Source organism: Sphingomonas gei, from assembly GCF_004792685.1.
GTDB lineage: Bacteria > Pseudomonadota > Alphaproteobacteria > Sphingomonadales > Sphingomonadaceae > Sphingomonas > Sphingomonas gei.
In genome coordinates, this window is record NZ_SRXT01000001.1 from 623,766 (window position 1) to 852,008 (window position 228,243).

The window sequence follows — 228,243 nt, forward strand, 5'->3', positions numbered from 1 at the left end:
GCCGTGCCGTCCTCCGCGGCGCTGGCTTATGTGATGCCCGAAAACGGGCCGCTACAGCGCACCAAGCTCACCCAGGATGTCGCCAGCGTCAATTTCTCGGGCAATCTGTTCGACCTGTGGGCCGGCCCGCTGTCGCTGGCGTTCGGCGGCGAATATCGCCACGAATTCTACAGCGTGCACGGCGATCCCTATGGCGCGGGCGTCACTCCGCTGAGTCCGAACAGCGATGCCTATCCGGCGGATCCGCTGCTCAACGCACCGTTGGGCAGCAACTGGGCGGCGGGCAATTACAAGAACGGCAGCGGCGCCTATGACGTCTATGAAGGCTCGGCCGAATTCAACCTGCCGCTGTTCAACGGCGGCGGGGCGGGGAAGGCCAACCTCAACGGCGCCGCGCGCATGACGCATTACAGCACGTCGGGCACCGTCTGGGCGTGGAAGATCGGCGGGACCTGGGAAACCCCGCTCGACGGCTTCCGGCTGCGCGCAGTGACCTCGCGCGACGTGCGTGCGCCCAATCTGTCGGAGCTGTTCGCCGCGCCGACGGTGACCACGCTGCCGAACTTCGCCAACCCGTTCCCGCCCGCCGGCGCGGTGCAGGCGTTCCAGAACACGGTCGGCAACCCGAACCTCAAGCCCGAGATCGCGCGCAACACCGAAGTCGGCGTCGCGCTCGCCAATCCGTCCTGGCTGCCCGGGCTCAGCCTGTCGTTCGACTATTACGTCATCAAGCTCGACAGCGTGGTCTCGACGCTGTCTGCCGACCAGATCGTGCGGTTCTGCTTCGAAGGCAATCAGGCGTTCTGCGGCGGCTTCGTGCTCAACAGCCCGGTCCAGGGCGGCAATTTCATCAACGTCCAGCCGTTCAACCTCGCTTCGTGGAAGACCAGCGGGTTCGACATCGAGGCGAGCTATCGCTGGACCCAGCCGCTGGGGCTGCCGGGTAGCTTTACGCTGCGCGCGCTGGGCACCAACATCCGCGAGTTCATCGTCAAGGCGGGCATCGCCGGAGTCGACCCGGTCGACCAGGCCGGCGCCAATACCGGCAACACTCCCGACTGGAAGTGGCTGGCGATCCAGAGCTACGAGAACGAGCATTTCGGGCTGGTCGTTCAAGAGCGCTGGTTCTCCGACGGCGTGTACGGCAACCAATATGTCGTGTGCAGCTCGGGCTGCCCGGCATCGACCGGCAACCATCCGACGATCGACCGCAACAAGATGGAAGGCGCCTTCTATGTCGACGTCGGCGGCTCGTACAATCTGAGCTCGGCGATCAAGGCCTATTTCAAGGTCGACAATCTGTTCGACCATGATCCGGCGCCGTCGCCGCAGACCAATACCGGTCTCGACGTCAATCCGGCGCTCTACGACACGCTCGGACGCACCTATCGTGTCGGCGTCCGTTTCAACTTCTGACCGAAACCCACCTCCCGTGGGAACTCGTCCCGGCCTAACGGCCGGGACCCTTTTTTATAGGGCGCGCGCATCATGCACCAGCGACTGATCGGGATCTGCGCGGCCTTGCTGGCGCTGTTCGGCACGGTCGAGGCCGCCGCCTCCCAATCGGTCTATACCAGTGCCCCCGACGAGCCCGGCGCGGTGACCGTCGCGGGAGCAGGCGATGGCCGGGCCGACGACAGCGCGGCGATCCAGCGCGCGATCGACAAGGCGGCGGGGAAGGGCGGCGGGATCGTGTTCCTGCCCGAGGGCACATACCGGATCAGCCGGACGATCTATCTATGGCCGGCGGTGCGCATCTTCGGGATCGGCGCCAAGCGCCCGGTGATCGTGCTCGGCGCGAACACGCCCGGCTTTCAGCGCGGCGTCGCGCATATGCTGGTCTTCGCCGGGGCGCGGCCGGGAGCGGATTCGGGGCAGCGCGGCCCCGTCGCCTTTCCGCCGCCCGGCGTGCCGCTCAACAAGGATGTGCCCGACGCCAATTCGGGGACCTTCTATACCGCGCTGGGCAATGTGGACTTCCGCATCCTCGACGGCAATCCCGCGGCGACCGCGATCCGCTTCCATGCCGCGCAGCACAGCTTCGTCAGCCATGTGGATTTCGACATCGGATCGGGGCTGGCGGGGCTCTATCATGTCGCCAACCAGGCCGAGGATCTGCATTTCCGCGGCGGGCGCTATGGCATCCTCGCCGAGAAGACGTCGCCCGCCTGGCCCTTCGCCTTGGTCGACTCGACCTTCGAGGGCCAGCGCGACGCGGCCATCCGCGAGCATGAGGCCGGGCTGACGCTGATCAACGTCGCCTTCCGCAACGTGCCGGTGGGGATCGAGATCGACCGTGGCTATGGCGACTGGCTGTGGGGACAGGACGTGCGCTTCGAGAATGTCTCGAAGGCCGGCGTGATCATCTCGAACGAGAACAACGTCTACACCCAGATCGGCTTCCAGAATGTGGTCGCCGCCAACACCCCGGTGTTCGCCCGCTTCCGCGACAGCGGGAAGACGGTGGCGCGGGCGGGGCACGCCTATCAGGTCGCGAGCTTTACCTACGGGCTGACCTTGCCCGGGCTCGGCCGGATGGGCGAATTCAAGACCGACATGCAGGCAAGCCGGATCGCGGCGCTGCCGCCAGTTCCGGCGCCCGTCATCCGCGCGCTGCCGGCGGTTTCCGAATGGGTCAGCGTGCGCGCCGCGGGCGCAAAGGGCGACGACAAGACCGACGATACCGCCGCGCTGCAGAAGGCAATCGACACGCACCGCGTGGTCTATCTGCCCACCGGCTTCTACCGGGTCAGCGACACGCTGCGGCTGCGCCCCGACACGGTGCTGCTCGGACTGCACCCGAGCCTTACCCAGATCGTGCTGCCCGACGGGACGCCCGGCTATCAGGGGATCGGCACCCCCAAGGCGCTGATCGAAAGCGCGCGCGGGGGCGACGCGATCGTCGCCGGGCTCGGGCTCGATACGCAGGGCGCCAATCCGCGCGCAACGGCGTTGCTGTGGATGGCGGGCGCCGCTTCGCTGGTGAACGACGTCAAGTTTCAGGGCGGCCACGGCACCAATCGCTTCGACGGCAGCCGCGTCACTCCGTACAACAACAACGCCACCGCCGATCCAGAGGCGGCGCGGCGGTGGGACGGGCAATATGCCAGCCTGTGGGTAACCGCGGGCGGCGGCGGCACCTTCGCCAATATCTGGAGCCCCAGCACCTTCGCCCACCCGGGCATCCTGATCTCCGATACCGAGACGCCGGGGCGGATCATCCAGGCCTCGGTCGAGCATCATGTCCGCAGCGAGATCGCGCTCAACCGCGTCGCCAATTGGGAATTGCTGGCGCCGCAGACCGAGGAGGAAGCCGGGGAGGGGCTCGACACCGTCGCGCTCGAGATCCGCGATTCGCGCAACATCCTGGTCGCCAATTTCCACGGCTACCGGGTCACCCGGACGCGCAAGGCAGCGCCCGCGGCGGTCGCCCTGTACAATTCGCACGATATCCGCTTCCGCAACGTGCATGTGAACGGCGAGAGCGGAATCGGTACGTGCGACGAGAATGGCTGCGCGACGTTCCTGCGGCTGACGAAGTTCCCGTATGAGAACGCCATTCGCGACGTCACCCACGCGATCGACGTGCGCGAGCGCGAATTCGCTGTGCTCGATGTTCCGGCCAAGCCCAGTCCAGTGGAGGCGGCCAGCTTCCGGGGCGCCACTGTCGAGAAGCTCGCTGACGGGTTCCACTCGATCGGCGGCGGGGCAGTGGACGCGGGCGGCAAGCTCTATTTCATCGATCGCTTCTTCCGGCGGATCTGGCGCTGGTCGGACGGCGGCAAGCTGGAGCTGGTCCGCGATGCACCGTTGGATCCGGTCAATCTGACCGTCGACCGGTCGGGCAATCTGCTGGTGCTGTCGTCCTATGGCCGCAACGGCACGGTCTACAGTTTCGCGCCCAACGCGCCCGATCAGGAATTCACGGTGATCCCGGCGACGCCGGCGAGTGCGCGACCTGGTGCCGCGCTGGTGCTGCCGGTCAATTGGTGGGTCAATGGCGAGTTTCGCGATCAGATCGATCCCGAGACCTATCAGTTCAGGACGCTCGCCGAGATGTTCGCGAGCGACCTGGCGGCGCCCAAGGCCCAGCAATATGTGTCGCCCGACGGCAGCGTGGTACTGCCGGCGTTCCGCGTGTTTCAGCAGGGCCCGCCCGATCATCGCGGGCTGCGCTTCTCGCACACGCTCGACAGCTATGGCCTGATCCAGGGCAAGCCGGGCACGCGGGTGTTCCTGACCAACGGCTCGGAGAACCGGACCTATAGCGGGCTGGTCGGCGCGAATGGTGCGATCACCGACTTGGTGCCGTTTGCCGAGCGTGGCGGCGAAGGCGTCGTCGCGGACGCGCAAGGCCGCGTCTACGTCGCGAACGGGCAGATCTTCGTCTATTCGCCCGAGGGCAAGCAGATCGGCCGGATCGACATGCCCGAGCGGCCGCTGCAGCTCGTCCTGGGCGGCGGCGATCGCCGGACCTTGTTCGTGCTGACGCACCACGCGCTGTATGGGGTACGCTTGAAATAGTGCGGTTCGCGAAGAAGGACCGCGAGAGGGGCAGCGGTCCTCAGCCCGACGGTCGGGCTTTATATCAGAACGATAATATACATTATGTTAAATTGAGAGCGGGATTATCTCAGCTTTCGCGCTCCCCGCGCGGACGGCGGCGCTCCGCGGGTTTCGCCGGTTCGGTGACGTCGCTGCCCTGGCTGCCGGCGTCGGCCCTGGGCTGAAGCACCAGCACGTTGTTCTCGACGCGCCAGCTGTGCAGCCGCGACAGGAAGTTCATGCCGAGCACGTCGAGGTCGCCGAAGCTCTCCGATACCACTACGCCGAGATCCTCGGTCTCGAGCGGCCCGATCGCGAGTTTGTCGATCCGGCCGCGGCGTGCCGCTACGGTGCCGTTGGCGGTTTCGATCATCACCGGCAGCCCGCTGCCGGGTTTGACGTCCGACTCGGCGGCGGTGCGGTCCGAGATCGCGGTGATCGTCGCGCCGCTATCGACCAGCATCCGCCGCGCGACGCCGTTGATCGTGACCCGCGCCCAGAAATGGCCGTCGGGCGCCATGCGGATGCGCACCGTCCCGCCGTCGACCTGCTGGTCGTCGATGCCCAGCTTGGCCGACGCCGCCGCGAACACCGCACCGATCTCGTGGCGGTGCGCGACCGCGAGCACAGTCAGCACGATGATCAGCGCCCAGCTGATCAGCGAGCGCAGCACGAAGCCGATCGACAATTTGCGGATCGAAAGCGCGCTGAGAACGAGCACCAGCACGCCCACCAGATAGATCAGGTCCATGCTGTCCCACTCGCTCACGCCGGCATCTCCAGGCCGTCAAAGCCCGGTTCGACCCCAGAGGGCAGCTCGGCGGCGAGACTCATATAATCCATCGACTGGTCCATATGAACCAGCGCGGCGCGGCGCGGCTGCAACTCCCCTACCCAGCCCAGTACTTGCGCCAGGGTAGGATGCGTCGGGTGCGGGGCACGGCGCAAGGCGTCGACCACCCAAATGTCGAGACCCGTATACAGCATGCGCATGGCGCTCGTCATATCATGGAAGTCTGTAGCATAACCTATTGATTTATCGTTACTATCAAAGCGAATCCCGGCGGAGGTTATCCCGCCGTGCGGCTGATCGGCGACGGTGATGCGGATGTCGCCGATGGTCAGGCTGTCGGGCAGGGTTTCCAGCGCGACGGTGGGCCGATAGCCCGCGCGACCGAAAAGGGCGTAGGCGAACTTCGCCTCGAGCTGCGCGCGCGTGAACGGCCGTGCATAGCCGCGCACGGGTTCGCCCCGAAGGTGCATCAGCTGGCGGAGATCGTCGATGCCGTGCGTGTGATCGGCATGATCGTGGGTCCAGATCACGGCGTCGACATCGGCGACATTCGCGGCGAGGAGCTGCGCGCGCATGTCGGGGCTGGTGTCGACGAGGATGCTGGTGGTGTCGGTGGTCACGAGGACCGAGGCACGGGTGCGGCGGTTGCGGGGTTCTTCAGGGTCGCAGGCGCCCCAGTCGTTGCCGATGCGCGGGACGCCCGAGGACGTGCCCGAGCCGAGGATGCGGATTTTCAGCATGGCACAGCGCCCGTCACCGTCACCCCGGCGAAAGCCGGGGCCCAGAGCCCAGAACCGTACAGCTTGTGACTCTGGGCCCCGGCTTTCGCCGGGGTGACGGCTGGGGTAAAAGCAGGATCGTGGAAAAAATCCCGGTGGTCTACATTATGGCAAGCGGTCGTAACGGGACGCTCTACACTGGAGTGACCTCGCAGCTGCTCGGGCGGATCCACCAGCACCGCAACAAGACCTTTGATGGCTTCACGGCCAAATATGACGTCAACCGACTGGTCTGGTTCGAGGTTCATGCCGAGATGGAGCCGGCGATCGTTCGCGAGAAGCGGATCAAGGAGTGGCGGCGCGAGTGGAAGCTGGAACTGATCGAGAAGAAGAATCCGACCTGGCGCGATCTGGCGGAGGATTTCGGGTTCGATCCGCTGCAGGACGATGATCCATAATCTTCGTCATCCCGGCGAACGCCGGGATCCAGAACCGCACGCAATGTCCTTTGTGACTCTGGGCCCCGGCGTTCGCCGGGGTGACGGTAAGGGGTTGAGCTCACGCCAGGGTCTTGGCGAAGAGCTTGTGGAAATTTTGGCGGGTGGCTTCGGCCAATTGCTCGGGGTCTTCGCCGCGGAGTTGGGCGAGGAAGCGGCACGTATCCGCGACGAACGCCGGCTCGCCGGTCCTGCCGCGATGCGGCACCGGGGCGAGGAAGGGGGCGTCGGTCTCGATCAGCAGGCGATCGAGCGGCAGGCGCGCGGCGGTCTCCTGGAGATCGCGGGCGTTCTTGAACGTGACGATGCCCGAGATCGAAATGTAGAAGCCGAGCTCGAGCGCAGTGTCGGCAAAGGCGCTGCTCGCGGTGAAGCAGTGGATCACGCCCGGAAAGGCGCCCCTCCCCATCTCGTCTCGGAGGATTTGCGCGGTGTCGTCCTCGGCGTCGCGGGTGTGGACGATGATCGGCAGGCCGGTCTCGCGCGAGGCGGCGAGATGCGCGCGGAAGCTGGCGCGCTGGCGGTCGCGGTCCGAATGGTCGTAATAATAATCGAGTCCGCTCTCGCCGATGCCGACGACGCGGGGGTGCTGCGCGCGCTCGACGAGCCTGGCCGTGCCGATGTCGGGATGCTGGTCGGCTTCGTGCGGGTGGATGCCGACGCTGGCCCAGACGTCGGGCTCGCGCTCGGCGACGGCGATGACGTCATCCCATTCGTTCTCGCGGGTCGAGATGTTGAGCATCGCCACCACGCCGGCTTCGCGCGCCCGGGCAAGCACTTCGGGCTGCTGCTCGCCGAGGCCCTTGTAGATCAGGTGGCAATGGCTGTCGGCCAGTCTCACGCGTCGGTCGCCTGCAATTCCAGTCGCGGGAAGATGGGGCTTGGCGCGGCGATGCGGAAGGCCTCGTCGTCTTCGGACGGAAGCTGGAGCAGGAGCTTGCCTGCCGAGGTCGGGATCACCGGCAGGATCGTTGTGGCGAGCCGGCGGATCGCGCGGATCAGCGTCCGCAGCACCGCGCGCATCCGCTCGGCATCGGTCTTGCGGAGCGCCCAGGGGGCCTGCGCGTCGATATATTGGTTGCAGGCGAACACGCCGGTCATCCACGCCTCGATACCCTGGCTGAGCGCGAGATCGTCGAACGCCGTGCGGAATGCGGCGCAGGCGACGTCGACTTCGGCGAGCAGCGCCGCATCGGCTTCCTCGGCCCGGCCCTCCGGCACATGGCCCTCGCAATTCTTGGCGATGAAGGCGAGCACGCGCTGGGCGAGATTGCCGAAGCTGTTCGACAGGTCGGCGTTGGCGCGAGTGACGATCGCTTCGTCGCTGAACGTGCCGTCGCTGCCGAAGCTGATGTCGCGCAGCAGGAAATAGCGCAGCGCATCCTTGCCGTAGAGCTCGGCCAGTTCCATCGGATCGACGACGTTGCCGACCGACTTCGACATTTTCTCGCCCCGGTTGAGCAGGAAGCCGTGGCCGAACACCTGTTTCGGCAGCGGGAGCTTGGCGGACATCAGGAAGGCGGGCCAATAGACCGCGTGGAAGCGGACGATGTCCTTGCCGATCAAGTGGATGTCGGCGGGCCAATAGGTCGCGAACCGCTCGGCATCGTCGGGATAGCCCGCGCCGGTGATGTAATTGGTCAGCGCATCGACCCAGACATACATCACGTGATCGGGCGAGCCGGGAACGGGCACGCCCCAATCGAAACTGGTGCGGCTCACCGACAAGTCGATCAGCCCGCCCTCGACGAAGCGCAGGATCTCGTTGCGGCGCGATTCGGGGCGGATGAAATCGGGGTTGGCGGCGTAGAAGTCGAGCAAGGGCTGCTGGTATTTGGCGAGCTTGAAGAACCAGGTCTCCTCGGCGGTCCATTCGACCGGCGTGCCCTGCGGCGAGAGCTTGACGCCCCCTTCCCCCTCGGTCAGTTCCTTCTCTTCGTAGAACGCCTCGTCGCGGACCGAGTACCAGCCCTCGTAGCGATCGAGATACAAGTCGCCGGCATCCGCCATCGCCTGCCAGATCGCCTGGCTGGCGGCATAATGCCCGGTCTCGGAGGTGCGGATGAAGCGATCGTACGAGATATCGAGGACGTCGGCCATCTCACGGAAATAACCCGACATTTCATCGGCCAGCTGGCGCGGCTCGATGCCGCGGTCGCGCGCGGTCTGGACCATCTTGAGGCCGTGCTCGTCGGTGCCGGTCTGGAAGAAGACGTCGCGGCCGTGCTGGCGCTGGAAGCGCGCGATCGCGTCGGCGGCGATCATCTCATAGGCATGGCCGATATGCGGACGGCCATTGGGATAGTGGATTGCAGTGCTGATGTAGAACGGATTGGCCATGCCGCGGCTTTAGGAGCGGGGCGCGATGGGGGCAACTGCTGGAGCGGTTGGACCCCAACTCCGTCACCCCCGCGAAAGCGAGGGCCCATCTCCCAGACGGGCCGCTGGCAACACCTGTCGATTCCGGGGATCGTGCAGGAGATGGGCCCCGTCTTCGCCGGGGTGACGAGATAAGCCTGGGGCCGGTCGAAGGCTTGGCGTCAGTCCCCGCACAGTCGCCGTCCGCTTGCGTCGCGCATCGCCGCGGCTTCGGCGGACGATTCGCTCAGCCGAGTCACTTCGAGCCCGGTGAACGAGGCGCGGCGGGCGCAGAGTTGCTTGCAGGCATCGGGAAGCGTGCCGGGGAATTTGATCCGGTCGCCGTCATAGCGCGCCTCGAAGCTGCAGCCCTGCTTGCCGAGGGTGATCCGCAGCGTGGCGCCGCTGCGCTCGACGCTTCCCGAGCCGCTGCAGGTGATGCGGTCGCCATAATCGACATAGGCGCCGATCCGGAACGCCGAACCCGCACGGACGACGCAGACCCGGTCGGTGTCGCGGGCATAGAGGCCGGTGAGGTCGCTGTCGTCCGGGTCGCGGACGAGGCCGCGCTCGATCGCGGCGGTCTCGAGGTCCTGCGGCGCCTGGGCGTTGCCATTACCCTGCCCGCTCGAGCAGGCGGCGAGCGACAGCGCCAGCGCGAGCGCCCTCATGCGTCGCGGACCAGCCCGCCGCCTTCGATGCGGCGGAAGAAGCAGCTGCGCGCGCCGGTATGGCAGGCGGGGCCGGCGGGCTCGACCTTGAGCCACAGCGCGTCCTGATCGCAGTCGATCCGTGCCTCGATCACGCGCAGGATATGGCCGGAGGTCTCGCCTTTCTTCCACAGCCGGCCGCGGCTGCGCGACCAGAAATGCGCTTCGCCGGTGGCGAGCGTCGCTTCGAGCGCTTCGGCGTTCATATGCGCGAGCATGAGAAGTTCGCCGGTGGACGCGTCGGTAGCGACCGCGGTGATCAGCCCGGCGGAATCGTATTTGGGGTTCAGGGTGAGGCTGGTGTCGCGGTTGTCGGTCACTCGGGAGGGCTTAGCGTGCCCCGCCCTCCTCGTCACCCCGGCGAAAGCCGGGGTGACGATGTGAGAAATTAATGCTCCCGAATCGCTTCGATCAGTTCGTCCTTGTCCAGCTTCGAGCGGCCTTCGATGCCGATCTCCTTCGCCTCGTCGTAAAGGTCTTCCTTCGAGCGATCCTCGAGCCGGGTGCTTTCGTGGTCGAGCGTCCCCGCCGCCTTGGCATTGGCGATTCGCGCGGCCTTTTCCTTCGACGCGCCATCGGCGCGGAGGTCCTCGTAAAGCTTGTCGTTCTTGATCTGGGGTCCGTGATCCTTGGCCATTGCGAGGCTCCTTTCGCCTTGAAAAACCAACGAATCCGCCTTCGGGTTCATTTCGCTGTGACAAACCGGCGACAAACCCAACCGGACTGCCTATATGGCCCTCGAGAGTTCCCAACCCCTCGAGGGCTGATGCTTACCACGCACCCGTTTGATGACGACAAGCTGCACGAAGAGTGCGGCATCTTCGGCGTTTCCAATTCCGAAGGCGCCGCGGCGCTGGTGGCGTTGGGACTCCATGCGCTCCAGCACCGCGGGCAGGAGGCCGCCGGCATCACCAGCTGGGACGGTCACCAGTTCCACACCCACCGCGCGATGGGCCATGTCGCCGGCAATTTCGACCGCGACGACATCATCCGCAGCCTGTCGGGCACCACCGCTGCGGGGCATGTCCGCTATGCCACCACCGGCGACACCGCGATCCGCAACGTCCAGCCGCTTTATGCCGAGCTGGCGAGCGGCGGCTTCGCGGTGGCGCATAACGGCAACATCTCGAACGCGATGCGGTTGCGGCGCGATCTCGTCCGGCGCGGCGCGATCTTCCAGTCGACGAGCGACACCGAAGTGATCATCCACCTGGTCGCGACGTCGCAATATCGCACGCTGATCGATCGCTTCATCGACGCGCTCAAGCGTGTCGAGGGCGCCTATTCGCTGATCGTGATGACTCCCGAGGGGATGATCGCCTGCCGCGATCCGCTGGGCATCCGCCCGCTGGTGATGGGCAAGCTCGACGATTCGATCATCTTCGCCTCCGAGACCGTGGCGCTCGACGTGGTCGGCGCCGAATATGTCCGCGATGTCGAAGCGGGCGAGCTGGTGATCGTCCAGGGCAACGAGATCGTGTCGCACAAGCCCTTCCCGCCGATGTCGCCGCGGCCGTGCATCTTTGAGTATGTCTATTTCTCGCGCCCCGATTCGATCGCCGAGGACCGCAGCGTCTATTCGGTGCGAAAGGCGATCGGCGCGCAGCTGGCGATCGAATCGCCGGTCGATGCCGATCTGATCGTGCCGGTGCCCGATTCGGGCGTGCCGGCGGCGATCGGCTATGCCCAGCAGAGCGGCATCCCGTTCGAACTGGGGATCATCCGCTCGCATTATGTCGGGCGGACCTTCATCCAGCCCGGCGACAAGGTGCGACACCTTGGCGTCAAACTGAAGCACAACGCCAATCGCGAGCTGATCAAGGGCAAGCGCGTGGTGCTGGTCGACGATTCGATCGTGCGCGGGACTACCAGCCTCAAGATCGTCGAGATGATGCACGAGGCAGGCGCTGCCGAAGTGCATATGCGGATCGCCAGCCCGCCGACGCGGCACAGCTGCTTCTACGGCGTCGACACCCCCGAGCGCGCCAAATTGCTCGCCGCCCAGCTCGATGTCGGCGGGATGACCGACTTCATCCATGCCGACAGCCTGGCGTTCGTCAGCATCGACGGGCTGTACAAGGCGCTGGGCGAAGCCCGCCGCGCCGATATCCACCCCAAATATTGCGACGCCTGCTTCACCGGCGAATATCCGACGACGCTCACCGACCAGGACGAGCTTGCGCCGGTTGACCAGTTCGCGCTTCTGGAGGAACGGGTCGGCTGAGCTGATTCTTCCGGAGTTCGAATGACCGACAAGCCCCTCGCCGACCGTATCGCGCTCGTCACCGGCGCCAGCCGCGGGATTGGCGCCGCCACTGCCCGCGCGCTCGGTGCCGCCGGCGCGCATGTCGTGCTCACCGCGCGCACCGCCGGCGGGCTCGAGGAAGTCGAGGAGGCGATCTACGCCTCGGGCGGCTCGGCGACGATCGCGCCGATGGACCTGACCGAGAATGAAAGCGTGTCGCGGCTCGCCGCCGCGGTCTCCGAGCGCTGGCAGGCACTGGACATTATGGTGCTCAACGCGGCCTCGCTGGGAACGCTGAGCGCGGTGCCGGCGACCGACTTCAAGGAATTCGCGAAGCTGCTGACGCTGAACGTCACCGCCCAGGCGGCGATGCTGGCGGCATTCGATCCCCTGCTCAAGGCGGCGAAGCAGGCGCGGGTGATCGGGCTGACGTCGAGCGTTGGGCGGACACCGCGCGCTTATTGGGGCACCTATGGCGCTTCGAAGGCAGCGTTCGAGAATTTGCTGCTCAGCTATGGCGAGGAGGTTCGCCATATCAGCGGCGTGCGCGTGGGCGTAGTCGATCCCGGCGCGACGCGGACCAAGATGCGGGCGCGGGCGTTCCCCGGGGAGAATGCCGAGACGGTCAAGGCGCCCGAAGTGGTGGCCGAGCGGATCCTGGCGCTGGCGGTCGACGGGTTCGAGACCGGGCATTTCGAGCGCGTCGACTAAACCACGCCCGCCCGTCACCCCGGCGAAGGCCGGGGCCCAGAGCCAGACAGGACGGCCCTTGTGACCCTGGGCCCCGGCTTTCGCCGGGGTGACGATAAAGAGGCTCGGGCGGCTATCAGCGCGCCGCCGCGAACAATTTGTCGAGGAACGCCGTGCGCGCGGCGCCATAAGCCGGGTCGCTCGCCTTATCGGCCGCCGCGGACACCGCGATCACCGTGCGCGTCTTCGGATCCACCCGGATCGTCTGGCCGAAAATGCCCTGCGCACCATAGCGGCCCTGCGGATAGGTCCACCATTGATAGCCATAGCCGCGGCCGGGAACGCCGATATCGGCATGCGCGCGAGTCGCTTCGGCGAACCAGTTGGCCGGGACCACGCCCTTGCCGCCTTCGAGCGCGAGCTGCCCCAGCCGGGCATAGTCGCGCAGGCTCACCGACAGGCAGCAGCCGCTGACTTCGTGCCCCGAGGGGTCGATCATCCAGAAGGCATCCTGCTCCATGCCCGCCGGCCGCCAGACCTTCTCGCTGAGATAGTCGGCGAGCGGCTTCCTGGTCGCGCGCATCACCAGCACGCCGATCAGGTTGGTCTCGCCGGTCTTGTAGACCCATTTGCTCCCCGGCGCGGTCTCGCGGGGGAGCTTCTTCATGTAATGGACCGTCGGGTCCTCGCCGGCGGGCACGGGTTCGAGGAACATCCGGGCGACGTCGGACTTGGCGTCGGTATAATCCTCGTTCCACTTCACGCCCGACGTCATGGTGAGCAATTGCGCGATCGTGACGCCATCATAGCCGCTGCCGGCCAGCTCCGGGATGTACTTGGTCACCGGCTCGTCGAGCGACTTGATATAGCCGTCCCGGATCGCCGCGCCGACCAGAGTCGAAGTGAACGACTTGGCGACCGAGAAACTGGTCCAGCGCCCGTCCCGGCCATAGCCGCGGGCATAACGTTCGAGCCGGATCTTGCCGTTCTGGACGACGATGAGCCCGGAGATGTGCTGGCTGGCGATGAAGGCATCCAGCTCGGCGTCGGAAAAAGGCAACGGCTTGCCCGCGGGCAACGCGCGGACCTTTCCGCCGGCCTTGACGACGTGGCCAGGAAATATCTTCTCCATGTGGGGAAAATTGGCGTCGCGCTTTTCCTGACTCCAGAACAGCACCTCGGCGCCGACTTTCCGGAGCCCGCTGGTGTCCTGCGCCGCGGCCGGCGCGCCGGTGATCGTCGCGAGCGCGAGCGCGCCCGCCAGCATCCAGGTCTTCATCGCCCCTCCTTGACCAGCGTGACCTGCACGACGTCGATACCGCCGCCGCGAAACCCGCCCTCGCAATATTTCAGATAATAGCGCCACTGACCCACGAAGCGCGCGTCGAACTGCGCGGGCAACCGCCCGGCCGCCGCCGCGGCGTCGAAATTCTCGCGCCAGCGCTTGAGCGTCTCGGCATAATCGAGCCCGAACGCAGTCCGGTCGCGCCAGTCGAGCCCGTTGCTGGCGGCAAGACGCCGGAATTCGCTTTCGCGGATCAGCAGGCCGCCGGGGAAGATGTAGCGCTGGATGAAGTCGACATTGTTGGCATAGCCTTCGAACAGCGCGTCGTCGAAGGTGATCAACTGCAGCGCCGCGCGCCCCCCGGGCCTGAGCACGCGCCGGATCGCCGCCAGATATGCAGGCCAATATTGCCGCCCCACCGCCTCGGCCATCTCGATGCTCACCACGGCGTCGTAACGGCCGCTGACGTCGCGATAATCGGTGAGCGCGAAGCTGGCGTCGTCGAGCCCGGCGGTACGCGCTTCGGCCCAGGCCTTTTGCTCGGTCGAGAGGGTGATGCCGTGGACCCGGCGCCCGGCGCGCGCGGCAAGCTCGGCGAACGAACCCCAGCCGCAACCGATTTCGAGGATCGTCTCGCCAGGCACCGTCGCGGTGCGCTCGAGCATCGCCGACAATTTGGCCTGCTGCGCCGCTTCGAGCGACTGGCCGGGAACGTCGAACCGCGCGCTCGAATAGGTCATGCCCTTGTCGAGCCAGTGGCGGTAGAAATCGTTGCCGAGATCGTAGTGGAACTCGATGTTGCGCCGCGAGCCGCCGCGATGGTTGCGACGCGCCCAGTGCCAGACGCGCTTGGCAAGCCGCCACGGGCCGGTCGCCCGCGCCGGCCGCGCCAGCCCGGCGCGGTTGCGGCTGAACAAGGCGAAGAGCTGGACCGGATCGGGGCTCGCCCATTCGCCTGCCGCCCAGGCTTCGTACCATCCGCTCGATCCTTCGAGCGCGAGCCGGAGCAACGCGCGCCAGCTGCGCAGATCCACCACTGCCGCGGGGCCGTCCGCCCGCCCGCCGAGCAGCCGCGCGCGCCCGTTCGGCAGCAGCAGCTCCAGACTGCCCTCGGTGATGCCGCGGTCGAGGCGGTCGAGCTGGCGATGAAAAGCCGGCGCGAACAACGCCAGCGGGCCGCCACTGCGTCCCCTGTCCTTGCTGCGACCCTGTTCCCGCGTCGGCGCGTTCATCGGCCCCTACATGCACGCGGCGCGCGCACGAGCAAGCGTCTTCTCAGAGGCTGTGCGGCTGCTTGTCGACCATCCAGGTCTGGCCCTTGGCGACGAGCTTCTGCAGGTCGGGGACCTTGCCCTCGGCGGCCGCCCTGTTCTGGGCGACCACGGCGCTCTCGAACGTCGGCGCGGGGTCGTCGTAGAGCACGCCCAGCGCCATCGGGAACGGCCCGAATGGCATCTCGACCAGCATATGCGCGATCGCACGATTGGTGACGTTGTGGACGATCACGCCGGCGGCTTGCCAGTCGCCGTCGATCACGTCGACGACCTTGACCGTCAGCGCCTCGCGATCGAGGCTGATGCCCTGGGTGCCGCCGGCGAACAGCATCGGCTTGCCGTGCTCGACCCAGAGCTGGTTGCGCGCCGCGTTGGGTTTGGCCACGAACGGCTCGAACACGTCGTCATTATAGACGATGCAGTTCTGGAATATCTCGACGAACGCAGCGCCCTGATGCGCGTGCGCGGCCTTGAGAACCGATGGCAGGTTCTTGTTGACGTCGATCCCCCGCGCGACGAAGCGCCCGCCGCTGCCCAGCGCGAACGCGCAGGGCTTGGCCGGGTGATCGACCGAGCCGAACGGAGTCGACGGGCTGCGGGTGCCTTCGCGCGAAGTCGGCGAATATTGGCCCTTGGTGAGGCCGTAAATCTCGTTGTTGAACAGCAGCACCTGGCAGTTCAGATTCCGTCTGAGCAGATGCATCGTGTGATTGCCGCCGATCGACAATGCGTCGCCGTCGCCGGTGATGATCCACACGTCGAGATCGGGGTTGGCGAGCTTGACTCCCGTCGCCACCGCCGGCGCGCGGCCGTGGATGGTGTGAAAGCCATAGGTCTCCATATAATAGGGAAAGCGCGACGAGCAGCCGATGCCGCTGACGAACACGGTGTTCTCGGGGGTGCCGCCGATCTCTGGCATCGTGCGCTGGACGGCCTTGAGGATCGCATAATCGCCGCAGCCCGGGCACCAGCGGACCTCCTGGTCGGTTTCCCAGTCCTTGGGGGTGCTGGGCTTGATCGTGGTCAGTTCGTTCATGGGTTCACAGCCTCCGGGCTGGGCAGCTGGCTATTGTCCGGGCCCAACTCCTCGGCGCGATCGCTGGACAGGTGGCGATCAATCGCGCCTTCGATCTCGGCGATGGTGAAGGGCTGGCCCGACACCTTGTTGAGCGGAACCGCGTTGACGAGATACTGGTCGCGCAGCACCGTCTTGAGCTGGCCGGTGTTCATTTCCGGTACGAGGATATGCTCATAACTCTCTAGCAGACCTCCAAGATTTTTCGGCAACGGCCAGATGTGGCGGATATGGACATGGCTGACGTCCTGCCCCTTGGCCCGCGCGCGGCGGACCGCGGAGGCGATCGGGCCATAGGTCGACCCCCAACCGACCACGACGAGCTTGCCGCCCGCCTGCCCCTGCTCGATCGACTGGTCGGGGATGTCGATGCCGAGCACCTTGTCGCGGCGGATGTCGGTCATCGCCTGGTGGGTGCCCGGCGAATAATCGATATTGCCGGTGCCGAGCGCCTTCTCGATCCCGCCGATGCGGTGGAGCAGACCGGGCGTGCCGGGCTTGACCCAAGGGCGCTTGAGCTTCTCGTCGCGCGCATAGGGCAGGAACTTCTCGCCCTCGGGCGGCAGCTCAGTATGAAACGTCACCGGGAACGGCGCATAGGTGCTCATATCGGGCACCTTCCACGGCTCGGCGGCATTGGCGATATAGCCGTCGGTGAGGATCATCACCGGGGTCATATATTGCGTGGCGATCCGCACCGCCTCGATCGCGACGTCGAAGCAATCGGCGGCGGAGCGCGCGGCGAGCACCGGCATCGGCGCGTCGCCATTGCGGCCATAGACCGCCTGATAGAGATCCGATTGCTCGGTCTTGGTCGGCAGCCCGGTCGAGGGACCGCCGCGCTGCGAATTGACGATCACCAAGGGCAGCTCGGTCATGATCGCGAGGCCCATCGCCTCGCCCTTGAGCGCGATGCCCGGGCCCGAGGACGACGTCACGCCCAGCGAGCCGGCATAAGACGCGCCCAATGCGGAGGCGATCGCGGCGATCTCGTCCTCGGCCTGGAAAGTGGTGACGCCATATTCCTTGTAGCGCGCGAGGCTGTGCAGGATCGCCGATGCCGGAGTGATCGGATAGCCGCCGAAGAACATCGGCAGTCCGGCGAGCTGCGCGCCGACGACGAGCCCCATCGAGATCGAATCGGCGCCGGTGACGGTGCGGTACAGCCCGGGCTCGGCGGGCGCCGCCGAGACCTGGCGCTGGGCGATTCCCATCGCGCCGAGTTCGGCGGTCTCGCCATAAGCGTGGCCGGCGTTCAATGCGGCGATGTTGGCCTCGGCGAGGTTGGGCGCCTTGGCGAATTTTGTGCGCAGCCATTCGATCAGCGGCGCGCGGTCGCGGTCGAACATCCAGAGCGCCAGCCCCAGGGTCCACATGTTCTTGCAGCGCAAGGCTTCCTTGTTGCCGAGCCCGAACGGCTTGACCGCCTCGACGGTCAGCGCCGAAATGTCGAGCTTGAGCAGCTGCCACTTGTCGAGCGACCCGTCTTCGAGCGGATTGGCGGCGTATTTGGCCTTGTCGAGGTTGCGCTGGCCGAATTCGCCGGCATCCGCGATGATCAGCCCGCCGGGTTTCAACGCTTCGACATTGGTCTTGAGCGCCGCCGGGTTCATCGCGACGAGCACGTCGGGCTGGTCGCCCGCAGTATCGATCTGCGTCGAGCCGAAATTGATCTGGAAGGCCGACACGCCGAACAACGTCCCCTGCGGCGCACGGATTTCCGCGGGAAAATCGGGGAAGGTGGCGAGATCGTTGCCGGCCAGCGCAGTCGAAAGCGTGAACTGGCCGCCGGTCAGCTGCATGCCATCCCCCGAGTCGCCGGCGAAGCGGACGACGATCGCTTCGGGTGCGGGATGGGCCGACGCTTCCTCGGGCGTCAGCTGATGCGCGGCGGTTGCCATGGCCGGATTGGTTCCTGCGGTTTGTCTATCCTTGCGAGGGGTCTACGCCCGACAGGCGCCACTCCCAAAGTATAAAATGCGGTCAGGTCTGCAACGCCTGCTTGGCCGTCTCGGATCCCAGCGCGAGGATCGAGGCGACATGGCGTCGCGAGACCTCGAGCGCATCGAGCCCGTAGCCCCCGCCCAGCGCGCTGGCGAAGGGGATTTGGCGGCCGGCGAAGGTGCGGGCGATCCAGTGGTCGCGGTCGATCAGCCCCTGGTAGCTCAGCCCCAGCCGACCGAGCCGGTCGCCCGCGAGCGGATCGACGCCGGCCTGGTAGAGGATCAGGTCGGGCGCGAAATCGTCGAGTAGCGGCACCAACGTGGCCGCGAGGGTATCGAGATATTCCGCATCCCCCGTGCCGTCGGCGAGCGCCACGTCGAGCGTCGAGCGCGCTTTCCGAACCGGGAAATTCTTTTCGGCATGGATCGAATAGGTCGCGATATCGGGGCGACCGGCGGTGAGCGCGGCGGTGCCGTCGCCTTGATGGACGTCGCAATCGACAATCAGCACGCGCCGCCCCTCTTCGACCAGCCGCACCGCGGCGAGCGCCAGATCGTTGAATACGCAGAACCCCGCGCCGGTGTCGGCCAGCGCGTGGTGACTTCCGCCCGCGGTGTTCGCGGCGTAGCCGTGGGTCAGCGCCAGCCGGGCGGCGAGATAGGTCCCGCCCGGCACCATCTGTGCCCGGAGCGCGACCTGGGGAGTGACCGGAAAGCCGATGCGGCGCTCCTTGTGCGGCGGCACCCGCGCTTCGATCACTTCGGCGATATAGTCTGGATCGTGCACTGCCTCGAGCCAGTCGCGCGGCATCGCTTCGGGCTGGTGCCAGGTGAAGACATCTCCCTCGGCGCGCAGCAGATCGCGGACGAGGCCGTTCTTGTTCCATTGGTACTGGCTCCGCGCCGGCGCGGGCGCGACATAGGCGGGGTGGTGGACGAGGTGGATCATCGTCGCCCTCCTAACCCACACCGTCATCCCGGCGAAGGCCGGGACCTCATGCGGGTTGGCCCAATGGAACAAATGCGGCACGATCTCTGCCTGAGCGCCCCGGTTTTTGCCGGGATGACGGAGGGCGTGATGGGTGGCTGGACCTATATCATGACGAACAAGCCTCGGGGCGTGCTGTACACCGGAGTTTGCGCGAAGCTGGGTCAACGAGTGCAGCAGCATCGAGAGGGCAAAGGCTCGCGCTTCTGCGCAAAGTATAATTGCACGTTGTTGGTGCTGGCCGAGCGCCACGGCTGTATCGAAATGCGATCGTGCGCGAGAAGCGGCTCAAGCAATGGCGGCGTGATTGGAAGATCGCCCTGATCGAGGCGTCCAATCCCGAGTGGCATGATCTGTACGATCTGATCGCCGAGTGACTTTCAATATGCCCAACATCGTCATCCCGGCGTACGCCGGGATCTCAGGTGGGGCACGCGTCGGCACGAGATCCCGGCATGCGCCGGGATGACGGAGATTTGCGCACCCCCTCCCCCGCAGGGAGTGATATGTGTATTCGACCCGTATGACTCATTCCACCCTCCCCTATCGACCCTGCGCCGGCGTGATGCTCGTCAACCGCGACGGCCGCGTGTTCGTCGGGCAGCGGCTCGATTCGACTCTCGAAGCCTGGCAGATGCCGCAAGGGGGAATCGATCCCGGCGAGGACCCGCTGGAGGCGGCGTGGCGCGAATTGTGGGAGGAGACCGGCGTCGAGCGGCTGCATGCCGAGCTTGCCGCCACCGCCCCCGACGAACTGACCTATGACTTGCCCGAGGATCTGATCGGCAAGGTGTGGAAGGGCAAATGGCGCGGGCAGCGGCAGCGCTGGTTCCTGTTCCGCTTCCTCGGCGACGATAGTGACGTCAACATCGCCACCGCAGAGCCCGAGTTTCGCGCCTGGCGCTGGGCCGAGCCGGCCGACCTTCCCGACATCATCGTGCCGTTCAAGCGCGACCTCTATGCGCAGCTCCTCGAGATTTTCGCCGAGCCGCTCGACTCGCTTCGTCGGGCATAAGGATCGGCCGGTCGCGCACGGCCCTTTTGATGCCCTATTAATATGACTAGAGAGCGGGCCATGCGTGCCCTGTTCCTTGCCCTGCCGCTGCTGTTGGCCAACACCACAGCCGACGATCCCGTCATCCCCCCCACGATCAAGTCGATGCTCGACTCCGCGATTGCCTCGGGCAGCGAGGGCGATGTCGCGGTGATCGTCAAATATGCGCGGACCGCGGACCCGGCGAGCGCCGACCTCGTCGTCAAGATCGCCAGCGACTGGCGCAACGATCGGCTCGCCAGGGCCAATCAGCGGATTCGCGACGCCGACTTCTTCGATCTCGTAAAGGGCCATGCCGAGCTGGGCGGCTATGTCAGCACGGGCAATACCGACAATATCGGGATCACCGCGGCGATCGAAGTTAAGCGCGAGGCGCTCGAATGGCGGCACAAATTGCGGCTTCAGGCCGATTATCAGGAAAGCCTGAACGTCGTCAGCCGCGAACGCTATCTCGCCGCCTACGAGCCCAATTGGAAGTTCGACGACCGCGCCTACCTGTACGGCGCCGCGCAATATGAGAGCGACCGCTTCTCGGGCTTTTACGACCGCCTCTCGCTGTCGAGCGGCGCGGGCTACAGCGCGATCAAGTCGCCCAAGGTCAAGCTCGATCTCGAACTCGGGCCGGCATATCGTCTTACGCGCTTCATCGACGAGACCAAGGAGAGCAACCTTGCCGCGCGCGGCAGCGTGGATTTCGGGTTGAAGCTGTCGCCGGCGATCTCGGTGTCGCAGAATGCCTCGGCCTATCTGCAGGACGCCAACAGCACGGTTTCCAGTCGCTCGGCGCTGCTCGCCAAGCTGTTCGGGCCGTTCTCGGCGCAATTCTCGTACACGATGCAATATGAAAGCACCCCGCCGGTCGGCCGCCAGACCACCGACACCACCAGTCGGGCAGCCTTGGTGGTCGATTTCTAACTGACGTCATTCCGGCGGAAGCCATGCCCTCGGTGCATGCAGCCACAGCACGCGCCGGGATGACGGCAATATTATTTCGCGCTACCAGCCGTTCATGAGCGGGCTTTCCAGCATCGAACAGGCGGCAGTCGAGCACGTCGCGCAAGCGCCGATGCTGGCGCGGACCGAGGCATGGACCGCAATCAACAGCGGCACGCGCAACCTGGCCGGGCTGGCAACGATGGCCGATCTGCTCGCCAAGGCATTCTCGATACTCCCCGGGCATCTTGCATTGGTCGACCCCGCACCGGCGGAGAGCGTCACTGCCGACGGGCGAGTCGAGGCGATCAGGCACGGCCGCCATCTCCACCTCGCGGTGCGGCCCGAGGCGCCGGTGCAGATGCTGTTCACCGGCCATATGGACACCGTGTTCGGTGTGGATCACGCATTCCAGACCGGGCGCTGGCTCGACGACGGCCGCTTCAACGCCCCCGGTGCCGCGGACATGAAGGGCGGGCTGGCGCTGATGCTCGCTGCGCTCGAAGCAGTCGAAGCGAGCCCGCTGGCCGGGCGGCTCGGTTACGAAGTGGTGATCAATTCGGACGAGGAGACGGGCTCCTTCGGTTCGCGCGGACTGATCGAAGGCGCGGCGCGCGGCAAGGTCGCGGCGCTGACCTACGAGCCCGCCCTCCCCGACGGTACGCTGGCCGGCGCGCGCGGCGGCACCGGCAATTTCTCGCTCGTCGTTCATGGCCGCAGCGCGCATGCCGGTCGCAATCCCGAAGAGGGGCGCAACGCTTTGGTCGCCGCGGCTGCGCTGGCGGTGAGGCTGTCCGAGGCCAAGGCGCCGGGCCTGGCCGTCAATCCGGCGCGGATCGATGGGGGCGGGCCCAACAATGTCGTCCCCGATCTTGCCATCCTGCGAGTCAATTTCCGGCCGCGCGACGAGTGGAGCATCTCGCTGGCAAGGGCGGCGATCGAGCGGGCAGCGAGTGACGTCATGGCGTCGCACGACGTCCACGTCGACGTGCATGGCAGCTTCAATCGTCCGCCCAAGCCGCTCGATCCCGGCGCCGAGCGGCTGCTCGAGCTGGTCCGAGAGGCCGGCGGCGATCTCGGCATCCCCGTCGCGTGGAAGGCCACCGGCGGAGTGTGCGACGGCAACAACATCGCCGCCTGCGGCGTCCCCGTGGTCGACACGATGGGCGCGCGCGGCGGCGCGATTCACTCAGCGGAGGAATTTCTGATCCCCGAAAGCCTGCCCGAACGCGCTGCATTGTCCGCGCTGACCATCCTGCGCATCGCCGAACGAGGTCAAATATGAGCTTCCGCATCCGCGCCGCGCGCGACGAGGATCTCCAGCCGCTCTACGAGATGGCCAAGCTCACCGGCGGCGGCTTCACCAATTTGCCTCCCGAGCGCGACGCGCTGCGCGCCAAGCTGGCACGCAGCCACGCCGCCTTCGCCCGCGTCGAGGACGGACTGTTCGACGATCTGTTCGTCCTGGTCCTCGAAAATGTCGAAACCGGCGAGGTGCGCGGCACCTGCCAGATCTTCACCCATGTCGGCCAGCATTGGCCCTTCTACAGCTATCGCATGGGCACGGTGACCAAGCACAGCCAGGAGCTCAATCGCACTTTTCGCGCTGAAATCCTGAGCTTGGTCAATGATCTTGAGGGTTCGAGCGAAGTCGGTGGGCTGTTCCTACATCCCGGAGAGCGCGCGGGCGGGCTCGGCATGCTGCTCGCGCGCAGCCGCTATCTGTTCATTGCGCGCCACCGCGCACGCTTCGCCGAGCGCATCCTCGCCGAGCTGCGGGGGGTGATCGACGAAGCGGGTGGATCGCCCTTCTGGGACGGCGTCGCCGGACGCTTCTTCGGAATGAGCTTCCAGCAGGCCGACGAATTCAATGCCAGCCATGGCAACCAGTTCATCGCCGATCTGATGCCCAAGCACCCGATCTACACTGCGATGCTCCAGGAGAGCGCGCGCTCGGTGATCGGCCTGCCCCACCCCTCGGGCCGCGCGGCGATGCGGATGCTCGAGAGCGAGGGGTTCGCGTTCGAGAATTACGTCGACATCTTCGATGGCGGCCCGACGATGACGGCGCGGACCGACAATGTCCGCACGATCCGCGAGGCGAAAGCCGCGACGGTGACCGAGATTGCCGATGTCGGGGCCCAGGCGATGCTTGCCGCGGGACGGCTGGCCGATTTCCGGGTGGCTTATGGCCGAGTCGAAGCGCATGGCGACGGTCTGGCGATCGATGCCGCGTGCGCTAAGGCGCTCGGCATCGCCGCCGGCGACGAGGTGCTGCATGTCGCGCGCTGAGCAGCGGCTGACCGAGATCAATTTCGACGGCATCGTCGGCCCGAGCCACAATTATGCCGGGCTGAGCCCCGGCAACCTCGCCGCGACGCGCAATTGCGGGCGCACTGCGAACCCGCGCGCCGCCGCGCTTCAGGGCGTCGACAAGATGCGCGCCAATCTGCGGCTGGGCCTGACACAGGGTATCCTCCTGCCCCATGCCCGGCCCGACCATCGCTGGCTCGCCAACCTTGCCACCGATTACGCCGAGGCCTCGCGCCACCTGCAGGCGCAGGCGCTGTCGGCCTCGGCGATGTGGGCCGCCAATGCCGCGACCGTGTCGCCGGCGCCCGATACCGCCGACGGACGCTGTCACCTTAGCGTCGCCAACCTCGCCACGCTCGCACATCGCAGCCACGAATGGCCCGGGACCCTCGCGCAGCTCCGCCTCGCTTTCGCCCACCCGGCGTTCGCGGTCCATGAACCCGTCCCCCCGCCCTTCGGCGACGAAGGCGCGGCCAATCACATGCGGCTGGCGGTGGCGCACGACGCGCCGGGTGTCGAGATCTTCGTCTACGGCACGCCCGGCGGGCCCTTCCCCGCCCGCCAGCACCCCGAGGCCAGCGCCGCGATCGCGCGACGCCATGGCCTCGATCCGGCGCGCACCCTGTTCGTCCGCCAGTCCGACGAAGCGATCGCCGCGGGCGCCTTCCACAACGACGTCGTCGCGGTCGCCAACGGCCGGGTGCTGTTCGCGCACGAACATGCCTTTGCCGACAAGGAACGCTTCTACGACAACCTTCGCGCCGCTTTCCCCGAGGTCGAGATCGTCGAAGTGCCCGCCGCCCAGGTGAGCCTAGAAGACGCCATCGCCTCGTATCTGTTCAACGCCCAGCTGGTGAGCTTGCCCACCGGCGAGACCGCATTGATCGTGCCCGAAGAGGCGCGCGAGACGCCGAGCGTATGGCAATGGCTCGACGCGCATGTCGCCGGCAACGGGCCGATCCGCCGTGTCGAAACCGTAGATGTACGCCAATCGATGGCGAATGGTGGCGGACCGGCCTGCCTGCGGCTGCGGGTGGTGGCCGATCCGGCGACGGTGGATCCACGCTTCCTCGTCGACGATGTCCGCCTTGACGTCATCGCACAGGTAATCGAGGCGCATTGGCCCAAGGCGATCGTCGCGGAACGGATCGGCGATCCTGCACTGGTCGCGCAGATCGCAGCGGCGCACCGCGCGCTGCTGGAGGCGCTCGGAACTGTCGAATTAATTGACAGGTAACCATCTTCGCCGATGCGAGAATGGCGGATTTCCGGGCTTGGCCCGACGTTTGCTTTATTCTCGGCATGTTCAGCCGAGCCCGTCGCCTCTTCACGATCAAGACCAAATTCGAAGCCTATCTGGTCATTTACGGCCTGGGCACCGGGGCCGTGGAGCGCGGGATGCACTATCTCGACCGCTATCCCGGCCTGGGAGGCAAGATGCTGTTCCTGCTGTGCCCGATCGCAGTGTTCATGGCGGGCGCCAAGATCCTCGACACGTTCGACGTTCCGCAATGAGACGCATGCCGCCGCAGCGATAATGCTACCGGTGTCATGTCGGTTTTGCTACATTCCGTCCAACGACAGAAAATCGAGGAGTCGGATGGATGCGGTCTTTGCTGTCGAAAGCCTGGGCCTGGGCGTGTGCAGGGATTGCCGCAGCCAGCCTGACCGTTCCTGCGGCGGCCGCGCCGGACAAGGCCCGGGTCGAGGCAGTGATGAAGCGCGCCACGCGCTTCATGGTCGAGAAGGTCTCCACCAATGGCGGCTATGTCTGGTCGTACCTACCCGATCTGTCGCGCCGCTGGGGCGAGATGGAGGCGTTCCCGACGATGATCTGGGTCCAGCCCCCCGGCACCGCGACGATGGGGCATCTCTATCTCGACGCGTATCACGCCAGCGGGGATGCCTATTATTACGAGGCGGCGGCAAAGGCGGCCGACGCGCTGATCGCGATCCAGCAGGACAATGGCGGCTGGCATTATTTCGGTGATTTCGGCGGCGAGGCCTCAAAGAAGCGCTGGTACGACACGATCGGCAAGAATGCGTGGCGACTGGAGGAATTCCAGCATGATTGGGGCAACGCCACCTTCGACGACGCCGGCACCTCGGAATCGATGCAGTTCCTGCTACGGCTCTATGTCGAGAAGCACGATCCGAAATATCTGCCGGCGCTCCAGAAGGCGCTCAACTTCGTGCTGGACAGCCAATATCCGATCGGCGGCTGGCCGCAGCGCTTCCCGCTCAAGAGCGACTTCAGCCATCACGGCAAGCCCGATTACACCAGCTTCATAACCTTCAACGACGACGTTGCGGGCGAGAATATCCAGTTCCTGCTCTACGCCTATCAGTCGCTGGGCGGCGATGCGCGGGTGTATGACGCGATCGTCCGGGCGATGAACGTCTATCTGGTCACCCAGCAGGCGAAGCCGCAGGCCGGCTGGGGGCTGCAATATACGCTCGACCTCAAGCCCGTCGGCGCGCGCACTTACGAGCCTGACGCGCTGGTCACCCACACCACCGCTGCCAATGTCCGCCAGCTGTTCCGCTTCTACCGGCTGACCGGCGACAAGAAGTTCCTCGCGCGCGTGCCCGAGGCGCTCGACTGGCTCGAATCGGTCAAGCTCCCGGCGGACCAGGTGAAGGGCGGCCGCGCCTACCCCACCTTCATCGAGATCGGCACCAATCGGCCACTCTACGTCCACCGCCGCGGCTCGAACGTGGTCAACGGCGAATATTATGCCCATCATGATCCCGCCAACACGATCACCCATTACAGTTCGACGCGTGCGGTCGACATGACGGGACTGCGGCGCGAATATGCCGAGCTGAACGCCTCGGACCCGGCGGCTGTGGCGAAAGATTCGCCCCTGCGCACGCCGCAGCCGCTGCCGCGCTATTTCCTCGTCGAGGAGACCGCGACGTCGGATCTCAACACCGCCGGGGGCAAGCGTTCGCCCGATGCGCTGGTCAAGTCGCTCAACGCGGCGGGCTGGTGGCCGACCGAGCTCAAGGCGACGAGCAACCCCTATGCGGGGGACGGCGCAGCGGCACCGGTGCCGGGCGACTACAGCCGCACCAAGGTTGGCGACGCGACTGACACCTCGCCCTACGAGACCGACCATCCGGTGGTGGGTATCTCGACCGGCACCTATATCGAGAACATGAAGGTGCTGATCGCCGCGCTACGCCGATAGACGCTCGTCGAGATCCAGCGCGTTGCCGAGCGCGGCGCCCGAGGCGGTGTTGTCGAAGATCATCCAGACATCGCCTTCGCTCGCCGCAATGCGCGTGGCAATAGCGGCAAGCTGGGCATCCGCATAACTCGACCAATAGACCCGCGGCGCGCCGTGGAGCCGGATATAGGTCAGGCCGAGCCAGCCGCCCGGCGCGCTCGCGGCTTCGGGAACCGGCGGGTCGGCCAGGACTCGCGCGATCCGCCGCGCCGCGAGCAGCGCATCCACCTCGGGGGTAAACCAGCTGGCGTTGCGCGGCTCGATCACGACTTGACCGCCGAGCAGCCGGTCGAGCGAATCGAAGAAGCGTTCGGCCACCTCGCCCGGAAAGACGAAGCTCGGCGGGAGCTGGACGAGCAGCGGTCCACGCTTGTCGCCCAGCCCTGTCACTTCGCTCGCAAACGCCACGAGCAGGTGGTCGCAATCGACCAGCCTTGCCTTGTGGGTGATCGTCTTGGGGAGCTTGACGGCGAAGCGGAAATCGTCGGGCACCGCCGCTGCCCAGCGCGCGTAGAGCGAGGTCCGGTGCGGATGATGGAAGCTGCTGTTGATTTCGGCGAGGTTCAGCCGCTGCGCATAGCGTTGGAGGTGGGTCCCCTCGCCCGGCACGCGATCGGCGACTGCGCGCGGGATCGACCAACCGGCGGTGCCGATCCTCACTGCCATTGCCGCATTCCACCGATGGGGAAATTGGCGCGCCCGGAACGATTCGAACGTCCGACCCTCAGATTCGTAGTCTGATGCTCTATCCAGCTGAGCTACGGGCGCGCATTGGAGGTCGGCTGATAGAAGGCACTTTCCCGGAACGCAACCCCGTTGCGCGAGGTTTTCCACAAGCTTAAGCAGCCGGGCATGCGCAGCCCCCTCCTCGCCGCCCTTCCCGCCCTCGCCTTCGGGCTCGCCGGCTGCACCCCGAGCCCCGACGGCTATCCGTCGCTGCTGCCGCGGCCGATCGAGAAGACCAGCCTCGCCGAGCCCGAACGGCCGACTCCCGTCGCCGCGCCCGACGCCGCGCTCGATGCGCGGATCGCCGTGCTCACTGCGACGCTCCAATCGGGCAACCAGCGCTTCGCCAAAGCGGCGCAGGAGGCCGAGGCCAAGGTCGCCGTCGCGCGCGGCGTGCCCGAGGGTTCGGATGCCTGGCTGAACGCGCAGACCGCGCTGAGCACGCTCGAATCGCTGCGCACGCCCACTCTGGCTGCGCTCAACGAACTCGAAGGCATTGCTGGCGAACGCGGCCAGGCAGGCAAGCCGGCATATCCGGCGCTCGACTCCGCCGTCGCCGCCGCCGACGCGATGGCGACGGCGCAGGGCGATCGGATCGGCGCGCTCGAGGCGGCACTCGCCGGCGCCTAATCGTCCGCCAGCGACGGATTGAGCGCGCGCATAACCGGCACGACCGAGGCATAGTCGTCGGTCCACGGCGTGAAACTGCGCTGGGGCGTCAGCGGTTGCCACTGCCCGCCGGTCAGACGGGCGAGCGTCGCCGGATCGCGCGACAGGGCGATCCAGTCCGAAATCGCGGCTTCGTCGCGCTTCTCGGGCGCGCTCGGCGTATAGACCAGGCGCGCGGCGTGCCAGCCTCCTCGTGCCGCCGCCGCCGCGACGACCGGGGACAGCGCCAGGAAGCGGTTCGAGATGTGCACGAGCAGCAGCCCGTCGGGGGCGAGCACCCGCGCATAGGTGGTGAATGCCTCGGTGGTCATCAGATGCATCGGCACCGCGTCCGACGAAAACGCATCGAGCGCGAGCAGGTCGAGGCTCGCCGGCAGGGTCTGGGCGAGCCGCAGCCGCGCATCGCCGACGATAATCTCCGCCTGCGGCGCGCATTGCCGCAGGAAGCTGAACTTGCCCGAATCGCGTGACAAGTCGACCATCGCCGGATCGATCTCGTAGAAACGCCAATGCTGCCCCGGCCGGGCATAGCAAGCGAGCGTTCCCGTTCCCAGCCCCACCACGCCGATCCGCGCGGCAGGGCCGTAGAGCTGCGGCGCGGCCAGCATCGCCTGGCCGACGCCCGACCCTGGGACGTAATAGGTCGTCGGCAGCCGCGAGCGTGCGCCCTTGAGCTGGATGCCGTGCAGCGTGGTGCCGTGCGCGAGCCGGCGCTCGCGGGGCATGTCCGTCACGGTGTACACCCCGAAATAGCTGCGCGTGCGGTCGCCGCTCAGCGACGTCTCGATCGCGCGATAGCCGCCGAACAGGAACAGCCCGCCGGCCAGCGCGACCAGATAGGGGATTCGCCTTCCCACCGAGAACAGGCCGATGGCCGCGATCCCGACGAATGCGACCTGCTCGTGCATCGGCCCCAACAGCCCGCCAGGATTGAACAGCCCGAGATATAGCGGGACGGCGATGGCCAGCGTCGCCGCGAGCGTCTTGATCCGCAGCAGCTGCGCGCTCCCGCGCCACAGCCGCGCGATCGGATCGAACAGGAACGCCTGCGGCATCAGCATACCGGCCGCGAGGATCAGCAGCGGATATTCGTAGGTCCAGTCGAACACGATCGGCGCGATCAGCCCCGAAAACACGCCGCCCAGCGCACCCCCTACCGACATGGCGAGATAGAATCCGGTGAGACGATCGGGCGCCGGACGCAGCCGATACATGCACGAATGCAGTGCCACGGCGACGAGAAAGAGCAGCAGCAAGCCGATCAGCGCATTCACATAAGCGAGCTGCTGATCCCCCGCGATCAGCACCGAGCCGAACATCAGCAGCAGCACCGGCGCGATCCGCGTCAGTGCCGCCGGCAGCGCCTCGCCTTCGCGGAAGGCGAAGGAGAAACTCAGCAGATAGAGACCGAGCGGCAGCACCCACAGCATCGGCATCGCGACGATGTCGGTGGTGAGGAACGTGGTGGTCGCGAGCATCAGTCCCGAGGGCACGAAGGCGAGCAATACCCAGTGCAGCACCCGGCCGGCGCCGGGCGCCGGGCTGTGGTGCGCGACGTGCGGCTCGCCGCCGACCCGGCGCGGGAGCAGGGTGGCGCAGCCGGCGACGAGCAGGAAGACCAGCGCATAGCCGATCGTCCACAACAAGCTCTGACCCCTCAGCGCGAGGCCGGGCTCGACCAGCAAGGGATAAGCGATCAGCCCGCCGAAGCTGCCCACGTTCGATGCGGCGTAGAGCGCATAGGGATCGCGCCCGCCGCTCGCGACGCTGTACCAGCGCTGGAGCAACGGCGCCTGCGCCGAAATCGCAAAGAACAGGGGGCCGATCGAGGCACCGAACAGCCAGGGCACCCAGAATGCGGGCTCGGCATCGGCGGGCAATTCCATGGCAGTGAGCCCGATCGGCAGCCACATGGCGGCCACCGCGAGCACCGCGAGATGGATCCCGGCTTGCATCCGGACGGGCACGCGCCCGAGCCAATGCGCATAGGCATAGCCGCCGAGCAGCAGCGCCTGATAGACCAGCATCGCGCTGTTCCACACCGCCGGCGCGCCGCCGAGCCGCGGCAAGGCCATCCGCGCGACCATCGGCTGGACGAGGAAGAGCAGAAACGATCCGGTGAGGATCGCGACGACGAACAGCGCGTGGTACCGCGTTCGCGGCACGACCTGCTGCGCAACTTCGTCGTTCATGCAAAGCTTCTCCCAAGGGCGGCTTGGCCCTTGCCCGGTTTAGGCAGGCTTAACCACCGGGCGTGCGATGCGATAGGTCACATGCGGCCGCAGCCGCTCGACTGCCCTGGGATGATCGAAATCGTCCTCGGGTGCGCGCACCATGCCGAGCCGTTCCATCAGGCCCGAGCTGCGGACATTGTCGACGCTGGTGATCGCGGCGATCCCCGCGACGTCGAGATTGGCCCAGCCCCAGTCTAGGCTCGCCTGCGCCGCCTCGCGGGCATAGCCCTGCCCCCAATATTCGTGCGCAAGCCGCCAGCCGATCTCGATCTCGCCCTCGATCGGCGTATCCTCGGCGCCCGGCTTGAGCCCGCAAAAGCCGAGAAACGCGCCGTCGGCGCGCCGCTCGATCGCCCAGAAGGTGTATCCGTTGGCGTCGAGCAGCCGCTGGACGCGGTCGATCAGCGCGTCGGTCTCGTCGCGCCACAGCAGGGGCCCGAGCGTCGCCATCACGCGCTCGTCCTGCCCCATCGCGTGGAACGGCGTACGGTCGGAGTCGCGCCAGCCGCGCAGGATCAGGCGTTCGGTCTCGATCATGCCGGGCGGTCGATCGCGAAGGTGACGGTGGGGCGGAGTTCGTGGCCTTCGGGGAAGGTCGCGCTCAGATAGTCGCCATCTACCAGCCGCGCCATGCCGAGCCGTGCCATGAGTGCCTGGCTCTTCAGATTTACTGCCGATGTGATCGCATAGATCCGATCCTCGGCGATCTGCCCCCAAGCCTGCGCGAACACCGCTTCCATCGCCTCGCGGGCATAGCCGTGCCGCCACCAGGGCAAGTCGATGATCCAACCCGCCTCGATCTTGCCGTCGATCGGGGCGTGCGGCTCACCCCGCTTGAGCCCGCAAAAACCGACAACGGTGCCGTCGTCGCGCCGCTCCGCCACGAGGAACCCGAGCCGTTCGTGGCGCATCCGATCGTGCTTTGCGATTACGGCGTCGGCCGCCGTTTCGTCCATGCCGGGAAAGAGCTGCGCCATCACCTCCTGGTTGGTGAGCATGGCAACGAGCGCGTCGCGGTCGCCCGTCACGGGCTCCCTCAGGACCAGCCTCTCGGTCTCGATCACGCGCCCAGCAACCGCGCGGCGAGCGGCGCGTGATAGGTCAGCACGCCCGAGCAGCCGGCGCGCTTGAACGCCATCAGCGTCTCCATCACCAGCGCCTCGCGCTCTCCTGCCCCCGCCGCGGCGGCGGCTTCGATCATCGCGTATTCACCGGAGACCTGATAGGCGAATACCGGCACTTCGAAGGCATTCTTCACACGCACTATGATGTCGAGATAGGGCAGGCCGGGCTTGACCATCACGCTGTCGGCACCCTCGGCGATGTCGAGCGCGACTTCGCGCAGCGCCTCCTCGGAATTGGCCGGGTCCATCTGATAGGTCTTCTTGTCGCCCTTGAGCAGACCGCGGCTGCCGACGGCATCGCGGAACGGGCCGTAAAAGGCGCTCGCATATTTGGCGGCATAAGCCATGATCTGGACATTGGTGTGCCCACCCGCCTCGAGCGCGGTACGCATCAGCCCCACCCGCCCGTCCATCATGTCCGAAGGCGCGACGATGTCGGCGCCTGCCTCGGCCTGGACCAGCGCCTGCTCGGTGAGAATGGCCGCGGTCTCGTCGTTGAGGACATAGCCGGCGGCGTCGACCAGGCCGTCATGGCCGTGGCTGGTATAGGGATCGAGCGCGACATCGGTGAGCACGCCGATCCCGGGCACCGCATCCTTGATCGAGCGGATCGCGCGGCACATCAGATTGTCGGGGTTGAGCGCTTCGCGGCCGTCGTCGCTGCGCAGCCCCGCCGGCGTGTTGGGGAACAGCGCCAGGCACGGGATGCCCAGCGCCGCCGCTTCCCTGGCGCGCTCGGCGATTGCCTTGACCGACCAGCGCGACACGCCCGGCAGCGACGCGATCGGCTCTTCCGCATCGCCTTCGGTGACGAACAAGGGCCAGATCAGGTCGGCGGGGGTGAGAACGGTTTCGGCATGCATCCGCCGGCTCCACGCGGCGGCACGGGTGCGGCGAAGGCGAAGCGCGGGATAGTGACTCATGGCGACCGTTTGGGGGATCGTGGACGCGGGTGCAAGCGTTGCGCCTCTGAAACGTCGAGGAGTGACGATGCCCGAATTCCATTCTGCGACGATGATCGTCAACGCGCATTCGCGGCGCGGGCGCGAACTATACGAAAAGGCGTGCAAGCGGCTGGCCGGCCTTCCCTTTCCCGTCGACGCCCATGCTGTCGAGGATCCCAAGCAGCTCGAGCCGACGCTCAAGCGCGCGCTGGCGGCGAAACCCGACCTCGTCATCCTAGGAGGCGGCGACGGGACGGTCAGCGGGCTGGTCGATTTCGTCAAGGGCACCGGCGCGGCGCTGGCGGTGCTGCCGCTCGGCACCGCCAACAGCTTCGCGCGCTCGCTCGGCATCCCGCTCGACATCGACGGCGCGATCGACGTGATCGCCAATGGCGCGCTGCGCCGGATCGATCTGGGCATGATCGACGGCGATTATTTCGCCAATTGCGCGGCGCTGGGGCTGTCGCCGCAGATCGCCGAGAATGTGCCGCCGCAGCTCAAGCGCTGGTTCGGCCGCGCCGGCTATCTGAGCTGGGCGGCGTTCGAGTTCACGCGGTTCCAGCCGTTCACCCTGATCGTCGGCGAAGGCGCCGAGGCAAAAAGGCTGCGCGTCGTCGAGGTGCGCATCGCCAATGGCCGCTTTCATGGCGGCACCGAGTTGATCGACGAGGCAAGCGTCGACAGCGGCGAGATCGTCGTCCAGGCGGTGCGCGGCCATGCCCGGCGCCGGCTGCTGCGCAACTGGGTCAACGGCGTGTTCCGGCGCGAGGCGCGGCACGAGGATACGGTGAGCTTCTCGGGCAAATCGCTGCGCATCGCGACCGAGCCGCCGCTGCCGGTGTCGATCGACGGCGAAGTGCTCGCGCATACGCCGATCACCGCGCGCATCGCGCCGGCGGTGATCGACGTCATGGTGCCAAGGAGCTGACTGTCATATCGGCGAACTTCCACAAATCGTCACCCCGGCGAAGGCCGGGGCCCAGAGCCAAAAGCGACGTCGCCCGTGATCCTGGGCCCCGGCCTTCGCCGGGGTGACGAAATCAGGTTGGCGGCCTGCGCTTACCCCAGCCGCGCCAGCGCCGCCGTGAGCCGCTCGGCCTCGGCGGCCTTCTCGGCATGGTCCGCCCGCGCCTTCTCGACTGCCTCGGGCTTGGCGCGCTCGACGAAGCTCGGGTTGCCCAGCCGGCCGGCGAGCCCGTCGCGCTCCTTCTCCGCCGCGGCGATCGCCTTGGTCAGGCGGGTACGTTCGGCTTCGAGATCGACCACGCCGGCGATCGGCAGCACGAAGGTCGCTTCGTCCGCGACGATTTGCAGCGAGCCTCCCTCCGGGGCCTCGCCGTCCGCCTGATCGACGCGCGCGAGCCGCGCCAGAGCCGCCGACTGACGTTCGAGGCGCTGAGCAGTCTCGCTCGACGCATCACGCACATGCAATGGCAAGCGGGCGCCCGGCGGCACGTTGAGCTCGGTCCGCGCCGCGCGGATCTCGCTCACCAGCCGGATCAGCCAGTCGATCTCCTGCGCCGCTTCGGGATCGAGCGCGCGTGCGTCCGCCATCGGCCATTTGGCGACGATCAGTTCGTGCTCGCGCGCGCCCATCTTCGACCATAATTCTTCCGTGATGAACGGCATGAACGGGTGGAGCATGACGAGAATCTGATCGAGCACCCAGCCGGCCACCGCTCGGGTTTCGATAGCCGCGTCATCTTCAACCCGTTCGCCCTGAGCTCGTCGAAGGGCAGTTCTTTCTTCGGCCGCGTTGTCCGAAGAGGAGGACGGCGCTTCGACAGGCTCAGCGCGAACGGGGGAAGCACCCTGGATCACCGGCTTGATCAGCTCGAGATACCAGTCGCAGAAGCGGCTCCAGGTGAATTGGTAGATCGTATTCGCCGCCTCGTCGAAGCGCAGATCGGCGAGCGCAAGGTCGAGCGCCTGCACGCATCCCACCGTCTCGGCGATGATCCAGCGATTGACCGCAAGGCTCGCGACCGGCGGCTCGAGTGTCGCGGACGCGCCGATCCCGTTCGACTGGCAGAAGCGCGCGGCGTTCCACAGCTTGGTCGCGAAGTTGCGATAGCCCTCGACTCGCTTCTCATCCATCTTGATGTCGCGGCCCTGGCTCTCCATCGCCGCCATGAAGAAGCGCAGGGCATCGGCGCCGTATTTGTCGATCAGCCCGAGCGGATTGACGACATTGCCCTTGGACTTGGACATCTTCTGTCCGTCCGCGGCGCGCACCAGACCATGAAGATACAGGGTCTTGAAGGGCACTTGTTTCATGAAATGCAAACCCTGCATCATCATCCGCGCATTCCAGAAGAACAGGATGTCGAAGCCCGAGATGAGGACGTCATTGGGATAGCGGCCCAGCGCCTTCACGTCCGCATCGGGCCAACCCATCGTCGCGAACGGCCAGAGCGCCGACGAGAACCAGGTGTCGAGCACGTCGCTATCCTGGGTGAGCGTCACGCCCTCCCCGGCCTGCGCCCGGGCTTCGGCTTCGCTTTCGGCGACGTAGATGCTGCCGTCCTCGGCGAACCACGCCGGGATCCGGTGTCCCCACCAAAGCTGTCGCGAGACGCACCAAGGCTGGATGTTCTCCATCCAGTTGAAATAGGTCTTCTCCCAGCTCTTCGGGACAATCCTGGTCGCGCCCGAGCGCACTGCCTCGATCGCCGGCTTGGCGAGCGTCGCCGCGTCGACATACCATTGGTCGGTCAACCACGGCTCGATCACTACCCCCGAGCGGTCGCCATAGGGTGTCTGGATCGTGCGCGGCTCAGAATCGTGCTCCTCGCCGTCCTTGTCGACATGCAGTACAAGGAAGCCCTCTGCCTTGAGCCGCTCGACCACTGCCTCGCGCGCCTCGAACCGGTCGAGCCCGAGCAGCTCCACCGGGATCAACCCATCGCTGGTCTGGGTGATCTGCGCTTTCGCGTCGAGCATGTTGAGCATGTCGCGCGCCTCGATTCCCGCGCGGCGGCCGACTTCGAAATCGTTGAAGTCGTGCCCCGGGGTGATCTTGACTGCGCCCGAGCCGAGCTCGGGATCGGCATGGTCGTCGGTGATGATCGGGATCAGCCGCCCGGTGATCGGCAGCCGCACCTTCTTGCCGACCAAAGCCGCATAGCGCGTGTCGCTGGCGTTCACCGCCACTGCCATGTCGGCGAGCATCGTCTCGGGCCGCGTGGTCGCGACCTGGATGAACCCGCTGCCGTCCTCGAGCGGGTAGCGCAGATTCCAGAAGCTGCCCTTGATCTCGCGGGTCTCGACCTCGAGGTCGGAAATCGCGGTGCCGAGGCCCGGATCCCAATTGACCAGTCTTTTGTCGCGATAGAGCAGCCCCTGCCTGTGCAACTCGACGAACACTTTCAGGACGGCTTTCGAGAAACCCTCGTCCATCGTGAAGCGCTCGTTCGCCCAGTCCATCGAGCAGCCGAGCCGGCGGAGCTGCTGGGTGATCTCGCCGCCGCTCTCTTCCTTCCATTCCCACACCTTCGCGACGAATTCCTCGCGCGTGAAATCGGTGCGCTTCTGTTGCTTCGCGTTGAGCTGGCGCTCGACGACCATCTGTGTCGCGATGCCGGCATGATCGGTGCCGACCACCCAGCGGGCATCCTTGCCCTTCAGCCGCGCATGGCGGACGAGCACGTCCTGCAGCGTATTGTCGAGCGCGTGGCCGATATGGAGGCTGCCGGTGACGTTTGGCGGCGGATTGACCAGGGTCCACGGATCGGCACCGGGGCGCTCGGGCGCGAACAGGCCTTTGGTTTCCCAATGCGCGTACCAGCGGGATTCGAGTCCGGCGGGGTCGAAGGTCTTGGGGAGCTCGGTCATGGGGAGCTCTTAGCGATGTGTGGGCGACACACACAACCCACCGTCGTCCCGGCGAAGGCCGGGATCCAGAGTCGCTAGCGACGCAGCTTTTGGCTCTGGGCCCCGGCTTTCGCCGGGGTGACGATCACTTGGTATATTGTCCCAGCCACCCCAGCACTTCGCCATACCATTGCAGCGAGTTCTTCGGCTTGAGCACCCAATGGTTCTCGTCGGGGAAGACCAGCAGCTTCGACGAGATCTCGCGCCGCTGAAGCGCCGTGAACGCCGCCAGCCCCTGGGTATAGGGGATGCGGAAGTCCTTCTCGGAGGTGATCACCAGCTGCGGGGTCTTCCACGCAGTGACGTGGTTGACCGGGTTCCATTTCTCGAACGCGGCGGGGTCCTCATAATAGGTCTTGCCGCCATGTTCCCATTCGTCGAACCAGAGTTCCTCGGTCTCGTATGCCATCGCGCGCGCGTCGAACACGCCGTCATGCTGGACGATGCACTTGAACCGGTCGGGCCACTGGCCCTCGATCCAGTTCATCATATAGCCGCCGTACGAAGCACCGAGCGCGCAGGCATTGTCGCCGTCGAGATACGCAAATTTGGCAGTCGCCGCGGCAAGACCCTTTTGCAGGTCCTCGAGCGGCCAGCCGCCCCAATTGTTGCGGATCGCGTCGGTGAAGGCCTGGCCGTAGCCGGTGCTGCCGTGGAAATCGACCGACACCACTGCGTAACCGGCGCCGGCGAACACCGCGGGGTTCCAGCGATACGACCAGCTGTTGTTGCTCGATCCCTGCGGCCCGCCATGGACGATGAACGCCACCGGCGCCTTCGCTCCCTCGGCAAGGCGCGCCGGGCGGACGGCATAACCCCACACCTTGTCGTTGTTCGCCCCGGCGAAGCTGAACCGCTCGACCTTGGGCAGGTCGATCCCGACGAGCTTCGCCGCGTTGACCGACGTCAGCCGGCTCACCTTCTTGCCGGACAGGCGATAGAAATCGTCCGGCGCGGTCAGGCTGTTCATGCTGAACACCACGCCGTTCGCAGTCGGCAGCACTGCGGAAACGACGCCTTCCTGCGTGAGCCGCGTGACCTTGCCGCTCTTCGCATCGACGCGGAAGATCGGCTCTTCCTGGGTGTCCTGCGCCGTGACGTAGAGCGTCTTGCCGTCGGGCGCCCAGGCGATCGATGCCACCGAGCGATCCCAAGCTTCGGTCAGCGCGCGGACCTGCCCGCTGGCGAGATCGCGCAGCATCAGCACCTGGCGATCGGCTTCGTAGGTCGGGCGCGCCATCGCGAAATAAGCGAGCCATTTGCCGTCGGGCGACACGGTCGGCAGATTGTCCGTCCCGTCATTGTCATCGGTGAGGTTGACCGGCGCGGCGGAGCCGTCGGCAGGCGCCGCGAAGATGTCGAGATTGGTCGAGTTGGGCTCGGTCCGCCCTGCCTCGCGCAGTGCGAAATAGACCGTTTTGCCGTCGGCCGACCAGCTCAGCTCCTCGCCCCCGCCGAACGGCTTTGAGGGCGTATCGCCGAGGAGTTCGCCGCCGATCGCAACGCCGTTTCCGTTGGCGCCGCTCGGCCCGAACGGCAGCACGAACAGCTGCGAGCGGTCGCCGGTCGACCAGCTGTCCCAATGGCGCACGAACATCTGGTCATAGACCCGGCCCGAACCGGCGTTCGGATCCTTCTTGACCTGCGGCAACTCGAGGCTCGGCGCGCCGGGCTTGCGATCGGCCCAGACGAGCAATTTGTCGCCGGTCGGCGCGACCTTGAAGCCACTGAACCCGCCGGGGATGTGCGTCAGCTGGGTCGGTGTACCGCCGGCCACGGGCACGCCCCACACCGCGTCTTCGCCGCCCTTGTCGGACTGGAAATACACTGTCGCACCGTCGGCCGAGAATTGTGGCGCGGTCTCGTTGATTTCGGCTTCGCCGGCCAGTTTGTCGGGCGCGGCGCCTTTCCTGCGAAGGTCGAGCCGCCACAGATCGTAGCGGCCGCGATTGGCGGCGAGATCGGTCTCGCGCTGCTGCCACACGAGCCATTTGCCGTCGGGCGACACCGCGGGCGCGCCGACGCGCGCAAGCGTCGCGACGTCCTGGATGGTGAGATCCCGCGCCAGGGCGGGCGCGGCGGCGAAAGCGAGCGTGACACCCGCGAGCAGGAGATGCTTCATGGAGTGGAGATAAGCAGATGGTTTCGAGCGATACAATCCTCCCTCGCGCAGCGGGGAGGATGAGAAAATCAGTTTCGCCCGGTGATCCGTGTGATCTCGCGCGCGACCATCGCCTCAACGACCTGTGGCAGGTTCGCGTCGAGCCAGTCGCGCAGCATCGGCTTGAGCAATTCGCGCACCAGCCCTTCGAGCGTGTCCGACCCAGCGACGTCGGGCTTCACGACGATCCGCGACAGCGCCTCGAGCGGCCCGCGCGTCGCCTCGACCGCGCGTTCGGAGAGGATCGGCTCGGCACGCGGTGCCTGCACCGGGGCAGCAACGGGCTTCTCGACCGGAGCTCGCTCGACCGGCTCGCGCAGCTCGAGCACGGCCTCATCCTCGGGATCCTCGTCCTCGACGCTCGGGGCGCGGGCAGCGGGCGTCGTCGCCGAACCGGGACGGGCGCGGCGGGTGCGCGACGCCACCGCCGCATCGCCTTCTTCGGCGATGATGCGTTTGATCGAGGATAGGATCTCCTCCATCGACGGCTCGGTACTGATATCCCCCATGGCCGCCACGTCTCCTGTCGCTGAACGTGGTTAAATCAGGGATTTCGAGGGCTTGTGTCAACCGATCGCTGCAACAGGGGATCGAGCTGGCCCGGCGGGACGATCGCGCCCTGTGCGGGCGTGCCCGTGGTGGGGGTGCTGGTGCCGGTAGGAGTCGGGTCGTCGCCCCAGTCGCCGATGCGATTGCGGACGCGCTTGTAATTGGCGGCCGGATCGTAGAGCGGCCCGCCGTCGAGCCCGAGATCCTTGGCCTCGGCGCGCCCCATCGCCGCGAGCAAGGTGAAGCCGGCGACATAGGCATCGCGCTCGGCAGTGACGTAATTGACCTGCGAGTTGAGCAATTCCTGCTCGGCGTTGAGGATGTCGAGGATCGTGCGGGTGCCGACGCTGTTCTCGGCGCGGACGCCCTCGAGGCTCAGCCGGTTGGCCTCGACCGCGACGCGAGTCGATTCGATCACGCGGAGCGCGCCCTGGTACGATGCATAGCTCGACCGCGCCTGCGCGATCACGCCGCGTTCGGTGAGGGTGACCTGCTCGATCGCCGCGCCCTGCCGCGCCTGCGCCTGGCGAACCTCCGCCGCCGGCCGTCCGCCCTGGAAGATCGGCAGGGTCACCTGCGCGCCGAGCGTGGTGGCGAAACCGTTGCTGTTCACGCCCTGTGCGCGCGCCTGCGAACCGACCGAGCCGAGATAATTGTAATAATCCCCGCCGACGCCGAGGCTCACTTGCGGCAGTCGCCCGGCGCGCGCGACATTGACGTCGTAACGCGAAGCGTCGCGCGCGAGCTGCGCGGCTTCGAGGAACGGGTTGTTGGCGAGCGCGGTCTGCTCGGCAACCTGCACGTCGTCGGGCAGATTGGGCAGCGGCGGCGGCGCGGCGAGCACCCCCGGCGGGGTGCCGATCACGCGGATATAATTTTCGCGGCTGCCGATCAGCCGCGCCTCGGCGGTGCGCAACTGGCTCTGCGCCAGCGCGAGCCGCGCTTCGGACTGGGCGACGTCGGTGCGCGTGAGATCGCCGACTTCGAAACGGTCGCGCGTCGCCTGGAGGTTGACCTCGAGGACATGGACGTTCTGCTGGTTGAGCCGGACGATCGCCTCGTCGCGCAGCACGTCGACATAGGTCGTCACGGTCTGGGTGAAGATGTCCGACTCGGCGCCGCGCAGATTGGCCTGCCCCGCATCGACGCGGGTTTCGGCCGCGCGGACCGAATTGCGCACCGCGCCGCCGCTGAATACCGGCACCGAGAGATCGAGCCCCAGCGAACCGCGCCGGCTTGGTCCGACATTCGCATCGGTATCGTACAGGCTGTTGCTGAGCGCGCCGGTGGAATTCACGCCCGGGAGCCCACGCGACCGTGCGATCGGCACGTTCTCGTCATTGGCGCGCTGATTGGCGCGTTCGCCGGCCAGGTCCGGATTGGTGTTGTATGCCTGGACCAGCGCATCGCGCAGCGTCGTCGTCGGCTGCGCCGCGGGCGCAAGTGCAGGCGTCGCAGTGGGCGGCGCGGTCTGCACCCGCACCGGAACAGTCGTGCCGGTGCGCGTCGTCGTGGTCTGCGCGGCGGCAGGCACGGCGAGCGCAGTCAGGCTCACGCCCAGCAGCAGGTTGGTCAGTCGCATTCAGTCTCTTCTTTTTTCAGAAAGTGAAGGTCCGTAGGCGTCGGAAACCAGGCAATTCGGCACATTCGATGTCCATGAAGTCGACGAGACCGAAGCCCCCCTCGCTGCGCGTACCGGCGGCGAGCCGGGTCACGCCGCGATCGACCAATCCGGTGAGCACGCGCCCGCCGGGCTTGAGTTGCGCGACCAGTGCGTCGGGGAGCTGCTCGACCGCGCCGTCGACCAGGATCAGATCATAAGGCGCCCCCGTGGCCCAGCCGGCATCGAGCGGCCCCTGCACGACCTCTACCGTCGCCTCGGCAGCGAGCGCAGCACGCGCGAGGGCGACCAGCGCATCTTGCTCGAGCGCAACCACCGATCTGGCGAGCAGCGCGAGCAACGCCGCGGCATAGCCCCCGGCGGCGCCGACGAGCAGCACGTGATCCCCGGGCTGGACATGCGCTTCGGTGAGCAGCCGCCCGATCACCAGCGGCGAATTGTGGCGGCGGCCGCCGACGAGCGGCAGAAGGCCGTCCCGATAGGCGAGCGCACGATGCTCGGCGGGCAGATAGTCTTCGCGCGGCACGCGTGCCATCGCCTCGACCACGCGCGCGTCGTTGACCGCGTTGGTCCGCAGCTGACTCGCGACCATCGCGTGGCGCATCACTTCGAAGCGAGTCGCTTCGACGGGCGCAGGATCGACCGATAGGGTCATCATCACTCCGGCTTTCTCGCACAGCCGTGTTAGCTGCGCAATACACTTGTTGAACGTTGCCGTGCTTCTATCGCGCTGCAGCGTCGCCGCCAAGCGAGGCTGCGATCATTTTGAAACTATGTTGACAGCGCCACCCCCCTCGCGCATCTCGCGCCCTCGCTTCGAGGCCCGATGGCGGAGTGGTGACGTAGAGGACTGCAAATCCTCGCACCCGGGTTCGATTCCCGGTCGGGCCTCCAGCATTTTCCGATAAATACGAAAAAGGCGCCCGCTTCGCAGCGGACGCCCTTCGAACTGGTTGGTGCGCCGGTTAGCGGCGACGGCCGCGGCAATCGCCGCCATCGACTTCGCGGCCGAGCAGGGCGCCGGCACCCGCGCCGATGATCGTCCCGGTGGTGCTGCGGCCCCGATAGGAATTGCCGCGACCGATCTCGCCGCCGAGCAGGCCACCGGCGACTGCGCCGAGGAGCGTACCGGTGGTGCCGCTGCTGCAGCGACGATAATTGTCGCGATAACGGTTGCCGCGATACCCGCGGCGATAGTCGCGCCGGTCCTCGCGATAGCCGCGATCCTCGCGATAACCACGATCGCCACGATAACCGCCGTCGCGATAATCGCGCTCATAATAGCCGCGGCCGTAATCCTGCGCGGCGGCGGGAGTGGCGGCCAGGCCGCCGAGAGCGACGGTGGCGGCAAGCGCTGCATTGAACAGGGACTTGATCATTTCATCCTCCTTCGGGGGCGACTCGTTGCCTCCACATGCCGAGTCTTTTGCCATTCCCAACGTGGAACGAGCCTGAACGCTTCCGTTAGGCGCCGTTCATCCGCACCCTGATCGATACTGTGGCATTTTCGCATCTCACCGGCGGAAAGGAACGTCTCGTCGACAATATTTGGCCGGGCGCCTGGAACAAGTCCGGAATCTCGCCGGTTTGGACCTGCGAATACGGGGAACCCAGCATGTACGATTTCGGCGTCCGTCAGGCGCTTTCGGGCCATCGCGGCGCCTATCATCCACAGCAAGCGAATCAGTGCCCCGGCTGCGGCAAGTCGCACTGGATGATCGGTCGCGTCACCGCCGAATGCGCTTTCTGCGGCACTGCGTTGCCGCTGATGGGGGGATTCAGTTCCGGCAATGGTATGATGCGCCCACGGACGATTCCCGCGCTCGCTCCGCTGGCGGCATAGCGTTCCGTCTCGGAACGCCGCCCCCGCCGCGGACGTTGCACGTCGCGAAACCCGCGACAGGAGCAGCCCCAATGACCGACATTTCAGTCACTTCGCCCATCGAGCGAATCGCTCGCGTGATCGCGGCGGAGACGCTCAGCATCAACGGCGAAGGCCTGGAAGAGAGCGCCGGCGGCACGGTAGATGCGGTTTGGCAGCAGGAGCGCGGACGCGCGATGTCCGTACTGCGCACCCTGCGCGAGCCGACCCCCGAAATGGTCGAGGCCGGCCGCGCCGCGGGCAGCGATCCCGCGGAGATCTGGAACGCCATGGTGCGCGCAGCGATCGGCCAGGAGGAGACGATCTGATCTCTGCTGCGTCACCCCGGCGCAGGCCGGGGTCTCAGGCCTTTCGCTTGCCCACGAGATCCCGGCTTTCGCCGGGATGACGCTCAGAGTCCGCCGCGGCTTTCGCCCTCGTCATTGGGCTTGGCCATCGCGGTGTGCAGCTTGGCATTGATCGTATCCGGCGTGATGTGGCTCAGCGCCGCCTGAAGCTTGTTGATGAAGCCCGACACGATGTGCGGCTTGCGCCCGGTCATCGCGTCCCAGCCGTCCTGCGCCACCTTGGCCGCATCGGCCTTGTCACCCTCGCCAACCGGCGTGTCGAGCATGCCGGCGCGGCGGAAGAACTCGGTCTCGGTCGGCCCCGGCATCAGCACGGTGACGTTGACCTTGGTGTCCTTGACCTCTTCGCGGAGCGCATAGGAGATGCTGTCGAGATAGGCCTTGGTGCCGTTATACACGGCTTGCCACGCGCCGGGGATCACCCCGGCGATCGATCCGGTGATCAGCACATTGCCTTCGTCGCGCGCGACCATCTGCTGGAGCACTTTCTGAAGCAGATAGGTGGTGCCGGTGACATTGGTGTCGATCACTTTGCGCCATTCGCTGACGTCCTGCGCCAGGAAGCCCTGCCCCAGCCCGCGCCCGGCATTCGCCACGAGCACGTCGATCGGCCGCCCGGCGGTGGCCGCGAGCAAGCGGTCATTGCCTTCGAAGGTCGACAGATCGGCTTCGACTGCCTCGACGGCAACGCCATAGCCATCGAGTTCGCCCGCCGCGGCGTCGATCTGGGGCTCGTCGGCGACGAGGACCAGGTCATAGCCTTCGCGCGCGGCGATCTTCGCGAGTTCCTTGCCGATGCCCGTCGAGGCACCGGTGATCACTGCCAGTTTGTTCGCCATTTTGCTTTCTCCGATGAATCGTCACCCCGGCAAAGGCCGGGGCCCAAAGTCACGAGCGATACGGTCGATGGCTCTGGATCCCGGCCTTCGCCGGGATGACGAATGAGGTTCAGGCCAGCTCGAGGCCCGGCTTGAGCACCACCTTGGTGCAGGTGTCCTGCTCGTTCTTGAACATCCGATACCCTTCCGCCGCCTGTTCGAGCGGCAGCCGGTGGGAGATCAGGAAGGTCGTATCGAGCTCCTTGTTGCCGATCATCTCGAGCAATTGCGGCAGGTATTTCTGGACGTGGGTCTGGCCGGTTTTCACCGTAAGCCCCTTCTCCATCAGCGCACCGAACGGGAATTTGTCGATGAACCCGCCATAGACGCCGGGTACCGACACGCGCCCGCCCTTGCGGCACGCGACGATCGCCTGGCGCAGCGCGTGCGGGCGATCGGTGCCGAGGAAGGTCGACGCCTTGATCTGGTCGACGACATTGTCCGCGAAAAAGCCGTGCGCTTCGAGCCCGACGGCGTCGATCACTGCGTCGGGGCCGATCCCGCCGGTGAATTCCATCAGCGCCTCATAGGTGTCGGTCTGCTCGAAGTTGATCGTCAGCGCGCCGAACCCGGCCGCCAGCTCGAGCCGGTGCGGGAAATGGTCGATCGCGATGACGCGGTGCGCCCCCATCTTGAATGCCGCCTGCACCGCGAACAGCCCGACCGGGCCGCAGCCCCATACGGCCACCGTGTCGCCGGGCTCGATCATCGCATTCTCCGCCGCCATCCAGCCGGTCGGCAGGATGTCCGAGAGGAACAGCACGTCGTCGTCGGGCATCCCGTCGGGGATCACGATCGGGCCGACGTCGCTGAACGGTACGCGGACATATTCGGCCTGGCCGCCGGGATAGCCGCCGGTCAGATGGGTATAGCCGAACAGGCCGCTCATCGGCTCGCCGTACAGCTCCTGTCCGAGATCCTGGTTTTCGGCCGGATTGCCATTGTCGCAGGCCGAATATTGCTGCTTCGAGCAATGGAAGCAGCTTCCGCACGAAATGGTGAAGGGCACGACGACGCGCTGTCCCTTCTTGAGCGTCGACTTGGGGCCCACATCCATGACTTCGCCCATGAATTCATGGCCGAGGATGTCGCCCTTCTGCAGCGTCGGGATATAGGCGTCGTAGAGATGCAGGTCCGATCCGCAGATTGCGGTCGAAGTGATCTTGATGATGGCGTCGCGCGGATTGAGGATCTCGGGGTCCGGGACCGTCTCCATCCGCACGTCGTGCTTTCCGTGCCAGGTGAGTGCGCGCATGTTCTTCTCCGCTTACGGAATTTGGGGCTCAGCTGTGGGGTTCGCGATTGGGCGGCGTGGTCGTCGCGATCTCGCCGGTTTCCATCAGCTGCTTGAAACGCCGGAGGTCGCGTCGCGACGAGGTCTGCGGCTCCTTCTGGGTCAGCGTGGCGATCGCCTTGCCGATCAAGCCGCCCGGCGGATCATAGGCCAGCACCGCACGGACATGAGTGCCGTGTCCGGGCGGGCCGTCGCGGAATTCGACGCGGCCGCTGTTCTTGATGTCTCCCTGAGCTTCCCAGGCGATCAGCTCGCCCGGCCGCTCTTCGGTGACCACCGAATCCCATTCGTAATTGCCGTTGGGACCCTTCACCGTCCAGTGCGAGCGGGTCGCATCGGCCACGTCAACCGAGACGATATTCTCCATGAAGGTCGCGAGATTGGCGAAGTCCCGCCAATAGGCATAAAGCTCTTCGCGCGGGCGCATGATGGCGACCGTATGGCCCCACACCGTGCCTTCGCCGCCCTGGGCCTCGCTGGTCTGCACGTCGCTGTCTTTCGAGACATAAGACGGCGCGTCGTCGCGTACATCGCTCATGCTTGGCTCCTCAACCTTGTTCGTGGCCGCCGGGATAATCCTCCAGCTTGGCCTTGCCCTGATTCTTGACTGCCTGGCGCCCCTCGCCCTGCAACGCGGGATCGGAGCCTGGCTCGACCTCCGAGCCTTCGTCCTTGGCACCGCCTTCGGCCAGATCCTTGCTGGACATAGATCCTCCTCTCCGGAAGCAGATATTCCGCTATCCGTTTGACTTGAATAAGCTTTTGCAGGCTTCCGTTCGCTACGGATGCTGGGAAGGTTAACCCCCGGCAGTCAATGGCGTTCCCTCAAAATCCACTCCCTTGCGGGCCGGGGTGCAGGTGGTATTGCGAGGCGATGTCCGCCGCCCTCACCCTTTACAATTCGCTCACCCGCACTCTCGAGCCGTTCGCGCCGCTCGACCCTGCCAAGGGCGTGCGCGTCTATTCGTGCGGCCCGACGGTCTATAATTACGCCCATCTCGGCAATCTGCGCGCCTATGTCTTCACCGACACGCTGAGCCGCGTGCTCAGCTGGAAGGGCCATGCGCTCACCCATGTGATCAACATCACCGATGTCGGCCATCTGACCAGCGACGCCGATGCCGGCGACGACAAGATGGAAGCCGCCGCGCGCGCCCAGGCCAAGAGCATCTGGGACGTCGCGGCGCATTATACCGCGGCGTTCAAGCAGAACATCGCCGACCTCAACATCCGCCAACCTTCGCGATGGTCGGTCGCGACCGATCACATCGCCGAGATGATCGACTTCGCGACGAAGATCGCGCCCGCGCATTGCTACGAACTCGATAGCGGCCTCTATTTCGACACCAGCACCGTCGCCGATTACGGCCACCTCGCCGGTTCGCAGGACGATACCCGCGAAGGCCGCATCGAGGCAGTCGAAGGCAAGCGCCATCCGCAGGACTTCGCGATCTGGCGCAAATCGCCCCCCGGCGAGCAGCGTCAGATGGAATGGGATTCGCCCTGGGGCAACGGCGCCCCGGGCTGGCACCTCGAATGCTCGGTGATGAGCCTGAAATATCTCGGCGCGCCGTTCGACATCCACACCGGCGGGATCGACCATCGCGAGATCCACCATCCCAACGAGATCGCGCAGAATCAGGCGTTCTGCGGATGCGACGATACCGGCGCGCATTTCTGGATGCACAACAACTTCCTCGTCGACCGCGGCGCCAAGATGTCCAAGTCGAAGGGTGGCTTCACCACGCTGCAGTCGCTGATCGATGCGGGGGTCCACCCGCTCGCGTACCGGTTGCTGTGCCTGCAGGCGCATTATCGTAAGGAACTGGAGTTCTCTTCGGAGAACATTGCGGCAGCGCTAACTCGATTGAAGCGGCTGGTCATTGCCGCCAACTTCTTCCTCGCTCGCAATGGCGCCCACGGAAGCCTCGATAATAGCGAAACTGCACCCGGAGCTCAGTACTTTCTTGACCGACTCGATCAAGCGATTTCCGACGATCTCAACACTCCGATAGCACTCACCGTTCTTGACGAAATGCTGAGTAGCAGCGGCATTTCACCATACGAACGCGACGGCGTGCTTCATAAGTTTGACGCCCTATTTGGACTACGCCTTTCCGAACTTACGCGAGAAGAACTGCGAGTTAGGCCCGCAGGCGCGAGCTTTACCGCCGAAGAAGTCGAATTGCGTCTCGCCGAGCGGAAGAAAGCGCGAGCCGCCAGGGACTTTGCTCGCTCCGATGCAATCCGCACCGAACTCACCGCGGCCGGTGTCGAGGTTATGGACGGCGATCCGCTAGGCTGGGATTGGAAGCCGGCGCTGTAAAGCATGCGCGGCTTCCACATATAATAGTCACCCCGGCCTTGTGCAGGGGTCCACTGTGCAACAATCGAAAAACCCTGACCCTCCAGCCCTTCCGCCGCCTCGCGGTGGACCCGGCACAAGGCCGGGGTGACGATGAAATTAAGCGGATCAAGCGCCCGACCCCTTGCGCCCCCACCCCCGCTTCCGCCAAAACGCGCGCAACACGGGAGGCAGCAATGCGGGGACAGGTATTGGGCGTCGATCGCACCAGCGGCGACGGGCAGATTTCGGGCGAGGATGGGCATCGCTACAGCTTTCGGCCCGGCGACTGGAGCGGCGACAAGGGTCCGGCGGTGGGCGCGCGCGTCGATTTCGCGATCGAGGGCACGCGCGCATTGCGCATCTTTCGCCTGCCCGAGTCGGACACCGCGGCGGTGGCCCATCGCCAGCCGCCGGCGAATGATCGCAACAAATATGTCGCGGCATTGCTCGCTTTCTTCCTCGGCACGCTCGGCATCCATCGCTTCTATCTCGGCCGCAACGGCACCGGCGTGCTGATGATCGTGATTTCGATCACCGTGGTCGGGCTGATCGTCACCGGGCTTTGGGCTTTTATCGACACAATCCGCTATCTGATCATGTCCGACGCCGAGTTCGAGCACCGCTACGCCTGATGAAGCTCGTCCTCCCCGCGCTTGCCCGGCCATTGGTCGAGGCGCAGCTCCCGGCGGGGCTGGACATCCACTGGTTCGCCAATCTCGACGAAGCGATCGACATGGTCGCCGATGCCGATATCGGCTGGGTCGACAATAACGGCCCCGCCAATTGGGCCCGGGCCGTCGCCGCGGGGCGCAGGCTCCAATGGCTGTCGACGATCTATGCCGGGCTCGATCCGCTCGACAAGGACCAGCTTCGCGCGCAGGGCACCCGAGTCACCAACGGCAGCGGCGTCAACGCCCACACCGTCGCCGAATATGCCGTGCTGGGCGCGCTCGTCGCCGCCAAGCGCTTCGACCAGGTCGTCCGCATCGCCGACACCCATGTCTGGCCGTTCGATGCGCCGGGCAAGCTCGAGCTGTTCGAGACCAATGCGCTGGTGATCGGCTATGGCACGATCGGCAGGCTGATCGGCGAGAGGCTCGCCGCGTTCGGCGTCACTGTCACCGGCGTCACGCGCACCGGAGCAGCTGGCACCATCGGCCCCGATGCGTGGCGCGAGCGCCTGGCAGAATTCGACTGGGTGTTTCTGGCAGCCCCGGCCACCGACCAGAGCCGCGCGATGATCGGCGAGGCCGAGCTCAAGGCAATGAAGCCCTCGGCGTGGGTCATCAATGTCGGCCGCGGCGAGCTGATCGATCAGGACGCGCTGATCGACGCGGTGACCAAGCGCCGCATCGCCGGCGCCTTCCTCGATACCGTCACCCCGGAGCCGCTGCCGCCCGAGCATCCCTTGTGGACCGCTCCGAACATCATCCTGTCGATGCATTTGTCGGGTCGCAGCCAGACCCGCATGTTCGTCCGCGCCGCGGCGTTGTTCGTGAAGAATATCCACGCCTTCGTGGAGGGCCGCCCGCTCGAGAACGAAGTCGATCTCGAAGCGGGGTACTGAGCACGCCGGACGGAGGCTATTTGGCGGGTTGCTCCATCGCGAACAATCGGTCCCAGAACGCATCCTTGAGGAGATATTCCATCGCCGCGCCGTCGCTGCGGTCGTCGGGGCAACCGGCCTGGTAGGAGAAGGTCCGCGCCGCCATCTCATCGCTCACTTCGCGCGCGAAGTCGGGGCCGAGCCGGCGAGTGAGCACCACCAGCATCGCCCGCGCGGCCTCCGATCCCCACAAGGCGCGCAGATCGGCGACATATTCGTGATCACTTTCTTCCTCGGTTTCGTCGACCACGAATTCGTTGTCGATTTCCTCGTCGAGGGCGATGGGCATCAGGTCCATGGGAAGTCTCCTTCCTGCATCAACGCGAAGACATACGCATAGGTCCAACCGGTGTGCGTCAAGCGGCTTTACCCTGCGGGGGTAATTTATCCCTTGCCAGTTTTTACCCCGTCGGGGTAAGGCGCCGCATCATGACCACACTCGCAGGTTCCAAGATCCGCCGCTTCCGCGAGGAACGCGCCCTTTCCCGCGCCGCTTTCGGTGCGTGGTTCGACACGCCCGGCTCGACCGTGCAGGGCTGGGAGGAGGACGGCAAGCGCGCCTCGCCCGCGTTGCTCAACCAGATCGCCGCCAACGGCATCGCGCATCACCAGGACTGGTACGTCCCTGTCCGCAACCTGGAGCAAGACATGGGCTGGACCCCTGACAGCTGGACCCATGCCGAGGCGCGCCAGCTCCCCAATTACCCCGATCAGGCGGCGTTGAACGCCGCCACGACCACGCTCGCTTCGTATCCGCCGCTCGTCTTTGCCGGCGAGGCGCGCGAACTCACCACCGATCTAGCCAAGGTCTCACGCGGCGAGGCGTTCCTGCTCCAGGGCGGCGACTGTGCCGAGAGCTTTGCCGAGTTCCACCCCAACAACATCCGCGACACCTTCCGCGTCATCCTCCAGATGGCGGTCGTCCTTACGTTCGCGTCGAAGCTCCCGACGATCAAGCTCGGCCGGATGGCCGGCCAGTTCGCCAAGCCGCGCAGCGCCGACACCGAAGTGATCAACGGCGTCGAATTGCCCTCGTATCGCGGCGACAATGTCAACGACATCGCCTTCACGCCCGAGAGCCGCATCCCCGATCCGCAGCGGATGGTGCAGGGCTATTCGCAGTCCGCCGCGACGCTCAACCTGCTGCGTGCCTTCGCCACCGGCGGCTATGCCAACCTCCACCAGGTCCACCGCTGGACGCTCGACTTCATGGGCCGCAGCCCCTGGTCGAAGAAGTTCGCCGACGTCGCCGACCGTATCGGCGAATCGCTCGATTTCATGGAAGCGTGCGGGATCAACCCCGACACCGTCCCGCAGCTCAAGGGCACCCAATTCTACACCAGCCACGAGGCGCTTTTGCTCCAGTACGAGCAGGCGCTGACCCGGCAGGACAGCCTCACCGGCGACTGGTACGATACCAGCGCGCATTTCCTGTGGATCGGCGACCGCACCCGCTTCGAGGGCAGCGCGCATGTCGAGTTCCTGCGCGGCATCGGCAATCCGATCGGGATGAAGTGCGGCCCCAGCCTCGAGCCCGACGCCTTGATACGCCTGCTCGACACGCTCAACCCAGCACGCGTCCCCGGCCGGATGACGTTGATCACGCGCTACGGCCACGACAAGATCGAGAAGGGGCTCCCCGCCCTCATCCGCGCGGTGAAACGCGAGGGGCATCCGGTGGTATGGAGCTGCGACCCGATGCACGGCAACGTCGTCAAGGCGGCCAACGGCTACAAGACCCGGCCGTTCGATCGCATCCTGGCGGAAGTCCGCGGCTTCTTCGCCGTCCATCGCGCCGAGGGCACCTTCGCGGGCGGCATCCACGCCGAAATGACCGGCCAGAACGTCACCGAATGCACCGGAGGCGGTATCGATATCACCGAGCAGGCGCTCGCCGATCGCTACCACACGCATTGCGACCCGCGGTTGAACGCGGGGCAGAGCCTGGAGCTGGCATTTTTGCTGGCGGAAATGCTGAATGCGGAGATGGCGGAGCGGCGCAAGGCGGCCTAGTCCCTCATCTCGCCAGCCGCTGGCGATCCATCTTCAGCGTCACGATCACCCCGCCTTCGGACCAGTCATAGTCGATCGCGCCGCCCAACTGGCCCGAAACAGTGCGCTTGACGAGATTGCTGCCGAACCCGGAGGGTGCCTCCGGCGCGTCGACCACCGGGCCGCCGCGCTCGATCCACGTCACCGTGATCGTGTCGCCTTCGGTCGCGCTGGTCACGTCGAGCGTTCCGGCACCTTCCGAAAGCGCCCCGTATTTGACCGAGTTGGTCGCCAGTTCGTGGATCACCAGCGCCAGCCCGGTCGCCGCGCGCTCGCCCACGCCCATCCGCTCGACCGCGACGCGGATCCGCCCGCTGAACGCACCGGGATCGTCATACGGGGCGAGCAGCACCGAGATCAGGTCGCCGAGCAGCGCCGCCGAGCCCTGATCATGCGGCAGCGGCCGGACCAGATCGTGCGCGCGGCCCAAAGCGGTAAGCCGCGCAGTGAGGTCGTGCGCCATGTCCTCGGCACTCACTGCCGATCGCGATGTGATCGCAGTCAGCCCCGAAGCGATTGCGAGCAGGTTCTTGACGCGATGGCTCATTTCGCCGGCGAGCAGCTCATGGCCTTCCTCGGCCTGCTTGCGCCCGGTGACGTCGAGGAAGATGCCGAACATCGTCCGCCCGACGATCCCCGCATCCTCACCCTGCCCGCGCGCCGAAATCCAGCGGATCTCCGAGCCGACCATGATGCGGAAATCAGTCTCGTAATAGCCTAGCACTGCCCGTGTCGCCGCGAACGCGGCGCGAACCCGGTCGCGATCGGCCGGATGGATGTGCGCCGACAGCTCCTCGAAGGTCACTGACCGGCGCCACGGCAGCCCCCACAATTCGAACCCGCGCGCGTCCATCGTGAACTGGTCGGTGTCGACCTCCCACGCCCACAACGCCACTCCTGCCGCGCTAACCGCGAGGCGAAGATGACGCGCATCCCATTCATGTGGGATTGGCTCCTTGGCGGTCACATAGCGTCCTGATTTTGCAATGCCCCTCCCCATAGCCGCCCGCCCGCCTTGGGGCAAACGTTGGGCGCGCGGCTCAGCTGGCACTGCATCGCAACAAAGCGACACACGCCCGTAACACGACCCCGCCACAGGGGCCGTGCCGGCGCAGGGTCCCCTCCTTCCGCGCCGGCTCTCCCCGAACTACGGGGCGGCTCCGGCCGCCCCGGCTTTTTACTCGGGCCGTTGGCAGACCGCCTCGATATTCTGCCCGTCGGGATCGCGCACGAACGCGGCATAATAATTGGGATGGTAATGCGCGCGGATGCCCGGGGGGCCGTTGTCGATTCCTCCAGCCGCCAACGCTGCGGCATAAAACGCGTCGACTTCGCTGCGGGTATCGACTGCGAAGGCGACATGGATGCCCGCTCCGACTCGCTTCTCGTCACCGATCCAGAAGAAGGGCTTGCCGTCCTTGCCATAGCCCAACATCGAGCCCGCACCCGTCTCCTCGGGGGTGACGCGCATCACCTCGGTGATGCCGAGAGGGGCGAGCGCGGCGACATAGAAGGCGCTCGATCTGGCAAGGTCCGAAACGGAAAAGCCGAGATGGTCGATCATGATTTGCTCCTCACGCGTCAGGGAAACAGGTCCACCACCTCGGCGCCCTCGCCTTCGGCGGCGAGCAGCAGGGTGCGGTGGCAATGTTCGGGATTGCGCTCGAAGCAGAGCAAGGCGCTCGGCTTCTCCGCCGCGAGCGCGCGCATCTGCGCCGCTTCGGCCTGCGCCTCGGGGAGGCCGAGCTGGACTTCGTACACCGCCTCGAGCGTTGCCACATCGCCTTTCTTGGCGGCGTCGCGCCCCGGCTTGGGCGTGCCGAGATTCTTCAGCAGGACATAGTCGATCCCTGCGTCCCTGAGACTTGCGGCGAGGATGTTCTTCGAGAAGCCCGGCCGTCGCGACAACGGGAGCGCGCGGACATCGATCACCCGCTCCACGCCGGCCTTGTGGAGCGCCGCGATGAACTCGACCATCGTCGTCGCCTCATAGCCGATGGTGAAGATCTTCATGCTCGCAAACTCCGCACCACGCCCCAGGCGATCAACGCCTGTCCGGCGAAATAGGTCGGCCAGATCAGCAGCCCGGGCAGCGCCGAACCGGACAACGGCCCGTCCTGGCCGAAGATGAGCAGGTCCGACAGCGCGAACAATGCCGCGCCCAGTCCTACGCTCGCCTGCGGGAAGCGGCTGATCGCGGCGGTGCCGAACATCGCGCCGAGCCCCGTGGCGTACAACGCGATCCCCGGTGCCGCCCCGCGGTCGGTCGGCAGGCCCCACGCCGCCGCGGCGACCGCCACTGCGATCAGCCCCGCCTGCCATAGCGGCCCGCAGCGATTGCGCAGATACACCAGCACGGCGACGAGATGGCCGGCGAGAAAGGCGACTGCGCCGACCGTCATCCCGTGCGTCTCGATCAGCACGTCGCCCAGGGCGCCCAGCCCGAGCGCCGCGGCGATCAACCAGCCGTCGACGGTCCGCGCCTGCGTCGCCGCCCACAAAGCGAGCAACGCCACGCCCGATCCCTTCCAGGCCACATGCGCCGCAGGCGCGATGGCGATCCACTGCGTCGCATAATAGCTTCCTCCCGCGAGGAACGCGGTGAGGAAGATCAATCGCAAGCGACCTGCATTCATCAACCGGAGCATAACGCCGTCGCGGCCTTTGTCATGTGGCCCACATGCCGCTATTCGCCCGGCGGTGACTCACGACATCCATATCATCGGCGGCGGCCTCGCCGGATCCGAAGCCGCCTGGCAGCTCGCGCAGGCAGGACACAAGGTCAAGCTCTCCGAAATGCGCGGCTCGGGCAGCATGACCGCCGCGCACCAGAGCGATCGCCTCGCCGAACTCGTCTGCTCGAACAGCTTCCGCTCGGACGATGCCGAGCGCAACGCCGTGGGGCTGCTCCATCAGGAGATGCGCGACCTTGGCTCGTTGATCCTCGGCCAGGGCGACATCTACAAGGTCCCCGCCGGCTCGGCGCTCGCGGTCGATCGCGATGGCTTCGCCGACGGCGTCACTGCTATGCTCGCGGGCCATCCCAACATCACCATCGTCCGCGAGCGCGTCGATCAGCTGCCCGGCGAGGGCCTGACCATCGTCGCCACCGGCCCGCTCACTGCGCCGGGCCTCGCCGACAGCATCGGCAGCGCGACCGGCAAGGAGAGCCTCGCCTTTTTCGACGCGATCGCGCCGATCCTCCATTTCGAGAGCATCGACTTCACCACCGCCTGGTACCAGTCGCGCTGGAACAAGGGCGAAGGCAAGGATTACATCAACTGCCCGATGTCGAAGGACGAATATCTCGCCTTCCACGCTGGGCTGATCGCGGGCGAGAAGACCGAGTTCCGCGAATGGGAGAACGTCCCCTATTTCGAAGGCTGCATGCCGGTCGAAGTGATGGCCGAGCGCGGAGTCGATACGCTGCGCTATGGCCCGATGAAGGGCGTCGGTCTCGACGATCCGCGCACCGGGCGCTGGCCCTATGCGGTAGTCCAGCTGCGCCAGGATAATGCCAGCGGCACGCTGTGGAACATGGTCGGCTTCCAGACCAAGCTCAAATACGGCGCGCAGGTCGAGCTGTTCCGCACCATTCCGGGGCTCGAAAACGCCGAATTCGCGCGGCTGGGCGGGCTGCATCGCAACACCTTCATCCGCTCGCCCGAACTGCTCGACCCGACGCTGCGCCTCAAGTCGCGCCCGAACATCCGTTTTGCCGGGCAGATCACCGGGTGCGAAGGGTATGTCGAAAGCGCCGCGATCGGGCTGCTGGCCGGACGCTTCGCCGCGGCCGAGCTCGCGGGAACGACGCTGGCATCGCCGCCGCGAGAGACTGCGCTGGGCGCGCTGCTCGCGCACATCACCGGCGAGGCCGAGGTCGAGACCTACCAGCCGATGAACGTCAATTTCGGGCTGTTCCCGCCGATCGAGGGCCGCTCGAAAAAGGCGGATCGCAAGCTGATGTACACCAGCCGCGCGCGGGCGGCGTTTTCGGGCTGGATCTCCGCTTAGGGTCTGTCCTCAATGGGATATCAGTTCGCCGCTGGGCGTGGGCGCCTCCCTTCACTTGCTCGGTTTGCAGTCGGGTCCGATCATCCCTTGCAATGTAGGATTTCCCTTGCTGAGATGGATGCGCTGCCGACCGGTGGCCGCTCTTTGACAATATGGCTGCCGACCGGAACCCGAGACGCGTATTGGGGACCTGTGTGTGCATTCCGATCTGGCCCGTCCGCCGCTGGAACATGCGCGATAGTGTGACCCTGGTGTGACCTTCGGTCCGCAAGATGCGCATGCCCGGGGCGCGACGGCCCTTGCCCTGATCGCGCGGCTCTCAATTGAGTCCTGCCCCTAATCCTCGGCTTCTTCCTTCGCTGGAGCTGCCGGGCACACGCAGCGCGGTTTGGCGCCGGGGCGCGGCTTGACGGCCGTCGCCAGGAATTCGGCGCGAGTGAGCGTGCCCGATTTGTCGGCATCGGCGCCGGCGAATTTGGTGGTTGTCTTCGCCGCCCACTCCTCGAAATCGAGCCGGCCGTCGTGATTGGCGTCGAGCTTGGCGTAGGCCTTACGGCGCGACAGCAGATATTCCTCCCTCGAAACCGCGTCGTTGCGGTCCTTGTCGAAGCGGTCGAAGCGCTTCTGCTCGCGCGTCTTCTCGCTCGCTTTGGGAGCCTCTGCCGGCAGGGGCTCCTCTGCCGTGGCGGCGGCAGCGCGCGCGGCCGGTGCCGCGGGAAGCTTGAACTCGGAAGCGGCCGAGCCGCGGAACAGGAACATGCCTGCGAGCATCAGCAGCACCGCTGCGCCCGCGCCTGCGAAATAACGCCACATCGAAGGTCTCCCCCGATTGTCGAAGGCGACAGGCTACGCAAGTCGCGCGCGCTGGCAAGCCCCTACTTGCCGGTCAGCCGATGCCAGAGCAGCCGGCCCACCCGATGCGGCGCGCCCTTGTGAGGGTGCATGCCATCGGGGAGGCGCAGGTCCATCCGTGCAAGATGGGCGAGCGCGCCGAGTGCGCGCCCGTTGCGGCTCCAGCGTGCGGCGGCAGCCTCGTCCAGCAGCGGAGTCGCCATCGCGCGCGCCTCCGCGGCCTCGATGGGCGCGCGCAGGTTCCGCGCCAGGTCGACCAACGCCCAGCCCTGGCCCGCCGCGGCGACAGGATCCCCCGACGCCGCTGCCATCGCGGCCCCGGCGGCGACAAACAGATGACCGCGACCTTCGCCGAACCGCCGCAGGGCGGCCAAGCCCAGTTCGGGCTCTTCGATCAGCACTTCCCAGCCATGAACGATCGGCACCAGCGACTCGCCCGAAATGCCCAGGGGCAGCACCGACATGGCCAGCCCCTGCAAGGCGGGCTCGGAGGGCGGTGACTGGCTGTCGAGTCGCGCCAATGCCTCGCGCCACCAGGCGAGGCGCAATTGTCCCAGTGCGGGCTCGCTCGTCGTCCGGATCAGGTCCGCCAGGCGATCGTCGAGTGCGAGCAGGGCGGAAAGCGCTCCCCGTCGCGCTGCCGGCGCATAAGCGAGCACGATCGGTCGCCACGGATCTGTGTCGATCGTAGGCAAGGGTGCTTCAAACAATTTGTTAACTCGCTTCGTGGCATCAAAACCCAGAGGTCCAGGGGTGCGCCGCGTCATGATCTATTCGCAAGAGTCGAGGAAAGCCATCCGGCGTGGCCGTATGGCAAGACACGTTCTTTCGTTTCGCGATGACACCAGAGGCGTGGCCGCGATTGAATTCGCATTCATCGCAGCGCCGCTGGCCGGACTGATGGTGGCCATTCTGCAGACCAGCCTGACGTTCTTCGCACAGCAGACGCTCGAAACCACGGCCGAGAAGTCTGTGCGCAAGCTCATCACCGGAGAAGCACAAAAAGCGAGCATGACCGCAGCGCAATTCAAGACCCTGGTCTGCACCAAGCTTCCCTCGTTCATGAAGTGCGACAATGTCTATGTCGACGTGACGAGCGCGGTCAGCTTCGCGAGCATTGCGACCAGCGCTCCCACCATCACCTTCGACGGTGACGGCAAGGTCACTAACAGCTTCGCTTTCACCCCCGGCGGGCCCGGATCGATCAACATCGTTCGAATCATGTACGCCTGGGACGTTCAGGCCGGACCCTTCGGTTTCGATCTGGCCACCATGTCGAACAAGAAGCGACTGCTTTACGCGACGGCGGTATTCAAAACGGAGCCCTATACATGATCGCCCGTCTGGCACGCGAAACGCGCGGGGTCTCGGCAGTCGAATTCGCCTTCGTGCTGCCGTTCCTCGTGCTGCTGTTCGTCGGCGGCTACCAGCTGTCGGACGCAATCTCCGCGTATCGCAAGGTCACGGTGGCGACGAAGACCGTTGCCGACCTCACGTCGCAATATACTTCGGTGACCAATGGCGAGCTCGACCAGATTCTCGCGGCCAGCCAGCAGGTAATGGCACCTTACAAGGTGTCCAATGCCAAGATAACGGTTTCGCAAGTCTCGATCGACAATAATGGCAATGCCATGATTTCGTGGAGCCGGGCGCTCAACACGCCCGAAATGACCGTGGGCACCGCGTTCACGGTTCCTGCGACGATCAAGCAGAACAACACATCGCTGATCGTGGCGACGATCACCTATTCCTATGTGCCCGTCGTCGCGAGCGGCATGTTCGGCACCATCCCGATGCGCGACGACATCATCATGAGTCCGCGCGCCTCCAGCTCGGTGAAGAAGATCTCATGAGCACATTGCGCACCCTTCTCGCACGCCTTGGCCGGCTGTCGCGTTCGCTCGCCCGCGATAAGCGTGGCAACGTGCTGATGCTGATGGCGTTTTCGGTCATTCCGCTCACGCTATCGGCGGGGATGGCGATCGACTATGCCCGCGCCGCGCGGCTACAGACCAAGCTCAACGCCGCGGCCGACGCCGCGGCACTCGCGGCGGTCACCGAGCCGATGATGAAGCTCGACAACACCGCGGCGAAAAACGCCGCCATTGCCATGTTCAAGGCGCAGATCAGCAATTTGCCGGGCCTGGTCTGGAACGACGTCGACCTGAATGTCACGATCACCGGCAACAACGCCGCTACTACGACCCGCGATTCCGTCGTGACCTACACGGCCAAATCGACCAACGCCTTCGCCGGCGTGGTCGGCATGTCGACGATCACCATTGGGGGAAGGTCCAGCGCGACCGCCACTGCGGCGCCGAATATCGACTTCTACCTCGCGCTCGACACGTCGCCGTCGATGGCGCTGCCGACCACCACCGCGGGTTTCACCGTGATGGACAGTGCCGTAAAATGCGCCTTCGCCTGTCATTCGAACAAGATCGAGAACTACGTATCCGATACGGGTTCGATGAAAAGTATGATCCTCGATACCGCCAAGTTTTCGGTCAATAAAAGCCCATTTCCCTCGGTGGGATCAGGCACCGATCTGAAGATCGTCATCGACGACAAGGGCAGCTATATCTACGATAACAAGACGACGACTGAAAAGCGATGCATGCTCGGGCCCAATGACAAACCGCAAAACCAGAAGGACATATGTATCTATAACTCCGACAATACCTATGTCGACAGTTACTGGTACGCCCTTAATAAGGGAGTCCGGCTCCGAGTCACGGACGAGAAGATCGCCGCAAAGGATTTGATGGCGCTCGCAAAAACCTATGCGCTTGAAAACAGTCGTGCCTATCGCGCCGCTCTTTACACCTTTGACCATGAGACAAATTTCAAGACGATTTCCAATCTGTCGTCCGATCTCATTGCGGTAGGCGAAGCCGCCAGCAAAATCGATCTCGTCACGGTGAACGACAGAGAGAGGAACGGCAGCCCGCCCGACAAATCGAAGAACCGGGACTATATGTTCACCAGCTTCGACACCGTTCTGACCCAGATGAAGAGCGCGATGCCCAATCCGTCGGGCAAGGGATCGAACCAGCCCGGCGATTCGCCCCAAGCTTTCCTGTTCCTGGTCACCGACGGGATGAGCGACGAATATATCGGGGGCAGGACGCGCACCGCGATGCACGCGAACCAGATCACCCAATGCAACGATCTCAAGAGCCGGGGCATCAAGATCGCGATTCTCTATACGGAGTATACCGAGGAATCGATCAAGGATGACGCGGAGGACCAAAAGAAGATTGCGACCGCCGCGATCAAAAACATCGCGACGCAGCTCACCAAATGTGCCTCGCCGGGCTTGATGTACACGGTCAAGACCGATCAGAGCATCTCGGAGGCGCTGCAAGCCCTGTTCACCAAGGCCGTCGCCACCGCGCGTCTCGCCACCTGATCCGCGGAGACGCCCGTGGCGCGCGCCAGGCGCGTGCCACGGGGTCGGCATCAAGCGCGGTAGGTCACTTTCTTCACCGCCGTCACCACGCGCGCCGCATCGACCAGCGCGAGCTTCTCGAGATTGGCGGCATACGGCAGCGGCACGTCCTCGTTGGTGACGCGCAGCACCGGCGCGTCGAGGTCGTCGAAGCCCTTTTCCATCACCACCGCGACGATCTCGGACGAGATCGAGCAGGTCGGCCAGCCTTCCTCGACCACGACGAGGCGGTTGGTCTTCCTGACGCTCTCGAGAACCGTCGCAGTATCGAGCGGACGCAAGGTGCGCAGGTCGATCACTTCGGCGTCGATCCCCTCGCCCGCCAGCTTTTCGGCCGCCTCCAGCGCGACGCCGACGCCGATCGAATAGGACACGATCGTGACGTCCTTGCCCGGCCGCACGATCCGCGCCTTGCCGATCGGCAGGACATAATCGTCGAGCTTGGGCACTTCGAAGTGGCGGCCGTAGAGCAATTCGTTCTCGAGGAACACGACGGGGTCCTCGCTGCGGATCGCCGCCTTGAGCAGCCCCTTGGCATCGGCGGCGTCATAGGGCGCGATCACGATCAGCCCGGGGACGCTGGCATACCAGGGCCCGTAATTCTGCGAGTGCTGTGCGCCGACCCGACTCGCCGCACCGTTGGGACCGCGGAACACGATCGGGCAGCGCATCTGGCCGCCCGACATGTAATTGGTCTTGGCGGCCGAATTGATGATGTGGTCGATCGCCTGCATCGCGAAGTTGAAGGTCATGAACTCGATGATCGGCTTCAGTCCGCCCATCGCGGCGCCGGTGCCGACGCCGGCAAAGCCATATTCGGTGATCGGCGTGTCGATCACGCGCTTGGGCCCAAACTCTTCGAGCAGGCCCTGGGTGACCTTATATGCGCCCTGATATTCGGCGACTTCCTCGCCCATCACGAAAATGCGCGGATCGGTGCGCATTTCCTCGGCCATCGCGTCGCGAAGCGCCTCGCGGACGGTGGTCTTGACCATCTCGGTACCCGCGGGGATCGCCGGATCGCTGACCGTCGCGGCCTTGTCGCTGGCGAGCTGAGCGGAGCCACTCTCGGCTTTTTTCGGCGCAGGCGACTCGGACTCGGCGGCCTTCTGCTCCTGCGCCGGCGCTTCGGCCGTGGGAGGCTCGGCAGCGGCAGGCGCCGGCGTCGAGGCATCTTCGCCCTCGCCAGCGATCGTCGCGATCACGGTGCCGACCTTTACGTTGTCGGTGCCTTCGGCGACCAGGATCGACGCGATCGTACCCTCGTCGATCGCTTCGAATTCCATCGTCGCCTTATCGGTCTCGATCTCGGCGAGGATGTCGCCCGACTTCACGACATCGCCCTGCTTGACCAGCCACTTGGCGAGCGTGCCCTCTTCCATGGTCGGCGAGAGCGCCGGCATCTTGAGTTCGATCGGCATCTCAATAGGTCTCCACCAGCACGTCGGTGTACAATTCCGCGGGGTCGGGTTCGGGGGTCTGCTCGGCAAAGTCGGCGGCCTCTGCCACCACCTTGCGGATCTCTGCCTCGAGCGGCTTGAGCTGCTCCTCGGTGATGCCCAGCGTCGCCAGCTCGCGCTTGACCGCTTCGATCGGATCGGACTTCTCGCGCACCGACTGGACTTCCTCGCGGCTGCGATACTTGGCCGGATCGGACATCGAATGGCCGCGATAGCGATAGGTCTTCATCTCGAGGATGATCGGGCCCTTGCCCGCGCGGACCCAGGCGAGCGCCTCCTCGGCGGCACCGCGGCAGGCGAGCACGTCCATGCCGTCGACCTGGATGCCGGGGATGCGGAAGCTCTCGCCGCGCTTGTACAGCTGGTCCTCGGACGAGCTGCGATTGACGCTGGTGCCCATGGCGTACTGGTTGTTCTCGATCACGTAGATGATCGGGAGCTTCCACAGCTCGGCCATGTTGAACGATTCGTAGACCTGGCCCTGGTTCGACGCCCCATCGCCGAAATAGGCCATCGCGACGCCGCCATCCTCGTTATATTTGTGCGCGAAGGCGAGCCCGGTGCCGAGCGAGACCTGCGCGCCGACGATGCCGTGGCCGCCGTAGAACTTCTTCTCGGTCGAGAACATGTGCATCGAGCCGCCCTTGCCGCGGCTGATGCCGGCACTGCGCCCGGTCAGCTCGGCCATGATCACCTTGGGATCGATCCCGTAAGCAAGCATATGGCCATGATCGCGATAGCCGGTGATCACCGAGTCCTTGTCGCCGTCCAGCGCCGACTGCAGGCCGACCGCGACGGCCTCCTGGCCGATATAGAGATGGCAGAAGCCGCCGATGAAGCCGAGGCCGTAAAGCTGGCCGGCTTTCTCTTCGAAGCGGCGGATCAGCAGCATCTGCTTGTAGAATTCGAGCAGTTGCTCCTTGGAAGCATTGTACCGTTCTGGTTCGTCAGGACGTTCGCGGTTCGGTACTGCAGGTTCGGTGGACGCTATGCGTGCCGGTGCTTTGGCCACAGGAAATCCTCATGCCCGGGGGAGGTCAGTGCGGGCCTATAAGCGCGTTCTTGGCCGGGACGCAACGTCAACGCGCGGAGAAGAAGGAGGTTCGTCGGCGAAGCGATCGCTTCCCTCCCCGCTGGAGCGCCGATTCACCGCCGACGCAACCGAAGCGGCGCTGTTCCGTTACGCCCGCCTGATCCTCGGAGCCTCATTGATGACCAAAGCGCTTTGCCACGTCCTGAGTACGTCGCATGACTGAGAAGCCGCGCGCCGCTGCCACGCTGGCTGCGCGGATGGGGTTCGCTGCGCGCGGGCTGGTCTATCTGCTCGTCGGCTGGTTCGCGCTCGACGCCGCGCGTCTCGGCAGCGCGCCTGCCGATAACCAGGAAGCGATGGGATCGCTGCTCGACAAGCCGTTCGGGCACATCCTCGTCGCCGCGGTCGCGATCGGCCTTGCCGGTTACGCGCTGTGGCGGTTCAGCGAGGCCGTACTCGACCCCGAGCGCCGCGGCACCGAGCCAAAGGCGTTGATCGAGCGGATCGGCTTCGGCTGGAGTGCGGTCGTCCACATCTTCCTCGCGGTATATGCGGGCAAGCTGGCGCTGCAACTCACGCGCCCGGAGACCAACCCGAGCGAGGAACGCGCGAAAAGCTGGTCCGGCTGGCTGATTGACCAGCCCGGCGGCGAGTGGCTGCTCGGTGCGATCGGGTTGCTGCTGATCGCCGGCGCCGGGGCGCAGGCTTGGAAGGCCTATCGCGGCAGTTTCGCATGCGAACTCGCCGGCGACGTGCCGCTGCCGCGCTACGTCTGTCTTGCCGGACAAATCGGCTATGGCGCGCGTGCGCTGGTGTTCCTGCTCATCGGATGGTTCCTCGTCCACGCCGCGATCGCGGCAAGCCCGGACGAGGCCGGCGGAATCGGCCAAGCGCTCCGCACGTTGCGCGAGCAGCCGCAAGGGCCGCTGCTGCTGGCCGTCGTCGCGATCGGCCTGATGCTGTTCGGAGTCTACAGCCTGGTGGAGGCCCGCTTTCGCCGGATCCGCGTCGGCAGCTGACCGCTTACTGGTCGAGCGGAACGATCACTTCGTCGGGACGCGCGACGTTGAGCTGCTTGCGCACCAGTTCGTCGACCATGTCCGGATCGGCGCCGCGCTTCGGATCGAGCAGATCGACACGGTTCTTGATCTCGACGCGCTTCTTGGCGAGCGCGGCATATTCGATGTTCTTCTGCGCCAGCTCGGCGCGGAACTCCTTGGCGGCGACGATCCCGGTGGGGCCCAGCACCGCGTTATAGCCGAAAAAACCGACGGCAATGAGCACCGCAGCGGGAAGCCCCGCGCGGCGAAGGAGTGTGTTCATCGGAGAAGTGCGCGCCATAAGGTTGATTCTGGCTTAACCATGCCGAGAGATCAAGGTGCGAGTTGTACGTAAATCCCTCTCCCATCGGAAGAGGGATTTCGCTTACTTCAATACTGACTTGCCCGCATAACGCGCGGCGTCGCCCAGCTCCTCCTCGATGCGGATCAGCTGGTTGTACTTGGCGAGCCGGTCCGAGCGCGCGAGGCTGCCGGTCTTGATCTGCCCGCAATTGGTCGCCACCGCGAGGTCGGCGATCGTCGCATCCTCGGTCTCTCCCGAGCGATGCGACATCACGGCGGTGTAGGACGAACGCTGGGCGAGGTTCACCGCTTCGAGCGTCTCGGTGAGCGTGCCGATCTGATTGACCTTGACCAGCAGCGAATTGGCATAGCCGCCGTCGATCCCGCGCTGGAGGCGCTTGGGGTTGGTCACGAACAGGTCGTCGCCGACCAATTGCACCTTGCCGCCCAGCGCGTCGGTGAGCGCCTTCCAGCCCTCCCAATCGTCCTCGGCCATGCCGTCCTCGATCGAGAAGATCGGATATTTCGCCGCCAGTCCGGCAAGAAAATCGACATTCTCCAATGACGAGAAGGTCTTGCCCTCACCCACCATCTTGTAGGCGCCATCCTTGTAATATTCGGTCGCGGCGCAATCGAGCGCGAGCATCACGTCGTCGCCCGGGGTGTAGCCCGCCGCCTCGATCGACGACATGATGAAGTCCAGCGCGTCGGTGGTCGAGCTGAGGTTAGGCGCGAAACCGCCTTCGTCGCCCACCCCGGTTGCGAGGCCCTTCTCGTGCAGCTTCTTCTTGAGCGTGTGGAATATCTCCGACCCGCAGCGCACGGCCTCGACGATGTTCTCGGCGCCGACCGGCACGATCATGAATTCCTGGAAGTCGATCGGATTGTCGGCATGCTCGCCGCCGTTGATGATGTTCATCATCGGCACCGGCAGGAGATGCGCGTTGACTCCGCCGACATAGCGATAGAGCGGCAGCCCGCGCGCCTCGGCGGCCGCCTTGGCCGCGGCGAGGCTGACGCCGAGGATCGCATTGGCGCCGAGCCGGCCCTTATTCTCGGTGCCGTCGAGCTCGATCATCGCGCGGTCGAGATCGGCCTGGTCCTCGGCATCGAGCCCAAGCACTTCCTCGGCGATCTCGCTGTTGACTGCCTGCACCGCGCCCTCGACGCCCTTGCCGAGCCAGCGGGCCTTGTCGCCGTCGCGCCTCTCGACCGCCTCGTGCGCACCCGTGGAGGCGCCCGAGGGCACCGCGGCGCGGCCGAAGCTGCCGTCCTCGAGCAGGACGTCGACCTCCACCGTGGGGTTGCCCCGGCTGTCGAGGATCTGGCGGGCATGGATGTCGATGATTGCGGTCACGTAACGGTCTCCCTATTTAGGGTATGTCGGATTGCCCGAAGGCGCGCGCGAGCCTGTAACCGCTCCCGTGCCGCCGGGCAACGCAGAGGATGGAACCGGCGCGCACGGCCATGGTTCTTTGCACGAGCAACGAAAGGGCCCAACCATGGCTGACGAAAACAACAATTCCACTGGCGGCAATTCGACTGGCGGCGAACCAACTGACGCGAAGCTCGAGGCGACCGCGAGCAACGCGGGGCCCGCCGCGATCAATTTCGACGCCACGGATGATCAGGCCGAGCCGAAGCGCAGCTCGACTCAGCAGCTGAAGGACGAGGCGTCGAAGCTCGGCGGTCAGGCCGCCGATCGCGCGCGTGAATTTGCCGGCCAGGGCAAGGAGCGCGCGACGACGGCGCTGGATGAGGTCGCCAAGATGTTCGAAGGCGCGGCGCTCGACGTCGATGCGCGGCTCGGCGAGGAATATGGCAAATATGCCCGTTCGGCCGCCCAGGGCATCACCAGCTTTGCCGACAGCCTGCGCAGCAAGCAAGTCGACGACCTGATCACCGACGCGACCGAGCTGGTGAAGAAGAGCCCGGTGATCGCCGTCGGCGCGGCCGCCGCGATCGGCTTCGTCCTTGCGCGGCTGATCAAGTCGGGGGTCGACGCCGCCTCCGATCTCGGCGAGCGCGAGCCTGCCGAAACCACCAAAGCCTGACTGGGCGCCGGGGGGTGGCCGAGCCGGAGACCGAGAGCATCGGCGCACTGATCGGGCGATTGGTCGAGGACGGCAAGGGCTATGCCCATGCCGAAATCGGCTATTACCGAACGCTCGCGCTGAGCAAGCTCGGCGAGGCGAAGTCGGGGATCGTCCTCGGCCTCGTCGCGCTGGTGATTGCGCTTTGCACGGTTACCGCGCTGCTGGTCGGGCTCATCTTCTCGCTCGCGACGTTGGTCGGCCCCGGCTGGGCGACGCTGATCGTCATCCTGGCCGCGCTGGCGTTGTCCGCTCTGCTCGGCTGGATGGCATATAAGCGTTTCCAGCGCATGCTCGGGAGCAAGCCGTGAGCACCGACCCCGACCTGCTTGCAGCCAAAGCCCAGGCGCAGCTCGCACGCACTCGGCTGTTTGCCACGCTCGGCGAAGTGCAGGAGCGTCTCAAACCGGCGAACCTTGCGCAAAACGCAGTCGAATCCGCCACGCAGGGCATTGCCGCAACCGCACAGAAGGGCGCCGAAGCGGTGCGCAACCGGCCGATTGCCTCCGCGGCAGTCGCAGGCGCCGTCGGTCTCTTCCTGGCGCGTGGCTGGATCGGAAAACTGCTTCGCCGCCGCAATGAAACCGCCCCCGTCCCCGATGGTTTGAACCGCAAGACACAAGCGAAATCCGCGAAGAAAGGACGATCAACATGAGCACCGCCAGCAGCAATGCGAAGCCCGGCGCCGCCAACCAGAACGCCAGCGCCAGCGAGCGTCAGAATGCGACACCGACGGCACGCGCGCGTCAGACCGTCGAGGGCATCGGCGACAATCCCGTCGCGCTGCTCGCCGGCGGTGTCGCCCTCGGCGTGTTGGTCGGCGTGCTGCTGCCGCGCGCCGCCAGGGAGCGCGAGCTGCTCGATCCGCTCGGCCGCACCCTCGCCCAGCGTGTTTCCGCTGCGGCGCAGGCCGCCAAGGAAGCCGGCCGGCAGGAAATCGACTCGCTCATTCCCGATCGCGATTCGACCAAGGAGCGCGTCACTGCGCTGTTCGGCAACGTCATCGAAGCCGCCAAGACCGGGGGCCAGAAAGCCTAAGGGTCAATTCGGGGTTGAGCGCGGACGGCTTTGCCCGGTAAGGGCAGCGCCAACCCGCTCTCCCCAGGAGACCCCATGAGCAAGCTTCACCTAGTCTTCGGCGGTCGTGTGACCAATCCGCAGACGCTCGACTTCCAGGATCCCTCCAAGCTCGACGTGGTCGGTGTATTTCCCGATTATGCCAGCGCCGAAAAGGCGTGGCGTGCGGCGGCGCAGCGCACGGTCGACGATGCCGAGATGCGCTATGTCGTGGTCCACCTGCACCGGCTGCTAGAGCCGGACCTGGAAAAGCCGGCAGCCTGAGACCGGCGTGGGCGCCACATCAGCACGGCCGCTGAGGCGCCGAACCTTCATTCCGCTCAGGCGCCGCGATAGCGCCACGCCAGCAGCGGTCGCGCCAATGCGATACCCGCAACCAGCCCGAACACCGGCGCCACGACGCTGGTCGATGGATCGAAGCTCCCCGCGGTGAGCGCGAACACCAATTGGATGCCGATCCAGATCAGCGCGAGAATTGCGATCTGGCCGACCCGACCAAACCGCCGCGAGATCGGCAGCGTCGCCGGCACGCCGTACAGCATGAAATAGCTGCCGATCACCCCGAACAGCGCGGAATCGAGCCCGGCGCTGGGGATCGGCGATTGTGGCGTGAAGATCAGCCTGCCGGCTGCGCCGCAATAGCAGGCGACGAGAAAGGTTATTCCCAGGCCAGTCGGGCCGATCGCGCGCTCGACATAGCGTCCCGCGATCAGCAGGAAGATCAGGTTGAAGATCGCGGAGATAGGGTCGATCGGGAGGAACGCCGAGGCAAGCGGAGACAAGCCGGACCGCAGCGCGTCGCCCTGCCAGGCGCCCGAGGAGAATTCGAGCGGCAGGAAGCCGAAGCTCAAAGCAGCCGCCTGAAATCCGACCACCACACCGACAAACAGCAGCACGAATGCCGACAGCGCGACCAGCGCGTCGGTGAAACGTCCGCGGGGGAGATGCACTCCGCTCAGATGAATTCGATCTTGGAGACGAGGTAATAGCGGTCGCCCGCCGGCACCGAGACCTCGACCTCCTCCTCGACCTTGCGCCCGATCAGCGCGCGGCCTATCGGCGAATTGTACGAGATGCGGCCCTGGCTCGCATCGGCCTCGGTCTCGCTGACGATCTGATACCGGATCGGCTTTTCGTCTTCGTCGAGCAACGTCACCGTCGCGCCGAACACCACCTTGTCGCCCGACAGATCCTTGGGATCGATGATCTGGGCACGGCTGAGCTTGCCCTCGATATCCGAGATCGTCGCTTCGTTCTGGCCCTGCTGCTCCTTGGCGGCATGATATTCGGCGTTTTCCGAAAGATCGCCGTGCGCGCGCGCTTCCTCGATCGCGTCCACGATCAGCGGGCGCTCCGTTTTGAGGCGTTTCAGCTCGGCAGTGAGCTTCTCATAGCCCTCTTTGAGCATCGGCATCTTATCGACCGTCGCCATTCCATTCCGCCCTTCAAACGCCTCGAGCCCCAAGCGTCCCACACCGGGTACGCCCGCACATTAATATCGATTGGGGGAGATCAATTGTGCGATTGCGAATAATAAGGCTGCGGAGGGCAAACTTCAAGCGCCCGCCCGCTTGACGCCGCTATTCCGTTGGGCCGTCATCCCGGCGTTCGCCGGGATGACGATTAATTGCGCCCCGCGTAGAATGCCTGCAGCGGCTGCACGTCGAGGCTGTGCTTGCTCAGCGCCTCGATCGCGCGCGCGGTCGCCACGCTCGCCGGCGCGGTGGTGAAGTACGGGATCTTCTGCGCCATCGCCGTCGCTCGGATGCTCGACGAATCCTTGAGCGACTGCCAGCCCTCGGTGCTGTTGAAGATCAACGCGATGTCGCCGTTCTGGATCCGGTCGACGATGTGCGGGCGGCCCTGCGCGACCTTGTTGACGCGCTCGATCGTCAAGCCGTGGGCTTCGAGATAGCTCGCGGTGCCGCCGGTCGCGATGATCTTGAATCCCAGGCCGGCGAGAATCTGCACGCCGGGCAGCACCACTGCCTTGTCGCTTTCCTTGACGCTGACGAACAACGTCCCCGACGAAGGCAATACAGTCCCCGCCCCGAGCTGCGACTTGGCAAAGGCTGTGGCGAAATCGCGGTCGATCCCCATCACTTCGCCGGTCGACTTCATCTCGGGCGACAGCACCGGATCGACGCCGGGGAAGCGCGCCCAGGGGAACACCGCTTCCTTGACTGCGATATAGTCGATGTCGCGGTCGATCTTGGGCAGGTCCTTGAGCTTCTCGCCCGCCATCACCCGCGCGGCGATCTTCGCGATTGGGATGCCGATCGCCTTGGCGACGAAGGGCACCGTGCGGCTGGCGCGCGGATTGACTTCGATCAGATAGACCTCATTGTCCTTGACCGCGAACTGGATGTTCATCAGCCCCTTGACCTTGAGCGCGCGCGCCAGCGCCTCGGTCTGCTTCTCGATCTCGGCGATGATCTCGGCCGAGAGGCTGTAGGGCGGGATCGAGCAGGCGCTGTCGCCCGAATGGACCCCGGCTTCCTCGATATGTTGGAGCACCCCCGCGACGACGACATCGTCGCCGTCGGCGATCGCGTCGACATCGACTTCGATAGCATCGCGCAGATACTGGTCGATCAGCACCGGGCTATCGCCCGACACCTGCACCGCGGTCTGGATATAGTCGTCGAGCTGCTGGAGCGTGTCGACGATCTCCATCGCGCGACCACCCAGCACATAGCTCGGCCGCATCAGCACCGGGAAGCCGATCCGCTCGGCCGCCGCCACCGCCTCGTCGCGGCTGCGCGCGAGGCCGTTGGCAGGCTGCTTGAGTCCCAGCTTGGCGACCAGATCGGCGAAGCGCTCGCGGTCCTCGGCCAGGTCGATCGCGTCGGGCGAGGTGCCGAGGATCGGGATCCCGGCATCCTCGAGCGCCTGGGCGAGGTTGAGCGGGGTCTGCCCGCCGAACTGAACGATCACGCCGACCAATTCGCCGTTCGACTTCTCGACCTCGAGGATCTCGAGCACGTCCTCTGCCGTGAGCGGCTCGAAATAGAGCCGGTCCGACGTGTCATAGTCGGTGCTCACCGTCTCCGGATTGCAATTGACCATGATCGTCTCATAGCCGGCATCGGCCAGCGCGAAGCAGGCGTGGCAGCAGCAATAATCGAACTCGATCCCCTGCCCGATCCGGTTCGGACCGCCGCCGAGGATGACGATCTTTTTCCGGTCGGTCGGATTGGACTCGTTCTCGGGCTCGCCGAAGCTCGGCGCCTCATAGGTCGAGTACATGTACGGCGTCTTCGCCTCGAACTCCGCCGCGCAGGTGTCGATCCGCTTGTACACGGGTCGCACGCCGAGCTTGTGGCGCAGTTTGCGGACGTCCGCCTCGGTCACCCCGCCGCTCATCGCCTTGGCGATCTCGCCGATCAGCCCATGGCTGCGCGCCATCTGCTCGGAGCCCACGCGCATGTTGACCGATTTGAGCGCGAGATACGCCAGGCGCTTGTCGCTGAACCCCATCGACTTGAGCTTGCGCATGCCGGCGGCATCCTGCGGCAGGCCATCGCGGCAAACCCGCTCCTCGGCGGCAACGATCTCTGCGATGCGTTCGAGAAACCATGGGTCATAGGCAGTCAGCGCCTGTACCTCGGCGACCGTGAACCCCTCGCGCAGCGCCTGGGCGGAAATCAGCAGCCGGTCTGGCGAGCGGATCGCGAGCGCGGCTTCGATCTCGTCGCGCGGTGCGCCCGCGAGGCGATCGACATTGTTGAAGCCGCTGAGCCCGGTTTCGAGCCCTCGCAATGCCTTCTGCATCGATTCATGAATGTTGCGGCCGATCGCCATGACTTCGCCGACCGACTTCATCGCGGTGCCGAGGGTCGCCTCGGCGCCCTTGAACTTCTCGAACGCGAAGCGCGGGATCTTGGTGACGACATAGTCGATCGTCGGCTCGAATGACGCCGGGGTTGCCCCGGTGATATCGTTGGTGATCTCGTCGAGCGTATAGCCCACCGCCAATTTGGCAGCCACCTTGGCGATCGGGAAGCCGGTCGCCTTGGACGCCAGCGCCGACGAGCGCGACACGCGCGGGTTCATCTCGATGACGATCAGCCGGCCGTCCTTCGGATTGACTGCGAACTGCACGTTCGAACCACCCGTTTCGACGCCGATTTCCCGGAGTACCGCAATCGATGCGTTGCGCATGATCTGATATTCCTTGTCGGTCAGCGTCAGCGCCGGCGCGACGGTGATCGAGTCGCCTGTGTGCGTGCCCATCGCATCGACATTCTCGATGCTGCAGATGATGATGCAATTGTCCGCGCGGTCGCGGACGACTTCCATCTCATATTCCTTCCAGCCGAGCAGCGATTCCTCGATCAGCACTTCGGTGGTCGGCGAGAGGTCGAGCCCGGAGCGGACGATGCTCAGGAATTCCTCGCGATTATAGGCGATGCCGCCGCCCGATCCGCCCATGGTGAAGCTGGGGCGGATGATCGCTGGCAGCCCGACATGCTCGAGCCCCGCCAGCGCCTCGGCTTCGCTGTGGGCGATGTGGCTGCGGGCGCTTTCGAGCCCGATCCTGGTCATCGCGTCCTTGAACTTGAGCCGGTCTTCGGCCTTGTCGATCGCCTCGGCATCGGCGCCGATCATGATGCAGCCGTATTTCTCGAGCGTGCCGTCATTGGCGAGCGCCAGCGCGGTGTTGAGCGCGGTCTGCCCGCCCATCGTCGGCAGCACCGCGTCGGGGCGCTCCTTCTCGATGATCCGCGCGACGATCGCCGGGGTGATCGGCTCGACATAGGTCGCGTCGGCGAGCTCGGGATCGGTCATGATCGTCGCCGGGTTCGAATTGACCAGGACGATGCGATAGCCCTCTTCCTTGAGCGCCTTGATCGCCTGCGTGCCCGAATAATCGAACTCGCACGCCTGACCGATCACGATCGGCCCCGCGCCGATGACGAGAATGGAGGAGATGTCGGTGCGTTTGGGCATTAGTTTGCAGCCGCCGAAAAAATACGGAGAAAAATATCGAGCAACCCGACCACGGCGCCAGCGCGCTGGATCAGATCCCAAATGATGTCAGACGGCGGATCGGGCGCATCGGTAAGATCCCGCGCGGCCAGCAAAAACGTCCGCGCTTGGGCCGTCGCCGAATTCCCATCTGTGGCAAGCTCGCCCAGCGCAGCGTCGATAAGCCGCGAAATCACCTTGGCATTTCGATGTGTGACGCGAACCCGCGACAAGCCCGTCCACGAAGAGCTATCCGCTCTAATGGCCTCAACTTGGCCGCTGCTACGTGCCTGACGCACTCTAGGTACGAATTTATCCAAGAGCGCCAATCCTCGATCGATCCCTTGGGACGAGAGAAAAAGAGACCCTTCAGACGGAATGATATCCTCTATTGCATGAATGCGCTCCAGCAGTACCTCACGGCCCACTAATGTGGTAATAATCTGATCGAGCTCAGCTTCTTTGGCCTCTATCCCAAGTTCGCCAGCGATCTGATGGAAATTGAACTGTTGGAGTTGATCTTGACCTCCTGGGGGTGACCTATCGTTTGTCACGTACCGCCGGACGGCCTCCGCTAGCAAAATGTCGGCCGTATCGTCGGAATCAACTGTGTCCCCCAGTTGCTCCAAGACACCTTCCATAAGCCGTTCCTGAGAAACCAACGCTGAGTCAAAAACCGTCTGGGGAGCCCCCGTATCTTGGGCGGCGAGTTTAATCATTGTGGTTCATCATCCCCACAAACCGCTCAAACAGATATAAACTATCCTGCGGCCCCGGGCTGGCTTCGGGGTGATACTGCACCGCAAAGGCCGGCCGGTCGGTCAGCTCGAACCCGGCGTTGGACCCATCGAACAACGAAACATGCGTTTCGCGCGCATTCGCCGGCAGCGTCTCGCTCAGCACCGCGAAGCCGTGGTTCATGCTGGTGATCTCGACCGCGCCGTCGCTAAGCCGCTTGACCGGGTGGTTGGCGCCGCGATGGCCCTGGAACATCTTGCTGGTCTGCGCGCCCACCGCCAGCGCCATCAATTGATGGCCGAGGCAGATGCCGAACACCGGCTTGCCGCTGTCGAGCATCTGCCGGATCACCGGCACGGCATATTCGGCGGTGGCGGCGGGGTCGCCGGGACCGTTCGACAGGAAGAAGCCGTCAGGCGCGAAGCGCATCGCCTGTTCGAACGTCGCGGTCGCCGGCAGCACGGTGACTTCAGCGCCTGCCTTAACGAGGTTTCGGAAGATATTGTGTTTGCTGCCATAATCGATCGCAACGACATGCGGTCGCTTGGCATCGATAGTGTGACCTTCGTGTGAACTTCCATAGCCCGCGCCCAGCCGCCACACGCCGCCTTCCCATCCGAAATGGGTCTCGGCGGTGACCGCGATGGCAAGGTCCATGCCCTCGAGCCCCGGCCATTCGCGCGCCATTTGGAGCAGCAGCGGAATGTCGAATTCGCCGCGCGCCGAATGCGCGATCACGCCGTTGGGCGCGCCGCTGCCGCGGATCCGCCGGGTCAGCGCCCGCGTATCGATCCCCGAAAGCCCGATCCGGGCGTGCTTCTTCATCCAGACGTCGAGATGCTCGGTCGAACGGAAGTTGCTCGGCTCGGTGACGTCCTCGCGGACGATCATGCCCAGCGCGTGCGGCTCGTCGGCCTCGAAATCGTCGGGGTTGGCCCCGACATTGCCGATATGCGGGAAAGTGAAGTTGATGATCTGACCGGCGAAGCTCGGATCGGTCATGATCTCTTGATAGCCGGTCATCGCGGTGTGGAAGCACACTTCGCCGACTGCCTGCCCCTCGGCCCCGAATCCCCTTCCCCAGACCACATCTCCCGAGGCGAGCACCAGGACTCCGGTGGCTCCAGCAGGCACGGACATGGGTTTGGCTTCGGCCATTAAGGGTGGCGCTCCAGTTGAGGTTGCGGCGATGTCGCTAAGGGGTGGCGGCTAGACCCCTGCCCGCCCCGCGTCAACCGGTTCACGGACGCTGCGACCTGGGCTAGGACTGATCGCTTTCCGATTATCGAGAGACATCATGATTCGCGACGACATCAAGGCCGCGCAGATCACCGCCATGAAGGCCGGTGACAAGACGAGCCGCGGGGCCATCACCCTCATCCAGTCGGCGATCAAGAATCGCGACATCGAGGCGCGCACCGGCAAGGCCCCCGAGGACGACGACGTCTTGGTGGTCGAAGTGCTCCAGAAGATGGTCAAGCAGCGCCGCGAATCGATCGAGATGTACGTGAAGGGCGGCCGCCAAGAGCTTGCCGACGCCGAAGCCGCCGAAGTCGCCGTGATCGAGCGGTTCCTGCCGCAGCAGATGAGCGAGGCGGAGACTGCCGCGGCGATCGAGGCGATCAAGGCCGAGCTCGGCGCCAGCGGCATGAAGGACATGGGCCGCGTGATGGCCGAGCTCAAGGCGCGGCATGCGAGCACGCTGGATATGAGCAAGGCGAGCGCGGCGGTGAAGGCGGCGCTGAGCTGAGGTGAGCCTCACCCCCCAATTCCTCGACGAGCTCCGCGCGCGCACGCTCCTCTCGGGCCTCATCGCCAAGACGGTGAAGCTGCAAAAGGCCGGCCGCGAGTTCCGCGCATGCTGCCCGTTCCACCAGGAAAAGACCCCGAGCTTCTACGTCAACGACGACAAGGGCTTTTATCACTGCTTCGGCTGCTCGGCGCATGGCGATGCGATCCGCTGGATGACCGAGCAGCGCGGGCTGCCGTTCATCGATGCGGTCAAGGAGCTCGCCCAGGCCGCCGGCATGGAAATGCCCGAGCAGGACCGTCACGCCGCCGAAAAGGCCGAGCGCGCCAAGGGACTGCACGAGGCGATGGCCGACGCGGCGCAGTGGTTCGTCGACAAATTGAACGGGATCGAAGGCGCCGAGGCGCGAAATGTCCTCAAGCGCCGGGGGATCACAGACGATGTCGCCCGCAGCTTCGGGCTCGGCTTCGCCCCCGATTCGCGCGGCAAGCTCAAGGACGCGCTCAAGGCGTATGGCGATGCGATGCTGGTCGAATCCGGCATGCTGATCCAGGTCGAGGAGAAGGAGCCGTACGACCGTTTCCGCGGCCGGCTGATGATTCCGATCCGCGATGTTCGCGGTCGCGTGATCGCATTCGGCGGGCGGATCATCGGTGACGGCGAACCCAAATATCTCAACTCGCCCGAGACTCCGCTCTTCGACAAGGGTCGCACGCTCTACAATCTCGACCGAGCCCAGGCGGCGGCGCGCAAGACCGGCCGGGTGCTTGCGGTCGAAGGCTATATGGACGTGATCGCGCTCGCCCAGGCGGGGTTCGACGAAGCCGTGGCCCCGCTCGGTACCGCGCTCACCGAACACCAGCTCGAGCGGCTGTGGCGGATGGCCGAAGTGCCCCTGCTCTGCTTCGACGGCGATTCGGCGGGGCAGAAGGCGGCGCTGCGGGCGGCGCACCGTGCGCTCCCTATGCTCCAGCCGGGACGCAGCCTCGCCTTCGTCACGTTGCCCGACGGTCTCGATCCCGACGATCTGGTCCGCAGCAAGGGCGCCGCGGCATTCGAGGCCTTGCTCAAGGCGCCGCAGCCCTTGGTCGACCGGCTGTGGCAGAGCGAGATCGCCGCCGAGCCGCTCGACACGCCCGAGCAGCGCGCCGGCCTCAAGCGCCGGCTGAGCGCGCTCGCCGAGACCATCGCCGACGGCAATGTGAAGCACGAATATCTTGCCGAATTCCGCACGCGCACCGATGCGCATTTCGGTCGCGGTCCAGGCGCCTTCGAAGCCCGGCAGCGCGGTCCCGGCGCTCCCGCACGGGGCAAGCGCGACCGGCGCGGCAACTGGCAGCCCCCCGAGACCATGCCCGGCACCACGATGCGCGGCGTGGCGGTGGCGGGCGGGCTAGACCCGATCCTCGCCAAGGCCGTGCTCGCCGGGCTGATCCGCCACCCGGCCGAGATCGCGCGCCACATGGAGGTGCTTGGGTCGCTGCGCAGCGCCTCGGGAGCGCTCGGCAAATTGTTCGAAGCCGTGATCGACGTGGCACTCGAGGACCGGCAGCTTGATAGCGGCAAAGTTCTCACCATATTGGCCCGGTCCGGATTTGATTCTGTGGCGAGCGATCTGTTGAGAGCCGATACGCTTCCTTTCTCCTTCACCCGCAGGCAGGCGGACGAAGCGAGGGCGCGCGAAGACCTGAACGAAGCGATCGCCGTGATGGTCGCGCAGCCGGCGGTGGATGCGGCGCTGGCCGAAGCCACCGCGGCGCTGAGCAGGGACGGTTCGGAAGAAGCGTTCACTCGGCAGGTGGCGCTTTCGCGGAAGCGCCAGGAGCTCGAAGCGCGGCTTGCGAATCTGATGCTTGCGGACGAAGAAGATTTCGATGATTAGGGCGGCGTATAATAGCCGCCATCATATTTCGAGGGTTATTGATGGCGAAGGCTAATGGCGGCGGCAGCGGCGAAGACACCACGATCGACGTGGGTGACGCTCCGCTGATCGATCTCAACGAAGGCACGCTCAAAAAGCTTGTCGCCCGTGCGAAGAAGCGCGGCTACATCACCGTCGATCAATTGAACGAGATGCTCCCGCAGGATCAGATGACCGCGGACCAGATCGAGGACGTCATGTCCGCGATCAACGACATGGGCATCAACGTCGTCGAGAACGAGGAAGGCGGCGAAGACGCCGAGGCCGAGGACGATACCCCCGACGAAGTCGATGCCGAGGGTAAGGACGACGAGCCCGCGTTCGAGATCGCGAAGAAGAAGGAGACGGTCGATCGCACCGACGATCCCGTTCGCATGTATCTGCGCGAGATGGGCGCGGTCGAGCTGCTCAGCCGCGAAGGCGAGATCGCGATCGCCAAGCGTATCGAGGCCGGCCGCGACACGATGATCCTCGGGCTCTGCGAGAGCCCGATCACGTTCAACGCGATCATCGGCTGGTCCAACGCGCTCAACGAAGGCACGATGCAGCTGCGCGAGATCCTCGATCTCGACGCAATGCTCTCCAAGGGCCCTTCGCCCGAGCAGGTCGAGGGCGCCGAGCAGGACGATAGCGGCGAGATCACCGAGAAGACCGCCGGCGCGACCTTCAAGGAAGAGGAAGAGCCCGAGGAAGTTGTCGAGGAGGAGGACGAGGACTCGATGACCGAGCGCCGCGCTCCGCGGATCTCGGACGACGAGGAAGAGGACAATACTCTCAGCCTCGCGCAGATGGAGGAGACGCTCAAGCCGCAGGCGCTCGAGAAGTTCGCCAACATCACCTCGGTCTACAAGAAATTCTCCAAGATCCAGCAGGCCCGGCTCGACGCGATGGCGGCGGGCGGCGAGCTGCCGTCGGCGAAGGAGCGCGAATATCACAAGCTGCGCGAGGAGCTGACCGCCGAAGTCGAGAGCGTCCAGTTCCACAACGCCAAGATCGAATATCTCGTCGATCAGCTCTACAGCTTCAACCGCCGGCTGACGACGCTGGGCGGGCAGATGCTGCGACTGGCTGAGCGCCACAAGGTGCCGCGCAAGGACTTCCTCGATCGCTACGTCAATCACGAGCTCGACGAGGGCTTTATCCCTTCGGTGGAGAAGCTCGACAAGAAGTGGAAGGCGTTCGCCGAGAACGAAGCCGGCGCGGTCGATCGCATCCGCATCGAGATTTCGGAAATCAGCCAGGCGACCGGCATGGCGCTCGCCGAGTTCCGCCGCATCGTCAACATGGTCCAGAAGGGCGAGCGCGAGGCGCGTATCGCCAAGAAGGAAATGGTCGAGGCCAATCTTCGCCTGGTGATCTCGATCGCCAAGAAATACACCAATCGCGGGCTGCAGTTCCTGGATCTCATCCAGGAGGGCAATATTGGCCTGATGAAGGCCGTCGATAAGTTCGAATATCGCCGCGGCTACAAGTTCAGCACCTATGCCACCTGGTGGATCCGTCAGGCGATCACGCGCTCGATCGCCGATCAGGCACGCACGATCCGCATCCCGGTCCACATGATCGAGACGATCAACAAGCTGGTCCGCACCTCGCGCCAGTTCCTCCACGAGCAGGGCCGCGAGCCTACGCCCGAGGAAATGGCCGAGCGCCTCTCCATGCCCTTGGAGAAGGTCCGCAAGGTGATGAAAATCGCCAAGGAGCCGATCAGCCTCGAAACGCCGATCGGCGACGAGGAAGACAGCCATCTCGGCGACTTCATCGAGGACAAGAACGCAGTGATCCCGGTCGATGCCGCGATCCAGGCGAACCTCAAGGAGACGGTGACCCGCGTGCTCGCGTCGCTCACCCCGCGTGAGGAGCGCGTGCTGCGCATGCGCTTCGGTATCGGCATGAACACCGATCACACGCTTGAGGAAGTCGGCCAGCAGTTCAGCGTGACTCGCGAGCGCATCCGCCAGATCGAGGCCAAGGCGCTACGCAAGCTCAAGCATCCGAGCCGCTCTCGCAAAATGCGGTCATTTCTCGACCAGTAACGCCGCTCGCGGCACCGCCTGAAACTAGAACACCCCCGGAATTGCTTCCGGGGGTGTTCTGGTTTTCGAGACAGGCATCGCTGCCCATCCTAACGCTTTCCGGCCGTGTTCGGCGGCCCGGCCGCGTTCCTCCCCCTGGATCGAAAACCCGTCGCTCGTCGCGCCTGCCGCTCCCCCCGAAGCGGCTCGCAGCAATTCTGCGCAGGCAATCCCGGTAGACGATTTTCGCGGCTCGCCGTTGAACGTACGTCTCGCCAGCTTGCGCGGCAATCTCAGCTCGCAAGGATTGGCGTTAACCAAGCGGGCAGGCGGATTATTTTGGGACGGCTTGCCACACTGCGGCAGCCACGCCGCCGCCGCCCACACTGAACGGCGGGCTATCATCACTTCCGTCGATCTTCAGGACGAATGCCGCGCTGAGCGGCGAGTTGCGGTGCCGTGGACGTGGCTGTTCACGCAATATGTCATACACCGCGTAGCGCCCGCCTGCACGGGCAGTGACTTCGGGCGGGGTCTCGGAGTCGACCACGAGCGTCTTGGCCACCCTGCGCTCCACGATCAGGGAAGCTTCGGGCAACCGCTCGAGGCGGGCATTGCCGGCCGGGAGCATGAAGCGTTGCGGAAGCGTCTTGTCGACGGCAGGCTCGGGAATGCGCCGCGCGGCGGGATCCTTGACGAGCTCGGCTATCGCGATCGGCCGCGAACCGGCCCCGGACCGTTCGCCGGCCAGCGCAGGACAGGACAGCGCACAGAGAACCACGCAGGAAATCAGCGTATCGCGCATCACCGTTTCCCCAAAAAACCAGTGAAGATGAGTCAAGCTGACCTATCCGCAGCATGAACGCAATGCGGCTTGGCTTCGTTCCGCCGCATTCCGCCCTCTTTGCGCCGTAACTACATCAAATTCCTCGAAACCAAGTGCATAAGCGCTTGTCCCATGCCCCGAGATAGCCGCGCCCGGCTAAAGCTGCGTTAACGCAGAAAGCCCCGGCACCGCCGGACCGCCCGAGCAACCGCCCACGCAATCCGGCCGTGCCGGGGCTTTCAAAAGCTGAAAGCGCTGCCTCGCGGCCCGCTTTTACTTCTTGCCGAGCGAAAGACCGCCGAAACGCTTGTTGAAGCGCGCGACCTGGCCGCCTTGATCGAGCATCTGACCACGGCCGCCGGTCCAGGCCGGGTGCGCCAGCGGATCGATGTCGAGCGTCATCAGATCGCCTTCCTTGCCCCAGGTCGAGCGAGTCTCGAACACGGTGCCGTCGGTCATCTGCACCTTGATCATGTGATAATCGGGATGCGTGTCTTTCTTCACGATGCAATTCCTTGGAAAAGCCACCGGTTTCCGACCGGCAGCGGACGCGGGCGGTTAGCAGAGGGGGGCAGCAAAGGCAACCATCCCTCCCCGGAAATCAGGGTGCAGGGGGCTCCGCGATCATCGCCGTGAATTCGCATTCGGTGGCGACTTCGCCGTTGAGCAGCGCCCTGCCCGCGAACTTGCACACGCGCGACCGCTTCTGAAGAAATTCGACCTCGAGCCGCAGCAACACGCCGGGCTCGACCGGCTTGCGGAACTTCACCCCGTCGATCGACATGAAATAGACCAGCTTGCCCGAGCTGGCGAGGCCGAGGCTCTCCACCGCGAGCACGCCCGCGGCCTGTGCCAGTGCCTCGACCTGGAGCACGCCGGGCATGATCGGGCGCCCGGGGAAATGCCCCTGGAAGAATTCCTCGTTGATCGACACTGCCTTGATCGCGACGATGCGTTCGTTGAGCACAAGCTCCTCGACGCGATCGACCAGCAGCATCGGATAGCGGTGCGGCAACGCCGCCATCACCCGCTTGATGTCGAGCGGGCCGATGGCGTTGTCGGTTTCGTTGTCGCTCACCGAGGCTCGGCAGGCTTGGGCTGCGTACCCGTAGCCGCCGCGGGAGCTGCGGCCGGGGCTGCGCCGCCCTGCTGCTGCGCCGCCTGCTGATAGGCCTGGATCTGCGCCGCCTGGGCGATCTGCTGCTGAATCGCCAGCGTCTCGCGCGAAGGCTGCCAATTGGCCGGGGGCTGGATGCTTACGGTGGGTGTGGTTTTGTCGATTTCGGCAGTGATCGCCTGGCTGATATTGGCCGAATCGGGGGCGTACATGAACACCTCCGGCGACAGCACGACACTGATCTTGCGGGCGTTGACGACGCGCAACTGCGCAGCCTCGTACTGACGCAGCACCGACTCGATCGCGAAAAGCTCGGCGCGTGCCGCCGGGTTGCTCAGGCGACCCATATCGTTCTGGGCATTGGTCTGGGCAGTGCGAATCTTCTCGACCGCCGGATTCTTGGCGGTCTGCGCGGCCTTGGCCTCTTCCTCGCTAACCTTGCCATCCTTGTTCGAATCGAGCTGCGCAACGAGCGGCTTGAGCTCGGTATCGAGCTGCTGGCGGCGCTGCTGCATCTGGTCGAACGCTGCCTTGTAGGTCGTCGAGATCTGCTGATTGGCAGCTCCGAAAGCCTTCGAGCTGGCGACGACGCTGGTCGGATTGGCATAAGCGATGCCGGCGACCTGGGCCTGGGCGGGCGCAGCGATCGCGAGCGTTGCGGGAGCGGCGAGCATCGCCGCCAGGAGTGTTTTCTTCGTAATCATCAGAACTGGGTCCCTACGTTGAATGTGATGAGCTTGGTGTCGTCGCCCTTCTCGTGCAGCAGCACCTTGGCGACGTCGATGCGGAGCGGCCCGAACGGCGAATTCCAGTTGACGCCGAAGCCGACCGAGACGCGCGGACGCGCCGAATCACCCACGAACTGTTCGAAGAACGGGGTAGTGGTATAGGCTACGTTGATCGAGGTGCCCACGCAGCTCGTCGGCGTCGTGCCGTAGCCGACCTGACAAGGCGTTACCGCGCCGGCGTTGGCACCGGAGCTGTTCACGACGAAGAGCGGATTACCTGACGTATCTTTCTGTTGCTTCGGGAGAAGGGTCGGCGAACCGTCCTTGTTGAACAGCAATTTGCCCGAACCATCTTTCGCCTGCTCGAAATCGATCGTCCTGCCCGGACGGGTGATGCCGAACAGGCTGCCGGCCATCACGAAGATTGAAGGACGCAGCCCCAACTCGGCCGCACCGGCGCCGAGCGGGATCTCGAGTTCGGCCTTGGTCACGTAATAGGCCTTGCCGCCCAAGGCGTCGTCGACGATCTGGTCCTTGTCGGTAATCAGCAATTGGGTTCCGGCCGCGGCGTCCCCAGTAAAGCCGATGCGCTGGACGCGTGGACCGACGCCGCGAATGTCGAAGCCGCGGAACTGCGGCTCGCCAAGATAGAAGCGGTCGGTGATGCGGACCGGATCGGATCCCTCAGCGGCTTTTTCGAGGCTGTGGATATAGCCGCCCTCGGCCGACAGCGACAGGATGAACCCGCTGCCGACGTTCCAGTATTTGTCGCCGTCGAAGCGCGCGCGCAGATACTTCACTTCGCCGCCGAGACCGGCGAAATCGCCGCCGACGCTGATTCGCTGACCGCGGCTCGGGCGCAAGCGGCTGTTGAGGCTGTCATAGATCAGCGACACGCCGACCAGCGAGGTGATCCGGTTGCCCACTGCCTCGCAATAATAGCGCCCGGCCTTGAGCGGATCGCACGCGCCGTTGGTGTAGAAAGAAGACTTGTCGAGCGTCACATTGTCCTGGCGCAATGTGTAGCGGCCCGACAGCGTCCAATATTCGGTGAGCGGCAGGCCCGCGACGAGCTGGCCGCCGGTGGCGACCTGACTGTAGGTCGTGCTGCGATCGCTGCCGATATAGTTGAACGCGTTATAGTCCTGGCGGAACAGCGTGCCGCCCAGCGCGATATTGGTGTTGAACAGATAGGGCTCGGTGAAGCCGAGCTCGACCGACTTCGAATAGCTCGAATAATCGACCGACGCCGAGACGGTCTGCCCCATGCCGCGGAAATTGCCCTGGCGGATCGATGCCTGGAGGATGAAGCGCTCGAGGCTCGAAAAACCGGCCGACAAGGTCAGCTGGCCATTCGGACGCTCCTCGACATTGGCCACGAGCACGATCCGGTCGGGCGCCGAGCCTTCCTTGCGCTCGATCTCGAACTTGTCCTGGAAATAGCCGAGCGAATTGATGCGATCCTGCGAGCGCTTGACGAGGAAGGTGTTGAACGCATCCCCTTCCGCGACGCGGAACTCGCGGCGGATGACCTTGTCCTGCGTCTGGCGATTGCCGGTGATGTCGATCCGCTCGACATAGGTGCGGTTCGCCTCGCCGATGTGGAAGTTCATCGACATGGTGAGCTTTTCGCGGTCGCGCTCATACTCGGGCTTCACGTCGGCAAAGGCATAGCCGAACGCGCCCGCGGTCTCGCTCAATTGCTCAATCGTGTCCTCGACCGCCTTGCCGTTATACCATTGACCTTCCTTGATCGTGAGCGCCGAGGCGAGCTTCTTGTCGTCGAAGTCGCGGATCGCGCTGTCGACCGTCACCGGGCCGAATTTGTAGCGCGGGCCTTCCTCCACCACATAAGTGATGATGAAATCCTTCTTGTCCGGCGTCAGCTCGGCCACCGCCGAGATCACCCGGAAATCGGCATACCCTTCGACCAGGTAGAATTGTTTCAGCTTCTGCTGATCGTAGGCGAGACGATCTTGGTCGTAGCTCGTGTTCGAACTCAGAATGTTCATCAGGCTCGAGGTCTTGGTCGCCATCTCGCCGCGCAGCTTGCCATCGGAGAAAATCTCGTTGCCGATGATATTGATCTGACGGACCTTGGACTTGGGACCCTCGTTGATCTCGAAGATCACGTCGACGCGGTTCTGGTCGAGGCTGACCATCTTGGGCTCGACATTGGCGGCGAAGCGGCCCTGGCGGCGATACAGCTCGATGATCCGCGCCACGTCGGCGCGGACCGCAGTACGCGTGAAGATCTGGCGCGGTGCCAGCTTCACTTCCTTGCTGATCTTGTCCTGTTTGAGCCGCTTGTTGCCCTCATAGATCACCCGATTGATCACCGGATTCTCGCGGACGCGGATCACCAGATTGCCGCCGGTGGTGTCGATCGACACGTCGGCGAGCAGTTCCGAGGCGAGGAGGTCCTTGATCGCCTGGTCGACGGTCTCATTGGTGAAGGTGTCGCCGGTGCGCAGGCGGGTGTAGGACAGCACCGTCTCGGGCTCGAGACGCTGCGCGCCTTCGACCCGGAGCGAGCGGATCGTCCGCACTTCCTGCACTGCTGCAGGCACCGCGAGGGCGGCCTGCGGCGGGGACGCCGGTGCCGTCCGGGCGGGAGCGGTCTGCGCATGCGCGAGGCCCGAGAGCATGGTGCCCGCGAGAAGCGTCGCAGTGGCGCGTGCGCCGAAATGATAAACCTTGATAGTCACATCCCACCCCAAGTCGGATTTCGAGTAATGCCGCTGCCCAGGCGACGCCGGAACAACCGCCCCTGCCTGAACCGCATCAGCCGATCAACCCGGCCAGATTTCTCCAGACGCCGAATGCGCCCAGATCGTTGAACGTCACCAGCAGCATCAGCGCCAGAATTGCGATCAACCCGCCCCGGAACGCCCATTCCATCACCTGCGGCTCGACCGGGCGGCGGCGCACGGCTTCAACTGCGTAGAACAGCAGATGTCCGCCATCCAGCACTGGAACTGGCAACAGGTTGATGAATCCGAGATTAATGGAAATCAGCGCGATGAGGAACACGAACGCATAGGGCCCCATCGTTAGACTTTGGCCTGACACCTGGGCAATCTTGAGTGGACCGCCCATGTCCTTGACAGAACGGCGGCCGGTGATGATCTGACCGAGTCCGTCGATCGTAGTCTGCACCGCACGCCACGTCTCGGTAACTCCGACGATCGGGGCTTCAAGCAATCCGACTCGACGTAACTCGGGCTCGCCTGAGCTGATGCCGAGCATGCCGATGCGAGCGACGTTGCCGAAGCGATCCTTCATCTCACGTACGCCAATGGTCGCGTCGAGCCGCAACGGCCGGCCGCTGCGCACCAGATCGACCTTGATCGCCTCGTTGGGGCGCAGGATCAGATAATCCTGTGCGTCACTGAAGGTATCGATGGCGCGGCCGTCGAGCGCCGTGATTCGGTCGCCCGGTTGAAGACCGGCGGCGGCAGCAGGGCTGCCCGCAACAACCGTCGCCAGCACGGGAGGCGTACTCGGTTGACCGAGCAGCACCGCGAAACCCGCCAGGATGACGATCGCGACGATGAAATTGGCGATCGGCCCGGCGGCGACGATGATCGCGCGCTGCCACAATGGCTTGGCCTGAAAGGTTCGCGCGCGCTCGTGCGCGGGCAGCGCCAGCCATTCCTGCGAGGGCTGGCTCGCCGGGTTCATGTCGCCGGCGAAGCGGACATAGCCACCCAGCGGCAGCCAGCCGAACTTCCAGCGCGTCCCTCTCTTGTCGGTGATCCCCGCAATCTCGCGGCCGAAGCCGATCGAGAATTCCTCGGCTTTCACTCCGAACCAGCGTCCGGCGAAATAATGGCCGAGTTCATGCAGAAAGACGAGCGGCCCCAGCACCAGCATGAATGCCAGAAGGTAGATTGGAATGGCCGGGGATTCGATCAAAGAACGCAGTCCTTCACACGCTCGGCCGCATACGCCCTCGCCTCGGCGTCGATTGCCAACACGGCATCCAGCGAGTCCGGGGCGGCCGGGTCGTAGCGGGCCAGCGTATCGGCAACGATTGCGGCAATTTCAAGAAATGCGACGCGACCGGCAAGGAATGCGGCAACGGCGACCTCGTTGGCGGCATTGAGGATCGCCGGGCGCGCGCCTCCCGCGGCGAGCGCATCCCGCGCCAGGGTCAGCGCCGGGAAGCGCACCGGGTCCGCTGCTTCGAAGTCGAGCCGGCCGACCTTGGCGAGATCGAGCCGTTCGCACGGCGTCGGCATCCGCTCCGGCCAGGCCAGCGCATACGCGATCGGCGTGCGCATATCGGGCGTGCCGAGCTGCGCGAGCACCGAGCCGTCGACATATTCCACCATCGAATGCACCACCGACTGGGCATGGACGAGAATATCGAGCTGTTCGGAATCCACTGGAAACAAGTGGAACGCCTCGATCAGCTCGAGCCCCTTGTTCATCATCGTCGCCGAATCGATCGAGATTTTGGCGCCCATCGACCAATTGGGATGCGCTACTGCCTGTGCCGGGGTGATCGCGCGCATCGCCTCGAGCGGAGTATTTCGAAACGGCCCGCCGCTCGCCGTCAGGATAATTTTCCGGACGCCTTTCGGTGCGGTGCGATCGAGGCACTGGAAGACGGCATTATGCTCCGAATCGACCGGCAGCAACGTCGTCGCATGCGCCCGGGCCACCGCCATCATGACTTCGCCGGCGGAAACCAGCGCTTCCTTGTTGGCCAGCGCGACGGTGCCGCCAGCCTCCAGCGCCGCCATCACCGGCTTGAGCCCGGCAGTGCCGACGATCGCCGCCATCGTCCAATCGACTCCGGCGCGCGCCGCCTCGCACACCGCCTCCGCCCCTGCCCGCGCCTCGACGCCGCTCCCGGCCAGCGCGTCGCGCAATGCGGCTAGGCAGCTTTCGTCGGCGACCACCGCGAGCCTCGCCCGCGTGCGGATCGCCGCAGCCGCGAGCTTGTCGACATCACGGTTGGCAGTGAGCGCCACCACTTCGAAGCTCTCGGGTGCGCGTTCGATCAGGTCGAGCGTCGAGCTGCCGACCGAGCCGGTAGCGCCGAGAATGGTAACGCGCTTGGTCATGCAGCCATCAACACCAGCAAAGCCGCAAAGGGTGCAACCGCGACGAGCCCGTCGAGCCGATCGAGGATGCCGCCATGGCCGGGAAGCAGATTGCCCGAATCCTTCACGCCGGCGCAACGCTTGAGATGGCTCTCGAACAAGTCGCCGAGCTGCGCGAGCATGGCAAGGACCGGCGTGGCCAGCGCCAGCACCACGGGGAGCCCGAAGGCCACGACCAGCACCGCCGCGAAAACCCCGGCGCACGCGACGCCGCCGATAAGGCCCGCCCAAGTCTTGTTGGGGCTGATCAGCGGCGCAAGCCGGGGGCCGCCGATCGCGCGGCCGGCGAAATAGGCCCCGGTATCGCACACCCAGACCAACGCCATCGCCCAGAAGGTGTAGAGCAGGCCATGCGAGGGGTGCTCGCGCAGCGCCAGCAATGCCAGCACCGGAAGTCCCGAATACACGACTCCTACCGCCAACTGCCCCTTTCGCGTTACCGCCGCGATGAAGAAAGCCGCGCCGATCACCAGTCCAAGCGCGAGGAAGCCGGGCCCAGCGGCCAGCCCCGGCGCCATGATCGCCAGCGGCACCACCAATGCATATTGCGCCAGACGCTTCTCGCGCGGACTCGCGCCGGAGAGCCCGGCCCATTCGGCCATCATCAGCAGCGCCACCGCGGCGATGACCAGCCAGAAACCGAGTCCCCCGGCCCAGAGCGCGACTGCGGCGAGCCCGATCAGCGCGATGGCTACGATCGCCCGCGTCCCGAGATCCGATTTTCCTTTGTTCACAAGCCTCCGAAGCGCCGTTCCCGCTGGCCGAACCGGCCGAGCGCGTCGGCAAGCGCCTTCTCGTCGAAATCGGGCCAGAGCGTGTCGACGAACAACAATTCGGCATAGGCCGCCTGCCATAGCAGGAAATTGGACAGCCGCTGTTCGCCCGAAGTGCGGATCAGCAAGTCGAGCGGCGGCAGGTCCTTGGTCTCGAGTTCGGCCTCGAAGCGCGCTTCGTCGATCGCCGCAGGGTCGAGCGTGCCGTCGCGCGCCTGTTCGGCAAGGCGGCGGGCGGCGGCGAGGATTTCCGCCTGCGCGCCGTAATTGAGCGCGATCACCAGGGTCGGCCCTGGATTGGTTGCGGTGCGCGCCACGGCCGCGTCGATCATCGCGACGAGATCGGGCGAAAGACCGCGCCAGTCGCCGATTACCCGAAGCCGCACGCCTTCCGAAACCAACTCGTCGAGTTCGCTGGCGAGGAAGTGGCGGAGCAATCCCATGAGGTCGCGAACCTCATCCTCCGGGCGGCGCCAATTTTCCGAGGAGAAGGCATAGAGCGTCAACACTTCGATGCCGAGCGTACGCGCTGCGCGGGCGACGCGGCGGACTGCCTCGACGCCCTGCTTGTGCCCGGCGATCCGCGGCAGGAAGCGCTTCTTCGCCCAGCGGCCGTTGCCGTCCATGATGATGGCAACGTGGCGCGGGGTCGTGCCCGAAGGAAGATCTGGGGCGGGTCTAGCGGCCACGGCTACCCGCCCGGAGCGCCGGGTCGGTCATGCTCCCGGCATGACCTGAACAGCTGCGCCGTTCGCCCGTCACTTGCCCAGGATTTCCTTTTCCTTGGCCGCCGCCGCCGCGTCGATGTCGGCGATCGTGCTGTCGGTGAGCTTCTGTACCTCTGTCTCGAGGCGCTTGCGCTCGTCCTCGCCGAACAGCCCCTTCTTCTCGTCGATCTTGAGGCTGTCATTGCCGTCGCGGCGAACGTTGCGGGCCGCGATCCGCGCCTTTTCGGCATATTGGTTGGCGAGCTTGGCGAGCTCCTTGCGCCGCTCCTCGGTCAGATCGGGGATCGGCAGGCGCAACGTCTGGCCATCGACGATCGGATTGAGGCCGAGCCCGGCCGAGCGGATCGCCTTGTCGACCGGGCCGACATTCATCTTGTCCCACACCTGCACCGACAGCATCCGCGGCTCGGGCGCCGAGACGCTGGCGAGCTGGTTGATCGGCATGTGCGAACCATAGACCTCGACCGATACCGGATCGAGCAACGTCGTCGATGCGCGGCCCGTGCGCAGGCCCTGGAGGTCATGCTTGAGCGCCTCGACCGCGCCGGTCATGCGGCGCTCGATATCTGCCTTGTCGTAAGCGGCCATTTTACGGCTCTCCCTTATGCGGATGCGGTTTCGTTCTGGACGATCGTCGAAATGCCTTCGCCGCGAAGCACGGCGGCCAGATTGCCCGGCTGGCGGATATTGAACACGACGATCGGAATGCTGTTGTCGCGGCAGAGCGCTATCGCGCTGGCGTCCATGATCTTGAGATCCTCTGCGAGGACCTTGTCGTAACTGACAGTTTCGAAGCGCCGTGCCGTCGCGACCTTCTTGGGGTCGGCATCATAGACGCCGTCCACCGACGTGCCCTTGAACAAGGCGTCGCACTTCATCTCGGCGGCACGCAGCGCGGCGCCGCTGTCGGTGGTGAAATAAGGGCTGCCGACGCCCGCGGCGAAGATCACGACCCGGCCCTTTTCAAGATGGCGTTCCGCGCGACGCCGGATGAACGGCTCGCAGACGCTGGCCATCGGAATCGCCGACTGGACGCGCGTCTCTACACCGATCTGCTCGAGCGCGTTCTGGACCGCGAGCGCATTCATTACGGTCGCGAGCATGCCCATATAGTCCGCGGTCGCGCGCTCGAAGCCGCGCGCGGCGGCGGCGAGGCCGCGGAAGATGTTGCCGCCGCCGACGACGACGCAGACCTCATAGCCCTTCGCACGCGCGTCCGCGATCTCACCCGCCACGCGCGCGGTGACGGCGGGGTCGATCGCGAGCCCGCCCTCCCCCATCAGGACCTCTCCCGAAAGCTTGAGGAGGATACGTTTGAAGCGGGGAGCGGTCATTTGAGCCAGTCGTTTGAGGCGTATAGCGAAGCGGCGCGGACCTTAGAGGTGCCGCGCCGCAGGAACAACACTCTATTCCCTCTCCCTTGATAGGGGGAAGGAGAGAGCGGCATTTACTTGGTCAGGCCGGCAGTCGCTGCCACTTCAGCCGCGAAATCGCTCTCTTCCTTCTCGATGCCTTCGCCGAGCTGGAAGCGGACATAGTCGGTCAGCGTGATCGTCGCGCCGGCATCCTTCGCCGCCTTGGCAATAACGTCCTGGACGGGCGTCTTGCCGTCCATGACGAACGCCTGGGTGAGCAATGCGTTCTCCTTCTTGAACTTCTCGATCGGCCCATTGAGGATCTTCTCAGCCACCTCGGGCGACTTGCCGACGATCTTCTCGGCATTCTTCTCGCGCAGGATCGCCGCTTCGCGCTCGACCACCTCGGGATCGAGGCCTTCGACGCTCAGCGCCAGCGGGAAAGCCGCAGCGATGTGCATCGCCAACTGCTTGCCGAGCGGCTCGAGAACGTCGACGCCGGCATCCGATTCGAGCGCGACGAGCACGCCGATCTTGCCGAGGCCGGGAGCCGCTGCATTGTGGACGTACGGAATCACTGCGCCGTTCGATACCCGGACCGTCTTTGCCCGGCGGAGCACCTGGTTCTCGCCGATCGTCGAGATGTTGTTGGTCAGCACTTCCTCGACCGTGCCGCCGGCGGGCAGCCGCGCCCCCTTGAGCGTGTCGATGTCGTCACCCTTTTCGAGCGCGACCGCGGTCACTTCGCGGACGAAGCTCTGGAAGATGTCGTTCTTCGCGACGAAATCGGTCTGCGAATTGACTTCGACGGCGACGCCCTTGGTGCCGGCGACCGCGATGCCGACCAGGCCTTCAGCGGCGGTGCGGCTGGATTTCTTGGCGGCGGCGGCAAGGCCCTTCGAGCGCAGCCAGTCGCTGGCGGCTTCGAGGTCGCCATTGGTCTCGGTCAGCGCCTTCTTGCAATCCATCATGCCGGCGCCGCTCTTCTCGCGGAGCTCCTTCACGGCTGCTGCGGTGATCTCGGCCATGTTCTATTCCTCTTGCTGGTCGCGGCTCATACGCGACGCTCAAAACAATTCCGTTCGCCCCGAGCCTGTCGAAGGGCCGTACTTCCCGTCGATGACGAAAGAAGGACGGTGCTTCGACAAGCTTGGCACGAACGGTGAAAGGCTTGTCGAAGCCCCCCGGGTTATGCGTCGATCTGACGCTCGCCCTCTTCAGCCTGCTCGGGCTCGGTCGCGGCGGCAGGAGCCTCAGGCTCCGCGGCCTGCGCGGCAGGAGCTTCGAACTCCTCGGCAGTCACCACCGGAGCGTCGGCGGCGGGCGCCTCGTCAGCGACCGGTGCCGGAGCGACGAGCGCTTCCTCCACCGGGGGCTGCTCGGCGGCGCCGAAGTCGAAGCCCTGGTTGCGCTGCTGCTCCTGGCCACCGCGAGTCGCGGCGATCGCCACGGCTTCGCAGTAGAGACGGATGGCGCGCGAGGCGTCGTCGTTCGCCGGAACCGGGAAGGCGATGCCGTCCGGGCTGACGTTCGAATCGAGGATCGCGACGACGGGGATGCCGAGCGTGTTGGCTTCCTTGATCGCCAGCTCTTCCTTGTTCGCGTCGATCACGAACATGATGTCGGGAACGCCGCCCATGTCGCGGATGCCGCCCAGCGACATTTCGAGCTTGTCCTTCTCGCGGGTGAGCTGCAGCACTTCCTTCTTGGTGAGGCCGTGCGTGTCGCCCGAGAGCTGCTCCTCGAGCGTCTTGAGGCGCTTGATCGAGTTGGAGATGGTCTTCCAGTTGGTGAGCATGCCGCCCAGCCAGCGATGGTTGACGAAGTGTTGATTCGCGCGGCGGGCGGCCTCGGCGATCGGCTCCTGCGCCTGGCGCTTGGTGCCGACGAACAGGACCTTGCCGCCGGCGGCGACGGTCGAGTTCACGAATTCGAGCGCGCGCGCGAACAGCGGCACGGTCTGCGACAGGTCGATGATGTGGACGCCGTTGCGATCGCCGAAGATGTAGGGCTTCATCTTCGGGTTCCAGCGATGCGTCTGGTGGCCGAAGTGCGCGCCCGATTCGAGCAATGCCTGCATGGAGACGACTGGTGCCGCCATAGGGATAAATCCTTCCGGTTGAGCCTCTGGGAAGCGGGAACCGCGAAGCGTTCGCGGCACCGGGTTATGATGCTTCCCATGCGGGGTTGAGGCGGCGCCTTTAGCCGAAGTCCCGGCAGGAAACAAGCGGAACAAGTTCAGAACATCCTGTTGACGTCGGAACGTTAATGGAACATAAAGGGTTCAGAAGCGGGGCATGGAACGCCCCGCCACGCCAAGCCGTTGGAATCATTGTATTCCCGCTGTTTATGCGCGGACAGGAGCCGTTTGATGACTGGATTTGCGATCGCCCTGCTGTTCGGCTCCGCCTTCATTGTCTCGGTGTGGACGATGATCGCCACGATCCGCCCGCAGCTTCATCGTTTCGCCGAGCTGTTCGGCACTGCATCCAGCCTGCCTGCCCTCCCGGGGCGGCTCAGCCGGGTTACGGTTCGAGCCGTTCCGGCGCGCCTGCCGATGCGGGCGCCGCTGCGCGCTGCTGCTTGATTCGCCGATAGCTGCGCACGCTGAACGGGATCGAGGCGAGATATGACGCCGCCATCAGCGCCAGCGTCGGCCAGGGGGCCGAGACCAGAGCCGCGACGACCACCACCAGCACCGCGATGGCCTCGAAGCGCATCCGCTGCTTGAGGCGGACGGTAGGCGCAAAAGTGGCGATGCTCGAAATCAGCAGCACCGCGATGAACGCTGTCCACGGCGCGATTACCGCGGGCGTACGCAGCAAGTGATTGACGGTCTCGACCCAGAGCATTGGCGTAAGATCGCTCACCGGCGGCCGGAGCAGTTCTTCGGTCCAGTTCCACAGGAAGACCGGCGCGAGCGCAAGCATCGCGCCGGCGGGCGCCGGCACTCCGGTGAGGAAGCCCGCCGATTTGTGCGGCTGATGCTCGCGATCGATCTGCGCATTGAACCGCGCGAGACGCAGCGCGCAGAACAAAGCGAGCAGCAACGCGATCATCCAGCCGAAACGGCCAAGACCGTTCAGCGACCAGAGATAGAGGATCAGTGCCGGCGCGACGCCGAACGAGATCGCGTCGGACAGACTGTCGAGCTCCGCCCCGAAGCGGCTCTCGGCCCGCACCAGCCGGGCGATCTTGCCGTCGAGCCCGTCGAGCACCGCCGCCGCGAGCACCATCAGCACGGCGACTTCCCAATTGCCGAGAATGGCGAAGCGGATTGCCGTGAGGCCCGAGCAGAGCGCGAGCGCAGTAACGGTGTTGGGCAACACCGCGCGAAGCGGGATCCCGCCTTCGCGCCGCAGCCTGGGAATGGTTCGCCTGCCCACCCGGGGCGGCCTCATTGCGCGACGCCGGCCGCGCGCGGCGCTCCCAAGCGCGCGAGGATCGTCTCGCCGGCGATCGCGCGCTGGCCGAGCGCGACTTCGACGCCGTACGCTTCCGGAATGAAGACGTCGACGCGGCTGCCGAAGCGAATCAGGCCGACCCGCTGACCGCCGACCACCATGTCGCCCGCCTTGACGAAGCTGACGATGCGCCGGGCAATGAGCCCGGCGATCTGGGTGAACCCGATCCGCAGCCCGTTCTTATCCTCGACGATGATGTACTGGCGCTCATTCTCTTCGCTCGCCTTGTCGAAATCGGCGTTCATGAACTTGCCGGCGATATAGATGACGTGGCGAATCGTGCCCGTGATCGGGGTGCGATTGATGTGCACGTCGAACACGCTCATGAACACCGATACGCGAAGCATGCTGCCTTCCCCCAGAGCATGGGGGCCGGCGAGTTCGGGAGGAAGCTCCACCCGCTCGATCATCGTGATCAGCCCGTCGGCGGGCGAGACGATCAGCCCCTCGCCTTGTGGCGTGACTCGCACCGGATCGCGAAAGAACGCCGCGACGCCGAGCGTGAGGAACACGAGCGGCCAGGTGATGAAATCCCAGACGAACAGGCTGACGAGCGCGATTGCGCCCGCGATCAGCACATATTTGCGCCCCTCCGGGTGGATGTCGGGGAAACGCCACTTCACATTCGAGGTACCAATGGGGGGCTTGTCGAGCGATGCCATGCCGCGCGGTGTAGCCGCATGGCCATCGCTTTCCTAGACGGCGCCGCGAGTTTCGTACGGCCGCCTGCGGGGCGGTCCGTCGCAGATCGGCTTTGCGGGACGCGGCTGGTGGTGTATCTGCCGCCGCCAATGGTTCGAGTTCGGCGCGATTGTCCGCGATTGGAGCAATTGCCGCGCTTGAATGTTCGTTCGTTTTGGCAGAGGCGCCTGCGCCGGATTTGCCACGACAGCTGCAAAGGACCCTAATGCCTGCATCGACCGTCTCCGCAAAGCGCCGCCGTGCCAGCATGCGCGCCGCCGGAGTGTCCTCGCCCTGGGTGATGTTTCTCAAGGGGTTCTTCAAGCACCCGGTGATGGTGGGCGCGATCGCCTCTTCGTCGCAGCGTCTGGTGCGGCACATGCTCGCGCCGGTCGACTGGGAGAATTGCAAGCTGTTCGTCGAATACGGCCCCGGCGTCGGCACCTTCACGCGTCCGATACTCGAGCGCCTCGCGCCCGACGCCAAACTCATCGTGATCGACACCAACCCCGATTTCATCCGTTATCTCAAGCATGTGATCGATGATCCGCGCTTGATCGCGGTCAATGATTCGGCAGCGGACATCAAGCGGATCGTCGCCGATCACGGCTTCGAGCATGCCGATTTCATCGCATCCGGCCTCCCCTTCTCGACGCTGCCGGCCGGCGTGGGCGACGCGATCGCCCAGGCGACGCACGACGTGCTCCGCAAGGACGGCGCGTTCCTGGTCTATCAATACAACCCCAAGGTCCGGAACTTCCTGACGCCCTATTGGGAGCATATCGATCACGAGGTCGAATGGTGGAACATTCCGCCGGCGCAGCTCTGGTGGGCGTGGAAGAAATAGGGCGGCCTGTTGGCCGGTTTCGGGCATGTCGCGGATATAAAATCCCTTCCCCCGCGGAAACGGGGCCATCTCGCGAGCGAGCGGCAAACGCATCGACGCGCTCCTGGATGATGTTGGAGATGGGCTCCCGCATTCGCGGGTGCCGAAAATATGTTCGCGGACTAACCGTGGAGTGCGAGGCGCAGCTTCCGCGCGAGCGGCGCTTGATCCCCCTTCCCCATCCTCCTAGACGCTCGCCCAAACCCTAAACTGAGGACAGCGAGCACATGGCGAAGATCAAGGTTGCAACGCCGGTCGTGGAGATCGACGGCGACGAGATGACGCGGATCATCTGGCAGTGGATCCGCGAGCGCCTGATCCTCCCCTATCTCGACATCGACTTGAAATATTACGACCTCGGCGTCGAGAAGCGCGACGAGACCAACGACCAGATCACGATCGATTCGGCAGAAGCGATCAAGCAGTACGGCGTCGGCGTGAAGTGCGCGACGATCACCCCGGACGAGCAGCGCGTCGAGGAATTCGGCCTCAAGGAAATGTGGAAATCGCCCAATGGCACGATCCGCAACATCCTGGGCGGCACGATCTTCCGCGAGCCGATCGTGATCTCCAACGTCCCGCGTCTCATTCCGGGCTGGACCAAGCCGATCGTCGTCGGCCGCCACGCATTCGGCGACCAATATCGCGCCACCGACTTCAAGGTGCCGGGCGCTGGCAAGCTGCGCCTCGTCTGGGAAGGCGATAATGGCGAGACGATCGACCGCGAAGTCTACAGTTTCAAGGACGCGGGTGTCGCGCTGGCGATGTACAACCTAGATGATTCGATCCGCGACTTTGCGCGCTCTTCGCTCAACTACGGCCTCAACCTCGGCTGGCCGGTGTACCTCTCGACCAAGAACACGATCCTCAAGGCCTATGACGGCCGCTTCAAGGATCTGTTCCAGGAAGTGTTCGAGACCGAAGGCTTCCAGGAGAAGTTCAAGGAAGCGGGCATCGTCTACGAACACCGCCTGATCGACGACATGGTCGCGTCCGCGCTCAAATGGCATGGCGAGTTCGTCTGGGCGTGCAAGAATTATGACGGCGACGTCCAGTCGGACCAGGTCGCGCAGGGCTTCGGCTCGCTCGGGCTGATGACTTCGGTACTGATGAGCCCCGACGGCAAGACGATCGAGGCGGAGGCGGCGCACGGCACCGTCACGCGTCACTATCGCCAGCACCAGCAGGGCAAGGCGACCTCGACCAACCCGATCGCCTCGATCTTCGCATGGACTGGCGGCCTTCGGTATCGCGGCAAGTTCGACGGCACGCCGGACGTCACACGCTTCGCCGAAACGCTGGAAGCGGTCTGCATCAAGACCGTCGAGAGCGGTGCGATGACCAAGGACCTCGCCTTGCTGATCGGACCCGAACAGGCCTGGATGACGACCGAGCAGTTCTTCGAGACGGTTCGCGTCAATCTCGAGAACGAAATGGGCAGCTGGCAATAACCGGCGACCCCGGCAAAACGGAAAGGGCGGCCGCAGCCGCCCTTTTTTGTGCAGCCCTGGGGAATCCGCGCATGGGCAACGCCGCGAGTGTCGCGGCCAATCCGCGCTACGGGTTGCAATGTAGGAGTAGAAATGCTGGCATATGCAGCATGGTTTGTTCCGCTCCCAGCCTGCCCCTCGATTGCCGGTCTCACGAAATAAAATTGCGAAATGAACGCAATTTCCGCCAATTGAATCAATTCAGCGCGCGGATCGGCTGATGCTCACTCTGCAGAATAGCGGATTCAGCGACGCGCTGGTGATTCTGGGCGCCGCCGGGCTGGTCATCCCCGCCTTTGCGCGCTTCCGGATCAGTCCCGTCATCGGGTTCATCCTCGTCGGCGCGCTGGTGGGACCCGCCGGGCTCGGTTCGCTGATCGGCCAGAGCCCATGGCTCTATTATTTCACCATCTCGGATGCGCATTCGATCGAGCCGTTCGCCGAATTCGGCATCATCCTGCTGCTGTTTTCGATCGGGCTCGAGCTCTCGTTCAAGCGATTATGGGCGATGCGCAAGCTGGTCTTCGGCGTCGGCGCGGCGGAACTGCTCGGCGCTGGCCTGATCCTCGCCGCCGCGCTCTATTTGACCGGGCTCAGCACCGGCGGCGCGATCGGGCTCGGGCTCGCTCTCGCTTTGTCTTCGACTGCGTTGGTGATCCCGATCGCGGGAACGACCAGCGCGGTGGGCCGCGCCGCGTTCGCGATGTTGCTGTTCGAAGATCTGGCGCTGGTCCCGATCATCTTCGGTCTGGGCGCTTTGGCACCGTCGGCGGGCGCCGCCGGAGCGATGGGACTGCTCACGACGCTCGGGCTGGGAATCCTGACGGTCGCGATATTGTTCGTCGGCGGACGGGTGCTGCTACCGCGGATGTTCGGCCAGGCGGCGCGCACCAAGAGCCCCGAACTGTTCCTCGCCGCCAGCCTGCTCGTCGTGATCGCCGCCAGCCTGGCGACCGCCGCTGCCGGCTTGTCCCCGATCGTCGGCGCGCTGATTGCCGGGCTGCTGATCGCCGAGACCGAATATCACGGCGAAGTCGAGGCGATCACGGCGCCGTTCAAGGGCCTCGCGCTCGGCGTGTTCCTGATCACCGTGGGAATGCGACTCGATCTCGGCTTCGTCATCGCCAATTGGGCGCCTTTGCTGGGCGCGACCGTGATGGTGATGGTGGTCAAGGTCGCCGTGACCACGGGACTGCTCAAGCTCTCCGGCGCGCGTACCGGCACCGCCACCGAGACCGGCGTGCTGATGGCGAGCCCGTCCGAGACGACGCTGATCGTGCTCGGCGTCGCCGGTGCCGCAGGGTTGATCTCGGGCGGCACCGCCGCGTTCTGGACCACCGTAACCGCGATCGGACTGACCGCCACGCCGCTGCTGGCCAAGGCGGGCCAATTGTTCTCGCGGCTGATCGAGCAGCAGGAGAAAGACGATGCGCCGGCAGCCGTGGCTGCAGCCGGCCCGGGCACGATCGTCATCGGCTTCGGCCGGGTCGGGCGCACCGTCGCCGACATGCTGCGGCGCCACGATCTGCCGTATCTCGGGGTCGACGCCGACATCGACAACGTCAACACCGCGCGCAAGGAGGGCTACGCCGTATTGTTCGGGGATGTGACCCGCAACGAGCTGGTCGACCAGCTCAAGCTCGGCCATGCCAAGGCGCTGGTGCTGACGATGGACGATCCGGTGCTCACCGTACGGCTTACCAAGCGCGTGCGGGGCTGGGTTCCCGATCTGCCGATCATCGCCCGCGCCCGTGACGGCGCGCATGCCGCCGAGCTCTACAAAGCGGGTGCCACCGATGCCGTGCCCGAGACACTCGAGAGCTCGCTCCAGCTTTCGGAAGCGGTGCTCGTCGATGTCGGCATCGCGGTGGGGCCGGTGATCGCGTCGATCCACGAGAAGCGCGACGAGATGCGCAAGCAGATCAAGGAAGCCTCGGATCTCGACCGCGAACCGCGGATGCGGCTGCGGCGCATGCGGCAGACCGAAGCCGGATAGCAAAACAGGTATCGAACACGGGCTTGCGGGGCGCTGCGCGAGCGCGCATCCCGGCGCGTCAATCAGGAGCATATTTGATGATCGCTGCCCTTTTGCTTGCCGGCTTGCTCGCCGGACAATCCGCACCCGCAGCGTCCGCCGATCCCCTGGCGCCGGCGCGCGAAGGAAAATTGCGCTGCATCGCGCCCAATGCGGCGCGGCTCACTTGCCACGCGATCATTCGATACAAGGTGGATAGCGACGGCGACTTCGATGCCACGGTGACCGGATTGGTCTCACGCGATTCGACGGTCCTGCTGCGCTACAAGACCTTCGGCCGGGTCGAGCAAGGCGGAGTCTGCGCGATGATGCGAACGAGCGACTTCCAGAACGGCACGTTGCTCAGCAGTGGCCGGCCCCTGGCCCCGAATGCCGACAATGCGATACGGCTGCAGGTGCTCGGTGCGGTGCAGCCGATCCAGGGCAAGAAGCGCTGCTACCTCGATCGCACCGAGGACGGCGTGACGCGCAGCGTGGTGACGCTGGACGGTGTGGTGCACCCCGAGCTCAGCCAGACGGTGACCTGGGTCGCGCCGGGCGAAGGCTATGCGGTAGGGCGTTGATCGATATCCAGCGCGCGGGTCCGCCGGCTGTGCGCCAATCATGGTGCAACCCGGTCACGCCGGTTCGCGGGCTCCCATCAGCGCGCCTTTGACCGCGTCGATCGCGTCCGAGCCCTTGGCTCCGTCAGGACCGCCGCCCTGCGCCATGTCGGGCCGGCCGCCGCCGCCCTGCCCGCCGAGCACGGTCACCGCAGCCTTGACCAGGTCGACCGCGCTCAGGCCCAGCCCGTCGCTGACGCCGACCGCGACCGAGGCACGGCCCTCATTGACTGCGACCAATGCGACCACACCGCCGCCGATCCGCGCCTTCGCCTCGTCGACTGCGCCGCGCAGCGCCTTGGGGTCGAGCCCCTCGAGCACCTGGCCGACGAAGTTGATCCCGTTGACTTGCTCCGGGCCGGCGGGTGCCGCGGCGGCACCGCCGCCCAATGCCAGCGCCTTCTTCGCATCGGCGAGCTCGCGCTCGAGCCGGCGGCGCTCCTCGACCAAAGCAGCGACGCGTGCCGGCACTTCGTCGGGCGCGCTCTTGAGCACCGCGGCGGCTTCCTTGAGCCGCTCGTCGCGGGCGTTGAGCCATTGCCGCGCCGCCTCGCCGGTCAGCGCCTCGATGCGGCGGATGCCCGAGGAGACCGCGCTTTCCGAGACGATCTTGAAGAGCGCGATATCGCCCGTCGCATTGACATGGATGCCGCCGCACAATTCGACCGAGTAATGCGTGTCGTCGCCCAGACCCATCGAGAGGACGCGGACCTCATCGCCATATTTCTCGCCGAACAGCGCCATCGCGCCCGCGGCGATCGCATCCTCGGGGGTCATCAGCCGCGTTCCGACTGCCTCGTTGTGGCGGATCTGGGCGTTCACATCGGCCTCGACGTCGGCGATGTCCTGCGCGCTCAATGCCGAGGGATGCGAGAAGTCGAAGCGCAGCCGATCGGGCGCAACCAGGCTGCCCTTCTGCGTGACATGACCGCCGAGGCGCTTGCGCAGTGCGGCGTGGAGCAAATGCGTCGCGCTGTGATTGGCGCGGATTTGGTCGCGACGCACCGCGTCGACCGAAAGCCGGACCGTGTCGCCAACGGCGATTTCGCCGCTTTCGATCTTCGCATGATGCGCATGAAGCCGGCCGAGCGGCTTCGAAGTGTCGTCGACGATCGCACGCATCTTGTCGTTGGCGATCACGCCGGCATCGCCCATCTGGCCACCCGATTCGCCGTAGAACGGCGTCTGGTTGGTGAGGATGGTCACCGCCTCCCCGACACCCGCTTTGTCGACGCGCGCACCGTCTCCAACGATAGCCACGACCTGGCCCTCGCCTTGGGTGCCCGAATAGCCAATGAACTCGGTGCTGCCGAGCGCGTCGGTGATATCGTACCAGACTTCGTCGCTGGCCTTGTCGCCCGAACCCTTCCACGCCGCGCGGGCGGCGCGCTTTTGTTCGGCCATCGCGGTGTCGAAGCCCGCGCGGTCGACGCCGATGCCGTTGGCGCGCAATGCGTCCTCGGTCAGGTCATAGGGGAAGCCGAAGGTGTCGTAGAGCTTGAACGCAGTTTCGCCGGGAAGCGTGTCCCCCTCCGCCAGACCTTGCGTGGCCTCGTCGAGCAGGCGCAAGCCGTTCGCCAGCGTCTGGCGGAAGCGGGTCTCTTCCTGGAGCAGCGTCGCCTCGATCAGCGGCTGCGCACGGACGAGCTCGGGATAGGCCGCACCCATTTCGGCGACCAACGAAGGGACCATCCGGTGCATCAGCGGATCCTTGGCGCCGAGCAGATGCGCATGCCGCATCGCGCGGCGCATGATCCGCCGCAGGACATAGCCGCGCCCTTCGTTAGCCGGCAGCACGCCGTCGGCGACGAGAAATCCCGAGGCGCGCAGGTGATCGGCGATCACGCGGTGGCTCGCCTGGTTGTCGCCGGTGGTCACGGCACCGGTGAGCGCGCCGCTCTCGGCGATCAGCGCCTTGAAGGTATCGGTATCGTAATTGTCGTGCACTCCCTGGAGCACCGCGGCGACGCGCTCGAGCCCCATGCCGGTGTCGATGCTCGGGCGGGGCAGCTCGCCGATCTGAACGTCATTTTCCTGCAGATATTGCATGAAAACGAGGTTCCATATCTCGACGAAGCGGTCGCCATCTTCCTCGGGCGAGCCCGGCGGGCCGCCATAGATGTGGTCGCCGTGATCGTAGAAGATCTCCGAGCACGGGCCGCACGGGCCGTCCGAGCCCATCGCCCAGAAATTGTCCTTGGTCGCGATGCGGATGATGCGGCTCTCGGGAAGCCCGGCGATCTTCTTCCATAGATCGAACGCCTGATCGTCGGTGTGATAGACCGTTGCGGTGAGCTTGTCCGCCGGAATGCCCCATTCGCGCGTCAGCAGCGTCCACGCATGGGTGATCGCCTGTTCCTTGAAATAGTCGCCGAACGAGAAATTGCCGAGCATTTCGAAGAAGGTGTGGTGGCGCGCGGTATAGCCGACATTGTCGAGATCATTGTGCTTGCCGCCCGCACGGACGCATTTCTGCGAGCTGGTCGCGGTCGAATAAGGGCGCGCCTCGAGGCCAGTGAACACGTTCTTGAACGGCACCATGCCGGCGTTGACGAACATCAAGGTCGGATCGTTGTGGGGCACCAGCGGCGCGGAGGGGACACGCGCGTGTCCCTGGCCTTCGAAATAGTCGAGGAAGCTGCGGCGGATGTCGTTCGTGGAAGTCATGGGTGCGACTTAGGGGCGCGCGGCGTTTCGCTCAAGTGAAACGGTTCGATCAGCATCACCGCTTCCGAATCGCCTCGAGCGCATGGATCTCGCGCCGCGTGGCGAGATCATTGGTCAGCGTGGTCCGCAGGCGTGACAGCGCCTGCTGGATCGCGTCATAGACCTGGTCTGGCACCTCAGCGTCTCCCCGCGGGCCGAGCCGGCGGCAGATCGCCTTCTGCGCTCCGCCATAGACCTTTCGGGCCTCCTGCGAGAGATAGAGGCCGCCGCCGGCGAAATACCAGTCGCGCAGCTCGCGCGAGAGCTTTTCGAGGCGAGCGAAGGTCAATCCCGGGTTGCGTGGCCATTTGGGGATCGGCGCGGTGAGGGTCCACAGTTCGAGGTAACGCGCTTCGCGGGTCTTCGACAATTGCAGGTCATAGCCGTCCATCGCCCTGAGCAGCAGATCGTTGCGCAGTTCGATTTGGCGGGTTCGGGTGTCGATCAGCTTGAGCAGCGAGCCGATCAGCCCCTGGCCGAACAGCAGGACGAAAACGATGAAGATCGCAGCGCCGCCGGTCGCGCCGGCAAGCAGACTGTTCCAAGGCATGATCGGCCTCCTCAGATCGTCCGGCGAGCATAGCATAGCTGCCCCATCAACTCGAAGGCGGCGCGGCTCAGGTGAAGGGCGTGTCGATCGAAGTCGGCGGCCGGCTGAACCAGTGCGGGCCTGCCTCGGTCAGGTGGAAACAATCCTCGAGCCGGATGCCGAAGCTGCCGGGGATGTAGATGCCGGGCTCGTTGGAGAAGCACATGCCCGGTGCCAGCGGAGTCTTCTCGCCGTGGACGAGGTTGACCGGCTCGTGGCCGTCCATGCCGATGCCGTGACCGGTGCGGTGCGACAGGCCGGGCAGCTTGTAGCCGGGGCCATAGCCGAGCGAGGTGTAATAGCGCCGCACTGCATCGTCGACGTTGCCCGCCGGGGCCCCGAGCCGCGCGGCTTCGAAGGCGATCTGCTGGCCGCGCGCCACTTGGTCCCAGACCTTGCGCTGCTCCGCGCTCGGCTTGCCGAAGACGAAGCTGCGCGAGACGTCCGACTGATAGCCCTGGACGGTACAGCCGCAGTCCATCAGCACGACTTCGCCCGGCGTGACGCGTTGCGGCTTGCGGGAGCCGTGCGGATAGGCCGCGGCCTCGCCGAGCAGGATCAGGTTGAACTCGACCGAGCCCCCCAGCTTCCGCGTGGCCGCCGCCATCAGCGCGGCGATGTCCGCGTTGGTCATGCCTTCGCGGATGCGGGGATAGGTCCAGCGATACGCGGCGGCGGTCACGTCGGTGGCACGCTGCATCAGCGCGATTTCGGGGGCCGTCTTGATCATCCGGCAACCCCGCACCACCGGATTCCCCGAGACGATTTTCGCACCGGGCAGCGCGCGCTGGAAGGCATCGACGGCGAAATAGCGCATGGTCTCCTCGATGCCGATCGGCCGAGAGGCCAGCTTGCGCTCCCTGAGGAAGCCGGCGACCAATGCAAGCGGGTCTTCGTCTTCCTGCCAGACGCGGATTTCGGCCGGGATGCCGAGGCTTTCGCGTACCGACGGCTCTTCGAAGAACGGCGTGACGATGCACGGCTCGCCCTCGACCGGCAGGATCGCCGCGGTAAGCCGCTCGCTTCGCCCCCAGCGCACGCCGGTGAAGTAGATCAGCGACGAGCCGGGTTCGATCAGCACCGCGCCGATCCCCGCCGCCTTCATCAGCACCTGCGCCCGGGCGAGGCGGGCGAGGCGTTCGGCGCGGCCGATCGGCACCGAATCGGTGGTGATGTCGCCGAGCGCCGAAACATCGGGCTCCTCGGCGCGGAGCAGGCCCGGCAGCGCCAGCAACGGCGCCGCGCCGGCTGCCCGGATCAGCGTGCGGCGGCTGAGGCTGGGATGGCGTATCATCTGGCGACTCCGGCAAATTTGCGTGGACATCCGCGATAGGGTCCTTGACCCGGCGGCGACAATCCCCTTCCCTGCCGTCAATATTTTCCAGGGGATTTTCGTGGGCAAGCGACTGACATGGTTCATTCTGGCCGGGCTGCTGCTGGGCGGCGTGATCGGCTGGGGGCTCAATGTCGCCTATGACGACGGCACCCCTGCCGCCGCCGCGCGGCTGGCGGGGATCAGTTACTGGTTCGACATCCCCACCCAGATGTTCCTCCATCTGATCAAGATGATCATCGCGCCGCTGGTCGTCTCGACCCTGGTCGTCGGCATCGCGCATATGGGCGGCACCGGCGCGATCGGCCGGGTCGGGATCAAGGCCTTCCTGTGGTTCGTCACTGCCAGCCTGATCTCGCTGACTCTCGGGCTGATCCTCGTCAATGTGCTCCAGCCCGGCGTCGGCCTCAACCTGCCGCTGCCTGATGTCGCGGCATCGAGCGGAGTCGACCGCTCGAACTTCGACGTCGCCAAATTCTTCATCCACATCGTGCCGACTTCGGCGATCGACGCAATGGCGACCAACGACATCCTCCAGCTGGTGATCTTCTCGTTGTTCTTCGGCGTCGGCATGGCTGCGGTCGGCGAGAAGGCGGCGCCGCTGCTGCGCGGGCTCGAGGCGCTGGTCTCGGTGATGCTGACCGTCACCGGCTATGTGATGCTGTTCGCACCGGTCGCGGTGTTCTGCGCGGTGGCGCGGACTTTGGCGACGCGGGGGCTCGGCGTGGTCGGCGATCTCGCTTACTTCATGGCCAGCTTCTACATCGGGCTGTTCGTATTGTGGGCAGTGCTGCTCGGCGCCTGCTTCCTGTTCGTTGGGCCGCGTACCGGCACCTTGCTGCGCTATCTGCGCGACCCGATCCTGCTCGGTTTCTCGACGGCTTCGTCGGAGGCCGCCTATCCGCGGACTTTGGAAGCGCTCGACAAGTTCGGGGTGCCGCCGCGGATCGCCAGCTTCGTGCTGCCGCTCGGCTATTCGTTCAACCTCGACGGCTCGATGATGTACATGACGTTCGCGTCGATCTTCATCGCCCAGGCGTATGGCATCCACCTCGACTGGGGGACGATGATCGTCATGCTGCTGATGCTGATGATCACCAGCAAGGGCATTGCCGGCGTGCCGCGCGCCAGCCTGGTGGTGATCACCGGGACGCTGTCGCACTTCCAGATCCCCGAGGCGGGCATATTGCTGATCCTCGCGGTCGACCATTTCCTCGACATGGGCCGCACCGCGACCAATGTGATCGGCAACGCCGTCGCGGCGACGGTGGTGGCGCGCTGGGAGGGGCAGCTCGATCCGCCGCAGGATCCCGACGAAGTGATCGTGCTGCCCAAGGCGCCGCTTCCTGGCGACGAGGCCAGGTTCGAGGATTATGGCAAGCATTGAGGCGATTGCCGCGCTTGAATTGACTCGGTTGGCGGAAACGCGACGTATTCGGCAATTTCTTGCGCGAAAATTCGGTACCCTTGCGCGTCTACCGAGTCAAAGAGCGGCCGGATTGCCAGCCTGCCCAGCCAAGCAGACGAAATCCTACATTTCAAGCCCGGTCATGCCGAGCACATCGAGGGGCCATCCTCAATTCAGGCATAGGCATAGGGCCCGCCAGCCTTCAGCGCGGCCTGATAGGCCGACCGAGCGTGGATCTTCGTCAGCCAGGCGGCGATGTGCGGACGGCCCTCGGTCGCGGTGGCGCGGGTGACTGCGGCTTCGAGCGGGAAGCTCATCATGACGTCGGCGGCAGTGAAGTCCTTGCCGGCGAACCACGGCCGAGCGGCGAGCTCCGCCTCGACATAATCGAGATGGACGTCGACCATCGGCTGGAACTTCTTCTGCGCGACCTTGCCGAGCAGCGGTACGCGGCTGAGCACGAGCTTGGTGAACAAGGGCGGCATCAGCGAGCCCTCGGCATAATGGAGGAAGTGACGATAGCGCAGCGCATCGTCGCGGTGCGCGGGTGCGCCCAGGCGACCGTCGCCTCTCTCGACCAGATATTCGACGATCGCGCCAGTCTCGGCGACGATCGCGCCGTCGTCCTCGATCACCGGCGACTTGCCGAGCGGATGGACCTGGCGGAGTTCGGGCGGGGCGAGCATCGTCGTCTTGTTCCGCGCGTAGCGCTTGACCTGATACGGCAGCCCGAGTTCCTCGAGCAGCCACAGGATGCGCTGCGAACGCGAATTTTCGAGGTGGTGGACGGTGATCATCTCGGCTCAGCTTCCCTTATTTCGCGATCTTAGCAGGCGTGGCGAACCAACTTGCGCCACAACGCGTCAAACGGAAAGACCCGGCGCAGGGCAATGCGCCGGGTCGTCCGATGGGAGAGGCTCCCGTGACCGCGCTCGGCATCAGGTCATGCCGGCGCGGCCTAAAGTCACACCAAGGTCACACTGAAGCGCGTGCTCAGATATCGTCGTCGGGCTCCGGACCGGCCATCAACCCTTCGGCAACCTGATCGGTGCGCGCGCGGATCGCAGTCTCGAGCCGGGTGCAGAGTTCGGGATTTTCCTTGAGGAAGGTCTTCGAATTCTCGCGGCCCTGGCCGATGCGGATGCTGTCATAGCTGAACCACGCGCCCGATTTCTCGACGAGCCCGGCCTTGACCCCGAGATCGAGGATCTCGCCGATCTTGGAGATGCCCTGGCCGTACATGATGTCGAACTCGACTTGCTTGAACGGCGGCGCGACCTTGTTCTTGACCACCTTGACGCGGGTGGCGTTGCCGATGATCTCGTCGCGATCCTTGATCTGGCCGGTGCGGCGGATGTCGAGGCGGACCGAAGCGTAGAATTTCAGCGCGTTGCCGCCCGTCGTGGTCTCGGGATTGCCGTACATCACGCCGATCTTCATGCGCAGCTGGTTGATGAAGATCACCATGCAGCGCGAGCGGCTGATCGAGCCGGTGAGCTTCCGAAGCGACTGCGACATCAAGCGGGCCTGCAGGCCGACATGGCTGTCGCCCATCTCGCCTTCGATTTCGGCGCGGGGAACCAGCGCGGCGACCGAATCGATCACGAGCACGTCGATCGCGTTCGACCGCACCAGCGTGTCGACGATCTCGAGCGCCTGCTCGCCGGTATCGGGCTGCGAGACGATCAGTTCGTCGATATTGACCCCGAGCTTCTTGGCATAGACCGGGTCGAGCGCATGCTCTGCATCGACGAACGCCGCAGTGCCGCCGCCGCGCTGCGCCTCGGCGATGACATGGAGCGCGAGCGTGGTCTTGCCCGAGCTTTCGGGGCCATAGACTTCGATCACGCGGCCGCGCGGCAGCCCACCGACGCCGAGCGCGATGTCGAGCCCGAGGCTGCCGGTCGAAATCGTCTCGACCTGCATCGTCTCCTTCGACCCGAGCCGCATCGCGCTGCCCTTGCCGAAAGCGCGGTCGATCTGTGCGAGGGCGGCTTCGAGCGCCTTCTGCTTGTCCGTGGATGCTGCCATGTTGCCGTCGATCACCTTTAGGGAAGCTGCCATTTTCGTATCCCGTCGCTAAAGGGTTTGACCCCATGGTTCAACTGCGTCTGTGCAGTATGTACAGCATTTGTTCTTGCGGAACAAGAGGGGAACTTTCGGTATTTGAATTCGCCCTCGCGCAGCGTGACGGAGGGGCTGGGCAGCGGGCGGTGCTTGTGGAGAGGCCCCCTCCGTCGCCTTTGGCGCCACCTCCCCCGCTGCGCGAGGGAGGAATTTTTCAGATCAACGTCGTCTCGACGGACCACCAGCCAAAGCGGGCCACGCCGGCAGCGGCGGCCGCACATGCCTTCGCGTCCTCGAACAGCGCGAAGCAAGTGGCGCCCGAGCCCGACATCCGGGCGAGGGTGACGCCGTCCTGTGCCGCGAGCGCTTCGAGCACATCGCCGATCACCGGAGCGATCACGCGGGCCGGCGCCTCCAGGTCGTTGCGACCGGCGAGCGGATCGGCGCCGAGCGGGCCGCGGTCGACCCCGTCCCAGCGGCGGAACACCTCGGCGGTCGATACTGCGACGCCGGGGTTGACCAGCAGCACCGGAGTGCCGGGCATCCCCGCCACCGGTTCGAGCCGTTCGCCCCTGCCCTTGCCGATTGCGGTCCCGCCGAGCAGGCAGGCGGGGACGTCCGAGCCGAGTCCGTCGGCGATGGCGAACAGGCGGGGATCGTCGAGGGCCACATCGTGGAGCCCGGCGAGCGCACGCAAGGTGGCCGCGGCATCGGCCGAGCCGCCGCCGATGCCCGAGGCGACGGGCAAGTGCTTTTCGAGATGGATCGCGTGCGCGCCGCCACCAAAGGTCTCTGCAAAGCGGGCGGCGGCTCGGGTTACGAGATTGTCCCCCTCCCCGGCGAGCGCGGCGGCGAACGGACCGGTAATTTGGAAGGCCGGCGCTTCGGCAGGCGCCACGCACAGCACGTCGCCATATTCGACGAACGCGAACAGGGTCTCGAGTTCATGATAGCCGTCAGGGCGACGGGCACGGACGTGGAGCGCCAAATTGAGCTTGGCGCGCGCGATTTCGGTCAGCATCAATTCGCCTGCGGCTTCAGTCCATGGGCGAGCTTGGCCTCGAGCCGCGGGGTCGCGTCATTCTCGGCAGCGAGGGTCGCGGCGCGCCACGCATAGCGCGCCTCGTAATGCCGCCCGAGCCGCCAATAGGCGTCGCCGAGATGCTCGTTGGCGCGGGTGGCCGAGGGGTCGCCCTTCACCGCCTCTTCGAGCAGCGGCAGTGCCTTGGTCACTTCGCCGCGCTGAAACCATGCCCAGGCGAGCGAATCGGCGATCTCGGCATCGTCGGGCTTGAGCGCCCGCGCGCGTTCGAGCAGCGCCTGCGCGCCGGCCAAATCCTCGCCGCGCGCGACCTGCGCATAGCCGAGATATTTGAGCGCCAGCGCCTGTTCGGGGCCAAGCACGACTGCGCGCTGAAGCGCGGGCAGCGCCTCGCTCCACCGGCCGGCGCGATCGAGCGCGCGGCCCTCGAGGTAATGGAGCATCCAATTGGTCTCGCCGCCGGGACGGGCGATCGCCGCGGCATAGGCGCTTGCGGCAAGATCGAAGCGCCCCTGATCGACGAGCATGTCGCCCCAGGTCTCGCTGTCGGCGCCAGTGGCGCCGGCATCGCTCGCCAGCGTCTCGGCGAGCATCAGCGCTTCGGGCAGGCGGCCCGCCCGACGCAGCGCCGCGACCCGGCCCGCCGCCGCACCGCGTGCGAACGGGCTGTCGCGACGGACCTCGGCTAGAACGCCGAGCGCAAGATCGTGCGACCCGCCCTGCGACAACGCCTCGGCCAGGAACAGCCGCGCGCGATCGTCGCGCGGGTCGAGCAGCAAGGCGGCGCGAGTCAGCGCCACCGAAAGCGGCTGCATCTCCTCGCCGGCGATCTCGACCGCGAGATCGAGGAACATCCGCGCGGCGCCGAACGCGGCATCGGGCTTGCCGTGCTTGCCGAACTGCTTCTGCAGCCGAGTGAATTCGGGACGGTTGCCGGCAAGCAGCCGCTTTGCCTGATCGCGCGCGCCGGTGCGGCCGAGCAGCAAGGCGGCGTCGATCCGCACATCGTCGCTGTCCCGCGTGGCGAGGCTGGCGGCGAGCGCGGCCATCGCTTCGTTGGTCCGCCTGGCGGCGATGAGCAGCAGGATGCGGTGCCGGCTGGTGTAGCGGCGCGCAAGTGCGTCCCCCGGCGCGGCATCGAGCAGCGCCACGGCGTCCTGACCGCGATCGAAGGCGAGCCACGCCCTGAGCGCCGGGGCGAGGAAATCGAACGGTCCCTTGGCGAGCAGATCGGCGGCGTATCCGGCACCGGCGGGATCGCGGTTCTTCAGCGCGATCGCGAAGGCGAGCACTGCGGTGTCGGGCGGCGCCATCCCGGCCTTGACCAGCGCCGCTCCCGCGCGGCTGGCGAGCGCATAATCGCCCACCGCGAGCGCCTGGCGATATGCGCGCAACGCGATCACTTCGTCCCCCGGCGCGGCTGCCAGAGCTTCGGCATAGCCCGCCGAGGCGAGCTGTGCAGCGCCCGCGGCATCGGCGGCGCGGGCACGGACATACGACGTCGGATCGCTCTCCGGCTGTGCGTACGCCGCTCCCGCGAGGAGCAAGGCGAGCACGAGGCTACATGTTCGGGTAATTGGGCCCGCCGCCGCCTTCGGGGACCACCCAGTTGATGTTCTGAGTGGGGTCCTTGATGTCGCAGGTCTTGCAGTGGACGCAATTCTGCGCGTTGATCTGGAAGCGCAGATCATCGCCTTCTCCAACGACCTCATAGACACCCGCCGGACAGTAACGCTGCGCCGGCTCGGCGTATACCGGAAGATTGTAACCGATTGGAATATCGGGGTCCTTGAGCGTCAGATGGACCGGCTGGTCTTCCTCGTGATTGGTGTTCGAGATGAACACCGAGGAGAGCCGGTCGAAGGTCAGCACGCCGTCGGGCTTGGGATATTCGATCGGGGTGGCGTGACTGGCGTGCCACAGGCTCTCGTGATCGGGATGGTGCTTCATCGTGAACGGCCAGCGCAGCCCGATAAGCTCCATCCACATCGCCGCGCCCGAGAAGATCGTGCCCCAGGTGTCGCCGAATTTCTTGACGAGCGGAACGACGTTGCGGACGCCGCGCAGCTCCTTCTCGACCCAGCTGGTCTTGTACGCCTCGGGATAGGCAGTGAGTTCGTCGCTGCCGCGCCCGGCATGGACCGCCGCGAAGGCGGCTTCGGCGGCCATCATCCCCGACTTCATCGCGGTATGGGTGCCCTTGATCCGGGGCACGTTGAGGAAGCCGGCGGTGTCGCCGATCAGCGCCGCGCCGGGCATCACCAATTTGGGCACCGATTGCCAGCCGCCGTCGCTGATCGCGCGGGCACCGTAGGAGACGCGTTTGGCGCCCTGAAGGATCTCGGCGATCGCCGGATGAGTCTTCCAGCGCTGCATCTCGTGGAAGGGCGAGAGATAGGGGTTCTTGTAATTGAGCCAGACGACGAAGCCCAATGCGACCTGCCCATCGGCCTGATGATAGAGGAAACCGCCGCCGTTGCTCTCGCCGTCCTTGAGCGGCCAGCCCTGGGTGTGGATCACCTTGCCGGGGACATGCCTGGCGGGGTCCACGTCCCACAATTCCTTGATGCCGATGCCATAGACTTGCGGATCGGCGTCTTCGCATAGCTTGAACTGGCGCTGGAGCTGCTTCGAAAGGTGACCGCGGACACCTTCGCCGAAGAAGGTGTATTTGGCATGGAGCTCGAGCCCAGGCGCGTAATCGGGCTTGTGGGTGCCGTCGCGCGCGACCCCCATATCGCCGGTCGCGACACCCTTCACGCTGCCGTCGTCATTGTAGAGAATCTCGGCGGCGGCGAAGCCGGGAAAGATCTCGACGCCGAGTTCCTCGGCCTTGCCCGCCAGCCAACGGCAGAGGTTTCCGAGCGACCCTGTGTAGGTGCCCTTGTTGTGGAGATAGGGCGGCGTGACGAACTCAGGAAAGGCCGACTTGCCCTTCTCGTTGAGGATCCAATGGTGATTCTCGGTCACCGGTGTTCGCGCGAGCGGGCAATCCTCGCGCCAGTCCGGGAGCAGCTCGTTCAACGCGCGCGGATCGACCACGGCGCCGGACAGGATATGCGCGCCGACCTCCGAACCCTTTTCGAGGATGCACACCGAAAGCTCCTGTCCGCTCTCGACGGCCAGTTGCTTGAGCCGGATCGCGGCGGACAGGCCTGCGGGGCCCGCACCGACGATCACGACGTCATAGGGCATCGACTCTCGTTCGCTCATCCTCTTAATCCCTTGCGAGTCGTCTAAGGGGACGTAGCGTCGCCTGTCGTCGCGGTTCCGCAACGTCCCGTCCGCTTGCGATTGGAGGCAGATTGACCGCCGCGTCAACAAGGATTCAAAGAGTCGGTATGGGAGGGGAAACGGTTCAGGATTGGCAGAAGCTGGCGGCAAGCGCGCTCGAATGGTGGCACGACGCCGGCGTCGACATGCTCGTCGAGGACGAGGCGCGCGACTGGCTGGCGCGGATCCCGCCGCCCGTTCAGCCCGTGGCGAGCGAGGCTGCCGTAGCGGAACCGATAGTCGAGGCATTGCCCGATACGCTCGAGGCGTTCGTCGCGTGGCGGCGCGGCGATGCCGCACCCGAAGCCGAGTGGCACATGCCGCGGCTTGCCCCGACCGGGCCGGCAGACGCCGAATGGGTGCTCGTCACCGACGTTCCCGAAGCCGAGGATTCCGAACTGCTGCTGTCCGGACCGGCGGGGCGCCTGCTCGACCGGATGCTCGCCGCAGTGGGGCAGAGCCGCGAATCGGCATATGTGCTGCCGCTCGCCTGGGCGCGGCCGGTGACCGGGCGGATCGCCGCCGACGACGAGGCGCGCCTGCTCGAGCTGGCGCGGCACCATCTGTCGCTGCTGAAGCCCAAGCGGCTGTTTTTGCTGGGACAGTCGGCGAGCCGTGTCCTGACTGGGACGAACGGGGAATCCCTAACAAATCCTATAGAGCTCGTTAACCATTTCGGTGCAAAGACCTTTGTGGTGGCTAGTTACCATCCGCGCTTCCTGCTCGAACGGCCGGCTTTCAAGGGCGAGGCATGGAAGCATCTGCTGCTGTTGAGCCGGGGGACCGCCGAGTGATCAAGCGTACCATCATCGCCGCGGCCTTGCTCGCGCTCCCTGCCACTGCTTATGCCGACGACCTGACCGGCGAGCCGCGTCCCGCCGCCCCTGGCGCGGTGCGCGACGGCGACGGCGTGCCCGACCAGCTCGATGCCGAGCAGCGCAGCGGGTATCGCAAGGTCTTCGCGGCGATCCACGCCGGGCAATGGTCCGACGCGCAGCTTGTGCTCGATTCGATGAAGCCCGGGCCGCTGCATGCGCTCGCCCGCGCCGAACTCTACACCGCCAAGGATTCGCCCAAGGTCGAGCTCAGCCAGATCATGGCGCTGCTCACCGAGGCGCCCGACCTGCCGCAGGCCGAACAGCTCGTGCGGATGGCCAAGGCACGCGGCGCGCTGGACACCCCTTCGCTCCCCGCTGCCCAGCGGCTGATCTGGTTCGACGGCGCGCCGGTCCGCCAGCGCGCGCGCTCGATCAAGAGCGACACCGCGGCGACTTCGGTGGCGATCGAGATCAATCCCTTCGTCAAGGCCGATGACGGCGTCCAGGCCGAGGCAGTAGTCGACAAGTTCGCCGCCGACCTCACGCCCGAGGCGCTGACCGAGTGGCAGCAGAAGGTGGCATGGATTTATTATGTCGCCGGCGACGACGCCAATGCTCGCCGCATCGCCGAGAAGGCGCAGTTGGGCGTCGGCGCATGGGTCGGACAGGCCGATTGGGTCGCGGGGCTGGCGACATGGCGGCAGGGCGATTGCAACGCCTCGGCCGATGCGTTCGAGCGCGTCGCCACCCGCGCCACCGACACCGAACTGCGCTCCGCCGGCTTTTATTGGGCGTCGCGCGCCGACATGGCGTGCGGACGGCCGGAGAAGGTCGGCGTCCGGCTCAAGGCCGCGGCACAGTTTGGCGAGACCTATTACGGGCTGCTCGCACGGGCGGCGCTCGGCATCCAGGACAAGCCACTGAAGGGCGAGCGCTTCGTCGCCGAAGATTGGCGGGTGCTCGAACGCCGGCCCAATGTCCGCGTCGCTGCGGCGCTATCCGAGATCGGCGAGGATGGGCTCGCCAACGAAGTGCTGCGGCACCAGGCCAAGTTCTGCACCCCGGGCGACCATGCCGCGCTGTCGCGCCTCGCCGGCCGGCTCAACCTCGCCGCTACCCAATTGTGGCTGTCGCACAACGGCCCGGCCGGCGCGCAGCCGCTGATGCAGGCACGCTATCCCTCCCCCAATTGGACTCCGTCAGGCGGCTGGCGCGTCGATAAAGCCCTGGTGTTCGCGCATACGCTGCAGGAATCGCGGTTCAACGCCGAGGTGCGCAGCGCCGCGGGCGCGATGGGGCTGATGCAGGTCAAGACCGGCGCCGCCACCGATGTCGGCCGGCGCAGCGGGGTGACCTATGCCGCGTCGGACCTGACCAAGCCTTCGGTCAACATGGAGATCGGCCAGTCCTATCTCGAGCAATTGCGCGACCAGCCGTTCACCCAGGGGCTGCTGCCCAAGGTGATCGCCGCGTACAATGCCGGCCCGACCCCGGTCGCCTTGTGGAACAGCATGAGCCGGGACAATGGCGACCCTCTGCTCTATATCGAGAGCATCCCGTATTGGGAGACGCGCGGCTATGTGATGACCGTGCTGCGCAATTACTGGATGTACGAGAACCAGGAAGGCCGCGCCTCGACCAGCCGCCCCGCGCTGACGCAGGGATTATGGCCCAAATTCCCGGGACTTCCGGGTGCCAAGGCCGTCAAGGTCAGTGCACGGAACCTGCCGCGGCTTGCCGCCAGCGCGCTGGTTGCCGGTGGCAATTGACGAGACCATCGCGTTCCGGCCCGTCCGGATCGCGGTGCTCACGGTTTCCGACACTCGCAGCTTGCAGGACGACCGCTCGGGCGACCGGCTGGTCGAGCGGCTGACCAAAGCGGGGCACGAACTCGCCGACCGCGGGATCGTCCGCGACGATGTCGAGACGATCGTCAGCCGGCTGCACGCGTGGATCGACGATCCGGAGGTCGACGTCATCCTGACCACCGGCGGCACTGGGGTAACCGGGCGCGACATCACGCCGGAAGCGCTGGCGCGAGTCTGGGACAAGGAGATTCCAGGGTTCGGCGAGCTGTTCCGCTGGCTGAGCTATCAGACGATCGGCACCTCGACGATCCAGTCGCGCGCGACCGCCGGGGTGGCGCGCGGCACCTATATCTTCGCGCTGCCGGGATCGACCGGCGCAGTCACCGACGCGTGGGACGGAATCCTCGCCAGCCAGCTCGATATTCGCCACAAGCCGTGCAACTTCGTCGAACTGATGCCGCGGCTGATGGAGCGCTGAACGGATCGGATTCGTTTACCCCTTCGGCTTTTCCGCCTTCGCGTCCGGCAGGTTGAGCTCTTCCTTGAAGAATTTCGACAGCTCGTTCAGCTCCGAGTTCCACCAGTCGAGCACGTCGGCGAAATTCGCCGGGGTGAGCCCGCCGATCGTCGCGACATCATAGGCGACGCCGAGCTGGCCATCGTCGCGCACCGATGCCTGGAGGAAGCGTTTCTTCGAATTCCACTTGTTGACGAATGCGGGGGTGTTCTCCGGCGCCTTCTCGAACAGCGATTCAAAGCGGAGCGAATCGCAATTCTTGTGCGCCTCGCAACCGTAGAAAAAGACCTGGAAATGATAGGAGGATTCGTCGCTCTCGATCATCGGGTCGCCGTCGGTGTCCTTGGACAATTTGGGCTTGAACTCGGCCTTCTCCATCGCGACCAGAACCGTCTGGGGGCTGCTCGCGCAGACCAATCCGGCGCCGCAGGGCTTGGTGTCCTCGGCAAAGCCCGGCGCGGAAAGACAAAGCGCGGCAATGCCGGCGGCGAACGGAAGCAGACGCATCGATTTCCCCCTTGAGACGCGGCGGACATAGCATCCGCAACCGTTCGCGCAATCGGGGCTATTCGGGTTCGTTGATGCACACGCCGAGTTCGTTCCCGGCCGGATCGCGGAAATGGAAGCGCCGCCCGCCCGGAAAGGCGAAGATCGGCACGGTGACTTCGCCGCCCGCCGCGACGACGCGCTCGAGTGCAGCTTCGAGATCCTGCACCTCGACGATCGGCAGCAGCTGCGCGATCGCCTGGTCGTCGCTGGCGTTGAGCCCGACATCGACATCGCCGCCGGTCGTCGCCGAATAGTCCGGGCCGAAATCGGTGAAGGCCCAGCCGAACGCCTGCGCATAGAAATCGCGCGTCTCGCCGATTTGCGTCACCGGCAATTCGACATAGCTGATCCGTGCCATTCATCCCTCCATGTGTTCTTGCTATGTTCTAGCAACCAGCCTAGCCTGTGGCAATGGCAAAGACTCGGGCGACCCGCGGCGCCACGCTCAACCAGGACAGCGCGCGCTTCAACCTGCCCGAACGCGAGGCCGATGGCGACTGGCTCGACGATCGCTTCGCCGTCGACGGCGAGGCGCCGCCGCTGCGCACCACGGTGACGGTGGAGAAGCCCAAGACGATCCTGACGCGCAACAATTCGCCGGACATCGCCTTCGATCGCTCGGTCAACCCGTATCGCGGATGCGAGCATGGCTGCATCTATTGCTTCGCGCGGCCCAGCCACGCCTATCACGATCTGTCGCCCGGGCTCGATTTCGAGACGCGGCTGTTCGCCAAGCCCGACGCGCCGGCATTGCTGCGCGCCGAACTCGGCAAGCGCGGCTATGTGTGCAAGCCGATCGCGTTCGGGACCAATACCGATCCCTACCAGCCGATCGAAGCCACCTGGCGGATCACCCGCGGCTGCATCGACGTGCTGGCCGCGTGCAACCACCCGATCACCATCACCACCAAGTCCGACCGCGTTACGCGCGACATCGACCTGCTGGCGCCGATGGCGGCGAAGGGACTGGCGGCGGTGATGCTGTCGGTGACGTCGCTCGATCCTCGCGTCGCGATGACGGTCGAGCCGCGCGCACCTTCGCCGGCCAAGCGGATCGCTGCGATCCGCAAGCTGACCGATGCCGGTATTCCAGTATTCGTCTCGATGGCGCCGGTGATCCCCGCGGTTACCGATCACGAGATCGAGCATATTCTCGAGGCGGCAGTGAATGCCGGCGCGCGCGGCGCCTTCTTCCTGCCGGTTAGGCTGCCGCACGAAGTGGCGCCGTTGTTCCGCGCGTGGCTGGAGACGCATTTCCCCGATCGTGCGGGCAAGGTGATGGCGACGATCCAGTCGATCCGCGGCGGACGCGACAACGACCCGAACTTCCACAGCCGGATGCGCGGGCAAGGGCCGTGGGCGGAACTGCTTCGGAAGCGGTTTCACATCGCGGCGAAGCGGTTTGGACTCGACGGGGAACGGATGAAGCTGCGCACCGACCTGTTCCGCCCGCCTGCCGGACCGCAGGGGGAATTGTTTTAGAGGTCGAACCTGTAATTCCGTTCGTGCTGCGCTTGTCGAAGCACGCTCTCCTATCTCGGTTCGCTCGCGGCGCGCTGCCCTTCGACGAGCTCAGGGCGAACGGAGCAAAGGGACGGTGCCGACGCACGCAGGTGTCGTATTGCTCCATGGCAGTGGAGCGCATAAGCAGCGCGGCCCCTTCAAGGAATCCCGATGCGCGTCCTGCTGCTGGTGCTTTGCGCCTTTATCCTGCCTGCCCCCGCCCTGGCCCAGTCCGCCCCGCCGCTGCCGACCGGCAAGCTGCCCGACCTGGTCAGGCCGCTCGCCTACCGGCTCGACATGACGATCCTGCCCGCACAGCCACGGTTTGCCGGCCATGCCGAAATCGATATCGAGCTCAAGCAGCCGGCCGCCTCGATCTTCCTGCACGGGCGCGGGCTCAACATGCGCAAGGCGCTGGTCAGGATCGGCAAAAGCGAGACGCCGGTGACCTTCACGCAGAAGACGCAATGGGGCCTCGCCCAGCTCGACTTCGGGCGGACACTGCCGGCAGGCAAGCTGACGCTCAAATTCGATTACGACGCGGCCTTCGGCGGCAGTCCTTCGGGGCTGTACCGGATCAAGGTGGCCGACGACTGGTATAGCTGGTCGCAGTTCGAATCGATCGACGCGCGTGCGGCTTTTCCGTCGTTCGACGAACCGGGATACAAGACGCCGTTCACGGTCTCGGTGACCACCAAGCGCGGCTTCGTCGCAGTGAGCAACGCGCCCGAGCTGGGCAAGCCGCTCGCCGCGGGCAAATTGGTCAAGCACCGCTTCGCCGCGACCGAGCCACTGCCGACCTATCTCGTCGCCTTCGTCGTCGGTCCGTTCGTCACGCTCGAGGGCACCGTCCCGGCGACGCCGCAGCGCCCCAGGCCGCTGCCGCTGCGGATCGTCGGGACCAAGCCCTATGCCGGGCAGATGCAGTATGCGCTGGAGGGATCGAAGAAGATCGTCGCGCTTCTCGAAAGCTATTTCGACCAGCCCTTCCCCTATCCCAAGCTCGACCAGATCGGTTCGCCGGTGATGCCGGGCGCGATGGAGAATGCCGGCGCCGACATCTATGGCGACGGCATATTGTTCGTCGACGAGAAGGCGCCGACCGAGGACAAAAGGACCTTTGGCATGGTGGTGGCGCACGAGCTGTCGCACCAATGGTTCGGCGACGTAGTGACCCCAGCCTGGTGGGACGACATCTGGCTCAACGAAAGCTTCGCCAACTGGATGGGCTATCGCATCGGCAACGAATGGCGCCCTGACCTCAACATTGGGGTGAGCGCGATCGACGAGGCGTTCGAGGCGATGCAGATCGACGCATTGGGCGCGGGCCGGCCGATCCACCAGCGGATCACCAAGGATGCCGACATCGACGCGGCGTTTGACCAGATTACCTATGGCAAGGGCGGCCAGGTGGTGGCGATGATCGCCGCCTATCTGGGCGAGGAGAAGTTCCGCGACGGCGTGCGGCTGCACATGCGGCGCTATCATCACGGCAACGCCACAACCGACCAGTTCTTCGATTCGCTCGCCAGCGCCGCGCATGATCCGCGCGTGCTCGAATCGCTACGCAGCTTCGTCGATCAGCAGGGCATGCCGGTGGTGACTTTGAAGCATGACGGCGGCGGGCTGATCGCGAGCCAGTCGCGCTACGCCAGTTTCGGCAGCAACGTGCCCCCGGAACAGTGGATCGTGCCGGTGTGCGTCCGCCGCGTCGCGGTGCGCAGCTGCACGCTTCTCGACAAGCCGGGCGGCGCGATCGAGGCGAAGGGCGACGGCGTGATCGTTCCCAATGCCGGCGGCTGGGGCTATTATCGCTTCGACATGGACCCGGCCGACTGGTCGGCGCTGATCGCTGCCGCGCCGACGCTGCCCGAGGGCGAGGCACTGGCGGTGACCGACAGCCTGTGGGCATCGTTCTACGCGGGCAAGGCCAAGCTGCCCCAGCTGGCAGCGCTCGCCCGTTCGATGGCGGCGCACCCGGCTTCGAACGCAGCGCTCGACAATGGCAAGCGCTGGCGCGAGCTGCAGCGGCGCGGGCTGATCAGCGAGGCGGCGCTGCCGGCCTATCGCAGGCTGATCGTCGACATTTACGGCCCCAAGCTGGAACAACTCGGCTTCGATCCTGCCGCGGACGCCTATGCCGCGGACACGCTCGACCGCCGGAAGTTGCGCAGCGATCTGGTCGAGCTGGTTGCCGGCGCGGGCGGCGATGCACTGACACGCGGCAAGTTGATCACGGCGGCGGATGCCTATCTGGCGGGCGACGCCAAGGCGCTCGACTCAGAATTTGCCCAGCTCGCGCTGTCGCTCGACGTGAAGGACAAGGGCGTGCCGCTGGCCAGGACACTCGCCGACAAGGGGCTCGCGGATCCGGCGCTGCGCCAGCTCGCGTTCGAGGCGATCGGCGGCTCCGGCAATGCGGAGGTGGCGCGCTGGTTCCTGGGAGAGTTCAAAGATCCGCGGCTGTCGCAGGCTGAGCGGCTCCATGTCGCCACGCGCTTCCTCGGCTCGCCGCGGACGCGCGATGCGGGGGCGGACACGCTGCTGGGCAGTTTCGGAACCTCGAAGGTGGGCGGCGGCATCTTCTCGGCGCGCGCGGGGCAGATGTTCAACGTGCTGTGCACCAATTCGGCAGCGGACGCAGTGGATGCCAAATTGCGCCCGCAACTCGCCAACACCAGCACGCTGGGGCTCGATCGCGCATTGGAGGCGATCCGCAACTGCGCGCGGTTCAAGGACGCCAAGGCGGGCGAAGTGAGCGCTGCGGTGATGGGGCGCTAATTCCCTCTCCCTTTGGGAAAGGGGAGTTACGCAGCCGCCAGCTTGAAGTCCTTGTACTGCGCGCGGATCGCGGTCTTGAGGAGCTTGCCGGTTGCGGTGTGCGGCAGGGTCTCGACGAAGTGGATCTCGTCGGGAAGCCACCATTTGGCGACGTGCTGCTCGAGATGCGCCTGGATCTGGGCGACGCTCACTTCGGCATCGGGCTTGCGCACCACCAGCAGGATCGGGCGCTCTTCCCATTTCGGGTGATGGACGCCGATCGCCGCGGCCTCGGCGACGCCGGCGCAGCCGATCGCGCAATTCTCGAGCTCGACCGAGCTGATCCACTCGCCGCCCGACTTGATCACATCCTTGGCGCGATCGGTGATCTGCATCGTCCCGTCGGGATGCAACACCGCGACGTCGCCGGTGTCGAACCAATTGTCCGAATCGACGGCGAGCTGCGCCTCGCCATAATATTGTTTGATTACCCAGGGGCCGCGGACCTGCAGACGGCCCGAGGCGACGCCGTCTCGCGGCTGCACCGCGCCTTCATCGTCCACAATCCGCAGCTCGACCCCGAACGGGACCTTACCCTGCTTCGAGACCTGATCGACCTGCTGCTCGAAGCTGAGATCGTTCCAATCGTAGGAAGGCGCGCCCATCGTGCCGATCGGCGACGTCTCGGTCATCCCCCAGGCGTGGTTGACGCGGATACCCATCTTCATCAGCCGCTCGATCATCGCGCGCGGCGCGGCCGAGCCGCCGATCGTTACGATCCTGAGATGCTCGGGCGCGGCGCCCGTCGCGTCCATATACTGGAACATCGCGAACCATACGGTCGGTACGCCCGCGCTGTGCGTGACTTTCTCGCGGTTCATCAGTTCGCAAAGGATCTTGGGCTCATTAACTGCCGAGAAGACGAACTTCGCTCCCACCGCAGCGCCGGCGAAGGGCAGTCCCCAGCCGACGGCGTGGAACATCGGCACGATCGGCATCGCGACAGATTGGGTGGAAAGGTCGAACTCGGCGGGCTGCAGCTCGGTGATCGCGTGGATCACGGTCGAGCGGTGGGTGTAGAGCACGCCCTTCGGATCGCCGGTGGTGCCACTGGTGTAGCAGAGCATGCACGGTTCGCGCTCGTCGCCCTCGACCCAGGCGTAATCGCCGGTCTCGCTCGCAATCAGTGCCTCGAATGCACCGTCGCCTGCCCCGGACTCCGATCCGGGGTCGAAGCAGATATAGTGGCGGATCGTCGTCCATTGCGGCTTGAGCTTCTCGACGACCTGCCCGAATGCCTTGTCGTAGAGCAGCACCGCATCCTCGGCATGGTTGGCGATGAAAGCGAGCTGGTCTTCGAACAGCCGTGGGTTGATCGTGTGGATCACCCCGCCCATCCCGATCGTGCCGTACCAGGCGACGAGATGGCGGCTATGGTTCATGCCGAGCGTCGCCACCCGATCGCCGGGCTTTACGCCGAGGCGTTCGAGCGCCTGCGCCAGCTTGCGGGAATCGCGCGCGATGCCGGCCCAGTCGGTGCGGGTCTCGCTGCCGTCGGCCCAGCGCGTGACGATCTCGCGCGGCCCGTGCTCGCGCGCGGCGTGATCGAGCAGCCGCATCACGCGCAGCTCGAAATCCTGCATTCCACCCAGCATCGCTCTCTCCAGCTCTTCGGCTTTTGCGACAGGGTAAGCGGGGAGTGGTGGGAGAGTCGAGGTCCACTCTCACCCTCACCCTTCCCACCGCCTGCGGCGGCGGGCCCCTTCCCTCTCCCGTCGGGAGAGGGAAGGAGGCGCGAAGCGCCGGAAGGGTGAGGGTGCCGTGTTGTTCAGGCAGCAGCCGCCAGCGTCACTTCGGGCTTACCGAACACCGCGGAGCGAATCCCCGGCAGCCCGCGGATCTTGTCGACCATCTCCTCGTCGACGCGGAAGTTGCGGCCGATTACCAGCTCGGCCTGACCCTGGGCGCCGAAGGGTGCCCAGACCCTTACCGTGCTACGCCCGCCGCGCTCGCCACCGATCATCTCGGCGAGCCGCGGGAGGACGCCCGCGTCGCTCACTTCCAAGTCGACGATCAGGCGCGCGGTGTTGGCGATGCTCTCGAACGGCTGGACGCGCTTGACCGAAACGCGCGGGGTATCCTCGCCCGGGCGCTTGTCGAGCTCGACGGTGAGCAGGGCGCAGCCCCCTGCCCGCGCCGCTTCCTCCATGTCCTTGGCGGCGAATTCGTCGAAGCAGCTGGCGATCACCTGGCCGCTGGTGTCCGAGATCGTCGCCATCATGTAGCGGTTGCCGCGCGCCGAAGTGCGCCAGCGCGCATCCTCGATCAGCGCGGCGATCGTCGCGCCGACGCGGCCGCCGTCGGGGATCGGCACTTCGCCCAGCGAGGTGATCTCGCGCGCACCCTGGCTGCGGACGAGATGCCCGTAGCGATCGAGCGGGTGCGCCGAGAAATAATAACCGAACGCGTCCTTCTCGGCGGCGATCTTGTCGGCGAGCGACCAAAGCGCGCTCTTGGGCAAGGTGATCGCGCCGCCGCCGGGTTCGGATTCGCCGAACAGGCCGCCCTGCCCGCTCGCCCGGCTCTCGTGCGTGCGCTGGGCGACGGCGAGGATCGTCTCGGCCGCGGCATGGACTCCGGCGCGGTTGGGTTCGATCCCGTCGAACGCCCCCGCGGCGGCGAGCGTCTCGAGCTGGCGCTTGTTGAGAAGTCGCGGGTCAACGCGTTTGGAGAAATCGTCGAGCGACTTGAAGCGGCCATTGCCATCGCGCTCCTCGATCAGCAGCTCCATCGCACGCTCGCCGACGCCCTTGAGCGCGCCCAGGGCATAACGCACCGCGAGACCGTCCTTGTGCTTCTCGACGTGGAAATCGGCGAGGCTGGCGTTGATGTCGGGCGGCAGGCACTCGATCGACAGCCGGCGCATATCGTCGGCGAAGATCGCGAGCTTGTCGGTCTGGTGGATGTCGTACGCCATCGACGCGGCGAAGAATTCGTGCGGATGGTGGGTCTTGAGCCACGCGGTCTGGTAGGCGAGCAGCGCGTAGGCGGCAGCGTGCGACTTGTTGAAGCCGTAGCCCGCGAACTTGTCGATCAAGTCGAACAGTTCGTTGGCCTTGGCAGGTTTGATGTCGTTCACTTTGCCGCAGCCTTCGACGAAGATCGCGCGCTGCGCGTCCATCTCGGCCTTGATCTTCTTGCCCATCGCGCGGCGGAGCATGTCGGCGCCGCCCAAAGTATAGCCGGCGAGCACCTGCGCCGCCTGCATCACCTGTTCCTGATAAACGAAGATCCCGTAGGTCTCGTTGAGGACGGGCTCGAGCAGGGCGTGCGGATAGACGATCTCCTCGCGCCCACCCTTGCGGTGGCCGAAGCTCGGGATGTTGTCCATCGGGCCCGGGCGATAGAGCGAGACCAGCGCGATGATGTCGCCGAAATTGGTCGGGCGGACCGCCGTAAGGGTACGGCGCATGCCTTCGGATTCGAGCTGGAACACGCCGACCGTGTCGCCGCGCTGGAGCAAGTCGTAGACTTCGGGATCGTCCCACAGGAGCGTGTCGAGATCGACCTCGATGCCGCGGTCGGCGAGCAGTTCGACGGCTTTCTTGAGCACCGACAGCGTCTTGAGCCCGAGAAAATCGAACTTCACCAGTCCAGCGCCTTCGACATATTTCATGTCGAACTGCGTGACCGGCATGTCCGAGCGCGGATCGCGGTAGAGCGGGACCAGTTCGGCGAGCGGGCGATCGCCGATCACCACGCCGGCAGCGTGCGTCGAGCTGTGCCGCGGCAGGCCTTCGAGCCGCATCGACAGGTCGATCAGATGGCGGACGTCGCTATGGTTCTTATACTCGCTGTGGAACTCGCTGACGCCATCGAGGGTGCGCTTGAGCGTCCACGGGTCGGTCGGGTGGTTGGGGATCTGCTTGGCGAGGCGATCGACCTGGCCGTAGCTCATCTGGAGCACGCGGCCGACGTCCTTGAGAACCGCGCGTGCCTTCATCGTCCCGAAGGTGATGATCTGCGCGACGGTGTCGCGGCCGTATTTCTCCTGGACGTAGCGGATCACTTCGCCGCGGCGGGTTTCGCAGAAATCGATGTCGAAATCGGGCATCGACACGCGCTCGGGGTTGAGGAAGCGTTCGAACAGCAGGCCGAGCTTGAGAGGATCGAGATCGGTGATGGTCAGCACCCAGGCGACCACCGAGCCCGCGCCCGAGCCGCGGCCGGGGCCGACGGGAATGTCGTGAGTCTTCGCCCATTTTATGAAGTCCGCGACGATCAGGAAATAGCCGGGGAACCCCATCTGGATGATGACGTCGAGCTCGAATTCGAGGCGGTCGCGATAGGGTTGGGTCCAGTCCCCTGCGTTGGGAAAGCGGTCACCCTCCCCGTTCGCGCTGAGCTTGTCGAAGCGCTGTTCTCCTCCCGCACCGTCGGCAGAAGACGCTGGCTGCCCTTCGACAAGCTCAGGGCGAACGGGGCTCTTGGGCGCCGTCAGTCCTTCGATCTGAGCAATCTTGGCCAGCCGCATGTGCAGTCCGTCCCTCGCTTGCTCGCGCAGCATCCTCGCCTCGCCTTCGCGGTCGCCGGCGAGGCTGGGGAGGATGGGCTTGCGCTTGGGTGCGGCATAGGCGCAGCGCTGGGCGACGACGAGCGTGTTGGCGAGCGCCTCGGGCAAGTCGGCGAACAGGTTCCGCATCTCGCCCGCAGGCTTCATCCAGGCATCGGGCGAACTGCGCGGGCGATCGTCGCTGGCGATGTAGGAAGAATTGGCGATGCACAGCATCGCGTCGTGCGCCTCGTGGAAGCTCTCGTCGGCAAAGCAGCACGGATTGGTCCCGACGATCGGGAGATCGCGGGCATAGGCATAATCGAGCAACTTGGCCTCGGCCCTGCCCTCGACTTCATTCAGGCGGCGGACGATCTCGACATAAAGCCGGTCGGGGAACAACGCCTCGATCCGGGCCGCATAGGCTTCGGCGGCGCTGTCCTGCCCGTCGGCATAGAGTCGCGCGAGCGCACCCTCGGCGCCAGCTGTGAGGCAGAGCAGCCCGTCCGTGCGGCCCTCGAGCGCGTCGAGGGGCACGTGTGCCTCCTCCTCGATCGGGCGGTCGAGATGCGCCATCGAGACGAGGTGACAGAGGTTGAGATAGCCGGTCTCGTCCTGCGCGTAGAGTGCGAGCCAGTCGATCGCGACCGGCGCGCCCTCGGCAAGCTCGGGGCGCTTGACTGCGAGCAGTGTGCCTACGATCGGCTGGACACCCGCCTTCTTGCAAGCGTCGGAAAACGGCATTGCGGCGTAGAGGCCGTTGCGGTCGCTGACCGCCACGGCGGGAAAGCCAAGCTCTCGCGCGCGCTTGGCGATCGCCTTGGGCTCGATCGCACCTTCGAGCATGGTGTAGGAAGAGAAGACCCGGAGCGGTACGAATCCCGAATGCGCCATCGCGCGACCCTAGCGGCGCGGGGCGCGATTTGCCACTGCCGGCCGCGCGCCGTCCACAGCTTTCCGAGAAGCCGGCCGGCACATCCGTACAAGCCCGGTGGTGGGAGTCGCTTATGGGGACCGACCTTAATGGCAACTCATCCACCGTTTGGCCAAACCGTGGTTAACGAAGATCAATCTTTGATCGCGGCGCCCCGTCCGGGACCAGCGGCGCGATCCGGTAACCGGAGTAACCCTGCGATGACCATCCTCTGTTCGGTGATGAACCATGTGCCTTCGGCCAAGCGTCACCACAATCAGGGGCTGGAATTCAGCATCTGCCACCGCTGCGGCTGCGACATGATCCGCAGCGACGACGGCGACTGGGCCCAGGTCCCCGCCGGCTTCCGCGTCGTGTGGCGCGAATTCGGCCGAGCGGGCGATGCAGCATCGGTCGCCCAGCGCATGCACCGCCTCGCGCCGCCGCCGCGCCGCGAAGCCCGCAACGCCCGCCCCGCCGCGCGCCGCGATCCGCGTGGTCGGCCGCTTGCCGGCGCGACGTCGATGGCGTCGGCGCTCGCGAAGCTCGGCAGGCTCGTCGCCGGCGACGAGGGCGAGAAGGCGGGAAACGAGAAAAAGGGGCAATATGTGATCTGCCTGCCCGGGCCGCAGATGTACTGACTCAAGATATTGCGGCTGCGTCCGGTCGCGTCAGGCGATCGGTGGAAGCCGGTCGAGATGCTTCTCGAGCGTGAGCGGATAATCGCGCACGCGTACCCCGGTGGCATTGTACACCGCATTGGCCACCGCCGCGCCGACGCCGCAAAGCCCGAGTTCGCCGATGCCCTTGGCCTTCATCGGCGATGCCGTGGCGTCGGTTTCGTCGAGGAAGATCACTTCCTGATGCGGGATGTCGGCATGGACCGGTACTTCGTAACCGGCGAGATCGTGGTTGACGAAGAAGCCGAACCTCTTGTCGACCGCCAATTCCTCCATCAGCGCGCCGCCCACCCCCATCGTCATCGCGCCGATCACCTGGCTGCGCGCCGATTTCGGATTGAGGATGCGCCCGGCCGCGCAAACCGCGAGCATCCGGCGGACGCGGACCACGCCGGTATAGGAATCGACTCCGACTTCGGCGAAGTGCGCGCCGAACGTGGATTGCTGGTATTTCTTGCCGAGATCGCCGAACTCGATCCTGTCTTCGGCGGAGAGCTCGCCGTCCTTCGCCGCCTCGGCGAGCGCTGCCGAGCGGTTGCCCGCCCGCACCCGACCGTCCTCGAACACGGCATTAGCCGGATCATAGCCGAGGCGCTGCGCCACTGCCTCGCGCAGCTTCACGCATGCCGCATAGACGCCGCCGGTCGAGTTGGGCGCCCCGAACTGGCCGCCCGATCCTGCCGATACCGGGAAGCTCGAATCCCCGAGCTTCACCACCACCCGCTCGATCGGCAGGCCCATCATCTCCGCAGCGGTCTGCGCGATGATCGTGTAGCTGCCGGTGCCGATATCGGTCATGTCGGTCTCGACCGTGACGATCCCGTCGCGTCCGAGCCGGACCCGCGCGCCCGACGGCATGTTGATATGGTTGCGGAACGCCGCCGCCATGCCCATCCCGACCAGCCAGCGCCCGTCGCGCACTTGCGCCGGCCGCGGGTTGCGCTTCGACCAGCCGAAGCGCTGCCGTCCCTGCTCGAGGCAACCGATCAGATTGCGCTCCGAGAAGCGCCGCTCGGGTTTCTCGGGGTCGACCTGGGTATCGTTCCTGACGCGGAAGGCGATCGGATCCATGCCGAGCTTCTCGGCCATTTCGTCCATCGCGATCTCGAGCGCCATCATCCCCGGCGCCTCGCCCGGCGCGCGCATCGCATTGCCTTCGGGCAAGTCGAGCACCGCGAGCCGCATCGAAGTCATTCGGTTGGCGCCAGCATAAAGCAGCTTGGTCTGGTTGACCGCGGTCTCCGGACCGCCCTCAGGCTGATCGCCCGAGCCGCTTTCATGCGCGATGGCGGTGATGGTGCCGTCGGCAGTCGCGCCGATACGGATGCGCTGGCGGGTCGCGGGACGATGCGTCGTGTTGTTGGCGATCAACGGACGCTGAAGCGCTACCTTGACCGGCCGGTGCGCCGCTCTCGCTGCCAGCGCGGCCATCAGTGCGTCGCTGCGCAGGAACAGCTTCCCGCCGAAGCCGCCGCCGACATAAGGCGACATGAAGCGGATCTTGTCCTTGCGGATATTGAGTGTCTTGGCGAGATCGCCCCGGCCCCAGTCGATCATCTGGTTCGAGGTCCAAACCGACAGCGAGCCGCCGTCCCACGCCGCGATCGAAGCGTGCGGCTCCATCATCGCGTGGCTCTGGTCGGGGGTCGTATAGGTCGCGTCGAACTTGACCGGCGCGGAGGCGAACGCCGCCTCGAACTTGCCGACCCGATCGACCCCCGGCGCCGAGCTTCCTTCGTCGCTCGACCCGCCGGTGAGCGGCGCGGTCTTGAGTTCTTCATCGAGATCGAAGCGGCCCTTGGCGCGGGCATAGTCGACGCGGACGAGGTTCGCGGCGGCGCGCGCCTGCTCGAAGGTCTCGGCGACGACGACTGCGATCGCCTGGTGATAATGGTCGACCTCAGGGCCACCGAGCAGCTTGACCGTGTTGAAGCTGCCCTTGCCGAGCTTGCCGGCATTCTCTGCCGTGACGATCGCGATGACGCCCGGCGCCGCCTTGGCCTGGCTCAGATCCATCGAGCGGATCCGCCCCTTGGCGACGGCCGAGCCGACGACATAGCCATAAGCGGCATTCGCGGGCTCAGGGTGATGCTCATAGGCGTAGGGCGCGGTGCCGGTCGTCTTGAGCGGGCCGTCGATCCGGTCGAGCGGCTTGCCGACGACCTTCAGCCGGTCGATCGGATTGGTGCCCGCAGGCGTGTCGAACCTCATGCCGCCCTCGCTTCGTGCATCGCCGCCGCCAGTGTCCGCTCGACGAGCGGCACCTTGAAAGCATTGTCCTCGGTAGGCGTCGCGCCGGCCAGCAGCTGCGCCGCCACTGCCTTTGCGCCCTGCGGCATCGCCGCCTCCGCCGCCTCGACGCGCCAGGGCTTATGGGCGACCCCGCCGATGGCGACGCGGCCGCTGCCGTCCTTCTGAATCACCGCGGCGACCGAGACGAGCGCGAACGCGTAGGAGGCACGGTCGCGCACCTTTTCGTAGAGATGCACCCCGCCGATCGGCTTGGGCAGAGTGACGGCGGTGATCAGCTCGCCCGGCGCGAGGACGGTATCGATGTGCGGGGTGTCGCCCGGCAGGCGGTGGAACTCGGCGATCGGGATCGCGCGGGTCTGTCCGGCGGCGTTCACCGTCTCGACCTGGGCGTCGAGCACGCGCATCGCCACTGCCATGTCGGACGGGTGCGTCGCGACGCAGGCCTCGCTCGCCCCGACGATCGCCAATTGCCGGCTATAGCCGCCGATCGCCGCGCAGCCGCTGCCCGGCCGGCGCTTGTTGCACGGCTGATTGGTGTCGTAGAAATAGGGGCAGCGGGTGCGCTGGAGCAGGTTGCCCGAGGTCGTCGCCTTGTTGCGGAGCTGGCCGGAAGCGCCCGCCAGCAGTGCGCGGCTCAACACCCCGTAACCCTTGCGCACGCGCATGTCGGCGGCGAGAGCGGTGTTGCGGACAAACGCGCCGATGCGCAGGCCGCCGTCCTGCGTTTTCTCGATCTTGTCGAAGCCCAGCCCGTTGACGTCGATCAGATGCGTCGGCGTCTCGATTTCGAGCTTCATCAGGTCGAGCAGGTTGGTGCCGCCCGCGATGAACCGCGCGCCCTGCAGCGACGATGCCTTGGCCGCGGCATCTTGCGCCGAGGCAGCACGCTCATAGGTGAAGGCCTTCATGCCTTGCCCCCCGCAACTTCGGCCATCGCCTCGGCGATGTTGGAATAGGCGCCGCAGCGGCAAATGTTGCCGCTCATCCGCTCGCGCATCTCGGCATTGGTGACGCGCGGCCGATCGGTCAGGCGGGCGGACACATGGCTGGGCACGCCCCGCTTGATCTCGTCTAGCACCGCAACCGCCGAACAGATCTGCCCCGGCGTGCAATAGCCGCATTGATAGCCGTCATGCTTGACGAACGCAGCCTGCATCGGATGCAGCCGGTCGGGGGTGCCGAGGCCCTCGATCGTGGTGATCCTGTCGCCCTCGTGCATCACCGCGAGGCTCAGGCACGAATTGATCCGCACGCCGTCGACCAGCACGGTGCACGCGCCGCATTGGCCATGATCGCACCCTTTCTTGGTGCCGGTCAGGTGCAGATGCTCGCGCAGCGCGTCGAGCAGCGTAGTGCGCGTATCGAGCGACAGCTGGCGGACCTTGCCGTTGACTTCGAAGCTGACGGGCATCGGGGGAAGGCCGGGAGTCATCGTGTCGCTTTCCTGTGCAGCGGCTTCAGGCCCCACCGCGACGACCGCCGAAGCTGCGCCAGCGGCGAGCAAGCCGCGTCGGGACAGTTCCAGATCGGACAAACTGGACATGATCAGATCCTTCCGCGTGCGTTCATCGCGCTTAACGCCTGTTTGCCTCGTTCGGCACCACCTATTTGTTACTCATTTGCCGAACGCCGCCGCTCGGCGGCGTCAATGGGGCGATTGATCGCCGCGCGCGCAGCAACACGGCACCGTCCCGCGGCTTGCGCGTTGAGGCCTCCGACGACGCATTTCTGCGTCTGGATGGAGATGTTCATGGCCGACCCGACCGCCCCTGTGACCAACGCCAAGACCGGACTTACCGATTCTTTCCGGACCCATTTCTCCGGCGATGCGCCGCTCACCGAAAAGGCCAAGAGCTTCGCAAAGGCACGGCCATGGACCAGCGCCGCGTTCGTCGGCATCGCGGCGCTCGCCGTCCTGAACAGCCTGCGCGGCACGCGGAATTAATCTCGCACGGCGTCTTAGGCAGCGGTGACCGGGTCATCGCTGTCGGAGAAGCCGGCGGAGCGCTTGCTGGTCGATCTTGGAACCGTGGCGTCGATCCATCGGCATGGCAGGTATCGGCACGATCCGCGCGACGCCGAGCGCCTGACCCGCTGCAGCCCAGGTCGCGCGCATCGCCGGGTCGCCTTCGATAGCGAGAACCGCTTCGCCTGCCAGCTCGGCCAACGCCGCGCGGCGTACGCCTTGCCAGAGCCGAGCGGGCGCCTCGACCTCGAAGGGCCAAAGCCCGCCGGCGCGCGCATCCAGCCGCCCGCGCAGCCAGAGCCGGCCCTGCTCATCGAACCGGCCCGCGTCACCGGTGCGATGCCAGATCGTCCCGTCGGCATCCTGACTCTTGGTCGACGGATCCTGCGCGGAGTCGAGATAGCCCGAGACGACATGGCCGCCGGCGACCACGATCTCGTCGCGCAGGATCCGAACGCGCGCGGCTTCCGCCGGTCGCCCGGCGAGGAGTCCCCCGCCCGTGCGCATTCTGGTCCAATCGTCGTCGGTGACGTCGTCGGCATCGCAATGCGCGATCGGCTCGGCCTCGGTGGAGCCGTAGACCGAGACCATCCGGATCGTCGGCACTCGCGCCCGGACTTGCGCGATCAGGTCGGGGAACACCGGGCCGCCCCCGATGAACAGCGTATGCGCGCCTCTGGGCAACCGGGTCGACGCCAAGGCCTCGGCGATGGCCGGGCTCAGCAACAATCGCGTGACTCCATGCCGCTCGGCATGCGCCGCGATCGCCGCCCCCTTTGCGCGCCCCGGTACGCGAAGCGGCCAATTGGGGAGGACCGACGTTATCCCCTGCCCAAGATTGGCGACGACGAAGACGGGGAACGCGACGAGGTCGATCTCGGCCCTGCCCCCGGTGGCGATCAGCGGGGCGACGGCGCGATCCTGCGCCCGCAGGAAGCCGTGGCTCCGCACGATCGCCTTGGGCGCGCCGGTCGAGCCGCTGGTGAAGGAAATCAGCGCCGGCGCGTCCGGATCCCGATCGGCAATCGGATGCGTGCCGCCGGCCGCCTGCAAGCGCAGCCGCAACGGCACGCGCCGCAGCGCCGGCACCAGCAGCGGCAACAAGCGATAGAGCCCCGATGCGAGCACCGCCCGCGGCGCCGCCGCCGCCACGGCATGGCGCAATCCGAACAGCCCCAGCGCCGGTTCGGGCAATATCGCCGCCGCGCCGATCCGCCACAGCGCCGCCAGCGCAGCGTAGAGGTCGGCGTTCAACGGCAGCGCCAGCAGCACGCGGTCGCCCGACCGCAGGCCCTGGCGATGCCACGCCGCCGCCAGTGCCGCGGCGCGTGCGTCGAGCGCCGCGTAGCTGGTCGGGCGGCCGTGCGCATCGACGATCGCGATGCGCTCCGGATGGGCCGCAACCTGCGCGGCAAACGCTTCGAGGATGTTCATTCGGCGCGGCGGCCGAACAAGCCGTAGCGGCGAAACACCGAGCCCGCGTGCCGCGCGCTGCGTTCGCGCGAGACATTGTCGACATGCATCAGCGCGTGGACGACGTGCGCATAGCCAAGCTCGCGCGCCCGCTCGTGGAAGCTGTGCGCCAACAAATGCCCGACCCCGGGCTTGCGGCTGGCATAGGTCTTGAGGATCGCCGTATCGGGCGCGCTTCCTTGCGCGACATCGGGCAGTCCGAACAGAAACCCGGCCATTTCGCCGCTGCCATCGAACGCGAACAGCACCAGCCGCGGGTCGATCATCGCGAGCAGCGGCCGATACAGAGCGAGGAAATCGTCGCGCTCGATCGGCTTGAAGAACAATTTGTCGGCAAAGGCGCCGCCGGCAAGCTCGAACAGCCGGTCGAGCAATGCCTCGGCGCCCTGCCCGTCCCAGCCCTGCACCTGTACCCCCGGCACTTTGGGAGAGTCGCTCGCCACCAAAGGCACCGGCGCCCGAGCGGAGACGTACTCGCTCACGCCTTCGAAGCCCGCCGCCCGGAGCGCCGCCACGTCATGCGGCCCGGACACCGGCTCGAGAGCAAAGCCAGGCGAACCGTCGCTCTCGGTGACCGCGCGGTAGCTGTGCCAGGTGTCGCCGTCCATCGGGGCGAGGACCGCCTTGCGGCCGCCGGAAAACAGTCGCTCGCAGGCAAGGCGCAGAACCGCCTCCCCCGACGCAGCATCGTCGAAGTGCAGCTTGCCGATCGCGCCCGCGATGGTGCCGCCCCACAGCGGACCGTCGGGCCAGACGCGGCAGCGCGCACCCGGGATCGCAATATCGAATTCGCTCATCGAGTCACCGCCTGTGCAAGATAGGCCGTCATCGGCACGACGCTGGCAAGCGCCGCCAGCCGCGGGGCGCGCCACCGCTCGGTCCAGCCACGTCGCGCCAGCAGCGCAACGGCGACCAGGGCGAGCGATCCCGCCGCGATCCAGGGCAGCCATATCACCCAACGCGCATATGCCGGTCCGACTGCGACGAGTGCCAGATAGAGGCCGAGCACGATCGCGAATGCCGGCATGGTCCAACGCCACTCGCATTGCGCGGCAATCAGCAGATAGCCTAGCAGGACGCCGGCCAGCCCGAGATTGTACAGGTTGATCGCCGTCGGTCCGACGCTCTCCCCAACGAAATACCAGATCAGCCCCGTGGCGCAGAGCGTCGCGATGAAGTCGAGGTCGCCGTGCGGACTGCGGCACGGCCGGCGACGCCGCGCAACCAGGTGCGCCGCGATTACCAGCAGCGGCAGCACGGTGCCGTAGAGCCCGCCGACGCCGATGAAGAAGAAGATCGCGATCACGAAGGCGCGGCTGGCGTGAACGCTCAGCCCCAGCCGCGGTGTCAGCAATGCGATCGCCAGCATGCTCGCGAAGAAGATCGCGGCCAGTCCGATCAGCACCGTCGGGGACGCACCGAGATAGCCGGCGAGGAAGAAATGCACGCAGACCGGTACGAACAGATTGTCGAGCCCGCGCCACGATACGGCTTCCACCACGGCTCCGAACGCGGCGATCGTCACGCCCAGCACGACGACGTTGGGCCGCGGGACATCGGTGAGCAGCAACAGCATCACCATTGCCAGGATCCAGGTGACGGCGAAGAAGGCGATCACCCCCTCCCAGCTCTTGACGCCGTCCTCGACTGCGAAACGCCTGCGGCCATAGCTGCTGCCGGTCAGTGCCGCAGCGGCATCCGAGAGGGCGATCACCGCGATCGGCAGCGCATAGAGAATATAGCTGCTTCCGGCGTGGAGGAAGACGAAGCCGATCGCGAGCGCGAGCCAGATGTCGCCGGCCGACTTGCGCTCGACCGAGTGGATCGCCGCGCCAAGCCCCGCGGCGCGCGAGGCGGGCGTGCGCAGGAACAACATCAGCCCGAGCGCGACGAGCAGCAGCACTACGACCGGCCAGCGTGCGTCGAACAGCAAGGGCAATGCGAGCGCATAGATCCCGATCGCGACATGCACCGATTTGCGCTGGACTTCCGCGCTCCAGCCGAACCGCTGGCCGAGCTTCCGCACCAGCGCGATCATGCCCATCAAAGCGGCGAGCGAAGCCGCGAGGATCGCAAGCGAAAGCGCGATGCTCACCGCACATCCTCGACGACGAAGCGGCTGTAGAAGAAGGCCTTGTCGCGCGCGCCGAGCGGCGCTGCAATATCAGGTCTGGGGACGATCCGGTCGGCAAAGCACGCGGGCGCACTGCGCGGGACCATCATGTTCCAATAGACCAGCCGCGCGCCAGGCCTGGAGGCGGCGAGGATCCCGGCATAGGTCTCTTCGAACGCCGCGGGCGACATATATTCGAAGATGTCGGAGAGGTTCCAGCCATCGGCTTGGAGCCCGCCTGCGGCCATATCCTCGATCGTCCCTTCTACGACAATGAGCCGGTCAATGCGCGCGGCGATCGTAGCGTGGTGCTCGGGGCGGAACGCAAGCGGCAGGACCGGGCCGTGATTGCCGGTCATGATCCAGCGCAAATACGGGTTGGCGACCGGGTCGTTGGCGACGAACGCATGTTCGATGCGCCGCGCGACGTGATCCGACGCGCTGCCTTCGACATGATCGAAAAATGCCGGGTCGCGGCCCAGCGCGCCCATTGCCGTACGCGAGAAGAAGCCCTTGAGCAGCCAGCGCCAGCGCCGGTTGTTCCACCGCGCAAGGAATGTCGCGCGCTCGACTTCGCTGCGCGGCTCGAAGATCGCGTCGATCGTGCGACGCGAATGGACGAGCGGCAGCAGATATTTGCGGAAAATGCGGAAATAGCGCTCGAACTTGCCGATCGCACCCGCCCCGTAGCGCACGACTTGATCGCGCAACGGCGTCCAGAATCCCGCAGTCACCGGATCGCACGCCGCCAGCACGCGATCGAGCAACGCCCCGCGCCGATCCGACCGGCTGAACCCGAGCAGTTCGAGCAGTTCCGGATGGCTGAGCAATGGCCAGGCCGCGATGCGCAGCCGCACGCAGGCGACCTGTGCCGCCGAAAGATCGACGGCCACCACCTGCGCCGGGTCGCACAGCAGCATCGCCAGCGCATTGTCGCCGGCCGATCCGATCGACACCAGGGTCCCGCCGGGGCGCTGCCCGATCGCCTGGCACAGGATGTCGGCATCTTCCCACAATTGGGCGTAGCGGATCGCTTCGAATGCCGCCTTGCCGGTGATCTCGGTGCTCATGCCGCGTTTCGCCGCACGAGCCCGCTCGCACCGTCGACTTCGATCGTCTCGCCATCCTCGATCCACTGCGTCGCATTGCTCAGCCCGACGACGCACGGAATGCCGAGTTCGCGCGCGACGATCGCCGAATGCGAGAGCAGGCTGCCGCGCTCGACGACGATCGCCGAGGCGCTGGCGAAGAGCGCGATCCAGCCCGGATCAGTGTGCCGCGCGACGAGGATCTCGCCCGACGCGATATGCTGGGTGCGCGGGTCGCGAACCACACGCGCGACCGCGGTTACGCGCCCGGCCGAGCAGCCGGTGCCGCGCCGCTCGCTGCCTTGCTCAGCGGCGATCGGAACGGTGCCGATATGCGTCGCGGTGAACGCCGCGCCCTGAACCAGAATGCGCTCGTGCGGGTCGTGGCTCGCCGCCGCCCTTGCCATCTCGGCGCGGCGCACCTCGGCAAGCCCGGCCAGGTTGCCACTGGTGGCAAAGCCTTCGATCGTCCCGAGCACTTCGTGAATGGTCAGCAGGAATATGTCGCGCGGGTCCGCGATCAGCCCATGCGCGTGGAACTGCCGCCCGACGGCGAGCAGCAGCCGCCGTGCCCGGCCGAAGATCCGCGTGCGTTCGTAGCGAAGATTCTCGCGGTCGCGGACGCGCGCCTTTGCCCAACGGAGCATCACGCGCGCTAGCCGCCGCTTGACGGGCTTGCCGCGCAGCGCCGCATCGAGCCGCGCCAGCGGATCGGCATTGCGCACCGGCGCCGGCGACCGGCTATAAGCGGCCGCACCGATCGCTGCGTGGAGCGAGCGCGGGTCCTCGTCGAGCGTGACGCTTTCGAGCTTGAGCTCTTCGGTGCAACGGTCGCCGAATTCGGCGATATAGGCGGCGATCGGCTCGGCGAGCGCGCTGGCGGCGATCGCGGCGCGGTCGTCGCGCTCCAGCGCTGCGGTCAGCGCCGGGTCGGCAGCGGCAATGCCCCCCATCGCGCGGATCATCTGCGCCGGGCGCGCCGAGATGATGTCGCCCTGCCCGATCAGCACGTCGTTCTGAATCTCGAGCCCGTCGGCGCCGAGCCATTTCTCGAGCATCCGCCGCGACGCGCCGAACGCGATCATGCACAGGAAGTCGTTGACGATCGGCGCGTCCCAGCGATCGAGCAGGTCGCTTTCGATCCGGCGATATTCGGCCGCCAGCGCCGTCAGCGGCATCGTCCGCAGCCGCTCGGGCGTGGTCGCGGCGAGCGCACGGTCGAGACGCGCCCGGAAGTCGCGCGCCGTGCGCGGGAGCTTCCACGCCGCGCGCACCAGCCCCAGCGCCACGCCGGCGATGCGCAGATATTCGCGCACCTTTCCGAGGCCATGCGCAGGAGCGCCGCCGATCCCGGCCATCACTGCGTCGGGCAAGGGCGCGCCGACCCCCATCATCGTTTCCATATAGCGCCGGTTGAGCGCGTATCCTGGCAGCAGAGCGAGCGCACGATACCAATTGCCGAGATTGTAATAGACTCGACCATTGACCCGGACGAGCATGTTCTCGAACACCGTGCGGTTCTGGCGCACCGTCTCCTGCGACACGCCCAGCAAGGCGACGAACGCCATGTACACGCGGGCATAGGCATAGCTGGCGAACGAGAAGGTCAGCGGCGAGACGATGCCGGGATAGCTCTCTACGATGTTCGAATTGTCGAATACCGCGAGCCCGGGATCGTCGATCGGCGCATCGCGCAGCGGCGAGGTGATCGGCCGGGCCTGGAGCAAGTGGAGCCGCCCCTCGGCAAAGGCCCATTCGATATCCTGCGCGCAGCCGAACGCCTGCTCCACCCGCCGGACCAGCGCCGTCACTGCGGCGATCTGATCGAGGGTCAGCGCGACGTCGCCCGAGCTTTCGATCACGTCGCCATTCGCGGCGTCGATCCACCAGGTTGCGCCGTCGATCTCGCCGGCGACGAGACGGTCCCCGAGCCCCTCGGTGGCCGACACGATGATGCGGTCGCGGCGCCCGCTGACCGGATCGGCCGAGAAGGCGACCCCGGCAAACGCCGCGGGCACCATCACCTGGACGATCGCAGCGGGGCGCTCCCCGCCCGCCAGCCCGCGTTCGGCGCGATAGGCCGCGACGCCCTGCGCCTCGTCCGAAGCGAACACCCGCGCGATCGCATCGGCGACATCGCCGCGCGCGACGTTGAGGATCGATTCGAACTGGCCGGCATGGCTGTGCGCCACGCCGTCCTCCTGCACGCCCGAGGAGCGCACTGCGAACGGGCCCTCGCCCAGCTCGGCCAATGCAGTGTCGAGTTCGGCTTCATCCGGGGTATCGGTCGCCACGAAGAAACGCGGCACGTCGAAACCCTCGGACACCAGCCGCCCGAGCGCGCGCGCCTTGCCCCCCGCCGCTGGCGTCCCCGCCGCTTCGTGCATTGCCACGATCATCGCGTCAGCATCCCTGCAAACGGCGCCAGCCCCGCCGCGGCGTAGCAGGCGAACACCCATAGACCCGCGGCGGTATCGGCCGCTGCCTGCCGCGCGGGGCTCGGCTGTGCGCGGTAGCGCAGCCCCGCCCGGATGGTGAACCACGCCGCCACCGCCCCGACCGCCCCGGTCGCCAGCGGCGCGCCGGTCGCGAAGCCGACGCCGCCGAGCAGCGCCAGCGCGACGAGGACGAAGCCGATCCACAACCCCGCCGCCCGCGCCGGGCCGAGCAGCGCGCTATAGGTCTCGACGCCGTGGCGCTCGTTCTCGCGCGCCCAGAGCTTGCGGCCGATTTCCAGCACGCAGCCATTGGCGAAGCTCAGCAGCAGGAACAGCACGAGTCCGCCCGGCGCGGGTCCGCGGGGAAGCCATTCGAAGCCGGTCACCAGCAAGTCGATCGCCGGCATGATCAGCATGTGCGACGCCATATAGACGAACGGCCGCCGCCGCAGCCACGCAGGCGCGAAGAACTCGAACGCCATCAGCAGCATCCAGCCCCACACGATCCCCAGCAGCACCAGCAGCCGCGGATCGACTGCCCAGCACGCTGCGATCGCCACCGGCACCGTCGCCAGCCCGAGCCCGACGATCAGCCGCAAGGTCACCAGCCCGCGCGGGATCGGGCGCTCGGGGCGATAGCGGCGGTCATCGTCGCCATCCTTGATCTCGTCGAGCACGCGCAGCTGGAAGAAGAAAGACAGGGTCACCACGAACGCCGCGGCATAATGGAACCACGGCGCCGGCGGGCGCCCGGCGAGATGCGCCGAGACGCTGACGCTGGCGGCGGAAAAGATCAGCACGAGCAGGCTGGTCCGCATCAGCGGAAAGCGCTCGCGCTGATAGAGGTTGAGCCGGGCGAGCACGCCCAGTCCGGCTTCGCTCATGTCCGCGTCCGCGCCAGGCTGTGATGCGCGCGGGTGAAGTCGCCCGCGGCGATCGCCGCCATGATCGAGATCTCGCCGGCGAGGCACAGGCTCGCGACCACTTCGGCAAGCGCCGCCGCCTTGCCGGTGCCCGCCAGCCCCATCAGCTCGAGCGCCGCGCGCTGTGCCGGCAGCCCGGTCCCGCCGCCGACCGAGCCGACCAGCAGGTTGGGCAAGGTCACCGACATGAACAGCCCATCGTCGCGGCGCTCCATCCGCGTGAACCCCACTGCCGATTCGGCGACGCACGCGGCATCCTGTCCCGTCGCGATGTAGAAAGCCGCGAGCCCATTGGCATAATGCCCCTGCGCGCCGATCTGCCCCGACAGCATCGCGCCCAATTGGGCGACGCGGGCATAATCGAGCATCCGATCCACGCCGACGTGCAGGCAGCGCCGGACCAGTGCCTCGGGGATCAACACGCTGGCGGAGACCTTGCGCCCGCGCCCGGTGATCAGCCCGAGATAGCTCGCTTTCTTGTCGCCCGAGAAATTGCCTTCGATGAACCAGGCGCGCGGCTGGACCGGACAGCCTTCGAGCACTGCGCGGCACAAGGCGTCGGTGGCGATCGTCACCATGTTTTGCCCCGCCGCATCGCCGGTGGTGTAGCGGCAGACGAGGAACACCGTGTCGTTGTCGATGAACGGATCGATCGCCTCGAGCTTGCCGTGGCGCGTCGTCGCCTCCGCCGCCACGCGCAGGCGTCCGGCATTGGCGGCCGCCCAGCCGACGAAGGTTCCCGCCTCGACCATGTCGGCGAACAGGAACGCCGGCGAGCGCAGCACGCCCTCGGAAAGCATCGCCGCCGAAGCGCCGCCTGCGCGGGTGATCAGGTGGGCGCCACGGGCATAGGACGCGACGAGTGCCGCCTCGGTGGTCGCCAGCGGGACGAGATAGTCGCCCTGCGCGTGGAGCCCGTTCACGCGAAGCGGCCCGACCACGCCGACCGGCAGCTTCACCGTGCCGATCATGTTCTCGATATTGGCGGCATAGGCCGGCAGCGTGGCGATGGTGTGCGGATCGGCAAGCTGGTCGCGGCCGGCCGGATCGCGGCTCTCCCACCACGCCGCGATCCGACCTGCGTCGGCCTCGCGCTCGACGCGGAAGCGCGGCGGGGCCGGCTCGGTGCGCGGCGCGAGCCGGGCGCGAACCGCAGTAGCCGCCGACACGCCGCCGAGACGTTCGAGCACGCGAAGTATTCGTTCGGAAAAAATGACGATCCCCCGATTCCCCGCGCCGGCCTCTAGCGAGTGTATATGGATGCGAGGTGCATGGAAGGGGTCACTGCGCCGGGACCAGATCGAACAGGTCGGGGCCGGTGCCCGCCGGCCGCGCCGGCGCGCGCTCGCCCGCCATCGCCGTCATCGTGACGTAATCGAGCTTGCCCGTGCCGAGCACCGGCAGCGCATCGAGGACGCGGATATCGCGCGGGATCGCGAGTTCGGCGACGCCATTGGCCTTGCCCCAGGCCTGGAGCGCGCCGGCCTTCGCGTCCTTGCGTGTAGTGAACAGCACCAGTTGCTCGCCCTTGCGCGGGTCGGCGCGCGTGACGACGGCATGATCGTCCTCGGGCCACACCGCCGCGGCATAGCCTTCGACTGCGGGCAGCGAGACCATCTCGCCGCCGATCTTGGCGAAGCGCTTGGCGCGGCCGCGGATCGTGACGAACTCCTGCGCGTCGATCGTGACGATGTCGCCGGTATCGTGCCAGCCCTCGTGCGGCGGCTGGAGAATGCCCGGCGCATCGGCCTTCATATAGCCCGCCATGATGTTCGGCCCACGGATCGACAGCTTGCCGCCCTCGGCGATGCCGGGCACCGGATCGACCCGCGCCTCGACCCCCGGCAGCAGCCGGCCGACGCTGCCCGCCTGGAAATGCATCGGGGTGTTGACTGCGATCACGGGCGACGCCTCGGTCGCGCCATAGCCTTCGAAGATGCGCACGCCGAACTTCTCGCCCCACAGCTTGCGCGTCTCGTCGCGGACGCGCTCGGCCCCGGCGAAGACGTAGCGCACCGAATAGAAATCGTAGCTGTGCCCCATCCGGGCATAGCCGGCGAGGAAGGTATCGGTGCCGAACAGGATCGTCGCATTGGCGTCGTAGGCGAGCGCAGGGACGATCCGGTAATGGAGCGGGTTCGGGTAGAGGAAGGTGCGGATCCCGCTCAGGATCGGCAGCAGGGTGCCGCCGGTCAGCCCGAAGCTGTGGAACACCGGCAGCGCGTTGAGCACGAGATCCGACGAATTGAAATCGATCCGCGCCGAGAGCTGCTGGCAATTGCTCAGCAGGTTGCGATGGGTGAGCACCACCCCCTTGGGCAGTCCCTCGCTGCCGCTGGTGAACAGGATCACGGCAGGGCTATCTGGTGAAACGCCGCGGCGCCGGTGGAGCCGCCCGGCCCAGCGTGCCGCGACCAATGCGCGCAGCTTGGCGATGCCGCCGATCCCGGCCGCCAAATCCTCCAGATAGACGATCCGCCGCCCCTCGCTTTCGAGCCCCTCGACGATCGGCTCGAGCTTGCCCTGGGTGACGAAGGCGCGCGCAGTGACGATCGTGCCCACCTCCGCCGCCAGGCACGCCGCCTTCAGATTGGCGAGCCCCGCGGTATAGTTGAGCATCGCCGGCACCCGCCCGATCCGCTGCAGCGCGAAGAAGGTGGCGATCACGCCTGCGACGTTGGGAAGCAGCACGCCGACCGCCTCGCCCTGCCGCGTGACCGGATCGAACGCGCGGCCGAGCGCCATGCTGCCGATCACGAGCTTCTTGTAGCTCATCGGCTCGCGCTTGACGTCCTCGACCACCTTGGTGCCGCCGCCATGCACGTCCTTGGCGTCGAGCAACGCCTGGAACAGGGTCCTACCGGTGTTCGACGTCGCGAAGATCATCGCGCTCATCTCGTCATAGAGCCGCCGCCCGGCGATCGCGCGGCGCTGGCGCGCGGGCATCGTCCCGGTGATCGCGAAGCGGCGCGGCGGCAATACGGTCAGCGTGACCTTCGGGAACATCCGCACGCGGACCTTGCCGCGAAGCTTTGAGAAGGACGAATATTGCGCACCATCGATGCGCACCGGGATGATCGGCGCATCGGCCTTGTCGGCGACCATGCCCGGCCCGTCGAATACCTTCATCAGCGCGCCGGTGACGGTGATCCGGCCCTCGGGAAAGATCACCAGCGTGTTGCCCGCCTTGACGGCCTTTACCATCGCCTTGGTCGACATCGGATTGGTCGGATCGACCGGGAAGGCGCGGAACAGCTTGAGCGCGGGCTTGATCCACCAGCTCGCCATCACCGCGGTATGGACCGCGAATACCGGCTTGCCGGGCAGGAACACTGCGAGCAGGAGCCCGTCAAGCCACGAGACGTGGTTGACCACCACCACTGCGCGTTCGCCGGGCTGCGGCATGTTCTCGCCGCCATGGACCTCGACTCGGTAGAGCAATTGCAATGCCGTGCGGATCAGCCGCTTGATCAGCGTCTCGGGCAGCAGCCAGCACGACACCAAAGCCACTGCCAGCGTCGAGAACCCCATCAGCGCAATCACCGCGGGGACCGAGACACCGCTCGCCGCCATGCCCGCGACGATCACCATCACCACCACTGCGACGATCGCATTGACGATATTGTTCGCGGCGATGATCCGCGAGCGCTCGGCGACGGGGCTGTTGGTCTGGAGCAATGCGTAGAGCGGCACGATGAACATGCCGCCGGAGAATGCCAGCACCGCGAGGTCCGCCAGCACCCGCCAGCTGCCTGGCGACTGGACGAAACCGCCTATGCCGGCGCCGCGCACCGTGATCACATAGCCGCGCGTCGCCAGCCACAGATCGATCATCGCCGCCGCCATCAGCAAAGCGGCGGCGGGAACGAAGCGCGCGGAAACCTGCCCCTTGAGCAATTTGTTGACGGCGATCGATCCGATCGCGATCGCGACCGAGAAGACCAAAAGGAACAAGGTGACCACGGGCTGGCCGGCGCCCAGCGTGTCGGACACCAACGGCGCGAAATCGTTGAGCAGCACCGCGCCGACCGCGAAGAACCAGCTGATCCCGAGGATGCACAGCCAGACGTCGCGGCCGTCATGCGCGGTCTTGAGCACCTGCCACGTCGAGCGCAGCGGATTGGGATCGACGCGCAGCCCCGGGCTGGCCGGTGGTGCCGGCGGAACGAACAGGCTCGCGATCAGTCCGCCCACGGAGAGCAAGGTCGCGATCAGCCCCGCCTCCCATGGCGGGACGAAGCTCGGCAGCAATTGGCCGCCGAGGATCGCGAGAAAGGTGCCCGCCTCGATCAAGCCGGTGCCGCCCATGATCTCATGGGGCCCGAGATGCTGGGGCAGGATCGAATATTTGACCGGGCCGAAGATCGTCGAATGACAGCCCATCAGGAACAGCGCCAGAAGCAGCAGCGGCACCGACTGCAGCGACAGCCCGGCAAGCCCCACCCCCATGAACACGACTTCGGCCGCCTTGATGACGCGCATCAGCTTCGCTTTGTCCCACGCGTCGGCGATCTGCCCGGCGAGCGCGGAGAACAGGAAATAAGGGACGAAGAACACGCCGGTGGCGATCGCCGCCAGCATCGCCGAGCGGCCCGGATCGCTCGCGTACAGCGTGAAGTTGACGAGGAACAGCATCGCATATTTGAGCGCGTTGTCGTTGAACGCCCCGAGGAACTGGACGACGAACAACGGCCCGAAGCGACGTTTCGAAAGCAGCGAGAAATCAGGTGCGGACATCGAAACCCCCGGAATGTCGCCGGACGTTAGAGTCGATTTGTGACCTATCGGTCAACGACACCCGGAGGGATTAGCGAAAAGGTGATCTCGCCGTGCGCGACAGCATCAGGGGAGCCGCCGGAAACGGATAGCCGTACCTCCGCCCGCCGCCAGGGTAAGGTCGAGCACGTCGCCGCGGGTCACCACGCGCTTCTCGATGCGATAGGCCTGCGGATTGGTCCGGTAATCGGCCCCCGGGCCATCGGCATAGATCTGCGCCTCGTAGCGCACCCCTGCTGCGAGAAAGCCCAGCGGCTGGCGCAGCGCGCGGGCATTCTCGTCGGTGATCGCGCCGAGATACCAGTCTTCGCCGCCGCGTTCCTGCCGCGCGACGACGACATAATCGCCGATCTCGGCCTGCAGCGTGCGTGACTGCTCCCAGTCGGTCGGCACGTCCTTGATGAACTGGAAGGCGTCGGAATGCGCGTCATAATTCTCGGGCAGATCGGCGGCCATCTGCACCGGCGAATAGAGCACGACATATTCGGCGAGCTGCGTGGCGAGCGTTGACTGGACGCGCCGGGTCAGCTCGGTCTGGCCATGCGCGAGATCGAAGATCCCGGGCGTGAAGTCCATCGGCCCGGCGAGCATCCGGGTGAAGGGCAAGATGGTGAGGTGCTCGGGCGGATTGGTCGGCACGCCCCAGGCGTTGAATTCCTGCCCGCGCGCGCCTTCGCGGCTGACCATGTTGGGCCAGGTCCGGCGCAGCCCGGTGTCCTTGACCGGTTCGTGCGCGTCGATCGCGATGCGGTGCTTTGCGGCGACTTCGGCGACGTGGAGGTTGTGCCGAACCATATACTGGCCGGCAAACCATTGCTTGCCGCCTGCCGCATCGACGATCTCGCCGCTGTGGCGGACATAGCCGGTCTTGACGACGTCGACGCCGAGCCGGGCATACATCGCCATCGCATCCTCGAGCTGCGCCTCGTAATTCTCGACTCCGCCCCCGGTCTCGTTATGCCCGATCAGCTTGACGCCCTTGTCGCGCGCATAAGCGGCCAGCCCCGGTGCGTCGAAATCAGGATAGGCCTTTGTGAAGCTGAACTTGTCGCCATTCGCGATCCAGTCGCCGTCCCAGCCCTGGTTCCAGCCCTCGACCAGCACCCCGCCAATGCCGTTCTTCGCAGCAAAATCGATATAGCGCTTCACATTGGCGGTGTTGGCGCCGTGGCGATAGCCGCTGCCCCAGGTCGAGTGGTTGAGGTGCATCTCCCACCAGATGCCGACATATTTGCCCGGCTTGAACCACGAGACGTCGCCGAGCTCGTTGGGCGCGTTGAGGTTGAGCTCGATCCGGCTGTCGGCCAGCGCCGCCGGTGAATCGCCGATCAGTACGGTGCGCCACGGCGTAGTGAATGGCCCGGTCTTCTCGGCCGCGCTGCCATCGGGCGCCGGCATCAGCGACGCTGTGAGCGTACCGGTGCCGTTGCCGGCGAGTAGCATGCTGGGAAAGTCGATCAGCGCGGCTTCGTGGAAGGACAGATAGACGCCGTTATCGCCTTTCAGCGTTAGCGGAGTCTCGGCGAGGGTGATCCGCCGCGCGTCGGTCTGCGTATAGAGATATTCGTCGCGCTCCTGCCCGAGCGCTTGATACCACCATGCCTGATTTTTCCCGACCGGGCGGAACTGGGTGCGGTCGGCGGTCACCTTGACCCGCTGGCCGGCGGGGACGGCATATCCGTAGCGCAGCCCGATCCCGTCATCGAACAGGCGGAAGGTGACTTCGACCGCGCGGTTGAGCGGGGTATCTCCGGCGAGGGTGACGACCAGCTCGTTGTGCCGGTCGCGGATCACGCGCTGCTCGCCCCAGGGCTGTTCCCAGCTGGTGTCGACCGAATTGCGGCGCGGGTTGGTGAGCGCGGTGAACCTTGCAGCGGTCTCGCCCTCGAAGCTCAAGCCGAGCTCCCCCGGCGCCAGTATCTGCGTGCCGCCGCGGCTGACTTCGTACAACGCGCTGCCGTCACGCACGTCGACGCAGAGTTCCAGCATCTTGCCGGGCGATTGTGCGCATTCGCGCGCTTCGGCCGCGGCGATGCCCTGCGCGAGGACGACAAGCGAAACGGCGGCAAGGCGGCAATACATGCGATATCCTTTGCGAAGGCCCGAAAAAGAACGCGCCGCCGCCGGGGTAAGTGCGGCGGCGCGAAGGAGGGACCTCAGAACTTGGCGCGGACGCCGAACTGGAAGCGGCGGTCGACTCGGCTCCATGCCGAGTCGAGATAGACCGGCCGCGCTCCCGGCGTCGCCGGAGAGTCGCCGAAGACCTGTTGCTGGTACACGCTCTTGGTATTGAGCAGGTTCGACGCGTCGACCGATAGCTCGAGGAAGCTGTTGACCGACAGGCGCAGCGATCCGTCGAGATAGCCCGCCGCTTTCTGGAACACCGGCAGCCCGATGCAGCAATCGAGATTCTGCGTCAGGTAGCGCGAGCGCCAATTATAGGCGAGACGGAAGCCGATCGGTCCCTTCTCGTACAAAGCCACTGCGTTGAAGGTGTGCTTCGAGATCCCCGCGAGCTGGTGCGAGTCGATCACCGATCCGGTGCCGCCCAGCGCCGGTTGCCCGGCCCCAACCGCGCCGACATTGGCGCTGGACGAGGCATTGAGCAGGTTCGAATTGTTGATGTCCGACTGGTGGACATAGGTGTAGTTGAGTTGGGTACCGAGCCCGCTGAGCGGCCCGGGCAGGAAGTCGAAGAAGGTCTGGAAGCCGGCCTCGACCCCCATCAATTTGCCCCCTTCGTCCGAATTGTTCGGCCCGAGGATCTGCACCGTCTGGCTCGAGCCGTTGTTGGTGAAGGTTCGGGAAAACTGGCCGAAGCTGATGCTGTTGTTCAGCTTCTTGTAGAAGCCGGTCACCGTCAGCGAGCTGCTCCGCCCCATATAATGCTCGAACGACACGTCGAACTGGTCGGCGGTGACCGGCTTGAGCGCGGCGTTGCCGGCATTGGCCTGGAACACGAAATTATAGCCGGTGACGTTCGCCGCGGTGTGCGCCGCGGTCGGCGAGTTGTAGACAATGTACGGCGAATCCGGGGTCGTGCTGAGGATCGGCGCGTTCATCGCGACGGTGTTGCGCAGGAAACCGATATCGGGCCGCGACATCGCCCGCGAATAAGCGAACCGGATGAAGCTCTTGTCGTCGAGCCCGAACCGGACGTTGAAGCTCGGCAGCCACTGGGTGCTCGAGGCTTTGTAGGTGTCGGGGGTGAAGCCGCCATTGGCGAAGGCGCGTATCGCCGGCGTCAGATAGCAGCTTGGATTGACGATGTTGTTGCCGCTGAGCGGCGTGCCGCAAGCGGGCAGATTGTCGAAGATGTTCGCCGCGGGGAAAGCGAGGCTGCCTTCGCTGGTCTCGCGCGTCTTGACCACGCGGAGGCCGACATTGCCGACCACGCTCATGCCGCCGATCGTCTTGTCGTCGCCGCCGAAACGCAGCATCAGGTACGCCGCCTCGGTCTGTTCCTGCACCCTCAGCACTTCGCCGGGCGCAAAGCAGTCGTCGACGGTCGCCTCGGGCCGGTCGCAAATCGCAGTATAGCCCGATCCGATCGGTGAGTGGGTGGTCGCGCCGCCCAGCGACGTGATCAGCTTGCCGAAATCCTTGAGCGTATCGCGATTGAGAAAGACCAGCGGTCCGTTGGGAAAGACCTTGCCATCATAGAGTTCGCCCATCGAATAGGATTCCCAGATCCCCGCGCCATAGCCGGCGAAATTCGGGTGGCCGGCGTTACCGGTGCAATTGGGCGTGTTGGTCGGATAGGCGCCGCCGGTGGTGTTGTCGGCGTTGAAGCCGGGGCCGTTGCAGTTCCAGTTCGCGGCGATCGGGGTCCAGTTGAACGTAGAATAGCGGACATTCTGCTTGCGATCGGCATAGCGGACGCCGGCCTTGATCGAATCGAACCAGCTGTCGCCACCGAACTCGTATTCCAAGTCGCCGCGCAACGCGAGTTCGTTGGCGTCGTTGTCCTCGACATGGCCCTGGATGAACGGGATCCAGTAGTTATGCGCGTTGGCCAGCCCGCCCGACGCGTAATTCACGTTCGAGCCGGGCAAGAGTGCGATCTGAGGGGTTCCGTCCTTGTTGGTGCTGTACTGGAAGTTCGCCATCGACCCAGTGGCGACGAGGATGTCGTTATTGTAGGTCGACGCGTCGATATATTGCGCGTCGAAATTGGCGTGGAGATGGTCCGACACGTCCCATTGGAAATTGGCCGAATAATCGCGCGTGCCCTCGCGGTGGGCGAAGTTGCGCGCTTCGTTCTGCAGATACAGCCCGTCGCGCAGCGTGGTGCAGACCGAAGGCGCGGCGCAATTGTTGACGAAGGGCACGCCGGGGATCGCCGAGCCGGCATTGATCGCCGCTTGGGTACTTTCCCAGGTGCCGTTGAAGCTGCCATGTCCCTGCGTCAGAACGCCCGACTGGAGCATGCCGTTGGCGCCGAACACCAGTGCGCCGCTGCCGTCCGCCGGCCCCAGCACGGTCGAGGTGCGCGGGTTGAACGCCGGCGTGCCGAAATAATTGCCGTCGAGCACGGTGTGACTGGCGCGCTCGAACCAGCCGTTGCGATAATGCGAGTCGATGAATTGCAGCGAAGCGCGAACGGTCCCGCTGTTGTTCTCATATTGCGCGGCGAGCGCGATGCCGCGGCGCTTGCGGTCGTAGTCGACTTCCGAATAGCGGATGCCGTCCGGCGCGTAGCGGAAACCCGATCCGCCGAAGGGATTGGCGGTGCAGCCGATACTGCCGTCGGCGGTCACCGTGCCCGCAGTCGGCGTACCGAAGCCGGCGGTGCAATAGGTGTCGATCTTGTCCATGATCACGCTTTCGGTGCGCGTCACGACATGGCTCTGGGCATAGCTGGCCAGCAGGCCGAAGCGGCCGATCGGCGTCTCGAAGGTGTTGCTGATCAGTCCCGAGAATTCAGGGGTCCAGCGGTCCGAGCGGTCGCCATAGTTCATCCGAAAATTGCCGGTGACGAGTAGACCCTTCTGATCGAACGGCAGACGCGTACGCAGGTTGACCGTGCCGGCGATGCCGCCTTCGATCATCTCGGCGGTCTGGTTCTTGTAGGCGTCGACGCCGGCGAGCAGTTCGGGCGAGACGTCGTTGAACTGGAGCCCGCGCGCCGAATCCGCCGAGAAGCTGTCGCGGCCGTTGAACTCGGTGCGCACCTGGGTGAGCCCGCGGATCAGCACGCCGGTCGGCTCGCCAGACGGGTGCGTGCTGTCATCGGCCGACTGCAGCCGGCTGACGGTGATCCCAGGAACGCGCGCCAGCGCCTCCGCGGCAGACTTGTCGGGGAAAGCACCGATGTCGGTCGCAGTGATCGAATCGACGAAGGTGTCCGAGTTCTTCTTGATGTTCTGCGATGTATCGAGCGCGGCGCGGACACCGACGACGACAACGTCTTCACCGGAGTCCTGCGCTTCGGCGGCGCTCGCTGCCGGATCGGCGGTCTGTGCGTGTGTGGCCGATGCGGCGCCGAACACGATCAGCGCGCAGAACGAAACGCCGCCCTGCAGCGCGCGGAACCGACGCGTCGAATGATAGTCCGTCATGCAAACCTCCCCATGGGCTCCGCTTTTCGCGGATGCGTTTCGGGCACGGCTATGCGCCGCCCCTATAGGTTGCATTGAATTGCGTAAATTTGCACGAGTTGCAAGTAGCTTTTTATAGAGAGCCGCGACTGGAAAATCGACCCATTCGCAACTTATGGATGCAATGTTGCATCACGAAGATGGCGCTTTGGGTATAGTCAGCGCCAGACATGCGCCGATCCCCAGCGCCACCGCGGCGCTCGTCATCGCGCCGGCGGGAGCGCCGCCGAACGGACCGCGCACCAGCACGCCGAGCGTCGCGGCGGCGACGAGCTGGGGAAGCACGATGAAGATGTTGTGGATGCCCATATACACGCCCATCTTGCGCGCCGGGACGCCGTCCGACAGCATCGCATAAGGCAGCGACAGGATCGCCGCCCACGCGATGCCGATCCCGATCGCCGGTATCCACAGATCGCCGGCGCGCGCGAAGGTCGCGAAGCCGAGCAACCCCAGCGCACCGCAGGTGAGACAAAGAGCATGGCAGGCGCGCCGCCCTGCCCGCCTCGCTATAGCCGGAAGCACCAGCGCGACGAGCGCGGCGACGGCATTATATTCGGCGAACAACATGCCCACCCAATCGGCGCTGCGGCCATAGCCAGGCGAGGCGGGATCGCGGCCGGCCGGGTTGAGCGCGGCGACCGCCGGAATCGCATAGACCCACAATGCGAACATGCCGAACCAGGTAAAGAACTGAACGAGCGCCAGCCGCTTGAGCACCAGCGGCATGTGGAGGATGTCCTCGACGATCACGACCATGCCGATCGAGGTTCGTCCGCGCCGCCGCAACGCCACCGCCGCCAGCTGGAGCAGCCCGAACACCGCGGCGATCCCGGCGATCAGGTAGAGCTCGCGCGGCGCCCGGAGCGCCGCGGTGAGCCCGGCGATCACCGCTCCGCCCAGCGTCCAGGCAAACCCGCTCCAAGCCAGCGCAGCGGCGCCGCTCGCGCTCGGCACATCGGGATGGGCGATATCCGCAGGCCCGGGAGCGAGCGCCTCGGGCGGCCGCTCTCGCGTGGTCGCGACCGACCAGCCGACGGTCACCAGCAATAACACCGCGCCGACTGCATAGGCCGCGGACACGGTGTCGGCCCCTCCCCCGACGTCGAACCAGTTGGTCAGAATCCATGGCAGCGCCGAGGCGAACACCGCGCCCGCGCCGATGAAGAATACTTGCAGCGCGAAGGCCGAGGTGCGCTGTGGTTCGGGCAGGGTATCGGCAACCAGCGCGCGGAAGGGCTCCATCGCAATGTTGATCGAGGCCGTCAGCACCCACAGCATCACGCAGGCGGACCAGAGCGTGGTCACGCTCGGCATCGCAAGCAGCGCCAGCGCAGTGAACAGCCCACCGGCGAGGATATAGGGCCGCCGCCGCCCCAGCCGGCCCCAGGTCCGGTCGCTCAGATGCCCGACCACGGGCTGTACCAGCAGCCCGGTGATCGGCGCGGCGATCCACAGCAAGGCGAGCTCGTCGACATCGGCGCCGAGCGTCTGGAAGATCCGGCTGGTGTTGACGTTCTGCAGGCCCCAGACGATCTGCACGCCGAACAGGCCGAGGCACATGTTCCACAGGGGCCGGACGGCCGGACGGATCGGGCCAACGCGATCCGAACCGCCGGCCCGCGCCGATCGCCTTCTGATCGCTTGCAAAGTCCCCCTCACGATGCGCTACTATGGCCGCATTCGGCGTTGCCGGCAGTCTGGGTCCGATGGGTAGCAATAGCAACAACAATACCACCCTGCAGGATCTCGCGACATTGGCCGGCGTATCGGTGTCGACGGTGTCGCGCGCGCTCAACGATCACCCGCTGATCAGCACGCGGACCAAGCAGCGCGTCTGGGCGCTGGCGCGCGATCACGATTATCCGTTCAAGCCGACGATGCCCGCCGGGCCGATCGGCGCAGTGGGGTCGATCGCGATCGTCACGCCGGTGATGCGGGGAAGGCCGCTGCCGCTGTCGCATCCCTTCTTCCTCGAGCTGCTCGCCAATATCGGCGAGGCGGCACGCGAGCGCGATTGCGACTTCACCGTCAGCCACACCGCACCGACCAGCTTCGACGATCTGGTCGCGAACACCACCACCAGCCGCGCCGACGGCGTGATTTTCCTCGGCCAGTCGACGCTGCACGACGAGTTCAACCGGCTCGCCGAGACCAATGCCCGCTTCGTCGTCTGGGGCGCGCAGCTGCCGGGACAGCGTTACTGCTCGATCGGCTCGGACAACCTGCTCGGCGGCGGGCGCGCGACGCGGCATCTCGCGCGACTCGGCCGCAAGCGGATCCTGTTCCTCGGCGGGAGCGACCCGGAGGCAACGCAGCGCCGCCGCGGCTATGTCGAGGCGCTTGCCGAAAGCGGGCTCCAAGCCGATCCCGATCTGATCGTCCCGGTCGAGTTCGAGCTCGAATCGGCCGATGCCGCGGTAAGCGGGCTGCTCCGTCGCGACATACCATTCGACGGTGTAGTCGCGGCGAGCGACCTGATTGCGCTCGGCGCGATGCAGGCGCTGCGACGCGGGGGCAAATCGGTGCCCCAGGATGTATCGGTGGTCGGCTATGACGATATGCTGCTAAGCCGTCTGAGCACGCCGACGCTGAGCACGGTGCGGCAGGACACCTTCGCCGCGGGCCGTCTGCTCGTATCGCGGATCATGGACAAAGACGATCATCAGGAGAGCAAGCGGTTGCCTACCGAGCTTATTGTGCGCGAGTCCTGCGGCGGATGAGCGCCGCCGATCCCGCCGAGCCGCCCCGCGAGCGCGCCGGCAGCCAGACCCTGCTGCGCGGCCTCGACATCATCGAGCAGTTGAGCGGTGAGCCGCTACGCATTGCCGAAGTGTCCGACCGGCTCGAGCTGACCTTCCCGACCACCCAGCGGCTGGCCCATGCGCTGATCGATCGCGGCTTCCTCAAGAAGCTGCCCAGGGGCCAACTCGCGCTGGGGCCCAAGCTCGTCCAGCTCGGCTTCCTCGCCCGCGAGCAGATCGACATGCTCGGCCTCGCCCGCGCCGGCGCGGACACTCTGTGCGAGGCGATCGGGCTCTGCGTATTCGTCGGCGCGCGCGACGGCGACGTGGCGCTCCATCTCCATCGTGCGATGGGCCGCCAGCGCATCGAAGTCGCGACGCGACCGGGAACGCGGCGCGCGCTGGCGGATACCGGCCTCGGTAAGGCGCTGATGTTCGACGACACCCCGGCGGCATGGGCGCGGCTGTTCATGCTGGCCAAGCCCGAGCAGGATGACGGTGCTGCGGCGATCGACGAGATGCGCGCGCACGTCGCAGCCGGCGTAGTGCTCCATCACAGCACCAGCGACGACACGATCCGCTCGGTCGCCGCCCCGATTCGCGACGCTTCGGGCGCGATCGCCGCCGCGCTGAGCGTTGCGAGCCCGGTCCAGTATCTCGATGACGAGCGCATGCGCGAAATCGCGCCGCAGGTCCTGCACGCCGCGCGCGAGATCAGCGCCGGGCTGGGCTGGCGCGGTGCGGATGCAGGGCAGGCGCAAGAAAAATAGTCAGCGCCCCTGCGAAAGCAGGCGCATATGGCTACGGTCGGCGCGGCGGCTTGCTGCCAGGCGCCGACCCCGGCCCGCGCTTCGGACCCGGTCCGCCATTCCGCGGCGGCCGGCGCTCGCCACCCCCGCCGCCGCGCGGGCGATTCGTGGGCGGCGTTCCGGTGGTCGGCGCGCGACGGGGTTCGACCGCCCCCTGCGGCGCGACCGAATAGCCCTCCTTGAGCAACCGCGTGAACGCCGAGCGCACATTGGTGGCGATCGCGCCCTGCACTTCCTTCGGCAGATCGGCGAAGGTCGTGTTCGGATGGATGCTGTTGAGTTCGCGCAATAGCGGGTTGGGGAGTCCGTTCGCCGCGTCCTTCAACGCCACGATCGAATCGAGGACGGTGGAGAACAGGATCTCCTGCATCAGGTCGGTTGCTGATTTTGCCATAGCCTCGCCTCAACGCCCGTCCGAAGCGCCGGTGTCAAGCGATGACTTGTTTCGCAATGATGTCGGTTCTGCCGGTCCTCGCAACATGAAAAAGTCGAATCGGCATCTTGCGAAGCCCTCCGTAATTCCTACCGATAGGTACGAATCTGCTTGCAACCCCGGCCCGCGCCGTTATTTGCTGCGCCGCAGAAAGGGGAAGCCTGTGCGGCTCGCGCTGTCATTTTTGGGATTGTCGTTACTTGCCGGATGCAGCGGAGAACAGGCCCCGCCTGCCCCGCCCCCGCCGCAGGTGACCGTCGCCACCCCCGTCCAGCGCGAGGTCGTCGACTGGGACGATTATACCGGTCGCTTCGTCGCGCCGCAGGACGTCGAGATCAGGCCCCGCGTCAACGGCGTGGTGACCGCTATCCACTTCCGCGACGGACAGGACGTGCGCCAGGGGGCGCCGTTGTTCACGATCGACCCGCGCCCCTATCGCGCGGCGCTCGCCCAGGCACAGGCCCAGGCAACCCGCGCCAACGCGGCGCTGTCGAACGCCCGCCAGGTCACTGCGCGCAGCCGCAAGCTGGCGTCCGCGCAGGCCGTCAGCACCGAAGAGCTCGAGGCGAACATCGCCGCCGAGCGTACCGCCGCCGCCGATCTCGCCGCCGCGCGCGCTTCGATCGACAATGCCCAGCTCAACCTCAGCTTCACCACTGTCCGCGCGCCGTTCAGCGGCCGCATGTCGGACCGCAAGGTGAGCATCGGCGATTCGGTCGCCGACGGCCAGACGATCCTCACCCGCATCGTCTCGCTCGACCCGATCTGGTTCGAGTTCGAAGGCGCCGAGAGCTTCTATCTCAAGAATCTTCGCCAGGACCAGCGCGGCGAGCGCGGCTCCTCGCGCACCACGGCCAATCCGGTCCAGATCCAGCTCGCCGACGAAAGCGAATATCGCTGGGTCGGGCGGATGGAATTCCTCGACAACGCCGTCGACCCCAATTCGGGCACGATCCGCGCGCATGCCGTGGTGCAGAACCCCAATCGATTCCTCACCCCCGGCATGTTCGGCCGAGCACGCTTGCTCGGCTCGGGCACCTACAAGGCGATGCTGATCCCCGACGAGGCGATCGTCACCGATCAGACCCGCCGCCTGGTCTATGTCGTCGGCAACGACAACAAGGCAGCGCCGCGCCCGGTGGAAGTCGGCGCGACGGTGGAGGGCCTGCGCATCATCCGCGACGGCCTGGCGCCGACCGACCGCGTGGTGATCACCGGCGTCGGGCGATTGCAGCCCGGCGCACCGGTCTCGCCGGTCAAGGGCGTGATCAAGGCCGACCCGACAAAACAGGCCGCGCCGACCGCCCCGACGGTGGAGCCGGCCTCGGGCCAGGCGACGGTCCGCTAGGCCGCCGCGATGAAATTCCCCCATTTCTTCATCGACCGGCCGATCTTCGCTGCGGTGCTCTCGATCCTCATCGTGATCGTCGGCGCGATCGCCTATCCGTCGCTGCCGATCGCGCAATATCCGAGCATCGCCCCGCCGACGGTGGTGGTCACCGCCACCTATCCCGGCGCGAGCGCGGAGACGCTGGCGGAAACCGTTGCCGCGCCGATCGAGCAGGCGATCAACGGCGTCGAGAACATGATCTACATGACCTCGTCGTCGACCGGCAACGGCCAGACGCAGATCACGATCGCGTTCCGGCAGGGCACCGACGTCGATCAGGCGCAGGTGCTGGTGCAGAACAAGGTCTCGCAGGCCGAACCGCGCTTGCCCGAGGATGTCCGCCGCCTGGGCATCACGGTGAACAAGAACTCGCCCGACTTCCTGATGGTGGTGTTCTTCACGTCGCCCGACAACAGCCTCGAGATCCCCTATATCTCGAACTACGTCACCTTGCAGGTGCAAGACCGCATCGCCCGCGTCCCCGGAGTGGGCCAGGCGCAGGCCTTCGGCGGCCGCGACTATAACATGCGGGTGTGGATCGATCCCGGCCTTGCCGCGGCGCGCGACATGACGATCGACGAAGTGGTGGCGGCGATCCGCGGCCAGAACCTTCAGGTCGCCGCCGGCGCGGTCGGCCAGCCGCCGTACGGCAATGCCAGCCCCGCCTTCGAACTCGGCGTCCAGGCCAAGGGCCGGCTGAGCACCCCCGAGGAATTCGGCAAGGTCGTCGTCAAGCGCGACACCGAGGGCCGGCTGACCTATCTGCGCGATGTCGCGCGGATCGAGCTCGGCGCACAGGACTATAGCTTCAACGGCTATCTCGGCGGCAAGCGCGCGGTCGGCATGGGCATCTTCCAGATGCCCGGATCCAACGCACTCGCCACCGCCGACGCCGTCAAGGCAGAGCTCAACGAACTGTCGAAGAGTTTCCCTGCGGGGATGAAATATTCGATCGACTACAACCCGACCGAATATATCTCCGAATCGATCAGCGAGGTCCAGCGCACGCTGGTCGAGGCGCTGATCCTCGTGGTGCTCGTGGTGCTCGTCTTCCTGCAGAGCTGGCGCACCGCGTTGATCCCGATCATAGCGATCCCGGTTTCGCTGATCGGCGCCTTCGCGGTTTTGTTCGCCTTTGGCTATTCGCTCAACACCTTGTCGCTGTTCGGGCTGGTCCTCGCGATCGGCATCGTCGTGGACGACGCGATCGTCGTCGTCGAGAATGTCGAGCGTCTCATGGAAGAGGAAGACATCGGCCCGCGCGAAGCGGCGCACAAGACGATGGACGAAGTCTCGGGCGCGATCATCGCGATCTCGCTGGTGCTCGTCGGCGTGTTCGTGCCGACGATGTTCATTCCCGGCATTTCGGGCGCATTCTACCAGCAGTTCGCCATCACCATCGCTTCGGCGACGATCTTCTCGGCCTTCGTCTCGCTGACCCTGTCGCCGGCTTTGTGCGCGCTGGTGCTCAAGAAGCCCGAGCATGACAAGCCGCCGCGGCCGGGCCTGCTCGGGCTGCCCGGACGCGCGGGCAGGAAGTTCAACGCCGGCTTCAGCTGGCTGTCGCAGAAATACAGCCGCCTCACTGCACGGCTGGTGCGGATGCTGGTGATCGTCGGCGTGGTCTATGTCGCGCTGATCTTCGTCGTCGGCTGGCGCTTCTCCGTCACTCCCAGCGGTTTCATTCCGCCGCAGGATCAAGGCTATCTGATCGGCGTCGTCTCGCTGCCGCCCGGCTCCTCACTCCAGCGCACCGACGCCGTGGTGCGCGACACGATCAGGGAATCGCTCAAGCTCCCCGGGGTCCAGACCTCGATCGGCTTCGCCGGCCTTGACGGCGCGAGCTTCTCGACGGCGCCGAACGCAGGCGTGGTGTTCTTCGCGCTCAAGCCGCACGCCGACCGCAAGCAGAGCGCCGACGCGATCCAGCAGGCGCTCTATCCGGCGCTCGCGGGGATCAAGGGCGGCGACATCATGGTCATCGCGCCGCCCCCCGTTCCGGGAATCGGCACCGGCGGCGGCTTTAAGATGATGATCCAGGATCGCAGCGGCCAGGGCTATCAGGCGCTGGCGCAGGCATCGTTCGCGATGATGATGGGCGCCAACCAGGCCGAGGGCGTCGCCGGCGCCTTCTCGCTGTTCAACGTCGGCACCCCGCGCCTTACTGCCGACGTGGATCGTGATCGCGCCGAGCGGATGGGCGTGCCCGTCTCCAATATCTATTCGACGCTCGGCTCGTATCTCGGCTCGGCCTATGTCAACGATTTCAACTATCTCGGCCGCACCTTCCGCGTCACGGCGCAGGCCGACGCCGCCTATCGCGACGATGCGTCGGACATCCAGTTGCTCAAGACGCGTTCGGCGTCGGGCAAGATGGTGCCGATGAGCGCCGTGATGGCGCTCAAGAACGATGCCGGCCCGTATCGCGTGGTCCGCTATAACCTGTACCCGGCGGCTGAGCTGATGGGCGACACCAAGCCTGGCTTCTCGACTGGCCAGTCGCTCGATTCGATGGAAGCGCTCGCCAATCGGACCCTGCCCAAGGGCATGGGCTTCGAATGGACCGAGCTCGCCTTCGAGCAGCGCCAGGCGGGCAATACCGGCCTGATCGCCTTCGGTCTCGCAGTGGTGTTCGTGTTCCTGCTGCTCGCCGCGCTCTACGAGAGCCTCGTGCTGCCGTTGGCAGTCATCCTGATCGTGCCGATGTGCCTGCTCGCGGCGATCGTCGGCGTCAATCTGATGGGCATGGACAATAACATCCTCACCCAGATAGGTCTCGTGGTGCTGATCGGCCTCGCTGCCAAGAACGCGATTCTGATCGTCGAGTTCGCGCGGCAGGGCGAGGAAGAGCAAGGGCTCGAGCCGCGCGCCGCGGCCGAACAGGCAGCACATCAGCGCATGCGCCCGATCATCATGACGTCGATCGCCTTCATCCTCGGCGTGCTGCCGCTGGTGATCGCCACCGGCGCGGCCGCCGAGCTTCGCCAAGCGCTGGGCGTCGCGGTGTTCTTCGGGATGATCGGCGTGACGTTCTTCGGCCTGCTGTTCACTCCGGCTTTCTACGTCGTCGTCCGCAAGCTCGCGAGCTGGTCGGAAAAGCAACGCGCACGCTTCCGCAGCAAGCCCCACAGCGCGCCCGCGCCGGAGCCCGCAACATGAAGCGCCTGACGATCCTCGCCGCCGGTCTGCTCTCGGCCTGCGCCGTCGGGCCGAATTATGAGCGTCCCGCCACGCCGCAGACTGCGGCGGGGAGCTTCGTCGACCCCGGTGTCACCAAGGTCTCCACTGGGGCCGCCGAGGGCGAATGGTGGCATCTGTTCCGCGATCCGGTGCTCGACCGCCTCGTCGTCGACGCGCTTGCCCATAACACCGACATCCGCGTCGCCGCGGCCAACCTGCGCCGCGTCCGCGCCCTGCTTTCGGAAGCCCGCAACCAGCGGCTGCCGACCACCGATCTCAGCGCATCGTACACGCGCCAGCGTCAAGGCGGCAATGCGACCAACTTCCCCGGCGCGCAGACCCAGGAGTTCGATTTCTTCCAGGTCGGATTCGACGCGGGCTATCAGGTCGATCTATTCGGCGGCGTGTCTCGTTCGATCGAAGCGGCACGCGGCGATGTCGCGGCGGCGCAGGCCCAGCTCGATGCCGCGCGCATCGCGATCGCCGCCGAGACCGCGCGCACTTATGCCCAGGCCTGTGGCTTTGCCGCGCAGGCGGCCGTCGCGCGCGAAACCGTCCAGCTGCAGGAGCAGACGCTCGGCCTGACTCGCCGGCTGCTCGAGGCCGGCCGCGGCACCCAGCGCGACGTCGACCAGACGCTGGTTCTCGCCGAGAATGCACGCGCGCAGGTCCCGCAATTCGAGGCCGAACGCCGCGCCGCGCTCTATGCGCTCGCCACCCTGACCGGCCGCCCGCCGGCCGAGACCGACGCCGCCGCGGCGCAATGCACCGTGCCGCCGCAGGTCAGCGGACTGATCCCGGTCGGCGACGGCGCCGCGCTGCTGGCGCGCCGTCCCGATGTCCGCCAGGCCGAACGCACGCTCGCCGCCGACACTGCGCGAGTCGGAGTTGCCACCGCCGCGCTCTATCCCTCGATCCGCTTGCTGGGCTCGGTCTCGCTCGGTTCGCAGGATCTCGACGGGCTCACCAAGAGCAACGCGTTCAGCTTCTCGCTCGGGCCGCTGATCAGCTGGAGCTTCCCCAATATCGGCGAGGCACGCGCACGCATCCGCCAGGCCGAAGCCAGCGCGGAAGGCTCGCTGGCCAGCTTCGACGGCACCGTGCTCACGGCGCTCCGCGAAGTCGAACAAGCACTTGCCCGCTATTCGGGCGAAATCGAGCGCAACGTCGCGCTCCGCCGCGCCGAGGCGGCGGCGAACAACGCTGCGCGCATTGCTGGCCTGCGCTTCTCCGCCGGGCGTGACACGTTGCTCCAGCGGATCGACGCCGAACGCGACCGCGCCAGCGCGCGCGCCACGCTGGCGCAGTCGAACGCCACGTTGGCGGAGACACAGGTCGCCTTGTTCAATGCGCTCGGCGGCGGCTGGGAAGCCGCGCCCGCCCCCGAGCGGCGGGAGCCTGTCGCCAACTAGCGGGGGCGGCGCGTCTGCCGCATTGCCTGTTGCGTCGCTCTGAGTCATGTTGGCGTCCTCATTTTCGAGGGAGGCCGATGATGCTCACTCTGTTGCTCGCAGCGCTGCAAGCCGCATCCCTCGCTGCCGCCCAGCCGCCCCGGCTCGTCGATCCCCAGCCGGCGATCACCTATGCCGACTATCCGATGGAAGCGATCCGCCGCGGCGAGGCAGGGATCGTCTCCGTGCTCCTCCAGGTATCGGCCGACGGCACGGTGACGCAATGCCAGGTCACCGAGACCAGCCTGTCGAAGCTGCTGGACGCGCAGACCTGCAATTTGCTCAGCCGGCGCGCGCATTTCGCACCGGCAATCGATGCCAACGGCCGCGCGGTAGCCGGCGAATATCGGCTGTCGACTCCGTGGGGTCTGGAAAAGGAGCATCAGCCGCGCACTTCGGTCGACGCGGTGCTGCAGGTCCCGGCGCTTCCGAAGGGCTATGATCGCCCCGCGGAAGTGCAGATCGTCTTCTATGGCGCAGGTTCACCCAGGGACTGCGCGGTCCTCGCCTCGAGCGGCAGTCCCGCCGCGGATCGCACGGCCTGCGACTATGCCGCCCGCACCTTTTCGATCAAGGCGCCGAAGAGCGGATCGCAGGGGACTTCGGTTGCAGCAGTTCGCTACGTCAAGGCAACGCTCGTTGCCGGGCAGGCAAACTGAACGCCGGGCCGAATACGGTCAGGCGCTGGCGAGCCCGCGGTCGGGATTTTCGCTGAAGCCGCGTTCTTCCTGTCCGGCGTGCGCGCGTTGCGCGTCGTTCGTCGCAGCGGCGCGCAATTTCCGCCGTTCTCGATGCTCGGCGGCAACCGCTTCCTTTGCCCATGCGGCAGCGGCGGCTTCGGCCTGGATGCGAACGCTGTCGAGCGTCGAAGCGGCGGCGCGGGCACGCTGGAGAGCCTCCTGCGCGCGGCACAGGATCGATGATGGGGGAATAAGGAAGTCCTTCCATAGATGGAGGCGTGCGCGACTGCCGGATCCGCTCTGGAGAGAACTCCCGTGCACGTTGGCTGTTCCGGTGCGCCCGCGAAGCGTCAGGGCCGCAGCCGGGTGCGCGTTACCGGACCCGTCAGTACGCGCTTGCCAAAGGCTTTGGCGAGCACGTTGGCACCGTCGATATTCATCAGCACCACCCGCGTGCCGCGCGGGTGCAGAGGCTCGATCGCGCTGATCGCGGCCGCATGCTTGGCGGCCATTGCGATGACCGTGGCAGTGTCGGCATCGATATTAAGTGCACGCGACACGCGAATCTCCCGTCGGAGCGGGAGCACAGGCATCTCTCAGCCGCGCCTTGCTCAAATACGGTGGCGCGATGCCCTGGATATGGGGTGCGCGCCCGCATTTACCAGTGCGGGCGCGGTTATCGCCAGCGTGGCGCTGCCCTGCCACATTGCGCCGGCGGCTGCGCGACTTGTTCAGGCGGGGATCGCGATCAATCCTTGCTGCAGCGCGGCGATCCGCAGAATCCCCGGATTGAAGCGTTAACTGCGTCCGGCTAACCCTGACGTCGGCGAACAGGCGGAGGCGGAGTTAGAGGATATGACCGAGTTTCTCATCTCACTTTACGCGATGGTGGCGATGTTCGTGCTGTTCACGATGCAGCGCAACCAACGCGAGCAGCGGCCGGACCCGCAGATGGTGACCCTCGTCGGCTGGGGTCTGTTCTCGCTTTCCTCGACGCTGGCGATCCTGTTCGGTGCAGTCGCCCTCGCATTCCTGCTGGGGCTGCACATGCCCGTCCCCGCCGGCTTCGACACGCCGATCTTCTGAAGGCATGCCGCTCTACCAACTGGGCGGCCATCAGCCGGTCATAGCGCCCGACGCCTGGGTCGCACCCAGTGCCGACCTGATCGGCGACGTCCGGCTCGCCGAGCTTGCCAGCGTGTGGTTCGGCGCGGTGATCCGTGCGGACAACACCCCGATCCTGATCGGCGCGCGCACCAACGTCCAGGACGGCGCGACTTTGCACTCGGATCCGGGCACGCCCTGCACGCTGGGCGAAGACGTCACCGTCGGCCACCACGCCATCCTCCATGGCTGCACGATCGGTGATCGCGTGCTCGTCGGCATGGGCGTCGTCATCCTCAACCGCGCGGTGATCGCCGAGGATTGCCTGATCGGCGCCGGCGCGCTGATCACCGAGGGCAAGACGTTCCCGCCGGGCCATTTGATCGTCGGCTCTCCGGCCAAGGCAATCCGCCCGCTCGACGAGATTCAGAAGGCGATGCTCAAGGCATCGGCCGCGCTCTATGCCGCCAAGCAGCGCGAATATGCCCAGGGTCTGCGCCGAGTCGACTGATTTCGGTCGGCCATGCCGTAGCGTCGCAAACACCGGCATGGACAGCCAATCCGGTTGCGCTACAAAACTGGTCCATGGCCCTTCCCCCGATATTCGACCGCCTCCGGCTCCCCGTCATCGGCTCGCCGCTGTTCATCATCTCGGTGCCCGATCTGGTCATCGCGCAATGCAAGGCGGGAATCGTCGGCTCGTTCCCCGCGCTCAACGCCCGGCCGCAGAGCTTGCTCGACGAATGGCTCGACCGCATCACCGAGGAACTCGCCGCCTGGGACCGCGCCAACCCCGACGTGCCGGCCGCCCCCTTCGCGGTCAACCAGATCGTCCATCGCTCGAACGACCGGCTCGAAGCCGATCTCCACACCTGCGCCAAGTGGAAGGTGCCGATCGTGATCACCTCGCTCGGCGCGCGGCCCGAGCTCAACGACGCGGTGCATAGCTGGGGCGGGATCACGCTCCACGACGTCATCGACGATCGCTTCGCGCACAAGGCAGTCGAAAAGGGCGCCGACGGGCTGATCCTCGTCGCCACCGGGGCGGGCGGGCATGCCGGGCGGCTGAACCCCTTCCCCTTTGTCCAGGAAGTCCGCGAATGGTTCGACGGGCCGATCATCCTGTCCGGCGCGATCGCCACCGGCCGCGCGGTGCTGGCGGCGCAAGTGCTCGGCGCCGACCTCGCTTATATCGGCTCACCTTTCATCGCGACCGACGAGGCCAACGCCGTCGATGCCTACAAGCAGGGCATCGTCGAGGGCCGCGCCGCGGACATCGTCTATTCGAACCTGTTCACCGGCATCCATGGCAATTACCTGCGCAGCTCGGTCGTCGCCGCGGGCCTCAATCCGGACAAGCTGCCCGAGAGCGATCCCAGCGCGATGAACTTCGGCGGCGCCAAGGCGTGGAAGGAAATCTGGGGATCGGGCCAGGGGATCGGCGCGGTGACTGCGGTCGAGCCCGCCGCGGTGAAGATCGAGCGGCTGAAGAAGGAATATGCGGCTGCGAAAGCGGCGCTGATTTAGTTGGAATTAGAAAGAAGCGGAAAGCCGCGCGAACATTCGGCGCGCCGGGCTGTCATCGACCACCGGCTCGTCGAGCGAAGCGTCGAGGCGCGCGACGCGGCGGTGCAGCTCGATGCTGGTGGCGATGATCGATCGCGCTTGGGTCGGCATTGCTTGCAGCGTCGTGCCATCGGTATCGGGCGCCTCGCCCAGCCGCCGCGACGGCGCTAGCGCGTCGACGGGCGTAATCTCCCCCGCCTGCACCGCGCGCTGCGTGAGCAGCCAGGCGATGATGTGCATCAACCGCGTGGTGACCTTCAGCGACTCGCACGAAAAGGTCACGCGGCTCAGCGCTTCCAGCGACTCGCGCTCGGCGCGTCCGACCACGTCGAAATAAGCGCGCGCCTCATCGGCCAGCAGCATCGCCTCGACATAGAGCGAATCGACCAGCCTGCGATGAATCGCCGAGGTTGCCTTCTCCATCATCCCCGACTGAAGTGCCATAACGGGCGCGCCAGTTGAATGCTTAATATCACGAGACTTCCGTCCCGGCCCGGGAGATCAGGCAATGATGTCCGGGACCAGTTCGTCTTCGAGCTGCGAGATTTCGTCGCGCAGCCGTAGCTTGCGCTTCTTGAGCCGGGCGAGCTGCAGCTGATCGGCCGACCCGGTCTGACCCAGCGCTTCGATTGCAGTATCGAGATCGCGATGCTCGGTCCTGAGCGCCTCGAGCCGCCGCTGAATCTCGGTTTCGTCCATCTCCGTCCCCTTACGCGCGTACAGGTAACAACGAACCATCGCGCCTTTTCCGCGGGCTGTCGATTGCGCCGAATACGGGGGGCGACAAGCGGTTCGAAAGGTGATTTATTGGATCCCCCCGGCGCTTATCGAAGGAGTAATGCTTCCATGCAGAACGCGCATTTCACGGCACTCAATGCCAAACACTCGACTTTGGATCGCAAGATCGCAGCCGAGTCGCAACGGCCCTTGCCGGACCAGATATTGATCGCGGATTTGAAGAAGCAGAAGCTGCGCGTCAAGGAGGAGCTCAGCCGCTAGCGCCGCCGTCCACGGCTTTGTCCGGGAGGTGCGGCTTTGCGGTCGCACCTTCTTCCGATGTCGATGGCAATCTTGGCGGCGCGATCAGCGCCGCGTCAGCACCGGCTTGGTGAAGCTCTGCCCGCCCTTGCCCACCGGCTTGCGCGCCAGCATAGGGTCGATCTCGATGTCGAAAGCGATCCCGACGCGGCCGTCAGTGGCCCAGGCGATGCGCCCTTTGACCCAGCCCACGCCGCGCACTTCGATCTCCACCGGAGTACGGATCTCCACCGGCGCGGCATATTCGGCCATCAGTCCGCCGGAGGAAAGATTGCGCACGCGAACGTGTGCGATCTTGTCGTCACCGACAAAACGGAACTGCGCGGTCAGCATCAGGCTGTCGCGCGAGCCGTTGCGCTGACCGGCGAAATCGTCGGCGGAGAGCGCGTTCACGGAATCGGTAGAGAACTGGTCCATCGGAGCTGCTCTAAAGCAAAAAATTCAATGCGCTAATTAGAACAGCAATCCCTGACAAAAGCGTAAATTTGAAGGCCGGCGCTGTAAAAAATCGCACGACCCCTTATGTCGCTATTCGTCGCGCGAGACCTTTTCGTTGCGCTCGTGGCGCTCTTGCGCCTCGACCGTCATCGTCGCGATCGGCCGTGCCTCGAGCCGGGCGAGCGAAATCGGCTCGCCGGTCACTTCGCAATAGCCATATTCGCCTTCCTCGATCCGGCGCAGCGCCGCGTCGATCTTGGAGATCAGCTTGCGCTGGCGATCGCGGGTGCGCAGCTCGATTGACCAGTCGGTTTCGCTCGAGGCGCGATCGGTGAGATCAGCCTCGCGCAGCGAATCGGTCTGGAGCTGGTTGAGCGTTCCGGCCGCCTCGCGGAAGATCGCATCCTTCCATGCCAGGAGCTTGTCGCGGAAATATTCCTGCTGCCGCGGGTTCATGAAAGGTTCGTCACTGCGCGGCCGATAGCCGTCGTCGCCGTCATTTGCCGCGGGAGGAAAGTGTTTCCCCGAGTCCTCCGAGCGTTCCAAAACCGTAGCCATCCCCACTCTCCAAACCGGTCGCCCAGTTGCCAAGCCGCTGGACGCTGCCTTTTGCCCGCACGCCCTATACTTGCGCCCAAGCCCATTAACAAGCGCGCTATTATGACAGGCGCGCTGTCTAATTCCCGATAACATGGGGGAAATTAGCAGCGCCTGAACAAGAGTCGCAGATGGCCGGCGTTAACCGCGCTTCTTCACAAGTAACGATGCGGCAGGCTCTCGAACCGTTCCGAAACCGTACATTAACCATAAGCTCAACGCGGCGGACAAAAAAAACAGTCCAAGAACAAGGTAAATGCCCCTCGTTTCGCTTGCGCTTAATGTTTTGTTTTGCGTTTCTTGCGCATTGATGGCGCAGAAGCTGCTGACGGTCCCGTGGGGAGCGAGGCGCCAGCAACAGGAAGAGTGGGACATCATGTCGGTTCGCATGGCCTTGGCGAAACTCTGCGCATGTGCCTGTGGCGGCGCAGTCATCGGCGGCGGCGGCGTCTATGCCGTCGAGCGCGTGACGCAGCCCAGCGTCGTGCAGCAATATTCGGTCGCGAAGAAGCGCGTCGTCCGCAAGGGGCCGGTTGCCGGCGTCGTGCGCAAGAAGCTCGTGCGCCGCGTCGTCACCACGACGACCCAGGCGCAGCCCCAGGTGGTCGTCGTGACCACGCAGGGCGCCCCAATCCCGCTCCCGCCGCGCGAAATGCCGGCGGTGGCTGCAAGCAGCGCCGCGGCGGCGGGCGTCGTCGGTGGCTCCGGCGGCTATGGCGGCGGCTTCGGCGGAGGGTTCTTCGCCGGCGGCTTCTTCGGCAGCTCGGGCAGCAGTTCGGGCAGCAGCGGCATCAACATCGAGATTTCGAGCGGGGGCTCTTCGACCAGCACGTCGTCGGGCGGATCGTCCACATCGACTGGCGGCTCTTCGACTTCGACTTCGACCGGCGGTTCATCGACTTCGACTTCGAGCGGCATAAGTTCGTCGACTTCATCGTCGACATCGTCTTCCACGTCCTCGTCGACGTCGTCGAGCACCTCGTCGAGCGGAAACTGGAGCACGTCGAGCGGCTGGAGCACGTCGAGCAGCTGGGGCTGCAAATGGGGCAAGCATTGCGGCGGCGGTCACAATCCTCCGCCATCGCCTCCGGGCGGCCCCGAGCCGGTCCCCGCCCCGCCGATGATCCTGCTGTTCGGCGGCGCTGCGGCGGCGCTCGTCGCCCGCAAGCGCTTCGGCAAGAAGAAGGTCGCGGCCGCCGCATAACGTCACCCCGGCAAGAGCCGGGATCTCGCACGCCGAAGCCGTTCGCTTGCCGCCTGAGGCCCCGGCTTTCGCCGGGGCGACATGCGCTTACTCCGCTCGCGCCAGTGCCTCCTCGATCTGCGCCACCGTATGGTCGGTCAGATCCTTGGCGATTTCGGCCTTGAGCCGGTCGCTGACTTCCTTGTGATAATGCTTGCGCAGCTCGCCCAGCGTCTTGGGTGGCGCGATGATGATCAGCGATTCGAAATCCTGGGCGAGCGCACGCTTCTTGAGCAGCGCCGCTGTATCGGCGGCGAAGCGGTCTTCCTCGAGTTGGTGGAAGTCCACCTCGCCCATGCTGCCCCCGCCCCATTGCCCGCCGCCGCGGGTGCTCGACGCGCCGCCGGCCAGGTCGGTCGCCTGCTCGCTATGCGATGGATTATGGTTGTCGACGACTTTCTTCTCGACTTGCAGGTTCGGAAAGGCGGCATCGCCCTCGTTCCTGAGGAACAGCATCTTCCGGCCATCCGCGACCACCACGACCGTATCGTGCGGAACCTGCATTGCTCATCTCCTTCGTTTCTGGACTGGTCCTCCAACGCGCCCGCACGCCGCAGGGTTGCGCGGCTGGGCGCGCGCAGCCATACGCCCCGCCATGCACGACATCCGCTCGATCCGCGAAAATCCCGAGGCATTCGACGCCGGTCTGGCGAAGCGTGGGCTGGCGCCGCGCTCGGCCGAGTTGCTGGCGCTGGACGAGCGCCGCCGCGCGCTTATCCACGAGGCGCAGACCGTTCAGGCCCGCCGCAACGAAGCATCGAAGGCGATCGGCGCGGCCAAGGCCCGGCGCGATGACCCGACCGACCTGATGGCCGAAGTCGCCGCGCTCAAGGAGCGGATGCCCGCGATCGACGCCGAGGAAAAGGCCGCGGGTGCCGAACTGACAACCCTGCTCGCGGCAATCCCCAACCTCCCACTCGCCGACGTTCCCAAAGGCACCGACGAAGACGATAACGCCCTCGTCCACGAACGCGGAACGCAGCCCGTCTTCGCCTTCGAAGCGAAGGAGCACGACGCGATCGGCCCCGCGCTCGGCCTGGATTTCGAGACCGGCGCTTTGCTCGCCGGCTCGCGCTTCACCTTCGTCCGCGGCAGCGCGGCGCGCCTCCACCGCGCGCTCGGCCAGTTCATGCTAGACACGCTGTCTCGCGATCATGGCTATGAGGAGACCGTCGTCCCGCTGCTCGTCCGTGAGGAAGCGATGTTCGGCACCGGCCAGCTCCCCAAATTCGCCGAGGACAGCTTCCAGACGACCGACGGCCGCTGGCTGATCCCGACTTCCGAAGTCAGCCTGACCAACAGCGTGCGCGAGCAGATCCTGTCGGAGGAGGTCCTGCCGCTGCGCTTCACTGCGCTCTCGCCCTGCTTCCGCTCCGAGGCCGGCTCGGCGGGACGCGACACCCGCGGCTATATCCGCCAGCACCAGTTCGAGAAGGTCGAGATGGTCTCGATCACCACGCCCGACCAGTCCGAAGCCGAGCACGAGCGGATGACGGCGTGTGCCGAAGACCTCCTGACCAGGCTGGGCCTCAACTTCCGCCGGATGAAATTGTGCACCGGCGACATGGGTTTCTCGGCGGCGCGGACCTATGATCTCGAAGTCTGGCTCCCCGGACAGGCGCGGTATCGCGAGATCTCGTCCTGCTCGACCTGCACCGACTTCCAGGCCCGCCGGATGAACACGCGCTATCGACCGCAAGGCGAGAAAGGCACGCGCTTCGTGCATACGCTCAACGGATCGGGGCTGGCGGTCGGCCGCACCTTGGTCGCCGTGGTGGAGAACTACCAGCAGGAAGACGGCTCGGTCGCGGTTCCCGAAGTGCTGCAGCCCTATCTCGGCGGGCTCAACCGGCTCGAGCCACGCTGATGCGCATCCTGCTCACCAACGACGACGGCATTCACGCGCGCGGACTCGCGGTGCTCGAGCGGATCGCCCGGACGATCTCGGACGACATCACCGTGGTCGCCCCCGCCGAGGAGCAATCGGGCAAGAGCCGCTCGCTCACCCTGACCGAGCCGTTCCGCGTCCGCCGCGCCGGCGACAACCGCTACGCAGTCCGCGGCACGCCGACCGATTGCGTGATGTTCGCGCTCGGCGAGGCGATGAAGGGCTCGCCCCCCGATCTGGTCCTGTCGGGGGTCAATCGCGGCGGCAATGTCGGCGAGGACGTCAGCTATTCGGGCACCGTCTCCGCCGCGATGGAGGGGGCGCTCGCCGGGATCCGCTCGGTTGCGCTCAGCCAGCGTTACGCACACACCGGCATGGGCGATCAGGTCCCCTTCGAGACCGCCGAGGCCTGGGGCGAACGCGCGCTGCGGCCGTTGCTCGATGCGCCCTGGGCGCCGCGCACCCTGGTCAACATCAACTTCCCGTCGGTCCCTGCCGACGCGGTGAAGGGGATCAAACCGGTCGCGCAGGGCTTGCGCGATTATGGCCGCGCCGGGCTCGACAAGCGCGTCGATCCGCGCGGCTTTCCCTATTACTGGCTGGTGATGAGCCGGCTGCCGCACACCCCCGATCCCGACACCGATCTCGAGGCGATCGAGCAAGGCTGGATCACGGTGACTCCGCTCCATCTCGACCTGACTCATCGCGACTCGCTGGAGGGTCTCAAGTCGCTCTATTGTTAAGCGGCCGCGCTTACCTTAATAAATTTTCAAGGGGTAAGGGGGGTTTGCAATGCGCCGGATGGGGGCACTGCCGTTTGGCGTCATATTGATCTCGGGCTGCATACCGGCCGAGGCCGGACGAGGACCGCGCGCCTATCAGGCGCCGGAGCAAAATCGCCAGCAGGAACAATTCGAGCGCCGCTCGATCGATCAGGATGTACGCGCATTGCCTGCACCGCCGCCCGCCTGGGAAGCGCGCCGAGTCACGCCCGATGCGAAGCTCGTGTCGAGCTCTATTTATGTCGTCCAGCCCGGCGAGTCGCTCCGCTCGATCGCGGCAAGGACCGGCGCAGGCTCCGAGGCGATCGCACGGGCCAACAACCTGATCGCGCCGTTCGTCATCCAGCCCGGGCAGCGCCTCACCATCCCCGGCGGGCGCTATCATCTCGTCCGCGCCGGCGAGACCGGGATCGCGATCGCCCGCGCTTATGGAGTCGAATGGTCGCGGATCGTGTCCGGCAATGCGCTCGCGGAGCCCTATATCCTGCGCACCGGCCAGCGGCTGCTGGTACCGAGCTCCCGCCCCGAGACGATCGAGGAACGCGCCGCGCGCTTCCACCTCGATATCGACGACATCCTCACCGGCGGCGAGCCCGCGCTCGCGGCGAATGCCAGGCCGGCAAAGCCTACCGCATCGTCGTCGCGCGTGCTGCCGGCGACGACCCCGGTTGCCGCGCCGGTCCGGCGCGTCGCGGGCCAGTTCGCCTGGCCGGTGAAGGGTTCGATCGTGAAGCGCTTCGGCCCCGGCAGGAGCGGCGAGCGCAATGACGGGATCAAGATCGCGGTGCCGCTCGATACGCCGGTGCTCGCCGCCGCGGACGGCGTCGTCGCGTATGTCGGCAGCGACGTTCCCGCGCTCGGCGGCCTCGTCATCGTCAAGCACGGCAACAGCACCACGACGGTCTATGGCCATGCCGGACAATTGCTTGTGCAGCGCGGCCAATCGGTGAAGAAGGGCCAGATGATCGCGCTCTCCGGCAATTCGGGCTTCACCGACCGCCCCGAACTCCATTTCGAAATCCGCCAGGGGCGCACGCCGGTCGATCCGGTATCGAGGCTGCCCGCGCGCTGATGGCGGTGCTTCCGCCTGCGACGCTCAAACGCAAGTCGAGCCTGCCGATCTGGGTCTCGATCAGCTGGCGGGTGCTCGCGGTGCTGGGCCTGCTGGCGCTTGCGGTGGGGGTACACTGGCTCGAGCGCGACGGGTTGCGGGACAGCGCCGACGGTCAGGTCAGCTTCCTCGACATCCTCTATTTCACCTCGATCTCGGTGACCACCACCGGCTATGGCGACATCGTGCCGGTCAGCACCTCGGCGCGGATGTTCGATGCGTTCGTGGTGACACCGATCCGCGTCTTCGTGGTGCTGCTCTTCCTCGGCACCGCGTATAATTTCGTGCTCAAGCGCACCTGGGACAAATGGCGTATGGCAGTGATCCAGCGGACCCTTTCGGGTCACATAATCGTGGCGGGCTACGGCACCACCGGCGCCGAGACCGTCGACGAACTGATCGCGCGCGGTACCGATAGCGGACGCATCGTGGTGATCGATACGCGCGAGGAGAATCTCAGCCGCGCCAAGGAATGCGGCTGCATCGTCCTCCAGGCCGACGCGACTCGCGACCAGATCCTCAAGGACGTCCGGATCGAAAGCGCCGAATCGATGATCGTCTGCGCCGGCCGCGACGACACGTCGATCCTGATCACGCTCACTGCGCGGCATCTGGCGTCGGCGATTCCGATCAGCGTGATCGTCCGCAACGAGGACAACGAACTTCCCGCGCGGGCGGCCGGGGCGACGACGGTGGTCAACCCGGTGAGCTTCGCCGGACTGCTGCTCGCCGGCTCGTGCACGGGGCCGCACCTTTCCGGCTATCTGACAGACCTCGCCTCCTATCACGGCGAAGTCGAGCTTTCCGAACGCCCGGTACTGCCGGACGAGGTCGGAAAGCCCCTCGCTGCGATCCGGACCGGCCTCGGCCTCCGCATCTATCGCGGCGACGCGCATTTCGATCACAAGGCACCCGAGGCCGCAGCGCTGAAGGCAGGCGACCTGATCGTCGAGATCGTCACCGCATGATCGAGCGGTTGCTGCCCATTGCGATGCTCGTTGCGTCGAACGTCTTCATGACCTTCGCCTGGTACGGTCACCTCAAGTTCAAGGCCGCGCCGCTGGTCCTCGTGATCCTGGTGAGCTGGCTGATCGCGCTTCCCGAATATATGCTCGCCGTTCCCGCCAATCGCTGGGGCAGCAACGTCTATTCGGCAGCCCAGCTGAAGGGCATCCAGGAAGTGATCACGCTCGCCGTGTTCGCGGCATTCTCGATTCTCTATCTGGGCCAGAAGATTACCGTGAACCACATGATCGGGTTCGCCCTGATCGCAGCCGGCGCGTTCTTCCTGTTCCGCGCACCGATCGCCTCGGCCTAGGCCCCGTCCCGACCGTCATCCCGGCGAGGCCATGGTCACAAGCGATATCTAGCGCAGCAGCCCCAGGATCGCCCCCATCACCAGATAGATCGTGATCCAATATCCCGCATCGATCAGGAACAACGCCCTCGGCTGGCGCGAAAACAGATAGTTCACCCCGATCGACGTCGCGATGAAGCCGACGCCGACGATCGCCGCGATCACCAGCGAATAATGCAGCCCCAGCGGCGCGTCATAGGTCGCATAGAGATGGTCGAGCATGAATGCGGCGATCAGGTTGAGCACGAAGGTCGTGCCGAAGATCAGCGGCATGTTTCCTTTCGCCGCTTGCTCATGGCTGATTCCGCGGGCCCGCATCCACGCCTTGCCGAACAACGGGCCGTACCACAGCCCGCCCACCACGAAACCGGCAACCGCCGCCAGCCCGATCGCCAGCCAGTGAATATGCATCTTCCCCTCCCCGCACCTGCAGGGTGGTGAAGCTACGCCGGAAACCCCCGGCTAGCAATTTCCCGCAAAATGCCTATGTCGCGCGGCAATCATGGCAACCAAACTCCCTGAGTCCCCTCGCATCGGGATGGTGTCGCTCGGCTGTCCGAAGAATCTCGTCGACAGCGAACGCATCCTCACCAAGCTGCGCAGCGACGGCTATGCGATGTCGCCCGACTACCAAGGCGCCGACATCGTGCTGGTCAACACCTGCGGCTTTCTCGATTCCGCAAAGGAAGAGTCGCTCGAAGCGATCGGCGAGGCGATCGCCGAGAATGGCCGGGTGATCGTCACCGGCTGCATGGGCAAGGAAGCCGAGCTCATCCGCGCGCGCTTCCCCAAGGTGCTCGCAGTCACCGGTGCGCACCAATATGAGGAAGTCGTCGGCGCCGTCCACGATGCGGCGCCGATGCCGCCCTCGCCCTTCGTCAACCTCGTCCCCGATGCCGGGCTCAAGCTGACTCCGCGTCATTACAGCTATCTGAAGATCTCCGAGGGCTGCAACCACCGCTGCGCCTTCTGCATCATCCCGAGTCTTCGCGGCGACCTCGTCAGCCGCCGCCCCGACGCGATCCTCCGCGAAGCCGAGAAGCTGGTCGAGGCGGGCACCAAGGAACTTCTGGTCATCAGCCAGGACACTTCGGCGTACGGCGTGGATATCCGCAAGGAGCCGCGGATGTGGAAGGGGCAGGAAGTGATCCCCCACATGACCGATCTCGCGCGCGAGCTCGGCAAGATCGCGCCTTGGGTTCGGCTGCATTATGTCTATCCCTACCCGCATGTCGACCAGGTCATCCCGCTGATGGCCGAGGGGCTGATCCTCCCCTATCTCGACATCCCGTTCCAGCACGCTTCCCCCAGCGTGCTACGCCGGATGCGCCGCCCCGCCAACGAGGCCAAGGTGCTCGAGCGGCTGCGCGGCTGGCGCGCGATCGCGCCGGACATCACGATCCGCTCGACCTTCGTCGTCGGCTTCCCCGGCGAGACCGAGGCGGACTTTCAATATCTTCTCGACTGGCTCGAAGAAGCCCAGCTCGACCGCGTCGGCGCGTTCCGCTTCGAGCCCGTCGAGGGCGCCTCGGCCAACTTCCTGCCCGATCAAGTGCCCGAGGAAGTCAAGGAAGAGCGCTACGCAAGGGTGATGGAGAAGACCGCGGCGATCTCCGCCGCCAAGCTCCAGGCCAAGATCGGCCGCACGCTCGAAGTGATCATCGACGACGTCGGCGACGACGGCGCCACCGGCCGCAGCCAGGCCGACGCGCCCGAAATCGACGGCGAGGTCTTCCTGCGCGATGCGGGGCATTTGAAGCAGGGCGACATCGTAAGGGTGGCAATTGAGGACGCCGACGAGCACGACCTCTACGGCGTGCCGCTTGCCTGAGCGTGTGTTGCGCGGGGCATAGCCTGCGGCCAAGCGACGGGTGACAGCCGACGGGCAGCCCCTATGCTCGCCATCGGATGATCCGCATTGTGCTTCTCGCCGGCCTTGGCTGGCTATCGCTCGCCAGCGCCAGCGCGGGCGACCCCGGCACGCATGTGCGCAGCGTCGACCCGCTGACGGTGCAGGACGACGACTTCGCCCGGCATCGCGATCCTGCCGAATGGAAGGGCCTCAAGGTCAGCCGAATCGAGTTCCGCGAGGAGCGCGCGGCGTGGCGGCTATGGCGGATCGCCAATGTCCGCCGCCGCGCGGGCCCGCTGTGGTTCGTGCCCCATGACAACGAGAATGCCGGGTTCGAGGCCGGGCTGGCGGCAGTGCGCAAATATGGCGGTACGCTGATCGCAGTCGATGCGGGGGTCGCGAACGACGGGATCCGGATGAACCAGGCTGTCGATTATGGCCGCCCGATCGATCCCAACCGCAATTTCGACGGCGCGCTGCCAGGCTATGCCCGCCGCATCCTCGCCGACCTCGAACCGGGCATGCCGGTGATCGCGCTCCACACCAATGCGCGGGGCTTCGACACTGGCGAATCGCGCTGCAACCAGTCCGATCCGCTCGGCCAGGGCGTGATCTCGATTCGCTATTGCGACGACGTGCTGACCCCCAGCCCCTCGCAGGGCCGCGCCTGGCCGTGGGACGATGACGACACCGTCGCTTTCGCTACCTATCGCCCCAAGCAGAGCCCGAGCACCGCTTTCTGCCGCGACCGGATGGTCGCCGCGGACTTCAACGTCGTCCAGGAGCGCGTCGTCGCCAGTGACGGTTCGCTATCGAACTACGCCGTGCTCCATGGGCTGAAATATCTGAACTTCGAGACGCTCGATCGCGGCGATGACGCCGAAGGCCTGTCGGAAGGCCGCCGGCGCCTGCTCCATATCATCGACCGCGCGCTTGCGCTGTGCGCACCGAAGGTGAAGCCTCGCGCGTAACCGTCATCCCGGCGAACGCCGGGATCTCAGGCAGCAGGTGCAACCCTCGTGGCCCGAGATCCCGGCGTTCGCCGGGATGACGGACTAGGACGGCAAGGCGTAGGCCACCACCTCGTCGCTCACCGGGGTCTGCATGAAATGATGCCCGCCCGCGTAGATCACGAGATATTGCTTGCCGTTCGTCTCATAGACCATCGGCGTCGCCTGCCCGCCGCCCGGTAGCACGTCCTTCCACACTGTCTTGCCGGTGCGCAGGTCGATCGCGCGGATCAGATTGTCGGTGGCCGCGGCAACGAACACCAGCCCGCTCGCGGTCACCACCGCGCCGCCGTTATTGGGTGTCCCGATCGTGATCGGCAGCATCGAAGGCATACCGAACGGACCGTTGGTCCGCGCCTCGCCGAATGCGCGATCCCAGATCGTCTTGCCGGTGGCCATGTCGATCGCGCGGATCCCGCCATAAGGCGGCTGCTTGCAGAGCATGCCGGTAAAGGGCAGCCGCCAGCCGGCATTGACGTTGATCGCATAGGGGGTGTTGGCCTGCGGATCGCCTGCGCCCTCCGCGCCGCCGATCTCGCCGCGCGCCTGGTCGCGCGGTGCCCAACCCAGTTTATCCGCCTTGGCGCGCGGCACCAGCCGCACATAGTTCGGCATGTCGTTGTAATTGGCGACGATCACGCCGCGCACCGGATCGACGGCGATCCCGCCCCAGTCGGTCCCGCCATTATAGCCGGGATATTCGATCGAATAGCGGTCGCTCTCGGGCGGGGTGAAGAAGCCCTTGTAGCTCGCCCGGCGAAACTGGATGCGGCAGACCATCTGGTCGATCGGCGACATCCCCCACATGTCGCGCTCGGTAAGATCGGGCTTGCGCAGGCTATGCCACAACGACACCGGCTGAGTCGCCGCGCGCTGCGCGGGCTCGACCCCGCCGCGCGGCGCGCGGATCTCGCCGACCGGCGTCAGCGGACGCCCGGTGCGGCGGTCGAGCACATAGATGTCGCCCTGCTTCGACGGCAGCACCAGCGCCGGTGCGCCTTTATAGTCGACCAGGGTCGCCTGTGCGCCGAAGTCGTAATCCCACACGTCGTTGCGCACTGCCTGGAAGCGCCAGCGCGGCTTGCCGGTGGTCACGTCGAGCGCGACCAGCGAGGTCGCGAACTGGTTCTCCTGCGGACGGCGCAGCGAGGAATAATAGTCCGCCGCGGCGTTGCCCATCGGCAGATAGACGAGCCCGAGCTGCTCGTCGCCGCTTGCGATCGTCCACATGTTGGGCGTGCCGCGGGCCCATTCCTGCCCCTGCGGCGGCGCGCCGTTCCACTGGGGGTGCATCATGTCCCACGCCCAGCGCAGCTGGCCCGTCCGCGCATCGAAGCCCTGGATCACCCCCGAAGGCGCCCAGCGGTCCTGCCCGTCGAGCACCTGATGCCCGGTGACCAGAACGCCACGCACCAGGGTGGGCGGCGAGTTGATCGAGACGAAGCCATCGGGAACCTTGCCCATGCCGATCTTGGCGTCGACCTGGCCGTTGACGCCGAAATCGGCGCAGAGCCGGCCCGAGCGCGCATCAACGGCAATCAGCCGGGCGTCGAGCGTGCCTTCGATCACCCGCGTCGCGCAGGGCTGGTCCGCCGCCATGCCGGGCACGGCATAATAGACCACGCCGCGGCACGCCGCCGTATAGGGGATCGCCGTATCCGGCACCTTGGGATCGTAGCGCCAGCGCTGCTTGCCGCTCGCCGGATCGAGCGCGATCAGGATGTTCTTCGGCGTGCATAGATACAGGCTGTCGCCCACTTTGAGCGGCGTGTTTTCGGCACCATAGGTGTTGCGGATTTGCGGCGAGGATGGGAGATCGCCGGTATGGATCGTCCAGGCGCGCTCGAGCTTGCCAACATTATCCGCATTGATCTGAGTCAGCGGCGAATAGCGCCGCGCGCTGTACGTCCCGCCATAAGCCGGCCAGTCGGCACCGACCTGCTGGCCCGAGGGGTCTCCCATTCCGCGCGTGCCCGCGGCGGGAAGCTCGCTTAGCACCGGGTTCGGCGCGCCCGCTGCCGCGGCCCAGAAATTCACCGTGGTGAGCACCAGCGCCAGCGCGCCGCCGGCCAGCGCGAAGCGCCACCGCTCGCGCCGCAGGCTCAGCGTCGCCATCGCGACGATCACCGCGAACAGCAGCACCACCGGCGCGATCACCCGCGGGACCTGCGCCCAGGCATTGGCCCCGACTTCCCACCATGCCCAGGCCATGCTGAGCAATACGATCGCGAGATACAGCCACCCGCCGGTCATCCGGCCGCGGATCAGCAGCACGCCGGCGGCGATCATCGCCAGGCCGACGAGCAGATAATAAGGCGACCCGCCGAGGATCGCGAGCCATGTCCCGCCAATCCCAAGGACCGCTCCGATCAGCGCGAGCACCGTGCCGACCGCGATCGACAGCCAACTGCCCCATTGTCGCGCGCGCGTTGCCGCGAGAGGGGCATCGTCGGCAAAGCTATGGGCATCGGTCACGGACGGTCTCCCACCGGCGTGCCGCTCCCGCATCGTCGGGAGCACCAACCGGGACGCACCGCCAACCAGCCGAGCGCGGGCCGGTTCCGGAATGAACAAAAATTCATCTTGGGATGAAGGACTAGGCGCGAGGGCTTCACATCCCTAGATCGATGCCATGCCTGACCTTTCCACGCTGATTCAGCCCGATCGCGGCCAGCCCGCGCGCACCATCCACTTGATCGACGCCAAGGGCTTCGACGCCTGGCTTGCCACCCAGCCGCCGCGCCACCGCACCGCCGCGCAGGCGCAAAAGCTCTCCACGTCGGCCTTCTCCAGCGCGATCCTGCCCGGCGACGGTGCCGAGGACTGGTCGGTGGCCACCGTCGTCGCCAATGTCGAGCGGCTCACGCCCTGGTGCCTCGCCAAGCTCGCCGAGACGCTGCCCGAGGGGACCTACCGCGTCGACGGTCGCGAGCCCGGCAGGGCGCTCCACGGCTGGCTCACCGCGCAATATAAATTCGATCGCTACAAGAAGAAGGACGACAAGGCGCAGGGCCCGCGCGTCCTGCTCACCGGCGACCCCGCCAAGATGGAAGAGGCCCTCCGCCTCGCCAACGTCACGTTCAAGCTGCGCGACCGGATCAACACCGGCGCCAACGACATGGGCCCCGCCGATCTCGAGGCCGCCGCGGCCGAGCTCGCCAGGGAATATGGCGCGACGCTCAGCGTGGTGAAGGGCAAGGAGCTCGAAAAGGGCTATGGCATGCTCTGGGCGGTCGGCAAGGCGGCGGGCGAAGGCCGCGAGCCGCGGCTGATCGAGCTCGAATGGGGCAATCCCGCGCATCCGCGCATCGCGATCATCGGCAAGGGCGTCGTGTTCGACAGCGGCGGGCTCGACATCAAGCCGGCCGCGGGCATGCGGCTGATGAAGAAGGACATGGGCGGCGCGGCGCACGCGCTGGCGCTGGCCGAGCTGGTGATGCAGCACCGCCTGCCGGTGCGCCTCCACATGCTCGTCCCCGCGGTCGAGAACTCGATCTCCGGCGAGGCGTTCCGCCCCGGCGACGTGATGATCTCCCGGAAAGGCCTGTCGGTCGAGAACAGCAACACCGACGCCGAAGGCCGGCTGATCCTCGGCGACGCGCTGACCAAGGCGGGCGAAAGCAATCCCGAGCTCGTCTTCGATTTCGCCACGCTGACCGGCGCCGCGCGAGTAGCACTCGGTGCCGACCTGCAGGCGCTGTTCACCAACGACGACACGCTCGCCACCGAGCTGCTCGCCGCGGCGGAGACCGAGACCGATCCGATGTGGCGCATGCCGCTCTACGAACCCTATAAGGATGCGCTCAAGTCCGACGTCGCCGATCTGGTCAACGCCGCCGAGGGGCCGTTCGGTGGCGCGATCACCGCCGCCTTGTTCCTCAAGGAATTCGCGCCGGACAAGGCGCAATGGGCGCATCTCGACATCTTCTGCTGGAACGGCGCATCCAAGCCGGGCCGCCCCAAGGGCGCCGAAGCGGTCAGCCTGCGCGCAACCTGGAAGGTGCTGAAGGACCGCTACGCAGGCTGAGCCGCGGCCGCCAGCGCTTCGATCTGGGCGACCGGCATCGGGTGCCCGTAATGGAAGCCCTGCCCCATCGCGCAGCCGAGCCCTGCAAGCGTACGCGCCGTGGACGCCGATTCGATTCCCTCGGCGACCACCGGCAGGTCGAGCGTGCTGGCGAGCGTGATGATCGCGTGGACCAGCCGCAGCGCCTGCGGGTCGCGCTCCATCGACGTCACGAACGAGCGGTCGATCTTGAGCCGGTCGAACGGCAGCATCTGGAGATGCTTGAGCGAGGAATAGCCGGTGCCGAAATCGTCGAGCGCCAGCTGGATGCCCTGATTCTTGAGCGACGCGATCGTCTGCTGCGCGCTTTCGGCATCGACGATCAGTGCGTTCTCGGTGATCTCGATCGTCAGCCGCTGCGGCGGGAAGCGCTCGCGGGTCAGCACCGCGAGCACCTTCTGGCTGAACCATGGGTCCTTGAGCTGGATCGGCGAAACGTTGATCGAGATCGACACCTCCCAGCCGCGCGTCTCGCGGCATGCCCGCCGCAGCAGCCTCAGCATCAGCGCGTCGATCAGGCCGCATTCCTCGGCGATCGGAATGAACTGCTCGGGTCCAATATCCTCGCCGTCGCCGCGCTGCCAGCGCGCCAGCAATTCATACCCCACGACCGCACCGCTCGCGAGGGCGACGATCGGCTGGTAATACGGAACCAGCGCGTCGCTCGCCATCGCCTCGCGCAGCTCGCGCTCAATCTCGGCTCGCCGCCGGATCTCGGCATCGAGCAAGGGCTCGAACGCGCAAAGCCGGCTGCGCCCGGACTGCTTGGCCTTGTACAGCGCGATGTCGGCGCGGCGCATCAGCGTTTCGCGGTCGAGCGCGTCGTTGGGATAGAGCGAGATCCCCACGCTGGCACCGATATGATGGACCAGATCCGGCGCGGCGAACGGTTTGCGCATGGCATGAACGATCGAATGCGCGGCGCGGCGTGCGCCCTCCCCCTCGGCATCGATGATCACTGCGAACTCGTCCCCGCCGAGACGATAGCTCGAGCCCTGCCCGCCGACGACCGCGCTGAGCCGCGCCGCAACGTCGCGCAGCAACTGATCGCCGGCCGGGTGGCCATGCACGTCGTTGATCGACTTGAAGCGGTCCAGGTCGATGATCAGCAATCCCAGCGGGGCGCCCCCGGCCATGCGGGTGTCGAGCGCCTCGGCCAGCGCGCGGCGGTTGGGCAGTCCGGTCAGCGGATCATGATACGCCAGCTGGTGGGCGCGCTGCTCGGCGCCCTGCGCGCGGCGCTGTTCGGCGGCCATGTCGGCGCGCGAGGTCAGCACTTCGATAAAGCCGGCATGGCTCGCCCGCAGCATGCGCAGGATCACCGTGGTGACGACGACGATGTTGAAACCCACGCCGCGCAGGAACCAGTCGGCCGAGAAGAGCAGGCACAGCGTAACCGGCGCGGCACCGCAGACCAACACGATGTGGCCCGCGCGCGGAAGCGACTGGAGGCAATAGCAGCAGCTGATCGCACCGATGAAGATATAGAGCGCGATGCAGGCGCGGCGGACGAGGTCGGCCTGGACGTAGAGGACCAACCCCCACCCCCCGAAGCCGAGGCTGAGCACCACCGCGACGATCGTCGTCCCGAGCAGGTAGCGGGGAATCATCTCCGGATCCGGAGCGACGTTTCGCCGGCGCAGCCAGAATGCGGCGCGGAGCCCGCCGAGCAATGCCAGCACTACCGGCATCGCGAGGCTCCACCACGCGCTCACCGTGCCTTGCGACGCGAAACTGAGGAACGTCGCGTCGACCAGCATCAGCGCGTACATCAACGGCACCTGCTGGCGCAGGGCGCGGAACTGCTCGACCAGAATCGCTTGATCCTGTTCGCTGCGGATACCGACGGCTGGGGAAGCACGCCTCAACATAGTCAAATATAGCAGCAAACGAGGTTACGATTGCGTTTCCTGCAACGATTCAGGGGCTTGGCTGCACGCAGCCGGCAACGCGCAGACGCTCCCGCTGCGGGCGCAAGCCTGCTAGCGTCCGCTAATGTCCGCCGCTCACTCCAGGCTCACCCTCGTCGCCTGCATCCTCGCTTCCAGCCTCGCCTTTATCGACGGCTCGGTCACCAATGTCGCGCTGCCGGCGATCGGTGCCGATCTCGGTGCCAGCCCGGCGGAGCTGCAATGGACGATCAACGCCTATCTGCTCCCGCTCTCGGCGTTGCTGCTGATCGGCGGTGCGGCGGGCGACCATTTCGGCCGGCGCAAGCTGCTGATCCTCGGAATCGCGATCTTCGCGATCGCATCGATCGCTTGCGCGTTGGCGGCCGACCTCACCTTGCTGCTCGCAGCGCGGGCGCTGCAGGGCGTCGGCGCGGCGATCCTGCTTCCCAACAGCCTAGCAACGCTGGGACATGCGTTCACCGGCGAGGCGCGCGGCAAGGCGATCGGCACCTGGGCCGGGGTCGGCGCGATCGCCGGTGCGGTGGGTCCGCCGCTCGGCGGCTGGTTGGTCGACGCGATCGGCTGGCGGGCGATCTTCTATGTCAACGTGCCGGTGGCGGCGGCGGCAATCTTCCTCGCGTTTCGCTATGTCGAGGAAAGCGCCGAAGGCGAACTGCCGCTCGACTTGCCGGGAGCATTTGCTGCCACCGCGGCGCTGGGGGCGCTCACCTGGGCGCTCACTTTGTGGTCGAGCCAGCACGCGCTCGACGCCCGCGTCGCGATCGGCCTCGTCGCCGGCGGGATCGCCACGGCGCTCTTCCTGTGGATCGAACATCGGCGGGGCGCGCGCGCGATGATGCCGTTCGCGATGTTCGGCTCGCGCGCCTTTGCCGGGCTGAGCCTGCTCACCTTCCTGCTCTACGGTGCGCTCGGCGGGGTGCTGTTGCTCCTGCCCTATGTGCTGATCGAGGCGGCGGGCTATACCGCGCTGCAGGCCGGGCTCGCATTGCTGCCGATGCCGCTCGGCATGGGCCTCGCATCGCGACTGATGGGACGGCTGACCGCGCGGGTCGGCCCGCGCTGGCCGCTAACGGTCGGCGCGCTCATCGTCGCCCTCGGCTTCGCATTGCTCGTCCTGGTAAACGATGGCGCGCCTTATTGGACGTCGGTATTCCCCGGCTGCCTCGTCATTGCGATCGGCATGTCGAGCGTAGCCGCGCCGCTGACGACTGCGGTGCTCGCTTCGGTCGACGACACGCATTCCGGCACCGCCTCGGGCTTCAACAGCGCGATCGCGCGGACCGGAGGGCTGATCGCGATTGCGATCGCGGGGGCCGTGATATCGAGCGCCGGACCCAGTTTGATCGCTGCGTTCCATGGCGGTGCGTTGGTCGGCGCCGGCCTCGCCGCCGCGTCGAGCATCACCGCGCTGCTGACGCTCGGTGGAGCCGGCGCGCAACCGCAGCGATCCCGGCCGGACGGCGGCAGATAACCGACGTCCCAAGCTCGTTCTGGGCAACTATTTGCCGGCCCTTCCCTTTTCGCTTTGATTGCCCTATAAGAGCGAGGCTGACGTCGCATGCGACGGATATTGGGCCGCCTTGGCTCCACCCTTTGTCCCTATCTAGCCTCACCGAAGCCGGGATGCGCCGCTGTTGGCGCATGCCCGTCATACATGGGACAAGGATACCCATCATGATTACCGGAACCGTAAAATTCTTCGACGCGAACAAGGGCTATGGCTTCATCGCGCCTGAAGGCGGCGGCGGCGACGCCTTCGTCCACATCTCGGCTGTCGAGCGCGCAGGCATGCACACGCTCGATAAGGAGCAGCGCGTCTCGTACGAGCTCGAGACCGATCACCGCGGCAAGACCTCGGCGGTCAATCTCCAGGCTGCATAAGCTTGAACGGGCCGGGGGGCGCACTGCCCTCCGGCTCTTCGCTGCCCAGCTGACGAAAAGCGCGCGACGATACGCGCGTGAAGGAGATACCATGTCCAGAGCGCTCAACATCAACGCCACCCAAGACCATGTCATCGCAGCCTGCGCCAAGCGCAAGGTCGCGATCAGCGCGATCGAGGCCCTTCAGTCCGGTGGCACGCGCGTTGTCATGAACAACGCCGACGACACTGCGATCATCATGAAGGCCTATGGTTCGAAGGTCATTCGCGGCGGCGTGACGCGTACCCCGACTCGGATGGGTCGCCTATAACGCAGCGTCCGAATCGGACATTGCCGGAGAGGAACAGCCATGGCCAAAAGTCAGAAGAAGTCGAACAAGGAAGTGCGTAAGCCGAAGGCTGAAAAGGCCCCCAAGCCCAACGCATCCAATCCCACGACCAAGGGCAAGCCCGTAGAAATGACGACGCTGAAGAGCTGAGCTCTTCTTCGCGTCGCTGGCTTGGCCAGCTTCTACAGGAGCCGTTCGATATCGCCGGCGATATCTCTGGGAGAGGTCGTCGGCGCATAGCGGTCGATTACCTTGCCCGCGCGATCGACGAGGAACTTGGTGAAGTTCCACTTGATTGCCTTCGAACCGAGCAGACCCGGCGCTTCGCGCTTGAGGTGCTCGAACAAGGGAGCGGCGTTGGCACCGTTGACATCGACCTTGGCATAGACCGGGAAGGTCACGTCATAGGTCAGCGAGCAGAAGTTCGCGATCTCCGCCGCATCGCCCGGCTCCTGCCCGCCGAACTGGTTGCACGGAAATCCTAGCACCGAAAAGCCGCGCTCCTTGTAGCGCCGTTGCAGTTCCTCCAGCTCGGCATATTGCGGCGTGAAGCCGCATTTGGATGCGGTGTTGACGATCAGCAGCACTTCACCGTCATGATCGGCGAGCGTCGTCTCCTCGCCACCAGGCTTGCGGACGGCAATGTCGGTTAGCGCAGTCATGCGGAATCTCCATCGTAGCTGGCCATCAGCAGTTCGAGATTGCGGCGCACGCCCGGCCATTCGTGCGCGAGGATCGAATAGACGACGCTGTCGCGCAAATGGCCTTTCAGGATCAGATGGCCGCGCAGCACGCCGTCAAGCCGCGCGCCGAGCCGCTCGATCGCACGGCGCGATGCATGGTTGAGGAAGTCTGTGCGGATCTGGACGCAATTCGCTGCAAGCACCTCGAAGGCGTGGCCGAGCAGCAGATATTTGGCCTCGGTGTTGAGCCCGGTGCGCTGGACGCGCGGGGCATACAGCGTGCCGCCGATTTCGACGCGGCGATGGGGCTCGCTCATCCGCATCAGACGGGTGACGCCCGAGATACGCCCGTCCGCATCCAGCACCGTGAACGGCATGTTGCGTCCCGCCGCGGCATCAAATGCGATCCGGCCGTACCAGGCTTCGAATTCTTCCGCGGTCGGGACGGTCGTATGGAACAGCGTATAGAGCCCGGTGAATGCCTCGAGCAGTCCTTCGCGATCCTCCGGAGCCATTGGCCGGAGCGTGACGTGGCGGCCGGCGAGCGTCGGCGTCTCGCGCCAGGCGTTCACTCCAGCCGGCCCTCGTGCAACCGCACGACGCGGTCCATCCGCTCGGCCAGTCGTTCGTTGTGCGTCGCGACCAGCGCAGCCGAGCCCTCGCCGCGCACGAGGTTGAGGAATTCGGCAAACACCCGGTCGGCGGTGGCTTCGTCGAGATTGCCGGTTGGCTCGTCGGCGAGCACCAATGCCGGCCGGTTGGCGAGCGCACGCGCCACCGCGACTCGCTGCTGCTCGCCGCCCGAGAGCTGGTTGGGTCGGTGCGTCAGTCGCTCCGCCAGCCCCAGCGCCGACAGCAATTCCCCTGCACGCACATCGGCGTCGGCACGGGTGGCGCCGTGAATCATCAGCGGCAGCACCACATTCTCGATTGCGCTGAAGTCGGGGAGGAGATGGTGAAACTGATAGACGAAGCCGAGACTGTCGCGGCGGATCCGGGTCCGGCCACCCGTGGGAAGCTGCGCGGCTTCCTGTCCGGCGACGCGGATCGAGCCTTCGAACCCGCCTTCGAGTAGCCCGACTGCCTGGAGCAAAGTCGACTTGCCCGAGCCCGAGGGGCCGAGCAGCGCGACGATCTCGCCCGGATTCACGTCGAGATCGACGCCCCGCAGCACTTCGATCACCGCTTCGCCTTGCTTGAAGCTGCGCTTGAGGCCGCGGGTCTGGAGGATCGGCTCACTCATAACGCAGCACCTGGACTGGATCGGTGCTCGCCGCTTTCCATGCCGGATAGAGCGTGGCGAGGAAGGCGAAGAGCAAAGCCATCACGCAGATCCCGATCGTCTCGAACGGATCGGTCTTGGCGGGCAGCTCGGTGAGGAAGCGCATCGACGGGTCCCAGACCTGTTGCCCGGTGACCAGCCCGATGAACTGAACGACCTGCGCGCGGAACGTGATGAACAGGAAGCCGAGCAGGCCGCCCGCGGCGACGCCGAGCGCGCCGATCGTGGTGCCCACGGTGACGAAGATCCGCATCAGCCCGCCCCGCGTCGCCCCCATCGTCCGCAGCACGGCGATGTCGCGCGTCTTGGAGCGGACCAGCATGATCAGCGAGGATACGATGTTGAACGAAGCGACGACGAGGATGATCGAGAGGACAGTGAACGACACGACCCGGTCGACCTGGAGCGCCTCGAACAGCTCGCGGTTCATCTCGCGCCAGTCGCGAATTTGGCCGCTCTTGCCGACCTTGTCGACGAGCGGCGAGATGATCTGCTGGACATTGTCGGGACGATCGACATCGATCTCGACCATGCTCACCCCGTCGCCCAGCAAGAGCAGCGTCTGTGCATCCTCCATCGGCATGACGACGAAGATCTTGTCGAAATCATAGACGCCGAGCTCGAAGATCGCCGTAACCGTGTAGCTCACCGAGCGGTACATCGTGCCCATCGGCGTCGCGGCGCCCGCCGGATTGATGATCGTGATCGTGCTGCCCACCGTCGCCCCAAGCGATTCGGCGAGCCGCGACCCGATCGCGACCTGCTCGCCGCCAGGTACCAGCCGATTGAGCGAGCCGATCACTTCCTTGCCCTTGAGCGCGGGATTGTTGCGGATGTCCTCGACCCGCATGCCCCGGATCATGGCGGGTTCGACGCGGCCATTGAAGCTGACCAGCAGCGGCTGCTCGATCAGCGGGGTGGCGCTGGTCACCCCCGGCGTGGCCTTCGCCTGCGCGACGATCTGGCGCCAATCGCGGAGCTGGCCGGCATAGCCCTGAACGACGGCATGGCCGTTCAATCCGGTGATCTTGTCGAACAGCTCGGCACGGAAGCCGTTCATCACGCTCATCACGACGATGAGCGCGGCGACGCCGAGCATCACCGCGACCAGGCTGAACCCGGCGACGACGGCGATGAACGCCTCGCTGCGGCCAGGCAAAAGATAGCGGCGGGCGATCATCCGCTCGTAGCGCGAGAGTAGCATGCGGTCGGTAACGCCCTGACGTGAGTGCTCGGCGCCGCTCTAGGCCATGCGGGGCGCGGCTGGCAATGCGCGGCTGTCGCCGCGGGTGTGTCCGCTATGTTGCCGATTCACCACAGGGTGCGACCAATCGGCTCCTAGTCTTTGTAAACCCGGTGACAAAAGCCGTCCGCCGACGTAGCAAACGCCTGTCGAAACGCAGGCAGCAAATGGCCGTGGTTCGGGGAGGGCTTCGCCCCGCTCGTAGGCAAGTACGGGCGTGCGGGCAGAGCCTAACAAAGGGGGCTGACGAGCAGTCGTCACGCAGGCGCCCGGATCGGAAACGGTCCGGGCGTTTGCCGTTTCAGGGCATTCAGCATCCCCTATTTCCGTTCGCCCTGAGCTTGTCGAAGGGCCGTTCTTCTTTGGGTGAAGAAGCAGCACGGTGCTTCGACAAGCTCAGCACGAACGGATCGGGTGAGTCGCTTCCTTTCTCTAAGCAAAGGAGGGGGGCGATGTGCGGGCTTCGCCCCCCTCCCCCTAACCTCCCCCGGCCATGGCGAGAGGCTAGTAGATGGACGATCAGAACGAGCTGCTGATCGTCAAACCATAGGTCCTCGGATCGGCGGGCTGGCCGACGATCAGCCCGGTGCTCCCCGATTGCGTGGACAGCAATTCGAAATAATGCTGGTCGAACGCATTGCGCACCCAGCCGAAGATGTTGAAGTCGCCCTCGCGATAACCGAGGCGGAAGTTCGACAGCGAATAGCCGTCGATCCAGGTATACGCCGATTGCGACGGGTTCGACGAGAAGCGCGACCGGTAATTGCCGTCATAGCCGACATAGACCTGCCCGACGCTGCTCCCGACCGGCACATTGACTTCGCCGCCCCAGGACAGCGACCATTTCGAGATGCCCGGCAGCACCTGGCCCGAGATGTCGCAGAATGCGGGGCTGCGGCCGCCCGGCGTTCCGGCCGGGTCGGTGACCCCGCCCGGGGCCGTCGCGGTGCCGCCGGAAAGCTCGGGCGGGCACGGGGCGTTGACGAACTCGCGATAGGTCGCGTCGGTATAGGCGCCGTTGAGATAGACATTGGCGCGCTGCGACGGACGGAAACTGGTGTCGAATTCGAAGCCGCGCGCGCGTACCTTGCCGGCATTGGCGAGATAGCCGCGGATCACGTTGATCGCGTTATTGTTCACCGTCGCCTGATAATCGCTGACTTCGGTCCAGAAGCCGGCGGCGTTGAACGTGAGGCGGCGATCGAGGAACTGGGTCTTGAGCCCGAGCTCGAAATGATTGACCTTCTCGGGCTTCACCGTCTGGGTGGAGAGGTCGACGCCGGTGCTCGTGGAATTGAGCGGCAGACCCGAAAGGTTGATGCCCCCCGACTTGAAGCTGCGCGCATAGGTTGCATAAGCGTGGATGTCCGGCGAGAAATCATAGGACAAGGTGAGATCGCCCGAGACGTTCCAGTCGCTGAACTCCGGGCTGTAACGCTGCGGCGCCAGCGTGTTGATCTGGTTCTGGAACGTCGTCCGGGCGGCGCCCGCCGGCCGCGCGGCCAGCAACGCGGCGACATTGTCCGCCGTCGCGTCGAAATTGAACTGGCTGTTGTGCAGGCTGACGACCGACTCGTAAAAGCCGGACTTCTTGTCGTAGTTTACGCGAAGCCCGGGCTGGATGTGGAAGCCGCTTGCCACTTCCCAATTGAGCTTGCCGAACACCGCGAAACTGGAATTGTCGAAGCTGATCGTGTTGGTCGAGGTAAGCCCGTTCAGGACGTTGGGATTGAGCGCGTCGGCGCCCGACAGCAGATAGCGGCTCGCTGCCGAGCCCTGGACCTGCGAGCCCTGGGTGTTGATTGTCTGGTGGAAGAAGAAGGCGCCCAGCGTGTAGTCGAGCTTGTTCGATCCGTTCGACGCGATTCGTAGCTCCTGCGAGAACTGCTTCTGCTGCGACGGGTTCTGCGACACGGTAGTGATCGGCAGTCCGATGAAGTCGCGGTCGTTCGCCGGCAACCAGTCCCAATAGCGCCATGCGGTCACCGAGGTGATCGTCGCCGCGCCGACATCCCAATTGGCGACCAGCGAGGCGCCGCCGATTTCCTGGCGCGAGTTCGACCGGGCGTCGAGGTCGGTGACGCGGTCGAACGGATCGGTGCTGGGCGGCGTATAGCCGAACGCCGCCGCCAGCGCGGCATATTGGCGGGCGAGCGGACGCTGGGTCGCGCCGGTGCGGACATAATATTGCACGCAGCACAAAGGGTTCTGGCGGTTGAAGTCGCCCGACAGCGTCAAATCGAGGTTCGACGCGGCGTTCCACAGCACCTGGCCGCGAACCCCGAGGTTGCGGAGCCGGTGCTGGTCGACGCCGGTGCGGATGTTCTGGATCGTGCCTTCACGCGTGGTCCCCGAGGTCGACAGGCGAAACGCCACCGTATCGGTCAGCGGCGCGGAGACCGAGGCCTTGGTCTGGAGGAAGTCGTAATTGCCTAGGCTCACTTCGACGCGCGATTCGGGGGTGAAGCTCGGTGCGCGCGTGGTGATGTTGATCGCCCCTGCGGTGGTGTTCTTCCCGTACAGCGTGCCCTGCGGCCCGCGCAGCACCTCGACCCGCTCGACATCGACGAAATCGAAGGTCGAAGCCCCGATCCGGCCGATATAGACGCCGTCGACATAGAAGCCGACACCCTGTTCGATCCCGTCATTGGTGAGGCCGAACGGTGCGCCGAGGCCGCGGATGTTGATCGCCGAATTGCGCGGGTTGCTCGAATAGAATTGCAGCGCCGGCTGCGCCTGCTGGAGCCTCGAGACGTTGAACGCGCCGCTCTTCGCCAGATCCTCGCCACTGATCACCGAAAGCGCGATCGGCACTTCCTGCACGCGCTCCTCGCGGCGTCGGGCGGTTACGACGACGTCCTGGCTGCTCTGCGCGTCGGGATCATCGGTGGGATCGTCAGCCGCTGCTTCGATGCCCGGCGCCACCGCTGGCGGATCGTCGCGCACGGGCGCAGGCGTGGCCAGCGGCGAAGCGCTCGCGAGAAGCAGCAGCGAAAGCGAAGAAAGGCTCATCAACATCCCCCAAATTGTTGCAGCCAATCTCCATCAAGTCAGTGGGGTTTAGCCAGCAAGCGAATCTTGGGGAAGCCGAAGCTGCGTTTCTCCGGCGCGCGCGGCGGGCGCCTGGACGCACTTGAAACCGCCGAAACCCAAAACCACATTCGTCTTGTCGCGGTGCCCGATGGGCCGCGGCAAGCAGCGCCGCGGGTTTCCGGGCGCAGCGCAGATAGACGTTCAACTTGCTCATAGGAGGATTTGAAATGCGTCAGTTCGACTTTACTCCGTTCCGCCGCTCGACCGTCGGCTTCGACCGGCTGTTCGACTTGCTCGAAGCCAGCGCGCGTCAGGCGGCCAGCGAGAATTATCCCCCGTTCAACCTCGAGCGCCTGGCCGAGGACCGCTACCGCATCACGCTCGCCGTCGCCGGCTTCAAGCCCGACGAGATCGACGTGACGGCGCAGCAGAATCTGCTGCTGGTCCAGGGCAAGAAGGCGAATGAGGACGAGAACAACCAGGGCGCGTTCCTGCATCTCGGCATCGCCAATCGCAGCTTCGAGCGCCGTTTCGAACTCGCCGACTTCGTTCGAGTCGAGAGCGCGGACCTCGCCGACGGCCTGCTCGTGATCGAGCTGGTCCGCGAAGTTCCCGAGGCGATGAAGCCGAAGAAGATCGCCGTGAACGGCGGCAGCCAGCCCTCCGCGATCGAGCATCGCGACGCGGCGTAACCAACACGGAGCTAGCGGCGCTTTCCTCCCTTTGGGCGCCGCAGCAGAGGCGCTCGGGCATGCCCGGGCGCCTTTTGTTTGGGGTTGGGGCAACACTCTTGCCACCCGTTCGTGCTGAGCTTGTCGAAGCACGGCCGTGAGCGTTGCGCTCTCGGTTAGGCGCCCTTCGACAAGCTCAGGGCGAACGGGAAAATGGGTCAAGCATCGAAAGGCTCAGTTCGGCGCGATCCAGCGCGTCGGGCCGATTAGCCACGGCTTTACCCGCCCGGTCGGCTGCGGCGCGCCGTCGAGCCGCACCGCGCGGAGAATGGTCACCGGCGCGGGCTGGATCATCTGGCCGCGCATCGGGCCCCTGCCCCCGCCGACCGGCTTGCCGAGAATCTTGCGGACGACGTCCATCCCGCCGACGACGTGGCCGAATGCCGAATAGCCGTTGCGGCCGGTGCCGCGCGCGTCGAGCGACGGATTGGCGCCGACCATGATCGAGAAATTGCCGGTGGCGGAGTCGATATTCGCACCATGCGCCATCGACACGACGCCGTCGAGGTGGCGAATCCCGGTGACATTGGTCGGTTCGAGCGGCGGCGACGGCAGGATGCGCCGCGCGTCGGACGCGATCCCGCCCTGGACGAAACCGAACTGGGGATTCCCCGTGCGCCTCGACGCGCGGTAGAAGCCGGTGCCGTCGAGCCGGCCGTCATCGACATAAGCGAGGAAGTTGGCGGTGGTCTTCGGCGCGCGCTTGGCGTCCAGCGCAAGGATGATCGCGCCTTCGCTGGTCTCGATCCGCACGCGGACCATGCCGGCGATAGGCTGGGACTGCGCCGCGGCGGGCGACGCGGCGACGGGAAGCAACAGGGCCGCGAGCGCGGCGAGCAGGATACGCATGCCGCTCCGTTAGCCGATGCTGCGACGCAGCGGAACGGGGCTCGTCATTGATCCTTGCAGACCGGGATCAGAGCCCAGCCCATCGCGCCGCCGAGGTTCGGGACGTTCTGATTCTCCATCTCGATCCGTTTGCAGGGCTTGCCGTGGCGATTGCGCAGCGGCTCGTCGCCCTCCGCAGGCTCGGGCGATGCCGGTGAGTCGTTGCGCGTTGCAGCCGGCGGCGGGCATACGCCTTCGGCAATCAGCTTCTTCGCGAAAGCGGACGCCTGTGCCTTCACCCACGCCTCGGCGCGCGCCTGCCCCGCTTCGCGCGCGACCTTGTAATAGCCGGCGCTAAGCGCCTGCTTCTCCGCCGGCGACATCGAGTCGAGCGAGCATTGCCGTGCCTGGCTGGGCACTGGGGCAGCCGCGACGGCAGTCGCCGAAGCGAGAAGCAGTCCGGCGATCGGCAGCAATCGAATCACAGGCACCTCCGTCGCGCCAGCATAACGCCGGAGCCAAGCGCGCCAACCTTCCGCCCCACACGACGCAGCACGAAAGGCACGGCTCGTCCACGGTGGAGGCGTTAGGATCTGTTACTCAAGCGATACAATAGTTTGCCGGTAGTCAGGGGCTGTTTCGCTTTCGCTTGCACAGTTTGCAGTCGAATTCTGACCAGCCCCTTGCAATGTAGGATTTCATTTGCTGGGATCGATGCGCTGTCGCCCCGTGGCCGCTCTTTGACAACATGGATGCCGAGCGGAACGCAGGCGCATCTGGGCCGGATTTTTGTGAATTCCGGCATGGCCCGTTCGCCGCCGGACATGCGCGATAGTGTGACCCTGGTGTGACCTTCCGCCCGCCCGATCTTCGTCATCCCGCTTTCGCGAGGATGACGATCGGGAATAGGAGCCCTCAACCTAGACCAGCCGGCTCTGCTTGACGGCGGCCTGGATGAAGCTTGCGAACAGCGGGTGCGGGTCGAACGGCTTGGACTTGAGTTCGGGATGGAACTGGACGCCGACGAACCACGGGTGATCGGGGCGCTCGACGATCTCGGGAAGCGTGCCGTCGGGCGACATGCCCGAGAAGACCAGACCGTTCTTCTCGAGCAACGGCTTGTAGTGCGTGTTGACTTCGTAGCGGTGGCGGTGCCGCTCGCTGATCTCGTCCGAGCCGTAGATCGAAGCGACGACGCTGTTGCCGCCGAGCTTCGCGGGATAGGCGCCGAGCCGCATCGTGCCGCCCAGGTCGCCGCCTGCCTCGCGCTTCTGGATGCCTTCGCTGGTCATCCATTCGGTGATCATGCCGACCACCGGCTCGTCGGTTGGGCCGAACTCGGTGGTCGAGGCATTCTCGAGCCCCTGATCGCGCGCGGCATCGACGCACGCCATCTGCATGCCGAGGCAGATTCCGAAGAACGGAACCCCGCGCTCGCGGGCGAAGCGCACGCTCGCGATCTTGCCCTCGCTGCCGCGCTCGCCGAACCCGCCGGGGACGAGGATGCCGTGCATCGGCTCGAGCTTCGAAGTGACTTCCTCGGCGTCACGCTCGAACAATTCGGCGTCGAGCCAGCGGATGTTGACCTTGACCTGGTTGGCGATGCCGCCATGGACCAGCGCCTCGTGGAGCGACTTATAGGCGTCGGGCACGCCCATATATTTGCCGACCACGCCGATCGTGACTTCGCCCTCGGGGTTTTCGAGACGGCGGACGATCCGCTCCCATCGCTCGAGATCGGGTGCGGCGCCCGGATCGATGCCGAAGGCGCGCAACACTTCCAGGTCGAGGCCCTCGCGGTGATATTGAGTCGGCACCGCATAGATGCTCTTCGCGTCGAGCGCGGGGATGACCGCCGCGGTCGGCACGTTGCAGAATTGCGCGATCTTGGCGCGGTCGCTGGCCGGCAGCTCGCGCTCCGAGCGGCAGACGAGGACGTCGGGCTGGACGCCGAGTGCCGCGAGCTCGCGCACGCTGTGCTGGGTCGGCTTGGTCTTCAGCTCGCCCGCCGCCGAGATATAGGGCACCAGCGTCACGTGGATGCTGACGGTCTGGCCGCGACCAAGATCGTTTCGGAGCTGGCGGATCGCCTCGATGAACGGCAGCGACTCGATGTCGCCGACGGTGCCGCCGATCTCGCAAAGCACGAAATCGAGGTCCTCGGTCTCGTCCTGCGCGAACGCCTTGATCGCATCGGTGACGTGCGGGATCACCTGCACCGTCGCGCCGAGATAGTCGCCGCGGCGCTCGCGCTCGATGATCGTCTTGTAGATTCGCCCCGAGGTGACGTTGTCCGACTGGCGCGACGCGACTCCGGTGAAGCGCTCGTAATGGCCGAGATCGAGATCGGTCTCGGCGCCGTCGTCGGTCACATAGACTTCGCCATGCTGATGTGGAGACATCGTGCCGGGATCGACGTTGAGATACGGATCGAACTTGCGGATTCGCACCCGATAGCCGCGGGCCTGGAGCAAAGCCGCGAGGCTCGCTGCCATGAGACCCTTGCCAAGCGAGGAGACCACGCCGCCGGTGATGAAAATATACCGCGCCATGGGAGCAAACGCCTACCGTCATTGGCCGCGCGCCGACAAGCGCGCGACTCACTTATTTTTTCGATTTGCTCCCCGAACGGAGAGCGGCGGGGTTATTGCGCGAGCGGGACCGAACCGTTGGCGGGTGCGGCGCTGCCGGCCGGTGCCGTGCTGTTGCCGGGCGCGAAGGGCGCACTGGTCGGCGAGGTGATCGGAGCAGCCGCGGCTGGCGCGCGCTGGAGCGAGGTGTCGATCGTCGTCGAGTGCCGCGTCGCGGCGATGAAGGCGAGCACGATGCTCATCAGGATGAACAAGGCCGCGAGAATCGAAGTGGCGCGCGTCAGGAAGTCCGCCGCGCCGCGTGCCGACATCAGCCCCGACGGGCTGCCGCCGGTGGTGAGCCCGCCGCCTTCCGAGCGCTGCATGAGAATCACGGTCACAAGCAGTGCCGCGATGATAGCGTGGACGACGAGCAGAAAGGTGAACATTGAAACCCGGCCTGTTGCGAAAGCGGCGACATAGGGGAGCCGGCGCCGAGGATCAACCTGCGTCTGGCGGCGCTTTGCTGCACGGCACCAAAACGCCAATCCAAACAAAGTGATAACATTTCGCCATCGCACTGAAACCACTGCGCTCACGCTGCGTTTGTTTGAATGCTCCCGGACAGCACCGGGAACGTAACGGATGAGAAGAGCCGTGAACGCGATGCCAGACCAATCGCTGTCTTCTTGGAAGGACACACTGATCGATTACGTGCGTTCGGGCGAGCCCGACCTCACCAATCGCCAGATGGCTCTCCTGATGCTTGTGTATCTCGATGCGGGGCCCCATACGGTCCGCGGATTGGCGCGGGCGTTGAACGTATCCAAACCCGTTGTCACCCGCGCCTTGAATCGCCTAGGGACGCTCGGCTATCTGCGCCGTCAACGCGACGATACCGACAAACGTAACATCTTCGTTGCGCGTACCGCTGAAGGGGCAGAGTTTCTTGCAGAGTTCGGGCATTTCCTCGCTGGTGACGCCATCGGTCAGCCAGCCGCCCGCAGGGCCAACGCGTAAGCGCTTCTCGCTGAAGGGCCGTTCCGCGACGTTCGACTCGCGCGTCGACGCCGTCCGGCGTGACCTTGCCGATGTACGGCTCGCCGACCGCGTATTCGCTCCCCATTACGCCGCACCGATGCCACGCAGCCTCGCGACCGCCGCCGATCTTCGCGCCAGCGCTGCGGCTGATTCCGAAGTGTTGACCAGCCTGAACGCCGGCGACGTGTTCGAAGTGCTCGAGCTGGCCGGCAATCGTGCCTGGGGCGTCGCACCGGCGACCGGAATCGTCGGCTACATCCCCGCTGCAGCGCTGACCGACGCGCAATGACCATTCGCGTGTTCATCGACGGCGCCGTCGGCACGACCGGCCTCGAGATTCGCGAACGTCTCGACGGCCGCGACGGAATCGAGCAGTTGATCCTCGCCGAGGCGGACCGCAAGGATCCGAAGAAGCGCGAGGACGCGCTCAATTCGGCCGATTTCGTCATCCTCTGCCTGCCCGATGACGCGGCGCGCGAGGCCGTGACGATGATCCGCGCCGACAAGGTCCGCGTGATCGACGCATCGACCGCGCACCGCGTCGCGCCCGATTGGGTCTATGGTTTTGCCGAGCTCGAGCCCAGCCAGACCGCGGCGATCGCCGAGGCGGCACGGGTGAGCAATCCCGGCTGCTACCCGACCGGGTTCCTAGCGCTCGTGCGGCCGCTGGTGCGCGCGGGGCTGGTGCCGGTGGATCATATCTTCGCGGTGAACGCGGTGTCGGGCTATTCGGGCGGCGGCAAATCGATGATCGCGGAGTTCGAGGACCAAAACACGCCAGGGTTCACCGCGACAGCATTTCGCAATTACGGCCTGAACCTCGACCACAAGCATGTGCCCGAGATGCAGAAGCATGCGCGGATCGAGCATCCGCCGATCTTCCAGCCTGCGGTCGTGCGCACCTATCGCGGGATGGTGGTGGAGGTACCGCTCCCGCTTCAGACCTTCACGCGCCGCCCGTCGCTGGAAGCGATCGAAAATGCGCTGCGCGACGCGTATAAGGAGAGCACCTTGGTGCGCGTGCTGCCGGGCGACGTCTCCACGGTTTCGATCGAAGAAGATGCCGGCACCGATCGGCTGAGCGTGCGCGTGTTCGGCAATGCCGAGCGCGGCCAGGCACGACTCGTCGCGACGCTCGACAATCTCGGCAAGGGCGCCGCCGGCGCTGCGGTGCAGAATCTCAACATCATGGCCGGGCTCGAGCCGACCTCGGGGCTGGTTCTCTAGAACTCCGGCTTGATCTTTGGCGCCCGTTGGTGTCTCGCGGGCGAAACAAGTCGAGAGGCGTATAATGCACCAGCCCGTGGGCAAATTGCTGCTGTTCGGAGCAACCGGCGACCTCGCGCAGCGGATGCTGCTGCCGTCGCTCTATGCGCTGCATGCGGACGGGCTGCTCCCCGCCGGACTGACGATCACCGGCACCGCCCGCTCGGAGAAGGACGACCAATCCTATCGGGAGTTCGCCCGCCACGCGCTCGAGGAATTCCTGCCCGCCGACCGCAAGGATGACAGCGCTGTCGGGAGCTTTCTCGATCGTTTGCGCTATCAGTCGCTCGATGCCGCGAACCTCGACGGGTTCGCCGGCCTCAAGGAAAAGCTCGGCGACATTTCCGGTGGGCTCGCCATTTTCCTGTCGACGGCACCCTGGCTGTTCGGGCCGACGATCGAGGGGCTCAAGGGCGCGGGGCTGACCGGCGACAATGTCCGGATCAGCCTCGAAAAGCCGCTCGGCAAGGATCTCGCTTCCAGCCGTGAGATCAATGATCTCGTGGCTGGCGCCTTCCCCGAGGAGCGCACGTTCCGGATCGATCATTATCTCGGCAAGGAGACGGTGCAGAACATCCTAGCGCTGCGCTTCGGCAATTCGCTGTTCGAGCCGGTGTGGAACGCCCAGGGCATCGACCATGTCCAGATCACGGTTTCGGAGACCGTTGGTCTGGAGGGCCGTGCCGGATTCTATGACGAGACCGGCGCGCTGCGCGACATGGTCCAGAACCATATGCTCCAGCTCGTCGCACTGATTGCGATGGAGCCCCCAGCCCGCTTCGACGGCACGGCGATCCGCGACGAGAAGGTCAAGGTGCTGCGCTCGCTGCGACGGATCAGCGCCTCCGAAGCGCCCCAGCTCACCGTCACCGGCCAATATGGCGGCGGCGCAGTGAAGGGCGAGATCGTCCGCGATTACGCCACCGATCTCGAAAAGCCCTCGGACACCGAGACGTTCGTCGCGATCAAGGCGCATGTCGACAATTGGCGCTGGCACGGCGTGCCTTTCTATCTGCGCACCGGTAAAAGGCTGGCGGAGCGGCGATCCGAGATCGTCATCCAGTTCAAGCCGGTGCCGCATTCGATCTTCGCCGAACGCGGCGGCGCACTGCAGCCCAACGTGCTGGCGATCCGCCTCCAGCCCGAGGAATATGTCCGGCTGCTGGTGATGGCCAAGCAGCCCGGGCTCGACCGCGAGGGCGTCCGCCTGCGCGAAGTGCCGCTCAATCTCAGCCTCGAGAACGAATTTGCCGGCACGCGCCGCCGGATCGCTTATGAGCGGTTGCTGCTCGATCTGATCGAGGGCGATCCCACGCTGTTCGTCCGCCGCGACGAAGTCGAGGCGCAATGGGAGTGGATCGACGGCATCCGCGCCGGCTGGGACGCCAACGACATCAAGCCCAAGCCCTATGCCTCGGGCAGCTGGGGGCCCTCCGCCTCGATCGCGCTGACAGAGCGCGACGGGGTGACGTGGAACGAATAGCCGCCAATACCCATATCGACGACGAACCCGCCGAACTTCAGGAGCAAGCATGACGACCGAAATCGAATGGTGGGACTATGACGATGCCGACGAGATGGCCGCGGCCGTCGCCGGCGACGTGCAGTTCATCATCGAAAGCGCGATCGACGCACGCGGCGCCGCCGTGGTCGCGCTCGCCGGCGGCAAGACGCCGCTGCCGATCTACGAGGCGCTGGCCAAGGCCAAGCTCGACTGGAAACGCGTGACCATCGTCCCGGGCGACGATCGGCTGGTGCCGCTCGGCGATCCGCTGTCCAACGTTACCGCGATCGGCAAGGTGTTCATTCCCAAGGGTGCGCGGGTGATCCCGCTGATCAGCGCGACCGTCGCCGATTATAAGGCCGCTGGGCGCGCCGCCGACGCGATCCTGCAGGATCTGCACTGGCCGCTCGATCTTTGCCTGCTCGGCATTGGTGGCGATGGCCATGCCGCTTCGATCTTCCCCGGCCCCGACTTCGACGAGGCGCTCAACGGCCCCAAGGAACGCCGGGCGCTGGGCGTGATGCCCGACCCGCTGCCGCCCGAAGCGCCGGTCGCGCGCGTGTCGCTGAGCAAGGCCGCGATCGTCTCGGCGCGCGCGCTGATGATCGCGATCACGGGTCAGGCCAAGCGTGACGTGCTCGAGCAGGCGATCGAGCAGGGCGCCTCGTCCAAATATCCGGTCGGTCGCATCCTCGCGGATGTCGAGCTGCCGGTGGATATCCACTGGGCGGCGTGAACGCCCGGCCGTTCGTGCTGAGCTTTTCGAAGCACCGCTCTCCCGGCGCGCTCGGGAATTGAAGAAGGCGCCCTTCGACAAGCTCAGGGCGAACGGAGTTTGAGATGACAATTCATTCCGAAATCGCCGCAGTCACCGATCGCATCATCGAGCGCTCGAAGGCGAAGCGCGCCGCCTATCTCGACCTGATCCGCCGCGAGCGCGAAAGCGGCGCGGACCGGCCCAAGCTCGGCTGCGCCAATCTGGCCCATGCTTATGCCGGCACCGACGAGCAGCGCGACCTGATGACTCCGGCCAACCGGATGAACATCGGCATCGTAACTTCGTACAACGACATGCTGTCGGCGCACGCGACCTATTATCGCTATCCCGAGCAGATGAAGATCTGGGCACTCGAGGCCGGCGCGACCGCGCAGGTCGCGGGCGGGGTTCCGGCGATGTGCGACGGCGTGACTCAGGGCTATGCCGGCATGGAGCTGTCGCTGTTCAGCCGCGACACGATCGCGCTGTCGACCGGCATCGCGCTTTCGCATCGGGTGTTCGAGGGCGTCGCTCTGCTCGGCATCTGCGACAAGATCGTCCCCGGCTTGCTGATCGGCGCGCTGCGCTTCGGGCATCTGCCGATGGTGATGATCCCCGGCGGTCCGATGCGCTCGGGACTCGCCAACAAGGAAAAGGCGGCGGTCCGCGAGCGCTATGCCGAAGGCAAGGCGACCCGCGAGGAACTGCTCGAGTCCGAGATCGCCGCGTATCACAGCAAGGGCACGTGCACCTTTTACGGCACTGCCAATTCGAACCAGATGATGATGGAGGCGATGGGGCTTCACATTCCCGGTGCCGCCTTCGCCAATCCGCAGACCAAGCTGCGTCAGGAACTGACACGGGCGGCGGTGCACCGGCTCTCCGACATCGGCTGGGCCGGCAATGATTATCGCCCGATCGGCCATGTCGTCGACGAGAAGGCGATCGTGAACGCTGCGATCGCGCTGCTCGCGACCGGCGGCTCGACCAACCATTTGATCCACGTTCCGGCCTTTGCCCGCGCGGCGGGGATCGTCATCGACTGGGATGATTTCGACCGGCTCTCACGCGCCGTCCCCTTGCTGACGCGAGTCTATCCCAACGGTTCGGCCGACGTGAACGGCTTCGAGGACGCCGGGGGCCCGAGCTTCGTGATCCGCGAATTGCTCAAGGGCGGGTTGATGCACGGCGACACGCTGACTATCGCCAAGGAAGGCATGGCCGCCTATGGCCGCAAGCCCGGCGTCGAAGGCGATGCGCTCGTCTGGCACGATCACCCCGAGAAGAGCGGCGACGAGACCATCGTTCGCACGGTCGACACCCCCTTCTCGCCCGAAGGCGGCTTCCGCATCCTGAAAGGCAATCTGGGCCGTGCTTGCATCAAGGTGAGCGCGGTCGAGCCCGATCGTTGGACGATAGAAGCGCCGGCGCGAGTCTTCTCGGACCAGTCGGAGGTGCAAGCGGCATTCAAGGCGGGCGAGCTCGACCGCGACGTCGTCGTCGTCGTCCGCTTCCAGGGGCCCAAGGCGAACGGCATGCCCGAGTTGCACAAGCTGACGCCGCCGCTAGGCGTGCTGCAGAATCGCGGCTTCCGCGTGGCATTGGTGACCGACGGCCGGATGTCGGGAGCGTCGGGCAAGGTGCCATGCGCGATCCACCTGTCGCCCGAGGCACTGGGCGGCGGTCCGATCGGCAAGCTGCGCGACGGCGACATGGTCCGGCTCGATGCCGAGGCGGGGACGCTGGAGGCAATGGTGGATGCCGACGAATGGAACGCACGCGAACAGGCCACCATGCCCGCCCGCGTCGAAGGTACCGGGCGCGAGCTGTTCGCGATGATGCGGCACCACGCGGACGAAGCCGAACTCGGCGCCTCCGCAATGCTCGCCGAAGCCGGGCTCTAGCCACGCGCTTTACTTCTGCGCGTCCAGCGCAGAGAAGGGCGCGCGCACCGTATGCCAACGTTGACAGGCGATGGGCACGAGAGGGTCAGGGAGTAGGCATGGAAGTCGTCGCGGTCGATATCGGGGGCACGCATGCCCGCTTTGCCGTAGCGGAAGTGGCGGAAGGGCGCGTCGTCTCGATTGCCGAGCCGATGACGCAGAAAGTTGCCGAGCATCCGAGCCTCCAGCTTGCCTGGCAGGCGTTTGGCGATTCCCTGGGGCGGCCGTTGCCCAAGGCTGCGGCGATCGCGGTGGCGTCCCCTGTAGGCGGCGAAGTGATCAAGCTGACCAACAATCCGTGGATCATCCGCCCCGCGCTCATCCCCGAACGGCTGGGCGCCGAGACCTGGACCGTCGTCAACGATTTCGCGGCGATCGGCCATGCCGTGGCGCAGCTCGGCGATTCGGACTTCCTCCACCTCTGCGGTCCCGACACCCCCCTGCCCGCGCGCGGCTCGCTCACCGTATGCGGCCCGGGTACCGGGCTGGGCGTCGCGCAAGTGTTCCGCCACAAAGGCGGCTACGACATTATCGCGACCGAAGGCGGCCATGTCGATTTCGCGCCGCTCGATCCGATCGAGGATGCCTTCGTCAAGCGGCTGCGCCGCGAATATAACCGCGTGTCGACCGAACGGATCGTCGCCGGCCCGGCGATCGTAGCGATCTACGAGACACTTGCCGAGCTCGAGAAGCGCCCGGTGCCGCGCCACAGCGACAAGGAGCTCTGGGCGCTGGCGTTCGAAGGCAAGGACAGCCTCGCCGTCGCCGCGCTCGACCGCTTCTGCCTCAGCCTCGGCGCCGTCGCAGGCGATCTTGCGCTCGCCCATGGCCCGACCGGCGTAGTGATCGCCGGCGGTCTGGGCTTGCGTCTCAAGGACCATTTGCTGCAATCGGGCTTCGGCGAGCGCTTCGTTGCCAAGGGCCGGTTCCGGAACCTGATGGCGTCGATTCCCGTCAAGCTGATCACGCATCCGCAGCCGGGCCTTTACGGCGCCGCTGCGGCCTTCGCCCAGGAGCACGCATTGTGACGACGACGATTGCCGATATCATGCGCGCTGCCCCGGTGATCCCGGTGCTGGTGATCGAAGACGCGGCGCAGGCGCGGCCGCTCGCCGAGGCGCTGGTCAAGGGAGGGCTTCGCGTCCTCGAAGTGACGCTGCGCACCGGCGCGGCGATCGAGGCCATCGCGGAAATGAAGAAGGTCGAGGGCGCGATCGTCGGCGCGGGCACCGTGGTCAACACCGACCAATTCAAGCAGGTGATGGACGCCGACGTCGAGTTCATCGTCTCGCCGGGGCTGACCGAGCGGCTGGCGGATCCGATCATCGCGAGCGGCGTACCTTTTCTGCCGGGCATCGCCAACGCCGGCGACATCATGCGCGGGCTCGATCTGGGGCTGACGCATTTCAAGTTCTTCCCCGCCGAGACTTCGGGCGGGTTGAAGGCGCTCAAGGCGCTGGCGGCGCCCTTCTATCAGGCGAAGTTCTGCCCCACCGGCGGGGTGAGCCTCGCGAGCGCTCCGGAATGGCTGGCGTTCGATCCGGTGCTGTGCGTCGGCGGAAGCTGGATCACGCCCAAGGGGGCGAGTGTCGCGCAAGTCGAGACACTGGCGCGCGAAGCGGCGGGGTTGCGAGACTGATTCCCTCTCCCTCCGGGAGAGGGAGGGAGCCGACGAAGTCGGCGGAAGGGTGAGGGTGAGTGGGATGACTTATGTCACCCTCACCCTTCCCACTCGCTGCGCTCGCGGGCCCCTTCCCGCTCCAAAAGGGAGCGGGAGAAGATCACATCTCGCCGCGGGCTCTCCGCAACGCATACCATTTCTGGACATTGGCGTTGTGCTGCTCGAGCGTGTCGGCGAACACGTGCCCGCCATCGCCCTTGGCGACGAAATACAGCGCAGTAGACTGCGCCGGATCGAGCACCGCATCGATCGATTCGCGGCCGGGATTAGCGATCGGGCCGGCCGGCAGCCCGGTCATCGCATAAGTGTTGTAGGCGTTCACTGCACGCAGCTCGGACTGGAGGATTCGGCGCCCGAGCGGCTTGCCCTTGGTGATCGGGTAGATGATCGTCGGATCCGCCTGGAGCATCATGCCGACACGCAACCGGTTCGCATAGACCGCGGCGACCATCCGCCGCTCTTCGGGCTTGCCCGTCTCCTTTTCGACGATCGAAGCGAGCGTCACTGCCTCGGCCGGCGTCGACACCGCAATGCCCGGCTTGCGCCGCGCCCACGCCGAAGCGAGATAGTCGCGCATCGCCTTCTGCATCCGCGCCAGCACCACTGCGCGAGTCTCACCGCGATTATAGGCATAGGTATCGGGCAGCACGCTTCCCTCGGCGGGCACCGCGATCTGGCCGCTGAGCCCGTCGGCTTTCATCAGCGCCTCATGGACAAGGATCGAAGGCACGCCCTCGGCCACCGTGATCTTGCGCTGGAGCGTCTTGCCCCCCTGCAGGTCCTTCAGGATGTCGGACTGGCTCTCGCGGGCGAGGAGGCGATATTCGCCGGCTTTGATCGGCGCGCCGCCGCCGAACAGCTTGGAGAGCAGCACGAATCGGCGTGCCGAGCGGATCGCGCCGGCTTTCTCCAGCTCGGTCGCCGCCTGGCTGAGTGTCGCGCCCTGCGGGATCAGCACCGACATGTTGGCGCGCGATGGCCCGCTGCCCGCCCAGAGCTGGAGCAGGCCGAGCCCCGCCGCCGCAATCAGGAGCAGGACGACGAGGATCGCGCAGCCGCCCGCCCGCCGCGGACGACGGGAGGGCGCTGGCTCAGACAGCCTTCATCACCAGGCTGGCATTGGTGCCGCCAAAGCCGAAGCTGTTGTTGAGCACGGCCTTGATCTTGCGCTCCTTCGCCTGGTGCGGGACGAGATCAATGCCGGCGCAATTCTCGCTCGGATTGTCGAGGTTGAGCGTCGGCGGGGCGATCTGGTCGCGCATTGCGAGGATGCAGAAGATCGATTCCACTGCGCCGGCGCCACCGAGGAGGTGGCCGATCGCCGACTTGGTCGAACTCATCGAGAGCGTCTCGATGTTGTTTCCGAACAGGCGACGGACCGCACCCAGCTCGAGCTCGTCGCCGAGCGGAGTCGAGGTGCCGTGCGCGTTGATGTAATCGATCTCGCTCAAGTCGAGGCCGGACTTCTTCATCGCCATCTGCATCGAGCGGAACGCGCCCGAACCCTCGGGATGCGGCGCCGTCACGTGATACGCGTCGCCCGACAGGCCGTAGCCGATGACCTCCGCATAGATCTTGGCGCCGCGCTTCTTGGCGCGCTCATATTCCTCGAGCACGACCACGCCGGCGCCCTCGCCCATCACGAATCCGTCGCGATCCTGGTCCCAGGGGCGGCTGCCCTTGGTCGGATCGTCGCGGAAATTGGTCGAAAGCGCACGCGCCTGGCCGAAGCCGGCGATGCCGATCGGGCAGATCGCACCCTCGGCGCCGCCCGCGAGCATCACATCGGCATCGTCCATCGCGATCATCCGCGCGGCGTCGCCGATCGAGTGCGCGCCGGTCGAGCAGGCGGTGACCACGGCGTGATTGGGACCCATCAGGCCATATTTGATCGAGACCTGGCCCGAGATCAGATTGATCAGCCGGCCATGGACGAAGTGCGGCGAGACCCGCTTGGGGCCCTTTGCGGCGAGCACGAGCGATTCGCTTTCGATCCCCGGAAGCCCGCCAATGCCCGCGCCGATCGAGCAGCCGGCGCGGAAACGTTCTTCCTCGGTCATGTCGAGCAGCCCGGCATCCTCGATCGCCTGCCCCGCGGCATCGATGCCGAAGATGATGAAGGGATCGACTTGGCGCTGGACCTTGTGATCGACGCGCAGGTTCGGATCGAAGCCATATTCGTGGCCAGGCGCTTTGACTTCGCAGGCATAATTGGTGTGGAAATCGGTCGCGTCGAAGCGCGTGATTGCGGCCGCGCCCGACTTGGCGGCGATGATGTTCTTCCAGGCCGTCTCGACATCGGCACCCAGCGGGGTGACGAGTCCGAGCCCGGTCACGACTACGCGGCGCATGGCATTCTCCGTCAAACTTCTCGAACTTCGCGCACAGGAGGCATTAGGTACACAGCCCCGGTGTAAAAACGAAACGGCTCCCCGCCCTCTCTTTCGAGCCCGGACGGGAAGCCGCTATATGGCAGTGCCGGCCCATCCGGGCAGGTAGCCGGAGGGCGATCAGCCTTCCTGGTGCTCGCTGATGTACGAGACCGCATCGCCCACCGTGGTGATCTTCTCGGCCGCGTCGTCGGGGATCTCGACGCCGAACTCTTCCTCGAAAGCCATGACCAGCTCGACGATGTCGAGGCTGTCCGCGCCGAGATCGTCAATGAAGCTCGCTTCGGGCTTCACTTCGCCGGCATCGACGCCGAGATGGTCGACGACGAGCGCGGCGACGCGCTGGGTGATCTCTTCCTGGTTGGCCATAGTCCCTGTTTTCCTTTGTCTGGGGCTCTGAATTCCGTGTGAACGCACCTAGAATGCCGGTGGTGCCGTTGCAAGGGGTCACACCCCAGGCCCGATACGTTCAGGCCTGCGAAAAATCGAAGCTCGCATATTGGATCGTGCTGAGGAAAGCGAAATATTCGGCGAGCAGCTCGGCATTCTCGCGGGTCTGCTTCGCTTCTTCGGTCACGGACCCTTTTACCAGGTCCTGATACTCGACCGCAGTCAGCACGCGGTTGCGCGCTTCCTCGGGCAGCGACTGGAAGCGATCCTCGAGCGTCGCCGCCTCGAATCCGCGCTCGCCGATCACCCGCTGGGCGACCGACAGGCCGAGCTTCGCCAGCGTATAAGCGCGCGCGGCCTTGATCGCCGCTTCGGACCAATTGTGCTCGAGCCCGCAGGCGGCCGCGGCGCTGGCGATGCTGCCGCCGACCGCGGGATCGTAGCTCGGGCGCTTGCCGCTTTCCGCCATGTTGCGCGCGACATCGGCGTGGAGCTTCGCAGTCGCGGCAGGCGCGACCTTGCCGGCGACGCAATCGATCGTCGCGAGATCCGCTGCATGAGCAGGCGTCGCGAGCGCGAGCAGCGCGGCAGTCAGGATGATACGCATGTTGGTCACTCCAGGCCCCCGCTCATAGCATCGCCATCCCGCCGTTGACATGCAAGGTCTGGCCGGTGACGTAGCCCGCTTCCTTGCTGGCGAGATAGACGACGGCGGCCGCGATATCCTCGCCCGTGCCAAGGTCGCCCGCGGGAATTCGGCCGAGCAACGCGGTCTTCTGCGCCTCCGGAAGGACATCGGTCATCGCCGAGCGGATGAAGCCGGGGGCGACGCAATTTACCGTGATGTTGCGGCTGGCGAGTTCCTGCGCGAGCGCCTTGGACATGCCGACCAGCCCGGCCTTGGAGGCGGCGTAGTTCGCCTGCCCCGGATTTCCGGTGGCGCCCACGATCGAGGTAATCGAGATCATCCGGCCGTAGCGCGCCTTCATCATCGGCCGGGCGGCGGCACGCATCAGGCGGAACGCGGCCTCGAGGTTGACGCGGATCACCGTGTCCCACTCCTCATCCTTCATCCGTATCGCGAGATTGTCGCGCGTGATGCCGGCATTGTTGACGAGAATATCCAGCTTGCCGAGTGCTTCCATTGCCTGGGGCACAAGCCCGTCGACCGCGGCGCCGTCGGACAGGTTGCAAGGGAGTGCGACATGATCGCCGCCGAGCTCGGCGCGGAACGCCTCGAGCTTCTCGGCATTCGACCCCGAAACCGCCAGCCGCGCGCCCTGCGCGGCCAGCCCCTTCGCAATCGCCGAACCGATCCCGCCCGAAGCGCCGGTGACGAGCGCAGTCATGCCTGTGAGGTCGAACATGGGGGTGGTCCTTCTTATTGATTCACGCGAAGGCGCGAAGGCGCTAAGGGTTCATAGTTATTGACGATGCGACGCAGCCCCTCTTTGAGCGTCGCGCCGCCGAAATTAATCAGCAGCCCAAGGGGCTGCTTGAGCAAGCGAAGATAAGTCAGCACCTGTTTGCCATGCACGGGATTGAGCCGTTCAATCGACTTCACCTCGACAAGCACCTGTCCATTCACGATGATGTCAGCGCGAAAAGCCGCCTGAAAGACAAGGCCGTCATATTCTATATCAATCGGGCATTGCTGAACTACCGAATGGCCTCGTTCTATAAGCTTCGCAGCCAAGATCGTCTCGTAAACACTTTCCAGCAGGCCTGGACCAAGACTCATGTGGAGCTTCAACGCCGCGTCAATGATATCTGCTGCCGTCGCCTCGATGTCGTGCATCTTAGCGTCTTCGCGCCTTCGCGTGAAAAAATCAAAGCGTCTTCGCCAGCGCTTCCACGTCGTCCATCGTGACCAGGCTGGTCGTGGTGGCGTCGGGGGCGATGCGTTTGACCATTCCGGCGAGGACCTTGCCGCCGAATTCGACAAATTCGGTCACGCCCGCCTCCTGCATCGCCAGCACCGATTCACGCCACCGGACCATGCCGGTGACCTGCTCGACCAGCAGCGTGCGGATGATATCCGGATCGGTCACCGGCGCGGCGGTGACATTGGCATAGACAGGGACGAGCGGCGACTGGATCGACACCTTCGCAAGCGCCCCCGCCATCGCATCGGCTGCGGGCTGCATCAGCGGGCAGTGGAACGGCGCCGAGACCGGCAGCAACAGCGCGCGCTTGGCGCCCATCTCCTTGGCGAGCGGCAGTGCGCGCTCGATCGCGTCGCGGTGGCCCGAGATCACGACCTGGCCGGGATCATTGTCGTTCGCCACGGTGCAGACCTCGCCCTGCGCGGCGGCATCGGCGATGGCCCGGGCCTTGTCGAGATCGACGCCGAGAAGCACTGCCATCGCACCGACGCCGACCGGCACCGCCGCCTGCATCGCGTCGCCGCGCTGGCGGAGAAGACGTGCGGTGGTGGCGAGATCGAAGGCGCCGGCGGCGCAGAGCGCGCTATATTCGCCGAGGCTGTGGCCCGCGACGAAATCGGCCTTCTCCGCAAGGCGGATGCCGCCGTCCTTCTCGAGCACGCGCAGCACCGCGAGGGCATTGGCCATGATCGCGGGCTGCGCATTGGCGGTGAGAGTGAGCTGGTCCTCGGGGCCCTCGCTCATCAGTCTGGACAGCTTCTGGCCGAGCGCCTCGTCGACTTCCTGGAAGACTTCGCGCGCGTGCGGGCTCGCCGCGGCAAGCGCGCTGCCCATGCCGACCGCCTGGCTGCCCTGGCCGGGGAAGATGAACGCGCGCATTTGCCTCTCCTTGATACAGGCGGCGCGGGTTAGAACCGTTGCCGCACGCGGGCAAGCCTGCGAACCTGAACGGACGAATCGGATCCGCGACAAATCGCGACCATTTTGCCGCGCCGATGGGACAGGGCTGCGACAACCAGCTCCTAGATATTGTTCAACGCCAAGCAACGGCGCGAACAAGAGGAGTTAGTCATGAAGAAGTTCATTCTCGGTCTGGTCGCCGCCTCGATCGCCGCCACCCCCGCAATGGCCGCAGCACCGCAGCAGCATCGCGGGCACGACGCGCCACGCCAGCAGATGGTGGTCAAGCAACGCCCCAATGGCAATGTCGTCGTCCGGCAGACTCCGCAGCGCGGCCATGGCTATCAGAACGGCAATGCGTATCAGACCCGCAACTGGCAGCGCGGCCAGCGTTTCGACAGCCGCTATGCCCGCAACTACCGGCAGATCGACTATCGCCAGTATCGCGGTCTGCGCGCCCCGCCGCGCGGCTACAATTATGTCCAGTCGGGCAACGACGCGGTGCTCGTCGCGATCACCAGCGGGATCATCGGCGCGGTATTCGCCAACATGGTCCGCTAAGGGAAGCAGCTCAGGCTGCAGAGACGGCGGAGCCTTCGGGCTCCGCCGTTTGTGCGTCTCTTTTCGGGACAGGTGGAAATATGCGGGGCTCGTGCGTTAATCGGCATTAACCGTAACGAGCCGCGCGTGCACCACAGTGATTCTTCCTTTCCGATCGCCCTGCCCAAGCGCCCGCGCCGATATGGCTGGTTGCCTGCCGCGCTGGCGAGCCTTCCGATCGTCGGCATTCTCCCCATCCTCGGCATTGCGCAGGCATCGCGGCAGAAGCCGGAGCCTGCGCAGCTACTCGCCCTCGACACGACGGCCGGGTCGCAGCCCCAGATCATCGACAGGCCGGCGACGATCACGCTCGGAATGTTGATCGAGATCCAGCGCCGGGCGCGCGAACAGCGCGCAGCAATGGCCGGTGCAGAACAGCTGGCGGCGGACCTGCCGCCCGGAGAAAGCTGGCGGGCGCAGCTCGGCGCATTCAGCTCGGCGGACGCAGCCGAGCGCCAGCGCGCAAGGCTGATCGAGGCGGGGGTGCCGGTAGTGGTTCGGCAGGAGGGCGCACTGCATCGCCTGCAGAGCCTTCCTGCGATCCGCGCCGAAACTGAGGGGCTGTGCGTTCGCGCGCAGGCAGGCGGCGTGGATTGCTTCGTTCGACGGGTAGCCGACGAAACCTAGGTCAGGCCAATCGCGACAGCCTTAGTTGACCGGCATCGGTTCGTGACCCACTGGCAGATGGTGCATGACGGCGTAGATATCGCGCCGATCGACTGCCTGACTGCACATCGGGCAGGTTTCGAAATGGACCAGTTCCTTTCGCGAGGCAGCGGCGCTCCGTCGTTGGTTCAGTTTGGTCGGGTCGAACAGGATCGCTTCAATCACCGCTACGTCTCCGCGTTAGCATCTTATTCACCATTATAGCGGAAAGTCCGGAGTAGGCGTCGAAGTGTGAAGTTTCTCTTGCAGGCCATTTTTGCGAGAGCTGCCGAGACGATCTCCGGCTTCCGCCCCGCTGCCAGCCCTATCCGTTGGCGAGGAACCGCTCGAGATCGTCGCAGCCGCCGATACGCCGGTCGCCGATGAAGACCAGCGGCGTCGTCACGACCTCGTGTTCGGTCTTGATCGCCTCGACTTCCTCGCGCGAGCGGAGCAGGCGATCGTCGATTTGATAGCCGTGCTCCGTCAGCAGCGCCTGGGCGCGGACGCCGAAGGGGCAGGTGTGTTCGGGAAGAACCATTCGATACAGCGTCGCGCGGTCAGGCATTGTGTTTCCTGTCGATTGCGCCGCATCAACGCCCCAGCCGCGGATTGGTGGCGATCGACTAGGGTCTGAACTCAATACCGGCAATGGCCGGGACGGAGCCGATTTCGGCGCACAGGGGGGAACGAGGAGGGGGCGATGCGGTATCATCGTGACCGACGAGTGACGTGGCTGTGCGTCAAAAGCGGCCCGCCGCTTCGCGGTCGTTGCCGGTATTCAGTCCAGACCCTAACCCCTGGCGATGCCATCGAGCGCGGCGATGGCGTCGTCAGGCAGGATCAGCGATGCTGCCGCAAGGTTTTCATGGAGATGCGCGACCGATGACGTTCCGGGGATCAGCAGGATGTTGGGCGATCGCCGCAGCAGCCATGCCAGCGCGACTTGCATCGGCGTCGCCCGTAGCCCCGCGGCGACCTCGGACAATGTCGACGACTGAAGCGGGCTGAACCCGCCCAGCGGGAAGAAGGGAACATAGGCGATCCCCGTCTCCGCCAATGCATCGATCAGCGCATCGTCGCCGCGATGCGCGAGATTATACTGGTTCTGCACGCAGACGATCTCGGCGATCCCCTGCCCTTCCTCGACCTGCGTTGCAGTGACGTTGCTGAGGCCGATATGACGCACCAGTCCTTGCCGCTGGAGATCGGCCAGCGCCTTCAGCGGCGCGGCGATCGATCCCTCGGCCGGCCCGTGCACGCTGAACATGATCCGCAGGTTGACGACGTCGAGCGCTTCGAGCCCGAGATTGCGCCGATTGTCCTCGACCGCCCTTGCGAGATCGTCGTCGCCGAAGGCCGGAAGCCAGGATCCGTCCTCGCCGCGCCGCGCCCCGATCTTGGTGACGATCGTCAGATCTTGGGAATAGGGACTCAGCGCCTCGCGGATGAGTTGGTTGGTGAAATGGGGTCCGTAGAAATCGGAAGTGTCGATATGGTCCACCCCCGCAGCCACTGCCTCGCGCAGCACCGTCAGCGCGGCATCGCGATCCCGCGGCGGACCGAATACGCCGGGGCCGGCGAGTTGCATCGCGCCGTAGCCGAGCCGCTTCACCACGCGATTGCCGAGCTTGAACGTGCCGGCCTGTTCGATCGTCAGCATATGATCTCCTTTGATCGGCACCAATTAGGCATTGGCGAGTGCGTCGATAATCCTGCATTATCCGCACAGGCTGTACGGATATTCGCACGATGATTAGCGATCTAGCGGACCTGAACGCATTTCTGGCGGTAGCGCAGGCACGCGGCTTCCGCGAAGCGGCGCGCTCCAGCGGCGTCAGTGCCTCGACCTTGAGCGAGGCGGTGCGCCGGCTGGAGACGCGGCTCGGCGTCCGCCTGCTCCACCGCACCACGCGGAGCGTCGCGCCCACCGAGGCGGGCGCGCGGCTGATCGAGCGGCTGGCTCCCGCGCTCGGCGAAGTCGAGGCGGCGCTCGAGGTCGTGAACGGCTTTCGCGACGGCCCGACTGGGACGCTGCGGCTCAATGTCCCGGTGAGCGCCGCGCGGCTCGTGCTGCCCGCCATCCTGCCCGGCTTCCTTGCCGCTTATCCCGGCATCCAGCTGGAGGTCGTCGCCGAGGACAGCTTCGTCGACGTGCTGGCGTCGGGCTGCGACGCCGGCATCCGGTATGACGAGCGGCTCGAACAGGACATGATCGCGGTACCGATCGGCCCGCGTGTCCAATGCTTCGCCACCGCCGCCGCGCCCGACTATCTGGACCGCCATGGCCGCCCGCAACACCCGCGCGATCTTCTGGCCCATGCCTGCCTGCGCGGCCGCTTCGCAAGCGGGGCGATGGCCGGCCCGTGGGAGTTCGAGCGTGCTGGAGAGATCGTGCGCATCGAGCCGGGCGGGCAATTGGTGGTGCGTATCGGCGGCGCCATGGACCTCGCCGTCGATATGGCGCTTGCCGGCGTCGGCGTCCTCCACTTGTTCGAAGGCTGGCTTCGTCCGCATTTCGCCAGCGGCGCGCTCGAGCCCGTGCTCGAGGATTGGTGGCAGCCCTTTTCGGGGCCGTTTCTCTATTATTCTGGCCGCCGCCTCGTGCCCCCGCCACTCCGCGCCTTCGTAGATTTCGTGAAGACGCACAGGGAGGGGCCGGCGTCGCATCCGTAGATGCACCGAGCCGGGGCTTACCGCTCCGTTCACCAACGGACCGTATCGCCGGAGGATCGCTCAGCTTTCGGAAGTATCGGGAAATGCAATCGAAGCACGCGACGGAAACGGCTTCATCCAGGTCGGACAGGGTACGGAGGCTGGAACAGCTCGCTTTGGCGCAGACTCGTCTTGCCGAAGCCGATCTCGATCTCGATTCGTTCATGCAGGTGGTGATCGGCGAGCTCGAGGCGGTCGTCGAGGCCAGTGGCGTCGTGATCGAGCTGATCGACGGCGACGACCTCGTCTACAAGGCCGCCAGCGCCTCGCTCAGTGCTTTCATCGGGCTCCGGATAAAACGGACGGGCAGTCTTTCCGGGCTCTGTGTCGAGAAGGCCGAGCTTCTCGTCAGTAACGACACTTCGACAGACCCTCGCGTCGATCGCGCGGCCTGCGAGCGTACGGGGTTGCGCGCCATGATCTGCGCGCCACTCATCCGCGAAGGCGAAGTCGCAGGAGTTGTGAAGATTTGCTCGGACCGGACGAACCGGTTCGATGAGGACGACGTCCAGGCGCTGCGCCTGCTGACCGCCGCGCTCGCGGCCGAGATGCGAAAGCAGCTCCGTTTCGCCGCAACCGAGCACGACCTCGGCGAGCGCATCGCGCTCGAGGCGTCGCTGCGCGCGAGCGAGCAGCGACTTGCGGGCATCATCGGCAATGCGCATCAGGCGATCGTGACGATGACCGAAGATGGCATCATCACCTGTTGGAACCGCCAGGCCGAACTGACCTTCGGATGGTCCGAAGCAGAAGCGATCGGGTGCGATCTCGCCGAGCTGATCGTCCCGCCGGAGCTCCGCGCGATGCACCGGTCCGCGCTGCGCCGCTTCGTGGAAACCGGCGAAGGCACGCTGATCGGCCGCCGGATCGAAGTCCAGGCGCTGCATCGCAGCGGCAACCGAATCCCCGTCGAGCTGGCGATCAACGCCGCACGGCTCCAGCACGGCTGGGAATTCACGGCGCTGCTCCACGACATTTCGGAACGCCGCAAACAGACCGAGCAATTCGAGAACGCGTTCAACCACGCGCCGATCGGCATGGCGCTGGTCGCGCTCGACGGGGGATTCATGCGCGTCAACGAGGCGTTCGGGGGCATCGTCGGCTATTCGAGCGAGGAAATCGAGACGCTCGACTTCCAGGTGCTCACCCACCCTGCCGATCTCGAGGCGGATCTGGCGCAATTGGCAGACCTGATCTCGGGCAAGATCACCAGCTACAAGCTCGACAAGCGCTATCTCCACAAGAGCGGCCGCTTCGTCCGGGTTCGGCTGTCGGTTTCGATGGTCCAGGCCGAGGACGGCAGCGCACCGCACTTCATCGCGCAGGTGGAGGATCTTACCAGCGAGTTCGAGGCCGAGAACCGCTACCGGCTGATGGCGCGCAATTCGACCGACATGATCACCACCACCGATCTGGAGGGACGCATCACCTTCATCTCGCCGTCGTGCGAGAAGATCGTCGGCCTGAACCCCGCCGATCTTCTCGGCAAGCCGGCACTGGACTTCGTGCACCCCGAGGATCTGGCAGCCGTCCGTCGCGAATATCGTACGTTGATCAAGTCCGGCGCCGCGGAACCGGTGCGATGGCGTTCGCAACGCCGCGACGGCGGGTGGGTTTGGCTCGAATCGAGCATCGGCATTCTGCACGATGCGCAGGACGAAGGCATGACCGGCTTTATCGACGTGGTCCGCGACGTTACCGACCGCAAGCAACGCGAGGACGCGCTCGCCGCCGCTACCCTCAAGGCGGAGGAGGCAGTACGGTCCAAATCCGATTTCGTCGCGAATGTCAGCCACGAACTGAGAACCCCGCTCAACAGCGTGATCGGCTTCTCGCGGCTTCTCGACGAGGCTCCCGAGCTCACCGATGAGACCCGGCGGCGCGTGCGGTTGATCCACAGCGCCGGTCAGGCGTTGCGCGGCGTCATCGACAATGTTCTCGATTTCTCGAAGCTCGAGGCGGCGGCGCTCGAACTGAACTGCGCGCCCTTCGATTTGCACGACTTCATCCGCCAGACGGTCGCGCTCATGGGGCCTCAGGCGGCAGCCAAGGATATCGAATTGCGAGCATTGCTCGGGTCGGACGTTCCGGCCTGGGTGCTGGCCGACGATATGCGGCTGCGGCAGGTCATCCTCAACCTGCTGTCGAACGCAGTGAAGTTCACCCAAGAGGGAACCGTCACGCTGACGGTTTGGGCGACCGGCAAGGGCGAGGATGCGCGGCTCCGGGTCGAAGTCCGCGATACGGGCGCCGGGATCTCGGCGGAACGCGCGGAAACTTTGTTCAACCGGTTCGTCCAGGCCGGTCCGGCGATCGCATTGCATTATGGCGGCACCGGGCTCGGGCTCGCGATCAGTCGCCAGCTCATCGAGCTGATGCACGGTACCATTGGCGTTACCAGCAAGGTCGGCGAGGGCTCGACGTTCTGGTTCGAAGTGCCGCTCTGCGAAGCGGCGCACGAGTCAGCGCCGGCGAAGCCCGTCGCGCGCGGCCTGTTGGGCTTCGCCGGAAAGCGCATCCTGGTGGTGGACGACGTCGACCTCAACCGGGATCTGATGCTGGCGACACTCTCGCGCTATGGCTTCCATGTTTCGATGGCATTCGACGGTGCCGCAGCAGTCGATGCCGTGCGCAATGACCGATTCGATCTGGTGCTCATGGACTGCCAGATGCCGGTCATGGACGGATTCACGGCGACGCGGACCATCCGGGCATTGACTTCGTCCAAGTCCAGCGTTCCCATCGTGGCGCTGACCGCGAGCGCGCAGACCGCGCATCTCGAGCGGTGCCGAGAATCGGGAATGGACGACCAACTCACCAAACCGCTCGACGAACGGCAGCTGGAGCGCGTGCTGCACCGGTTGCTTTCTCCTGAAAACGGTTCCGCGCCAGCGGCGGTACAGGTCGAGTCCGAGCCCGAGCCCGCGCCCAAGCCGTCGCTCAAGGAACGTTATCAGACGCGCAAGCAGGCTGCGCTGGAGAGAATCGCCGCAGCGATCCGGACGGGGGCCTTCGATGATGAAGGGAGCGCCGAACTGCAATCGCTGGCGCATCAATTGGCCGGCGTCTCGGGAATGTTCGGCGAAGCCGCCTTCGGAGACTTGGCGAGCAAGCTCGACGACGGGCTCCAGATCTGGCCGCGCGAAGAGCGCCTCGCCCAGGTGAGTGCGATCTATTGCGAGTTGCTGGCGGCCTGAACGATCGACTAGAGCGCCCTGCCAAACCGGAGCGCGCATGAAGAAGATCGTCCTATCCATCGCCATGGCCGCGCTCTTCGCCGGAGCCGCGGGTGCGAACGACAGCACGGCGGAGAAAGCCGCGGGCGGGCTGGTCCTGACCCGTACCGACGCGATCGACATGATCTCCGAAGACCTGTTCGTCTCCGCCGAACAGGTGCGGGTCCGCTACGTCTTCCGCAACCGCACCCCCTCAGACCTGCGATCCACCGTCGCCTTCCCGATGCCCGACGACGATCTCACCGAGCGCGAATATCGCGATATCGCCTATCCGCGAGATTTCGTGACCAAGGTCGACGGCAAGCGCGTCCAGATGGCGCTGGAGCGCAAGGCGATGCTGAACGGCAAGGATCATACCGCGCTGCTCGCCGCGCTGCGCGTTCCGCTGTCGGACGAGCCCGAGACGCGGCTCGACGAATTGAGCAGGCCCGAACAGGATCGGCTCCTGACCGCAGGCCTGGTCGCCGTCGAGGACGAAGGTGGTCCCGGAGTCAAACGGCATCTCAAGCCGCTCTGGTCGATAAAGGATACCTATCATTGGGATCAGCTCTTCCCCGCCGGGCGCGACCTGAACGTCGAGCATCTTTATGCGCCGGGGACCGGCGGAAGCGTCGGCACCGATCTGGCGATGCCCGAGATCCGGCACGGTGCTGAGGGCAAGGCGGAGATCGCCCGCTATTGCGCCGACGCGGCGTTCCTGGCCGGGATCGACCGGCTCGCGCGCGCCGCGGGCGAGGCCTATGCCGCGCTGCCCGAACAGCGGGTAGGCTATGTGCTGCGGACCGGCGCGAACTGGCGCGCGCCGATCGGCAGCTTCCGCCTCGTCATCGACAAGGGGGCGCCGGCGAACCTGATCAGCTTCTGCGCCGACGGGGTTCGGAAAATATCGCCGACGCAGTTCGAGATACGGCGCACGAACTGGCGGCCCGATCGCGACCTCGACATATTGATCGTTTCGCCGCGGGGCTGATCAGGCTTTGCGCAGCCGCTCGTTTACGACGCGTTCGAGCACAGTGAGCGGCATCGCGCCTTGGAGCAGCACGTCGTGGAAGCTTCGCGGGTCGAACTTCGCACCCTGCGCCGCCTTCACCTTGTCGCGCAGGCGGACCCACATAGTGTGACCAATCTTGTAGCTGCACGCCTGGCCCGGCCACACCGTGTAGCGGTCGATCTCACCCTGGCTGCGCCCGCGCGCGATGCCGGTGGTCGCGATGAAATAGTCCGTTGCCTGCTCGCGCGACCAGCGTTTGTGGTGCAGCCCCGAATCGACCACCAGCCTTGTCGCGCGGAACAGCAGCGACTGGAGATAGCCGACCTGCCCGAGCGGGTCCTTGTCATACATCCCCATCTCGTCGGCGAGCTGCTCCGAATAGAGCGCCCAGCCTTCGGTATAGGCATTGAAGTCGGCGCGGCGCCGGATCAGCGGAATGTTCGGCGATTCGAGCGCCAGCGTCACCTGCAAATGGTGGCCCGGCACCGCTTCGTGGTGGGTCAGCGTCGCCAGCCCGAACTTCGGCCGGTCGAATGTGTCGCGCAGGTTGATGAAGTAGATCGCCGGGCGCGACCCGTCGAGCGATGCGTTCTGGTAGTAGCCGCCCGGTGCGCCGGCCTGAATCGACGCCGGCACCCGCCGCACTTCTACCGGCGCCTTGGGAAGCGAGCGGAACTGCTCGCCCAGCCGCGCCTGCATCGCTGTCACTTGCGCGCGCAGCGCCTCGAGCAACGCCTCCCGGCCAGGATCGGTGTTGGGGAAGAGCTGGTCGGGCCGCTTGTTGAGCGCCACCAGCCGCTCGCCGACGGTCCCCTGCCCCATGCCCTGCGCCTTGAGAATTGCATCGATCCGTGCGCCGATCTCTGCAACCTGATCGAGCCCGAGCTGATGGATTTCGGCACCGGAGAGGCTGGTGGTGGTCGCGGCCTGCGCCGCCGCGCTATAATAGGCGTCGCCGTCGGGCAACCGCCATACCCCGGCATCGTGCACCGCCTTGGTGCGCAACTCGGTGACCAATGCACGCTGGCGGTCGATCGCCGGGAAGATCTGTTCGGCGACGATCCGCTCGGCCTTCGCCACGCGGTCGCCCGGCAGCTTCGCCGCGGCCAGCTTGCCCGCCAGCGCAGTCACCATCACCGTCTCTCCCGCCGGCACGTCGCGCATCGCCGCTATCTGCTTGAGCGTGGTGTCGATTATATAGTCGGGCGCGAACACCCCGCGCGCGGCATCGTCACGCTGGCGAGCAGTGTCGTTGTCGATCGCATTCGTAAATGCTTCGAGTCTTGCGAGATAAGCATCGGCATCCGCGGCATTTTCCACGCGATGCTGCGAATCGAGAAAGTCGGGGACGTCGCGATAGGCTCCGCCGAGCTGGCTCAGCACATAAGGCGCAAAGCCGTCGCTGTTCGAGCCGTAGCGGAAGCGCGCGGTCGCGGCGATGTTGCGCTCGAGCTGATAGGCGACGACCTCCTGATCGAGTCGCCCCGCCGGAGCCAGCGTGGCAGGCGCGATGGCGCGCAGTTCGGCGAGCTCGCGCTTCGAGCGCATTGCCGCCTTGGCAAATCCCGCGGCCGAATTATCGCTGAGCCTCGCGCGCAGCCCGGCGCGTACGCCGGTATCGAGACCGAGCTGCGTCGCGGCCTCGGGAGCATCGGCGAGCCGGTCGTAGAAGAAGCGATCAAGCAGCGTCGACAGCGTCTTGTCCGGCCCGGCCTGACTGCGCGGGGCCGCGGCGGCGGGCCATGCGGTGGCGAGTGACATAGCGCTCGCTCCGGCCAGGAATTCACGACGAACCACTCCGCTCTCCTTGCACTAAAACCCCAAAGCTTCTTCGTCACCTCGGCAAAAGCCGGGACCCAGAGCCAAGCAGACCAGCCGGGCCGAGTACCCAGGATCCCGGCTTTAGCCGCGATGACGGTCGAAGAGTGAGCCTATCGCCCCTGCTTCTCCCACCAATAGGCGCCGCGCTTCGCAGTGCCCGTCGCGACTTCGTCGAGCGTTGCGGCGTCGTACAGCCGCCCGCCCAGCATCACCCGCGAGACCTTGTCGCTATTGCGGATATCCGCGGTCGGATCCTTGTCGAGCACCACCAGATCGGCGAGCTTGCCCGGCTCGATCGATCCGATGTCGCGCGCCATGCCGAGCGACTGCGCCGACACGATCGTGCCCGCGCGGAGCGCCTCGATCGGCGTCATGCCGCCGCGCACGAACGACCACAATTCCCAATGCGCGCCGATGCCGGCCTGCTGCCCGTGCGCGCCGATCGAGACGAGCACCCCGCGCTTGGCGAGCTTGTGCGCCTCGCGGGCATTGTCGTCGTCGACGAAATTATCCTCGGGCGCCTTGATCCTCCGGGCATTATCCGCGAGCAAAACCGTCGGCGGGGTGTGCACGCGCAGCAGCGGGTGGGCATAAACGTCGGTGGCCTGGCGCCAATACGGATCGCCGGCAAGCCCGCCATAGGTCACCACCAGGGTCGGCGTGTAGTTGGTCTTGGTTTCCGAAAAGAACTGCAGCACGTCGTCGTAAAAGGTCTCGAGCGGCACATTGTGCTCGAGCGTCGAATTGCCGTCGGCGATCAGGGTCATGTCCATCCCGAACAGCGAGCCGCCCTCGGCGACGACCTGCATATTCTCACGGCGCGACGCTTCCACCACCTGTTGGCGCTGCTCGCGCCGTGGCTGGTTGTAGTTCTTGACGCTGTGCGCGCCCTGCGCCTTGAGCCGGCGGACATGCGCCAGCGCATCGTCGAGGCTGTCGATCTGGGCATAGACGTCGGCAGCCCTGGCGCCATAGACGATCTCGCCGGTCGAGAAAATGCGCGGCGCGAGGATCAGCCCGGCCCGCTGCATCTCGGATGCCGCGAAGATCTCGCTCGAGCGGTTCGACGGATCGTGGATCGTCGTAGTGCCCAGCGCGAGATTCTGCTGCATCGACCAGTTGTTCTGCGGGATGAGCTCGTCGCTCCCTGCGGGACCGTGCGCATGCGCGTCGATCAGGCCTGGGATGATCGTCTTGCCCGTCGCGTCGACCAACGTTGCCCCCGCCGGTATCGGCGTCGAGGCGCGCGGGCCGACCGCGCCGATCCGGTCGCCGCGGATCACCACCACGCCATCGTCGATGATCCCGCCCGCAGCATCGGCCATCGTCACCAGGCGCGCGCCGCTGATCGCCACCGTGCGGTCCGGCTTCGCCGCCGTCACTTCGCGCGCCAGCGAAACGCCATTGGTCGGCGGGACGAACGCCGGAGCGCCTTCGGCCCGCGGCGCGTTCGGGAAGAGCTGCGCCGTCTCGGCCGTGTAGACCGTCGGCCCGAGACTCCAGTGCAGCCGCTCGCCGTCGTTCGACCAATGGATGTAATCCGCGCCGCCGGCGCTCACGCGGGTGACCGGCAGCGCCTTGGCGTCGGGCGACAGCGCGACCGACTGATTGCCCGGCATCAGCGGCACCACGAACGCAGCATAGTTCTGGCGGAATGCCACGAACTCGCCGCTCGGCGCCACTGCGAAATCGGTGACCATCTCGCCGTTCGCGTGGATGCGCTTGTCCTGGCCGCTAAGGTCGGTGCTGACCAATTGGCGCTCGCTCTTCTCGCCTTCGCCGATCATGAAGATGCGGTCGTTGGCCGCGCCGAATTGCGGTGCCGCCATTCCCTTGGCAACCCGCACCGGCACGCCGCCCGCGCTCGCCACGCGGTACACGCCGGGATCCTGCGACCAATTGGGATTGGTAAGATTGCCCGCCGAGACCCGCTCGAACACGATCGTCTTGCCGTCGGGCGAGAAGCGCGGGCGGGCATAATGGCCCGGCTGGCTGGTCACGTCGCGTGCCGACCCGCCGCCGGCCGGAACGGTGCGGATCCGACCGAGCCCGGCATCGGTCCAGCCGACGAACACGATCGTCCGTCCGTCGCGCGACCAGCTAGGGAACAGCTCGAAGCCTTCGCCGCCGCTCGTCAGTCGCTTCGCCGCGCCGCCCCCCATCGGCTTGATCCACAATTTACCGAGGCTCTCGAACACCACGCGGTCGCCCTCTGGCGAAACCGAAGCAAAGCGCGGCATCGCCGTGGTGAAGCGCTCCGGCGCGACCGCGATCTGCGGATGCGGCGCGTCGATCACGTCGCGAGTGTCGCTGATCGCGAACGGAATCTCGCGCGCGTTCGATCCGTCGGCATCGATCCTGCGGATCTTGCCCTTGGCCCAGAACACCAGGGACTTGCCGTCGGGCGTCCACGCCATGTTGGGATAGACGCCGGTGACCGCCCAGGTCTCCTGCACGTCCTGGTCGAGGTGGTCATAGATCTTGCGCTCCTCCCCCGAGACGAGGTCCTTCACGTAGAGCTTCGAGCGAGTCGCCTCCCGCCGCACAAAGGCGATCTTCTTGCCGTCAGGCGAAGGCGTCGGCCGCACCGCGCCGCCGGCGCCGCTCACCGCGGTGGTCACCTCGCCGGTGTCGAGATCGTAGCGTTCGATGTCGAACAAGTCGGTGTTCGAATCCTGGGCATATTCGAAGATCGGGCCGGGGGTGATGTTGCGCGTGTAGAAAATCGACTTGCCGTCATGCGCGTAGATGGGCTCGCCCAATTCCTTTTGGTGCGTTTCGTTGGGGCGCTTGACCAGCATCACCCCGGCCCCGCCCGAAACGTGATAAAGCCACACTTCACCGGTGCCGAGCGAGCGGCCGGTGGTGAAGTGCTTCTTGGCGGCGATATAGCGGCCATCGGGGCTCCAGCCCGGCTGGTTGAGCAGGCGGAAGTCCTCCTCGGTCACCTGGCGCTTGTCCGACCCGTCGCGGTTCATCACCCAGATATTGTCGCCGCCACCGCGATCCGAGGTGAAAGCGATCCGCCGCCCGTCGGGCGAGAAACGCGGCTGGACTTCCCAGGCGAGCCCCTCGGCGATCCGCGTCGGCGTACTGCCGGCGATCGGCATCGTGTAGATGTCGCCGAGCAGCCCGAACGCGATCGTCGCGCCATCGGGGCTGACGTCGAGATCCATCCAGCTACCTTCGGACACGCGGATCGGGATCTGGCGGATGGTCGCCCCGGCGGGTGCGTTGACGTTCCATTTAGCGGGCTTGTCGCTCTTCGCGACAGGCGCGGCGGGCGCAGTTGATCCAGCAGGCGCAGGCGCAACGGCTGGCGCCGGCTGCTCGACTGGACGGACGATCTGGTCTTCGGGAGCCTGAGTCTCCTGCACCGGCTTTTGCTGCGTGGGAGGTGCTACCTGGGCCGCAGCCTGATGCGCGGCGAGTGCAACCAGCGAGACGAGCGCGACCGCGTAGACTTTCATGATTCCCCCTTGATCTGAGTTGGGTGTTATCGGCGGCCAGATGCGGCTGCGCAATCGGCAAGCTGCATAGTGGTGGGGAAGCGCATGGCTCAAGCCGACTTTCTGGCGCACGGACCAATCAAAACCAGCTCCGGATCCCCGCGACGAAGCGCATCCCCCCGCTCCCCTCTCCCCGTCGGCGCGCATAGCCGGCCGTGTCGCCAAGCTTGCGATCCCACGAAACGCCCAGATAAGGCGCCAATTCGCGCGACCGTTCGTAACGAAGCCGCAATCCGAGCTCGATGTCCGACGCCCCGGCACCAATAGCGCTCGCCGGTACATCCTGTGCGGCGAGGTTCAGCTCCGCCCGCGGCTGGAGCACAAGATCCTGTGTTATCCGCTGGTCGTAATGGCCTTCGATACGCCCGAGCAGGTCACCCCTGGTCGACAGGAACAGCGCGCCTTCGAGTTCGAGCCAATAGGGTGCCACGCCCTCGACCCCGAGCGTGGCCCATGTCGAGCGTGGCCCCGGCCCGAGATCCTGCCGAACGCCCGCCCGCAGGTTCCAATAGGGATCAAGCGCGCGCCCATAGAGCGCCTGGACCTCCGCTTCGTCGACGCCGCCACGGAACGCGCCGCTGCCCTCGCTCCTCACGACGAATCGATCCTGGTCGCCGCCGATCCACGCCTCGCCGTCCCAGCGATAGCCGTCCGCCCCCGCTCCCGCCTGATATTCGAGGAGATTGAACAGGAGTTTCGAGTAAATCATGCCGCCATGCTCCCGGCGTAGGGCGCCTTCCGCCTCGGCCATCGCGCCGGCGCCCCAATAGCGATTGGCTGCGCGATCGCTTGCGGGAGCAGGCGGCGGCGCATTGCCCGGTGGCAGATCGGTGCCGGTCGGGATTCCTGCAGCCATTGCCGGCATTGCCGACAGGTCGTGGCCGGCATGCGGATCCGCGGCGTCGGCCGGCGCAGCGGATTGCGGCGCCGGTGCCTCGCCCCCGGGCATGTTGCCCATGTCGTGGCCGGCGTGCGGGTCGCGCGGAACGGGCGCCTGCTGCGCGTGCGCGCGGGGAGCCGGCTTGCTCGGCGCTCTGGGTTTCGGCGCCTTCGCTTTGACGGCCGGCTTGGGCGCCACTTTGGCCGGCATCTTCATGCCGGGCATATCGTGCATCGAATGGTCCTGCGCGGCCGCGGGAAGCGCCAGCGCGAGGGGCGCGAGCCCGAACAGCAAGGGCTTCATGCCGCCGCCCCGTCCAGCGGCCGCACCCGCACCACCTGCATCATCCCGGCATGCATGTGATAGAGCATGTGGCAGTGAAAGGCCCAGTCGCCGGGCACCGCCGTCACGTCCCAGCTGACCTTGCTTCCAGGCAGCACGTTCACCGTGTGCTTGCGCGGCGAATGATCGCCATGGCCCGTCACCAGCTCGAAGAAATGGCCGTGCAAGTGGATCGGATGCGACATCATCGTGTCGTTGATCAGCGTGACCCGCACGCGCTCGCCCGCGATGAACGGGATCGGATCCTTCACTTCGCTCAATTTCTCGCCGTCGAGCGACCACATATAGCGTTCCATGTTGCCGGTCAGATGGATCTGGAGTTCGCGCGCGGGCCCCCGCACATCGGGATTGCGCTCGCTCGCCACGAGGTCGCGATACGTCAGCACGCGGTGACCTGCATCCTCCAGCCCCTGGCCAGGCTCGCCGGTGCGGTCCGTCACCATCGGCGCGATCGTCTGGACGCCGGGCCCCATCCTCACCTGCGGGGCATTGGCGGGATCGCGCATGGCCATGTTCATGCCAACCCCTGCACCCATGTCGCCGTGATCCATGCCGGACATGTCCATCCCCATGTCCTTCATCGTCGCGATCGGCCGCTTGCGAAGCGGCGGGACTTCTGCCGCCATTCCCGGCCGCGGCGCGAGCGTGGCGCGCGCCATGCCCGAACGATCGACCGATTCGGCGATCAGCGAATATGCCCGGGCGTCGTGGGGAGTGACGATCACGTCATAAGTCTCGGCGATGGTGATCTGGAGTTCGTCGACGTCCACCGGCCGGACATTCTGGCCGTCGGCCTGGACCACCTGCATCGTCAGACCGGGGATGCGCAGGTTGAAGATCGTCATCGCCGAAGCGTTGATGATGCGGAGCCGGACGCGCTCGCCGCGCTGGAACAGCGCCGTCCAATTGTCGCCGGGGCCATGGCCGTTGACGAGATAGGTGTAGGTCGATCCGGTCACATCGGCGATGTCGGTCGGGTCCATGCGCATGCCGCCCCATTGCAAGCGTTGCTTGAGCGGCTGGTCCTCGCCTTGGAGCAAGCCGCCGAGAGTCTGGCGCCGGCGGTTGAAATAGCCGGCCTGCTTCTTGAGCTTGAGGAATATCTGGTGCGGGTGCAGCGGGCTGTGGTCGGACAGGACGATGACATGCTCGCGATCATAAGCGACCGGATCGTCATCGGCGGGATCGATCACGATCGGCCCGTAATGGCCCATCTGCTCCTGAAGTCCCGAGTGGCTATGGTACCAATAGGTGCCCGACTGCACGATCGGGAATTCGTAGGTGAAGGTCGATCTTGCCGGGATACCGGGGAAGGAGATTCCCGGCACCCCGTCCATCTGGAAAGGCAGGATCAGCCCGTGCCAATGGACCGACGTCTCCTCGTCCAAGTCGTTCACCACGTGCAGCCGCGCCTGCTGTCCCTCGCGAAGCCGGATGAGCGGCGCCGGCACGGTGCCGTTGATTCCGATGGCATGGCTGTGCCGGCCGTCGACCGTCATCCTCTGATGCGCCACCCGCAACGTGATGTCTTCGCCCGCCAGCGTGGGGAGCGTGCTCGCCAGCCCGGGCGACACGCGCTGCGCCCAGGCGGGCATCCAGCGTGCGAACGCAGCCGTGCCGCCGGCCAGCGCCGCGCCGCGTAACAGGCCGCGCCGGTCGATCATCGCATTCATCGAGCTGTTCCTTCGGTCCTGTGGCGTTGCCGCGACTTTGCGCAAGGCGAGCACGCCATGGGGTTTGACACAGTGTCAAGGTCAAGTGTCGCCAGCCGGGCTTGACCCTGACATGAACCTTATCCGTCGTGCGCTGAAGGATATCACGACAAGAATGCCGAAGCGCTGCAGGCGTTCGAACGGGTCGACACGCTCGTCATCGACAAGACCGGAACCCTGGCCCAGAACCGGCCGGGGCTGATCGACGTCGAGCACTGGGCAACGAGGCCGAATTGCTGGCGCTCGCCGCGGCGGTGGAAGCGCAGTCCGAGCACCCGCTGGCGCAGGCCGTGGTCGCCGGCGCCGAAGCCCGCGGCGTGGTGGTTCCGTGCGCTGAAGGCTTCGCATCGGTGCCGGCGCGGGGCGTCGGCCCGCGTGGACAGCCCCGCGGTCGCGATCGGCAATGCTGCGATGATGCGATCAGGCGCTGGCGTGATGCTGGTCGCCATGGATGGCGAACTAGCCGGGCTGCTGGCAGTCGCGGATCCGATCCGCGCCAATGCCCGTGAAGCAATCGCGCCACCGCCGAGGCCGTCGCCGCGGCGGTGGGCGGCTGGACGAAGTCCGCGCGGGGCCGAAGCCCGAGGACAAGGCCCGGATCATGCGCGAGCTCAGAGCGCGTCGCCATGGCCGGGGGACGGCGTGAACGACGCCCCGGCGTTCGCCTCGGTCGATGTAGGGATTGCGATGAGGACGGGAACCGACGTCGCGATCGAAAGCGCCGGAATGACACTCACCAAGGGTGATCTCTCGGCGATCGTACGGGCGCGCCGGCTGGCCCGCGCGACGATGCCCAACATCCGCCAGAACCTGTTCTTTTCGTTCGTCTTCAACGGGCTCGGCGTGGCCATCGCGGCGGGCGTGCTCTATCCGTTTCGGGCATGACCTTGTCGCCGATGATCGTCGGCGGGGCGATGGCGCTGTCCAGCTTCATCGTCGTCACCAATGCGCTACGCCTCATGCAGCAAAGCTCTGATAGGGGAACCGGGACATGAACATCGGTCAGGCCTCGAAGGCGAGTGGCGTTTCGCAGCGCATGATCCGCCACTATGAAAAGCTCGCGCTCATCCCGCCGCCGCCCCGCCGCAACAGCGGCTATCGCGACTATGCTGACGCCGATGTCCACCGGCTGCGCTTCATCGCGCGTTCCCGCGACCTCGGCTTTCCGATCGAGGAAATCCGCGAGTTGCTGTCCTTGTGGACCGATCGCCATCGCTCGAGCGCGGATGTGAAAGCACTCGCGCTGGCGCGTGCCGACGACCTCGGCCGCAAGGCGCGCGCGCTCGAGGAAATGCGGCGCACGCTCAGCGATCTCGCGGCAAGCTGCCACGGCGACGACCGACCCGATTGCCCGATCCTGGACCGGCTCGAAGGGGGTACAGACCGGCGCGGATGATGCGCCGGTCTGTACCTTTGTGTGCCTCAGAACTCGGCGTTCATCCCGATGAAGAATGTGCGCCCCGCTACATCGTACGTGCCCGGATAGGTGTTGCCGTTGCCGAAGCTGTACAGCAGCCCCTGCGCGATCGCCGGCGGATCCTTGTCGAGCAGATTGTTCACGCCGAGGCGGAAGCTGATATTCTGCTGGACCCTCGCAGTGAGCGCCAGATCGAAATAGCTGTATGCGGGCAGGCTGGCATTGAGGACATAAGCGGGCCCGGTGAGAAACGGGTCGTCGGTGTTGTTGGTCAGCTTGGTCGGCCCGATATAGCGCCAGTTGAGTGAGACTGAGGCGATATGCGCAGTATCCGACCAGCTGACGCGCGCCTGATGGCGCCATTCGGGGCTGGGCTGGCCGCAGGTCGGCCCGAACAGCCCAACACAGTCGTAGCTGCCGAGCCCTGGCAGCGGTTCATTGCGCAGTTCCTTGAGCCAGGTGCCGATGAAAGACGCGCTGAACCCGCCGAGCGAAGTGTCGAATGCGTAGTCAGCGCCGACATCGATGCCCGAGGTCTTGAGCGATCCCGTGTTCAGCGTGGTCGACACGACATAACCCTGCTCGCCGAACAGCACGCCGTTACGCGGATCGCGGTGGAACAGCGAGCAGAAGAACGGGTCGCCGGTCTCGATGCACTGGCTGATCGTCAGCGAGGCCGGGATCGACGAGATATAATCGCGGACCTTGATGTCGAAATAGTCGATCGATAGCGAGAAGCGCCGCAGGAAGCGCGGCGCGATTACGACGCCGGCAGTATAGGTGTCGGCCTGTTCGGGTCGGAGCGCTGGGTTGCCGCCGCCCTGCGCGACGCAGACTTCGCTCGGGCATTCGATGATGTGACCATATTGCGCCGCCGATACGCCGGTCGCTGCGCACTGTGCCGCGGTGGCGGTGGGTGTGGCACCGGCGCACGGATCCTGTGCCGAGATGTTGCCGAGGCCCTGTGCCGCGAACAGCTCGGAGATATTGGCGCCGCGGATCGCGCGGTTATAGCCGGCGCGGAAACGCACGTCGCGGATCGGCGCCCAGGCGACCTCGCCCTTATAGGTTGATACCCCGCCGGCGGGGGTGCTGTACTTCGAATAGCGATAGCCGCCGGTTACCGAGAATTCCTCGGCGAATGGCCGATCGGCGAGGATCGGCACGCGGATTTCGGTGAACAGATCAGTGACGTTGAACTTGCCTCGGCTTTCGAGCGTGCCCTTCTGTCGGGCGAGCGCGTCGGCATGGAACACCAGGCTTTCGCGACGATGCTCGACCCCGAACACCGCCGCCACGCCCTGATCCGCCCAAGGGCTCTTGACGCCATAGCTGGTCAGGTCGGCGGTGACCGTACCGCTGAGTACCGTCTCCTTGTCCATGCCGCGGGTGAAGGTTGGCGAATAGATATAGTCGAGCGATTCGGCGGAGAGCCCGGCATATTGGAACACGTTCAGTGGCACGCACGCCTTGTCGGTATTGTCTATCACCGACTTGCAGGTGGGCACCCCCCCTACATTGATTACTTGGAGGCCGCGATTGGCGCGCACCGGATCGATGTCATTCTGGTAGTTCTCATTGAAAAGCACCCGCGAGAACAGCCCGTTCAAGTCGTAGCTGATCCCCTGCGCGATCTCACCGCGGATGCCGCCGGTCACGCGGAAATCTGTGTGGCGCAGGTCGTCACGGCGCGGTCGCGCCGGCGCCGCCACCGGGCGGTAGCCAATGAACAGATCCTGCGACGCGGCGGTGCCGTATGCGCCCCCGCACAATAATTGGCCCTGCTGCGCGCCGAGCAGCGGATTGTCGCAATTGACGGTGAAGGTCGAGCCCTGGAACAAGGCGGAGGGAGCGACCTGCGAATTAGTGCGGTCGTCCATGAACATAAAGCTGGCGTACAATTCCGCCGCGGGGGCCACTTCGAAGCGTGCGAACGCACCTGCGGTGTAGCGTTTGTCGTTGCGCTGGAAGTAGACCAAAGGCGCGTAATTGTAGCGGAAGCTGCTGTTATAGGGCACCCAAGTCTTGGCGCCATCGCGGGTGTTGTTGAACGCGACGCCGGCATTCGGACCGGTCAGCGGCTGGAACAGTCCGAATTCGTTGTTCGACGAGCCGCCGCAGGTGAAGGCAGTGTTCGGTGCCGCCGGAGGGGGCGCCGGATCCAGCGCGCAGGCAGATACGTCGCGGTCGGCCTGGCGGATCGGCTGGACCTCGCGATAGCCGAAATAGGCCATGATGTTGCCGCGCCCGTCGGCAAAGCTTTTGCCCACCGCGATATTCGCATCAAAGCGCTGCCCGTCTATCGGCGAGGACAATGCATTCTGGTAGCCGCTGGCGGCGACGAGACTGCGGCGCGCGGCATCGTCGTTGTGATGGTTAGAGAAACCGTATTGGACGTCGGCGAGCACGCCGTTGAGGTCCTTGCGCAGCACGAAGTTGACTACGCCTGAAATCGCGTCCGAACCGTAGACCGCTGAGGCACCGCCGGTGACCACATCGACGCGCTCGACGAGGAACGACGGCACGAAGTTCACATCATTGGCCTGAACCGGCAGCAGGCGCTGCCCGTTCAGCAGGATCAGGTTCCGATTGCTGCCGAGGTTGCGCAAATTGAGCCGCGCGGTGCCGTCGGACCCGTTCGAGACATTCTCGTTCGCGTCGGGGGTGATCTGGGGCAGCCGGTTGAGCACATTCTCGATGTTGGTCGCGCCCTGAAGCCGGATCTCCGCCGAGTCGATCGCGGTGATCGGGCTGTTGCTGACGAGCCCGGGCTGCTGGATCCGCGTGCCCGTCACCGTGACTTCGGTATCGGGTTCCTGCGAAGCAGCGTCTTCCGGAACCGACTGGGCGGCTACCGGTGAGGCGGCGGCGACGAGCGCCGTAGCCAAAGCACTTCCTACGAGCAACGCACGCTGATTCCTCATTTGCCGTCCCTTTCCGATATTTGATATCGTGTACGGTATACAATGTCAGTGAATGGGACGGTTTGCAACGAGATTGTAACGGGTGCGGTTTAGACGCCCAGAGCCGCCCTGAAGCGCGGGCATCTCGGGTCGAAAATCATCGCATCAGTCGATTGAAAGCGTCTCTCGGTCCGTCGCCCGTTGCCACAGCCGCTGGCGTCGAGGGCGTCATTCCGGCACGACGGCGCCGACTCCAATTTCGGCACCTATGACGCACGTTGCCGGGTGGGAGGTCCGTATTCAGGCACGGATGACCAGACCAGCGCCCGATTCCGCTTCCGCTTCTAGGTCTGGCTGGTTTCCACACTTGACGGGTCGCGCGAGCGGCCCACCATCTTTTGCCTATTTGCCCTCGACGCGCAGCATCACTGCGCCGTGTGACGGGACATCGAACGTCAGCGCATCGGCGGCGACCGATTGCCCGCGCCAGAGATCGCGCGCAGCGGTGATCGCGGCAAATCCGGCATCCGCCGCCCGCGCATCCATCTTCGCGCTCGCATCGCCGCGATTGAACAGCGCCAGCGCTACCGAACCGTCGGCGAGCGGCTTGGACCAGATCTCGAGCGCGCCTTCCTCGCGCACTGCCTTGCCCTGCACGCCCTTCGCGTCCTGGTCCACCGCGATCACATCGCGGTTTTCGAGCAGGCGCAGCATGGCCGGCGAAGTCTCGCGCAGATCATGCCCCATCAGCAGCGGCGCGGCAGACATCGCCCACAACGTCATGTGCGTGGCATATTCCACGTCGGACATCCCGCCATTGCCCACTTCGAGCATGTCGGGATCGTTGAAGCCGTTAGGCCCGGCGTGGCCGGGTTTGCCATTCTTGTCGAAGCCGATCCGCGCCATAGTCGCGTAATCGTCGGTAATGTCGCCAGTGGTGCGCCAGAGGTGTGCGCCAACCTGCCGTCCCCAGCTGCCGACGTCGAACCGGCCATATTCGCACAGCGAGTAGAGAAAGGGTCGGCCGGTCGCCTTCAGCGCCGCGCCCATCTCGGCATAGCTGCGCTTAACCGTATCGGCATCGGCGTAGAAATATTCGCCCGAGCACAGATCGTATTTGAGATAGTCCACGCCCCAATCGGCAAAGGTCTGCGCATCTTGTTGGACATGGCCGTAGCTCCCTTCGAAGCCGGCGCAGGTGCGTGGCCCCTGCGAGCTGTAGATGCCCAGCTTGAGCCCCTTGGCGTGCACATAGTCGGCCAGCGCCTTCATGTCGGGGAAGTTGGCGTTCGGACGAATGCCGCCATCGGGGCCGCGCGTCCCCTGCCAACCGTCGTCGATGTTGACATGGACATAGCCCGCATCGCGCAGTCCGCTGGAGACCATCGCGTCGGCCATCGCGCGGATCGTCCTGTCGTCGATCTTCTCGGCGAACTTGTTCCAGCTGCTCCAGCCCATGGGCGGCGTGGGCGCGAGCGGCACCTGCTCGACCGCCTTCCAGTCCGGAAGCGTCTGGAAGCGGAAGGCGCGCGCCTCGGCGTCGCGGACCGTGCCGCGATGGCCGCCGGCGTGGATCTTCGATTCCCACAATTGCCCTTCGAGGCGCACGCCCTTCGTGGTCCGACGCACGACCCAGGTGCGAGTGGGATTCGCCCGGTCGTTGAGGTTGCGTACGTCGAAGGTGAGCACGCCCTTGTCGAGCCGGGCATTCTGCATCGTCACCGGGCCGTACCACTGTGTGGTCACCGCGCCGGTGATGCGGCCTCCGTCGCTGGCGACCTGCAGCATGGTGACGCCCGGACTGGGCCCGGCATCGTCGAACAGCCAGACGCCGTCGAAGCGCGTCTGCGCGAACGCCGCGGACGGGGTCAGCGATGTGGCGAGTGCAAGCGCGGTCAGCAGGTGTCGCACGGGGGCCACTCCTTGGTCGGTGGATGGGTACTGAAACTCGAAAACTCAGGTCACGCGGGCAGCGCCTGTCGCTTCACTTCGCTGTGGCGCCAGCCATAAGCGAAATAAACTGCCAGCCCGATCGCATTCCATACGAGGAAGCGCAGGATCGTCGCGCTTGGCAGGCTGAACAGCAAATAGAGGCACCCCAGGATCGCGAGCGTCCCGACCACATAAGGCGCGGGGCAACGGAACAGCCGCGGCGCATCGGGCGCGCGCCGGCGCAGCACCATCAGGCAGGCACCGACCGCGATGAACGCCAGCAAGGTCCCGGCATTGGCGAGCTCGGCGATCTCGTCGAGCCGGAAGAACCCGGCGACCGCGGCGATGACGATCCCGGTGATCAGCGTGATCCGCGTCGGCGCACCGGTGCGCGGACTCACCTTGGCGAGGCTGCGCGGCAAAAGCCCGTCACGCGCCATCACGAAGAAGATCCGGCTCTGACCATACATCATGACGAGGATCACCGACGGAAGCGCAATCACTGCGGCCAAAGCGATCAGATGCCCCGCCCCCGGCTGGCCGAGCGAGCGAAGCACCAGCGCGAGGGGCTCGGCCGAATTGGCGAGCTGCTGATACGGCAGCGCGCCCACTGCGGCCACGGCGACCGCCATGTAGATGATCGTGCAGACCAGCATCGAACCGACGATTCCGATGGTCAGGTCACGGCCCGGGCGCTTGGCCTCTTCGGCCGAGGTGGCGACTGCGTCGAACCCGTAAAAGGCGAAGAACACGATCGCGGCGGCGGCCATCACTCCGCGCTTCTCGCCACCAACCTCGGTCGAGCCGAAGCCATAGGGCATGAAGGGTTCGAGATTGCTGCCGTCGAACGCAGGCAGCGCGAAAGCGACGAACACGCCCAGCGCGACCAGCTTGATGATGACGAGGACGATATTCAGCGTCGCGCTCTCGCGCGTGCCGGCGATGAGCATCCCCATCACCCCGAGCGCAACGACCACTGCGGGCAGGTTGATGATCCCACCGCCATGCGGGCCCGCGAGAAGCTCGACCGGCAGATGCACGCCCGCGGCGTTCAGCCAGCCGACCAGATAGCCCGACCAGCCGACCGCGACGGTCGAGCAGGCGAGCGAATATTCGAGCACTAGGCTCCAGCCGACTACCCAGGCGACCTTCTCGCCCAGCGCCGCATAGCTGAAGGTATAGGCGCTTCCTGCCGCCGGGATCATCGTAGCCAGCTCGGCATAAGCGAGCGCCGCGCAGGCGCAGACCGCACCGGCGATCGCGAAGGCAAGGATCACTGCCGGCCCTGCCCGCTCGGCGCCGACCCCGGTCAGCGTGTAGATGCCGGTCCCGACGATCGCGCCGACCCCCAGCGCGATCAGGTGCGGCCAGCTGAGCGTCTTGGCGAGTGCATGGCCCTCCGCGTGCTTCGTGACCGAATCGAGCGACTTACGCGGACCGAACATGCAGCTTCCCCCTTATTGTTCTGACTAGGCCGTCGACTCGAATTGCTGGCGCAGATCGTCGAGCGTGCCCTGAAGATGCTCGGTGAGCAGCGCGGTGAGCTTGGTGCCATCGCGCGCCAGCCATGCGTCGATCAGGTCCTGATGCTCGGTATGCGCCCGCGACTCGCGCCCGGCAGGCTGGAGATGCGCGACCACATAGCGTTCGGCGAGAATCGACAGCCGCTCGACCAATTGGGTGGTCAGCAACCGCCCACCGGGACGCACCAATGCGGTGTGAAAATCGCGATTGCGCACGGCGACTTCGGCGAGGTTGCTCGTCGCCGCGCCGTCCAGCTTGTGAAATGCTTCGATCGCTGCGGCATGATCGGCTTCCGTCGCGCGTTCGGCGGCATAGACTGCCGCAGGCGGCTCGATGGCGAGACGCAGGACATAGATTTCGTCGACCTGCTGCGCCGACATCGGCTGGACGAAATAGCCGC

The 228,243-nt window shown here is 65.9% G+C and carries 208 protein-coding genes, 2 tRNA genes and 1 pseudogene (2 of these 211 running past the window's edge); 87 read left to right on the plus strand and 124 right to left on the minus strand.

The window, feature by feature from the left end:
- Window positions 1-1,416, plus strand: partial view of a TonB-dependent receptor plug domain-containing protein gene (locus tag E5A73_RS02780; protein ID WP_135962250.1) — the final stretch only. The gene continues 1,563 nt to the left of window position 1, outside the view; the window shows 1,416 of its 2,979 coding nt (coding positions 1,564-2,979); the start codon falls outside the window, past its left edge; it ends in the stop codon at window positions 1,414-1,416.
- A 72-nt stretch (window positions 1,417-1,488) separates the two neighbouring features.
- The gene (locus E5A73_RS02785) at window positions 1,489-4,524 is read left to right on the plus strand and encodes a glycosyl hydrolase family 28-related protein (RefSeq protein WP_135962251.1); all 3,036 of its coding nucleotides are present in this window, start codon (window positions 1,489-1,491) and stop codon (window positions 4,522-4,524) included.
- Window positions 4,525-4,633: 109 nt separating this feature from the next.
- On the opposite strand, the gene E5A73_RS02790 is transcribed toward E5A73_RS02785, so the two are convergent.
- Both E5A73_RS02790 and E5A73_RS02795 read right to left on the minus strand, forming a co-directional pair.
- Window positions 4,634-5,314 carry a retropepsin-like aspartic protease family protein gene (locus tag E5A73_RS02790; RefSeq protein WP_240699980.1) on the minus strand — a complete coding sequence of 227 codons (681 nt, stop codon included), beginning with the start codon at window positions 5,312-5,314 and terminating at the stop codon, window positions 4,634-4,636.
- Window positions 5,311-6,078 carry an MBL fold metallo-hydrolase gene (locus E5A73_RS02795; RefSeq protein WP_135962252.1) on the minus strand — a complete coding sequence of 256 codons (768 nt, stop codon included), beginning with the start codon at window positions 6,076-6,078 and terminating at the stop codon, window positions 5,311-5,313. Before E5A73_RS02795 ends, E5A73_RS02790 begins: the two co-directional genes overlap by 4 nt.
- Window positions 6,079-6,224: 146 nt before the next feature.
- Between E5A73_RS02795 and E5A73_RS02800 the strand changes: the two genes are divergently transcribed.
- Window positions 6,225-6,515, plus strand: a complete 291-nt coding sequence (locus E5A73_RS02800; protein WP_135962529.1) for a GIY-YIG nuclease family protein — start codon at window positions 6,225-6,227, stop codon at window positions 6,513-6,515.
- A gap of 100 nt (window positions 6,516-6,615) precedes the next feature.
- Here E5A73_RS02800 and E5A73_RS02805 read toward each other — a convergent pair whose 3' ends face one another.
- The 5 genes from E5A73_RS02805 to E5A73_RS02825 form a co-directional block, all read right to left on the minus strand.
- Window positions 6,616-7,395 (minus strand): TatD family hydrolase, encoded by a 780-nt coding sequence (locus E5A73_RS02805; RefSeq protein ID WP_135962253.1) that lies wholly within the window; start codon window positions 7,393-7,395, stop codon window positions 6,616-6,618.
- Window positions 7,392-8,894 carry a methionine--tRNA ligase gene (gene metG / locus E5A73_RS02810; protein WP_135962254.1) on the minus strand — a complete coding sequence of 501 codons (1,503 nt, stop codon included), beginning with the start codon at window positions 8,892-8,894 and terminating at the stop codon, window positions 7,392-7,394. The genes E5A73_RS02805 and metG overlap by 4 nt, the downstream gene beginning before the upstream one ends.
- Before the next feature lie 200 nt (window positions 8,895-9,094).
- Window positions 9,095-9,583, minus strand: a complete 489-nt coding sequence (locus tag E5A73_RS02815) for a hypothetical protein (RefSeq protein ID WP_135962255.1) — start codon at window positions 9,581-9,583, stop codon at window positions 9,095-9,097.
- Window positions 9,580-9,942 carry a phosphoribosyl-AMP cyclohydrolase gene (gene hisI / locus E5A73_RS02820; protein WP_135962256.1) on the minus strand — a complete coding sequence of 121 codons (363 nt, stop codon included), beginning with the start codon at window positions 9,940-9,942 and terminating at the stop codon, window positions 9,580-9,582. Before hisI ends, E5A73_RS02815 begins: the two co-directional genes overlap by 4 nt.
- Window positions 9,943-10,010: 68 nt before the next feature.
- Entirely contained in the window at window positions 10,011-10,259 is a 249-nt protein-coding gene (locus E5A73_RS02825; RefSeq protein ID WP_135962257.1) for a DUF7218 family protein, read from the minus strand.
- Between the two features lie 129 nt (window positions 10,260-10,388).
- Here E5A73_RS02825 and purF point away from each other — a divergent pair, with 129 nt between their 5' ends.
- Together purF and E5A73_RS02835 are read left to right on the plus strand one after the other, a co-directional pair.
- A complete protein-coding gene (purF, locus tag E5A73_RS02830) occupies window positions 10,389-11,846 on the plus strand; it encodes an amidophosphoribosyltransferase (RefSeq protein WP_135962258.1) in 1,458 nt (485 codons plus the stop codon).
- 21 nt (window positions 11,847-11,867) lie between these two features.
- Window positions 11,868-12,578 (plus strand): SDR family NAD(P)-dependent oxidoreductase, encoded by a 711-nt coding sequence (locus E5A73_RS02835; RefSeq protein WP_135962259.1) that lies wholly within the window; start codon window positions 11,868-11,870, stop codon window positions 12,576-12,578.
- Between the two features lie 115 nt (window positions 12,579-12,693).
- On the opposite strand, the gene E5A73_RS02840 is transcribed toward E5A73_RS02835, so the two are convergent.
- The 5 genes from E5A73_RS02840 to E5A73_RS02860 all read right to left on the minus strand — a co-directional run bounded on the left by E5A73_RS02840 (window position 12,694) and on the right by E5A73_RS02860 (window position 19,083).
- Window positions 12,694-13,836 (minus strand): serine hydrolase domain-containing protein, encoded by a 1,143-nt coding sequence (locus E5A73_RS02840; protein WP_240699982.1) that lies wholly within the window; start codon window positions 13,834-13,836, stop codon window positions 12,694-12,696.
- The gene (locus E5A73_RS02845; protein WP_135962260.1) at window positions 13,833-15,074 is read right to left on the minus strand and encodes an SAM-dependent methyltransferase; all 1,242 of its coding nucleotides are present in this window, start codon (window positions 15,072-15,074) and stop codon (window positions 13,833-13,835) included. The genes E5A73_RS02840 and E5A73_RS02845 overlap by 4 nt, the downstream gene beginning before the upstream one ends.
- Before the next feature lie 43 nt (window positions 15,075-15,117).
- The gene (locus E5A73_RS02850) at window positions 15,118-16,152 is read right to left on the minus strand and encodes a 2-oxoacid:ferredoxin oxidoreductase subunit beta (protein ID WP_135962261.1); all 1,035 of its coding nucleotides are present in this window, start codon (window positions 16,150-16,152) and stop codon (window positions 15,118-15,120) included.
- Entirely contained in the window at window positions 16,149-18,092 is a 1,944-nt protein-coding gene (locus E5A73_RS02855) for a 2-oxoacid:acceptor oxidoreductase subunit alpha (RefSeq protein WP_135962262.1), read from the minus strand. Before E5A73_RS02855 ends, E5A73_RS02850 begins: the two co-directional genes overlap by 4 nt.
- Window positions 18,093-18,174: 82 nt before the next feature.
- Window positions 18,175-19,083, minus strand: a complete 909-nt coding sequence (locus E5A73_RS02860; protein ID WP_135962263.1) for a histone deacetylase family protein — start codon at window positions 19,081-19,083, stop codon at window positions 18,175-18,177.
- A gap of 150 nt (window positions 19,084-19,233) precedes the next feature.
- Between E5A73_RS02860 and E5A73_RS21995 the strand changes: the two are divergent.
- From E5A73_RS21995 to E5A73_RS02900, 8 genes and pseudogenes are all read left to right on the plus strand, one after another.
- Window positions 19,234-19,281: pseudogene (locus E5A73_RS21995) on the plus strand (hypothetical protein); the annotation flags it as partial.
- Between the two features lie 364 nt (window positions 19,282-19,645).
- A complete protein-coding gene (locus E5A73_RS02870) occupies window positions 19,646-20,137 on the plus strand; it encodes an RNA pyrophosphohydrolase (protein WP_135962264.1) in 492 nt (163 codons plus the stop codon).
- Window positions 20,138-20,197: 60 nt separating this feature from the next.
- Window positions 20,198-21,091: a DUF481 domain-containing protein gene (locus E5A73_RS02875; protein ID WP_135962265.1), complete on the plus strand. Its 894-nt coding sequence runs from the start codon at window positions 20,198-20,200 to the stop codon at window positions 21,089-21,091.
- A 94-nt stretch (window positions 21,092-21,185) separates the two neighbouring features.
- Window positions 21,186-22,394: a hydrolase gene (locus tag E5A73_RS02880; RefSeq protein WP_135962266.1), complete on the plus strand. Its 1,209-nt coding sequence runs from the start codon at window positions 21,186-21,188 to the stop codon at window positions 22,392-22,394.
- Window positions 22,391-23,401, plus strand: a complete 1,011-nt coding sequence (locus tag E5A73_RS02885) for an arginine N-succinyltransferase (protein ID WP_135962267.1) — start codon at window positions 22,391-22,393, stop codon at window positions 23,399-23,401. Before E5A73_RS02880 ends, E5A73_RS02885 begins: the two co-directional genes overlap by 4 nt.
- Window positions 23,388-24,659: an N-succinylarginine dihydrolase gene (locus E5A73_RS02890; RefSeq protein ID WP_135962268.1), complete on the plus strand. Its 1,272-nt coding sequence runs from the start codon at window positions 23,388-23,390 to the stop codon at window positions 24,657-24,659. Before E5A73_RS02885 ends, E5A73_RS02890 begins: the two co-directional genes overlap by 14 nt.
- A 65-nt stretch (window positions 24,660-24,724) precedes the next feature.
- Window positions 24,725-24,937, plus strand: a complete 213-nt coding sequence (locus tag E5A73_RS02895; protein WP_135962269.1) for a hypothetical protein — start codon at window positions 24,725-24,727, stop codon at window positions 24,935-24,937.
- Between the two features lie 89 nt (window positions 24,938-25,026).
- Window positions 25,027-26,616, plus strand: a complete 1,590-nt coding sequence (locus E5A73_RS02900) for a pectate lyase (protein ID WP_135962270.1) — start codon at window positions 25,027-25,029, stop codon at window positions 26,614-26,616.
- On the opposite strand, the gene E5A73_RS02905 is transcribed toward E5A73_RS02900, so the two are convergent.
- Together E5A73_RS02905 and E5A73_RS02910 are read right to left on the minus strand one after the other, a co-directional pair.
- Window positions 26,605-27,321, minus strand: a complete 717-nt coding sequence (locus E5A73_RS02905; RefSeq protein ID WP_135962271.1) for a DUF72 domain-containing protein — start codon at window positions 27,319-27,321, stop codon at window positions 26,605-26,607. The genes E5A73_RS02900 and E5A73_RS02905 overlap by 12 nt on opposite strands.
- Before the next feature lie 25 nt (window positions 27,322-27,346).
- Window positions 27,347-27,423: transfer RNA gene (locus E5A73_RS02910), tRNA-Arg, on the minus strand.
- A gap of 84 nt (window positions 27,424-27,507) precedes the next feature.
- On the opposite strand from E5A73_RS02910, the gene E5A73_RS02915 reads away from it, so the two are divergent.
- On the plus strand, window positions 27,508-28,011 hold the full coding sequence (locus E5A73_RS02915) for a hypothetical protein (protein ID WP_135962272.1): 504 nt from the start codon (window positions 27,508-27,510) through the stop codon (window positions 28,009-28,011).
- Here E5A73_RS02915 and E5A73_RS02920 read toward each other — a convergent pair.
- Genes E5A73_RS02920 through hemB form a run of 4 tightly spaced genes read right to left on the minus strand, consistent with a single transcriptional unit; the run spans window position 28,008 to window position 32,331 of the window.
- A complete protein-coding gene (locus tag E5A73_RS02920) occupies window positions 28,008-30,242 on the minus strand; it encodes a fused MFS transporter/spermidine synthase family protein (protein ID WP_135962273.1) in 2,235 nt (744 codons plus the stop codon). The genes E5A73_RS02915 and E5A73_RS02920 overlap by 4 nt on opposite strands.
- 39 nt (window positions 30,243-30,281) lie before the next feature.
- Window positions 30,282-30,821 (minus strand): GNAT family N-acetyltransferase, encoded by a 540-nt coding sequence (locus E5A73_RS02925; protein ID WP_135962274.1) that lies wholly within the window; start codon window positions 30,819-30,821, stop codon window positions 30,282-30,284.
- Window positions 30,818-31,348: a GNAT family N-acetyltransferase gene (locus E5A73_RS02930; protein ID WP_168355781.1), complete on the minus strand. Its 531-nt coding sequence runs from the start codon at window positions 31,346-31,348 to the stop codon at window positions 30,818-30,820. The genes E5A73_RS02925 and E5A73_RS02930 overlap by 4 nt, the downstream gene beginning before the upstream one ends.
- Window positions 31,345-32,331 carry a porphobilinogen synthase gene (gene hemB, locus E5A73_RS02935; protein WP_135962276.1) on the minus strand — a complete coding sequence of 329 codons (987 nt, stop codon included), beginning with the start codon at window positions 32,329-32,331 and terminating at the stop codon, window positions 31,345-31,347. The genes E5A73_RS02930 and hemB overlap by 4 nt, the downstream gene beginning before the upstream one ends.
- Before the next feature lie 67 nt (window positions 32,332-32,398).
- Here hemB and E5A73_RS02940 point away from each other — a divergent pair, with 67 nt between their 5' ends.
- A complete protein-coding gene (locus E5A73_RS02940) occupies window positions 32,399-33,280 on the plus strand; it encodes a diacylglycerol/lipid kinase family protein (protein ID WP_135962277.1) in 882 nt (293 codons plus the stop codon).
- 131 nt (window positions 33,281-33,411) lie between these two features.
- Here E5A73_RS02940 and E5A73_RS02945 read toward each other — a convergent pair whose 3' ends face one another.
- The 5 genes from E5A73_RS02945 to E5A73_RS02965 form a co-directional block, all read right to left on the minus strand.
- The gene (locus E5A73_RS02945) at window positions 33,412-36,186 is read right to left on the minus strand and encodes a valine--tRNA ligase (RefSeq protein ID WP_135962278.1); all 2,775 of its coding nucleotides are present in this window, start codon (window positions 36,184-36,186) and stop codon (window positions 33,412-33,414) included.
- 124 nt (window positions 36,187-36,310) lie between these two features.
- Window positions 36,311-38,347, minus strand: coding sequence for an alpha/beta hydrolase family protein (locus E5A73_RS02950; RefSeq protein WP_135962279.1), 2,037 nt, complete (start codon window positions 38,345-38,347; stop codon window positions 36,311-36,313).
- A 68-nt stretch (window positions 38,348-38,415) separates the two neighbouring features.
- Window positions 38,416-38,895 (minus strand): DUF2497 domain-containing protein, encoded by a 480-nt coding sequence (locus E5A73_RS02955; protein ID WP_206366362.1) that lies wholly within the window; start codon window positions 38,893-38,895, stop codon window positions 38,416-38,418.
- 35 nt (window positions 38,896-38,930) lie between these two features.
- On the minus strand, window positions 38,931-40,517 hold the full coding sequence (locus E5A73_RS02960) for a TolC family outer membrane protein (protein ID WP_135962280.1): 1,587 nt from the start codon (window positions 40,515-40,517) through the stop codon (window positions 38,931-38,933).
- A 16-nt stretch (window positions 40,518-40,533) separates the two neighbouring features.
- Window positions 40,534-41,214: a protein-L-isoaspartate O-methyltransferase family protein gene (locus E5A73_RS02965; RefSeq protein ID WP_135962532.1), complete on the minus strand. Its 681-nt coding sequence runs from the start codon at window positions 41,212-41,214 to the stop codon at window positions 40,534-40,536.
- A gap of 162 nt (window positions 41,215-41,376) precedes the next feature.
- On the opposite strand from E5A73_RS02965, the gene E5A73_RS02970 reads away from it, so the two are divergent.
- A tRNA-Cys gene (locus tag E5A73_RS02970) sits at window positions 41,377-41,450 on the plus strand.
- Between the two features lie 71 nt (window positions 41,451-41,521).
- Here E5A73_RS02970 and E5A73_RS02975 read toward each other — a convergent pair.
- Complete coding sequence (locus E5A73_RS02975) at window positions 41,522-41,935, minus strand: glycine zipper 2TM domain-containing protein (RefSeq protein WP_135962281.1); 414 nt, start codon at window positions 41,933-41,935, stop codon at window positions 41,522-41,524.
- Window positions 41,936-42,171: 236 nt separating this feature from the next.
- Between E5A73_RS02975 and E5A73_RS02980 the strand changes: the two genes are divergently transcribed.
- Both E5A73_RS02980 and E5A73_RS02985 read left to right on the plus strand, forming a co-directional pair.
- On the plus strand, window positions 42,172-42,399 hold the full coding sequence (locus tag E5A73_RS02980; protein ID WP_135962282.1) for a hypothetical protein: 228 nt from the start codon (window positions 42,172-42,174) through the stop codon (window positions 42,397-42,399).
- A gap of 71 nt (window positions 42,400-42,470) precedes the next feature.
- Window positions 42,471-42,746 carry a hypothetical protein gene (locus E5A73_RS02985; protein ID WP_135962283.1) on the plus strand — a complete coding sequence of 92 codons (276 nt, stop codon included), beginning with the start codon at window positions 42,471-42,473 and terminating at the stop codon, window positions 42,744-42,746.
- A gap of 83 nt (window positions 42,747-42,829) precedes the next feature.
- On the opposite strand, the gene E5A73_RS02990 is transcribed toward E5A73_RS02985, so the two are convergent.
- From E5A73_RS02990 to E5A73_RS21180, 4 genes are all read right to left on the minus strand, one after another.
- A complete protein-coding gene (locus E5A73_RS02990) occupies window positions 42,830-43,624 on the minus strand; it encodes an SDR family NAD(P)-dependent oxidoreductase (protein ID WP_135962284.1) in 795 nt (264 codons plus the stop codon).
- A 109-nt stretch (window positions 43,625-43,733) separates the two neighbouring features.
- Window positions 43,734-44,918 carry a zinc-dependent alcohol dehydrogenase gene (locus E5A73_RS02995; protein ID WP_135962285.1) on the minus strand — a complete coding sequence of 395 codons (1,185 nt, stop codon included), beginning with the start codon at window positions 44,916-44,918 and terminating at the stop codon, window positions 43,734-43,736.
- 28 nt (window positions 44,919-44,946) lie between these two features.
- A complete protein-coding gene (locus tag E5A73_RS03000) occupies window positions 44,947-45,495 on the minus strand; it encodes an SRPBCC family protein (protein ID WP_135962286.1) in 549 nt (182 codons plus the stop codon).
- 10 nt (window positions 45,496-45,505) lie between these two features.
- Window positions 45,506-45,664, minus strand: a complete 159-nt coding sequence (locus E5A73_RS21180; protein ID WP_168355782.1) for a hypothetical protein — start codon at window positions 45,662-45,664, stop codon at window positions 45,506-45,508.
- Window positions 45,665-45,831: 167 nt separating this feature from the next.
- On the opposite strand from E5A73_RS21180, the gene cysS reads away from it, so the two are divergent.
- The 3 genes from cysS to E5A73_RS03015 all read left to right on the plus strand — a co-directional run bounded on the left by cysS (window position 45,832) and on the right by E5A73_RS03015 (window position 48,871).
- Window positions 45,832-47,283 (plus strand): cysteine--tRNA ligase, encoded by a 1,452-nt coding sequence (gene cysS, locus E5A73_RS03005; protein WP_135962287.1) that lies wholly within the window; start codon window positions 45,832-45,834, stop codon window positions 47,281-47,283.
- 215 nt (window positions 47,284-47,498) lie between these two features.
- The gene (locus E5A73_RS03010) at window positions 47,499-47,936 is read left to right on the plus strand and encodes a TM2 domain-containing protein (protein ID WP_135962288.1); all 438 of its coding nucleotides are present in this window, start codon (window positions 47,499-47,501) and stop codon (window positions 47,934-47,936) included.
- Window positions 47,936-48,871 carry an NAD(P)-dependent oxidoreductase gene (locus E5A73_RS03015; protein ID WP_135962289.1) on the plus strand — a complete coding sequence of 312 codons (936 nt, stop codon included), beginning with the start codon at window positions 47,936-47,938 and terminating at the stop codon, window positions 48,869-48,871. Before E5A73_RS03010 ends, E5A73_RS03015 begins: the two co-directional genes overlap by 1 nt.
- A 16-nt stretch (window positions 48,872-48,887) precedes the next feature.
- Here the strand turns inward: E5A73_RS03015 and E5A73_RS03020 are convergent, their stop codons facing one another.
- Window positions 48,888-49,208: a hypothetical protein gene (locus tag E5A73_RS03020; protein ID WP_135962290.1), complete on the minus strand. Its 321-nt coding sequence runs from the start codon at window positions 49,206-49,208 to the stop codon at window positions 48,888-48,890.
- A 350-nt stretch (window positions 49,209-49,558) separates the two neighbouring features.
- Here E5A73_RS03020 and E5A73_RS03025 point away from each other — a divergent pair, with 350 nt between their 5' ends.
- Window positions 49,559-50,923 (plus strand): class II 3-deoxy-7-phosphoheptulonate synthase, encoded by a 1,365-nt coding sequence (locus tag E5A73_RS03025; RefSeq protein ID WP_206366374.1) that lies wholly within the window; start codon window positions 49,559-49,561, stop codon window positions 50,921-50,923.
- Between the two features lie 4 nt (window positions 50,924-50,927).
- On the opposite strand, the gene E5A73_RS03030 is transcribed toward E5A73_RS03025, so the two are convergent.
- The 4 genes from E5A73_RS03030 to E5A73_RS03045 form a co-directional block, all read right to left on the minus strand.
- On the minus strand, window positions 50,928-51,857 hold the full coding sequence (locus E5A73_RS03030; RefSeq protein ID WP_240699983.1) for a sensor histidine kinase: 930 nt from the start codon (window positions 51,855-51,857) through the stop codon (window positions 50,928-50,930).
- 282 nt (window positions 51,858-52,139) lie between these two features.
- Window positions 52,140-52,526, minus strand: a complete 387-nt coding sequence (locus tag E5A73_RS03035) for a VOC family protein (RefSeq protein WP_135962293.1) — start codon at window positions 52,524-52,526, stop codon at window positions 52,140-52,142.
- Window positions 52,527-52,543: 17 nt separating this feature from the next.
- Entirely contained in the window at window positions 52,544-52,975 is a 432-nt protein-coding gene (locus E5A73_RS03040) for a DUF488 domain-containing protein (RefSeq protein WP_135962294.1), read from the minus strand.
- Window positions 52,972-53,598, minus strand: coding sequence for a lysoplasmalogenase family protein (locus tag E5A73_RS03045; RefSeq protein ID WP_135962295.1), 627 nt, complete (start codon window positions 53,596-53,598; stop codon window positions 52,972-52,974). Before E5A73_RS03045 ends, E5A73_RS03040 begins: the two co-directional genes overlap by 4 nt.
- Window positions 53,599-53,662: 64 nt before the next feature.
- Between E5A73_RS03045 and trmFO the strand changes: the two genes are divergently transcribed.
- Window positions 53,663-54,976 carry a methylenetetrahydrofolate--tRNA-(uracil(54)-C(5))-methyltransferase (FADH(2)-oxidizing) TrmFO gene (gene trmFO, locus E5A73_RS03050; RefSeq protein ID WP_135962296.1) on the plus strand — a complete coding sequence of 438 codons (1,314 nt, stop codon included), beginning with the start codon at window positions 53,663-53,665 and terminating at the stop codon, window positions 54,974-54,976.
- Between the two features lie 336 nt (window positions 54,977-55,312).
- On the opposite strand, the gene E5A73_RS03055 is transcribed toward trmFO, so the two are convergent.
- Window positions 55,313-55,789 (minus strand): EF-hand domain-containing protein, encoded by a 477-nt coding sequence (locus E5A73_RS03055; protein WP_135962297.1) that lies wholly within the window; start codon window positions 55,787-55,789, stop codon window positions 55,313-55,315.
- A gap of 62 nt (window positions 55,790-55,851) precedes the next feature.
- A complete protein-coding gene (locus tag E5A73_RS03060; protein ID WP_240699984.1) occupies window positions 55,852-56,523 on the minus strand; it encodes a squalene/phytoene synthase family protein in 672 nt (223 codons plus the stop codon).
- Window positions 56,524-56,593: 70 nt separating this feature from the next.
- On the opposite strand from E5A73_RS03060, the gene E5A73_RS03065 reads away from it, so the two are divergent.
- From E5A73_RS03065 to E5A73_RS03075, 3 genes are read left to right on the plus strand one after another with little or no spacing between them, the layout of a single operon-like run.
- A complete protein-coding gene (locus E5A73_RS03065; protein ID WP_240699985.1) occupies window positions 56,594-57,163 on the plus strand; it encodes a TadE/TadG family type IV pilus assembly protein in 570 nt (189 codons plus the stop codon).
- A complete protein-coding gene (locus tag E5A73_RS03070; RefSeq protein ID WP_135962299.1) occupies window positions 57,160-57,681 on the plus strand; it encodes a TadE/TadG family type IV pilus assembly protein in 522 nt (173 codons plus the stop codon). The genes E5A73_RS03065 and E5A73_RS03070 overlap by 4 nt, the downstream gene beginning before the upstream one ends.
- On the plus strand, window positions 57,678-59,240 hold the full coding sequence (locus E5A73_RS03075; protein WP_135962300.1) for a TadE/TadG family type IV pilus assembly protein: 1,563 nt from the start codon (window positions 57,678-57,680) through the stop codon (window positions 59,238-59,240). The genes E5A73_RS03070 and E5A73_RS03075 overlap by 4 nt, the downstream gene beginning before the upstream one ends.
- A gap of 50 nt (window positions 59,241-59,290) precedes the next feature.
- Here E5A73_RS03075 and E5A73_RS03080 read toward each other — a convergent pair whose 3' ends face one another.
- Together E5A73_RS03080 and pdhA are read right to left on the minus strand one after the other, a co-directional pair.
- Window positions 59,291-60,700: a pyruvate dehydrogenase complex E1 component subunit beta gene (locus tag E5A73_RS03080; RefSeq protein ID WP_135962301.1), complete on the minus strand. Its 1,410-nt coding sequence runs from the start codon at window positions 60,698-60,700 to the stop codon at window positions 59,291-59,293.
- A 1-nt stretch (window position 60,701) separates the two neighbouring features.
- Window positions 60,702-61,751: a pyruvate dehydrogenase (acetyl-transferring) E1 component subunit alpha gene (gene pdhA, locus E5A73_RS03085; RefSeq protein ID WP_135962302.1), complete on the minus strand. Its 1,050-nt coding sequence runs from the start codon at window positions 61,749-61,751 to the stop codon at window positions 60,702-60,704.
- Window positions 61,752-61,987: 236 nt separating this feature from the next.
- On the opposite strand from pdhA, the gene E5A73_RS03090 reads away from it, so the two are divergent.
- Complete coding sequence (locus tag E5A73_RS03090; protein WP_135962303.1) at window positions 61,988-62,791, plus strand: DUF1206 domain-containing protein; 804 nt, start codon at window positions 61,988-61,990, stop codon at window positions 62,789-62,791.
- Window positions 62,792-62,795: 4 nt separating this feature from the next.
- Here the strand turns inward: E5A73_RS03090 and E5A73_RS03095 are convergent, their stop codons facing one another.
- Window positions 62,796-63,095, minus strand: a complete 300-nt coding sequence (locus E5A73_RS03095) for an FtsB family cell division protein (RefSeq protein WP_135962304.1) — start codon at window positions 63,093-63,095, stop codon at window positions 62,796-62,798.
- Between the two features lie 102 nt (window positions 63,096-63,197).
- The gene (eno, locus tag E5A73_RS03100; protein ID WP_135962305.1) at window positions 63,198-64,472 is read right to left on the minus strand and encodes a phosphopyruvate hydratase; all 1,275 of its coding nucleotides are present in this window, start codon (window positions 64,470-64,472) and stop codon (window positions 63,198-63,200) included.
- Between the two features lie 145 nt (window positions 64,473-64,617).
- On the opposite strand from eno, the gene E5A73_RS03105 reads away from it, so the two are divergent.
- From E5A73_RS03105 to E5A73_RS03125, 5 genes are all read left to right on the plus strand, one after another.
- The gene (locus E5A73_RS03105) at window positions 64,618-65,169 is read left to right on the plus strand and encodes a hypothetical protein (RefSeq protein WP_240699986.1); all 552 of its coding nucleotides are present in this window, start codon (window positions 64,618-64,620) and stop codon (window positions 65,167-65,169) included.
- Window positions 65,170-65,183: 14 nt separating this feature from the next.
- Entirely contained in the window at window positions 65,184-65,519 is a 336-nt protein-coding gene (locus tag E5A73_RS03110; protein ID WP_135962306.1) for a phage holin family protein, read from the plus strand.
- Complete coding sequence (locus tag E5A73_RS03115) at window positions 65,516-65,863, plus strand: DUF3618 domain-containing protein (RefSeq protein ID WP_135962307.1); 348 nt, start codon at window positions 65,516-65,518, stop codon at window positions 65,861-65,863. The genes E5A73_RS03110 and E5A73_RS03115 overlap by 4 nt, the downstream gene beginning before the upstream one ends.
- Window positions 65,860-66,246: a hypothetical protein gene (locus E5A73_RS03120; RefSeq protein WP_240699987.1), complete on the plus strand. Its 387-nt coding sequence runs from the start codon at window positions 65,860-65,862 to the stop codon at window positions 66,244-66,246. The genes E5A73_RS03115 and E5A73_RS03120 overlap by 4 nt, the downstream gene beginning before the upstream one ends.
- 75 nt (window positions 66,247-66,321) lie before the next feature.
- A complete protein-coding gene (locus E5A73_RS03125; protein ID WP_135962308.1) occupies window positions 66,322-66,549 on the plus strand; it encodes a DUF4170 domain-containing protein in 228 nt (75 codons plus the stop codon).
- Between the two features lie 56 nt (window positions 66,550-66,605).
- Here the strand turns inward: E5A73_RS03125 and E5A73_RS03130 are convergent, their stop codons facing one another.
- The 5 genes from E5A73_RS03130 to carA form a co-directional block, all read right to left on the minus strand.
- Complete coding sequence (locus tag E5A73_RS03130; protein ID WP_168355783.1) at window positions 66,606-67,235, minus strand: rhomboid family intramembrane serine protease; 630 nt, start codon at window positions 67,233-67,235, stop codon at window positions 66,606-66,608.
- 5 nt (window positions 67,236-67,240) lie between these two features.
- The gene (gene greA / locus E5A73_RS03135; protein ID WP_135962310.1) at window positions 67,241-67,717 is read right to left on the minus strand and encodes a transcription elongation factor GreA; all 477 of its coding nucleotides are present in this window, start codon (window positions 67,715-67,717) and stop codon (window positions 67,241-67,243) included.
- 191 nt (window positions 67,718-67,908) lie between these two features.
- Window positions 67,909-71,238 carry a carbamoyl-phosphate synthase large subunit gene (gene carB, locus E5A73_RS03140; RefSeq protein ID WP_135962311.1) on the minus strand — a complete coding sequence of 1,110 codons (3,330 nt, stop codon included), beginning with the start codon at window positions 71,236-71,238 and terminating at the stop codon, window positions 67,909-67,911.
- A complete protein-coding gene (locus tag E5A73_RS03145) occupies window positions 71,238-71,975 on the minus strand; it encodes a hypothetical protein (protein WP_135962312.1) in 738 nt (245 codons plus the stop codon). Before E5A73_RS03145 ends, carB begins: the two co-directional genes overlap by 1 nt.
- Window positions 71,968-73,152 (minus strand): glutamine-hydrolyzing carbamoyl-phosphate synthase small subunit, encoded by a 1,185-nt coding sequence (gene carA, locus E5A73_RS03150; RefSeq protein WP_135962313.1) that lies wholly within the window; start codon window positions 73,150-73,152, stop codon window positions 71,968-71,970. Before carA ends, E5A73_RS03145 begins: the two co-directional genes overlap by 8 nt.
- A gap of 139 nt (window positions 73,153-73,291) precedes the next feature.
- On the opposite strand from carA, the gene E5A73_RS03155 reads away from it, so the two are divergent.
- Genes E5A73_RS03155 through rpoD form a run of 3 tightly spaced genes read left to right on the plus strand, consistent with a single transcriptional unit; the run spans window position 73,292 to window position 77,701 of the window.
- A complete protein-coding gene (locus E5A73_RS03155) occupies window positions 73,292-73,744 on the plus strand; it encodes a GatB/YqeY domain-containing protein (RefSeq protein WP_135962314.1) in 453 nt (150 codons plus the stop codon).
- Window position 73,745: 1 nt separating this feature from the next.
- A complete protein-coding gene (dnaG, locus tag E5A73_RS03160) occupies window positions 73,746-75,626 on the plus strand; it encodes a DNA primase (RefSeq protein ID WP_135962315.1) in 1,881 nt (626 codons plus the stop codon).
- A gap of 41 nt (window positions 75,627-75,667) precedes the next feature.
- Window positions 75,668-77,701 (plus strand): RNA polymerase sigma factor RpoD, encoded by a 2,034-nt coding sequence (rpoD, locus tag E5A73_RS03165; protein ID WP_135962316.1) that lies wholly within the window; start codon window positions 75,668-75,670, stop codon window positions 77,699-77,701.
- 313 nt (window positions 77,702-78,014) lie between these two features.
- Here the strand turns inward: rpoD and E5A73_RS03170 are convergent, their stop codons facing one another.
- The 13 genes from E5A73_RS03170 to rpsB form a co-directional block, all read right to left on the minus strand.
- Entirely contained in the window at window positions 78,015-78,485 is a 471-nt protein-coding gene (locus tag E5A73_RS03170) for a hypothetical protein (protein ID WP_135962317.1), read from the minus strand.
- Window positions 78,486-78,779: 294 nt separating this feature from the next.
- Window positions 78,780-79,010 (minus strand): 50S ribosomal protein L31, encoded by a 231-nt coding sequence (rpmE, locus tag E5A73_RS03175; RefSeq protein WP_029724515.1) that lies wholly within the window; start codon window positions 79,008-79,010, stop codon window positions 78,780-78,782.
- 97 nt (window positions 79,011-79,107) lie between these two features.
- A complete protein-coding gene (gene fabZ / locus E5A73_RS03180) occupies window positions 79,108-79,584 on the minus strand; it encodes a 3-hydroxyacyl-ACP dehydratase FabZ (RefSeq protein ID WP_276605798.1) in 477 nt (158 codons plus the stop codon).
- Entirely contained in the window at window positions 79,581-80,327 is a 747-nt protein-coding gene (locus E5A73_RS03185; protein WP_240699988.1) for an OmpH/Skp family outer membrane protein, read from the minus strand. The genes fabZ and E5A73_RS03185 overlap by 4 nt, the downstream gene beginning before the upstream one ends.
- Complete coding sequence (bamA, locus tag E5A73_RS03190) at window positions 80,327-82,999, minus strand: outer membrane protein assembly factor BamA (protein WP_135962538.1); 2,673 nt, start codon at window positions 82,997-82,999, stop codon at window positions 80,327-80,329. Before bamA ends, E5A73_RS03185 begins: the two co-directional genes overlap by 1 nt.
- Before the next feature lie 136 nt (window positions 83,000-83,135).
- Window positions 83,136-84,269 (minus strand): RIP metalloprotease RseP, encoded by a 1,134-nt coding sequence (rseP, locus tag E5A73_RS03195; RefSeq protein ID WP_135962318.1) that lies wholly within the window; start codon window positions 84,267-84,269, stop codon window positions 83,136-83,138.
- Window positions 84,266-85,426 (minus strand): 1-deoxy-D-xylulose-5-phosphate reductoisomerase, encoded by a 1,161-nt coding sequence (locus tag E5A73_RS03200; protein ID WP_135962319.1) that lies wholly within the window; start codon window positions 85,424-85,426, stop codon window positions 84,266-84,268. Before E5A73_RS03200 ends, rseP begins: the two co-directional genes overlap by 4 nt.
- Window positions 85,423-86,199: a phosphatidate cytidylyltransferase gene (locus tag E5A73_RS03205; protein ID WP_168355747.1), complete on the minus strand. Its 777-nt coding sequence runs from the start codon at window positions 86,197-86,199 to the stop codon at window positions 85,423-85,425. The genes E5A73_RS03200 and E5A73_RS03205 overlap by 4 nt, the downstream gene beginning before the upstream one ends.
- Window positions 86,196-86,864 (minus strand): polyprenyl diphosphate synthase, encoded by a 669-nt coding sequence (gene uppS / locus E5A73_RS03210; protein WP_135962539.1) that lies wholly within the window; start codon window positions 86,862-86,864, stop codon window positions 86,196-86,198. Before uppS ends, E5A73_RS03205 begins: the two co-directional genes overlap by 4 nt.
- Window positions 86,865-86,996: 132 nt before the next feature.
- Entirely contained in the window at window positions 86,997-87,554 is a 558-nt protein-coding gene (gene frr / locus E5A73_RS03215; RefSeq protein WP_135962321.1) for a ribosome recycling factor, read from the minus strand.
- A 14-nt stretch (window positions 87,555-87,568) separates the two neighbouring features.
- Entirely contained in the window at window positions 87,569-88,300 is a 732-nt protein-coding gene (gene pyrH / locus E5A73_RS03220) for a UMP kinase (RefSeq protein ID WP_135962322.1), read from the minus strand.
- A 113-nt stretch (window positions 88,301-88,413) separates the two neighbouring features.
- A complete protein-coding gene (gene tsf / locus E5A73_RS03225) occupies window positions 88,414-89,349 on the minus strand; it encodes a translation elongation factor Ts (RefSeq protein ID WP_135962323.1) in 936 nt (311 codons plus the stop codon).
- A 161-nt stretch (window positions 89,350-89,510) separates the two neighbouring features.
- Window positions 89,511-90,422 (minus strand): 30S ribosomal protein S2, encoded by a 912-nt coding sequence (gene rpsB / locus E5A73_RS03230; protein WP_135962324.1) that lies wholly within the window; start codon window positions 90,420-90,422, stop codon window positions 89,511-89,513.
- Between the two features lie 270 nt (window positions 90,423-90,692).
- On the opposite strand from rpsB, the gene E5A73_RS03235 reads away from it, so the two are divergent.
- A complete protein-coding gene (locus tag E5A73_RS03235) occupies window positions 90,693-90,908 on the plus strand; it encodes a hypothetical protein (RefSeq protein ID WP_135962325.1) in 216 nt (71 codons plus the stop codon).
- Here the strand turns inward: E5A73_RS03235 and E5A73_RS03240 are convergent.
- Complete coding sequence (locus E5A73_RS03240) at window positions 90,847-91,722, minus strand: CDP-alcohol phosphatidyltransferase family protein (RefSeq protein WP_135962326.1); 876 nt, start codon at window positions 91,720-91,722, stop codon at window positions 90,847-90,849. The genes E5A73_RS03235 and E5A73_RS03240 overlap by 62 nt on opposite strands.
- Complete coding sequence (locus tag E5A73_RS03245; protein ID WP_135962327.1) at window positions 91,719-92,447, minus strand: phosphatidylserine decarboxylase; 729 nt, start codon at window positions 92,445-92,447, stop codon at window positions 91,719-91,721. The genes E5A73_RS03240 and E5A73_RS03245 overlap by 4 nt, the downstream gene beginning before the upstream one ends.
- A 245-nt stretch (window positions 92,448-92,692) precedes the next feature.
- Here E5A73_RS03245 and E5A73_RS03250 point away from each other — a divergent pair, with 245 nt between their 5' ends.
- From E5A73_RS03250 to E5A73_RS03265, 4 genes are all read left to right on the plus strand, one after another.
- Window positions 92,693-93,313 carry a class I SAM-dependent methyltransferase gene (locus E5A73_RS03250; RefSeq protein WP_135962328.1) on the plus strand — a complete coding sequence of 207 codons (621 nt, stop codon included), beginning with the start codon at window positions 92,693-92,695 and terminating at the stop codon, window positions 93,311-93,313.
- A 266-nt stretch (window positions 93,314-93,579) separates the two neighbouring features.
- Window positions 93,580-94,803 (plus strand): NADP-dependent isocitrate dehydrogenase, encoded by a 1,224-nt coding sequence (locus tag E5A73_RS03255; RefSeq protein WP_135962329.1) that lies wholly within the window; start codon window positions 93,580-93,582, stop codon window positions 94,801-94,803.
- Window positions 94,804-95,059: 256 nt separating this feature from the next.
- Window positions 95,060-96,838, plus strand: coding sequence for a cation:proton antiporter domain-containing protein (locus tag E5A73_RS03260; RefSeq protein WP_420822558.1), 1,779 nt, complete (start codon window positions 95,060-95,062; stop codon window positions 96,836-96,838).
- A 77-nt stretch (window positions 96,839-96,915) separates the two neighbouring features.
- Window positions 96,916-97,440 carry a hypothetical protein gene (locus E5A73_RS03265; protein ID WP_135962331.1) on the plus strand — a complete coding sequence of 175 codons (525 nt, stop codon included), beginning with the start codon at window positions 96,916-96,918 and terminating at the stop codon, window positions 97,438-97,440.
- A gap of 54 nt (window positions 97,441-97,494) precedes the next feature.
- On the opposite strand, the gene alaS is transcribed toward E5A73_RS03265, so the two are convergent.
- From alaS to E5A73_RS03280, 3 genes are all read right to left on the minus strand, one after another.
- The gene (alaS, locus tag E5A73_RS03270; RefSeq protein WP_135962332.1) at window positions 97,495-100,146 is read right to left on the minus strand and encodes an alanine--tRNA ligase; all 2,652 of its coding nucleotides are present in this window, start codon (window positions 100,144-100,146) and stop codon (window positions 97,495-97,497) included.
- Between the two features lie 55 nt (window positions 100,147-100,201).
- A complete protein-coding gene (locus E5A73_RS03275; protein WP_135962333.1) occupies window positions 100,202-100,735 on the minus strand; it encodes a hypothetical protein in 534 nt (177 codons plus the stop codon).
- Window positions 100,736-100,802: 67 nt separating this feature from the next.
- Window positions 100,803-102,068 (minus strand): M24 family metallopeptidase, encoded by a 1,266-nt coding sequence (locus tag E5A73_RS03280; protein ID WP_135962334.1) that lies wholly within the window; start codon window positions 102,066-102,068, stop codon window positions 100,803-100,805.
- 100 nt (window positions 102,069-102,168) lie between these two features.
- Here E5A73_RS03280 and E5A73_RS03285 point away from each other — a divergent pair, with 100 nt between their 5' ends.
- A complete protein-coding gene (locus tag E5A73_RS03285; protein WP_135962335.1) occupies window positions 102,169-103,494 on the plus strand; it encodes a dicarboxylate/amino acid:cation symporter in 1,326 nt (441 codons plus the stop codon).
- A 194-nt stretch (window positions 103,495-103,688) separates the two neighbouring features.
- On the opposite strand, the gene E5A73_RS03290 is transcribed toward E5A73_RS03285, so the two are convergent.
- The 5 genes from E5A73_RS03290 to E5A73_RS03310 form a co-directional block, all read right to left on the minus strand.
- The gene (locus E5A73_RS03290) at window positions 103,689-104,312 is read right to left on the minus strand and encodes a glutathione S-transferase family protein (RefSeq protein WP_135962336.1); all 624 of its coding nucleotides are present in this window, start codon (window positions 104,310-104,312) and stop codon (window positions 103,689-103,691) included.
- A gap of 196 nt (window positions 104,313-104,508) precedes the next feature.
- Window positions 104,509-105,579, minus strand: a complete 1,071-nt coding sequence (gene recA / locus E5A73_RS03295; RefSeq protein ID WP_206366363.1) for a recombinase RecA — start codon at window positions 105,577-105,579, stop codon at window positions 104,509-104,511.
- 217 nt (window positions 105,580-105,796) lie between these two features.
- Complete coding sequence (locus tag E5A73_RS03300) at window positions 105,797-106,603, minus strand: 4-(cytidine 5'-diphospho)-2-C-methyl-D-erythritol kinase (RefSeq protein ID WP_135962337.1); 807 nt, start codon at window positions 106,601-106,603, stop codon at window positions 105,797-105,799.
- Window positions 106,603-108,180: a tetratricopeptide repeat protein gene (locus tag E5A73_RS03305; protein ID WP_135962338.1), complete on the minus strand. Its 1,578-nt coding sequence runs from the start codon at window positions 108,178-108,180 to the stop codon at window positions 106,603-106,605. Before E5A73_RS03305 ends, E5A73_RS03300 begins: the two co-directional genes overlap by 1 nt.
- 4 nt (window positions 108,181-108,184) lie before the next feature.
- Entirely contained in the window at window positions 108,185-109,837 is a 1,653-nt protein-coding gene (locus tag E5A73_RS03310) for an electron transfer flavoprotein-ubiquinone oxidoreductase (RefSeq protein ID WP_135962339.1), read from the minus strand.
- A 128-nt stretch (window positions 109,838-109,965) separates the two neighbouring features.
- On the opposite strand from E5A73_RS03310, the gene E5A73_RS03315 reads away from it, so the two are divergent.
- From E5A73_RS03315 to moaB, 3 genes are read left to right on the plus strand one after another with little or no spacing between them, the layout of a single operon-like run.
- A complete protein-coding gene (locus tag E5A73_RS03315) occupies window positions 109,966-110,691 on the plus strand; it encodes a uracil-DNA glycosylase family protein (protein WP_135962340.1) in 726 nt (241 codons plus the stop codon).
- Complete coding sequence (locus tag E5A73_RS03320; RefSeq protein ID WP_240699989.1) at window positions 110,688-112,484, plus strand: lytic transglycosylase domain-containing protein; 1,797 nt, start codon at window positions 110,688-110,690, stop codon at window positions 112,482-112,484. Before E5A73_RS03315 ends, E5A73_RS03320 begins: the two co-directional genes overlap by 4 nt.
- Window positions 112,474-113,001 carry a molybdenum cofactor biosynthesis protein B gene (gene moaB, locus E5A73_RS03325; RefSeq protein ID WP_135962541.1) on the plus strand — a complete coding sequence of 176 codons (528 nt, stop codon included), beginning with the start codon at window positions 112,474-112,476 and terminating at the stop codon, window positions 112,999-113,001. The genes E5A73_RS03320 and moaB overlap by 11 nt, the downstream gene beginning before the upstream one ends.
- A gap of 15 nt (window positions 113,002-113,016) precedes the next feature.
- Here moaB and E5A73_RS03330 read toward each other — a convergent pair whose 3' ends face one another.
- Complete coding sequence (locus tag E5A73_RS03330) at window positions 113,017-113,547, minus strand: YbjN domain-containing protein (RefSeq protein WP_135962342.1); 531 nt, start codon at window positions 113,545-113,547, stop codon at window positions 113,017-113,019.
- A 58-nt stretch (window positions 113,548-113,605) separates the two neighbouring features.
- Window positions 113,606-113,947 (minus strand): VOC family protein, encoded by a 342-nt coding sequence (locus E5A73_RS03335; protein WP_135962343.1) that lies wholly within the window; start codon window positions 113,945-113,947, stop codon window positions 113,606-113,608.
- 53 nt (window positions 113,948-114,000) lie between these two features.
- Between E5A73_RS03335 and E5A73_RS03340 the strand changes: the two genes are divergently transcribed.
- Both E5A73_RS03340 and E5A73_RS03345 read left to right on the plus strand, forming a co-directional pair.
- Window positions 114,001-115,071: a PA0069 family radical SAM protein gene (locus E5A73_RS03340; RefSeq protein WP_135962344.1), complete on the plus strand. Its 1,071-nt coding sequence runs from the start codon at window positions 114,001-114,003 to the stop codon at window positions 115,069-115,071.
- 192 nt (window positions 115,072-115,263) lie between these two features.
- Complete coding sequence (locus E5A73_RS03345; RefSeq protein WP_135962345.1) at window positions 115,264-117,873, plus strand: M1 family metallopeptidase; 2,610 nt, start codon at window positions 115,264-115,266, stop codon at window positions 117,871-117,873.
- A gap of 26 nt (window positions 117,874-117,899) precedes the next feature.
- Here E5A73_RS03345 and E5A73_RS03350 read toward each other — a convergent pair whose 3' ends face one another.
- Both E5A73_RS03350 and dnaE read right to left on the minus strand, forming a co-directional pair.
- The gene (locus E5A73_RS03350) at window positions 117,900-119,507 is read right to left on the minus strand and encodes a long-chain fatty acid--CoA ligase (protein WP_168355785.1); all 1,608 of its coding nucleotides are present in this window, start codon (window positions 119,505-119,507) and stop codon (window positions 117,900-117,902) included.
- A gap of 173 nt (window positions 119,508-119,680) precedes the next feature.
- Complete coding sequence (gene dnaE, locus E5A73_RS03355) at window positions 119,681-123,298, minus strand: DNA polymerase III subunit alpha (RefSeq protein WP_135962347.1); 3,618 nt, start codon at window positions 123,296-123,298, stop codon at window positions 119,681-119,683.
- A gap of 240 nt (window positions 123,299-123,538) precedes the next feature.
- Between dnaE and E5A73_RS03360 the strand changes: the two genes are divergently transcribed.
- The gene (locus tag E5A73_RS03360; RefSeq protein ID WP_135962348.1) at window positions 123,539-123,958 is read left to right on the plus strand and encodes a hypothetical protein; all 420 of its coding nucleotides are present in this window, start codon (window positions 123,539-123,541) and stop codon (window positions 123,956-123,958) included.
- Window positions 123,959-123,988: 30 nt separating this feature from the next.
- Here the strand turns inward: E5A73_RS03360 and paoC are convergent, their stop codons facing one another.
- The 3 genes from paoC to paoA are packed head-to-tail and all read right to left on the minus strand — an operon-like array spanning window position 123,989 to window position 127,793.
- Window positions 123,989-126,208: an aldehyde oxidoreductase molybdenum-binding subunit PaoC gene (gene paoC, locus E5A73_RS03365; protein ID WP_135962349.1), complete on the minus strand. Its 2,220-nt coding sequence runs from the start codon at window positions 126,206-126,208 to the stop codon at window positions 123,989-123,991.
- Entirely contained in the window at window positions 126,205-127,158 is a 954-nt protein-coding gene (locus tag E5A73_RS03370) for an FAD binding domain-containing protein (RefSeq protein WP_135962350.1), read from the minus strand. The genes paoC and E5A73_RS03370 overlap by 4 nt, the downstream gene beginning before the upstream one ends.
- On the minus strand, window positions 127,155-127,793 hold the full coding sequence (paoA, locus tag E5A73_RS03375; RefSeq protein WP_135962351.1) for an aldehyde dehydrogenase iron-sulfur subunit PaoA: 639 nt from the start codon (window positions 127,791-127,793) through the stop codon (window positions 127,155-127,157). The genes E5A73_RS03370 and paoA overlap by 4 nt, the downstream gene beginning before the upstream one ends.
- A gap of 207 nt (window positions 127,794-128,000) precedes the next feature.
- Between paoA and E5A73_RS03380 the strand changes: the two genes are divergently transcribed.
- Window positions 128,001-128,195: a hypothetical protein gene (locus E5A73_RS03380; RefSeq protein WP_135962352.1), complete on the plus strand. Its 195-nt coding sequence runs from the start codon at window positions 128,001-128,003 to the stop codon at window positions 128,193-128,195.
- 33 nt (window positions 128,196-128,228) lie between these two features.
- Here E5A73_RS03380 and E5A73_RS03385 read toward each other — a convergent pair whose 3' ends face one another.
- The 11 genes from E5A73_RS03385 to E5A73_RS03435 all read right to left on the minus strand — a co-directional run bounded on the left by E5A73_RS03385 (window position 128,229) and on the right by E5A73_RS03435 (window position 148,190).
- On the minus strand, window positions 128,229-129,650 hold the full coding sequence (locus E5A73_RS03385; protein WP_135962353.1) for an AMP-binding protein: 1,422 nt from the start codon (window positions 129,648-129,650) through the stop codon (window positions 128,229-128,231).
- Window positions 129,647-130,486, minus strand: coding sequence for a hypothetical protein (locus E5A73_RS03390; RefSeq protein WP_135962354.1), 840 nt, complete (start codon window positions 130,484-130,486; stop codon window positions 129,647-129,649). Before E5A73_RS03390 ends, E5A73_RS03385 begins: the two co-directional genes overlap by 4 nt.
- Complete coding sequence (locus E5A73_RS03395) at window positions 130,483-131,784, minus strand: diacylglycerol/polyprenol kinase family protein (RefSeq protein ID WP_135962355.1); 1,302 nt, start codon at window positions 131,782-131,784, stop codon at window positions 130,483-130,485. The genes E5A73_RS03390 and E5A73_RS03395 overlap by 4 nt, the downstream gene beginning before the upstream one ends.
- Entirely contained in the window at window positions 131,781-132,872 is a 1,092-nt protein-coding gene (locus tag E5A73_RS03400) for a BtaA family protein (RefSeq protein WP_135962356.1), read from the minus strand. Before E5A73_RS03400 ends, E5A73_RS03395 begins: the two co-directional genes overlap by 4 nt.
- Complete coding sequence (locus tag E5A73_RS03405) at window positions 132,869-135,289, minus strand: PEP/pyruvate-binding domain-containing protein (protein WP_168355786.1); 2,421 nt, start codon at window positions 135,287-135,289, stop codon at window positions 132,869-132,871. The genes E5A73_RS03400 and E5A73_RS03405 overlap by 4 nt, the downstream gene beginning before the upstream one ends.
- A complete protein-coding gene (locus E5A73_RS03410) occupies window positions 135,286-136,212 on the minus strand; it encodes a UbiA family prenyltransferase (RefSeq protein ID WP_135962358.1) in 927 nt (308 codons plus the stop codon). The genes E5A73_RS03405 and E5A73_RS03410 overlap by 4 nt, the downstream gene beginning before the upstream one ends.
- Window positions 136,209-137,441: a hydroxymethylglutaryl-CoA reductase gene (locus E5A73_RS03415; RefSeq protein WP_206366364.1), complete on the minus strand. Its 1,233-nt coding sequence runs from the start codon at window positions 137,439-137,441 to the stop codon at window positions 136,209-136,211. Before E5A73_RS03415 ends, E5A73_RS03410 begins: the two co-directional genes overlap by 4 nt.
- Before the next feature lie 91 nt (window positions 137,442-137,532).
- Window positions 137,533-140,988: an acyl-[ACP]--phospholipid O-acyltransferase gene (locus E5A73_RS03420; protein WP_240699990.1), complete on the minus strand. Its 3,456-nt coding sequence runs from the start codon at window positions 140,986-140,988 to the stop codon at window positions 137,533-137,535.
- Between the two features lie 105 nt (window positions 140,989-141,093).
- Window positions 141,094-143,109, minus strand: coding sequence for a glycoside hydrolase family 97 protein (locus tag E5A73_RS03425; RefSeq protein ID WP_135962360.1), 2,016 nt, complete (start codon window positions 143,107-143,109; stop codon window positions 141,094-141,096).
- A 74-nt stretch (window positions 143,110-143,183) separates the two neighbouring features.
- Window positions 143,184-146,588, minus strand: coding sequence for a TonB-dependent receptor (locus E5A73_RS03430; protein ID WP_135962361.1), 3,405 nt, complete (start codon window positions 146,586-146,588; stop codon window positions 143,184-143,186).
- Window positions 146,589-146,759: 171 nt separating this feature from the next.
- On the minus strand, window positions 146,760-148,190 hold the full coding sequence (locus tag E5A73_RS03435) for an MFS transporter (RefSeq protein WP_135962543.1): 1,431 nt from the start codon (window positions 148,188-148,190) through the stop codon (window positions 146,760-146,762).
- A 146-nt stretch (window positions 148,191-148,336) separates the two neighbouring features.
- Between E5A73_RS03435 and E5A73_RS03440 the strand changes: the two genes are divergently transcribed.
- Window positions 148,337-149,350 (plus strand): LacI family DNA-binding transcriptional regulator, encoded by a 1,014-nt coding sequence (locus E5A73_RS03440; RefSeq protein WP_135962362.1) that lies wholly within the window; start codon window positions 148,337-148,339, stop codon window positions 149,348-149,350.
- On the plus strand, window positions 149,347-150,141 hold the full coding sequence (locus E5A73_RS03445; RefSeq protein WP_135962363.1) for an IclR family transcriptional regulator: 795 nt from the start codon (window positions 149,347-149,349) through the stop codon (window positions 150,139-150,141). Before E5A73_RS03440 ends, E5A73_RS03445 begins: the two co-directional genes overlap by 4 nt.
- A gap of 31 nt (window positions 150,142-150,172) precedes the next feature.
- On the opposite strand, the gene E5A73_RS21185 is transcribed toward E5A73_RS03445, so the two are convergent.
- Window positions 150,173-150,574 carry a hypothetical protein gene (locus tag E5A73_RS21185; RefSeq protein ID WP_168355748.1) on the minus strand — a complete coding sequence of 134 codons (402 nt, stop codon included), beginning with the start codon at window positions 150,572-150,574 and terminating at the stop codon, window positions 150,173-150,175.
- Between the two features lie 289 nt (window positions 150,575-150,863).
- Here E5A73_RS21185 and E5A73_RS03450 point away from each other — a divergent pair, with 289 nt between their 5' ends.
- The 4 genes from E5A73_RS03450 (at window position 150,864) to E5A73_RS03465 (ending at window position 157,293) form a co-directional block, all read left to right on the plus strand.
- A complete protein-coding gene (locus E5A73_RS03450; protein ID WP_240699991.1) occupies window positions 150,864-151,961 on the plus strand; it encodes an efflux RND transporter periplasmic adaptor subunit in 1,098 nt (365 codons plus the stop codon).
- A 9-nt stretch (window positions 151,962-151,970) separates the two neighbouring features.
- Window positions 151,971-155,162, plus strand: coding sequence for an efflux RND transporter permease subunit (locus E5A73_RS03455; RefSeq protein WP_135962365.1), 3,192 nt, complete (start codon window positions 151,971-151,973; stop codon window positions 155,160-155,162).
- Window positions 155,159-156,595, plus strand: coding sequence for an efflux transporter outer membrane subunit (locus E5A73_RS03460; protein ID WP_135962366.1), 1,437 nt, complete (start codon window positions 155,159-155,161; stop codon window positions 156,593-156,595). Before E5A73_RS03455 ends, E5A73_RS03460 begins: the two co-directional genes overlap by 4 nt.
- An 80-nt stretch (window positions 156,596-156,675) precedes the next feature.
- The gene (locus E5A73_RS03465; RefSeq protein ID WP_168355787.1) at window positions 156,676-157,293 is read left to right on the plus strand and encodes an energy transducer TonB; all 618 of its coding nucleotides are present in this window, start codon (window positions 156,676-156,678) and stop codon (window positions 157,291-157,293) included.
- 18 nt (window positions 157,294-157,311) lie between these two features.
- Here E5A73_RS03465 and E5A73_RS03470 read toward each other — a convergent pair whose 3' ends face one another.
- Complete coding sequence (locus E5A73_RS03470) at window positions 157,312-157,635, minus strand: hypothetical protein (protein ID WP_240699992.1); 324 nt, start codon at window positions 157,633-157,635, stop codon at window positions 157,312-157,314.
- Window positions 157,636-157,664: 29 nt separating this feature from the next.
- Window positions 157,665-157,874: a hypothetical protein gene (locus E5A73_RS03475; protein WP_135962368.1), complete on the minus strand. Its 210-nt coding sequence runs from the start codon at window positions 157,872-157,874 to the stop codon at window positions 157,665-157,667.
- A gap of 295 nt (window positions 157,875-158,169) precedes the next feature.
- On the opposite strand from E5A73_RS03475, the gene E5A73_RS03480 reads away from it, so the two are divergent.
- From E5A73_RS03480 to E5A73_RS03490, 3 genes are all read left to right on the plus strand, one after another.
- A complete protein-coding gene (locus tag E5A73_RS03480) occupies window positions 158,170-158,400 on the plus strand; it encodes a hypothetical protein (protein WP_135962369.1) in 231 nt (76 codons plus the stop codon).
- A gap of 4 nt (window positions 158,401-158,404) precedes the next feature.
- On the plus strand, window positions 158,405-158,929 hold the full coding sequence (locus E5A73_RS03485; protein ID WP_135962370.1) for a gamma carbonic anhydrase family protein: 525 nt from the start codon (window positions 158,405-158,407) through the stop codon (window positions 158,927-158,929).
- Between the two features lie 74 nt (window positions 158,930-159,003).
- On the plus strand, window positions 159,004-159,945 hold the full coding sequence (locus E5A73_RS03490; RefSeq protein WP_135962371.1) for an NAD(P)H-dependent flavin oxidoreductase: 942 nt from the start codon (window positions 159,004-159,006) through the stop codon (window positions 159,943-159,945).
- 6 nt (window positions 159,946-159,951) lie between these two features.
- Here E5A73_RS03490 and E5A73_RS03495 read toward each other — a convergent pair whose 3' ends face one another.
- Both E5A73_RS03495 and E5A73_RS03500 read right to left on the minus strand, forming a co-directional pair.
- The gene (locus tag E5A73_RS03495) at window positions 159,952-160,428 is read right to left on the minus strand and encodes a DUF1465 family protein (protein WP_240699993.1); all 477 of its coding nucleotides are present in this window, start codon (window positions 160,426-160,428) and stop codon (window positions 159,952-159,954) included.
- Window positions 160,429-160,485: 57 nt separating this feature from the next.
- Complete coding sequence (locus E5A73_RS03500) at window positions 160,486-160,683, minus strand: YdcH family protein (RefSeq protein ID WP_135962372.1); 198 nt, start codon at window positions 160,681-160,683, stop codon at window positions 160,486-160,488.
- A 147-nt stretch (window positions 160,684-160,830) separates the two neighbouring features.
- Between E5A73_RS03500 and E5A73_RS03505 the strand changes: the two genes are divergently transcribed.
- Complete coding sequence (locus E5A73_RS03505) at window positions 160,831-160,983, plus strand: YdcH family protein (RefSeq protein ID WP_135962373.1); 153 nt, start codon at window positions 160,831-160,833, stop codon at window positions 160,981-160,983.
- 84 nt (window positions 160,984-161,067) lie between these two features.
- On the opposite strand, the gene E5A73_RS03510 is transcribed toward E5A73_RS03505, so the two are convergent.
- Together E5A73_RS03510 and dksA are read right to left on the minus strand one after the other, a co-directional pair.
- A complete protein-coding gene (locus tag E5A73_RS03510) occupies window positions 161,068-161,439 on the minus strand; it encodes a PilZ domain-containing protein (RefSeq protein WP_135962374.1) in 372 nt (123 codons plus the stop codon).
- 111 nt (window positions 161,440-161,550) lie between these two features.
- Window positions 161,551-162,018 (minus strand): RNA polymerase-binding protein DksA, encoded by a 468-nt coding sequence (gene dksA, locus E5A73_RS03515; RefSeq protein WP_135962375.1) that lies wholly within the window; start codon window positions 162,016-162,018, stop codon window positions 161,551-161,553.
- Between the two features lie 349 nt (window positions 162,019-162,367).
- Here dksA and E5A73_RS21190 point away from each other — a divergent pair, with 349 nt between their 5' ends.
- A complete protein-coding gene (locus tag E5A73_RS21190; RefSeq protein WP_168355788.1) occupies window positions 162,368-163,261 on the plus strand; it encodes a hypothetical protein in 894 nt (297 codons plus the stop codon).
- A gap of 87 nt (window positions 163,262-163,348) precedes the next feature.
- On the opposite strand, the gene E5A73_RS03525 is transcribed toward E5A73_RS21190, so the two are convergent.
- Window positions 163,349-163,804: a host attachment family protein gene (locus E5A73_RS03525; RefSeq protein WP_135962376.1), complete on the minus strand. Its 456-nt coding sequence runs from the start codon at window positions 163,802-163,804 to the stop codon at window positions 163,349-163,351.
- 91 nt (window positions 163,805-163,895) lie between these two features.
- Between E5A73_RS03525 and serS the strand changes: the two genes are divergently transcribed.
- From serS to E5A73_RS03550, 5 genes are read left to right on the plus strand one after another with little or no spacing between them, the layout of a single operon-like run.
- Window positions 163,896-165,167: a serine--tRNA ligase gene (gene serS, locus E5A73_RS03530; protein ID WP_135962377.1), complete on the plus strand. Its 1,272-nt coding sequence runs from the start codon at window positions 163,896-163,898 to the stop codon at window positions 165,165-165,167.
- Complete coding sequence (surE, locus tag E5A73_RS03535; protein ID WP_135962378.1) at window positions 165,167-165,931, plus strand: 5'/3'-nucleotidase SurE; 765 nt, start codon at window positions 165,167-165,169, stop codon at window positions 165,929-165,931. Before serS ends, surE begins: the two co-directional genes overlap by 1 nt.
- A gap of 58 nt (window positions 165,932-165,989) precedes the next feature.
- Window positions 165,990-167,042: a M23 family metallopeptidase gene (locus E5A73_RS03540; RefSeq protein WP_135962546.1), complete on the plus strand. Its 1,053-nt coding sequence runs from the start codon at window positions 165,990-165,992 to the stop codon at window positions 167,040-167,042.
- Window positions 167,042-168,049, plus strand: a complete 1,008-nt coding sequence (locus tag E5A73_RS03545; protein ID WP_135962379.1) for a potassium channel family protein — start codon at window positions 167,042-167,044, stop codon at window positions 168,047-168,049. The genes E5A73_RS03540 and E5A73_RS03545 overlap by 1 nt, the downstream gene beginning before the upstream one ends.
- Window positions 168,046-168,399, plus strand: a complete 354-nt coding sequence (locus E5A73_RS03550) for a DMT family protein (RefSeq protein ID WP_135962380.1) — start codon at window positions 168,046-168,048, stop codon at window positions 168,397-168,399. The genes E5A73_RS03545 and E5A73_RS03550 overlap by 4 nt, the downstream gene beginning before the upstream one ends.
- 48 nt (window positions 168,400-168,447) lie before the next feature.
- On the opposite strand, the gene E5A73_RS03555 is transcribed toward E5A73_RS03550, so the two are convergent.
- Window positions 168,448-168,849 carry a DUF1761 domain-containing protein gene (locus E5A73_RS03555; protein ID WP_135962381.1) on the minus strand — a complete coding sequence of 134 codons (402 nt, stop codon included), beginning with the start codon at window positions 168,847-168,849 and terminating at the stop codon, window positions 168,448-168,450.
- Between the two features lie 91 nt (window positions 168,850-168,940).
- On the opposite strand from E5A73_RS03555, the gene rimO reads away from it, so the two are divergent.
- Window positions 168,941-170,269, plus strand: coding sequence for a 30S ribosomal protein S12 methylthiotransferase RimO (gene rimO / locus E5A73_RS03560; protein ID WP_135962382.1), 1,329 nt, complete (start codon window positions 168,941-168,943; stop codon window positions 170,267-170,269).
- A gap of 77 nt (window positions 170,270-170,346) precedes the next feature.
- Complete coding sequence (locus tag E5A73_RS03565; RefSeq protein ID WP_135962383.1) at window positions 170,347-171,261, plus strand: hypothetical protein; 915 nt, start codon at window positions 170,347-170,349, stop codon at window positions 171,259-171,261.
- 84 nt (window positions 171,262-171,345) lie between these two features.
- Here E5A73_RS03565 and E5A73_RS03570 read toward each other — a convergent pair whose 3' ends face one another.
- A complete protein-coding gene (locus tag E5A73_RS03570; RefSeq protein ID WP_420822559.1) occupies window positions 171,346-173,682 on the minus strand; it encodes a membrane-bound PQQ-dependent dehydrogenase, glucose/quinate/shikimate family in 2,337 nt (778 codons plus the stop codon).
- Window positions 173,683-173,932: 250 nt separating this feature from the next.
- Here E5A73_RS03570 and E5A73_RS03575 point away from each other — a divergent pair, with 250 nt between their 5' ends.
- Window positions 173,933-175,327, plus strand: a complete 1,395-nt coding sequence (locus E5A73_RS03575; RefSeq protein WP_135962384.1) for a leucyl aminopeptidase family protein — start codon at window positions 173,933-173,935, stop codon at window positions 175,325-175,327.
- Here the strand turns inward: E5A73_RS03575 and E5A73_RS03580 are convergent.
- Window positions 175,315-177,237 (minus strand): putative bifunctional diguanylate cyclase/phosphodiesterase, encoded by a 1,923-nt coding sequence (locus tag E5A73_RS03580; protein WP_135962385.1) that lies wholly within the window; start codon window positions 177,235-177,237, stop codon window positions 175,315-175,317. The genes E5A73_RS03575 and E5A73_RS03580 overlap by 13 nt on opposite strands.
- 124 nt (window positions 177,238-177,361) lie before the next feature.
- On the opposite strand from E5A73_RS03580, the gene E5A73_RS03585 reads away from it, so the two are divergent.
- The 4 genes from E5A73_RS03585 (at window position 177,362) to E5A73_RS21875 (ending at window position 179,638) form a co-directional block, all read left to right on the plus strand.
- Complete coding sequence (locus E5A73_RS03585; RefSeq protein ID WP_135962386.1) at window positions 177,362-178,750, plus strand: MFS transporter; 1,389 nt, start codon at window positions 177,362-177,364, stop codon at window positions 178,748-178,750.
- A gap of 203 nt (window positions 178,751-178,953) precedes the next feature.
- Window positions 178,954-179,160: a cold-shock protein gene (locus tag E5A73_RS03590; RefSeq protein WP_135962387.1), complete on the plus strand. Its 207-nt coding sequence runs from the start codon at window positions 178,954-178,956 to the stop codon at window positions 179,158-179,160.
- A gap of 91 nt (window positions 179,161-179,251) precedes the next feature.
- Window positions 179,252-179,470 (plus strand): hypothetical protein, encoded by a 219-nt coding sequence (locus E5A73_RS03595; protein WP_135962388.1) that lies wholly within the window; start codon window positions 179,252-179,254, stop codon window positions 179,468-179,470.
- Window positions 179,471-179,509: 39 nt separating this feature from the next.
- Entirely contained in the window at window positions 179,510-179,638 is a 129-nt protein-coding gene (locus tag E5A73_RS21875) for a hypothetical protein (protein ID WP_276605799.1), read from the plus strand.
- Between the two features lie 32 nt (window positions 179,639-179,670).
- Here E5A73_RS21875 and E5A73_RS03600 read toward each other — a convergent pair whose 3' ends face one another.
- The 5 genes from E5A73_RS03600 to E5A73_RS03620 form a co-directional block, all read right to left on the minus strand.
- A complete protein-coding gene (locus E5A73_RS03600) occupies window positions 179,671-180,150 on the minus strand; it encodes a glutathione peroxidase (protein WP_135962389.1) in 480 nt (159 codons plus the stop codon).
- Window positions 180,147-180,743 (minus strand): GNAT family N-acetyltransferase, encoded by a 597-nt coding sequence (locus E5A73_RS03605; RefSeq protein ID WP_206366365.1) that lies wholly within the window; start codon window positions 180,741-180,743, stop codon window positions 180,147-180,149. Before E5A73_RS03605 ends, E5A73_RS03600 begins: the two co-directional genes overlap by 4 nt.
- Window positions 180,740-181,414 carry an ABC transporter ATP-binding protein gene (locus E5A73_RS03610; RefSeq protein ID WP_135962390.1) on the minus strand — a complete coding sequence of 225 codons (675 nt, stop codon included), beginning with the start codon at window positions 181,412-181,414 and terminating at the stop codon, window positions 180,740-180,742. Before E5A73_RS03610 ends, E5A73_RS03605 begins: the two co-directional genes overlap by 4 nt.
- A complete protein-coding gene (locus tag E5A73_RS03615) occupies window positions 181,407-182,657 on the minus strand; it encodes a lipoprotein-releasing ABC transporter permease subunit (protein WP_135962391.1) in 1,251 nt (416 codons plus the stop codon). Before E5A73_RS03615 ends, E5A73_RS03610 begins: the two co-directional genes overlap by 8 nt.
- A gap of 558 nt (window positions 182,658-183,215) precedes the next feature.
- The gene (locus E5A73_RS03620) at window positions 183,216-185,708 is read right to left on the minus strand and encodes a TonB-dependent receptor (RefSeq protein ID WP_135962392.1); all 2,493 of its coding nucleotides are present in this window, start codon (window positions 185,706-185,708) and stop codon (window positions 183,216-183,218) included.
- A gap of 248 nt (window positions 185,709-185,956) precedes the next feature.
- On the opposite strand from E5A73_RS03620, the gene E5A73_RS03625 reads away from it, so the two are divergent.
- Window positions 185,957-186,421 (plus strand): Hsp20 family protein, encoded by a 465-nt coding sequence (locus tag E5A73_RS03625; RefSeq protein ID WP_135962393.1) that lies wholly within the window; start codon window positions 185,957-185,959, stop codon window positions 186,419-186,421.
- A gap of 213 nt (window positions 186,422-186,634) precedes the next feature.
- Here E5A73_RS03625 and E5A73_RS03630 read toward each other — a convergent pair whose 3' ends face one another.
- The 4 genes from E5A73_RS03630 to secG form a co-directional block, all read right to left on the minus strand.
- Window positions 186,635-187,309, minus strand: a complete 675-nt coding sequence (locus tag E5A73_RS03630; RefSeq protein WP_135962394.1) for a peptidylprolyl isomerase — start codon at window positions 187,307-187,309, stop codon at window positions 186,635-186,637.
- Between the two features lie 44 nt (window positions 187,310-187,353).
- Window positions 187,354-187,773 carry a hypothetical protein gene (locus tag E5A73_RS03635; protein WP_135962395.1) on the minus strand — a complete coding sequence of 140 codons (420 nt, stop codon included), beginning with the start codon at window positions 187,771-187,773 and terminating at the stop codon, window positions 187,354-187,356.
- Between the two features lie 435 nt (window positions 187,774-188,208).
- Complete coding sequence (locus tag E5A73_RS03640; protein WP_135962396.1) at window positions 188,209-189,840, minus strand: CTP synthase; 1,632 nt, start codon at window positions 189,838-189,840, stop codon at window positions 188,209-188,211.
- Between the two features lie 92 nt (window positions 189,841-189,932).
- Complete coding sequence (secG, locus tag E5A73_RS03645; RefSeq protein ID WP_135962397.1) at window positions 189,933-190,307, minus strand: preprotein translocase subunit SecG; 375 nt, start codon at window positions 190,305-190,307, stop codon at window positions 189,933-189,935.
- Between the two features lie 217 nt (window positions 190,308-190,524).
- Here secG and E5A73_RS03650 point away from each other — a divergent pair, with 217 nt between their 5' ends.
- From E5A73_RS03650 to eda, 8 genes are all read left to right on the plus strand, one after another.
- Window positions 190,525-190,878: a MarR family transcriptional regulator gene (locus E5A73_RS03650; protein ID WP_135962549.1), complete on the plus strand. Its 354-nt coding sequence runs from the start codon at window positions 190,525-190,527 to the stop codon at window positions 190,876-190,878.
- 118 nt (window positions 190,879-190,996) lie between these two features.
- Complete coding sequence (locus tag E5A73_RS21950; protein ID WP_206366366.1) at window positions 190,997-191,188, plus strand: SH3 domain-containing protein; 192 nt, start codon at window positions 190,997-190,999, stop codon at window positions 191,186-191,188.
- A complete protein-coding gene (gene argC, locus E5A73_RS03660) occupies window positions 191,185-192,126 on the plus strand; it encodes an N-acetyl-gamma-glutamyl-phosphate reductase (protein WP_135962398.1) in 942 nt (313 codons plus the stop codon). Before E5A73_RS21950 ends, argC begins: the two co-directional genes overlap by 4 nt.
- A 64-nt stretch (window positions 192,127-192,190) precedes the next feature.
- Window positions 192,191-193,648 carry a glucose-6-phosphate dehydrogenase gene (gene zwf / locus E5A73_RS03665; RefSeq protein WP_135962399.1) on the plus strand — a complete coding sequence of 486 codons (1,458 nt, stop codon included), beginning with the start codon at window positions 192,191-192,193 and terminating at the stop codon, window positions 193,646-193,648.
- 49 nt (window positions 193,649-193,697) lie between these two features.
- Window positions 193,698-194,405, plus strand: coding sequence for a 6-phosphogluconolactonase (gene pgl / locus E5A73_RS03670; protein WP_135962400.1), 708 nt, complete (start codon window positions 193,698-193,700; stop codon window positions 194,403-194,405).
- Window positions 194,406-194,509: 104 nt separating this feature from the next.
- Window positions 194,510-196,330 (plus strand): phosphogluconate dehydratase, encoded by a 1,821-nt coding sequence (gene edd / locus E5A73_RS03675; protein ID WP_135962401.1) that lies wholly within the window; start codon window positions 194,510-194,512, stop codon window positions 196,328-196,330.
- 98 nt (window positions 196,331-196,428) lie between these two features.
- The gene (gene glk / locus E5A73_RS03680) at window positions 196,429-197,397 is read left to right on the plus strand and encodes a glucokinase (protein WP_135962402.1); all 969 of its coding nucleotides are present in this window, start codon (window positions 196,429-196,431) and stop codon (window positions 197,395-197,397) included.
- A 20-nt stretch (window positions 197,398-197,417) separates the two neighbouring features.
- Window positions 197,418-198,008, plus strand: a complete 591-nt coding sequence (eda, locus tag E5A73_RS03685) for a bifunctional 4-hydroxy-2-oxoglutarate aldolase/2-dehydro-3-deoxy-phosphogluconate aldolase (protein WP_206366375.1) — start codon at window positions 197,418-197,420, stop codon at window positions 198,006-198,008.
- Window positions 198,009-198,150: 142 nt separating this feature from the next.
- Here eda and mltG read toward each other — a convergent pair whose 3' ends face one another.
- The 7 genes from mltG to fabD all read right to left on the minus strand — a co-directional run bounded on the left by mltG (window position 198,151) and on the right by fabD (window position 203,595).
- Window positions 198,151-199,014: an endolytic transglycosylase MltG gene (mltG, locus tag E5A73_RS03690; RefSeq protein ID WP_338112845.1), complete on the minus strand. Its 864-nt coding sequence runs from the start codon at window positions 199,012-199,014 to the stop codon at window positions 198,151-198,153.
- Between the two features lie 127 nt (window positions 199,015-199,141).
- Window positions 199,142-200,401 carry a beta-ketoacyl-ACP synthase II gene (fabF, locus tag E5A73_RS03695; RefSeq protein WP_135962405.1) on the minus strand — a complete coding sequence of 420 codons (1,260 nt, stop codon included), beginning with the start codon at window positions 200,399-200,401 and terminating at the stop codon, window positions 199,142-199,144.
- Window positions 200,402-200,560: 159 nt separating this feature from the next.
- A complete protein-coding gene (locus E5A73_RS03700) occupies window positions 200,561-200,809 on the minus strand; it encodes an acyl carrier protein (protein WP_056612581.1) in 249 nt (82 codons plus the stop codon).
- Between the two features lie 100 nt (window positions 200,810-200,909).
- On the minus strand, window positions 200,910-201,437 hold the full coding sequence (locus E5A73_RS03705) for a hypothetical protein (protein WP_135962406.1): 528 nt from the start codon (window positions 201,435-201,437) through the stop codon (window positions 200,910-200,912).
- Window positions 201,438-201,459: 22 nt separating this feature from the next.
- On the minus strand, window positions 201,460-202,197 hold the full coding sequence (gene fabG, locus E5A73_RS03710; protein WP_135962407.1) for a 3-oxoacyl-[acyl-carrier-protein] reductase: 738 nt from the start codon (window positions 202,195-202,197) through the stop codon (window positions 201,460-201,462).
- A 14-nt stretch (window positions 202,198-202,211) separates the two neighbouring features.
- Window positions 202,212-202,628: a GxxExxY protein gene (locus tag E5A73_RS03715; RefSeq protein ID WP_135962408.1), complete on the minus strand. Its 417-nt coding sequence runs from the start codon at window positions 202,626-202,628 to the stop codon at window positions 202,212-202,214.
- Between the two features lie 31 nt (window positions 202,629-202,659).
- Window positions 202,660-203,595 (minus strand): ACP S-malonyltransferase, encoded by a 936-nt coding sequence (gene fabD / locus E5A73_RS03720; protein ID WP_135962409.1) that lies wholly within the window; start codon window positions 203,593-203,595, stop codon window positions 202,660-202,662.
- A 192-nt stretch (window positions 203,596-203,787) separates the two neighbouring features.
- On the opposite strand from fabD, the gene E5A73_RS03725 reads away from it, so the two are divergent.
- Both E5A73_RS03725 and E5A73_RS03730 read left to right on the plus strand, forming a co-directional pair.
- On the plus strand, window positions 203,788-204,177 hold the full coding sequence (locus E5A73_RS03725; protein WP_135962410.1) for an RcnB family protein: 390 nt from the start codon (window positions 203,788-203,790) through the stop codon (window positions 204,175-204,177).
- A gap of 189 nt (window positions 204,178-204,366) precedes the next feature.
- The gene (locus E5A73_RS03730) at window positions 204,367-204,843 is read left to right on the plus strand and encodes an SPOR domain-containing protein (protein ID WP_135962411.1); all 477 of its coding nucleotides are present in this window, start codon (window positions 204,367-204,369) and stop codon (window positions 204,841-204,843) included.
- A 21-nt stretch (window positions 204,844-204,864) separates the two neighbouring features.
- Here the strand turns inward: E5A73_RS03730 and E5A73_RS03735 are convergent, their stop codons facing one another.
- The 3 genes from E5A73_RS03735 to E5A73_RS03745 form a co-directional block, all read right to left on the minus strand.
- Entirely contained in the window at window positions 204,865-205,047 is a 183-nt protein-coding gene (locus E5A73_RS03735) for a hypothetical protein (protein ID WP_135962412.1), read from the minus strand.
- A 139-nt stretch (window positions 205,048-205,186) separates the two neighbouring features.
- Complete coding sequence (locus E5A73_RS03740; RefSeq protein WP_240699995.1) at window positions 205,187-205,429, minus strand: glutaredoxin; 243 nt, start codon at window positions 205,427-205,429, stop codon at window positions 205,187-205,189.
- A gap of 225 nt (window positions 205,430-205,654) precedes the next feature.
- Entirely contained in the window at window positions 205,655-206,524 is an 870-nt protein-coding gene (locus E5A73_RS03745; RefSeq protein ID WP_135962413.1) for an aldo/keto reductase family oxidoreductase, read from the minus strand.
- Window positions 206,525-206,613: 89 nt separating this feature from the next.
- Here E5A73_RS03745 and E5A73_RS03750 point away from each other — a divergent pair, with 89 nt between their 5' ends.
- The 3 genes from E5A73_RS03750 (at window position 206,614) to E5A73_RS03760 (ending at window position 211,782) form a co-directional block, all read left to right on the plus strand.
- Window positions 206,614-207,537, plus strand: a complete 924-nt coding sequence (locus E5A73_RS03750) for a LysR family transcriptional regulator (protein ID WP_168355789.1) — start codon at window positions 206,614-206,616, stop codon at window positions 207,535-207,537.
- Between the two features lie 155 nt (window positions 207,538-207,692).
- Window positions 207,693-210,773, plus strand: coding sequence for a PAS domain S-box protein (locus tag E5A73_RS03755; RefSeq protein WP_168355790.1), 3,081 nt, complete (start codon window positions 207,693-207,695; stop codon window positions 210,771-210,773).
- 37 nt (window positions 210,774-210,810) lie between these two features.
- Window positions 210,811-211,782, plus strand: coding sequence for a DUF4424 domain-containing protein (locus E5A73_RS03760; RefSeq protein ID WP_135962415.1), 972 nt, complete (start codon window positions 210,811-210,813; stop codon window positions 211,780-211,782).
- Here the strand turns inward: E5A73_RS03760 and E5A73_RS03765 are convergent, their stop codons facing one another.
- The 5 genes from E5A73_RS03765 to E5A73_RS22050 form a co-directional block, all read right to left on the minus strand.
- Window positions 211,783-213,600, minus strand: coding sequence for a DUF885 domain-containing protein (locus E5A73_RS03765; RefSeq protein WP_135962416.1), 1,818 nt, complete (start codon window positions 213,598-213,600; stop codon window positions 211,783-211,785).
- Window positions 213,601-213,734: 134 nt separating this feature from the next.
- The gene (locus E5A73_RS03770; RefSeq protein ID WP_135962417.1) at window positions 213,735-217,094 is read right to left on the minus strand and encodes an amidohydrolase family protein; all 3,360 of its coding nucleotides are present in this window, start codon (window positions 217,092-217,094) and stop codon (window positions 213,735-213,737) included.
- A gap of 118 nt (window positions 217,095-217,212) precedes the next feature.
- On the minus strand, window positions 217,213-218,316 hold the full coding sequence (locus E5A73_RS03775; RefSeq protein WP_135962418.1) for a copper resistance protein B: 1,104 nt from the start codon (window positions 218,314-218,316) through the stop codon (window positions 217,213-217,215).
- Window positions 218,313-220,028, minus strand: a complete 1,716-nt coding sequence (locus E5A73_RS03780; protein ID WP_135962419.1) for a copper resistance system multicopper oxidase — start codon at window positions 220,026-220,028, stop codon at window positions 218,313-218,315. The genes E5A73_RS03775 and E5A73_RS03780 overlap by 4 nt, the downstream gene beginning before the upstream one ends.
- 143 nt (window positions 220,029-220,171) lie before the next feature.
- Window positions 220,172-220,516: a hypothetical protein gene (locus tag E5A73_RS22050; RefSeq protein WP_206366367.1), complete on the minus strand. Its 345-nt coding sequence runs from the start codon at window positions 220,514-220,516 to the stop codon at window positions 220,172-220,174.
- A 193-nt stretch (window positions 220,517-220,709) separates the two neighbouring features.
- Between E5A73_RS22050 and E5A73_RS22055 the strand changes: the two genes are divergently transcribed.
- Together E5A73_RS22055 and cueR are read left to right on the plus strand one after the other, a co-directional pair.
- Window positions 220,710-220,952: a hypothetical protein gene (locus E5A73_RS22055; RefSeq protein WP_240699996.1), complete on the plus strand. Its 243-nt coding sequence runs from the start codon at window positions 220,710-220,712 to the stop codon at window positions 220,950-220,952.
- Window positions 220,953-221,058: 106 nt separating this feature from the next.
- Window positions 221,059-221,463, plus strand: coding sequence for a Cu(I)-responsive transcriptional regulator (gene cueR / locus E5A73_RS03790; protein WP_135962420.1), 405 nt, complete (start codon window positions 221,059-221,061; stop codon window positions 221,461-221,463).
- Window positions 221,464-221,489: 26 nt separating this feature from the next.
- Here the strand turns inward: cueR and E5A73_RS03795 are convergent, their stop codons facing one another.
- The 4 genes from E5A73_RS03795 to E5A73_RS03810 form a co-directional block, all read right to left on the minus strand.
- The gene (locus E5A73_RS03795) at window positions 221,490-224,372 is read right to left on the minus strand and encodes a TonB-dependent receptor domain-containing protein (protein ID WP_240699997.1); all 2,883 of its coding nucleotides are present in this window, start codon (window positions 224,370-224,372) and stop codon (window positions 221,490-221,492) included.
- Between the two features lie 417 nt (window positions 224,373-224,789).
- A complete protein-coding gene (locus tag E5A73_RS03800; RefSeq protein ID WP_240699998.1) occupies window positions 224,790-226,298 on the minus strand; it encodes a glycoside hydrolase family 27 protein in 1,509 nt (502 codons plus the stop codon).
- Window positions 226,299-226,348: 50 nt separating this feature from the next.
- The gene (locus E5A73_RS03805) at window positions 226,349-227,764 is read right to left on the minus strand and encodes an amino acid permease (RefSeq protein WP_135962422.1); all 1,416 of its coding nucleotides are present in this window, start codon (window positions 227,762-227,764) and stop codon (window positions 226,349-226,351) included.
- A 24-nt stretch (window positions 227,765-227,788) separates the two neighbouring features.
- A protein-coding gene (locus tag E5A73_RS03810) for a GntR family transcriptional regulator (protein ID WP_135962423.1) crosses the window boundary here: on the minus strand, window positions 227,789-228,243 show its 3' portion. 196 nt of this gene lie beyond the right edge of the window; only the last 455 of its 651 coding nucleotides appear in the window; its start codon lies off the right edge, out of view — the gene reads right to left on this strand; the stop codon is at window positions 227,789-227,791.

Coding starts and splice junctions, on each gene's coding strand:
- E5A73_RS02785 (WP_135962251.1), top strand. CDS start 1,489: ATGCACCAGCGACTGATCGGGATCTGCGCGGCCTTGCTGGCGCTGTTC.
- E5A73_RS02795 (WP_135962252.1), bottom strand. CDS start 6,078: ATGCTGAAAATCCGCATCCTCGGCTCGGGCACGTCCTCGGGCGTCCCG.
- E5A73_RS02800 (WP_135962529.1), top strand. CDS start 6,225: ATGGCAAGCGGTCGTAACGGGACGCTCTACACTGGAGTGACCTCGCAG.
- metG (WP_135962254.1), bottom strand. CDS start 8,894: ATGGCCAATCCGTTCTACATCAGCACTGCAATCCACTATCCCAATGGC.
- E5A73_RS02815 (WP_135962255.1), bottom strand. CDS start 9,583: ATGAGGGCGCTCGCGCTGGCGCTGTCGCTCGCCGCCTGCTCGAGCGGG.
- E5A73_RS02825 (WP_135962257.1), bottom strand. CDS start 10,259: ATGGCCAAGGATCACGGACCCCAGATCAAGAACGACAAGCTTTACGAG.
- purF (WP_135962258.1), top strand. CDS start 10,389: ATGCTTACCACGCACCCGTTTGATGACGACAAGCTGCACGAAGAGTGC.
- E5A73_RS02835 (WP_135962259.1), top strand. CDS start 11,868: ATGACCGACAAGCCCCTCGCCGACCGTATCGCGCTCGTCACCGGCGCC.
- E5A73_RS02840 (WP_240699982.1), bottom strand. CDS start 13,836: ATGAAGACCTGGATGCTGGCGGGCGCGCTCGCGCTCGCGACGATCACC.
- E5A73_RS02845 (WP_135962260.1), bottom strand. CDS start 15,074: ATGAACGCGCCGACGCGGGAACAGGGTCGCAGCAAGGACAGGGGACGC.
- E5A73_RS02850 (WP_135962261.1), bottom strand. CDS start 16,152: ATGAACGAACTGACCACGATCAAGCCCAGCACCCCCAAGGACTGGGAA.
- E5A73_RS02855 (WP_135962262.1), bottom strand. CDS start 18,092: ATGGCAACCGCCGCGCATCAGCTGACGCCCGAGGAAGCGTCGGCCCAT.
- E5A73_RS02860 (WP_135962263.1), bottom strand. CDS start 19,083: ATGATCCACCTCGTCCACCACCCCGCCTATGTCGCGCCCGCGCCGGCG.
- E5A73_RS02870 (WP_135962264.1), top strand. CDS start 19,646: ATGACTCATTCCACCCTCCCCTATCGACCCTGCGCCGGCGTGATGCTC.
- E5A73_RS02875 (WP_135962265.1), top strand. CDS start 20,198: ATGCGTGCCCTGTTCCTTGCCCTGCCGCTGCTGTTGGCCAACACCACA.
- E5A73_RS02880 (WP_135962266.1), top strand. CDS start 21,186: ATGAGCGGGCTTTCCAGCATCGAACAGGCGGCAGTCGAGCACGTCGCG.
- E5A73_RS02885 (WP_135962267.1), top strand. CDS start 22,391: ATGAGCTTCCGCATCCGCGCCGCGCGCGACGAGGATCTCCAGCCGCTC.
- E5A73_RS02890 (WP_135962268.1), top strand. CDS start 23,388: ATGTCGCGCGCTGAGCAGCGGCTGACCGAGATCAATTTCGACGGCATC.
- E5A73_RS02895 (WP_135962269.1), top strand. CDS start 24,725: ATGTTCAGCCGAGCCCGTCGCCTCTTCACGATCAAGACCAAATTCGAA.
- E5A73_RS02900 (WP_135962270.1), top strand. CDS start 25,027: ATGCGGTCTTTGCTGTCGAAAGCCTGGGCCTGGGCGTGTGCAGGGATT.
- E5A73_RS02905 (WP_135962271.1), bottom strand. CDS start 27,321: ATGGCAGTGAGGATCGGCACCGCCGGTTGGTCGATCCCGCGCGCAGTC.
- E5A73_RS02915 (WP_135962272.1), top strand. CDS start 27,508: ATGCGCAGCCCCCTCCTCGCCGCCCTTCCCGCCCTCGCCTTCGGGCTC.
- E5A73_RS02920 (WP_135962273.1), bottom strand. CDS start 30,242: ATGAACGACGAAGTTGCGCAGCAGGTCGTGCCGCGAACGCGGTACCAC.
- E5A73_RS02925 (WP_135962274.1), bottom strand. CDS start 30,821: ATGATCGAGACCGAACGCCTGATCCTGCGCGGCTGGCGCGACTCCGAC.
- hemB (WP_135962276.1), bottom strand. CDS start 32,331: ATGAGTCACTATCCCGCGCTTCGCCTTCGCCGCACCCGTGCCGCCGCG.
- E5A73_RS02940 (WP_135962277.1), top strand. CDS start 32,399: ATGCCCGAATTCCATTCTGCGACGATGATCGTCAACGCGCATTCGCGG.
- E5A73_RS02945 (WP_135962278.1), bottom strand. CDS start 36,186: ATGACCGAGCTCCCCAAGACCTTCGACCCCGCCGGACTCGAATCCCGC.
- E5A73_RS02950 (WP_135962279.1), bottom strand. CDS start 38,347: ATGAAGCATCTCCTGCTCGCGGGTGTCACGCTCGCTTTCGCCGCCGCG.
- E5A73_RS02955 (WP_206366362.1), bottom strand. CDS start 38,895: ATGGGGGATATCAGTACCGAGCCGTCGATGGAGGAGATCCTATCCTCG.
- E5A73_RS02960 (WP_135962280.1), bottom strand. CDS start 40,517: ATGCGACTGACCAACCTGCTGCTGGGCGTGAGCCTGACTGCGCTCGCC.
- E5A73_RS02965 (WP_135962532.1), bottom strand. CDS start 41,214: ATGATGACCCTATCGGTCGATCCTGCGCCCGTCGAAGCGACTCGCTTC.
- E5A73_RS02975 (WP_135962281.1), bottom strand. CDS start 41,935: ATGATCAAGTCCCTGTTCAATGCAGCGCTTGCCGCCACCGTCGCTCTC.
- E5A73_RS02980 (WP_135962282.1), top strand. CDS start 42,172: ATGTACGATTTCGGCGTCCGTCAGGCGCTTTCGGGCCATCGCGGCGCC.
- E5A73_RS02985 (WP_135962283.1), top strand. CDS start 42,471: ATGACCGACATTTCAGTCACTTCGCCCATCGAGCGAATCGCTCGCGTG.
- E5A73_RS02990 (WP_135962284.1), bottom strand. CDS start 43,624: ATGGCGAACAAACTGGCAGTGATCACCGGTGCCTCGACGGGCATCGGC.
- E5A73_RS02995 (WP_135962285.1), bottom strand. CDS start 44,918: ATGCGCGCACTCACCTGGCACGGAAAGCACGACGTGCGGATGGAGACG.
- E5A73_RS03000 (WP_135962286.1), bottom strand. CDS start 45,495: ATGAGCGATGTACGCGACGACGCGCCGTCTTATGTCTCGAAAGACAGC.
- E5A73_RS21180 (WP_168355782.1), bottom strand. CDS start 45,664: ATGTCCAGCAAGGATCTGGCCGAAGGCGGTGCCAAGGACGAAGGCTCG.
- cysS (WP_135962287.1), top strand. CDS start 45,832: ATGTCCGCCGCCCTCACCCTTTACAATTCGCTCACCCGCACTCTCGAG.
- E5A73_RS03010 (WP_135962288.1), top strand. CDS start 47,499: ATGCGGGGACAGGTATTGGGCGTCGATCGCACCAGCGGCGACGGGCAG.
- E5A73_RS03015 (WP_135962289.1), top strand. CDS start 47,936: ATGAAGCTCGTCCTCCCCGCGCTTGCCCGGCCATTGGTCGAGGCGCAG.
- E5A73_RS03020 (WP_135962290.1), bottom strand. CDS start 49,208: ATGGACCTGATGCCCATCGCCCTCGACGAGGAAATCGACAACGAATTC.
- E5A73_RS03025 (WP_206366374.1), top strand. CDS start 49,559: ATGGGCTGGACCCCTGACAGCTGGACCCATGCCGAGGCGCGCCAGCTC.
- E5A73_RS03035 (WP_135962293.1), bottom strand. CDS start 52,526: ATGATCGACCATCTCGGCTTTTCCGTTTCGGACCTTGCCAGATCGAGC.
- E5A73_RS03040 (WP_135962294.1), bottom strand. CDS start 52,975: ATGAAGATCTTCACCATCGGCTATGAGGCGACGACGATGGTCGAGTTC.
- E5A73_RS03045 (WP_135962295.1), bottom strand. CDS start 53,598: ATGAATGCAGGTCGCTTGCGATTGATCTTCCTCACCGCGTTCCTCGCG.
- E5A73_RS03055 (WP_135962297.1), bottom strand. CDS start 55,789: ATGTGGCGTTATTTCGCAGGCGCGGGCGCAGCGGTGCTGCTGATGCTC.
- E5A73_RS03065 (WP_240699985.1), top strand. CDS start 56,594: ATGATCTATTCGCAAGAGTCGAGGAAAGCCATCCGGCGTGGCCGTATG.
- E5A73_RS03070 (WP_135962299.1), top strand. CDS start 57,160: ATGATCGCCCGTCTGGCACGCGAAACGCGCGGGGTCTCGGCAGTCGAA.
- E5A73_RS03075 (WP_135962300.1), top strand. CDS start 57,678: ATGAGCACATTGCGCACCCTTCTCGCACGCCTTGGCCGGCTGTCGCGT.
- E5A73_RS03080 (WP_135962301.1), bottom strand. CDS start 60,700: ATGCCGATCGAACTCAAGATGCCGGCGCTCTCGCCGACCATGGAAGAG.
- E5A73_RS03090 (WP_135962303.1), top strand. CDS start 61,988: ATGACTGAGAAGCCGCGCGCCGCTGCCACGCTGGCTGCGCGGATGGGG.
- E5A73_RS03095 (WP_135962304.1), bottom strand. CDS start 63,095: ATGAACACACTCCTTCGCCGCGCGGGGCTTCCCGCTGCGGTGCTCATT.
- E5A73_RS03105 (WP_240699986.1), top strand. CDS start 64,618: ATGGCTGACGAAAACAACAATTCCACTGGCGGCAATTCGACTGGCGGC.
- E5A73_RS03120 (WP_240699987.1), top strand. CDS start 65,860: ATGAGCACCGCCAGCAGCAATGCGAAGCCCGGCGCCGCCAACCAGAAC.
- E5A73_RS03125 (WP_135962308.1), top strand. CDS start 66,322: ATGAGCAAGCTTCACCTAGTCTTCGGCGGTCGTGTGACCAATCCGCAG.
- greA (WP_135962310.1), bottom strand. CDS start 67,717: ATGGCGACGGTCGATAAGATGCCGATGCTCAAAGAGGGCTATGAGAAG.
- carB (WP_135962311.1), bottom strand. CDS start 71,238: ATGCCCAAACGCACCGACATCTCCTCCATTCTCGTCATCGGCGCGGGG.
- E5A73_RS03145 (WP_135962312.1), bottom strand. CDS start 71,975: ATGATTAAACTCGCCGCCCAAGATACGGGGGCTCCCCAGACGGTTTTT.
- carA (WP_135962313.1), bottom strand. CDS start 73,152: ATGGCCGAAGCCAAACCCATGTCCGTGCCTGCTGGAGCCACCGGAGTC.
- E5A73_RS03155 (WP_135962314.1), top strand. CDS start 73,292: ATGATTCGCGACGACATCAAGGCCGCGCAGATCACCGCCATGAAGGCC.
- rpoD (WP_135962316.1), top strand. CDS start 75,668: ATGGCGAAGGCTAATGGCGGCGGCAGCGGCGAAGACACCACGATCGAC.
- E5A73_RS03170 (WP_135962317.1), bottom strand. CDS start 78,485: ATGCGCGATACGCTGATTTCCTGCGTGGTTCTCTGTGCGCTGTCCTGT.
- E5A73_RS03185 (WP_240699988.1), bottom strand. CDS start 80,327: ATGATTACGAAGAAAACACTCCTGGCGGCGATGCTCGCCGCTCCCGCA.
- bamA (WP_135962538.1), bottom strand. CDS start 82,999: ATGCTCTCGGGCCTCGCGCATGCGCAGACCGCTCCCGCCCGGACGGCA.
- E5A73_RS03200 (WP_135962319.1), bottom strand. CDS start 85,426: ATGACCAAGCGCGTTACCATTCTCGGCGCTACCGGCTCGGTCGGCAGC.
- uppS (WP_135962539.1), bottom strand. CDS start 86,864: ATGGACGGCAACGGCCGCTGGGCGAAGAAGCGCTTCCTGCCGCGGATC.
- frr (WP_135962321.1), bottom strand. CDS start 87,554: ATGGCCGCTTACGACAAGGCAGATATCGAGCGCCGCATGACCGGCGCG.
- pyrH (WP_135962322.1), bottom strand. CDS start 88,300: ATGACCGCTCCCCGCTTCAAACGTATCCTCCTCAAGCTTTCGGGAGAG.
- tsf (WP_135962323.1), bottom strand. CDS start 89,349: ATGGCCGAGATCACCGCAGCAGCCGTGAAGGAGCTCCGCGAGAAGAGC.
- rpsB (WP_135962324.1), bottom strand. CDS start 90,422: ATGGCGGCACCAGTCGTCTCCATGCAGGCATTGCTCGAATCGGGCGCG.
- E5A73_RS03235 (WP_135962325.1), top strand. CDS start 90,693: ATGACTGGATTTGCGATCGCCCTGCTGTTCGGCTCCGCCTTCATTGTC.
- E5A73_RS03240 (WP_135962326.1), bottom strand. CDS start 91,722: ATGAGGCCGCCCCGGGTGGGCAGGCGAACCATTCCCAGGCTGCGGCGC.
- E5A73_RS03245 (WP_135962327.1), bottom strand. CDS start 92,447: ATGGCATCGCTCGACAAGCCCCCCATTGGTACCTCGAATGTGAAGTGG.
- E5A73_RS03250 (WP_135962328.1), top strand. CDS start 92,693: ATGCCTGCATCGACCGTCTCCGCAAAGCGCCGCCGTGCCAGCATGCGC.
- E5A73_RS03255 (WP_135962329.1), top strand. CDS start 93,580: ATGGCGAAGATCAAGGTTGCAACGCCGGTCGTGGAGATCGACGGCGAC.
- E5A73_RS03265 (WP_135962331.1), top strand. CDS start 96,916: ATGATCGCTGCCCTTTTGCTTGCCGGCTTGCTCGCCGGACAATCCGCA.
- alaS (WP_135962332.1), bottom strand. CDS start 100,146: ATGACTTCCACGAACGACATCCGCCGCAGCTTCCTCGACTATTTCGAA.
- E5A73_RS03275 (WP_135962333.1), bottom strand. CDS start 100,735: ATGCCTTGGAACAGTCTGCTTGCCGGCGCGACCGGCGGCGCTGCGATC.
- E5A73_RS03280 (WP_135962334.1), bottom strand. CDS start 102,068: ATGATACGCCATCCCAGCCTCAGCCGCCGCACGCTGATCCGGGCAGCC.
- E5A73_RS03290 (WP_135962336.1), bottom strand. CDS start 104,312: ATGATCACCGTCCACCACCTCGAAAATTCGCGTTCGCAGCGCATCCTG.
- recA (WP_206366363.1), bottom strand. CDS start 105,579: ATGGCAGCTTCCCTAAAGGTGATCGACGGCAACATGGCAGCATCCACG.
- E5A73_RS03300 (WP_135962337.1), bottom strand. CDS start 106,603: ATGCTGACCGAAATCGCGCGCGCCAAGCTCAATTTGGCGCTCCACGTC.
- E5A73_RS03310 (WP_135962339.1), bottom strand. CDS start 109,837: ATGAGCGAACGAGAGTCGATGCCCTATGACGTCGTGATCGTCGGTGCG.
- E5A73_RS03315 (WP_135962340.1), top strand. CDS start 109,966: ATGGGAGGGGAAACGGTTCAGGATTGGCAGAAGCTGGCGGCAAGCGCG.
- E5A73_RS03330 (WP_135962342.1), bottom strand. CDS start 113,547: ATGCGTCTGCTTCCGTTCGCCGCCGGCATTGCCGCGCTTTGTCTTTCC.
- E5A73_RS03335 (WP_135962343.1), bottom strand. CDS start 113,947: ATGGCACGGATCAGCTATGTCGAATTGCCGGTGACGCAAATCGGCGAG.
- E5A73_RS03340 (WP_135962344.1), top strand. CDS start 114,001: ATGGCAAAGACTCGGGCGACCCGCGGCGCCACGCTCAACCAGGACAGC.
- E5A73_RS03345 (WP_135962345.1), top strand. CDS start 115,264: ATGCGCGTCCTGCTGCTGGTGCTTTGCGCCTTTATCCTGCCTGCCCCC.
- E5A73_RS03350 (WP_168355785.1), bottom strand. CDS start 119,507: ATGCTGGGTGGAATGCAGGATTTCGAGCTGCGCGTGATGCGGCTGCTC.
- dnaE (WP_135962347.1), bottom strand. CDS start 123,298: ATGGCGCATTCGGGATTCGTACCGCTCCGGGTCTTCTCTTCCTACACC.
- E5A73_RS03360 (WP_135962348.1), top strand. CDS start 123,539: ATGACCATCCTCTGTTCGGTGATGAACCATGTGCCTTCGGCCAAGCGT.
- paoC (WP_135962349.1), bottom strand. CDS start 126,208: ATGAGGTTCGACACGCCTGCGGGCACCAATCCGATCGACCGGCTGAAG.
- E5A73_RS03370 (WP_135962350.1), bottom strand. CDS start 127,158: ATGAAGGCCTTCACCTATGAGCGTGCTGCCTCGGCGCAAGATGCCGCG.
- paoA (WP_135962351.1), bottom strand. CDS start 127,793: ATGTCCAGTTTGTCCGATCTGGAACTGTCCCGACGCGGCTTGCTCGCC.
- E5A73_RS03380 (WP_135962352.1), top strand. CDS start 128,001: ATGGCCGACCCGACCGCCCCTGTGACCAACGCCAAGACCGGACTTACC.
- E5A73_RS03385 (WP_135962353.1), bottom strand. CDS start 129,650: ATGAACATCCTCGAAGCGTTTGCCGCGCAGGTTGCGGCCCATCCGGAG.
- E5A73_RS03390 (WP_135962354.1), bottom strand. CDS start 130,486: ATGAGCGAATTCGATATTGCGATCCCGGGTGCGCGCTGCCGCGTCTGG.
- E5A73_RS03400 (WP_135962356.1), bottom strand. CDS start 132,872: ATGAGCACCGAGATCACCGGCAAGGCGGCATTCGAAGCGATCCGCTAC.
- E5A73_RS03405 (WP_168355786.1), bottom strand. CDS start 135,289: ATGATCGTGGCAATGCACGAAGCGGCGGGGACGCCAGCGGCGGGGGGC.
- E5A73_RS03410 (WP_135962358.1), bottom strand. CDS start 136,212: ATGAGCGAAGCCGGACTGGGCGTGCTCGCCCGGCTCAACCTCTATCAG.
- E5A73_RS03420 (WP_240699990.1), bottom strand. CDS start 140,988: ATGTCCGCACCTGATTTCTCGCTGCTTTCGAAACGTCGCTTCGGGCCG.
- E5A73_RS03425 (WP_135962360.1), bottom strand. CDS start 143,109: ATGTATTGCCGCCTTGCCGCCGTTTCGCTTGTCGTCCTCGCGCAGGGC.
- E5A73_RS03430 (WP_135962361.1), bottom strand. CDS start 146,588: ATGACGGACTATCATTCGACGCGTCGGTTCCGCGCGCTGCAGGGCGGC.
- E5A73_RS03435 (WP_135962543.1), bottom strand. CDS start 148,190: ATGTGCCTCGGCCTGTTCGGCGTGCAGATCGTCTGGGGCCTGCAGAAC.
- E5A73_RS03440 (WP_135962362.1), top strand. CDS start 148,337: ATGGGTAGCAATAGCAACAACAATACCACCCTGCAGGATCTCGCGACA.
- E5A73_RS03445 (WP_135962363.1), top strand. CDS start 149,347: ATGAGCGCCGCCGATCCCGCCGAGCCGCCCCGCGAGCGCGCCGGCAGC.
- E5A73_RS21185 (WP_168355748.1), bottom strand. CDS start 150,574: ATGGCAAAATCAGCAACCGACCTGATGCAGGAGATCCTGTTCTCCACC.
- E5A73_RS03455 (WP_135962365.1), top strand. CDS start 151,971: ATGAAATTCCCCCATTTCTTCATCGACCGGCCGATCTTCGCTGCGGTG.
- E5A73_RS03460 (WP_135962366.1), top strand. CDS start 155,159: ATGAAGCGCCTGACGATCCTCGCCGCCGGTCTGCTCTCGGCCTGCGCC.
- E5A73_RS03465 (WP_168355787.1), top strand. CDS start 156,676: ATGCTCACTCTGTTGCTCGCAGCGCTGCAAGCCGCATCCCTCGCTGCC.
- E5A73_RS03480 (WP_135962369.1), top strand. CDS start 158,170: ATGACCGAGTTTCTCATCTCACTTTACGCGATGGTGGCGATGTTCGTG.
- E5A73_RS03485 (WP_135962370.1), top strand. CDS start 158,405: ATGCCGCTCTACCAACTGGGCGGCCATCAGCCGGTCATAGCGCCCGAC.
- E5A73_RS03490 (WP_135962371.1), top strand. CDS start 159,004: ATGGCCCTTCCCCCGATATTCGACCGCCTCCGGCTCCCCGTCATCGGC.
- E5A73_RS03495 (WP_240699993.1), bottom strand. CDS start 160,428: ATGGCACTTCAGTCGGGGATGATGGAGAAGGCAACCTCGGCGATTCAT.
- E5A73_RS03500 (WP_135962372.1), bottom strand. CDS start 160,683: ATGGACGAAACCGAGATTCAGCGGCGGCTCGAGGCGCTCAGGACCGAG.
- E5A73_RS03505 (WP_135962373.1), top strand. CDS start 160,831: ATGCAGAACGCGCATTTCACGGCACTCAATGCCAAACACTCGACTTTG.
- E5A73_RS03510 (WP_135962374.1), bottom strand. CDS start 161,439: ATGGACCAGTTCTCTACCGATTCCGTGAACGCGCTCTCCGCCGACGAT.
- dksA (WP_135962375.1), bottom strand. CDS start 162,018: ATGGCTACGGTTTTGGAACGCTCGGAGGACTCGGGGAAACACTTTCCT.
- E5A73_RS21190 (WP_168355788.1), top strand. CDS start 162,368: ATGGCGCAGAAGCTGCTGACGGTCCCGTGGGGAGCGAGGCGCCAGCAA.
- E5A73_RS03525 (WP_135962376.1), bottom strand. CDS start 163,804: ATGCAGGTTCCGCACGATACGGTCGTGGTGGTCGCGGATGGCCGGAAG.
- serS (WP_135962377.1), top strand. CDS start 163,896: ATGCACGACATCCGCTCGATCCGCGAAAATCCCGAGGCATTCGACGCC.
- surE (WP_135962378.1), top strand. CDS start 165,167: ATGCGCATCCTGCTCACCAACGACGACGGCATTCACGCGCGCGGACTC.
- E5A73_RS03540 (WP_135962546.1), top strand. CDS start 165,990: ATGGGGGCACTGCCGTTTGGCGTCATATTGATCTCGGGCTGCATACCG.
- E5A73_RS03545 (WP_135962379.1), top strand. CDS start 167,042: ATGGCGGTGCTTCCGCCTGCGACGCTCAAACGCAAGTCGAGCCTGCCG.
- E5A73_RS03550 (WP_135962380.1), top strand. CDS start 168,046: ATGATCGAGCGGTTGCTGCCCATTGCGATGCTCGTTGCGTCGAACGTC.
- E5A73_RS03555 (WP_135962381.1), bottom strand. CDS start 168,849: ATGCATATTCACTGGCTGGCGATCGGGCTGGCGGCGGTTGCCGGTTTC.
- rimO (WP_135962382.1), top strand. CDS start 168,941: ATGGCAACCAAACTCCCTGAGTCCCCTCGCATCGGGATGGTGTCGCTC.
- E5A73_RS03565 (WP_135962383.1), top strand. CDS start 170,347: ATGATCCGCATTGTGCTTCTCGCCGGCCTTGGCTGGCTATCGCTCGCC.
- E5A73_RS03575 (WP_135962384.1), top strand. CDS start 173,933: ATGCCTGACCTTTCCACGCTGATTCAGCCCGATCGCGGCCAGCCCGCG.
- E5A73_RS03580 (WP_135962385.1), bottom strand. CDS start 177,237: ATGTTGAGGCGTGCTTCCCCAGCCGTCGGTATCCGCAGCGAACAGGAT.
- E5A73_RS03585 (WP_135962386.1), top strand. CDS start 177,362: ATGTCCGCCGCTCACTCCAGGCTCACCCTCGTCGCCTGCATCCTCGCT.
- E5A73_RS03590 (WP_135962387.1), top strand. CDS start 178,954: ATGATTACCGGAACCGTAAAATTCTTCGACGCGAACAAGGGCTATGGC.
- E5A73_RS03595 (WP_135962388.1), top strand. CDS start 179,252: ATGTCCAGAGCGCTCAACATCAACGCCACCCAAGACCATGTCATCGCA.
- E5A73_RS21875 (WP_276605799.1), top strand. CDS start 179,510: ATGGCCAAAAGTCAGAAGAAGTCGAACAAGGAAGTGCGTAAGCCGAAG.
- E5A73_RS03600 (WP_135962389.1), bottom strand. CDS start 180,150: ATGACTGCGCTAACCGACATTGCCGTCCGCAAGCCTGGTGGCGAGGAG.
- E5A73_RS03610 (WP_135962390.1), bottom strand. CDS start 181,414: ATGAGTGAGCCGATCCTCCAGACCCGCGGCCTCAAGCGCAGCTTCAAG.
- E5A73_RS03615 (WP_135962391.1), bottom strand. CDS start 182,657: ATGCTACTCTCGCGCTACGAGCGGATGATCGCCCGCCGCTATCTTTTG.
- E5A73_RS03620 (WP_135962392.1), bottom strand. CDS start 185,708: ATGAGCCTTTCTTCGCTTTCGCTGCTGCTTCTCGCGAGCGCTTCGCCG.
- E5A73_RS03625 (WP_135962393.1), top strand. CDS start 185,957: ATGCGTCAGTTCGACTTTACTCCGTTCCGCCGCTCGACCGTCGGCTTC.
- E5A73_RS03630 (WP_135962394.1), bottom strand. CDS start 187,309: ATGCGTATCCTGCTCGCCGCGCTCGCGGCCCTGTTGCTTCCCGTCGCC.
- E5A73_RS03640 (WP_135962396.1), bottom strand. CDS start 189,840: ATGGCGCGGTATATTTTCATCACCGGCGGCGTGGTCTCCTCGCTTGGC.
- secG (WP_135962397.1), bottom strand. CDS start 190,307: ATGTTCACCTTTCTGCTCGTCGTCCACGCTATCATCGCGGCACTGCTT.
- E5A73_RS03650 (WP_135962549.1), top strand. CDS start 190,525: ATGCCAGACCAATCGCTGTCTTCTTGGAAGGACACACTGATCGATTAC.
- E5A73_RS21950 (WP_206366366.1), top strand. CDS start 190,997: ATGCCACGCAGCCTCGCGACCGCCGCCGATCTTCGCGCCAGCGCTGCG.
- argC (WP_135962398.1), top strand. CDS start 191,185: ATGACCATTCGCGTGTTCATCGACGGCGCCGTCGGCACGACCGGCCTC.
- zwf (WP_135962399.1), top strand. CDS start 192,191: ATGCACCAGCCCGTGGGCAAATTGCTGCTGTTCGGAGCAACCGGCGAC.
- pgl (WP_135962400.1), top strand. CDS start 193,698: ATGACGACCGAAATCGAATGGTGGGACTATGACGATGCCGACGAGATG.
- edd (WP_135962401.1), top strand. CDS start 194,510: ATGACAATTCATTCCGAAATCGCCGCAGTCACCGATCGCATCATCGAG.
- glk (WP_135962402.1), top strand. CDS start 196,429: ATGGAAGTCGTCGCGGTCGATATCGGGGGCACGCATGCCCGCTTTGCC.
- eda (WP_206366375.1), top strand. CDS start 197,418: ATGCGCGCTGCCCCGGTGATCCCGGTGCTGGTGATCGAAGACGCGGCG.
- mltG (WP_338112845.1), bottom strand. CDS start 199,014: ATGTCGGTGCTGATCCCGCAGGGCGCGACACTCAGCCAGGCGGCGACC.
- fabF (WP_135962405.1), bottom strand. CDS start 200,401: ATGCGCCGCGTAGTCGTGACCGGGCTCGGACTCGTCACCCCGCTGGGT.
- E5A73_RS03700 (WP_056612581.1), bottom strand. CDS start 200,809: ATGGCCAACCAGGAAGAGATCACCCAGCGCGTCGCCGCGCTCGTCGTC.
- E5A73_RS03705 (WP_135962406.1), bottom strand. CDS start 201,437: ATGCGTATCATCCTGACTGCCGCGCTGCTCGCGCTCGCGACGCCTGCT.
- fabG (WP_135962407.1), bottom strand. CDS start 202,197: ATGTTCGACCTCACAGGCATGACTGCGCTCGTCACCGGCGCTTCGGGC.
- E5A73_RS03715 (WP_135962408.1), bottom strand. CDS start 202,628: ATGCACGACATCGAGGCGACGGCAGCAGATATCATTGACGCGGCGTTG.
- fabD (WP_135962409.1), bottom strand. CDS start 203,595: ATGCGCGCGTTCATCTTCCCCGGCCAGGGCAGCCAGGCGGTCGGCATG.
- E5A73_RS03725 (WP_135962410.1), top strand. CDS start 203,788: ATGAAGAAGTTCATTCTCGGTCTGGTCGCCGCCTCGATCGCCGCCACC.
- E5A73_RS03740 (WP_240699995.1), bottom strand. CDS start 205,429: ATGCCTGACCGCGCGACGCTGTATCGAATGGTTCTTCCCGAACACACC.
- E5A73_RS03745 (WP_135962413.1), bottom strand. CDS start 206,524: ATGCTGACGATCGAACAGGCCGGCACGTTCAAGCTCGGCAATCGCGTG.
- E5A73_RS03750 (WP_168355789.1), top strand. CDS start 206,614: ATGATTAGCGATCTAGCGGACCTGAACGCATTTCTGGCGGTAGCGCAG.
- E5A73_RS03760 (WP_135962415.1), top strand. CDS start 210,811: ATGAAGAAGATCGTCCTATCCATCGCCATGGCCGCGCTCTTCGCCGGA.
- E5A73_RS03770 (WP_135962417.1), bottom strand. CDS start 217,094: ATGAAAGTCTACGCGGTCGCGCTCGTCTCGCTGGTTGCACTCGCCGCG.
- E5A73_RS03775 (WP_135962418.1), bottom strand. CDS start 218,316: ATGAAGCCCTTGCTGTTCGGGCTCGCGCCCCTCGCGCTGGCGCTTCCC.
- E5A73_RS03780 (WP_135962419.1), bottom strand. CDS start 220,028: ATGAATGCGATGATCGACCGGCGCGGCCTGTTACGCGGCGCGGCGCTG.
- E5A73_RS22050 (WP_206366367.1), bottom strand. CDS start 220,516: ATGGCGACCAGCATCACGCCAGCGCCTGATCGCATCATCGCAGCATTG.
- cueR (WP_135962420.1), top strand. CDS start 221,059: ATGAACATCGGTCAGGCCTCGAAGGCGAGTGGCGTTTCGCAGCGCATG.
- E5A73_RS03805 (WP_135962422.1), bottom strand. CDS start 227,764: ATGTTCGGTCCGCGTAAGTCGCTCGATTCGGTCACGAAGCACGCGGAG.